Source organism: Peptoniphilus asaccharolyticus DSM 20463, from assembly GCF_900176115.1.
Lineage (GTDB): Bacteria > Bacillota > Clostridia > Tissierellales > Peptoniphilaceae > Peptoniphilus > Peptoniphilus asaccharolyticus.
The window spans coordinates 57,672-288,357 of the sequence record NZ_FWWR01000011.1 but is presented as its reverse complement, the minus strand read 5'-3'; the positions used below and the strand labels follow the sequence as shown (position 1 = coordinate 288,357).

General features: G+C 32.2%; 210 protein-coding genes, 4 tRNA genes, 24 pseudogenes and 5 other annotated features (2 of these 243 only partly in view). Of the genes and pseudogenes, 67 read left to right on the top strand and 171 right to left on the bottom strand.

Annotated features, from left to right (window positions below; all coding sequences use genetic code 11):
- On the top strand, positions 1–413 hold the 3' portion of the coding sequence (locus tag B8869_RS09140; RefSeq protein WP_084231315.1) for a response regulator transcription factor. 241 nt of this gene lie to the left of the window's left edge; the window shows 413 of its 654 coding nt (coding positions 242–654); its start codon lies beyond the left edge, outside the window; the stop codon is at positions 411–413.
- Positions 413–1,261, top strand: a complete 849-nt coding sequence (locus B8869_RS09135; RefSeq protein ID WP_084231343.1) for a sensor histidine kinase — start codon at positions 413–415, stop codon at positions 1,259–1,261. The genes B8869_RS09140 and B8869_RS09135 overlap by 1 nt, the downstream gene beginning before the upstream one ends.
- Positions 1,262–1,589: 328 nt before the next feature.
- On the opposite strand, the gene B8869_RS09130 is transcribed toward B8869_RS09135, so the two are convergent.
- Positions 1,590–2,759: an IS110 family RNA-guided transposase gene (locus tag B8869_RS09130; RefSeq protein WP_084229931.1), complete on the bottom strand. Its 1,170-nt coding sequence runs from the start codon at positions 2,757–2,759 to the stop codon at positions 1,590–1,592.
- 285 nt (positions 2,760–3,044) lie between these two features.
- On the opposite strand from B8869_RS09130, the gene B8869_RS09125 reads away from it, so the two are divergent.
- The 7 genes from B8869_RS09125 (at position 3,045) to B8869_RS09095 (ending at position 13,154) form a co-directional block, all read left to right on the top strand.
- Positions 3,045–3,725, top strand: coding sequence for an ABC transporter ATP-binding protein (locus B8869_RS09125; protein ID WP_084231314.1), 681 nt, complete (start codon positions 3,045–3,047; stop codon positions 3,723–3,725).
- A complete protein-coding gene (locus B8869_RS09120; protein ID WP_159445257.1) occupies positions 3,718–6,162 on the top strand; it encodes an FtsX-like permease family protein in 2,445 nt (814 codons plus the stop codon). The genes B8869_RS09125 and B8869_RS09120 overlap by 8 nt, the downstream gene beginning before the upstream one ends.
- 118 nt (positions 6,163–6,280) lie before the next feature.
- Positions 6,281–6,760, top strand: coding sequence for a pyridoxamine 5'-phosphate oxidase family protein (locus B8869_RS09115; RefSeq protein WP_084231312.1), 480 nt, complete (start codon positions 6,281–6,283; stop codon positions 6,758–6,760).
- A 123-nt stretch (positions 6,761–6,883) separates the two neighbouring features.
- Positions 6,884–7,357 (top strand): YbaK/EbsC family protein, encoded by a 474-nt coding sequence (locus B8869_RS09110; protein WP_084231311.1) that lies wholly within the window; start codon positions 6,884–6,886, stop codon positions 7,355–7,357.
- A gap of 190 nt (positions 7,358–7,547) precedes the next feature.
- Positions 7,548–9,530, top strand: a complete 1,983-nt coding sequence (uvrB, locus tag B8869_RS09105) for an excinuclease ABC subunit UvrB (RefSeq protein WP_084231310.1) — start codon at positions 7,548–7,550, stop codon at positions 9,528–9,530.
- 7 nt (positions 9,531–9,537) lie between these two features.
- Positions 9,538–12,351 (top strand): excinuclease ABC subunit UvrA, encoded by a 2,814-nt coding sequence (gene uvrA, locus B8869_RS09100; RefSeq protein WP_084231309.1) that lies wholly within the window; start codon positions 9,538–9,540, stop codon positions 12,349–12,351.
- Between the two features lie 11 nt (positions 12,352–12,362).
- Positions 12,363–13,154, top strand: a complete 792-nt coding sequence (locus B8869_RS09095; RefSeq protein WP_084231308.1) for a L,D-transpeptidase — start codon at positions 12,363–12,365, stop codon at positions 13,152–13,154.
- A 57-nt stretch (positions 13,155–13,211) separates the two neighbouring features.
- Here the strand turns inward: B8869_RS09095 and B8869_RS09090 are convergent.
- The 3 genes and pseudogenes from B8869_RS09090 to B8869_RS09080 form a co-directional block, all read right to left on the bottom strand.
- Positions 13,212–14,197, bottom strand: a pseudogene (locus tag B8869_RS09090) (IS30 family transposase).
- Between the two features lie 114 nt (positions 14,198–14,311).
- Positions 14,312–14,494, bottom strand: coding sequence for a hypothetical protein (locus tag B8869_RS09085; protein ID WP_084230365.1), 183 nt, complete (start codon positions 14,492–14,494; stop codon positions 14,312–14,314).
- Between the two features lie 305 nt (positions 14,495–14,799).
- Positions 14,800–15,786, bottom strand: coding sequence for an IS30 family transposase (locus tag B8869_RS09080; RefSeq protein ID WP_084229742.1), 987 nt, complete (start codon positions 15,784–15,786; stop codon positions 14,800–14,802).
- A gap of 148 nt (positions 15,787–15,934) precedes the next feature.
- Between B8869_RS09080 and B8869_RS09075 the strand changes: the two genes are divergently transcribed.
- Complete coding sequence (locus tag B8869_RS09075; protein ID WP_084231307.1) at positions 15,935–17,362, top strand: aminoacyl-histidine dipeptidase; 1,428 nt, start codon at positions 15,935–15,937, stop codon at positions 17,360–17,362.
- A complete protein-coding gene (locus B8869_RS09070) occupies positions 17,359–18,675 on the top strand; it encodes a protein adenylyltransferase SelO family protein (protein ID WP_084231306.1) in 1,317 nt (438 codons plus the stop codon). The genes B8869_RS09075 and B8869_RS09070 overlap by 4 nt, the downstream gene beginning before the upstream one ends.
- Positions 18,676–18,715: 40 nt before the next feature.
- Here B8869_RS09070 and B8869_RS09065 read toward each other — a convergent pair whose 3' ends face one another.
- A complete protein-coding gene (locus B8869_RS09065; RefSeq protein ID WP_084231305.1) occupies positions 18,716–20,731 on the bottom strand; it encodes a C69 family dipeptidase in 2,016 nt (671 codons plus the stop codon).
- Positions 20,732–21,116: 385 nt separating this feature from the next.
- On the opposite strand from B8869_RS09065, the gene B8869_RS09060 reads away from it, so the two are divergent.
- Positions 21,117–21,932 carry a gamma-glutamyl-gamma-aminobutyrate hydrolase family protein gene (locus B8869_RS09060; protein WP_084231304.1) on the top strand — a complete coding sequence of 272 codons (816 nt, stop codon included), beginning with the start codon at positions 21,117–21,119 and terminating at the stop codon, positions 21,930–21,932.
- Between the two features lie 285 nt (positions 21,933–22,217).
- Here B8869_RS09060 and tyrS read toward each other — a convergent pair whose 3' ends face one another.
- On the bottom strand, positions 22,218–23,474 hold the full coding sequence (gene tyrS, locus B8869_RS09055; RefSeq protein WP_084231303.1) for a tyrosine--tRNA ligase: 1,257 nt from the start codon (positions 23,472–23,474) through the stop codon (positions 22,218–22,220).
- 361 nt (positions 23,475–23,835) lie between these two features.
- Between tyrS and B8869_RS09050 the strand changes: the two genes are divergently transcribed.
- From B8869_RS09050 to B8869_RS09040, 3 genes are read left to right on the top strand one after another with little or no spacing between them, the layout of a single operon-like run.
- On the top strand, positions 23,836–24,837 hold the full coding sequence (locus B8869_RS09050; protein WP_084231302.1) for a glycosyltransferase: 1,002 nt from the start codon (positions 23,836–23,838) through the stop codon (positions 24,835–24,837).
- Positions 24,824–25,147: a holo-ACP synthase gene (gene acpS, locus B8869_RS09045; protein ID WP_084231301.1), complete on the top strand. Its 324-nt coding sequence runs from the start codon at positions 24,824–24,826 to the stop codon at positions 25,145–25,147. Before B8869_RS09050 ends, acpS begins: the two co-directional genes overlap by 14 nt.
- A gap of 13 nt (positions 25,148–25,160) precedes the next feature.
- Positions 25,161–25,511 (top strand): type II toxin-antitoxin system PemK/MazF family toxin, encoded by a 351-nt coding sequence (locus B8869_RS09040; protein WP_084231300.1) that lies wholly within the window; start codon positions 25,161–25,163, stop codon positions 25,509–25,511.
- An 80-nt stretch (positions 25,512–25,591) separates the two neighbouring features.
- On the opposite strand, the pseudogene B8869_RS09035 reads toward B8869_RS09040, so the two are convergent.
- A pseudogene (locus B8869_RS09035) lies at positions 25,592–26,577 on the bottom strand (IS30 family transposase).
- 178 nt (positions 26,578–26,755) lie between these two features.
- Here B8869_RS09035 and B8869_RS09030 point away from each other — a divergent pair.
- From B8869_RS09030 to guaA, 7 genes are all read left to right on the top strand, one after another.
- Positions 26,756–27,886, top strand: a complete 1,131-nt coding sequence (locus tag B8869_RS09030) for an ISL3 family transposase (protein WP_234989825.1) — start codon at positions 26,756–26,758, stop codon at positions 27,884–27,886.
- 349 nt (positions 27,887–28,235) lie between these two features.
- Positions 28,236–30,314: a DUF5693 family protein gene (locus B8869_RS09025; RefSeq protein ID WP_084231298.1), complete on the top strand. Its 2,079-nt coding sequence runs from the start codon at positions 28,236–28,238 to the stop codon at positions 30,312–30,314.
- Positions 30,292–31,419: a polysaccharide pyruvyl transferase CsaB gene (csaB, locus tag B8869_RS09020; RefSeq protein WP_234989824.1), complete on the top strand. Its 1,128-nt coding sequence runs from the start codon at positions 30,292–30,294 to the stop codon at positions 31,417–31,419. Before B8869_RS09025 ends, csaB begins: the two co-directional genes overlap by 23 nt.
- Positions 31,406–32,185 carry a WecB/TagA/CpsF family glycosyltransferase gene (locus tag B8869_RS09015; protein ID WP_084231297.1) on the top strand — a complete coding sequence of 260 codons (780 nt, stop codon included), beginning with the start codon at positions 31,406–31,408 and terminating at the stop codon, positions 32,183–32,185. The genes csaB and B8869_RS09015 overlap by 14 nt, the downstream gene beginning before the upstream one ends.
- Positions 32,169–34,109, top strand: coding sequence for a transketolase (tkt, locus tag B8869_RS09010; RefSeq protein ID WP_084231296.1), 1,941 nt, complete (start codon positions 32,169–32,171; stop codon positions 34,107–34,109). The genes B8869_RS09015 and tkt overlap by 17 nt, the downstream gene beginning before the upstream one ends.
- A 31-nt stretch (positions 34,110–34,140) precedes the next feature.
- Positions 34,141–35,100 carry an acyltransferase gene (locus tag B8869_RS09005; protein ID WP_084231295.1) on the top strand — a complete coding sequence of 320 codons (960 nt, stop codon included), beginning with the start codon at positions 34,141–34,143 and terminating at the stop codon, positions 35,098–35,100.
- 8 nt (positions 35,101–35,108) lie between these two features.
- Positions 35,109–36,626, top strand: coding sequence for a glutamine-hydrolyzing GMP synthase (gene guaA / locus B8869_RS09000; protein ID WP_084231294.1), 1,518 nt, complete (start codon positions 35,109–35,111; stop codon positions 36,624–36,626).
- 211 nt (positions 36,627–36,837) lie between these two features.
- Here guaA and B8869_RS08995 read toward each other — a convergent pair.
- The 3 genes and pseudogenes from B8869_RS08995 to B8869_RS08985 all read right to left on the bottom strand — a co-directional run bounded on the left by B8869_RS08995 (position 36,838) and on the right by B8869_RS08985 (position 39,668).
- Positions 36,838–37,825: pseudogene (locus B8869_RS08995) on the bottom strand (IS30 family transposase).
- A gap of 87 nt (positions 37,826–37,912) precedes the next feature.
- Positions 37,913–38,704 (bottom strand): PD-(D/E)XK nuclease family protein, encoded by a 792-nt coding sequence (locus tag B8869_RS08990; protein WP_084231293.1) that lies wholly within the window; start codon positions 38,702–38,704, stop codon positions 37,913–37,915.
- Between the two features lies 1 nt (position 38,705).
- The gene (locus tag B8869_RS08985) at positions 38,706–39,668 is read right to left on the bottom strand and encodes an RluA family pseudouridine synthase (RefSeq protein ID WP_084231292.1); all 963 of its coding nucleotides are present in this window, start codon (positions 39,666–39,668) and stop codon (positions 38,706–38,708) included.
- Positions 39,669–39,812: 144 nt separating this feature from the next.
- Between B8869_RS08985 and B8869_RS08980 the strand changes: the two genes are divergently transcribed.
- Entirely contained in the window at positions 39,813–40,421 is a 609-nt protein-coding gene (locus B8869_RS08980; protein ID WP_084231291.1) for an endolytic transglycosylase MltG, read from the top strand.
- Between the two features lie 33 nt (positions 40,422–40,454).
- Here the strand turns inward: B8869_RS08980 and B8869_RS08975 are convergent, their stop codons facing one another.
- A complete protein-coding gene (locus B8869_RS08975; RefSeq protein WP_084231290.1) occupies positions 40,455–40,766 on the bottom strand; it encodes a TIGR04076 family protein in 312 nt (103 codons plus the stop codon).
- 13 nt (positions 40,767–40,779) lie between these two features.
- On the bottom strand, positions 40,780–41,190 hold the full coding sequence (locus B8869_RS08970; RefSeq protein ID WP_084231289.1) for a peptide deformylase: 411 nt from the start codon (positions 41,188–41,190) through the stop codon (positions 40,780–40,782).
- 142 nt (positions 41,191–41,332) lie between these two features.
- Between B8869_RS08970 and B8869_RS08965 the strand changes: the two genes are divergently transcribed.
- Complete coding sequence (locus tag B8869_RS08965) at positions 41,333–41,512, top strand: hypothetical protein (RefSeq protein WP_084231288.1); 180 nt, start codon at positions 41,333–41,335, stop codon at positions 41,510–41,512.
- A 466-nt stretch (positions 41,513–41,978) separates the two neighbouring features.
- Positions 41,979–42,966: pseudogene (locus tag B8869_RS08960) on the top strand (IS30 family transposase).
- A 121-nt stretch (positions 42,967–43,087) separates the two neighbouring features.
- Here the strand turns inward: B8869_RS08960 and B8869_RS08955 are convergent.
- The 10 genes from B8869_RS08955 to B8869_RS08910 form a co-directional block, all read right to left on the bottom strand.
- Positions 43,088–43,687: a peptidylprolyl isomerase gene (locus B8869_RS08955; RefSeq protein ID WP_084231287.1), complete on the bottom strand. Its 600-nt coding sequence runs from the start codon at positions 43,685–43,687 to the stop codon at positions 43,088–43,090.
- 17 nt (positions 43,688–43,704) lie between these two features.
- On the bottom strand, positions 43,705–44,361 hold the full coding sequence (trhA, locus tag B8869_RS08950; RefSeq protein ID WP_268802076.1) for a PAQR family membrane homeostasis protein TrhA: 657 nt from the start codon (positions 44,359–44,361) through the stop codon (positions 43,705–43,707).
- A 13-nt stretch (positions 44,362–44,374) separates the two neighbouring features.
- A complete protein-coding gene (gene map / locus B8869_RS08945; protein ID WP_084231285.1) occupies positions 44,375–45,130 on the bottom strand; it encodes a type I methionyl aminopeptidase in 756 nt (251 codons plus the stop codon).
- 58 nt (positions 45,131–45,188) lie between these two features.
- Positions 45,189–46,070 carry a TIGR01212 family radical SAM protein gene (locus tag B8869_RS08940; RefSeq protein WP_084231284.1) on the bottom strand — a complete coding sequence of 294 codons (882 nt, stop codon included), beginning with the start codon at positions 46,068–46,070 and terminating at the stop codon, positions 45,189–45,191.
- A 64-nt stretch (positions 46,071–46,134) separates the two neighbouring features.
- The gene (locus tag B8869_RS08935; protein ID WP_084231283.1) at positions 46,135–47,925 is read right to left on the bottom strand and encodes a DUF4153 domain-containing protein; all 1,791 of its coding nucleotides are present in this window, start codon (positions 47,923–47,925) and stop codon (positions 46,135–46,137) included.
- A gap of 92 nt (positions 47,926–48,017) precedes the next feature.
- Positions 48,018–48,749, bottom strand: a complete 732-nt coding sequence (gene truA / locus B8869_RS08930; RefSeq protein ID WP_084231282.1) for a tRNA pseudouridine(38-40) synthase TruA — start codon at positions 48,747–48,749, stop codon at positions 48,018–48,020.
- Complete coding sequence (locus B8869_RS08925) at positions 48,746–49,558, bottom strand: energy-coupling factor transporter transmembrane component T family protein (protein WP_084231281.1); 813 nt, start codon at positions 49,556–49,558, stop codon at positions 48,746–48,748. The genes truA and B8869_RS08925 overlap by 4 nt, the downstream gene beginning before the upstream one ends.
- On the bottom strand, positions 49,551–50,414 hold the full coding sequence (locus B8869_RS08920) for an energy-coupling factor transporter ATPase (RefSeq protein ID WP_084231280.1): 864 nt from the start codon (positions 50,412–50,414) through the stop codon (positions 49,551–49,553). Before B8869_RS08920 ends, B8869_RS08925 begins: the two co-directional genes overlap by 8 nt.
- Entirely contained in the window at positions 50,405–51,223 is an 819-nt protein-coding gene (locus B8869_RS08915; RefSeq protein WP_084231341.1) for an energy-coupling factor transporter ATPase, read from the bottom strand. Before B8869_RS08915 ends, B8869_RS08920 begins: the two co-directional genes overlap by 10 nt.
- A gap of 240 nt (positions 51,224–51,463) precedes the next feature.
- Positions 51,464–53,212 (bottom strand): ABC transporter ATP-binding protein, encoded by a 1,749-nt coding sequence (locus B8869_RS08910; RefSeq protein ID WP_084231279.1) that lies wholly within the window; start codon positions 53,210–53,212, stop codon positions 51,464–51,466.
- Positions 53,213–53,327: 115 nt separating this feature from the next.
- Here B8869_RS08910 and murJ point away from each other — a divergent pair, with 115 nt between their 5' ends.
- Positions 53,328–54,905 carry a murein biosynthesis integral membrane protein MurJ gene (murJ, locus tag B8869_RS08905; RefSeq protein WP_084231278.1) on the top strand — a complete coding sequence of 526 codons (1,578 nt, stop codon included), beginning with the start codon at positions 53,328–53,330 and terminating at the stop codon, positions 54,903–54,905.
- A gap of 12 nt (positions 54,906–54,917) precedes the next feature.
- Here the strand turns inward: murJ and B8869_RS08900 are convergent, their stop codons facing one another.
- The gene (locus B8869_RS08900) at positions 54,918–55,529 is read right to left on the bottom strand and encodes an HAD family hydrolase (RefSeq protein WP_084231277.1); all 612 of its coding nucleotides are present in this window, start codon (positions 55,527–55,529) and stop codon (positions 54,918–54,920) included.
- Positions 55,530–55,610: 81 nt separating this feature from the next.
- Between B8869_RS08900 and B8869_RS08895 the strand changes: the two genes are divergently transcribed.
- On the top strand, positions 55,611–56,663 hold the full coding sequence (locus B8869_RS08895; RefSeq protein WP_084231276.1) for a DNA polymerase IV: 1,053 nt from the start codon (positions 55,611–55,613) through the stop codon (positions 56,661–56,663).
- Between the two features lie 42 nt (positions 56,664–56,705).
- Here the strand turns inward: B8869_RS08895 and B8869_RS08890 are convergent, their stop codons facing one another.
- From B8869_RS08890 to B8869_RS08880, 3 genes are all read right to left on the bottom strand, one after another.
- The gene (locus B8869_RS08890) at positions 56,706–57,215 is read right to left on the bottom strand and encodes an adenine phosphoribosyltransferase (protein WP_084231275.1); all 510 of its coding nucleotides are present in this window, start codon (positions 57,213–57,215) and stop codon (positions 56,706–56,708) included.
- 41 nt (positions 57,216–57,256) lie between these two features.
- Entirely contained in the window at positions 57,257–58,216 is a 960-nt protein-coding gene (gene bioB, locus B8869_RS08885) for a biotin synthase BioB (protein ID WP_084231274.1), read from the bottom strand.
- A gap of 99 nt (positions 58,217–58,315) precedes the next feature.
- On the bottom strand, positions 58,316–58,723 hold the full coding sequence (locus B8869_RS08880) for a zinc ribbon domain-containing protein (protein ID WP_084231273.1): 408 nt from the start codon (positions 58,721–58,723) through the stop codon (positions 58,316–58,318).
- A 139-nt stretch (positions 58,724–58,862) separates the two neighbouring features.
- Here B8869_RS08880 and B8869_RS08875 point away from each other — a divergent pair.
- Both B8869_RS08875 and B8869_RS08870 read left to right on the top strand, forming a co-directional pair.
- Positions 58,863–58,946: transfer RNA gene (locus B8869_RS08875), tRNA-Leu, on the top strand.
- 141 nt (positions 58,947–59,087) lie between these two features.
- Positions 59,088–59,171 (top strand) — tRNA-Leu (locus B8869_RS08870).
- A 207-nt stretch (positions 59,172–59,378) separates the two neighbouring features.
- Here B8869_RS08870 and B8869_RS08865 read toward each other — a convergent pair.
- Positions 59,379–60,238 (bottom strand): annotated as a pseudogene (locus tag B8869_RS08865) (ISL3 family transposase).
- A gap of 113 nt (positions 60,239–60,351) precedes the next feature.
- Entirely contained in the window at positions 60,352–60,576 is a 225-nt protein-coding gene (locus B8869_RS08855) for a transposase family protein (protein ID WP_084231270.1), read from the bottom strand.
- Between the two features lie 180 nt (positions 60,577–60,756).
- Between B8869_RS08855 and B8869_RS08850 the strand changes: the two are divergent.
- Positions 60,757–61,741, top strand: a pseudogene (locus B8869_RS08850) (IS30 family transposase).
- Between the two features lie 142 nt (positions 61,742–61,883).
- On the opposite strand, the gene hydA reads toward B8869_RS08850, so the two are convergent.
- From hydA to B8869_RS08800, 10 genes are all read right to left on the bottom strand, one after another.
- Positions 61,884–63,260, bottom strand: a complete 1,377-nt coding sequence (gene hydA / locus B8869_RS08845) for a dihydropyrimidinase (RefSeq protein WP_084231269.1) — start codon at positions 63,258–63,260, stop codon at positions 61,884–61,886.
- A gap of 5 nt (positions 63,261–63,265) precedes the next feature.
- Positions 63,266–64,729 (bottom strand): NCS1 family nucleobase:cation symporter-1, encoded by a 1,464-nt coding sequence (locus B8869_RS08840; RefSeq protein ID WP_084231268.1) that lies wholly within the window; start codon positions 64,727–64,729, stop codon positions 63,266–63,268.
- A 233-nt stretch (positions 64,730–64,962) separates the two neighbouring features.
- Complete coding sequence (locus tag B8869_RS08835) at positions 64,963–65,949, bottom strand: IS30 family transposase (protein WP_084229742.1); 987 nt, start codon at positions 65,947–65,949, stop codon at positions 64,963–64,965.
- A 142-nt stretch (positions 65,950–66,091) separates the two neighbouring features.
- Positions 66,092–66,451 (bottom strand): arsenate reductase family protein, encoded by a 360-nt coding sequence (locus B8869_RS08830; RefSeq protein WP_234989822.1) that lies wholly within the window; start codon positions 66,449–66,451, stop codon positions 66,092–66,094.
- Complete coding sequence (locus B8869_RS08825; RefSeq protein ID WP_084231267.1) at positions 66,408–66,932, bottom strand: hypothetical protein; 525 nt, start codon at positions 66,930–66,932, stop codon at positions 66,408–66,410. The genes B8869_RS08830 and B8869_RS08825 overlap by 44 nt, the downstream gene beginning before the upstream one ends.
- A complete protein-coding gene (locus B8869_RS08820) occupies positions 66,910–67,173 on the bottom strand; it encodes a YfjL-like protein (protein WP_084231266.1) in 264 nt (87 codons plus the stop codon). The genes B8869_RS08825 and B8869_RS08820 overlap by 23 nt, the downstream gene beginning before the upstream one ends.
- A 64-nt stretch (positions 67,174–67,237) precedes the next feature.
- Positions 67,238–69,733, bottom strand: a complete 2,496-nt coding sequence (locus B8869_RS08815; protein ID WP_084231265.1) for an ABC transporter permease — start codon at positions 69,731–69,733, stop codon at positions 67,238–67,240.
- Positions 69,734–70,393, bottom strand: coding sequence for an ABC transporter ATP-binding protein (locus B8869_RS08810; RefSeq protein ID WP_084231264.1), 660 nt, complete (start codon positions 70,391–70,393; stop codon positions 69,734–69,736). It lies immediately after the preceding gene.
- A 96-nt stretch (positions 70,394–70,489) separates the two neighbouring features.
- Positions 70,490–71,362, bottom strand: coding sequence for a sensor histidine kinase (locus tag B8869_RS08805; protein WP_084231263.1), 873 nt, complete (start codon positions 71,360–71,362; stop codon positions 70,490–70,492).
- A complete protein-coding gene (locus B8869_RS08800; RefSeq protein ID WP_084231262.1) occupies positions 71,350–72,003 on the bottom strand; it encodes a response regulator transcription factor in 654 nt (217 codons plus the stop codon). Before B8869_RS08800 ends, B8869_RS08805 begins: the two co-directional genes overlap by 13 nt.
- Before the next feature lie 214 nt (positions 72,004–72,217).
- On the opposite strand from B8869_RS08800, the gene lepB reads away from it, so the two are divergent.
- Positions 72,218–72,742 (top strand): signal peptidase I, encoded by a 525-nt coding sequence (gene lepB / locus B8869_RS08795; RefSeq protein WP_084231261.1) that lies wholly within the window; start codon positions 72,218–72,220, stop codon positions 72,740–72,742.
- Positions 72,743–72,787: 45 nt separating this feature from the next.
- Here the strand turns inward: lepB and ssnA are convergent, their stop codons facing one another.
- The 17 genes and pseudogenes from ssnA to hflX all read right to left on the bottom strand — a co-directional run bounded on the left by ssnA (position 72,788) and on the right by hflX (position 92,777).
- Positions 72,788–74,113 (bottom strand): putative aminohydrolase SsnA, encoded by a 1,326-nt coding sequence (gene ssnA / locus B8869_RS08790; protein ID WP_084231260.1) that lies wholly within the window; start codon positions 74,111–74,113, stop codon positions 72,788–72,790.
- Between the two features lie 44 nt (positions 74,114–74,157).
- Positions 74,158–77,184 carry a putative selenate reductase subunit YgfK gene (gene ygfK, locus B8869_RS08785; protein ID WP_084231259.1) on the bottom strand — a complete coding sequence of 1,009 codons (3,027 nt, stop codon included), beginning with the start codon at positions 77,182–77,184 and terminating at the stop codon, positions 74,158–74,160.
- Positions 77,185–77,327: 143 nt separating this feature from the next.
- On the bottom strand, positions 77,328–78,530 hold the full coding sequence (gene dpaL / locus B8869_RS08780) for a diaminopropionate ammonia-lyase (RefSeq protein WP_084231258.1): 1,203 nt from the start codon (positions 78,528–78,530) through the stop codon (positions 77,328–77,330).
- Between the two features lie 115 nt (positions 78,531–78,645).
- Positions 78,646–79,578, bottom strand: a complete 933-nt coding sequence (arcC, locus tag B8869_RS08775; protein ID WP_084231257.1) for a carbamate kinase — start codon at positions 79,576–79,578, stop codon at positions 78,646–78,648.
- Between the two features lie 72 nt (positions 79,579–79,650).
- Complete coding sequence (locus tag B8869_RS08770; RefSeq protein WP_084231256.1) at positions 79,651–80,967, bottom strand: YgeY family selenium metabolism-linked hydrolase; 1,317 nt, start codon at positions 80,965–80,967, stop codon at positions 79,651–79,653.
- Positions 80,968–80,978: 11 nt separating this feature from the next.
- Positions 80,979–82,169, bottom strand: a complete 1,191-nt coding sequence (ygeW, locus tag B8869_RS08765; RefSeq protein WP_084231255.1) for a knotted carbamoyltransferase YgeW — start codon at positions 82,167–82,169, stop codon at positions 80,979–80,981.
- A complete protein-coding gene (locus B8869_RS08760; protein WP_084231254.1) occupies positions 82,170–82,853 on the bottom strand; it encodes a helix-turn-helix transcriptional regulator in 684 nt (227 codons plus the stop codon). It abuts the gene before it with no gap.
- Between the two features lie 410 nt (positions 82,854–83,263).
- Positions 83,264–83,455 (bottom strand): 3H domain-containing protein, encoded by a 192-nt coding sequence (locus B8869_RS08755; protein ID WP_268802075.1) that lies wholly within the window; start codon positions 83,453–83,455, stop codon positions 83,264–83,266.
- Between the two features lie 273 nt (positions 83,456–83,728).
- Positions 83,729–85,114 carry a uracil-xanthine permease family protein gene (locus B8869_RS08750; protein WP_084231252.1) on the bottom strand — a complete coding sequence of 462 codons (1,386 nt, stop codon included), beginning with the start codon at positions 85,112–85,114 and terminating at the stop codon, positions 83,729–83,731.
- Positions 85,115–85,209: 95 nt separating this feature from the next.
- Positions 85,210–85,974 carry an ABC transporter ATP-binding protein gene (locus B8869_RS08745; RefSeq protein ID WP_084231251.1) on the bottom strand — a complete coding sequence of 255 codons (765 nt, stop codon included), beginning with the start codon at positions 85,972–85,974 and terminating at the stop codon, positions 85,210–85,212.
- Positions 85,967–86,860, bottom strand: coding sequence for an ABC transporter permease (locus tag B8869_RS08740; protein WP_084231250.1), 894 nt, complete (start codon positions 86,858–86,860; stop codon positions 85,967–85,969). The genes B8869_RS08745 and B8869_RS08740 overlap by 8 nt, the downstream gene beginning before the upstream one ends.
- 12 nt (positions 86,861–86,872) lie before the next feature.
- Positions 86,873–87,835, bottom strand: coding sequence for an ABC transporter substrate-binding protein (locus B8869_RS08735; protein ID WP_084231249.1), 963 nt, complete (start codon positions 87,833–87,835; stop codon positions 86,873–86,875).
- Positions 87,836–87,879: 44 nt separating this feature from the next.
- Positions 87,880–88,092 (bottom strand) — a binding site (T-box leader).
- Between the two features lie 49 nt (positions 88,093–88,141).
- Positions 88,142–89,113 carry an ABC transporter substrate-binding protein gene (locus B8869_RS08730; protein ID WP_084231248.1) on the bottom strand — a complete coding sequence of 324 codons (972 nt, stop codon included), beginning with the start codon at positions 89,111–89,113 and terminating at the stop codon, positions 88,142–88,144.
- 124 nt (positions 89,114–89,237) lie between these two features.
- Positions 89,238–89,476, bottom strand: a binding site (T-box leader).
- A 117-nt stretch (positions 89,477–89,593) separates the two neighbouring features.
- Positions 89,594–90,094, bottom strand: a complete 501-nt coding sequence (locus B8869_RS08725) for a GNAT family N-acetyltransferase (RefSeq protein WP_084231247.1) — start codon at positions 90,092–90,094, stop codon at positions 89,594–89,596.
- 66 nt (positions 90,095–90,160) lie between these two features.
- The gene (gene nadE / locus B8869_RS08720) at positions 90,161–90,871 is read right to left on the bottom strand and encodes an NAD(+) synthase (protein WP_084231246.1); all 711 of its coding nucleotides are present in this window, start codon (positions 90,869–90,871) and stop codon (positions 90,161–90,163) included.
- 8 nt (positions 90,872–90,879) lie between these two features.
- Positions 90,880–91,515: a YigZ family protein gene (locus B8869_RS08715; protein ID WP_084231245.1), complete on the bottom strand. Its 636-nt coding sequence runs from the start codon at positions 91,513–91,515 to the stop codon at positions 90,880–90,882.
- Positions 91,515–92,777: pseudogene (gene hflX / locus B8869_RS08710) on the bottom strand (GTPase HflX). Before hflX ends, B8869_RS08715 begins: the two are co-directional and overlap by 1 nt.
- Before the next feature lie 90 nt (positions 92,778–92,867).
- On the opposite strand from hflX, the gene B8869_RS11605 reads away from it, so the two are divergent.
- From B8869_RS11605 to B8869_RS08680, 8 genes and pseudogenes are all read left to right on the top strand, one after another.
- Positions 92,868–93,020 (top strand): hypothetical protein, encoded by a 153-nt coding sequence (locus B8869_RS11605; protein WP_159445254.1) that lies wholly within the window; start codon positions 92,868–92,870, stop codon positions 93,018–93,020.
- Positions 93,021–93,224: 204 nt separating this feature from the next.
- Positions 93,225–94,211: an IS30 family transposase gene (locus B8869_RS08705; RefSeq protein ID WP_084229742.1), complete on the top strand. Its 987-nt coding sequence runs from the start codon at positions 93,225–93,227 to the stop codon at positions 94,209–94,211.
- Positions 94,212–94,941: 730 nt separating this feature from the next.
- Positions 94,942–95,144: pseudogene (locus tag B8869_RS12125) on the top strand (hypothetical protein); the annotation flags it as partial.
- 39 nt (positions 95,145–95,183) lie between these two features.
- The gene (locus B8869_RS11790) at positions 95,184–95,384 is read left to right on the top strand and encodes a hypothetical protein (RefSeq protein ID WP_200805993.1); all 201 of its coding nucleotides are present in this window, start codon (positions 95,184–95,186) and stop codon (positions 95,382–95,384) included.
- Between the two features lie 376 nt (positions 95,385–95,760).
- Positions 95,761–96,132, top strand: a complete 372-nt coding sequence (locus B8869_RS08695) for a plasmid mobilization protein (RefSeq protein ID WP_084230694.1) — start codon at positions 95,761–95,763, stop codon at positions 96,130–96,132.
- Position 96,133: 1 nt separating this feature from the next.
- Positions 96,134–96,490: pseudogene (locus B8869_RS08690) on the top strand (relaxase/mobilization nuclease domain-containing protein); the annotation flags it as partial.
- A 538-nt stretch (positions 96,491–97,028) separates the two neighbouring features.
- On the top strand, positions 97,029–98,846 hold the full coding sequence (gene ltrA / locus B8869_RS08685) for a group II intron reverse transcriptase/maturase (RefSeq protein ID WP_234989821.1): 1,818 nt from the start codon (positions 97,029–97,031) through the stop codon (positions 98,844–98,846).
- A gap of 96 nt (positions 98,847–98,942) precedes the next feature.
- Positions 98,943–99,941 (top strand): annotated as a pseudogene (locus tag B8869_RS08680) (relaxase family protein); the annotation flags it as partial.
- A 300-nt stretch (positions 99,942–100,241) separates the two neighbouring features.
- Here B8869_RS08680 and B8869_RS08675 read toward each other — a convergent pair.
- The 19 genes and pseudogenes from B8869_RS08675 to B8869_RS08585 form a co-directional block, all read right to left on the bottom strand.
- Positions 100,242–100,934 (bottom strand): ABC transporter ATP-binding protein, encoded by a 693-nt coding sequence (locus tag B8869_RS08675; protein ID WP_084231241.1) that lies wholly within the window; start codon positions 100,932–100,934, stop codon positions 100,242–100,244.
- Positions 100,935–102,854 (bottom strand): ABC transporter permease family protein, encoded by a 1,920-nt coding sequence (locus tag B8869_RS08670; protein WP_084231240.1) that lies wholly within the window; start codon positions 102,852–102,854, stop codon positions 100,935–100,937.
- A 64-nt stretch (positions 102,855–102,918) separates the two neighbouring features.
- Entirely contained in the window at positions 102,919–103,290 is a 372-nt protein-coding gene (locus B8869_RS08665) for a hypothetical protein (RefSeq protein WP_084231239.1), read from the bottom strand.
- Between the two features lie 124 nt (positions 103,291–103,414).
- Positions 103,415–104,020, bottom strand: coding sequence for a response regulator transcription factor (locus tag B8869_RS08660; RefSeq protein ID WP_084231238.1), 606 nt, complete (start codon positions 104,018–104,020; stop codon positions 103,415–103,417).
- Positions 103,992–104,681, bottom strand: coding sequence for a sensor histidine kinase (locus B8869_RS12120; protein ID WP_234989820.1), 690 nt, complete (start codon positions 104,679–104,681; stop codon positions 103,992–103,994). The genes B8869_RS08660 and B8869_RS12120 overlap by 29 nt, the downstream gene beginning before the upstream one ends.
- A gap of 1,161 nt (positions 104,682–105,842) precedes the next feature.
- A complete protein-coding gene (locus tag B8869_RS08650; RefSeq protein ID WP_084231236.1) occupies positions 105,843–106,499 on the bottom strand; it encodes a DNA-binding protein in 657 nt (218 codons plus the stop codon).
- Positions 106,500–106,542: 43 nt separating this feature from the next.
- A pseudogene (locus tag B8869_RS08645) lies at positions 106,543–107,916 on the bottom strand (helicase-related protein); the annotation flags it as partial.
- Between the two features lie 88 nt (positions 107,917–108,004).
- A pseudogene (ltrA, locus tag B8869_RS08640) lies at positions 108,005–109,655 on the bottom strand (group II intron reverse transcriptase/maturase).
- Positions 109,656–109,724: 69 nt separating this feature from the next.
- Complete coding sequence (locus B8869_RS11785; RefSeq protein WP_002841132.1) at positions 109,725–109,862, bottom strand: hypothetical protein; 138 nt, start codon at positions 109,860–109,862, stop codon at positions 109,725–109,727.
- Between the two features lie 494 nt (positions 109,863–110,356).
- Positions 110,357–111,976, bottom strand: coding sequence for a recombinase family protein (locus tag B8869_RS08635; RefSeq protein ID WP_084231235.1), 1,620 nt, complete (start codon positions 111,974–111,976; stop codon positions 110,357–110,359).
- Between the two features lie 78 nt (positions 111,977–112,054).
- Positions 112,055–112,216, bottom strand: a complete 162-nt coding sequence (locus B8869_RS08630) for a recombinase RecR (RefSeq protein ID WP_084231234.1) — start codon at positions 112,214–112,216, stop codon at positions 112,055–112,057.
- 59 nt (positions 112,217–112,275) lie between these two features.
- A complete protein-coding gene (locus B8869_RS08625) occupies positions 112,276–113,130 on the bottom strand; it encodes an ATP-binding protein (RefSeq protein WP_084231233.1) in 855 nt (284 codons plus the stop codon).
- A gap of 133 nt (positions 113,131–113,263) precedes the next feature.
- Positions 113,264–114,019, bottom strand: coding sequence for a phage replisome organizer N-terminal domain-containing protein (locus B8869_RS08620; protein ID WP_084231232.1), 756 nt, complete (start codon positions 114,017–114,019; stop codon positions 113,264–113,266).
- Positions 114,020–114,110: 91 nt separating this feature from the next.
- The gene (locus B8869_RS08615; RefSeq protein ID WP_084231231.1) at positions 114,111–115,181 is read right to left on the bottom strand and encodes a PDDEXK nuclease domain-containing protein; all 1,071 of its coding nucleotides are present in this window, start codon (positions 115,179–115,181) and stop codon (positions 114,111–114,113) included.
- 177 nt (positions 115,182–115,358) lie between these two features.
- Positions 115,359–117,059 (bottom strand): MobQ family relaxase, encoded by a 1,701-nt coding sequence (gene mobQ / locus B8869_RS08610; RefSeq protein WP_084231230.1) that lies wholly within the window; start codon positions 117,057–117,059, stop codon positions 115,359–115,361.
- 409 nt (positions 117,060–117,468) lie between these two features.
- Positions 117,469–117,888, bottom strand: coding sequence for a hypothetical protein (locus B8869_RS08605; protein ID WP_084230708.1), 420 nt, complete (start codon positions 117,886–117,888; stop codon positions 117,469–117,471).
- 879 nt (positions 117,889–118,767) lie between these two features.
- Complete coding sequence (locus B8869_RS08595; protein WP_144017979.1) at positions 118,768–119,097, bottom strand: hypothetical protein; 330 nt, start codon at positions 119,095–119,097, stop codon at positions 118,768–118,770.
- Between the two features lie 42 nt (positions 119,098–119,139).
- Positions 119,140–119,499: a hypothetical protein gene (locus B8869_RS08590; protein WP_084231228.1), complete on the bottom strand. Its 360-nt coding sequence runs from the start codon at positions 119,497–119,499 to the stop codon at positions 119,140–119,142.
- A gap of 141 nt (positions 119,500–119,640) precedes the next feature.
- Positions 119,641–119,874, bottom strand: coding sequence for a helix-turn-helix transcriptional regulator (locus B8869_RS08585; protein ID WP_084231227.1), 234 nt, complete (start codon positions 119,872–119,874; stop codon positions 119,641–119,643).
- 380 nt (positions 119,875–120,254) lie between these two features.
- Here B8869_RS08585 and B8869_RS08580 point away from each other — a divergent pair, with 380 nt between their 5' ends.
- Positions 120,255–121,064 (top strand): helix-turn-helix domain-containing protein, encoded by an 810-nt coding sequence (locus B8869_RS08580; RefSeq protein WP_084231226.1) that lies wholly within the window; start codon positions 120,255–120,257, stop codon positions 121,062–121,064.
- Positions 121,065–121,179: 115 nt separating this feature from the next.
- Here the strand turns inward: B8869_RS08580 and B8869_RS08575 are convergent.
- From B8869_RS08575 to greA, 21 genes and pseudogenes are all read right to left on the bottom strand, one after another.
- A pseudogene (locus tag B8869_RS08575) lies at positions 121,180–121,458 on the bottom strand (VirB6/TrbL-like conjugal transfer protein, CD1112 family); the annotation flags it as partial.
- A gap of 10 nt (positions 121,459–121,468) precedes the next feature.
- The gene (locus tag B8869_RS08570) at positions 121,469–121,615 is read right to left on the bottom strand and encodes a Maff2 family mobile element protein (protein ID WP_000504425.1); all 147 of its coding nucleotides are present in this window, start codon (positions 121,613–121,615) and stop codon (positions 121,469–121,471) included.
- Between the two features lie 104 nt (positions 121,616–121,719).
- Positions 121,720–123,579 carry a group II intron reverse transcriptase/maturase gene (gene ltrA, locus B8869_RS08565; protein ID WP_084231224.1) on the bottom strand — a complete coding sequence of 620 codons (1,860 nt, stop codon included), beginning with the start codon at positions 123,577–123,579 and terminating at the stop codon, positions 121,720–121,722.
- Between the two features lie 721 nt (positions 123,580–124,300).
- Positions 124,301–124,432, bottom strand: coding sequence for a Maff2 family mobile element protein (locus B8869_RS08560; protein WP_000394205.1), 132 nt, complete (start codon positions 124,430–124,432; stop codon positions 124,301–124,303).
- A 1-nt stretch (position 124,433) separates the two neighbouring features.
- Entirely contained in the window at positions 124,434–124,748 is a 315-nt protein-coding gene (locus B8869_RS08555) for a single-stranded DNA-binding protein (protein WP_084231223.1), read from the bottom strand.
- 203 nt (positions 124,749–124,951) lie between these two features.
- Positions 124,952–125,470, bottom strand: a complete 519-nt coding sequence (locus B8869_RS08550) for a ClbS/DfsB family four-helix bundle protein (RefSeq protein ID WP_084231222.1) — start codon at positions 125,468–125,470, stop codon at positions 124,952–124,954.
- Between the two features lie 40 nt (positions 125,471–125,510).
- Positions 125,511–126,985, bottom strand: a pseudogene (locus B8869_RS12115) (VirD4-like conjugal transfer protein, CD1115 family); the annotation flags it as partial.
- Positions 126,986–127,143: 158 nt separating this feature from the next.
- A complete protein-coding gene (locus tag B8869_RS08535) occupies positions 127,144–128,148 on the bottom strand; it encodes a DMT family transporter (RefSeq protein ID WP_234989819.1) in 1,005 nt (334 codons plus the stop codon).
- 54 nt (positions 128,149–128,202) lie between these two features.
- Positions 128,203–129,663: pseudogene (mobQ, locus tag B8869_RS08530) on the bottom strand (MobQ family relaxase).
- 241 nt (positions 129,664–129,904) lie between these two features.
- Positions 129,905–130,257: pseudogene (locus tag B8869_RS08520) on the bottom strand (hypothetical protein).
- 143 nt (positions 130,258–130,400) lie between these two features.
- Positions 130,401–131,030, bottom strand: coding sequence for a CatB-related O-acetyltransferase (locus B8869_RS08515; RefSeq protein ID WP_084231220.1), 630 nt, complete (start codon positions 131,028–131,030; stop codon positions 130,401–130,403).
- A 142-nt stretch (positions 131,031–131,172) separates the two neighbouring features.
- Positions 131,173–131,364 (bottom strand): transposon-encoded TnpW family protein, encoded by a 192-nt coding sequence (locus B8869_RS08510; protein ID WP_084231219.1) that lies wholly within the window; start codon positions 131,362–131,364, stop codon positions 131,173–131,175.
- 81 nt (positions 131,365–131,445) lie between these two features.
- Positions 131,446–133,280: pseudogene (locus B8869_RS08505) on the bottom strand (recombinase family protein).
- 60 nt (positions 133,281–133,340) lie between these two features.
- Positions 133,341–133,679 (bottom strand): annotated as a pseudogene (locus B8869_RS08500) (VirD4-like conjugal transfer protein, CD1115 family); the annotation flags it as partial.
- Positions 133,672–134,406: a BRO family protein gene (locus tag B8869_RS08495; protein WP_084231218.1), complete on the bottom strand. Its 735-nt coding sequence runs from the start codon at positions 134,404–134,406 to the stop codon at positions 133,672–133,674. The gene B8869_RS08495 and the pseudogene B8869_RS08500, both read right to left, overlap by 8 nt.
- A complete protein-coding gene (locus tag B8869_RS08490; RefSeq protein ID WP_084231217.1) occupies positions 134,403–134,888 on the bottom strand; it encodes a PcfB family protein in 486 nt (161 codons plus the stop codon). The genes B8869_RS08495 and B8869_RS08490 overlap by 4 nt, the downstream gene beginning before the upstream one ends.
- Positions 134,881–135,708 (bottom strand): ATP-binding protein, encoded by an 828-nt coding sequence (locus B8869_RS08485; RefSeq protein WP_084231216.1) that lies wholly within the window; start codon positions 135,706–135,708, stop codon positions 134,881–134,883. Before B8869_RS08485 ends, B8869_RS08490 begins: the two co-directional genes overlap by 8 nt.
- A complete protein-coding gene (locus B8869_RS08480; RefSeq protein WP_084231215.1) occupies positions 135,705–136,478 on the bottom strand; it encodes a replication initiator protein A in 774 nt (257 codons plus the stop codon). Before B8869_RS08480 ends, B8869_RS08485 begins: the two co-directional genes overlap by 4 nt.
- A gap of 83 nt (positions 136,479–136,561) precedes the next feature.
- On the bottom strand, positions 136,562–136,843 hold the full coding sequence (locus tag B8869_RS12110; RefSeq protein ID WP_084231214.1) for a CD1845 family protein: 282 nt from the start codon (positions 136,841–136,843) through the stop codon (positions 136,562–136,564).
- Between the two features lie 63 nt (positions 136,844–136,906).
- Positions 136,907–138,830, bottom strand: a pseudogene (lysS, locus tag B8869_RS08470) (lysine--tRNA ligase).
- An 8-nt stretch (positions 138,831–138,838) separates the two neighbouring features.
- Positions 138,839–139,315, bottom strand: a complete 477-nt coding sequence (gene greA / locus B8869_RS08465; RefSeq protein WP_084231213.1) for a transcription elongation factor GreA — start codon at positions 139,313–139,315, stop codon at positions 138,839–138,841.
- Between the two features lie 269 nt (positions 139,316–139,584).
- Here greA and B8869_RS08460 point away from each other — a divergent pair, with 269 nt between their 5' ends.
- Entirely contained in the window at positions 139,585–140,394 is an 810-nt protein-coding gene (locus tag B8869_RS08460; protein WP_084231212.1) for a CPBP family intramembrane glutamic endopeptidase, read from the top strand.
- Positions 140,395–140,445: 51 nt separating this feature from the next.
- On the opposite strand, the gene pyrE is transcribed toward B8869_RS08460, so the two are convergent.
- From pyrE to B8869_RS08435, 5 genes and pseudogenes are all read right to left on the bottom strand, one after another.
- Positions 140,446–141,069 carry an orotate phosphoribosyltransferase gene (gene pyrE / locus B8869_RS08455; RefSeq protein ID WP_274382456.1) on the bottom strand — a complete coding sequence of 208 codons (624 nt, stop codon included), beginning with the start codon at positions 141,067–141,069 and terminating at the stop codon, positions 140,446–140,448.
- A complete protein-coding gene (gene pyrF / locus B8869_RS08450; protein ID WP_084231210.1) occupies positions 141,069–141,773 on the bottom strand; it encodes an orotidine-5'-phosphate decarboxylase in 705 nt (234 codons plus the stop codon). Before pyrF ends, pyrE begins: the two co-directional genes overlap by 1 nt.
- Positions 141,774–141,870: 97 nt before the next feature.
- Positions 141,871–142,188: a YbjQ family protein gene (locus B8869_RS08445; protein WP_084231209.1), complete on the bottom strand. Its 318-nt coding sequence runs from the start codon at positions 142,186–142,188 to the stop codon at positions 141,871–141,873.
- A gap of 8 nt (positions 142,189–142,196) precedes the next feature.
- Positions 142,197–143,310 (bottom strand): peptide chain release factor 2 gene (gene prfB / locus B8869_RS08440; protein WP_144017978.1). Its coding sequence is split into 2 segments (ribosomal slippage): positions 142,197–143,231 and positions 143,233–143,310, totalling 1,113 coding nucleotides; the frame shifts between segments, so codons are not numbered across the junction.
- Position 143,311: 1 nt separating this feature from the next.
- Positions 143,312–143,560: pseudogene (locus B8869_RS08435) on the bottom strand (TRAM domain-containing protein); the annotation flags it as partial.
- Positions 143,561–143,656: 96 nt separating this feature from the next.
- Here B8869_RS08435 and B8869_RS08430 point away from each other — a divergent pair.
- The gene (locus B8869_RS08430; protein ID WP_084229742.1) at positions 143,657–144,643 is read left to right on the top strand and encodes an IS30 family transposase; all 987 of its coding nucleotides are present in this window, start codon (positions 143,657–143,659) and stop codon (positions 144,641–144,643) included.
- On the opposite strand, the gene B8869_RS08425 is transcribed toward B8869_RS08430, so the two are convergent.
- The 8 genes and pseudogenes from B8869_RS08425 to B8869_RS08390 form a co-directional block, all read right to left on the bottom strand.
- On the bottom strand, positions 144,612–145,538 hold the full coding sequence (locus B8869_RS08425; protein ID WP_203003073.1) for a PIN/TRAM domain-containing protein: 927 nt from the start codon (positions 145,536–145,538) through the stop codon (positions 144,612–144,614). The genes B8869_RS08430 and B8869_RS08425 overlap by 32 nt on opposite strands.
- Before the next feature lie 3 nt (positions 145,539–145,541).
- A complete protein-coding gene (locus tag B8869_RS08420; protein ID WP_084231208.1) occupies positions 145,542–146,024 on the bottom strand; it encodes a CarD family transcriptional regulator in 483 nt (160 codons plus the stop codon).
- Positions 146,025–146,327: 303 nt separating this feature from the next.
- The gene (ileS, locus tag B8869_RS08415) at positions 146,328–149,429 is read right to left on the bottom strand and encodes an isoleucine--tRNA ligase (protein WP_084231207.1); all 3,102 of its coding nucleotides are present in this window, start codon (positions 149,427–149,429) and stop codon (positions 146,328–146,330) included.
- A 51-nt stretch (positions 149,430–149,480) separates the two neighbouring features.
- Positions 149,481–150,468 (bottom strand): annotated as a pseudogene (locus B8869_RS08410) (IS30 family transposase).
- Positions 150,469–150,589: 121 nt separating this feature from the next.
- Positions 150,590–150,766 (bottom strand) — a binding site (T-box leader).
- Complete coding sequence (locus B8869_RS08405; RefSeq protein WP_084231206.1) at positions 150,754–151,182, bottom strand: RrF2 family transcriptional regulator; 429 nt, start codon at positions 151,180–151,182, stop codon at positions 150,754–150,756. Its footprint overlaps the feature before it by 13 nt.
- Before the next feature lie 93 nt (positions 151,183–151,275).
- Entirely contained in the window at positions 151,276–152,556 is a 1,281-nt protein-coding gene (locus tag B8869_RS08400) for an NAD(P)H-dependent oxidoreductase (protein WP_084231205.1), read from the bottom strand.
- 8 nt (positions 152,557–152,564) lie between these two features.
- Complete coding sequence (locus B8869_RS08395) at positions 152,565–153,749, bottom strand: aminoacetone oxidase family FAD-binding enzyme (protein ID WP_084231204.1); 1,185 nt, start codon at positions 153,747–153,749, stop codon at positions 152,565–152,567.
- A 122-nt stretch (positions 153,750–153,871) separates the two neighbouring features.
- Complete coding sequence (locus B8869_RS08390; RefSeq protein ID WP_084231203.1) at positions 153,872–154,834, bottom strand: D-2-hydroxyacid dehydrogenase; 963 nt, start codon at positions 154,832–154,834, stop codon at positions 153,872–153,874.
- 73 nt (positions 154,835–154,907) lie between these two features.
- Here B8869_RS08390 and B8869_RS08385 point away from each other — a divergent pair, with 73 nt between their 5' ends.
- Complete coding sequence (locus B8869_RS08385; RefSeq protein WP_084231202.1) at positions 154,908–155,447, top strand: LemA family protein; 540 nt, start codon at positions 154,908–154,910, stop codon at positions 155,445–155,447.
- An 11-nt stretch (positions 155,448–155,458) separates the two neighbouring features.
- Positions 155,459–157,147: a DUF2207 family protein gene (locus B8869_RS08380; protein ID WP_084231201.1), complete on the top strand. Its 1,689-nt coding sequence runs from the start codon at positions 155,459–155,461 to the stop codon at positions 157,145–157,147.
- A 50-nt stretch (positions 157,148–157,197) separates the two neighbouring features.
- Here the strand turns inward: B8869_RS08380 and yqeB are convergent, their stop codons facing one another.
- The 14 genes from yqeB to B8869_RS08310 all read right to left on the bottom strand — a co-directional run bounded on the left by yqeB (position 157,198) and on the right by B8869_RS08310 (position 169,815).
- A complete protein-coding gene (gene yqeB / locus B8869_RS08375) occupies positions 157,198–157,992 on the bottom strand; it encodes a selenium-dependent molybdenum cofactor biosynthesis protein YqeB (RefSeq protein ID WP_084231200.1) in 795 nt (264 codons plus the stop codon).
- Positions 157,976–158,533, bottom strand: a complete 558-nt coding sequence (locus tag B8869_RS08370; RefSeq protein WP_084231199.1) for an NTP transferase domain-containing protein — start codon at positions 158,531–158,533, stop codon at positions 157,976–157,978. Before B8869_RS08370 ends, yqeB begins: the two co-directional genes overlap by 17 nt.
- A gap of 2 nt (positions 158,534–158,535) precedes the next feature.
- Positions 158,536–159,177 (bottom strand): selenium cofactor biosynthesis protein YqeC, encoded by a 642-nt coding sequence (gene yqeC / locus B8869_RS08365; RefSeq protein ID WP_084231198.1) that lies wholly within the window; start codon positions 159,175–159,177, stop codon positions 158,536–158,538.
- A gap of 54 nt (positions 159,178–159,231) precedes the next feature.
- Complete coding sequence (gene xdh, locus B8869_RS08360) at positions 159,232–161,811, bottom strand: selenium-dependent xanthine dehydrogenase (protein WP_084231197.1); 2,580 nt, start codon at positions 161,809–161,811, stop codon at positions 159,232–159,234.
- Between the two features lie 110 nt (positions 161,812–161,921).
- Positions 161,922–162,839, bottom strand: coding sequence for an ATP-binding cassette domain-containing protein (locus B8869_RS08355; protein ID WP_084231196.1), 918 nt, complete (start codon positions 162,837–162,839; stop codon positions 161,922–161,924).
- Positions 162,840–162,876: 37 nt separating this feature from the next.
- Positions 162,877–163,863, bottom strand: a complete 987-nt coding sequence (locus B8869_RS08350) for an IS30 family transposase (RefSeq protein WP_084229742.1) — start codon at positions 163,861–163,863, stop codon at positions 162,877–162,879.
- A 44-nt stretch (positions 163,864–163,907) separates the two neighbouring features.
- Positions 163,908–164,591 carry a molybdate ABC transporter permease subunit gene (modB, locus tag B8869_RS08345; protein ID WP_084231195.1) on the bottom strand — a complete coding sequence of 228 codons (684 nt, stop codon included), beginning with the start codon at positions 164,589–164,591 and terminating at the stop codon, positions 163,908–163,910.
- Positions 164,575–165,348, bottom strand: a complete 774-nt coding sequence (gene modA / locus B8869_RS08340) for a molybdate ABC transporter substrate-binding protein (RefSeq protein WP_084231194.1) — start codon at positions 165,346–165,348, stop codon at positions 164,575–164,577. Before modA ends, modB begins: the two co-directional genes overlap by 17 nt.
- Complete coding sequence (locus B8869_RS08335) at positions 165,312–165,995, bottom strand: winged helix-turn-helix domain-containing protein (protein WP_084231193.1); 684 nt, start codon at positions 165,993–165,995, stop codon at positions 165,312–165,314. The genes modA and B8869_RS08335 overlap by 37 nt, the downstream gene beginning before the upstream one ends.
- Positions 165,992–166,480 carry a MogA/MoaB family molybdenum cofactor biosynthesis protein gene (locus B8869_RS08330; RefSeq protein WP_084231192.1) on the bottom strand — a complete coding sequence of 163 codons (489 nt, stop codon included), beginning with the start codon at positions 166,478–166,480 and terminating at the stop codon, positions 165,992–165,994. Before B8869_RS08330 ends, B8869_RS08335 begins: the two co-directional genes overlap by 4 nt.
- A gap of 1 nt (position 166,481) precedes the next feature.
- Complete coding sequence (moaA, locus tag B8869_RS08325; RefSeq protein WP_084231191.1) at positions 166,482–167,471, bottom strand: GTP 3',8-cyclase MoaA; 990 nt, start codon at positions 167,469–167,471, stop codon at positions 166,482–166,484.
- Positions 167,434–167,913, bottom strand: coding sequence for a cyclic pyranopterin monophosphate synthase MoaC (gene moaC, locus B8869_RS08320; RefSeq protein WP_084231190.1), 480 nt, complete (start codon positions 167,911–167,913; stop codon positions 167,434–167,436). The genes moaA and moaC overlap by 38 nt, the downstream gene beginning before the upstream one ends.
- Positions 167,910–168,869: a molybdopterin-binding protein gene (locus tag B8869_RS08315; protein WP_084231189.1), complete on the bottom strand. Its 960-nt coding sequence runs from the start codon at positions 168,867–168,869 to the stop codon at positions 167,910–167,912. Before B8869_RS08315 ends, moaC begins: the two co-directional genes overlap by 4 nt.
- Positions 168,850–169,815 carry an XdhC family protein gene (locus B8869_RS08310; RefSeq protein WP_084231188.1) on the bottom strand — a complete coding sequence of 322 codons (966 nt, stop codon included), beginning with the start codon at positions 169,813–169,815 and terminating at the stop codon, positions 168,850–168,852. The genes B8869_RS08315 and B8869_RS08310 overlap by 20 nt, the downstream gene beginning before the upstream one ends.
- A gap of 141 nt (positions 169,816–169,956) precedes the next feature.
- On the opposite strand from B8869_RS08310, the pseudogene ypfJ reads away from it, so the two are divergent.
- Positions 169,957–170,795 (top strand): annotated as a pseudogene (ypfJ, locus tag B8869_RS12650) (KPN_02809 family neutral zinc metallopeptidase).
- A gap of 46 nt (positions 170,796–170,841) precedes the next feature.
- Here the strand turns inward: ypfJ and coaE are convergent.
- Positions 170,842–171,438, bottom strand: a complete 597-nt coding sequence (gene coaE / locus B8869_RS08300) for a dephospho-CoA kinase (RefSeq protein WP_084231187.1) — start codon at positions 171,436–171,438, stop codon at positions 170,842–170,844.
- Entirely contained in the window at positions 171,425–174,073 is a 2,649-nt protein-coding gene (gene polA, locus B8869_RS08295; protein ID WP_084231186.1) for a DNA polymerase I, read from the bottom strand. The genes coaE and polA overlap by 14 nt, the downstream gene beginning before the upstream one ends.
- A gap of 156 nt (positions 174,074–174,229) precedes the next feature.
- Here polA and B8869_RS08290 point away from each other — a divergent pair, with 156 nt between their 5' ends.
- On the top strand, positions 174,230–175,216 hold the full coding sequence (locus B8869_RS08290) for an IS30 family transposase (RefSeq protein WP_084229742.1): 987 nt from the start codon (positions 174,230–174,232) through the stop codon (positions 175,214–175,216).
- Between the two features lie 68 nt (positions 175,217–175,284).
- Here the strand turns inward: B8869_RS08290 and B8869_RS08285 are convergent.
- The 3 genes from B8869_RS08285 to B8869_RS08275 all read right to left on the bottom strand — a co-directional run bounded on the left by B8869_RS08285 (position 175,285) and on the right by B8869_RS08275 (position 176,540).
- Positions 175,285–175,371, bottom strand: a tRNA-Leu gene (locus B8869_RS08285).
- A 145-nt stretch (positions 175,372–175,516) separates the two neighbouring features.
- Positions 175,517–176,167: a DUF3793 family protein gene (locus B8869_RS08280; RefSeq protein WP_159445253.1), complete on the bottom strand. Its 651-nt coding sequence runs from the start codon at positions 176,165–176,167 to the stop codon at positions 175,517–175,519.
- On the bottom strand, positions 176,118–176,540 hold the full coding sequence (locus B8869_RS08275) for a flavodoxin (RefSeq protein WP_084231184.1): 423 nt from the start codon (positions 176,538–176,540) through the stop codon (positions 176,118–176,120). The genes B8869_RS08280 and B8869_RS08275 overlap by 50 nt, the downstream gene beginning before the upstream one ends.
- Positions 176,541–177,219: 679 nt before the next feature.
- Between B8869_RS08275 and B8869_RS08270 the strand changes: the two genes are divergently transcribed.
- Genes B8869_RS08270 through B8869_RS08255 form a run of 4 tightly spaced genes read left to right on the top strand, consistent with a single transcriptional unit; the run spans position 177,220 to position 180,653 of the window.
- Positions 177,220–177,873, top strand: coding sequence for a ZinT/AdcA family metal-binding protein (locus tag B8869_RS08270; RefSeq protein WP_084231183.1), 654 nt, complete (start codon positions 177,220–177,222; stop codon positions 177,871–177,873).
- Between the two features lie 17 nt (positions 177,874–177,890).
- Positions 177,891–179,183: a metal ABC transporter solute-binding protein, Zn/Mn family gene (locus B8869_RS08265; protein WP_084231182.1), complete on the top strand. Its 1,293-nt coding sequence runs from the start codon at positions 177,891–177,893 to the stop codon at positions 179,181–179,183.
- 10 nt (positions 179,184–179,193) lie between these two features.
- Positions 179,194–179,856 (top strand): metal ABC transporter ATP-binding protein, encoded by a 663-nt coding sequence (locus B8869_RS08260; RefSeq protein ID WP_084231181.1) that lies wholly within the window; start codon positions 179,194–179,196, stop codon positions 179,854–179,856.
- Entirely contained in the window at positions 179,850–180,653 is an 804-nt protein-coding gene (locus tag B8869_RS08255; RefSeq protein WP_084231180.1) for a metal ABC transporter permease, read from the top strand. The genes B8869_RS08260 and B8869_RS08255 overlap by 7 nt, the downstream gene beginning before the upstream one ends.
- Before the next feature lie 36 nt (positions 180,654–180,689).
- On the opposite strand, the gene B8869_RS08250 is transcribed toward B8869_RS08255, so the two are convergent.
- The 4 genes from B8869_RS08250 to B8869_RS08235 form a co-directional block, all read right to left on the bottom strand.
- A complete protein-coding gene (locus tag B8869_RS08250; RefSeq protein WP_084231179.1) occupies positions 180,690–181,232 on the bottom strand; it encodes a DUF937 domain-containing protein in 543 nt (180 codons plus the stop codon).
- Between the two features lie 91 nt (positions 181,233–181,323).
- Complete coding sequence (locus B8869_RS08245; RefSeq protein ID WP_084231178.1) at positions 181,324–183,969, bottom strand: valine--tRNA ligase; 2,646 nt, start codon at positions 183,967–183,969, stop codon at positions 181,324–181,326.
- An 89-nt stretch (positions 183,970–184,058) separates the two neighbouring features.
- Positions 184,059–184,245 (bottom strand) — a binding site (T-box leader).
- 41 nt (positions 184,246–184,286) lie between these two features.
- Entirely contained in the window at positions 184,287–185,276 is a 990-nt protein-coding gene (gene trpS, locus B8869_RS08240; protein WP_084231177.1) for a tryptophan--tRNA ligase, read from the bottom strand.
- 7 nt (positions 185,277–185,283) lie between these two features.
- On the bottom strand, positions 185,284–186,540 hold the full coding sequence (locus B8869_RS08235) for an amidohydrolase (RefSeq protein ID WP_084231176.1): 1,257 nt from the start codon (positions 186,538–186,540) through the stop codon (positions 185,284–185,286).
- Positions 186,541–186,672: 132 nt separating this feature from the next.
- Between B8869_RS08235 and rpsD the strand changes: the two genes are divergently transcribed.
- The 3 genes and pseudogenes from rpsD to B8869_RS08215 all read left to right on the top strand — a co-directional run bounded on the left by rpsD (position 186,673) and on the right by B8869_RS08215 (position 189,632).
- On the top strand, positions 186,673–187,269 hold the full coding sequence (gene rpsD, locus B8869_RS08230) for a 30S ribosomal protein S4 (protein ID WP_084231175.1): 597 nt from the start codon (positions 186,673–186,675) through the stop codon (positions 187,267–187,269).
- Positions 187,270–187,643: 374 nt separating this feature from the next.
- Positions 187,644–187,910 carry a putative signal transducing protein gene (locus tag B8869_RS08225; protein WP_084231174.1) on the top strand — a complete coding sequence of 89 codons (267 nt, stop codon included), beginning with the start codon at positions 187,644–187,646 and terminating at the stop codon, positions 187,908–187,910.
- Positions 187,911–188,646: 736 nt separating this feature from the next.
- A pseudogene (locus B8869_RS08215) lies at positions 188,647–189,632 on the top strand (IS30 family transposase).
- Between the two features lie 63 nt (positions 189,633–189,695).
- Here the strand turns inward: B8869_RS08215 and rpsR are convergent.
- The 3 genes from rpsR to rpsF are packed head-to-tail and all read right to left on the bottom strand — an operon-like array spanning position 189,696 to position 190,730.
- Complete coding sequence (gene rpsR, locus B8869_RS08210) at positions 189,696–189,920, bottom strand: 30S ribosomal protein S18 (RefSeq protein ID WP_084231172.1); 225 nt, start codon at positions 189,918–189,920, stop codon at positions 189,696–189,698.
- Between the two features lie 12 nt (positions 189,921–189,932).
- Entirely contained in the window at positions 189,933–190,436 is a 504-nt protein-coding gene (locus B8869_RS08205; RefSeq protein WP_084231171.1) for a single-stranded DNA-binding protein, read from the bottom strand.
- Between the two features lie 9 nt (positions 190,437–190,445).
- Entirely contained in the window at positions 190,446–190,730 is a 285-nt protein-coding gene (rpsF, locus tag B8869_RS08200) for a 30S ribosomal protein S6 (RefSeq protein WP_084231170.1), read from the bottom strand.
- A gap of 161 nt (positions 190,731–190,891) precedes the next feature.
- Between rpsF and B8869_RS08195 the strand changes: the two genes are divergently transcribed.
- Positions 190,892–191,371, top strand: a complete 480-nt coding sequence (locus B8869_RS08195; protein WP_084231169.1) for a methylglyoxal synthase — start codon at positions 190,892–190,894, stop codon at positions 191,369–191,371.
- A gap of 63 nt (positions 191,372–191,434) precedes the next feature.
- Here the strand turns inward: B8869_RS08195 and B8869_RS08190 are convergent, their stop codons facing one another.
- The 6 genes from B8869_RS08190 to B8869_RS08165 form a co-directional block, all read right to left on the bottom strand.
- Positions 191,435–191,659, bottom strand: a complete 225-nt coding sequence (locus B8869_RS08190; RefSeq protein WP_084231168.1) for a DUF951 domain-containing protein — start codon at positions 191,657–191,659, stop codon at positions 191,435–191,437.
- 1 nt (position 191,660) lies between these two features.
- The gene (locus tag B8869_RS08185; protein WP_084231167.1) at positions 191,661–192,497 is read right to left on the bottom strand and encodes a mechanosensitive ion channel family protein; all 837 of its coding nucleotides are present in this window, start codon (positions 192,495–192,497) and stop codon (positions 191,661–191,663) included.
- On the bottom strand, positions 192,494–193,540 hold the full coding sequence (locus tag B8869_RS08180) for a hypothetical protein (protein ID WP_084231166.1): 1,047 nt from the start codon (positions 193,538–193,540) through the stop codon (positions 192,494–192,496). Before B8869_RS08180 ends, B8869_RS08185 begins: the two co-directional genes overlap by 4 nt.
- 137 nt (positions 193,541–193,677) lie before the next feature.
- On the bottom strand, positions 193,678–194,469 hold the full coding sequence (locus B8869_RS08175) for a hypothetical protein (RefSeq protein WP_084231165.1): 792 nt from the start codon (positions 194,467–194,469) through the stop codon (positions 193,678–193,680).
- The gene (locus B8869_RS08170; protein ID WP_084231164.1) at positions 194,462–195,031 is read right to left on the bottom strand and encodes an RNA polymerase sigma factor; all 570 of its coding nucleotides are present in this window, start codon (positions 195,029–195,031) and stop codon (positions 194,462–194,464) included. Before B8869_RS08170 ends, B8869_RS08175 begins: the two co-directional genes overlap by 8 nt.
- A gap of 131 nt (positions 195,032–195,162) precedes the next feature.
- A complete protein-coding gene (locus B8869_RS08165; protein WP_084231163.1) occupies positions 195,163–195,828 on the bottom strand; it encodes an S-layer homology domain-containing protein in 666 nt (221 codons plus the stop codon).
- A gap of 167 nt (positions 195,829–195,995) precedes the next feature.
- On the opposite strand from B8869_RS08165, the gene B8869_RS08160 reads away from it, so the two are divergent.
- Together B8869_RS08160 and B8869_RS08155 are read left to right on the top strand one after the other, a co-directional pair.
- The gene (locus tag B8869_RS08160; RefSeq protein WP_084231162.1) at positions 195,996–196,913 is read left to right on the top strand and encodes an AAA family ATPase; all 918 of its coding nucleotides are present in this window, start codon (positions 195,996–195,998) and stop codon (positions 196,911–196,913) included.
- Positions 196,906–198,597, top strand: a complete 1,692-nt coding sequence (locus tag B8869_RS08155; protein WP_084231161.1) for a vWA domain-containing protein — start codon at positions 196,906–196,908, stop codon at positions 198,595–198,597. Before B8869_RS08160 ends, B8869_RS08155 begins: the two co-directional genes overlap by 8 nt.
- A 35-nt stretch (positions 198,598–198,632) precedes the next feature.
- Here B8869_RS08155 and B8869_RS08150 read toward each other — a convergent pair whose 3' ends face one another.
- Entirely contained in the window at positions 198,633–198,935 is a 303-nt protein-coding gene (locus B8869_RS08150) for a hypothetical protein (protein ID WP_084231160.1), read from the bottom strand.
- Between the two features lie 138 nt (positions 198,936–199,073).
- Complete coding sequence (locus B8869_RS08145) at positions 199,074–199,670, bottom strand: hypothetical protein (protein WP_084231159.1); 597 nt, start codon at positions 199,668–199,670, stop codon at positions 199,074–199,076.
- 452 nt (positions 199,671–200,122) lie between these two features.
- Between B8869_RS08145 and B8869_RS08140 the strand changes: the two genes are divergently transcribed.
- Both B8869_RS08140 and B8869_RS12510 read left to right on the top strand, forming a co-directional pair.
- Positions 200,123–201,118, top strand: a complete 996-nt coding sequence (locus B8869_RS08140) for an IS1182 family transposase (RefSeq protein WP_084231158.1) — start codon at positions 200,123–200,125, stop codon at positions 201,116–201,118.
- 38 nt (positions 201,119–201,156) lie between these two features.
- Positions 201,157–201,585 (top strand): annotated as a pseudogene (locus B8869_RS12510) (transposase); the annotation flags it as partial.
- A gap of 123 nt (positions 201,586–201,708) precedes the next feature.
- Here B8869_RS12510 and ftsH read toward each other — a convergent pair.
- The 4 genes from ftsH to dnaX all read right to left on the bottom strand — a co-directional run bounded on the left by ftsH (position 201,709) and on the right by dnaX (position 206,365).
- Positions 201,709–203,628, bottom strand: coding sequence for an ATP-dependent zinc metalloprotease FtsH (gene ftsH / locus B8869_RS08130; protein ID WP_084231156.1), 1,920 nt, complete (start codon positions 203,626–203,628; stop codon positions 201,709–201,711).
- 142 nt (positions 203,629–203,770) lie between these two features.
- Positions 203,771–204,382, bottom strand: coding sequence for a recombination mediator RecR (gene recR / locus B8869_RS08125; RefSeq protein ID WP_084231155.1), 612 nt, complete (start codon positions 204,380–204,382; stop codon positions 203,771–203,773).
- A 2-nt stretch (positions 204,383–204,384) separates the two neighbouring features.
- Entirely contained in the window at positions 204,385–204,723 is a 339-nt protein-coding gene (locus B8869_RS08120; RefSeq protein WP_084231154.1) for a YbaB/EbfC family nucleoid-associated protein, read from the bottom strand.
- 25 nt (positions 204,724–204,748) lie between these two features.
- Positions 204,749–206,365, bottom strand: a complete 1,617-nt coding sequence (gene dnaX, locus B8869_RS08115; protein ID WP_084231153.1) for a DNA polymerase III subunit gamma/tau — start codon at positions 206,363–206,365, stop codon at positions 204,749–204,751.
- 147 nt (positions 206,366–206,512) lie between these two features.
- On the opposite strand from dnaX, the gene B8869_RS08110 reads away from it, so the two are divergent.
- Positions 206,513–206,815 (top strand): hypothetical protein, encoded by a 303-nt coding sequence (locus B8869_RS08110; protein WP_084231152.1) that lies wholly within the window; start codon positions 206,513–206,515, stop codon positions 206,813–206,815.
- Positions 206,816–206,916: 101 nt separating this feature from the next.
- A complete protein-coding gene (locus B8869_RS08105) occupies positions 206,917–208,533 on the top strand; it encodes a zinc ribbon domain-containing protein (protein ID WP_084231151.1) in 1,617 nt (538 codons plus the stop codon).
- Positions 208,534–208,611: 78 nt separating this feature from the next.
- Here B8869_RS08105 and B8869_RS08100 read toward each other — a convergent pair whose 3' ends face one another.
- From B8869_RS08100 to B8869_RS08080, 5 genes are all read right to left on the bottom strand, one after another.
- Positions 208,612–209,721 (bottom strand): iron-containing alcohol dehydrogenase family protein, encoded by a 1,110-nt coding sequence (locus tag B8869_RS08100; protein ID WP_084231150.1) that lies wholly within the window; start codon positions 209,719–209,721, stop codon positions 208,612–208,614.
- Between the two features lie 30 nt (positions 209,722–209,751).
- Entirely contained in the window at positions 209,752–210,813 is a 1,062-nt protein-coding gene (locus tag B8869_RS08095; RefSeq protein ID WP_084231149.1) for a branched-chain amino acid aminotransferase, read from the bottom strand.
- Between the two features lie 14 nt (positions 210,814–210,827).
- On the bottom strand, positions 210,828–211,997 hold the full coding sequence (locus B8869_RS08090; protein WP_084231148.1) for a YkvI family membrane protein: 1,170 nt from the start codon (positions 211,995–211,997) through the stop codon (positions 210,828–210,830).
- Between the two features lie 63 nt (positions 211,998–212,060).
- Positions 212,061–212,289 (bottom strand) — a binding site (T-box leader).
- A 448-nt stretch (positions 212,290–212,737) separates the two neighbouring features.
- Positions 212,738–213,679 carry a tRNA dihydrouridine synthase DusB gene (gene dusB, locus B8869_RS08085; RefSeq protein ID WP_084231147.1) on the bottom strand — a complete coding sequence of 314 codons (942 nt, stop codon included), beginning with the start codon at positions 213,677–213,679 and terminating at the stop codon, positions 212,738–212,740.
- Positions 213,669–214,460: a type III pantothenate kinase gene (locus B8869_RS08080; RefSeq protein ID WP_084231146.1), complete on the bottom strand. Its 792-nt coding sequence runs from the start codon at positions 214,458–214,460 to the stop codon at positions 213,669–213,671. Before B8869_RS08080 ends, dusB begins: the two co-directional genes overlap by 11 nt.
- A gap of 196 nt (positions 214,461–214,656) precedes the next feature.
- Between B8869_RS08080 and B8869_RS08075 the strand changes: the two genes are divergently transcribed.
- Positions 214,657–215,199 carry a biotin transporter BioY gene (locus B8869_RS08075; protein WP_084231145.1) on the top strand — a complete coding sequence of 181 codons (543 nt, stop codon included), beginning with the start codon at positions 214,657–214,659 and terminating at the stop codon, positions 215,197–215,199.
- Positions 215,200–215,443: 244 nt separating this feature from the next.
- On the opposite strand, the gene B8869_RS08070 is transcribed toward B8869_RS08075, so the two are convergent.
- From B8869_RS08070 to B8869_RS08010, 13 genes are all read right to left on the bottom strand, one after another.
- Entirely contained in the window at positions 215,444–216,208 is a 765-nt protein-coding gene (locus B8869_RS08070; protein WP_084231144.1) for a sigma-70 family RNA polymerase sigma factor, read from the bottom strand.
- 3 nt (positions 216,209–216,211) lie between these two features.
- Positions 216,212–216,478 (bottom strand): RNA polymerase sigma factor sigma-70 region 4 domain-containing protein, encoded by a 267-nt coding sequence (locus B8869_RS08065; RefSeq protein WP_084231143.1) that lies wholly within the window; start codon positions 216,476–216,478, stop codon positions 216,212–216,214.
- A gap of 113 nt (positions 216,479–216,591) precedes the next feature.
- Positions 216,592–217,434, bottom strand: coding sequence for a hypothetical protein (locus B8869_RS08060; RefSeq protein ID WP_084231142.1), 843 nt, complete (start codon positions 217,432–217,434; stop codon positions 216,592–216,594).
- A 20-nt stretch (positions 217,435–217,454) separates the two neighbouring features.
- On the bottom strand, positions 217,455–217,940 hold the full coding sequence (locus tag B8869_RS08055) for a DUF4355 domain-containing protein (RefSeq protein ID WP_084231141.1): 486 nt from the start codon (positions 217,938–217,940) through the stop codon (positions 217,455–217,457).
- Between the two features lie 330 nt (positions 217,941–218,270).
- Positions 218,271–218,591 (bottom strand): hypothetical protein, encoded by a 321-nt coding sequence (locus B8869_RS08050; RefSeq protein WP_084231140.1) that lies wholly within the window; start codon positions 218,589–218,591, stop codon positions 218,271–218,273.
- A gap of 135 nt (positions 218,592–218,726) precedes the next feature.
- Positions 218,727–219,542, bottom strand: a complete 816-nt coding sequence (locus tag B8869_RS08045) for an ATP-binding protein (protein ID WP_084231139.1) — start codon at positions 219,540–219,542, stop codon at positions 218,727–218,729.
- Positions 219,543–219,545: 3 nt separating this feature from the next.
- Positions 219,546–220,121, bottom strand: a complete 576-nt coding sequence (locus B8869_RS08040; protein ID WP_200805990.1) for a hypothetical protein — start codon at positions 220,119–220,121, stop codon at positions 219,546–219,548.
- A 33-nt stretch (positions 220,122–220,154) separates the two neighbouring features.
- Positions 220,155–220,388, bottom strand: coding sequence for a hypothetical protein (locus B8869_RS08035; protein ID WP_084231138.1), 234 nt, complete (start codon positions 220,386–220,388; stop codon positions 220,155–220,157).
- Positions 220,389–220,396: 8 nt separating this feature from the next.
- Positions 220,397–221,176, bottom strand: coding sequence for a phage replisome organizer N-terminal domain-containing protein (locus B8869_RS08030; RefSeq protein WP_084231137.1), 780 nt, complete (start codon positions 221,174–221,176; stop codon positions 220,397–220,399).
- 5 nt (positions 221,177–221,181) lie between these two features.
- Positions 221,182–221,493, bottom strand: coding sequence for a phage replisome organizer N-terminal domain-containing protein (locus B8869_RS08025; protein ID WP_084231136.1), 312 nt, complete (start codon positions 221,491–221,493; stop codon positions 221,182–221,184).
- 8 nt (positions 221,494–221,501) lie between these two features.
- Positions 221,502–221,861 carry a helix-turn-helix domain-containing protein gene (locus B8869_RS08020; protein ID WP_084231135.1) on the bottom strand — a complete coding sequence of 120 codons (360 nt, stop codon included), beginning with the start codon at positions 221,859–221,861 and terminating at the stop codon, positions 221,502–221,504.
- A 141-nt stretch (positions 221,862–222,002) separates the two neighbouring features.
- On the bottom strand, positions 222,003–222,188 hold the full coding sequence (locus B8869_RS08015; RefSeq protein ID WP_084231134.1) for a hypothetical protein: 186 nt from the start codon (positions 222,186–222,188) through the stop codon (positions 222,003–222,005).
- Between the two features lie 13 nt (positions 222,189–222,201).
- Positions 222,202–222,396, bottom strand: coding sequence for a helix-turn-helix domain-containing protein (locus B8869_RS08010; protein ID WP_084231133.1), 195 nt, complete (start codon positions 222,394–222,396; stop codon positions 222,202–222,204).
- Between the two features lie 156 nt (positions 222,397–222,552).
- Between B8869_RS08010 and B8869_RS08005 the strand changes: the two genes are divergently transcribed.
- Together B8869_RS08005 and B8869_RS08000 are read left to right on the top strand one after the other, a co-directional pair.
- Positions 222,553–223,269 carry a helix-turn-helix domain-containing protein gene (locus B8869_RS08005; protein ID WP_084231132.1) on the top strand — a complete coding sequence of 239 codons (717 nt, stop codon included), beginning with the start codon at positions 222,553–222,555 and terminating at the stop codon, positions 223,267–223,269.
- A 211-nt stretch (positions 223,270–223,480) separates the two neighbouring features.
- Complete coding sequence (locus tag B8869_RS08000; RefSeq protein ID WP_084231131.1) at positions 223,481–224,578, top strand: site-specific integrase; 1,098 nt, start codon at positions 223,481–223,483, stop codon at positions 224,576–224,578.
- Between the two features lie 57 nt (positions 224,579–224,635).
- Here the strand turns inward: B8869_RS08000 and B8869_RS07995 are convergent.
- The 3 genes from B8869_RS07995 to B8869_RS07985 form a co-directional block, all read right to left on the bottom strand.
- Positions 224,636–224,711 (bottom strand) — tRNA-Thr (locus tag B8869_RS07995).
- Between the two features lie 75 nt (positions 224,712–224,786).
- Positions 224,787–225,875 carry a tyrosine-type recombinase/integrase gene (locus B8869_RS07990; RefSeq protein WP_084231130.1) on the bottom strand — a complete coding sequence of 363 codons (1,089 nt, stop codon included), beginning with the start codon at positions 225,873–225,875 and terminating at the stop codon, positions 224,787–224,789.
- Between the two features lie 34 nt (positions 225,876–225,909).
- Positions 225,910–226,518 (bottom strand): LexA family protein, encoded by a 609-nt coding sequence (locus B8869_RS07985; protein WP_084231129.1) that lies wholly within the window; start codon positions 226,516–226,518, stop codon positions 225,910–225,912.
- Positions 226,519–226,707: 189 nt separating this feature from the next.
- Here B8869_RS07985 and B8869_RS12250 point away from each other — a divergent pair, with 189 nt between their 5' ends.
- The 4 genes from B8869_RS12250 to B8869_RS07970 all read left to right on the top strand — a co-directional run bounded on the left by B8869_RS12250 (position 226,708) and on the right by B8869_RS07970 (position 228,778).
- Positions 226,708–226,833 (top strand): hypothetical protein, encoded by a 126-nt coding sequence (locus B8869_RS12250; protein ID WP_268802072.1) that lies wholly within the window; start codon positions 226,708–226,710, stop codon positions 226,831–226,833.
- 330 nt (positions 226,834–227,163) lie between these two features.
- A complete protein-coding gene (locus B8869_RS12245; protein WP_268802071.1) occupies positions 227,164–227,286 on the top strand; it encodes a hypothetical protein in 123 nt (40 codons plus the stop codon).
- 417 nt (positions 227,287–227,703) lie between these two features.
- Positions 227,704–228,123: a hypothetical protein gene (locus B8869_RS07980; protein WP_084231128.1), complete on the top strand. Its 420-nt coding sequence runs from the start codon at positions 227,704–227,706 to the stop codon at positions 228,121–228,123.
- A 436-nt stretch (positions 228,124–228,559) separates the two neighbouring features.
- Positions 228,560–228,778, top strand: coding sequence for a hypothetical protein (locus B8869_RS07970; protein ID WP_234989818.1), 219 nt, complete (start codon positions 228,560–228,562; stop codon positions 228,776–228,778).
- A gap of 52 nt (positions 228,779–228,830) precedes the next feature.
- Here the strand turns inward: B8869_RS07970 and B8869_RS07965 are convergent, their stop codons facing one another.
- The 4 genes from B8869_RS07965 to B8869_RS07955 all read right to left on the bottom strand — a co-directional run.
- Positions 228,831–229,679 carry an IS3 family transposase gene (locus B8869_RS07965; protein ID WP_234989794.1) on the bottom strand — a complete coding sequence of 283 codons (849 nt, stop codon included), beginning with the start codon at positions 229,677–229,679 and terminating at the stop codon, positions 228,831–228,833.
- Positions 229,646–230,014: a helix-turn-helix domain-containing protein gene (locus tag B8869_RS07960; RefSeq protein WP_234989817.1), complete on the bottom strand. Its 369-nt coding sequence runs from the start codon at positions 230,012–230,014 to the stop codon at positions 229,646–229,648. The genes B8869_RS07965 and B8869_RS07960 overlap by 34 nt, the downstream gene beginning before the upstream one ends.
- A gap of 71 nt (positions 230,015–230,085) precedes the next feature.
- Positions 230,086–230,211 carry a hypothetical protein gene (locus tag B8869_RS12240; protein WP_268802070.1) on the bottom strand — a complete coding sequence of 42 codons (126 nt, stop codon included), beginning with the start codon at positions 230,209–230,211 and terminating at the stop codon, positions 230,086–230,088.
- A 55-nt stretch (positions 230,212–230,266) separates the two neighbouring features.
- Positions 230,267–230,686, bottom strand: partial view of a YibE/F family protein gene (locus B8869_RS07955; RefSeq protein WP_084231126.1) — the end only. 732 nt of this gene lie beyond the right edge of the window; the window shows 420 of its 1,152 coding nt (coding positions 733–1,152); its start codon lies beyond the right edge, outside the window; its stop codon occupies positions 230,267–230,269.

The following is a 230,686-nucleotide window of genomic DNA, read 5'->3' as shown; positions in this document are numbered from 1 at the left end:
ATGAAGATTTTATAGTGGAAGCACTTGATAGTGGGGCAGATGATTATTTAACAAAGCCATTCAACTTAAGTATTTTAAGAGCTAGAATTGGAGCGGCTTTAAGAACTTTGCCAATGAAGAATGGAAATAGAATAGAAATGGGCGAATTTAATTTAGATTTGGAGCAATCAATAATTTTTTATAAAGGGAATTATGTAGATTTATCAGCACTAGAATATGAAGTATTAAGTATTTTTATAAAAAATCCAAATAGAATCTTTACAAGAGATCAATTATTACAGTGGTTTTGGGAAGATAGAAATCAATTTGTAAATGATAACACTCTGACAGCAACTATTAAAAGAATAAGAGCTAAAACAGAAAAGTCAGTTATATCTACAGTTCGTGGAATAGGGTATAGGATGGATTTATGATGATATATATTTGTTGGATATTAAGTTTATTAGGTTTATATTTATATACAAGAATGAGAGAAAAAAATAGAATAGAAGAAATCTTAAATTTAGTTGAAAATTTAGAGAAAAAGAATTATAAAACTCCAATGAAGCAAGATGAATTTTCGATTTTGGAAGATCAAATATATAAATTATTTTTAGAAATAGTGGAAAAAAAAGAGAAATTTAAAGATTATTCTTTAGCTCAAATAAGAAATTTAGAAGATATATCTCATCAAATAAAGACACCAATAACTAATATGCTTTTTGATATTGAAATTTTAGAAAAAGAAGATATAGAATTTCAAAAGTTTAAAGTGCAACTCAATCGATTAAATTCATTGGTTGAAATATTGTTAAAATTATCTAGTTTAGATGCACAAAATGAAAAAATGAAAAAAGATAAGATATATGTTGAAGAAATTTTTGATTATGTGCTGGATATTTTAGGGAATGAGATAGAAAGAAAAAATATAGAAATAATAGAAAAATACTCAAATGAATTAATCACTGGAGATTTTTATTGGATTAGTGAGGCAATAATTAATATTTTAAAAAATTCTTTAAATTTAAGTGGAGTTAATAAAATAAAAATAACTACAGTCGATAATCCTATTTTTACAACTATTTCTATTGAAGATGATGGTGGAGGAATAAAAGAAGAGCATAAGTCTAAAATATTTAATAGATTTTATAAGACTCCAGATTCAAATGGATTTGGACTTGGATTAGCAATATCAAAAACTATTATAGAAAGTAATAATGGAGAAATTAGAGTAGAAAATAGTAATGAAGGAGCAAATTTTATTATTAAACTTTATAAATAATATGTAAAAGAATTTTAATTTTATTAGAATTCTTTTTTTAGTCATTTTAAAATCACTTTCATTTAATATTATAGAATTAAGAAAGACTAACTATTAAAAGTCAAGAGGTGAAACAAAGAAAATATAAGTAATGATATTGATAAAAACTGAATAAAAATAAGCATGAAAAAGTACCCTAAAGTTTAAGATTAAAAATAGGGTTAGCAAAGTTTTTTCCTTTTAAATAGTAATTTTCTCAAAAGAACCTGTAAATGATAAAGGCTATGCCCGAGCAAAGCTCGTCATTTACAGAACCTTTTTCAAAAATTAATTCATAATTAAGCAAAAACTAACTTTGTTGTTGATATGGTTCATTTTTAGTTAAAACAGCAAAAATAGTATGACAAAGCTTTCTAGCAACAGCGTTTGTAGCAACTAAATGATGTTTGCCTTCACTGATTTTCTTCTGATAATAATCAGAAAAAACTGGGTCACAAAATTCAGCTCTAAGAGCGGATTGAAAAAGAGCACGCCTTAAGTAAGGAGAACCTCTTTTACTCATATGATTGTAAGTAGATTCATATTCTCCAGACTGAGAAACACTAGCATCCAAACCAGCATAAGCGACAAGCTTAGAAGGATTAGAAAATCTTTTAATATCTCCAATCTCACCTAATATAGTAGCAGCATTAACAGAACCAATACCAGGAATGGTATTAATTGGAGAATTGAGTTTTTCAAGTAAAATTTCAATTTCTTTTTCAACATCTAAAACTTGATTTTGAATAAAAGAAATTTGCCCTATAAGCATTTTAATTTGAAGTCTAAAAGAATCCATGCAGAAATTAATGCCAAAAGATTTAGAAGCTTTCTTAGAAAGTTCTTCAAGTTTTCTAGAAGCATACTTCTTTCGAGAAACATTGTCTAAAAAATATTGTAAATCTTCAGAACTGATATCTTCAAAGTCTAAAGGAGTAGAGAAATTTGAAAGAATTTCTTTAGAAGTCTTACCAAAAATATTGCTAAAAGAAGAAGCATATTCAGGGAAAACTTGGTCTAAAAGAGCAATAGTCTTTCTTTTAAGATCACCAATTGATGATACAAGATAAGATCTGAATCTAGAAAGATTTCTCAAAGACAAATAGTCCTCATTAGAAAGAGAAGTTTCAACAAAATCACCATAGCGAAGAAGATCGGCTATTAAAAGAGAATCAATAATATCAGTTTTTCTCTTTCTGATTTCGATACCTTGTCTCCAACCATCAGTTTGGATTGGATTGATAACACGAACAGTAAAGTTTTTTTGGGCAAGATATGAGTATAGAGATAACCAATAATGACCAGTAGCCTCCATGCCAATTTCAAGTTCATTTTTGAAAGCTTCTAGTTTAAGGATTAAACTCTCAGCACCATAAATGGAATTTGAAAAAGAAAAAGCTTTAAAAATAACTTTTTTCTTATCATCAACTAATGAAGCAACATGAGTATTTTTACCAATATCAATACCTAAATAAAACATTTGAAACCTCACAAAAAAGTATTTTAGATAGACACCTCAAAATCTAATAACGTTACTGCCTTATGCTAAATACGAAGTACCCTAAGAGGGTCAACATCTAACTTATTCGTAAACAGTTAAAAGATTAGAGGACTCACTCTTTCAATTACGAGATTAAATCTCAAGGAGAAAACGAGTACACTCTATCTAATAACAATATTATACAGCAAACCTGAATAATATTTAGTCGATAAAGGATTATAGGTTACCTTTAACAACCTAAATACATTATATAAGGAGATAAAGATGGAAATATTAAGAGTTGAAAATTTAGAAAAAGTTTATGGGAAAGAAGAACCTTATACAAAGGCTTTGGATGGAGTAAGTTTTAAAGTAGAAAAAGGTGAATTTATAGCTATAGTAGGTGCAAGTGGATCAGGTAAATCTACACTACTTCATTGTATAGGAGGAGTGGATACACCTAGTAAAGGGAAAATTTTTATTGAAGAAACAGATATATCGGAATACTCTGATAAGGAACTTGCTTTATTTAGAAGAAGAAAAGTTGGGTTGATATATCAGTTTTATAATTTAATTCCAAATTTAACAGTAAGACATAATATAGAGTTGCCTCTAAAATTAGATAGTAGAAAAATAGATATGGAATTTTTTAATAACATAGTACATAAGCTAGGTTTAGAAAATAAATTAGATAATTTTCCTTCGGAACTGTCAGGAGGGCAACAACAGAGAGTTGCAATAGCAAGGAGTTTAATATACAAACCTTCTATAATACTTGCAGATGAACCAACAGGTAATCTAGATAGGAATAATTCACAAGAAATAATAGATATACTCAAGTATTTTAACCATAGTTTAAACCAGACTATTATATTGATAACACATGATGAAAGGGTGGCTTTACAAGCTAGTAGAATAATAACAATAGAAGACGGAAAGAATATTGGAGATGAGAAAAATGAATAGAAAAAATATTTCAATATTAATTTCAGTTTTTATTATGTCATTTGTTATTTCAATTTTAAGCTATATTTTAATAACTCAAAACTTAGAAGTTTATAATTTTTATAAAAAAGATATGCCGGAACATATCACATTGTATTCAAAGGTAAAAGTAAATGAAGTAGAAAAAATAAAAAAACTAGAAAATGTAAAATTAGTTGGATTAAGAAGTGAACCAAAATCTTTAAGATGTCGAAAAAAATTATTTACTATAAATAGGTATGATGAAAATTATTTTTCTATGCAGAAAAATTTTTTGAAAATAGGAGAATTACCTAAAAATAAAAATGAACTTTTAGTGTCTGAAAAAACCTTAAAAAATTTCAACTTAGTTTTAGGAGATGAAATTGAAGTTGAAAAAGGAGAGAGGATTCTAAAAAACAAACCTATTGAGGCTACTTTCAGCTATAACAAAAATGAAATCTTTAAAAGTACAGGTAGTTTAAGTTTTAAAATTGTTGGAGTTTATGATTCAAAATCTAATAAAAATATTCAAGAAGTATACTCATTAATAGATAATAAATTAGAAATGTATCCTTGTATACAAGTTAAGAATTTGCTTAAAACTTATGAGACAAAGGCAGAAATAGAAAAAATTGTAGGGGATAAGAATCCAGTATTAGAAAATATAAATTTATTAAGATTTTTTGATATAACAGAAAAAGGCTTTAATATCTTAGGTTTTATTTCATCAAAGCTTTTAGTAATTGTTGTCTTAATAATTATATTTACATTTATGATGAAAAATATATTTAAAATTTGGGGGATTTATAAAATTAAAGAATTTTCAATGTATAAATCTATAGGAGCAACAAATTTTCAAATTTATTTATTACTTTTTAAAGAGATTTTTAAAATTTCAATTTTACCAATTATATTGGGAGAAATAAGTGGACTGTTTATAATTTTGAAGATTTTCAATAAGCTTTTTTCACTTCAAAGTAAATTGCTATTTATGGAATCCAGAAGCATATATATTAATTGGATATCTATTATAGTGATAAACCTAATTATATTTATAATTTTGTTTATTTCTATAACATTCCCGACTAAAATAATTTCTAAAATTTCAATTTTAGAAGGGTTAAAAGAGAATATTCAGACTAAATCTATGAAGAAAACAAAACATAGAGATTTATTTAAAGAATTAAAGAAAAATAATAATAAAAATATAAGAGCCATGTTTGCGATTATGATTACAGGACTGTGTCTTATTTTGTTACTAATCTGTGTAAATACCATAGATGTATATAATGGTGAGAGAAATATTAATAAAAGAAACTTTAATTTATTGTTAAGATACAGTACAAATGAAAATGTTTATCCAAAGATATTCGATGATATTTTAAAAGAGTTTGAATCAGAAAATGCAATGATATCAATAAAGAAAAATTACTACGTGAATACTGATAAGTTAAATTACAGCAAAGAATTTAATAATATAGGATATTCAAAAGGATTTGACGGATTATTTTACTATTCTGAAGATAGCCTAGTAGACGGAACTTTAGTAGGAATAGACAAAGACAGATTTGCAAGAATTAGTAAAAACAACTCTGATGTGATTTTAGTAAATTTAGTCCAAGAAGATCCAAAGAGTTTTTATTCAGAAGCGAGCTTTATTCAATATATTGATAAAAATGTTGATAAAGTCTATATTAGAGCATTGGAAAATTTAAATGAACAGGAAATAAAAATAGATAAGAAATTAACTAAATTCATAGATGACCAAGAGAGTATTAATTTGTATCAAGTATACTTAGTAACTTCTATAGAAAATTTTCAAAAAATTATTAAAGAATCTGAAAAGTATTTTGCAAAAAAAGGGATGGAATTTCCAAGAATGTACTATGAACTAGAAATGAAGGTTGATAAAGATATGCTTGAAGAATATTCAAGTAGTATAGAAAAGATAATGGAAAATACAGTTGAAAGCGGAGAAAAGTTTATAGTTAAAAATCAAATTAGGACAGATAGATTAGTTAGTATAAATGTACAGGGTAAGTATTTTATTGGGTTAGTAATTATACTTTCTGTAATTTTACTTAATATAGCAAATTCATATTCTTCGGCTAATCTTACGTTTTTCAATAGAAGCAAGGAGATAGGCTCTCTATTAAGTAATGGTATGTACGTAGAAGATTTAGAAAAAATGTTTTTATTAGATAATATAAAAAATATTTTTAAATCGATAGTTATGGCGATATTATTAACTAGTATATTTTTTGGTTTATTATTAAAGACAATTCCATATATGAATTTAAAAAAATACATGTCTATTTTCCCATTAAGAGTAAGCTTTGCAATTATTTGTGGCGTTAGTTTGATTAATTATATAATATATTATGTAGCAATGAAGAAAGTAACAAGTAAAAATATTGTAGAATTAGTTAGAGAATAGTTTAGTGAGTATGAAGAAAAAATTATATATCAAAAACTTGTTTGTTAGGATATATAACTAATATTAAAATTTAGTATAATATAGATAAATAATTTAAAATTTGGTAGGAGGATAGTAGATGGAATTTAGAAAAATGAGAAGAAGTGCGCAACAGTTATCTAATGAAGAATGTATCGAGATTTTAAAGAGAGAGCCAAGAGGTGTTTTGGCAGTTGTGGGAGATGAGGATTATCCTTATGCACTTCCTTTAGACTTTGTATATGAAGAGGAAAATGGAAAGATTTATTTTCACTGTGCAAAAGTAGGATATAAGTTGGATGCTCTTAGAAATAATAATAAGGTTTCATTTTGTGTATATGATGAAGGATTTCGTAAAGAGGGCGATTGGGCATTAAACATAAAGAGCATAATTATATTTGGAAAAATTAAATTCATAGAAGACCAAGAAGAAACTATAGAGAGAGTTAGAAAACTTGCTCTTAAATACTATCCTACAGCTGAGGCGGTTGAAGAAGAGATTGTTAAGGCCGGAAGTAGAGTTCAGATGCTTGAGCTAACTATTGAACACATGACAGGCAAGTTGGTAAATGAGTCATAAGATAGTTCAGGGATTGGAAATAGAATCAAATATTAAAAAGAAATAGAAAATACTTATGATTTTGGTGTAATAACTAAGATGTTAAAGATTAAAATTTAAAATAAGTTTGTAGCTGAGGGAAATATGTCTGTAGAAAGTGTAAGAGAAGTATTTAAGAAAGATGATTTAGAAGATTTAGTTTTACATAGTGATGTAATATCTGACACTGTAGAAAATGCTGCGAGTTTACTTGGCTGTGAACCAAAGCAAATTGCAAAGACAATGTCTTTTGTAATTGGAGATGAAACTGTATTAATAGTTACAAGTGGAGATGCAAAGATAGATAATCCAAAATACAAGGCTAAGTTCAACTCAAAAGCTAAGATGGCTTCTTTTGAAGATGTTGAAAGATTGACAGGGCACTCGCCTGGTGGGATATGTCCTTTTGGGTTAAAAGACAATGTGAAAGTATACTTGGACGAATCTTTAAAAAGATTTGATATAGTTTATACTGGCGGTGGAGATTCTTACAACACTGTTAAAGTAAATCTTGAACAGTTAGAGAAGTATTCTAATTATATTGAATGGATTGATGTTTGTAAAAATTGGCAAGAGTAGTTGTCGATTAATTAATAATAAATAGAAAAATTATCCCGTGGAATAGTCTGCGGGATTTTTTATAGAAAAATATGCGATTGATTTTTAGAAAATAGAGTAAATACTAATAGAGAGCTAATTAAAAAGAAACAATTGTTCGTTTTTGTTTACAAGAAACAATTGTTCGGGTATACTTAAACAAGGTGATGTAATGGAATTTAAAATTCATTCGGATTTTAGCCCAATGGGAGACCAACCTCAAGCTATTGATGGATTGGTAGAGGGTTTAAATAATAATTTAAAACACCAGACGCTACTTGGTGTAACTGGGTCTGGAAAGACTTTTACAATGGCGAATATAATTGAAAGAGTTCAAAGGCCAACTCTTGTAATAGCGCACAACAAGACTTTGGCATACCAGCTTGCGAGCGAGTTTAAAGAGTTCTTTCCTGAAAATGCGGTTGAATATTTTGTAAGTTACTATGATTACTATCAACCGGAGGCCTATGTACCTCAAAGTGATACTTTTATTGAAAAAGATTCTTCTATAAATGATGAAATTGATAAATTAAGACACTCTGCAACTATGAGTTTGTTCGAGAGAAGAGACGTCATCATAGTTGCTTCTGTTTCTTGTATATATGGCTTGGGAGACCCTATAGATTATGAAAATCTGGTAGTGTCTCTAAGGCCGGGTATGCTCAAGGACAGAAATGAAATCATGAAAAAATTGGTTGATATTCAATATGTTAGAAATGACGTAAATTTTGTGAGAGGGACTTTTAGAGTTAGGGGAGATGTGCTTGAAATATTCCCGGCTTTCTCATCTGAAAACAGTATAAGGGTTGAATTTTTCGGGGATGAGATAGACAGAATAACTGAAATGAATGCTCTTACGGGAGAAGTTATAGGTTATAGAAAACATATTGCAATATATCCAGCATCTCACTTTGCAACTTCAGAGGATAAAGTTAAGCGAGCAATTGTGACCATTGAAGAAGAGTTAGATGAAAGGCTAAAAGTTTTAAAAGACCAAGAGAAGCTTTTGGAAGCACAGAGAATTGAACAGAGGACAAGATATGATTTAGAAATGCTATCTGAAATGGGATTCTGTTCTGGAATAGAAAACTACTCAAGACACCTTTCTCAAAGACCGGCCGGTTCAAGACCGTATACATTAATTGACTATTTCCCAAAAGATTTTTTGACTATAATAGATGAGTCTCATGCCACAATACCTCAAATAAGAGGAATGTTTAATGGAGACAGAGCACGTAAACAAACTTTGGTAGATTATGGATTCAGGCTTCCTTCTGCACTTGATAACAGACCATTACATTTTAGTGAGTTTGAAGAATTGATGAATCAGACAGTCTACGTTTCAGCTACTCCAGGACCTTATGAAGAGGAACACGAACAAAATAGAGTAGAGCAAATTATAAGACCTACAGGATTGTTGGATCCGGAGATTGACGTTAGACCTACTGAACACCAAATTGACGACTTAATTAATGAGATAAATGACAGGATAGAAGTTGGAGAAAGAGTGTTGGTGACTACTCTTACTAAAAAGATGGCGGAAGATTTGAGTAGGCATTTAAAAGAAATAGGTATGAAGGTAACTTATATGCACTCTGATATAGATACCATCGAAAGAATGGAAATTATAAGGGATTTAAGACTTGGTGTATATGATGTGCTTGTGGGTATAAACTTGTTGCGTGAGGGATTGGATATACCTGAAGTGTCTCTTGTTATAATTTTAGATGCTGATAAAGAAGGCTTTTTGAGAAGTGAGACTTCTCTTATCCAAACTTCAGGACGTGCTGCCAGAAATGTAAAGGGAAAAGTTATAATGTATGCCGACACTATTACAAGGTCTATGAGGACAACTTTAGACGAAACTAACAGACGTAGGGAGATACAGGACAAGTTCAATAAGGAACATGGTATAACACCTAAGTCTGTATCAAAGAGCGTCAGAGAGGTAATAGAGGCTACTATAGCTGCGGAAAATGAGACTAAGTATGAAGCTGTTGAAACTTTCTCAAACGAAGAGATATTAGCTATGATAGATGCCTTAAAACAACAGATGTATAAGGCTGCAGAGTCGCTTGATTTCGAAAAGGCTGCAGAAATAAGAGATAAGATAAAAGAATTAAAAGATACAATGGAGAAGATAAAAGACAATTGAGGTGAACATGAGTAGTTCAAATATAGTTATCAAAGGAGCAAGACAACATAATTTAAAAAATGTTGATTTAGAGATACCACGAAATAAATTTGTAGTATTCACAGGGCTTTCTGGTTCAGGTAAGTCTTCTCTTGCCTTTGATACAATTTATGCCGAAGGGCAGAGAAGATATGTAGAGAGTTTGTCGAGCTATGCAAGACAATTTTTAGGTCAGATGGATAAGCCGGAAGTTGACTATATAGAGGGGATGAGTCCGTCCATTTCTATAGATCAAAAGACTACTAGCAAAAATCCAAGGTCTACAGTTGGAACTGTAACTGAAATTTATGATTACTTAAGACTTTTATATGCGAGAGTTGGGCATCCATTTTGTCCAAGTTGTGGGAAAGAGATAACATCATTTTCAATAGACCAAATGGTGGACAAAGTTTTAGAACTTGAAGAGAGAACTAAAATTCAAGTACTTTCTCCGGTGATAAGCAGAAGAAAGGGAACTCATAAGAGAAATTTAGACAAGCTTAAAAAAGACGGCTTTATCAGAGTGGTTATAGATGGAGAACTACGAGATTTAGACGAAGATATAGAACTTGATAAAAATAAAGTACATGATATTGATGTAGTAATTGACAGATTGATAATAAGAGAAGGAATAGAGTCTAGACTTGCAGAATCCATGGAACAGGCACTTTCTCTTTCTGATGGGCTTGTGCATATTGATGTAATAGATGGAGAAAGAATGACTTTTTCCTCAAAGTTGGCATGTCCGGATTGCAACATTGTAATTGAGGAGATAACTCCTAGGTCATTTTCATTTAATACTCCAATTGGCGCATGTGAAGTTTGTAATGGTCTTGGATTTTCAAAGGAAGTTGATGAAGATTTGGTCTTGCCTAACAAGGATCTATCTATAAATCAAGGAGCGATAGCTTGCTATTCAACAGTTGATGGAACATACTACAATGAGATGATAAAAGCTCTTGCTGAGTTACACAATTTCAGTTTGGATGAGCCGATTAAGAATGCTCCAAAAGAATTTATAGATGAACTTATGAATGGTTCTGAAGAAAAATTAAAATTTAAATTCAATTCACATTTCTCAGGAGATAAATTATACGTTGGAGAATTTGAAGGTATAAAGAAGAATTTAAAACGTAGATATATGGAGACTAGCTCTGATGCGCAGCTTGGCAGAATTGAAGAATTTATGAGCAATACTCCGTGTCCAAAATGTCATGGAGCAAGACTTAAAGAGTCTTCGCTTGCTGTAAAAGTTGGGGGTCTTAATATATTTGAACTCACAGAACTTTCAATTGCAAATGCAGTTAAATTTTTTAAAGAGTTAAAACTATCTGAGAAAGAAAATATGATTGCGTCTGAAATACTAAAGGAGATAAATGCAAGACTTGGATTTTTAGAAACAGTTGGACTTGAATATCTGTCTCTTTCAAGAATGAGCGGAACTCTTTCAGGTGGGGAGTCTCAACGTATAAGACTTGCAACTCAAATAGGCTCAAAGCTTGTGGGGGTTATATATGTGCTTGATGAACCAAGTATAGGACTCCATCAGAGAGACAATGAAAAACTTTTGGGAGCTCTTCGTGAACTTACAGACGTTGGGAACACACTTATAGTAGTCGAACATGATGAGGACACTATGAGAATGGCTGACCAGATAGTTGATATTGGACCTTGTGCCGGTAGACTTGGGGGGCACATAGTTGCTCAAGGTACTCCGGAAGAAGTAATGGATTGCGAGGAATCAATTACCGGTGCATATTTATCAGGACGTAAAAAGATAGAGGTTCCTAAGAGTAGAAGAGCATACACGGGAAATGAAATTGAGATAGTTGGAGCATCTGAAAATAATTTGAAAAATATAGATGTTAAAATACCGTTGGGACAATTTGTAGCTATTACAGGTGTGTCAGGAAGTGGCAAGAGTTCACTTATAAATGAAATACTTTTTAAAGCTTTGGCGAGCAAGGTAAATCGTTCGAGAATAAAACCTGGTAAGCACAAGGAAATAAAGGGACTTGAATTTATAGACAAGGTTGTAGATATAGATCAAAGTCCAATAGGTAGAACTCCTCGTTCAAATCCTGTAACATATACTGGAACTTTTGATATAATAAGAGATATATTTGCAGAAACTAACGAATCTAAGATGAGAGGATATAAAAAAGGTAGATTCTCATTCAATGTAAAAGGTGGAAGGTGTGAAGCCTGTAAAGGCGATGGTATAATCAAAGTAGAAATGCACTTCCTACCAGATGTATATGTGCCATGTGAAGTTTGCAAGGGCAAGAGATACAATCGTGAAACTTTACAAGTTAAGTATAAGGGCAAAGATATTTCAGAAGTGTTGGATATGACAGTAGAAGAAGCTATAGACTTTTTTGAAGTTCATCCAAGGATAATAAGAAGACTTGAAACGTTGAGAGATGTAGGGCTTTCTTATATAAAACTTGGTCAACCGTCAACTCAACTTTCTGGTGGAGAGGCGCAGAGAATAAAACTTGCTACTGAACTTTCAAAAGTTGCCACTGGAAGAACTATGTATATACTTGATGAACCTACCACAGGTCTACATTCTGAAGACGTTCGAAAGCTGATTGGAGTTTTGAATGAACTAGTAGACAGAGGAAATACTGTTGTAGTCATAGAACACAACTTAGATGTAATAAAGACTGCGGACCACATAATAGATTTAGGACCGGAAGGTGGAGACGGCGGTGGAGAGATAATCGCCGAAGGAAGACCTGAAGAAGTTGCAGAAAATCCTAAATCATATACTGGCAAATTTTTAGAGCCATTGTTGTAGAGAGGAAAAAGATGAATAAGTTTTTTAGAAAAATTGTTTTTAGCGTTGTAATGTCTATTTGCATTTTGAATAGTGCAGGAGTATATGCCCAATATGTCAGACCAAATACTTTTATGGACAAGTCAGGTTATAGAAAAGTTGAAGAGATAAAAAGATTTCAAGCTCTTTCTAATTTACCTGTAACAGGAAAGCTTGATGGGATGACTAACAAAGTGGTACACAATCCAAATATGGTTGTACAAGATGTGATTTTAAACCAACCAACTAGCGGAGATTGGATAGTAGTTAATAAGACAACTAGAATTTTGACATACTATAGTGGAAAAACTCCGATTTATAAATTTCCTGTAACAGTTGGTACTTCAGGCACTCCTACTCCATCAGCAAAGGCTAAAATTGCTAATATGCATAAGAATCCAGCTTGGGGCGGAATGAGCGGAAAATATTCTCCAGCTTTACCTGATGATCCTAAAAATCCATTGGGAGAAAGATGGATGGGACTTAGCATACCTGGCGCAAGTGGATACGGAATACATGGTAACATTAAGCCACATCAACTTGGTCAATATGCTTCAAACGGATGTATTAGAATGTTCAACTACGATATTGAACAATTTGTATTTCCAAGAGCAAGAGTGGGTATGCCTGTTTGGATAGGTACAGCTGACGAGTTGAGAAGCTGGGGAGTTGAACAGCTTGTATATGAAGCGGCAGACCCTAGCGCAGTTGGAAAACAACCAGCTCAACCAAAACAAGAAAAGATTGAAGTTGAGTATAAAGCAGAAGAACTTTTAGTATTTTAATCGGGTAGCTTAGGCTACCTTTTTTTATTGGACGAATTGTCAAATCAAATGCAACACCTATGGTAAGAGACCAAAAAGTTCTTCTTTAGGTGTTTTATATTTTATACATTTTCTAGGTCTATTATTCATTAAACTTAAGTTATAATTTAATTCATCAATATTCACTTCTGATAAATCCATACCCTTAGGATAAAACTCCCTCAAAAGTCCGTTACTATTTTCATTTGTACCTTTTTGCCATGCACAATAGGGATCACAAAAATAAGTTTTGCATCCTAATTCTTTTTCTATTTTCTCAAATTCTGAAAATTCTTTACCTCTATCAAAGGTTATTGTTTTTACTAATTCTTTTGGATAATCTTTTAATGCATTTATTATTGCTGGTGTTACGCTTTCCGACTTTCTATTTTCAACTAGGATTGCTATATAATATCTAGATTTTCTTTCTGCTAAAGTTACGAAACAACATCTACTTTTCCTTTTATGATCTAATCTGCCTGATTCCACTGTATCTGCTTCCCAGTGGCCTAATTCTTGCCTTCTGTATATCTCTTTAGGTCTTTTCTTAATTGTTCTACCTTTATCATTGAATTTTCCTCTTTTTTCTGCTGGCCTTTTAAATTTAGCTTTTCTTCTCAAATTTTTCATACTAGTTTTTGGCAGCTTTTTGGCGTGTATCATTCTATATATCGTTGATGTAGATGGTAATTCATGAATCTCATTTGTGTTTCTATTTGATATTTGTTCAGGGGACCAATGTTCGTTAATCTTTACAGTTAAATAATCAATAACATCTTTAGAAAATTTACTTTTTCTATGGCAGTCTTTTCTTCTATCAATATATTATCATTTGCCTTTATCGGAAAGTACTTAGTGTAACTTCCCTACTAACTTTTATCTTAGATGAATTTCTTTTAATTTCTCTAGATATTGTACTAGGTGACCTTTTAAGTGCTTGTGCAATTTTCCTTATACTCATTCCTAAATTTAAAAATTGGTAAATACAAGATTCTTTCTTCTATGGTAAGATGGTTATAGCTCATAGTTAATCACTCCTTTTAATATGTTTTGTTTGGTCACTTACATATTAACACAGCTGATTAGCTATGAGTTTATTTATGTTGCACTTGTTATGATAAATTATCTATTGTAAAACATTAATCTTTATATCTTTCTTCAATTAGTGTTTTTAGTTCTTCTAGATCTTCTTCTGTGGCATGATTTCTTATGAAATTTCTTGCAGACCTTCTCAAAGTTAGATAGTAATTTCTTTCCTTATTGTTTTGTTCCCATTTTCTAGAAGCTTTTCTTTGGGCTTCACTTGTTTTTTCTTCGTTCATTGTCTAATTCCTTTTCTAATTTTTGCTTTTTATTTTTCTTAATTGCTAATATTATTAAAAGCAAGAGAATGATTATAATAGATATCCCGATTAAAATGTTCAAAGCTTGATTTAACATAATGTTTTTGGTAGAATCCACTTAGGAGAGGGTTATTCCCTCTGCCTAAGTTTTTTAATTTTTAGCTTTAATTCTTGTATCTCTAATTTAGTCTTTTTGTTTTGCAGACCTAATTGATTAATTGTTAGAGTTGCAATTATTAAAGCTATTATTTTTTCTAGACGAATTGTCAAATCAAATGCAACACCTATGGTAAGAGACCAAAAAGTTCTTCTTTAGGTGTTTTATATTTTATACATTTTCTAGGTCTATTATTCATTAAACTTAAGTTATAATTTAATTCATCAATATTCACTTCTGATAAATCCATACCCTTAGGATAAAACTCCCTCAAAAGTCCGTTACTATTTTCATTTGTACCTTTTTGCCATGCACAATAGGGATCACAAAAATAAGTTTTGCATCCTAATTCTTTTTCTATTTTCTCAAATTCTGAAAATTCTTTACCTCTATCAAAGGTTATTGTTTTTACTAATTCTTTTGGATAATCTTTTAATGCATTTATTATTGCTGGTGTTACGCTTTCCGACTTTCTATTTTCAACTAGGATTGCTATATAATATCTAGATTTTCTTTCTGCTAAAGTTACGAAACAACATCTACTTTTCCTTTTATGATCTAATCTGCCTGATTCCACTGTATCTGCTTCCCAGTGGCCTAATTCTTGCCTTCTGTATATCTCTTTAGGTCTTTTCTTAATTGTTCTACCTTTATCATTGAATTTTCCTCTTTTTTCTGCTGGCCTTTTAAATTTAGCTTTTCTTCTCAAATTTTTCATACTAGTTTTTGGCAGCTTTTTGGCGTGTATCATTCTATATATCGTTGATGTAGATGGTAATTCATGAATCTCATTTGTGTTTCTATTTGATATTTGTTCAGGGGACCAATGTTCGTTAATCTTTACAGTTAAATAATCAATAACATCTTTAGAAAATTTACTTTTTCTATGGCAGTCTTTTCTTCTATCAATATATTTATCATTTGCCTTTATCGGAAAGTACTTAGTGTAACTTCCCCTACTAACTTTTATCTTAGATGAATTTCTTTTAATTTCTCTAGATATTGTACTAGGTGACCTTTTAAGTGCTTGTGCAATTTTCCTTATACTCATTCCTAAATTTAAAAATTGGTAAATACAAGATCTTTCTTCTATGGTAAGATGGTTATAGCTCATAGTTAATCACTCCTTTTAATATGTTTTGTTTGGTCACTTACATATTAACACAGCTGATTAGCTATGAGTTTATTTATGTTGCACTTGTTATGATAAATTATCATTGCTAAAAATTGGGTACAATGAAATAAAGCAAAGGAGGCACATAATGGAAAATTTAAGAAAGAATGCAGTTTTTAACTGGTTTTATAAAATAAATCAAATACCAAGAGGCTCAGGAAATGAAGAGGCAATCGCCAATTTTTTAGTGGGCTTTGCCGAAGATAGAAATTTGAAAGTTAGAAAAGATTCAGCTAATAATGTAATTATAGAAAAAGAAGCAACTGAAGGATATGAAAACTCAAAGAGTGTAATAATACAAGGACACATGGACATGGTGTGCGTAAAAGAAGACGGAAGCACACATGATTTTGAAAAAGACCCTATCGATATGTATATAGACGGGGATTTTTTAAAGGCAAGAGGAACTACCTTAGGTGGAGACGATGGAATGGCGGTGGCTTATGCTTTGACTATATTGGATTCTGACGAGATAAGACATCCAAGACTTACAGTGCTTATAACAACAGAAGAAGAAACCACAATGAAGGGCGCGGGTTCGATAAAAAAAGGCGATGTAGAAGGGGATTATCTACTTAATATAGATTCAGAAGAAGAGAGTATATTCCTTGTGAGTAGCGCCGGCGGAGCAGAAACTGTAAGTTCTTTTAAATTGGAATGGGAAGATAAAAATTCAGAGGCTTTGAAAGTAAAAATTTCAGGCCTTGAAGGTGGACACTCAGGAATGGAAATAAATAGGGACAAGGCCAATGCAAATGTATTAGCAGCGAGAGTGTTGGGCGATTTAAGACGTGAAATGCAAATCAGACTTGCTAAGATAAACGGTGGAACAAAGCACAATGCAATTGCAAACAGAAATGAGTTTATAATTTGTGTTGAAGATTTGGAACTTGCAAAGAGCAGAATAAAAGAACTTGAAGAAGATTTTGTTCATGAATACAAGAGCACAGACCCTAATTTGAAAATTGAAGTTGAAGAAATTAGAGTTGAGAGAGTTCTTAGCGAAGAGTTGTCTAATAGGTTTATAAGTTTTGCGGTATCAGTTCCAAATGGAGTGTTTGCTTATTCTAAGAATATAGACGGATTAGTTGAAACTTCTTTAAACAATGCAATTGTATCACAAGGTGAAGAAGTTATAGAGTATGTTATTTCTGTACGTTCAGCGTCAGCTTCAAAATTAAAATTCCTAATAGAAAAGCTAAATACAATTGCTGATGTGAATGGTGCTAAATTTGAAATAGAAAATGAATATCCAGGTTGGGAATACGAACCAGAGAGTAAATTGAAGGACATAGCAGAAGAAACTTGGAATGCAATGTATCCAAATAAGGCTACATTTGAGGCAGTGCATGCAGGTCTTGAGTGCGGAATTTTGAAAAGAGCTCTTCCAAATACAGAGATGATTTCTTTTGGTCCAGATATGTTTGATGCACATTCACCTAAAGAGAGAATTAGTATTTCTTCAACAAAGAAAGTCTACGACTTCACTTTAAAACTTTTGGAGAATTTGAAATGAACTATGAATATTTAGAGAAACTATCTCCAACATTCTATTCAAGAGTTAAACCAACGGAAATTCCTTTAGAGTATGTGAAAGTTAATGATGAGTTGTTAAATCAACTTGGACTAGGTCTTAAAGAAATAGATTATAGTAGCGAAGACATTATAGCCATGGCATATAGCGGACATCAGTTTGGATATTTTACAAGGCTTGGAGATGGCAGAGCAACTCTTATAGGAGATTTGGATGGAGTTGAGCTACATTTAAAGGGAAGTGGCAAAACACCTTATTCAAGAGGTGGAGATGGCAAGGCTACTTTGGGCTCTATGGTGAGGGAATATTTAATTTCAGAGGCAATGTATGCCCTTGGAGTTCCCACTACAAGAAGTCTGTTTGTAGCTAAGACTGGAAATGCAGTTATAAGAGAGAGTGTAGAAGACGGAGCAGTAAATTTAAGGCTTGCCAAAACACATGTCAGATTTGGAACTTTTGGATATGCAAAAGAGATGGGAAAAGAGTCTGTAAAAGAACTTTTAGACTATATTTCAAATAAATTATACGGTGGGATAAGTCCATTTAATCTATTGAAAAAATTGTCAGAAGAAGGAGCTAAACTCATGGCAAAGTGGATGGGAATAGGGTTCATCCACGGAGTCATGAACACTGACAATATGTCTTTAGCAGTTGAAACTATAGACTATGGCCCGTGTGCCTTTATGGACATATACAATCCTGAAACTGTTTTTAGCTCAATAGATACGATTGGAAGGTACAAATACTCAAACCAACCGAAGATATATCAATGGAATTTGGCAAGATTTGCAGAATATATTTTAGATGTATTATTAGAAGAAGTTAGCAAAGAAGAAATTGAAAAAGTTTTAACTGATTTTTCAAAGATATATGAGGAAGAATTTAAAAGAGGGTTCTTCAACAAATTGGGAATTGAAAATCCTGAAGAAAATGATGACGAATTAATTTATGAATTGTTAAACACAATGTATATGAATAAAATGGATTTCACAAACACATTCTATAAATTGACAATTGGAGAATACCAAAAGGAACTCGAAAGATTTGTAGAAAAGTGGGAACCAAAGTGTAGTTCAAGAGAGCTGATGAAGAAATCTAATCCGGTGGTCATACCTAGAAATGAAATAATAGAAAAGATAATTAAATCGGCTGAGAATGGAAATTATAAGCCATTGGAAGAAGCTACAAAGATATTCAGCGAACCATATAACTACGAAATTGAAATCGATGAGAAATACAAGAGGCCAATGGAAGAGTCTGCTATATTAAAGTTTAAAACTTATTGTGGAACATGAGAAAAGACCATTATCTAAAAAGGTAATGGTCTTCTTTAATTTATTTAGCTTTAAAGTTAAATATGATTTGAGCTACTTCTGCTCTAGTTAAATTATCTTTAGGTACAAAGTTGTTGTTGTCTTTTCCTTTTAATAATTTCATGTTAGAAAGCAATGCAACAGAATCTTTTGCCCAATCAGAAATAGTTTCTTCATCTGCAAATTTAACTTCTGCTTTTACATCTTTAAGCAAGTATTTGTCAGCTGACATATCTATATACTTAGCTAAGATTACAGACATTTCTTCACGAGTTAGTTTATCATCAGGTTTAACAAGTCCGTCTTCCTTACCTTTAACTAAATTATTTTCAACTGCCCAGTTCATATAAGCTGTATAGAATTTATCAGCAACTATATCAGTAGCTTTATTTTCTTTGAATTTTTCTGTATCAACTTTTGCAAGTCTACCAAGTATTGTAACGAATTCTGCTCTTGAAATAGTTTGGTTAGGAGCAAAGTGTAATTTGTCTGTTCCTGACATTGTCTTGTTAGCTATGTTGCTTAGTATAGCTTTGTTTGCCCAGTGATCGTCTATATCAACTTTTGATACAACTGAAAGGTCTTTTTGTAGTTCTTGTTCAAGTTTGAAAGCAGCATCTGAGAAAGAATTAGTCTTTTCAGTAGAGAACTTAGCAGCGGCAGCTTTATCCTTTTTGTAAATTTCTAACCATTCTTTTTCTGCAGCTGGTAAATCTTTCATAAATTTATCTTCTAATGCAAGAACTTTTTCTCTAGTAGGAACGCCAAGAGCATCTCTGTTAGAAGTAACTAAATCATTTACAGAGCTTCCTACCCAGTATAGAGAATTGTCATCATAAGTTGGAGCGTCATTTTTGTATTGAGCTGTGGCGTCGTTAATATCGGCAAATATTGGGATATAAGGAATATTAAGAGGGCTACCAGGAGTCAACCACATTATTCCCGGAGCTTCTTTAGGGAAGTTTGGTTTTATTTGGAAGATATGTGATTGCATAGTGTTGATATTACCAACAGGATATTTATGCTCTCTACTTTCTTTTAATAATTTTCTGTTTTCAGATGCTTTGAAGTCAGTTCCTTCAAATCTGTTTCTTGTGAAAGCTAAAACGTCTTTTATATCAATCTTTTCACTATCTTTAGAAAGATCATTCATAAGTTCAAATCTTTCTGCATCATATTTAATTTTTGAATTTGGATCAAGTGAGTGAACTCCAGACCACATTCTAGATCTGTTAGACTCTCTTAATTTTTTAGGTGCATAAGAAGCGGCTAAATCCATTAGACCATCTTTAGTTTCAGTGTAAGTCTTAGCATCTTTAGCAACTTTAACTATATCTTTTGAAGCAATTACATTTTCTTTGTCGTTTAAATCAACTCCGCCTAGCCAGAATGCATTAGGGAATACACTGAATTTATCAGCAGGATATTTTATAGCAACATATTGATGACCTGAGTAAATTTCCATGTACCAAACTTCATCATGGTCTCCAAAAACTACAATATCGCCCATAGATGCACCTTTTTCATCTATAGTTTTTGCCAATAATTCAATCGCACCTCTTGCTGATTTTGCATGAGCAAGTATGAATGTAGACATAGATGCTTCATTAATTCCATTTTTTATGTAAGGGTCAACAGCTTTTATCTCATCTGAATAGTTTGCAGAAACTGTACAGAAAGCACCAAGACCATATTCATTATAACCAGCGGCATCATAAACACCTTTTTCCATATCTTCTGGTTTTTGAGTTGAATCTGGAGTAGAGAAGAATTTAACGCTGTCTTCAGGGTGAATGAATTCAAAACCATTGTTTGAATCAACAAGTTTGTCACCTTTTTTGAATTCGCCAGCAGGGTGAACAACTAATCTCTTAGTTCTGTTTCTTTCGTAGTCTTCAGTTCTACCATAGATGAAACTTCCGTCAGTGGTCAAATCTTTACCTACTATAACACCAGTACAAGCGAAAACGTTTTGCACACTTCCAAATAGGCAAGTTGATGCAAGAGTTACTGCTAATATTTTTTTTATGTTTTTCATAAAACACCTCCTAAAACCGATTATATTCATAGAAATTAAACTTGTCAAATATTAATAGATAAAAACATTAAAATAGAAGCTGTTTTAATTTGGGTTGTTAGTTATAATAAATTATTAATATTATATTTTGACTTAAAATTAAGTGAAGATATAAAAGATATTTTCAAAAAAAGTAAATTTTTATTTGAAAATTAGTGTGATTTAAATTTAAATTTCACATGAAGTAAAATGATTTAATAAGATTCAACATAATTGAATTGTAATTCGGATAATAAATATTGTATAAAAAACATATTATAAAGTCGATTTGTGAAAACGTTGCTCGTGGTGTTATAATAAAACTAACAATCAAGAGCGAATAGACTAAATGGAAGGAGCAGACAGTATGAAATTAAGTATAAAAAATATATTGATAGCAATTATGGTTATGAGCATGGGAGCGTTGATGGTTACAGGATGTGCAAAGAAGACAAGTGAAGAAGCAAAACCTAAGATAGGTATTTCTTGGGCAGCTGATGAGATTGATGAAGACACTCAACTTTATGCAGATGCGGTTACAAAAGCAGGTGGAGAACCGGTATTTTTAAAACAATTTACAACTGATGAAGAAGCTAAAAAAGCTATCGAAGAAGTGGATGCAGTTATAGTTACTGGCGGAGATGATTTGAATCCTGTGCTATATAATGAAGAACCAGATCCAAATTTAGAAGATATAAACCCAACAAGAGATACATCAGATGTGGCTCTTATAAATGCATGTTTGGAAGCTGACAAACCAACTTTAGCTACATGCAGAGGTATGCAATTGACAAATATACTATCAGGCGGAACTTTATATCAAGATATTATAACTCAAAGACCTACTGACATAGTACATAGAGACCCTAACAGAGAAGTGTTTGTAAAACATGATGTAACAGTTGCTCCAGACACTCTACTAAGTAAAATGATTGGAAAAGATGGAGTTATAGAAGTTAATTCATGGCACCACCAAGCAATAAAAGACTTGGGAGAAAATTTAGATGTAGTTGCTACGGCAGCTGATGGAACTATAGAAGCTATAGTAAGAAATGACAAGACATATTTTATCGGATTCCAATGGCATCCAGAAGATTTGATTATAAATGACAACAATGAAGATGCATTAAAGATATATCAAGATTTTATTAATCACGTTAGCACAAAGGAAGAAGGTAAATAGAATATGATAGCTCTTGATTGGAATTTTGAATGGTAATTTATAAAGTGAGGAATTTGGAAAGTCATGAATGATTTAAAATTTAAAATCAGCCTTACATCCAGTTTAATTGCTCTTGGCTTTTCACTCTTTGGACATTTTTATAATAAGTTAATCTTCACCAAGATAGCTTTGGTTTTTGTGGCAATATTTCTCATAACTGATTTATATAATTTACTATCCAAGAAAAAATAAATAATTCAAATTAAAACACTCTCTTTACATGGTGATAAAGAGAGTGCTTTTGTTTTATTTAATTCTAATTTGGTGGTAAACTTTCTTACCTTTTTTAATCATCATTCTACCTTCGTCGTCGAAGTTTTCAAGAGTTATAACGGCTTTAGGGTCAGTAACTTTTTTATCGTCAATTGCGATTCCGTTTTGAGTTACAAGTCTTCTAGCTTCTGAGTTAGAGCTTGTAAGTCCTGTTTCATTTAGAAGAGTTAAAAGTCCTTTTCCTTCTTCAAAATCAGCTTTGTCGTATTCTGTGAAAGGAACATTTTCTAAATCAGCTCCGCCGCCGAAAAGTGCTTTTGAAGCTTCTCTTGCTTCTGTTGCAAGTTTTTCTCCGTGTACATCTCTAACTACTTCATAAGCTAATAGGTCTTTTAATTCATTTAATTGAGAGCCTTCATAGCTTTCGTATTTTTCAATTTCTTCCATAGGTAGAAGTGTTAGAAGCTTTAAGAATTTTATAACATCTCTATCGTCTGTATTTCTTAGGTATTGATACATTTCATAAGGAGTTGTCTTTTCAGGGTCAAGCCAAATAGCTCCGCTAACTGTCTTGCCCATCTTAACTCCGGAAGCAGTAGTTAGTAGCTTGAATGTCATTGAATAAACTTTGTCTTCTTCAAGTTTTCTAACAAGTTCATATCCACCAAGCATGTTAGACCATTGGTCGCTACCGCCAAGTTGCAATTTACATCCGTGTTCTCTGTATAGGTGTAGGAAGTCATAACTTTGCATCAACATATATCCGAATTCAAAGAATGTAAGTCCACGTTCCATTCTATTTTTATATGCATCGAAAGTAAGCATTCTGTTTACACTGAAGTGAACTCCGATTTCTCTCATGAAGTTAAGGAAATTTAAATCTAAAAGCCAGTCAGCATTGTTTGTAAAGATTGCTTTTTGGATTCCTTTTTCAGGATCTCCTTCAAAGTCGATAAGTTTAGAAAGTTGAGTTTTGAAACACTCTGCATTGTGGTCAATGTCTTCTTTAGTAAGCAGTTTTCTCATATCTGATTTTCCGGATGGGTCACCTATCATTGTAGTACCGCCACCAAGAAGGGCTATAGGTCTGTGGCCGAATTTTTGCATGTGTTGCATAACTCTGACTTGTAAGAAATGTCCTAAAGTTAGAGAGTCGGCTGTTGCGTCGAATCCGATATAGAAAGTTACGCTTTCTTTTCCAAGTAGTTCTTTTAGTTCTTCTGCATAAGTTGCTTGGTCGATAAATCCACGTTGTTCAAGCAAGTCATATACATTAGTTTTATTTTCCATAATAACCTCCAAAGTATATTTAAGTGTTTAGTTTAAAATTATTGACTAGTGAAATTTAAGTATAGAATTATCCAAAAAATAACATATTTTTCAAATAAATAAAAAAAACTACCTGCTTCTAAAAGGACGCTTTCGTGGTACCACCTTTTTTTGCTTGTAGCCTTATACTGTTTAAGCACAGTCACCTTGGACTCCGGTAGTGTAATTCGGCCTAAGCTTACTGGATACCATCAGTCCATATTTACTTACATATAAATATAGCTTATATAAAATAAATTGTCAATCGCATAAGCATATATCAATAAAATTAGATGTGTTCTAGACAAATATGTGTTAATATTTATAAGGAGGGTTTACTGCAATGAAAGTTCTTTTATATAAAGAAGATTATGATGTTGTGAAGGACTCGGGCATCGGCAAGGCGATTAAGCACCAAGAAACAGCTCTTAAAGAAGCCAGGGTTGATTATACGACAGATGTAAAAGACAACTATGATATAGTACATATTAATACGGTATTTCCAAAGTCCTATAGATTTACTAAGAAATGTAGAGATAGAGGGATACCTGTGGTTTACCATGCACATTCAACAGAAGAGGATTTTAAAAATTCTTTTATGTTTTCAAATCAGTTAGCACCTTTTTTTAAAAAATGGCTTATAAAATGTTATAACAGTTCCGATTTAATACTAACACCTACGCAGTATTCTAAGAATTTACTTGAAAAGTACAATTTAAAAAGTCCAATCGAAGTAATCTCAAATGGAATTGATTTAGACTTTTGGAAGTCAAAACCTGAAGATAGGAATGTTTTTGATGAAAAATATAAGACTTTGGGTAAGAAGGTAATAGTTTCAGTAGGTTTATACATAAAAAGAAAAGGCATTTTGGACTTTGTGGAACTTGCAAAGAGATTGCCTGAGTATGAATTCATTTGGTTTGGATATACAGACCACAGATTACTCCCACCAGAAATAAAAAAAGCAGTAAACTCAAAGCTACCTAATTTACAATTTCCAGGATATGTATCCAGTGATGAACTAAGACTTGCATATAGTGCTTCAGATCTATATTTTTTCCCAACGTATGAAGAGACGGAGGGGATAGTGTTGCTTGAGGCATTGGCTACTAAGGCTGAAGTTTTGATTAGAGATATTGAAATCTATGGAGATTTAAAAGATGGTCTGGAACTTTATAAGGCAGATGGCGTAGATGACTTTGAGATCAAAATTAGAAAGATTCTAGAAGGTGAATTACCGGACACTTCTGAACAAGGTTATAAGTTTGTGGAAGATAAAGACATAAAGAGCGTAGGTATTAAGTTAAGAAAGTTGTATGAGGGGGTACTGAGTGTTAGGAGTTGACTTGGTAAAAATTAAGAGAATAGAAGAACTCCTAGAAAAGTTTGGCGACAAATTTTTAAAAAGAATTTTTACAGAAGAGGAGATTGAGTACATACAAGAAAAACAGTATAGTGCAAACACAGTTGCAGGGATGTATGCTTCTAAGGAGGCTGTTTCAAAAGCCCTCGGCACTGGGATAGGTGAGGTTGGGTTTAGAGATATAAACATTAAGCACATACCTTACCCTGTCGCAGAAGTTGGAGAGAAAGTATTTGAACTTTCAATATCTCATGATGGTGATTATGCAGTGGCTGTATGTATGCTCAAATGATTGAGGATAATTTATGAATATTATTAAGAGAGGAGACATTTTCTACGCAGACCTGTCGCCGGTTATAGGTTCTGAGCAAGGTGGTGTGAGGCCGGTTGTAGTTATACAAAATGACATAGGGAATAAGTATTCTCCAACTACAATAGTTGCAGCTATCACATCTCAATTAAATAAAGCTAAACTCCCCACTCACGTCAATGTAGATGCAAAGGGCGTAGCGTTGCCTAAGAATTCGGTAATACTTCTTGAACAAATTAGAACTATAGATAAAAAACGTCTCCGAGAGAAAATAGGAAAGTTCAATGAAGATGTTATGGGAGAAATAGATAGGGCAATGAGTGTGAGTTTGAGTATTCAAAAATAAATGGCTCTATAATATCTGTTGGGGAGTAAATCTCTAACAGATATTTTTATGCAGACGAATTGTCAAATCAAATGCAACACCTATGGTAAGAGACCAAAAAGTTCTTCTTTAGGTGTTTTATATTTTATACATTTTCTAGGTCTATTATTCATTAAACTTAAGTTATAATTTAATTCATCAATATTCACTTCTGATAAATCCATACCCTTAGGATAAAACTCCCTCAAAAGTCCGTTACTATTTTCATTTGTACCTTTTTGCCATGCACAATAGGGATCACAAAAATAAGTTTTGCATCCTAATTCTTTTTCTATTTTCTCAAATTCTGAAAATTCTTTACCTCTATCAAAGGTTATTGTTTTTACTAATTCTTTTGGATAATCTTTTAATGCATTTATTATTGCTGGTGTTACGCTTTCCGACTTTCTATTTTCAACTAGGATTGCTATATAATATCTAGATTTTCTTTCTGCTAAAGTTACGAAACAACATCTACTTTTCCTTTTATGATCTAATCTGCCTGATTCCACTGTATCTGCTTCCCAGTGGCCTAATTCTTGCCTTCTGTATATCTCTTTAGGTCTTTTCTTAATTGTTCTACCTTTATCATTGAATTTTCCTCTTTTTTCTGCTGGCCTTTTAAATTTAGCTTTTCTTCTCAAATTTTTCATACTAGTTTTTGGCAGCTTTTTGGCGTGTATCATTCTATATATCGTTGATGTAGATGGTAATTCATGAATCTCATTTGTGTTTCTATTTGATATTTGTTCAGGGGACCAATGTTCGTTAATCTTTACAGTTAAATAATCAATAACATCTTTAGAAAATTTACTTTTCTATGGCAGTCTTTTCTTCTATCAATATATTTATCATTTGCCTTTATCGGAAAGTACTTAGTGTAACTTCCCCTACTAACTTTATCTTAGATGTAATTTCTTTTAATTTCTCTAGATATTGTACTAGGTGACCTTTTAAGTGCTTGTGCAATTTTCCTTATACTCATTCCTAAATTTAAAAATTGGTAAATACAAGATCTTTCTTCTATGGTAAGATGGTTATAGCTCATAGTTAATCACTCCTTTTAATATGTTTTGTTTGGTCACTTACATATTAACACAGCTGATTAGCTATGAGTTTATTTATGTTGCACTTGTTATGATAAATTATCTGCAAAAAAATTGCACTTATACGCTTTTAGTCCTAAACTTTAAGTAACCAAAAACAAAGCTTGGAGGTGCATATAAGTGCAAAATAATAATATCATGAATTTGTTTGGTTTTAAAGATGTAGTTTTTGATAGAGTTGATGAGAGTAATAATTTTGTTAATGTTCACGCTTCTGTTTCTAAGATGTCTATTTGTCCTCATTGTGGTTCTAAAAAGATTTGGGTTCATGATCATAGAATTCAAAAGATTAGGGATACTCACATCCGAGGTAAGAAATCTTTGATTTTCTTAAAGAAAACTAGATATGATTGTAAGTCTTGTGGTTCTCGTTTTGAGAGGAATCTTGATTTTATTGCCAAAGGTCATACTATGACCAATAGACTTGTTTTTGCTATTGTTTCTGAGTTTGATGAGGTGTATTCTATATCTTCTATTGCTAATAGGTATAATGTTTCTTCAAACACAGTATTAAGAATTTTAAATTGTTTAAGTGCTTCTAGAGATAGGCTATCAGAAGTATTATGTATAGACGAATTTAAAGGTGATAGTGGTAATAACAGGTATCATACGTCTCTTCTTGATGGATCTAAACACTCTATCATAGATATCTTACCATCAAGAGATAAGAATACATTGTATGGGTACTTTGAAAAGATACCAAACAAAGAAAGAAACGAAGTAAAATTTTTTGTAAGTGATATGTCTAAAACATTTAAATCAGTTAAGAAATCATTCTTTAAAAACGCAATACATATCATAGATAGGTACCACTTCATAAGACAAGTATCCTGGGCATTAGAAAATGTTAGAAAGAGAATACAAAAGGATGTATCATCAAAGCTTAGGAAATATTTTAAAAGAAGTAAGAGTTTAATTACAAAACCTGCCTCTAAGCTAACTTCAGAACAAGCTAATGAAGTATCACTTATGATTGAACTGAACAAGGAATTAAAAGAAGCATACAAGTTAAAAGAATTGTTCTACTGTGTGCCCTGTGGGTACCAGTATGTACTTAGTCAGCCAAACAAAACTAGAGCTAAAAAAGCTTTAAGAGAATGGATAAAAAGAGCAGATGAATCAAAATTAAAAGAATTTAAATCTTGTATCACTTCTTTTAATAACTGGTTTGAAGAAATATGTAATTCATTTGATTACTCTTGGTCAAATGGACCTCTTGAAGGAACTCATACAAAGAATAAAAACAATTAAAAAGAAATTGTTTTGGTATGAGAAATTTTGACTTGTTTAGAAAAAGAATTATGTTTTCATGTAAGTAGAGATTAGGAAAACGGGAAAATTTGCAAAACCCCTAGGGGTTTTATTTGCTATGCTTATTTTTAGTTGTTTTTTGCTATTTTAGTTTTGATATCTTTATTAGCGTCTATGTGCCCATTTTTACATAAAGAAAGAGACTCGAGTTAACGAGTCTCCCCAATATTTGACATAGAGCCAAATAAATACATATTAAAGAGCTTCTCGTAAGAGAGGCCTTTTTTCTGTAAAAATTCAACTATTCATAGTATAATTAGAAATGTAAATTAAATTAAGAGGAGATATTATGCAAAAGCTAAATAAAAAATACATAACATTAGGCCTGATTATGTTGTCTATTGTTTTTTCTATGTATTTTGTCATAGGAAGATATAAGGCAGAAGCTGGATATAAGGGTTATGATGTTGTGGCAGACTACAATCAATTTTCAAAATTATCTTATGAAAATGGTGATTCTCCAATAGAATATTTTAAAGAATTAAAAGAAAATGGAGTAACCACTATCTCAATTAACGAATACAACATTGACTTTATGAGAAAACTTCCAAATTCAAATCTTAGAACGCAGATGATAGGAAAAGATTTGAATGTAAGAGGAAGCTCTAAGGAAATACAATTTATCGTTGATGGTTTATCTACTTTAAAAAATCAAAGAAAAATTAAAAAGATTTCAAATGAAGAAATTTTAATTGAAGGTAGACCTGAAGATTTAGTAGGTAATCATGTTGGAGCTTTTGATTTGGAAGAAAAGCGTATAGGAGATTTAGGATATAAGAGCTCGGTTTTAGAATATGTTGGACTTGGATTTGATAAGTCGCTTATAGATGAACTTAAGGAAGCTGGGCTTACAGTGAACTTAAGACCTGTTTTCTACTCAAGACTTCAAGACCCTAAAAAGACTATGGAGAGATTTATGTCTGCTATTGAAGAATTTAATCCAGAGCAAAACTGGATTGTATTCGCAGGAACCGAATTCTATTCCAATAGAGCAAAAGACGACTCAATAAATGAAGAATTTATTAAACTTCTAAATAAAAATAAGATGGCACTTGGATTGGTCGAAGCATCAAACCAACGTGGACATACAGAACTTAAAGGTGTGGATTCTGTAATTAAGAATGACAAAGTTAGAAAAGTTAGAGCTTTTACGACTTGGGATTATCTACAAGAGAGATATGACTACCGAATTCCGCTACACAGAAACGGAGAAGAGCTTACTAACATATACTACAGAGCAATTTCAGAGAGAAATATTTCAGTAGTGTTTATAGCACCTTATACAAGAGGACATGAAATTATTTCAGAACCTCAAATGTATGGAAATGTACTACAACCTTTAGCTCAAAGAATGGGAGATAAGGGATATACTGCTGGAAAAGTTGAACCAATTGGAACTTGGAACCCAAGCAGACTTTTAAAGATTCCTGTTGCTCTTGGAGTTGTGGCAGCAGGTGTTCTATTGTTAGAAACTGTATTTGGAATACCTGCAATGGCATCTAATATTCTAATGGGACTTGGAGCTTTAGCTGCGTTAGCTTTCTTTGGCGCAGGAATAAAAGAAGGATTTGGAAACTTGCTGTTTAACTTGGCGGCAATAGTTGTCTATCCATCGCTTGCTTTGACCGTGATAATGCAAAATTATATGATGGTTAAAAAGAGAAAGAAGAGAGAAATAAAAACTTTCAAAATATATATCCATGGAATGGCACTTCTTTTGATAGCAATTGCTATAACTATGGTTGGAGCTTTGAATGAAGTATCATTCTTAAGCGGAACAAACTATCTAATGGAACTTGTTGAGTTCAGAGGGGTTAAGATTTCACAAGTCTTGCCAATATTCTTTGCAGTGGCAATCTACGCGGCATATATTGGATTTGGTAGAGAAGAAGAAACTGCTCCTAAGATACAAGTTGGAGAGATAGCAAATATTTTAAAAGCAGATGTTAAATTCTGGCAAGCTGGACTTGCGGGAATGCTTTTGGTGTTGGTGGCACTTTTCTTATTAAGAGGTGGAAATACAAACACAAAAGTACCTGGAATGGAACTTCTTGCGAGAAATTTAATGGAAATATACTTGCCTGTAAGACCGAGAACAAAGGCAATTTTGATGGGATGGCCGGCTGTAATATTTATGATGTATATTGCATATAGAAAAAAAGCTGAAATAATGACTTTCTTATTGATACTTTTAGCTTCAATAGGAATGGCTGATATAGTGAATACTTTCTCTCATATCAGAACACCACTTTACATTTCATTTACAAGAGTGTTTGTACAATATGTGGTTGTCGCTATTATTGCTTTAGTGTTTGTATATATCGCAGAACTTTTAAGAAAGGGGTATGACAAATACATTGGCAAATAAGATTTTGGTATCCGGTTACTACGGCTATAACAACATAGGCGATGAAGCCATATTAAAAGGTCTGGTAGACGGAATATCTGAGATTAGCGATGCAGAGATTGTTGTACTTTCGAAAAATCCGGATTGGACAACTGAAAAATATGGTGTGAAAGCTGTAAATAGGTCCAAGATATCAGACATATTAGTAAATATGAAACGTACAGATATGCTATTGTCTGGAGGGGGTTCGTTACTTCAAGATGTGAGCAGTAGCAAATCAATACTCTATTATCTTGGGATCTTAAAACTTGCTCAACTAATGAAAAAGAAGACTTTTGTATATTCTCAAGGGATTGGGCCGATAAGAAGAACATTTAATAGATTTCTAACTAGAAATATCTTAAATAAAGTAGATTATTTAAATGTAAGAGATGGACAGAGTGAGGCATATCTTAGAGACTTAAACGTCAAGAGAGATGTCCAAGTTACAACTGATACAGTGTTTGGAATAAAGAGACCAAGTTTAGAAAAAGGCAGAGAAGTTTTAGATGGACTTGGAGTTAGAAAAGATGCTGTGAATGTTGGAATGATAGTTATGAACTGGAAGAACTCCGGAGAAAGAACTATTAAAGAGTTTATAAAGACTATAGAGCTTGTAAAGAGCAAAAAAGATGTAAATATAATATTAATTCCTTTCTTTTATCATTTAGACTTGGAAATAGAAACTCAAATTTATGATAAAATAAAGAATGAATATGAAAATATATACTTGGCAGATCACTACCTACATGTGAATGAATATCTATCCTTGATAGGTAATTTAGATATATGCGTTAGCATGAGACTTCATGGGCTTATATTTTCAACACTTATGGGTGTATATCCAATAGGGATTTCATACGACCCTAAGATTGACGGGTTTATGAAAGAGCTTGATAGAGTTCAAAACCATTATGTACAGAATTTCAAATCCGAAGAATTGGCAGAAGAAATTTTGGAGTCTATTGAGAATAGAGAAGCACTAAAAGAAAACATAAGTAGATATTTGCTTAAATTTGTAAAAAAGACCAAAGAGCACAACAAAAAGGTTTTGGAGGTATTAAATACAAAGAATGGAAAAAGTTAGTATATTCGGAGTGGAAGTTTTCAATGTGACATTTGATGAAGCATTTGAAAAAATCAAAGGATTTCTAAAAGAAGACAGATTGCATACTATAATGACTCCAAATACTGAAATTGTAGTAGACGCACGGGACAATCAAAAGATGAGAGATATAATAAATTCAGCTGATTTGGTTGTGGCGGATGGAATAGGCCTTATTTATGGCTCTAAGATGAAAAAATTGCCGCTTAAAGAGCGTGTAACTGGTTTTGACTTATCTATGAAGATGATTGAGCTTTGTAGAGAAGAAGGATATAGTTTGTTCTTACTTGGGACTAAACCTGAAGTAGTTGAACAAGCTTATAAAAATTTAAAACAAGATGAGAAATTGAATATAGTAGGCTACCATCATGGATATTTTAAAGGTGCTCACCTTGGAATGGGAGACCATGAGGAAGAACTTGAAGTAATTGAAAAGATTAATTCATTGAAACCTGATATAATATTTTTGGGAATGGGCTATCCTAAACAAGAGATTTGGATAGAGCATAATAAGGGCAGATTGAATTCAAAAGTTATAATAGGTAATGGCGGGGTTATAGACATACTTGCGGGAGTTAGCAAGAGAGCTCCTGAAATATTTATAAAGCTAAATTTAGAGTGGCTATATAGATTGCTTTCAGACCCAGCTAGAATAAAGAGACAAGTTGCAATACCTAAATTTTTGTATTCTGTAATAAAAGATAAGAATTCTGTAGTAGTAGGAGGAAAAAATGAACATAGAAACTAAAGCTATCAACACCATCAGATTACTTTCGGTAGACCAAATTCAAGCGGCAAATTCAGGACATCCAGGGTTACCACTTGGAGCATCACCAATGGCTTATACAATTTGGAAAAATATGAAACACAATCCAAGTGACCCAAATTGGATAAACAGAGATAGATTTATTCTTTCAGCAGGCCACGGATCAAGTATGCTTTATTCATTACTTCACCTTTTTGGATATGGACTTGAAATTGAAGATTTAAAGAACTTTAGACAACTTTCATCACGTACACCAGGACACCCTGAATATAAACATACAGTTGGTGTAGAAGCGACTACAGGACCATTAGGCCAAGGTATTTCCATGGCAGTTGGTATGGCTATGGCAGAAAAACACATGGCTGCAATCTATAACAAAGACATTGAAGTTATAGACCACAACACATTTGTAATCTGTGGCGATGGAGACTTAATGGAAGGAATTTCAAACGAAGCTTCATCTCTTGCTGGAACACTTAAGCTTTCAAAGCTAATTGTACTATACGATTCAAACGGAATTTCAATAGAAGGTTCAACTGACTTAGCATTTTCAGAAGACGTTGCTTCAAGATACTTAGCACTTGGATGGCAAGTTATTGAAGTTGAAGATGGAAATGATATAGAAGCTATTGCAGCAGCTATAGAACAAGCTAAGAAAGATGAAAGACCATCACTTATAAAAGTAACTACAGAAATAGGATATGGTTCACCAAGAGTTGGAACAAGCAAAGCTCACGGAGAACCTCTAGGAGAAGAAGGCGTTTTAGAAACTAAGAAATTCTTAGAAGCATCTGAAGAAACTTTCTATGTTTCAGACGAAGTTAGAGCTCATTTTGAAGATATCAAAAAAGATCTACACTTTGAATATGAAAAATCAAAGAGAGTAGAAGCTCTATACGCTGAAAAATATCCAGAAGAGTACAAAAAACTTTTAGATTCAATGAACGGAAAATTTGATTTAGAAGTTTTAGAAGATGAAGAGTTATACAAATTTGAAAAAGATATGGCAACTCGTGCATCTTCAGGAGTGGCATTAAACAGAATAGCTGACAAATTTGATTTATTCTTCGGTGGTTCAGCAGACCTTGCGCCATCTAACAAATCAAATATAGATAAAGAAGAAAATTTCAGCGCTAAAAACCCTAAAGGACTTAACATAAACTTTGGAGTTCGTGAACATGCTATGGCAGCAATTGTAAATGGTATTATGTTACACGGCGGATTTAAGTCTTATGGAGCTACTTTCCTTGTGTTTGCAGATTATTTAAAACCTGCAATAAGACTTGCAGCAATCCAAAATTTGGGTTCAGTATTTATTCTTACTCACGACTCAATAGGAGTTGGAGAAGACGGACCAACACACCAACCAATAGAACAACTTGCAATGCTAAGAAGCATTCCAAACCACATTGTATTCAGACCTGCAGACGCAGTAGAAGCAGCAGTGGCATGGTCAGTTGCACTTAACTCAAAATCTACACCAGTATCACTTATTCTTTCAAGACAAACTCTTAAGAACTTAGACGGTTCATCAAAAGATGCAGCTAAGGGAGCTTATGTAGTACAAAGAGAGACAAAAGAACTTAAAAAGATAATAATAGCAACAGGTTCAGAAGTTGAGATAGCAGTAGAAGCAGCAGATGAAGAAACAAGAGTTGTTTCAATGCCATCAAGAGAGCTTTTCGAAGCGCAAACTGAAGAATACAAAGAATCAATAATACCTAATAGAGTTAGAAATAGAGTGGTAGTAGAAGCGGCAAGTTCTTACGGCTGGCATAAATATGCAGGACTTGATGGAAAACTTATAACAATAGATGAATTTGGAACTTCAGCCCCAGGATCAGAAGTGTTTAAGTATTTTGGAATAACTGCAGAAAATGTAAAAAAAGCACTTGAGGAGTTTTAAATAGTCGCCGAAAGGCGACTTTTTTACTAATATGAAGAGAATAATAGAAATAGACTTAGTAAAGGGACTGGCAATATTTTTAGTTTTGATGATACATACTAACATATATATGATGTCAGAAGAACTTATAAACTTTAAAATAATCTACGGAGCGCTATCCAGATGTGCGGTGCCGTTATTTATGATGGCGAGCGGGGCACTACTCTATAGAAGAAAGCCAAGTTTTAAAAAGACATTTAAAATGGTTTTTAAATTAGTTTTTTTAATAATTTTCTTCAATGCAGTCTATAGATATTGGGACGGTTGGTGGATAAACGACACAAACATGGACACCTTGATGAAATTCAATGAAAAATTCCATCTGTACTATATGTATATAGCAGTTGTTTTATTTGCTTCGGCGCCAGTAGTTTATAGAATGGTTTCGAACATGACCAGAAACGAATATAGATTTGCGATATTTTTGTTTTTCTTGGGCTCGATAACAATTCCGTATTTAAAAAGTTTAAAATTAGTAGACAATCCATTCATTTTGACATATAGTTTGTCAATGAGCTATTCAACTGTTGGATATGCAATGATTGGACACTATATATATAAATACAAAGAAGATATTCCGAGAGGATTTGCAGTGTTTGGGGCATTTGCAATATGGTATATGATAGACTTGCTTATGAAAAACCCTACCACTGCGAACTTTGTTACGTATTTTGAGATGGTGAACCCACTTAGTTTTATTTATGCAATTAGCGTATTTTTGTTTGTAGTTAAATCAAAAACGGACACAGACCTAAGTTTGTTGTCTAACTCAACGCTATTTATATACACAACGCACATATTATTTTTGGAATACTTTATTAAAACAGGGCTGACACCAGAAGCTTTTAAAGATTTTGAAGTGATTTATCCAATTATAATGAGTTTAATGATTATAACACTAGAACTTGTGCCGTATAGCATTTATAATATAATTAAGAAAAAGATAAAATAGGAGGAAAAATGATTTTAGTTGTTGATTTTGGAGGACAGTATAACCAACTTATAGCAAGAAGAATAAGAGATCTTAATGTGTACTGTGAAGTAGTTCCATATAACAAGGCTTTAGAAGCTATAAAAGAAAAGAAGCCAAACGGAATAGTTTTTACAGGGGGACCTAATTCAGTTTATGAAGAAGGAGCACCAAGCATAGACAAAGAAATCTTTGAACTTGGAATCCCAGTATTGGGACTTTGCTATGGTATGCAACTTATGAGCCATGTGCTTGGAGGGGAAGTAAAAGCTTCAAGCGAAAGAGAGTTTGGAAAAACTGTTTTAAATATTTCTGATAACAAAATATTTGATGGCATCAAACAAGACTCTACAGTTTGGATGAGCCATGTAGATAAAGTTGTAGCATTACCAGAAGGATTTAAGACAATTGCTAAGACAGATAACACAGAAAATGCTGCAATAGCAAATGAAGAAAAGAAACTTTATGGCTTCCAGTTCCATCCAGAAGTTAACCATTCAGAGTTTGGAACAGAAATGCTAAAGAACTTCATTGTGAATGTAGTTGGTGAAAAACAAGACTGGACAATGGCAAACTATAAAACAACACTTATTTCTTCCATAAGAGAAAAAGTAGGCGACGGTAAAGTTTTACTTGCTCTATCAGGTGGAGTAGATTCATCTGTTGCAGCGGCTCTACTTTCAGAAGCAGTTGGAGAAAACTTGACATGTATTTTAGTTGACCACGGCTTGATGAGAAAGAACGAAGCAGCTGAAGTTGAAGAAGCATTCAAAGATTCAGGAATGCACTTTATAAGAGTGGACGCAGAAGAAAGATTTTTAAAGAGACTTGAAGGCGTTACAGATCCAGAAGACAAGAGAAAGGCAATTGGAGAAGAGTTCATAAGAGTATTTGAAGATGAAGGAAAGAAAATTGGCTCAGTTGACTTCTTAGCGCAAGGTACAATCTATCCGGATATTATTGAATCAGGACTTGGAGATGCAGCTGTAATTAAGAGCCACCACAACGTTGGAGGACTTCCATCAGTTGTAGACTTTAAAGATATAGTAGAACCACTTAGAATGTTATTTAAAGATGAAGTTAGACAATTAGGTAGAGAACTTGGACTTAAAGACTACTTAGTTAATAGACAACCATTCCCAGGACCAGGACTTGGAATAAGAGTAATCGGAGAAATAACAAAAGAAAAATTGGATTTATTAAGAGATGCAGATGCAATATTTAGAGAAGAAATTGCAAAAGCAGGACTTGATACAGAAATCAACCAATACTTCGCAGTGCTTACAAATAACAGAACTGTAGGAGTTATGGGAGACTTCAGAACTTATGACTACACACTTGCTCTTAGAGCAGTAAAGACTACAGATTTCATGACAGCAGATTGGTCAAGAATTCCTTACGATGTTTTAGACAAAGTGTCAGTTAGAATAGTAAATGAAGTTAAAAATATAAATAGAATAGTGTACGATATAACAAGCAAACCACCAGCAACTATTGAATGGGAATAATCGCAAAATTTTCTAAAATGGCTTAATTACAGGCTATAAAGAGAATGAAAAATGGCTACTGGTACTCAAATGGTACTGGAAGCTAAAAAGAATAAACTAAATAATAGTTCCAAGTGGTTTACATTTGGACAAAAAATAAGACCGTAGTTTTAAGCTGCGGTCTTTTTGTATACATATTTTTATTGACGAATTGTCAAATCAAATGCAACACCTATGGTAAGAGACCAAAAAGTTCTTCTTTAGGTGTTTTATATTTTATACATTTTCTAGGTCTATTATTCATTAAACTTAAGTTATAATTTAATTCATCAATATTCACTTCTGATAAATCCATACCCTTAGGATAAAACTCCCTCAAAAGTCCGTTACTATTTTCATTTGTACCTTTTTGCCATGCACAATAGGGATCACAAAAATAAGTTTTGCATCCTAATTCTTTTTCTATTTTCTCAAATTCTGAAAATTCTTTACCTCTATCAAAGGTTATTGTTTTTACTAATTCTTTTGGATAATCTTTTAATGCATTTATTATTGCTGGTGTTACGCTTTCCGACTTTCTATTTTCAACTAGGATTGCTATATAATATCTAGATTTTCTTTCTGCTAAAGTTACGAAACAACATCTACTTTTCCTTTTATGATCTAATCTGCCTGATTCCACTGTATCTGCTTCCCAGTGGCCTAATTCTTGCCTTCTGTATATCTCTTTAGGTCTTTTCTTAATTGTTCTACCTTTATCATTGAATTTTCCTCTTTTTTCTGCTGGCCTTTTAAATTTAGCTTTTCTTCTCAAATTTTTCATACTAGTTTTTGGCAGTCTTTTTGGCGTGTATCATTCTATATATCGTTGATGTAGATGGTAATTCATGAATCTCATTTGTGTTTCTATTTGATATTTGTTCAGGGGACCAATGTTCGTTAATCTTTACAGTTAAATAATCAATAACATCTTTAGAAAATTTACTTTTTCTATGGCAGTCTTTTCTTCTATCAATATATTTATCATTTGCCTTTATCGGAAAGTACTTAGTGTAACTTCCCCTACTAACTTTTATCTTAGATGAATTTCTTTTAATTTCTCTAGATATTGTACTAGGTGACCTTTTAAGTGCTTGTGCAATTTTCCTTATACTCATTCCTAAATTTAAAAATTGGTAAATACAAGATCTTTCTTCTATGGTAAGATGGTTATAGCTCATAGTTAATCACTCCTTTTAATATGTTTTGTTTGGTCACTTACATATTAACACAGCTGATTAGCTATGAGTTTATTTATGTTGCACTTGTTATGATAAATTATCTATAAATTTAAATAGCTTTATACCTTCCTCATCATGTTTAACATCTGAGAAATTCAATCTATTTTCATTTTTAAGAAAATCTAAAACGTCGTTCACCGTTCTTTCGGCATTATCTTTGAATATCTCAAACCCTATTTTTTCTAAATTATCTACTAACTTATTCGCATAATTAATATCTTTTAGAAGATATGGCACGTTAAAAATCACATCATTAAATTTTGCGACACTCTCTATAAATCTTATATCTGCTTTTTTCACAGAATAAAATCCATCAAAAATTACAAGTCCCATATCTGATTTTAAATTAGTTACATCAGCCAAATCAGTATACTTAGACTTGCTCAAAAAACTTTCATATTTTTGATATACTTCGCCAATTTCTCTAAGAAAATCTTTTTTAGAATTTTTAAAAACTTCAGAACCAACTAAACTCTCTCTGCCAAGAGTTACTATAGTAGAAATGCTGTTAGCCATTCCATTATTTGAATTTATAAATTTAAAATCACCACTGTTTAAAATTCTCTTTATAACATACTTTTTTAAACTTCTATCCAAAACTTTTTTATTAGTTGATTTTTTTCTAATAGAATCCAACCCAACAAAATCTAAATTTGAAATTCCACCCAATTGCCTTACGTACTTTTCTCTGTATTGATAAGCTGCGTTTTTTGTCGGCAATACATAGGTCACTTTTCCACCAGATTTTATTGCATCTAAAACCTGATTCTCTACAAAATTATTTACATCTCCAAAACTTGAAAATATAACTTTTTTCATATCAATCTCCAAAAATATCTTTTACTATCTTGCTTTCTTTTTCCGGTAAATCAACTTCAAATATTTTACCTTTTAGATAACTTAAATCTCCTTCTAAATTCCCAAATACAATTTTGTTGTTGTGCAGGAACTGTGATTTGTATCCATATTTCTCTAAAAACTTTCTATTTATACGCTCATTTCCATATTTTATGTCTCCAACAATTGGAAATCCTTTAGACTTTAGAACTGTTCTTATCTGGTGAGTTCTACCTGTTATAAGCTTTACAGAAAGAAGTGAATACTCCTCCGATTTAACTACACTAAATTCAGTTATAGAATCTTTGCCCTCTGTTTTAGATACTCTCACCTTATTATTTTTTTCATCTTTTACCAGTTTGCTGACATCTTTAAAATCAGCTTTCACCTCTCCGTACACTAGAGTCGTGTAGAATTTATCAACATTGTGCTTCTTTATAGCATCATTTATAATTCTCAAACTATTGGCATTTTTAGCCCCGATTATTATTCCTGAAGTGTTTCTATCAAGTCTATTACAAATTGCCGGTCTAAATGAATTTTCCACTCGCGGAACATATTCTCCTCTGGCAATTAAATAATCCACCATCATATCAACCATATTCTTTTCAAATGCTTTTGAATCATTATGCGACAAAATCCCAGCCGGTTTGTTCATTAGAATTATATTTTCATCTTCGTAAATTACTATCGGATAGTTTTTACCACGTCTTAATTCTTTTTCTCCCGTTTGGAATTTTTTGATAGTATCATCACTTAGAAAAAGATCTATCTTATCTCCTTCGCTTAAAATAAATTCCGGCACAACTTTTTTCTTATTTACAACTATGTTCTTTTTTCTCAAATTTTTGTATATAAAAGATAAATTAGCTTTTTCAAAATATTTTTTTAAAAATCTATCTATTCTCTGCCCTGCGTCATTCTTATTTATTAAAATAGTTTGCATATTTCCACCCTCTGTATATTTCTGTTATAATGATAACATAAATATTTTAGAAAAGAGGATTAATTCAAATTGGGAATATTCAGAAATTTAACAGATTTTTTTCATAAAGTGTTACGATTCATAGCATTAATTCTAATACTATGTATGTTAATTTTAATTATAAAATGGAGATATGATGCACTTTATATAGAAAGCACCACTCGTAGCAATGCAAGCTTTTCTATATTTGACGAAGTAAAAAAAATTAAAAATGATTTAATTGCCACAAAAAATGGCGAGCCAATAGAGTCTCCAATCCCTGTTGTGGTAGATGATAAAAAAGATATGGTTACCGTGAACATTTCAGAAAATGAATCTGTTGAATCTATAGCAAACTCCCTATTGGAAAAAGATTTGATAAAAGATGTTGAGGCTTTTAAAGTCATGGTAAATGATATGGGCCTTTACAACTCTTTTGTGAGTGGAACTTATTCCTTTAAGAAAGATACTAAAGTTCTAGATACACTTATGCAGCTGACAAACTCAACGTATAGAGAATATGATTTTGAAATAGTAGAAGGAGAGAACTATCAAGTAGTTGGCAAAAAACTTTTAAATATTGGAGCTATAAAATCAGAAGAAGCTTTTGAACAACAATGCAAAAGCTTGGGTGTAGAAAATAGTTTCAAACCTGGTAAATATACAATAGCAACTCCTTCAAAAGTAGTTAGAATAATAGAAAAATTAACAGGTCAAACTTTAGAACCAAAATAAAACCAGCCCTCCAGCTGGTTTTTATTTATTAAATTATATTTCTTCATCCAAAGCTTCTATTAAAAAACTCACCGGTCTAAATCCATCATTACAAGAAATCATGGCAGACTTTTCATTTTTCATCCAACCACTGTAGATATTTTTACCACCATGAGCTAAGGTCATTACAAACGCAGACATACTCTGCCAAGCACTTTCACACATTCCATCAGGTTTCTCCCATCCATTTGCTATAAAAACTTGTCCCTCTTTCATATCACATGCATTTTCAATTGGGTTCTCATACTTTTCCATCAAGTCCTTATGTTTCGTAACCTTTACAACCGTAATTCTACACTTGTTCATAACAACTCCTCTTCTATATTAAAATTCCGTTCAAATGATCCATCTCATGTTGAATTGTCTGAGCAATAAATCCATTGTATTTTTGAACTCTCTTTTTAAAATTTACATCTTCATACTCAACTTCTATTTCGTCATATCTCAATGTACTTCTCACTCCGTCAAGAGATAGACAACCTTCTTCCGTATTGTACGGTTTTGATTTTGTCTTTATAACTGGATTCACCATCACAACGTCTATAATACCCATAGAAACTATTATGATATTCTTTTTATAACCTATCATATTGGCCGCCATACCAACGCATCTATCGCTATTAGCCTTTAAAGTATCTTTTAAATCCTCTATTATCTGAACATCTTCTTTAGTTGCCCTTTCAGATTTTTGTCTTAAAAACAAAGTGTCCCTAACTATTTTTCTAATCATAAAACCTCATATCCCTTTCCTTAGTACTTTAAATATTAATACAAAGTGGCTGAAAGTTAAATCTTTTTATCTTTCAATACACCTCACTCACTCTTGCCTATTACTTTTTGAGTTATATAATGTTTACAAAGAGGTGTTTATCATGAAAGCTATTCCCTTTGATTATTGGAAATATGATACTAACGAAGTTTACAAGTCTATAATAAAACCTTATTTAATTTGCAGTAGTAAATTTGAAATACGTTGTTTTGCAGATGAAGAATATGCTATATCTCAAGCACTATATTTTGGAAAAATGAAAAATCTGAATTTGAAACTATAATTGTCGGTGACGTCAGCAAAGAATTTATAGAATTCATTTTAAATCTACCCAAACCTATCCAAACTGATGATACATATAATAAAATGGTGCCTTTCTTTTCAATTTTTTTAGACTCTAATTTTTCATCTGAACACTACGGAACAGAATTGTATAGCAATCAAATTTGAGGTGTTGTTGTGAAAAAATTTCTTAGTTTTATAATTTGGCAAGATATAGAAAAAGCAACTGTAGCTTTTCAGCAAATAAATAGATTATTCTACACATTATTAGAAGTCTTCTTTATTTTTTTTAATTTATGTTTTTGTACAATATAATATTCATAATTTCTTTTTAAAGTTTATTCTTTTACATATCTTTTTTAATAGATAATTTATCATAACAAGTGCAACATAAATAAACTCATAGCTAATCAGCTGTGTTAATATGTAAGTGACCAAACAAAACATATTAAAAGGAGTGATTAACTATGAGCTATAACCATCTTACCATAGAAGAAAGATCTTGTATTTACCAATTTTTAAATTTAGGAATGAGTATAAGGAAAATTGCACAAGCACTTAAAAGGTCACCTAGTACAATATCTAGAGAAATTAAAAGAAATTCATCTAAGATAAAAGTTAGTAGGGGAAGTTACACTAAGTACTTTCCGATAAAGGCAAATGATAAATATATTGATAGAAGAAAAGACTGCCATAGAAAAAGTAAATTTTCTAAAGATGTTATTGATTATTTAACTGTAAAGATTAACGAACATTGGTCCCCTGAACAAATATCAAATAGAAACACAAATGAGATTCATGAATTACCATCTACATCAACGATATATAGAATGATACACGCCAAAAAGCTGCCAAAAACTAGTATGAAAAATTTGAGAAGAAAAGCTAAATTTAAAAGGCCAGCAGAAAAAGAGGAAAATTCAATGATAAAGGTAGAACAATTAAGAAAAGACCTAAAGAGATATACAGAAGGCAAGAATTAGGCCACTGGGAAGCAGATACAGTGGAATCAGGCAGATTAGATCAATAAAAGGAAAAGTAGATGTTGTTTCGTAACTTTAGCAGAAAGAAAATCTAGATATTATATAGCAATCCTAGTTAGAAAATAGAAAGTCGGAAAGCGTAACACCAGCAATAATAAATGCATTAAAAGATTATCCAAAAGAATTAGTAAAAACAATAACCTTTGATAGAGGTAAAGAATTTTCAGAATTTGAGAAAATAGAAAAAGAATTAGGATGCAAAACTTATTTTTGTGATCCCTATTGTGCATGGCAAAAAGGTACAAATGAAAATAGTAACGGACTTTTGAGGGAGTTTTATCCTAAGGGTATGGATTTATCAGAAGTGAATATTGATGAATTAAATTATAACTTAAGTTTAATGAATAATAGACCTAGAAAATGTATAAAATATAAAACACCTAAAGAAGAACTTTTTGGTCTCTTACCATAGGTGTTGCATTTGATTTGACAATTCGTCAATAGTAAATTTATGTTTGTTTTAAGACACTAAAAAAAGACAAATCTTTTAATATTTAAGATTTGTCTTTATAAACTAATATAAATATTTCTTATTAGAAAATTGCTATTTCAGCACTTTTTATCACTACATCTTCAATTGGTTTATCTCTAAAGTCAACTTTTAAAGATGCTATTTCGTCTACAACTTCCATTCCTTCAAACACTTGTCCAAAAACTGTATGCTTTCCATCTAACCAAAAAGTTCCACCTAAATTTTCATATACATCAACTATTTCATCAGGATATCCTTTTTGAGGACCAGCTGATCTCATTTGAGATATTACATCTGCTGAAACAGGTCCTGCTTGTACTATAAAAAATTGAGAACCATTTGTGTTCGGTCCGGCATTTGCCATTGAAAGCGCACCTCTAAAATTTCTGAAGTTTAAATTTATTTCATCTTCAAACTTCTTACCAAAGATACTTTCTCCGCCCATTCCTGTACCAGTTGGGTCTCCACCTTGAATCATAAAGTTATCTATAACTCTGTGGAATATAATTCCATTGTAGTAACCTTTATTGATAAGTCCTTTAAAATTCTCAACAGTTTTTGGAGCTGCTTCTTCAAAAAGTCTTATTTTTATTGCTCCATGGTTTGTATTTAAAATTGCTATTTCTTCGCCTTTATTAGGTTCTCTTATTTGTTCTAACATATTAATCTCCTCTTTATTTAAACTAATGCATAGGCATCTAAAATGCCTACAAAATGTGCTACGCTTGCCAACAATACAAAGACATGCCAAATTGCATGATTATACGGAATTTTTTTGTTTGCGTAAAAAACAGCCCCTATAGAATAGAGAAGTCCTCCCAATACCAAACAAAATACAAATTTAAATGAAGTAGTTAGATAAATTGCCCTTATTAAAAAAATTGAAATCCAACCCAATCCCAAATAAATGCCTAAAGATAATTTATCAAATTTAGAAAATTTACCCAAAGTAAAAATCTTAAAAGCTATTCCTCCCAAGCATATCAACCATATAAAAGAAAGCATTACAACTCTCATCGCTCCATCCAATGACAATAGTATTATTGGAGTGTAAGTTCCTCCAATAAATATAAATATTGAACAGTGGTCAAAAATTCTAAGCACTCTCTTTGCTTTTTCATTTGGAACTGTATGGTATATTGCTGAGCTTAAATACAAAAATATCAGACATCCACCGTAAATTGAAAATCCTACAACTTGTATTGTTGAGTTATTCTTTAATCCTAAAATAATTAAAAAAACTAGTCCCACAATTCCAAGTATAAATCCTATCCAATGAGTTACTGCGTTTAAAACTTGCTCCTTAAAAGAATAAACTACTACTTCTCTTTTAATAAAATCACCCTGTTTAACAATCTCCTTGGTCAGTGATGATAATAGGTCCGTCTTCAGTTATTGCAATTTGATGTTCGTACTGTGCTGATAAAGAATGATCAAGAGTCCTTGCTGTCCAGCCATTATCATCAAGAGTTAATTCGTGTCTACCCATATTTATCATAGGTTCTACAGTAAATACCATTCCCTCTTGTATTCTAGTTCCTCTTCCAGGTTTTCCATAGTGTAGAACTTGTGGATCTTCGTGCATATCTCTTCCTATTCCGTGTCCTACAAATTCTCTTACTACAGAATATCCATTTTCTTCTGCATAAGTTTGTATGGCATGTCCTATATCTCCAAGTCTATTTCCTATGACAGCTTTTTCAATTCCCTTATACATACATTCACGAGTTACATCTAAAAGTTTTTGAGCTTCGTCACTCACATTTCCAACAGTATAACTCCAAGCAGAATCTGCTAACCAACCGTCTACGTTGACAACCATGTCTACTGTTATTATGTCGCCATCTTTTAATACATATTCCCCTGGGAAACCATGACAAATTTCATCATTAACAGATGCACAAATTGAGTATGGATATCCTTGGTATCCTTTTTGCTCAGGATATGCTCCTCTATCTTTCAAAAATTTTTCTACAAATCTATCAAGTTCTATTGTTTTAACTCCAGGTTTAATTTGTTCTCTTAAATTATGATGTACTTCAGCAAGCAATTTACCAGCTACTTGCATTTTTTTTATTTCGTCCTTAGTTTTTATTACTATCATTAATGTCACCTTCTTATGAAAATTATTATATCACAATTTTTATTTTTAAAATTAAATATCATTTATTAAATTTACGTCTTTTCAACTCTGAATGTATTTCAGAAATCATTTTTAACTTATCTCTACACCACATAGGCGCGATGTGAAGTTTCCTATCTGGGTCACCTGTAATTCTATGGACTACAATATCTTTTGGCAATCTTTCAAGCGAATCACAAACCATCTGCACATACTCATCTTTGGTTATAAGCTTTATTTCTTTCTCCAAATAGAAATCAAACAGCTTAGAATCTCTTTGAATGTATAGAGAGTGAAATTTAACTCCAAATGGTTTAATTTCACACACATATTCAAGTGTATTTAAATAATCTTCTCTGGTTTCATACGGCAGTCCATAAATCACATGAGTCAAAAATCTTATATTGGCTTTTTTTAACTTGCTAACTCCTTCCTCAAACACTTTATGAGAGTAGCCTCTATTTATAAGTTTTATAGTCTCCTCATTTACCGTTTGAAGCCCAAGCTCTAACCAAAGAAATGTCTTTTTATTTAAGTCCTCTAACATCTCCATGACTTCATCACTTAGACAATCTGCTCTCGTCGCTATTGCAAGTCCAACTATGCCATCCATATCTATGATTTCATTATACATTTTCTTTAGCCGGTTTATATCTCCGTATGTGTTGGTAAAATTTTGGAAATACGCTATATATTTATCCGACTTCCACTTCTTGGCCATAAAGCTCTTTTGAAATTCAACTTGCTCTCTTATTGTTAAGTGTCCTGATGTAAACTCTCCGGCACCTCTTGACGAACAAAATATACAACCGCCTTGATTATTATTTCTATTCGGACAAGAGTTGTGACCATCTAAAGATAATTTTATAACTTTTGAGCCAAATTTTTCTTTTAAATAATCATTTAATGTTGTGTAATACATTTATCCTCCAACTTATATATTTTCATTATTAGTTTTCTTAATAAAAAAATAGAGATTTTACTCTCTATTTTACATTTCCTGTTATCAGATAGAATTTCATATATCTTATACTTTCGCTGTCCTTTATAGTATTTTCATTCAATTCTGTGAACACTACTTTATATACTATATCCTTAGAACTTCCTTTGATACTCAAATCTTCTAATACTATAGATTCATTTGACTCTTTTAAAACTCTCAACTTATCAAGTACATCTTTCATTTGGAAACTAAATATCTTCTTATATTGATTTCCATCTTTATACTCTACAATCACTGTTCCTGATTCATTTGTAAGTTTATAGTTTCCTATTGTGTTGCTTTCTTCTACATCTGAATACACTTCAAATTGCATAAGTCTTGAATAGCCCGTCAAATCTATTGATGAATTTCCTTCATAGTAATAACTCAAATCATCTTTGCTCTCAAACGAATTTTTATGTGAAAATCCAAATATCTTTTCAAAGTTTTCATCAGTATTTGTAAAATCATTAGGTAGATATTTCGATTCCCATGGTCTATGTTTTTTAGTCATGTATTCCACTATTTGAACTATTTCAAGCTTATCTTGAGCAGATAAATCTGACGATGGAATTATCTCTCTTCTAACCAACATATTATTTCGCTCTAATATTTTTGCCAATCTATTGTTTTGGCTTTCTGCAGATACTTTATAGCCATTTATTGGTCCTAAAGTTGAAATTAGAATTGTAGCTGCTAATATTATAGTCACTGTTATATTAGAATTCTTTCTGTAAAAAACATAGTACAAATTTGAAAGCGTAGTAAAAATACCCGCTGCTAATACAAAAAATCTATTCTCTGTAACTCCATATTCTCTTATTCTAAATATAATTGCATAAAACATCATCCCTAAAATCGGCAATATAATAATTGGGAAATACTTTTTAAAGTTTTCAACTAAATTTGAATCTTCTATCATTCCTAAAATAAACATTAATGCCACTTCAAGAATTGAAAACCAAAGTACCAATTCAACTATTATTCCTCTAGGTATTTCTGAAATTATGATTACTTTTGCAAAATATAGATAGAGTATAGTTATGTAAACCATAAAAATCGGTATTAAAATATACATGATCAAAGCTTTTATTGGTTTACTCAATGTATAGTTGTCAAATGACGCACTTGCTCTTGGATAATTTGAAAGGAAAATTCCAACATTAAATGGCATCATTAAAATTACAAATGTTGAGGCATATACTTTCTCACTTATATCTACTCCTAACAACCTATTTATTGCAAAATATATACTAAATAGACCAATGAGCAATATCACTGAATAGCTAACTGATATAAAAGCTGCTGTAAATATCTTTATAACATATGCTATAAAATCAGAATGGTAAAATAGTTTAGCTGCAAAAAAACATCCACACACAAGCCCAAATATCAAACCAAAGTAGATATATTTATTTTCAAACTCAAGTAGAGTTATATCTGAAAACAAAGTAGCTTTTCCTATTCCTATTAAAAATATAGTAGACACTATTATTACAGATATTTTTATAAGTTTATTTCTATTTATATTCTCTTGGTTTTTTGCTGATTGTGAAAGTCCTTCAAAGAATAGGCTCACAAACATAGTCATCACTGCTGCCAATAGAAAGAAATAAGCAAATCTTGCAGGATTGGTAAATTCATTTTTAGCACTTCCCAAAAAAGATTGGTCTTTAGCTATTACCACAATAAAAGATAATGCCGAAATAATTATAAATACCATTACAATAGGATATCTTTTAAATGCATTCTTAGCTCTATTTAATGTTTCTGTTATTCTGTATATTAATTTCATACGACCTCCTAACTATATTATAACCTAAAAAAAATAAGTGTACATCTGTACACTTAAAATTTCGACATTGTCACCAATTTTTAAACTATTTTTCAATAAAAAATTTCCATAAGATATAGTCCACACCCTGGAGCAGTTGGTCCAGCTTTTATTCTCTCCTTAGATTTCATTGCATTATATAAACAATCTTCAGGAAGTCTACCTCTTCCAATTTCAAGAGTGGTACCAACTATTATTCTAACCATGTTTTTCAAAAAGCTCTTTCCGTAGAAATCAAACTCTATAGTTTCTCCAACTCTTTTCACTTCTATCTTATCTATTCTTCTTATTGTATCTTTTACAACTGCATATCTACCCATAAAAGCCTTAAAGTCATTTTCTCCAAGTATCATATTCACAGCTCTTTGCATGCGATCTATATCAACCTCATAGTTGTAATGCATGGCTCTGTTAAAATAAAGTGGGTTTCTATGAAAAGAATTGTAAACTATATATTTATAATGCTTTCCTTTAGCTGAAAATCTTGCATGGAATTCCTCTTCAGCCTCCCACGCACTTAACACAGATATGTCATCCGGCAAGTGATAATTTATGAGCCTTGCCATATTTTTAACTTCCACACTTGTATCTGTATAAAAATTTACAATTTGACCCTGTGCATGAACTCCCGCATCAGTTCTTCCCGAATAGTATAGTTTAACTTCATGCATTACAGCTTTTCCAACTGCTTTTGTAAGCTCTTCTTCAACTGATATACAACTCGGTTGCATCTGAAATCCATGGTAGTTCGTGCCCGTGTAGGCAACTTTTAAAGCTATATTCATATTACATTTAAAGGTGCGTACTTGAATACAATGGTTATCAACATAAGTGTTATAGTCATAGCTAATCCAACATAGTCTGAACTCTTTATCTCAAGTTGTTTATATTTTGTACGTCCCTTTCCTCCACGATAACATCTTGCTTCCATAGCTGTTGCAAGTTCATCAGCTCTACGGAATGAGTTTATAAATAGTGGCACTAGCAACGGAACCAAATTCCTGGCTCTATTCATCATATTTCCACTTTCAAAGTCTGCTCCTCTTGCCATTTGAGCTTTCATTATCTTGTCTGTTTCCTCTACTAATGTCGGAATAAATCTAAGTGCTATAGTCATCATCATAGCTATTTCATGTGCCGGCACGCCAATTTTTCTAAATGGATTTAATAAATTTTCTATCCCATCTGTCATTTCAATTGGAGATGTTGTAAGTGTCAACATACTTGTTCCCATGACTAGTAGAAGTAATCTTATTGCCATCATAATGGCCAATTTAAGTCCTTCTTCTGTTATAGTTATAACGCCTATAGTAAAGATTATTTTACCAGGTATAAAAATTAAATTTATTATAAATGTTATAAGTAAAATCCATCTCAAAGGTTTGACACCTTTTAAAATCAGTTTAAATGGTACTTTAGAAGTTTTTATTACCATAAACAAAAATATTACAACTGGTATATAGGCTGTAAAGTTATCTACAAAAAATAAACTGATTATAAATACAATCATACTTATTATTTTTATTCTCGGGTCCAATCTATGCACTGGTGATTCAACCGGGTAATACTGCCCTATAGTTATATCTTTAAGCATTTTTCCCCCTTAAATATTTTATAAGTTCCATCTTTGCCTCTTCTATTGTTATTACATCATCATCTATTGATGGAGAACATCTCTTAAATGCTCTCATAAATGATGTTATCTGTGGCACCCCTAATCCTATACTCACTAACTCATCTTCTCTTTTAAAGATTTCTCTTGGAGTGGCATCCATGATTAGCTTTCCTCTATTCATTACCACAATTCTATCTGCTATTTCAGCCATATCTTCCATTGAATGCGAAACTACTATTATAGTTATTTCTCTCTTGGAAAATATCTCTCTTATCTCGCCTAATATTTCATCTCTTCCGGCAGGATCAAGCCCCGCTGTCGGCTCATCAAGAATCAGTAGCTTAGGTTGCATAGCAAGAACTCCTGCTATTGCCACACGTCTTTTTTGTCCTCCAGATAATTCAAATGGACTCCTATCTTTTAAAGTTTCGTAATCAAGTCCCACCGAATCCATGGCTTCCTTCACTCTCTTAGTAACCTCTTCAGAGTCAAACCCTTGATTCTTAGGACCAAAAGCTATATCTTTTTCTATAGTTTCTTCGAATAATTGATATTCAGGATATTGGAAAACCAAGCCAACTGATTGTCTTATCTCTTGTAATTTAACTTCCTTAGAAGAAATATTTTTTCCATCTATATAAATTTCTCCCTCTGTCGGTTTTATAAGTCCATTTAAATGTTGGATTAGAGTACTCTTTCCAGAACCAGTATGACCTATAAGCCCAATAAATTCTCCTTTTTCAATTTTTAAGGATACTTTATCCAAAGCTCTCTTTTCAAAACTCGAATCGGGGTTATATATATGTGTAAGATTTTTTATTTCAACTAACGACATAATTCACCCACTAATTCTTCGATACTCAATATTTCAGTATTCACATCAAAACCTTCTTTTTTAAGTTCCCATGCAAGTTCTGTAACCTGAGGAACATCCAATCCAATTTCTTTAACTTTATCTACATTAGAAAATACTTTTCTTGGAGTTCCTTCTAATATAATATTTCCCTTTTCCATAATAACAAGCCTATCTGCTTCTGCTGCCTCGTCCATGTAGTGAGTTATTAAAATTATGGTCTTTCCCTGTTCTTTGTTAAGAACTTTTATTGTCTCCATAACTTCTGCTCTCCCAACAGGATCAAGCATTGCTGTAGGCTCATCCAATATTATATAATCAGGTGCCATAGCTAAAATCCCAGCTATTGCTATTCTCTGTTTTTGACCACCACTTAATAGATGTGGAGCATTTTTTCTAAACTCTATCATACCAACCGCTTCTAAAGCAGAATCAACTCTCGCTCCTATTTCTTCAGTTGGAACTCCCAAGTTTTCAGGACCAAATGCCACATCTTCTTCAACTATTGTTGCTACAATCTGATTGTCAGGATTTTGAAACACCATTCCCGCACGAGATCTTATATTCCAAATCTCTTCATCAGATTTAGTATTCATTCCGTCGACTAATACATCTCCGCTTGTAGGAACCAAGAGACCATTTATGAGTTTAGCAAGCGTACTCTTGCCACTACCATTGTGTCCAAGTACGGCTAAAAATTCTCCCTTTTGTATTTGAAGATTCAAATTTTTAATTGTATAATTTTCATCTTCTTCACTATATTTAAATTGTAAATCTTTTATTTCTATCATCATTATACCTCGTGTTCTAATATAGTTTAGTACAAGCATTATGTATTTTCAACACAATGTTACATTTTAACCACTTACTTAGACTTGAATTGTAATTTATCTCTTAAAATGTTGATTTGCAATAATTATTGCAAATCAACAAAAATAAAAATACTATAGATAAATTCAACCTATAGTCTCTTAGCAAATTCTCTTTATAAATTAGTTTTCATAAAAAAAGACAACACCTAAGTGTCGCCTTTATACTTCTAACATTCCGCCCTTTGTGTAGAGGTCGTAATAATATCCTTTTTTGTCCATAAGTTCTTCGTGAGTTCCTCTTTCAACTATGGCTCTGTTCTTCATAACCAATATCTCATCTGCATTTTGAACCGTTGTCAATCTGTGTGCAATGGTTATAGTAGTTCTTCCTTTTGAAAGTTCAACTAAGGATTCTTGTACAATTTGTTCACTCTTATTATCAAGAGCAGAAGTCGCCTCGTCCAATATCAATATTGGTGGATTTTTCAAGAACACTCTAGCTATGGATATTCTCTGTTTTTGTCCACCTGATAATTTAACTCCTCTCTCTCCAACATAAGTGTCAAAACCATTTGGTAGCTTATCTATAAATTCTAAAGCTCCTGCCATTTTTGCAGCTTCTAAAACTTCGTCATCTGATGCCTTTGGATTTCCATACCTTATATTCTCAAGCACAGTTCCGGAAAATAGATATACGTCTTGTTGCATAATACCTATATTATTTCTCAAAGATTCAAGCTTTATGTCTCTTACATCTTTTCCATCCACCTTTATTGAGCCGTCTGTAACATCATAGAATCTCGGTATCAAATTACATATAGTTGTCTTTCCCGCTCCACTAGGACCTACTATGGCCAAGTTTGCACCTGGTTTTATTTTAAGATTAAAATCCTGTAAAACATTTTTGGTATCTAATTCGTATTTAAAATCTACATTTTCAAATTCTATAAGTCCCTTTACATTCTTTAGTTCAACAGCATTATCAGAGTCTACAATTTCTGACTTAGCATCCATTATCTCACTAAATCTTTCAATTCCAGTCATTCCTCTTTGGAACTGCTCTGTAAATTCAACTATTCTTCTAACAGTTGTGAGTAGTGATGTGACATACATTACATAAGCCATCATATCCCCAGCAGAAATTTTTCCCTCTATCATAGAAAATCCCCCGCCAGCTATTATTATTAAATACATAATTCCGTCAAAACTCTTGGTGACTACTGTGAAACCAGCCATGGCTTTATAAAAAATCTTTTTGATATTTAAAAACTTTTTATTTTCTCTTTCAAATTTTTCTTTTTCCACATCTTCATTTGCAAAGCTCTTAACCACTTTTATGCCTAGTAGTGAATCTTCGATTGAAGAATTTAAGTCGCCAACTTGCACTCTTTGCTTAGCTTGAGCAGATTTCATTATCATTCTAAATTTAGTGGATGCGTAAATCATAAGAGGCAATGTTGCGAACAGAATTAGAGTTAGCTGATAATTAATATTTATTAATACGACAAATGAAAATAATATTTTTATAAACCCTATAAAGTACTCTTCAGGACAGTGGTGAGCAAACTCTGTTATATCAAAAAGATCGTTTGTTATTCTACTCATCAACACACCAACTTTAGTTTCGTTGTAGAATGAGTCGCTCATCCCTTGAAGATGTGAGTACACATCAGATCTCATATCAGTTTCTATCTTCGCTCCCATTATGTGACCTATGCTAGACATATAGTAAGAAGCTACTAACTCTATCACTTTCAAACCCAAAAATAATAGAGCTAATCTCACAACTAACTCTGATGTTAGAGAATTCATATCTCTAAGTCCTGTATTTGTCAAAGTTCTAAGGATTAATGGCAATGCCATTTCTGACGCAGTTGTAAAACCAGCGCATATCAAATCAATTATTAGTATGAATCGATATTTATAAAAATAGGGATATACCCTCTTTATCAATTTTATGTTTTTCACCTAATCACCTTCCTTAACTTAAAATTTTATAATATAAAAATTTACTTTTCAATTGGATATCAGTTATAATTGACATTAATTTGTATAAAGCTTAAACTCTTATCTGGAGGTAATTATGGAAAATACCAAAAAACTTGCAAAATCTACTCTTGCCATAATAATATTCTCTTTAATCGGCAAACTGATGGGCTTTGTTAGAGAATCTCTACAAGCTGGAGTATTTGGTGCAACTAATGAAATGGATGCGTTTATCGCTGCACAATCTGCAACTGCAATTGTTTCAGCCCTTATAACAACGGCCATTGCAACTACTTTTATACCAGTTTTGACAAAGGCTGAAAATGAACTTGGAGAAGAACAAAGAAATCACTTTACTAATAACTTACTTATCCTGGCAACTATTTTTTCTATAGTTGTTGCAATACTTGGATATGTTTTCGCCCCGCAACTTGCGGTTTTATTTACAACAAAGACAAAACCTGAGGTATATGCCCTTGTTATAAAACTTATACGTCTTGGGATACCTGTTGTAATATTCTCTGCAATTGTGGGTGTATTCACAGGATTTTTGCAATATAACAACAGATTTGCAGCTGCTGGAGCTATAGCAATTCCTCTTAACCTTTGTTATATATTCTTCTTGCTGTTTATGTCTAACTTCGGCGGAATATATGGACTTACTATAGTATCTGTAATCGGTGTGTTAGCACAGATTATATTCCTTCTTCCAGATTCTTTTAAACAAGGTTACAGACCTAAAGCTGTTTTCAATTTAAAAGATAAATATGTAATGGAAGCATTAGTCTTGGCTGTACCCGTACTTATGAGTACTGCTGTAAATGATGTGAATGTAATTGTAAATAGAAAGCTTGCAGCTACAATGGTTGAGGGTTCAGTTTCTATTTTAAATTACGCAAATAAAATGAATCTTATGATTCTTGGTATATTTATAACAGCTATCACATCTATAATATTCCCAACTATGTCTCGTGCATTCAGTAGTGATAACACTCTTCAAGGTAAGAGAGTTATGAACGCTTCTGTAAAACTCGTGCTATTCTTGACAATCCCTGCGACAATCGGAATGATTGTACTTGCTAGACCAATTGTAGACATAGCATTCTTACACGGAGCTTTTACAAAACAAAACGCTATTGATACTACTGCAACACTTAGATTTTATACTTTGGCATTGATATCAATGTCAGTATCAATGGTTATAAACAGAGTTTACTACTCAATAGCTGATACAAAGACACCTTTTATAGTCGGTCTTGTAAATGTTGTTATAAATATAGCGCTTAACTTGTTAGTTGCTCATAGATTTGGTACAAGAGGTCTTGCAGCTTCGGTTTCAATCGCCACAACAACAGCTGTTTTAATTTCATTTGTGTTATTAAAACGAAAAATTGGAAATTTGGGTACTAAATCCTATATTAGAGCCTTGATAAAAACCACTATTTCAGCTACACTTATGGGTCTATTCGCCATTGTGTACTATCCAATCGAAGCATTACTGGTAAACCCTTCAATGTCAAATGGAACTGCAACTATCGTAAAACTTGTAATACTACTTGTAGTTGTTGCAATAGCTGCTTTGATATATGGTGTTTCAATGTATTTGCTTGGAGTTAGAGAAGTAAGAGACGTTGTAAATATAATAGAGAAAAAGATAAAGAAGAGTGAAAATTAATCACTCTTCTCTTTATTTCCAATTTAAATTTTCATAACCTTCTATTTTTTTTCTTGAATTTATAAGATATCTATTCTTCACCATTTCAAACATTGGTCTGTCTGCACTATAAGAGTCTGAAAAACACATAGAAGTTTCATAGTCTATTTCAAATCCCTTTTCTTTTAAATGTTCATTTATCCTTCTAACCTTTTCGTAGGACTTATTATTTTCATTTAAAATATTACAAAATTTATCTAAATCCGTCCCTATAACAACATCAAAATTCAAATACTTATTGAAATACTTCAGATAGTTTTGCGGCGAAGCTGATACAAGCATCTTGTACTCAACCTCTAAATTCTTCAAGGCCTTCAATCCATCTTTTAACATGTGGTTTTCATATACATAATCTGCAAACTGTTCCAATTCTTCTTCTGTAAAAAGATGTATGACCTGGCAAATTTGATTTTTAAAAAATTTCAAATCTTTTTTCAAAATATATCCAAACGAACCTTTTAAAATCTTATTGGCATATTCCAATCTATCTGTCTTTTTTAAATCTCTTGCATATCTCCACAACAAGATAATTGTATCTTCTGTGGTCAATGTCTTATCAAAATCAAACAATGCTATTTTTTTCAATATACACCTCTCCTCAATTTGATTATACTATAAATCATTGACTAAATTTCATTTTTAGATGAAAATATTATTGGTGATTATATGAATGAAAACAACATAATCCATATCGATATAGATGCCTTTTACGCATCTGTTGAGGAAATAGACAACCCGAAACTCATTGGCAAACCAGTTGTAGTAGGTGGGCGTTCTAACAGAGGGATAATCACAACTGCAAATTACGAAGCGAGAAAGTATGGTCTACATTCAGCCATGCCTCTTTTTATTGCAAAAAATCTTTGCCCAAATCTAATCGTAGTGCCCGGTAGAAGACATAGATATTTAGAAAAGTCAAAAGAAGTCTTTGATATACTCCATACATATACAGATAAACTTGAGAAAGTCTCTATAGACGAAGCTTATCTTGACTTGTCCCATGTTGAAAATTCTATTCATACAGCAAAAGATATACAAGCTACAATAAAATCAAAAACCAAACTTACAGTCAGTTGTGGGGTATCTTACAACAAATTTTTGGCGAAACTTGCCAGCGATTGGAACAAGCCTCATGGTTTAAAAGTAATATCAAAATCTGATGTACCCGATATTCTTCTGCCACTCGACATAAAAAAAGTACACGGCCTTGGGAAAAAATCCCAACAAAAACTTAGAAATATCGGAATAAATACAGTTGAAGATATGTTTCAATTAGATATAGAATTTTTAGAAAAATTATTTGGCAAAATGGGTTATGAAATATACCAAAGAATTCGTGGGATAGACCACAGAATAGTCGAGCCAAACAGAGTTAGAAAAAGCTTGGGAGTTGAGAGAACTTTTCCAGACACTCGTGACAAATATATTTTAATAAATAAACTCATCCAATATTCTGATGAATTGGCAAAAGATTTAGCTAAACACAATTTAGGTTTTGAAACTTTAACACTCAAAATAAAAACTTTTGATTTTAAAATCAACACCCATTCAAAAACGTATAACCATGTAATACACGATAGAGATGAAATTGAGGTATTGGCATTAGAACTCTTCAACAACCATTATAATGGCGAAAAACTGCGTCTTATGGGTATCTCCGCTTCAAATTTAAGTACTCTTACATCTCAACAGTTAAATTTCTTAAATATTCTAAAATAAAAAAGGACTTACATCACAAAATTGTAAGTCCTTAATTTATCATTAATATTTTATTACACTTCTTACATCATAACCTTTTAGAGCTTCTCTTCCTGGTAGCCCTTCTAATTCTATTAAGAAATCTAATCCTACTACGATACCCCCAAGACTTTCTATTAGTTCAACAGCAGCCTTTGATGTACCTCCTGTTGCTAATAAATCATCAACTATAAGTACTCTTGAGCCTTCTTTAATGGCATCTTTATGCATTTCAATCTTATCAATTCCATACTCAAGTGCATATTCTTTTGATATAGTTTCAGCGGGTAGCTTACCCGGTTTTCTAACAGGCACAAATCCACAATTTTTCTTATATGCTATAGGTGCACCCACAATAAACCCTCTTGCTTCTATACCTACTACTACATCAACTTCATCATCTCTTAAATCACTTATTTGGTCGATAGCAGCTTTAAAACCATCCGCCTCTTTTAGTAATGTTGTGATGTCTCTAAAAATTATTCCTTCACTTGGATAATCTTTCAATGCTCTTATCTTATCTCTAAGGTCCATAATCTTCCTCCATTCAAGAAAAATTATAGCATATCATAGTTTCATACGACAACTTTATATCCAAGTTCATTTATCATTTTTATATCGGATTTAGGATCTATACCTTGAGTTGTCAAAAGAGTTCCTGAAATACTTGCATTTGCACCACTCATAAAACTTTCTCTTCCTGTATCATCAAGAAGAGCTCTTCCCCCAGCAAGTCTTATATAAGAACCTTTCATTATAAATCTATAGATTGCAATTGTTCTATTGATTTCTTCTTTGGTCAAACGCTCGTTATTTTCCATTGGAGTTCCCTTTATAGAATTTAAAATATTTATTGGCACAGAATCTACTCCTAACTCTTTTAAATCAAAAGCCATGTCTATACGATCTTGTCTTGACTCTCCAAGCCCTATAATTCCCCCGCTACAAACTTCCATTCCAACTTCTTGAGCAGCTTTTATAGCGTCTATCTTTTCATCATATCCATGAGTTGAACAAACAGTTTTAAAATACTCACGAGATGATTCCAAATTGTTATGTATACGTCTAACTCCTACATCATATAGCTTTTGATAATTTTCTTTAGATAGAAGACCAAATGATGCACACACTTCAACTCCTACATCATCTATTACTGTCTTAATAGTTTCACATATTCTATCAACTTCTTCATCAGACAATCTCTTACCACTTGTAACTAAAGAATATCTTTCTATCCCAACATCTTTTTGCTTTTGAGCATCCGCTACAACAACATCTTCCTTTACAAGACCATATTCATCAGAATTATGTCCATAGTGTGCAGATTGCGCGCAAAACTTACAATCTTCCGAACACTTACCACTTTTGGCATTTATAATAGTGCAAAAATTAAAATCATTACCACAGTAGTGCTCACGAATTTCATCTGCACATTTTCTCAAATCATCATAGTTTACCTCATATAGAGCCATGGCCTCTTCTTTAGTTAAATCATAACCACCTATAACTTTATCCTTTAATTCAAAAATATCCATAAAACACCTCTACTTAAAAGAATACAGTTTCATGGATATAATGTCAATTATTTTAAAATTTTTAGTTTACTATTATTTTTATAAAAAGTATATTGTTAACTAAGTTCTTGTATTGAATTTTGTTCCACACTTTTTACACTTAACTACAATCTTACCTTTCTTTTTAGGAACTCTCAACTCCTGTTTACAACTTGGACATTCTATGTATTTATAATCTCTGTCAGATACGTTGTTTTTTAATCTCTTAAATGGTTTTCTAATCGAAGATGTTATATCTAAAAATTTTCTATTTTCTTGATATCTAGCACTCAAATCCTTAGAAAGACTCCTATAATAGACAATCACCACCAATATCACTGCAAGAACTTCTGAACCTTGAAATCTATATGCAAATCTGTAAATTAATCTTTGGATTATAAAAATGATAAGCAAAAACTTATTCAGCTCATCTATCCCATAAATGGCGGCGTATCTTCCCCTCATAAAGTTTATAAATTTCTCTTTCACTATTTCACCTCTTTGATGTATTATAACACTTATCCAAGCATTAAAAAAATTTTCCCTAATTTTAAAAAAATATAAAAAAATGCTTGACCTAGTTGTGATTTTTATGTATAATGATTCTTGTCGTTAAGGCAAAACTCATGCGGGAATGGCGGAATTGGCAGACGCGCTAGACTTAGGATCTAGTTCCAATGGAGTGGGGGTTCAAGTCCTCTTTCCCGCACCATTTATACTCACTATGAGTGAGTTATTTTTTTACTCAATTTTAGTAACATTTTTTGATATGAAATTGAATAAAAAAATAAAAAACACTTGACCTAATCTTATAATTTAGGTATAATAATTCTTGTCTTCAAGACAAACTCATGCGGGAATGGCGGAATTGGCAGACGCGCTAGACTTAGGATCTAGTTCCAATGGAGTGGGGGTTCAAGTCCTCTTTCCCGCACCATTTATACTCACTACAAAGTGAGTTATTTTTTTTTGCTCTATGTCAAATATTGGGGAGACTCGTTAACTCGAGTCTCTTTCTTTATGTAAAAATGGGCACATAGACGCTAATAAAGATATCAAAACTAAAATAGCAAAAAACAACTAAAAATAAGCATAGCAAATAAAACCCCTAGGGGTTTTGCAAATTTTCCCGTTTTCCTAATCTCTACTTACATGAAAACATAATTCTTTTTCTAAACAAGTCAAAATTTCTCATACCAAAACAATTTCTTTTTAATGTTTTTATCTTTGTATGAGTTCCTTCAAGAGGTCCATTTGACCAAGAGTAATCAAATGAATTACATATTTCTTCAAACCAGTTATTAAAAGAAGTGATACAAGATTTAAATTCTTTTAATTTTGATTCATCTGCTCTTTTTATCCATTCTCTTAAAGCTTTTTTAGCTCTAGTTTTGTTTGGCTGACTAAGTACATACTGGTACCCACAGGGCACACAGTAGAACAATTCTTTTAACTTGTATGCTTCTTTTAATTCCTTGTTAAGTTCAATCATAAGTGATACTTCATTAGCTTGTTCTGAAGTTAGCTTAGAGGCAGGTTTTGTAATTAAACTCTTACTTCTTTTAAAATATTTCCTAAGCTTTGATGATACATCCTTTTGTATTCTCTTTCTAACATTTTCTAATGCCCAGGATACTTGTCTTATGAAGTGGTACCTATCTATGATATGTATTGCGTTTTTAAAGAATGATTTCTTAACTGATTTAAATGTTTTAGACATATCACTTACAAAAATTTTACTTCGTTTCTTTCTTTGTTTGGTATCTTTTCAAAGTACCCATACAATGTATTCTTATCTCTTGATGGTAAGATATCTATGATAGAGTGTTTAGATCCATCAAGAAGAGAAGTCTGATACCTGTTATTACCACTATCACCTTTAAATTCGTCTATACATAATACTTCTGATAGCCTATCTCTAGAAGCACTTAAACAATTTAAAATTCTTAATACTGTGTTTGAAGAAACATTATACCTATTAGCAATAGAAGATATAGAATACACCTCATCAAACTCAGAAACAATAGACAAAAACAAGTCTATTGGTCATAGTATGACCTTTGGCAATAAAATCAAGATTCCTCTCAAAACGAGAACCACAAGACTTACAATCATATCTAGTTTTCTTTTAAGAAAATCAAAGATTTCTTACCTCGGATGTGAGTATCCCTAATCTTTTGAATTCTATGATCATGAACCCAAATCTTTTTAGAACCACAATGAGGACAAATAGACATCTTAGAAACAGAAGCGTGAACATTAACAAAATTATTACTCTCATCAACTCTATCAAAAACTACATCTTTAAAACCAAACAAATTCATGATATTATTATTTTGCACTTATATGCACCTCCAAGCTTTGTTGTTGGTTACTTAAAGTTTAGGAACTAAAAGCGTATAAGTGCTAATTTTTTTGCAGATAATTTATCATAACAAGTGCAACATAAATAAACTCATAGCTAATCAGCTGTGTTAATATGTAAGTGACCAAACAAAACATATTAAAAGGAGTGATTAACTATGAGCTATAACCATCTTACCATAGAAGAAAGATCTTGTATTTACCAATTTTTAAATTTAGGAATGAGTATAAGGAAATTGCACAAGCACTTAAAAGGTCACCTAGTACAATATCTAGAGAAATTAAAAGAAATTCATCTAAGATAAAGTTAGTAGGGGAAGTTACACTAAGTACTTTCCGATAAAGGCAAATGATAAATATATTGATAGAAGAAAAGACTGCCATAGAAAAAGTAAATTTTCTAAAGATGTTATTGATTATTTAACTGTAAAGATTAACGAACATTGGTCCCCTGAACAAATATCAAATAGAAACACAAATGAGATTCATGAATTACCATCTACATCAACGATATATAGAATGATACACGCCAAAGAGCTGCCAAAAACTAGTATGAAAAATTTGAGAAGAAAAAGCTAAATTTAAAAGGCCAGAAGAAAAAAGAGGAAAATTCAATGATAAAGGTAGAACAATTAAGAAAGACCTAAAGAGATATACAGAAGGCAAGAATTAGGCCACTGGGAAGCAGATACAGTGGAATCAGGCAGATTAGATCATAAAAGGAAAAGTAGATGTTGTTTCGTAACTTTAGCAGAAAGAAAATCTAGATATTATATAGCAATCCTAGTTGAAAATAGAAAGTCGGAAAGCGTAACACCAGCAATAATAAATGCATTAAAAGATTATCCAAAAGAATTAGTAAAAACAATAACCTTTGATAGAGGTAAAGAATTTTCAGAATTTGAGAAAATAGAAAAAGAATTAGGATGCAAAACTTATTTTTGTGATCCCTATTGTGCATGGCAAAAAGGTACAAATGAAAATAGTAACGGACTTTTGAGGGAGTTTTATCCTAAGGGTATGGATTTATCAGAAGTGAATATTGATGAATTAAATTATAACTTAAGTTTAATGAATAATAGACCTAGAAAATGTATAAAATATAAAACACCTAAAGAAGAACTTTTTGGTCTCTTACCATAGGTGTTGCATTTGATTTGACAATTCGTCTGCATAAAAATATCTGTTAGGGATTTACTCCCCAACAGATATTATAGAGCCTTTTTTTGCCCAAATTTAATTTACACATAGAAAAAAGTCGGCGTAAACCGACTTCTCTTTTACTTTAGTTATCTCTATTTTTTCTATGGATAAATTTTCCGTATCCCTTTTCACCTTTGAATTCACCATCCTTAGCTACAAGCTTTCCCCTTGAAAATACTAAATGAATTCCGCAGTTTACTTCCAATCCCTCATAAGCATTATAATCACAAACAGAATGTTGAGTTGCCACGCTTATCTTTTCGCTCCTATTCGGATCAATTACCATAATATCTGCATCTGTATTTAAATCCAAACTTCCCTTTTCAGGATACATTCCAAATATCTTTGCTGAATTTGTGCTCACAACTTTTACAAAAGTATTTAAATCAAATCTGTCCTTTAAGACGCCTTCAGAAAATAAAATTTTTATTCTTTCCTCTACTCCAGGTGCTCCTCCAGGTGCATTGGTAAAATTCTCTATTCCCTTTGACTTTTCAGTTTCATATATGAACGGACAGTGGTCAGTTCCAACAGTTACCACGTCGCCATCTTTTAATCCGTTCCACAATACCTCTTGGTCACGTTTCTTTCTAAGAGGCGGTTGCATTAAGTACTTTACACCCTCTTTAGCTCCATTTTTTGAATACACTTCATCCGTCAACATCAAATATTGAGTGCAAGTTTCTGAATAAACTTCATCTCCCATTTCCTTAGACAATTTTATCCTATCAACAGATTCCGCCGCAGAAGTATGCACAATATAAACAGGTACATCCACAAGTTTCGCTAAATTCAACAATGTGTCAACAGATTCCGCCTCAGCTTCATTAGGTCTTGTGGATGGAAAATATTTCACATCAGTTTTTCCAGCTTTCATTGCCTCGTCAATTAAGTATCTTGTTATTAAGTCATTTTCACAGTGTATAGTTAACAAGCCCCCAGAAGTTTTCATTTGCTTTAGAATCCTGTAAAAATCAATATCAGTCATTGCGTATCCATAAGTTGAATAAGCTTTAAATGATGTTATCCCTTCATTTCTAACAATTCCATCTAACTCTTTTAAAATATCATTATCCACATGTTGAATAACTCCATGGAATCCATAATCCACAACTGATTTCTTCGCAAGTTCTCTATATATGTCGATAGAGTAGTGTAAATTCGCTCCCTCAGGTCCAAAAGCAATATGATCTAATATAGTTGTTGTTCCACCAACTGCTGCTGCAACTGTACCAGTATAGAAATCATCCGCTGATCTATATTGAGGAGATTGTTGAAGCTCCATGTGAGTGTGTGGATCAATTCCACCAGGCATTACATACATTCCCGTTACATCATACACTTCATCAGCTTCATCATACTTTCCTATGCCAATTATCTTTTCATCTTCAATAAGTAAATCGGCCTGTATAATCTCTTCTCCCGTTACGATTGTTCCATTTTTTAAAAGCTTTTTCATGTCTTCTACCTCCTATTATTAATAAGTTTAACATATAAATAATAAACTATTCCTGTTACTGTTAGTCCATAAACATATGCATTATTAAATATAAAATTCAACTGTGGTATGTTTCTACTAACAAATATAATTGTCGTAAAGATAACAAATAATATTATTACTGGAATATTCCATCCTTTACTATAATAATATTTACCTCCATCAATTCTATATGCATCAACCATATCTATCTCTGTCTTATGTTCAAATAAATATGCTACTAAATATATTCCCGAAATAGGTCCTAATAAAGCTCCTAATAATTGAGTTACATTAAATATCAAATTATATGCACTAGACAAACTATCCCATGGTCTTGCAAGCAAAGCCAATGCTGCTGTTAAAATTGCAACATACTTATATTCAATCTTTCCTTTTATAAAAGTAGCAATAATATTTACTGGAGGTATTAAGTTACCTGCGACATTAGTTGTTAAGACAGCCATTATTATAAATACAGAAAAAATAATTCTTATTAAAACGCTATCAAAATTCCCAACTAATATTGCTGGTTCCCATATTTCTTTTCCAAAAGCTAGAAACCCTCCTGCGGTGCCACATATTCCTACAAAAGATATATACCCTGTCATAATAGGAGCACTTATAATTTGACCAATACTTTGTGCCCTTTGATTAACACAGTGTCTTGTAAAATCTGGCATAGAAAGAGCAATTCCTCCATCAAAAGCAATCATAGCAGAAAGTGCAGGCCAGAATAAACTCCAAAAACTAATATCTCCTTTTGCTTTTAGTACTTCAACATTTAATAATGTGTCCAAACTCCAGTTTGCTGTATTCAATCCCCATATAATAACAATTAAACTTAATACTAATAATATAGGTGCTGAAATTCCTTCTAAAACTTTTACTGCCTTACTTCCAGATGCTGCTATATATACATTTATGATCCAAAAAATAATAAATGATATAAATTGTGAAGTAAATCCTAAATCTTGCCATGATGGATAAATAGTATTAATTATAATATGTACGGCTTGACCCCCTATCCATGCTTGTACTCCAAACCAAAAAATTCCCAATATGCCTCTTATTATTGATGGGAATATCATTCCTTTTGTTCCAAACACTAATTTGCTTAACATTGGATAATTCATCCCATATTTAGTTCCAAAATGCCCTAGTGCTATTGCAACTCCCATTACAATAGTATGTCCTAGAACAATTGTAACTAATGCCTGTACCCAAGACATTCCAGAAACAAGAAGACCACTTGCTACTTGATAAACTGCTATTGATACTATCATACCTATCCAAAGATTGGATATATCTTTAGTATGCCAATCTCTATCTTTTGATGATATAGGTTTACTTATTTCATTGTAGTCATTTTTAAACCTTTCAATAGCAATAATGCCTTCTTCTGTTAAATCATATACATCTCCAACTTTAACTTGTAGTTCTTTCATCATATCCTGAATACTCCTTTCCTATATTTTAAAATCGTTTTCATAATTAATACAACCATTACCTATTTATCTTATACCTTCTCAATTCACCTCTTATTTCGAGAAGTTATTATTGTATTAATTAATTTTGATTATATTTTATCACTTATTGATTAGATGTCAACATTCAAAAATTATAATTATTCTCAATAATTATCGATTTTTATACAGACGAATTGTCAAATCAAATGCAACACCTATGGTAAGAGACCAAAAAGTTCTTCTTTAGGTGTTTTATATTTTATACATTTTCTAGGTCTATTATTCATTAAACTTAAGTTATAATTTAATTCATCAATATTCACTTCTGATAAATCCATACCCTTAGGATAAAACTCCCTCAAAAGTCCGTTACTATTTTCATTTGTACCTTTTTGCCATGCACAATAGGGATCACAAAAATAAGTTTTGCATCCTAATTCTTTTTCTATTTTCTCAAATTCTGAAAATTCTTTACCTCTATCAAAGGTTATTGTTTTTACTAATTCTTTTGGATAATCTTTTAATGCATTTATTATTGCTGGTGTTACGCTTTCCGACTTTCTATTTTCAACTAGGATTGCTATATAATATCTAGATTTTCTTTCTGCTAAAGTTACGAAACAACATCTACTTTTCCTTTTATGATCTAATCTGCCTGATTCCACTGTATCTGCTTCCCAGTGGCCTAATTCTTGCCTTCTGTATATCTCTTTAGGTCTTTTCTTAATTGTTCTACCTTTATCATTGAATTTTCCTCTTTTTTCTGCTGGCCTTTTAAATTTAGCTTTTCTTCTCAAATTTTTCATACTAGTTTTTGGCAGCTTTTTGGCGTGTATCATTCTATATATCGTTGATGTAGATGGTAATTCATGAATCTCATTTGTGTTTCTATTTGATATTTGTTCAGGGGACCAATGTTCGTTAATCTTTACAGTTAAATAATCAATAACATCTTTAGAAAATTTACTTTTTCTATGGCAGTCTTTTCTTCTATCAATATATTTATCATTTGCCTTTATCGGAAAGTACTTAGTGTAACTTCCCCTACTAACTTTTATCTTAGATGAATTTCTTTTAATTTCTCTAGATATTGTACTAGGTGACCTTTTAAGTGCTTGTGCAATTTTCCTTATACTCATTCCTAAATTTAAAAATTGGTAAATACAAGATCTTTCTTCTATGGTAAGATGGTTATAGCTCATAGTTAATCACTCCTTTTAATATGTTTTGTTTGGTCACTTACATATTAACACAGCTGATTAGCTATGAGTTTATTTATGTTGCACTTGTTATGATAAATTATCTACAAAAATAAAGGACGTGTAAACGCCCTTTAAACTTTAATTATATTTCTTTCCACTCTTCTTCTTTAAACCCAACTAACACTTTAGACCCCTTAACTAAAATCGGTCTCTTAACCAACATACCATCAGTTGACAATAATTTATATTGTTCATCTTCCGACATATCTTTTAATTTATCTTTTAATTCCATTGAACGATACAATTGTCCTGATGTATTAAAAAATTTCTTTAGTGGCAGTCCACTCATTTCATGCCATTTTTTCAACTCTTCCAAACTTGGATTTTCTTCTTTTATATCTCTGTAAGTGTATTCTCTATTTGTCTCTTTTAAGAACTTCTCCGCTTTCTTACAAGTGCTACATTTTGGGTAACAAACTACTAAAATCTGGTCTTTCATCATTCAACTCTCCTATACTAATAAATGCTTTTTCAACTCGCTCATCTAAACCATCTCTATAGATATCTTCATATCTAAAATTCTCAAGTCTATACCATTTAGACTTACCGTCTTCTTCTCCCATAATATCCATGTTTATAGAACTAAATTCAACTCCCGCCTTTTCAAATCTGTCTTTTACAGATAATAACCTAGTCGAAAAAGCTTGTGCATTTAATTCATCAACTTCTGCATAGTATACAACTACTCCATATTTTCTACCCAATTTTTTAACATCATATTCTCTATCTTTTTCAAGTTCAAACTTTTCACCATCTAAAGATATAAGCTGATTTGGCCCTTTATTTCTAAAAAACATAATTATTTTAGGCCCTTCAAAAATCGATCTGTTTTCAATTCCTACTAAATTTCTATATTCATACTCTAATTCAGGAATCTTATTAAACTTTTTTTCTTTATATTCATCGTATATTATTTTTTTCATCGTCTATCTCTATTAAAAAATATAGACTTTCTTTCTTCTTAGATTGTATTCCAGCTGTATATGCTCCAGGTTTGTTGTAAAATATTTTTCTGACATACATTTCGCCTTTATATTCTTTTTCTACATAGTCTTCTACAAACTTTTTATTTTTATACATTGCAATAGGATTTCCATTATTCATATAATATAAAATTGAAATTACCACTAAAATTAAAGCTATTGTATTTTTATTCTTATACATAAAATCCTCCTATATAGTAGTCAATTCCTTTTAACTAATACTACCATATAGGAGAGCTTTTGTACTAACTTCTATTTATTCTTTCTATTAAACTATTTTTTCTCTGCAAATTATAAAATAAAATTGTAAATGCAATTCCTATTAAAATATTTGCTGTGTTTATATATAGTATTGGCTTTAAACCAAATCTATATGTCGTCCATGTAGCAGAGTTTATAAGTTTCTCTAAAATAAATTTATCCAGCACCACTTTTAATACAATAGATAATATAAATCCGTTTAAGGAATACATCAAACTCTTAACTACCAAATAATACTGACTTTGCTTTTTAGTCATGCCAAGTGCTTCAAAAACTGCCAAGTTAGATTTGTTCATAACGATATCAGTTGAAATTATATTTATAAAGTTTAAGACTCCTATTATAAATAAAATACTAGCTATAGAATATCCGGCAAACTCAATCATGTCTTTGAACTTGACTAATGAATCTATCTGTCTCTGTCTTGAATCGTATTGAAAATCAGAATTCAATTCCAATTCATTTAACAAGCTATTCATTTTGTCTTGCTCAGAATTCTCAACATCAAATCCATAAGACATTATTTCAGAACTTCCAAACAGCTCTGTATACACATTTGAGCTTAGATAGATATATTCTTCGTTTAGTTCTTTCTCTCCGCCACTATTTTGGTAGTTTCCACTTTCAAACACCACTTTTCTATATCTCAATCCATTTGAAAAATCGTGTCTTATCTTTCCAAGCACTTCAACTTCTATTTCTTTACCATCAAAATTTATTAGTAATCTATCTCCTACGTTTATCTTTGACTTATACGCCGTTTGTTCATCTTCGCCAACATAGGCATACTTTCCCGTATCCCATTTAGTTTGGTTCAACTCTCCATCGATTAGGCTTTGCTTATTCAAAATGTAATCATCCATTCCAAATATTATTGGATTACACTTTACTCCGTCTATCTTTAATTTAGGATAATCAAATCCACTACCGTAAGAATAAATTGCTCCTCCCTCTTTAAATGAGCTTTCACTTTTAATTTTTTCAATATACTCTCTATTCAAGCTTTCTTCGGAGCCAAGGTACATATATCTAAAATACCTAGGATTTGCAACGTTGTAATCAGTCCTAATGACATCCGAAACTCCCTTTTCCATATCTATGCTCTTAGTATACAAGAACACACTGTTCAAAATCACAGCCGATAGTGAAATCGATAGTATAATTGATGCAAACCTTATTTTCTTAGAAAAAACCTGTCTCATTGCAAGCTTTGCAATTGAAAATTTATTACTCTTAACTTTCTTTATCTCAAACTTTTCTTGAAATTTAACCGAATCTATCGGTGAGATTTTAGAAACTGCCCTAACCGGCTTTAAGCAAGATATAAAGACTGTTATTAGAGAAAATATCGCTGATAGCACCACTATAAAAAGCATTAGCCTTGAACCTATTTTTATATTTGCAAGCATTTCATTTGATGACAAAACTTTTTCAAGTAGTTTAGAACCCAAATTTATACCAACAAAATTTCCCACGACTATTGCCGGAACAGATAGATATATGCCTTGTTTGTTTACAACTTTTCTAATCTGTCTACTAGTCATCCCAACAGTTTTCAACAATCCATATACCTGTATATCTTGGATTATGCCTATCATAAAAATATTACTTATCAATAGATATCCCGCTAACATAACCACCAAAATCAAAACTACTGTCGGCACTACTAATTCTAAAAAGTCAAAATTTGAATTGTTAGAAAAATATGCAAAGTTCACCCCAATTCTAATGGTATTTCCATGTGTATTGTCCTCTAAATTTTCTATTACTTCATATCCATTTCTATTTGCAACTCTCGTCAGTTTATCTTTGATTCTCCATGAGTTTGAAAAATTAACACCCATTTCGTTGTTCCTATCCGGCAAATCTACACTCTCTACATAGTCCTTGGACACATATACTTGCCCTATCTGAACATTACTATCTATTGGCTGAGTATACGTTCCAACAACCCTAAAAGTTGCTTTTTTGTGCCCCAAAATTTCACTCGTAGATTTTTTAATTATATCAAAATCAATTTGAATTTCCTCTCCAAGCTCTCCACTATATCCCAAAGCTTTGAGAGTTTGAGTATCTACAAATACTTCATCTATATTTTGCGGATACCTCCCCTTTACATTTTCAAATATAGACCACTCCATCCCCTGTTCATCTTGATATGACACTTCAGCATAAATTTTGTTTTTTTGCATGATGCCAACCATAGTTCTCTTTGAAAAACTTATAATTTCCTTGTCTTTTGAAAGAATTTCTATATCTTCATCTGTAACATCTTTAAAAGCCCCATGACTTATAGTGCCTATGCTCTTCATGGTTTGGAATTCCATGCTCTTTTCTATTCCAAACACCACTAAAAACAGTGTTGTAAATAAAATACAAGTCAACATAATTGCCAAAATTGTAATCTTGGTTCGACCTTTGTTGTTCTTAATTATATTTTTTGAGACTTTGTGTATGTATGAATTATTACTAACATTCATTTATTCCACCAATCTTCCGTCTTCAATTCTCAAAACTCTACTCGCTCCTTGCGCAATTTCGTCATTATGAGTAATCATTAGTATAGTGTTTCCGAATTCTAAATTAACTTTCTTAAGTAGTCTTAAAACTTGTGATGAAGATTTGGAATCTAAATTCCCCGTTGGCTCATCAGCTAAAATTATAGCTGGCTTGGCAACCAAAGACCTAGCTATTGCAACTCTTTGTTGCTGGCCACCCGACAATTCATTTGGCATCTTATACAACTGGTCAGAAATTTCCAATACACCAACTATTTCTTCGACCGACTTTTTGGAAATCTTCTCTCCGTCTAACCCCACCGGCAACACTATATTTTCATAGACATTCATCATTGGAAGCAAATTATAATTTTGGAAAATAAAACCTATATTTCTTCTGCGAAAAATTGTCCTCTCATCATCTTTCATATTGTATAAATCCACATCATCTATAAAAACTTTTCCATCGGTTGGATAATCCAACCCACCTAATAAATTCAAAAGAGTAGTCTTTCCGCTCCCTGAAGTGCCTACTATAGCTACAAACTCCCCTCTGTTTACCTCTATGCTGACATCGTCCAATGCTTTTATAGTTATATTCTTTTGTTGATAATATTTTTTTAAATTCTTTGCTGTAAGCATATAATCCCTCCCAACAACATAGTAACAAATCAATCTTACAACTTACCCACACCAATTCTAACAATTTTGTAAGAATTAAAAAAAGATTCCCCCAATTTACACAGGGAAATCCACACGAAAAGTTGTCTTATAATCTTTTGACTCCACACTTAAAATTCCATTTTGCTTTTCAATAATTTCTTTGGTTATAAACAGACCCAATCCAAGTCCGTCTTTACGTCTTGAGTTATGCCCTCTATAAAACCTTTGAAATATTTGAGTCTTCTCCATATCATTTAAATTTTCCGAGTCATTAGTTATGTCCAAATTATAAAATATATGTGATTTAAAGAGCCTTATAGCTATTCTGCCACCATTGGGAGAATATTTAATGGAATTCTCCAACAAATTATGTATGGCTTCTTTGGTCCATCTCCTATCCAATTCCACAGCCATAGATTCTTCTTCCAAATTCACCTCTATATCTTTTTCCAATATATTTTGCTCCAACTCTTTTAAAACTTCCTTGACCAACTCATCTAAATAGACATTTTCTCTTCTAAGCTTTATCATATCCGTTTCAAGCCTCGAACTTTCGACTAAGCTGCCTATTAGAAAATTCAGCTTATGTATTTCCGACTTTAATACCTCGATATATTCTTCACTATAATTCTTCTCCAACAATTCTAAATACAACTGCAAATTAGCAAGTGGAGTTTTTAGTTGGTGCGATATATCTGAAATTAGAGCCTTAGTCTTTTCTTTTTCTATATTTACTTTTTGCTCTCTAACTTGGTTTGAATTTATAAATTTTATTAACAGGCTTTTTAATTTTGAAATTTCTCTCTCATCATATTCTGTGCATATCTCTTTACCATCAATTGCATTATTTAGAGTTTGCAAAAAACTTTTAAGCTCTTTTCTCATATCCAAATTAGTTTTAAACAAATAAATTGAAAGTCCGAATAATATCGCTATTAATATTTCCATTTATAACCAACTCCATAAACTGTCTCTATAGGATTTTCTGGTTCTAATTTTTTTCTAAGCCTATTTACATTCACACTCAATGTATTCTCATCTATAAAACTTTCATTTGTAGACCATATCTTGTCCAACAACATTTCTCTTGTGACTATGTCTCCCCTAGCTTGAATTAGATAATATAGAATTTTTTCTTCTGTAATGGTCAAATGAACTCGCTCAGTTTTTACTGTATACTCGCCTCTGTTAAAATCAAATTTCATCTCACCAAAAGTAAATTGGTTGTTTCTCTTTAAATCAATCCTCTCCAAAATCCTTTCTATCTTTGCAAGTAAAATTCCTAGAGAAAATGGCTTTGTAATATAATCATCAGCTCCCATTTGAATAGCTGTTACTATATCCATCTCCATATTTCTCGCTGAGAGCACTATGATGGGTTGGTCATTATGCTTTCTAACTTGCTCTATTAAATCCAGTCCGTCTCCATCAGGCAAATTCATATCTAATATAATCAAGTCACTCTTGCTCACGTGCTCCAAAGCACCTTGTATTGAGTCTGCAGTAAAAGTCCTATAGTTATCTTTTAACGCCAACATGAGCCCTTTATTTAAATTTTTATCATCTTCTACAATCAATATACTCTTCAAATCTATCTTCCTTTTAATTTCAAATATCTACACGAGCGTTCTCTCTATTAGTCACATTATACTAATTAAATTTCTTAATTAAAAGTTGCTGATACATTAACATGATTTTATTTTTTTAATTCTTTTCCTATCTTATTTGTAAATTTGATAAATTAAATAATATGAGATATTATCTTTTAAAGATTAAAAATAAATTTTAACTTCGGAGGTGTCTATGGATAAATCAAAAGAAAAAATCATTTCTCAAAAGACTGTTATAAAATACTTAATTTTATTTGCAGTTATCACCTTGATTAAGTTTACTCTCTTTAATTTTTCAATAGTAAAAGGGGCAAGCATGGAGCCTACTTTAAAAGAATCTGACATTACATTAGCTGCAGTTCAAGGCTATTTATTCAATGAAATAAACAGAGGAGACATTGTCATACTAAATGCTCCAGATGGTTCTGGAAAGCTATACATCAAAAGAGTTGTAGGTATTCCGGGTGACAAAATAAAAATAGAAGGCACTAAAACATTTATAAATGACTTGTTAATAGAAGAACCTTATGTAAATAAATCTTATGAATTGGAAAATAATTATTTAGAACTGACTTTAAAACCTGATGAATTCTTTGTAATGGGTGACAATAGAAATGTCAGCGAAGATTCACGAGCTTTCGGGCCTGTATCTAAAACTGAAATTAAATCCGTTGTAAAGCAAGTCTTTAAAACTTCCATTATAAAAAATATTTTTTAACACAAAAATAGCTGTAAGTGTATCTTACAGCTATTTCTATTTAGATTACATTTGTGGCCAAATTTTAGCGGCTCTTTCTCTTGATTTCGCCATGATTTCAGCAGTGTCTACATTTAAGATTTCTCTGCCTCTCATTACGAATTTACCATTTATCATGTTATCTTGTACTATTCCACCATTGAATCCAAATAGTGAATGTCCATACCAAGAATTTGCATTTAGTGGAGTTAATGGATCATATTTTAATGTTATTAAGTCTGCATATGCTCCTTTTTCTATAACTCCCAATGGCTTGTTGAAATATTTAGATAGGATTATTGGATTGTTCTTGAATTGCATATTGATTGTTTCCATAAATCCTACTGTTGGATCGCATAGGTGGTGAGCTTGTAGTATGTTTGCAACTTTCATAGATTCAAACATATCGTTTGTGTATGCATCTGTTCCAAGTCCCACAACTATTCCCTTGTCTAACATATATTTTACAGGAGGACATCCTACTGCATTGTTCATGTTTGATTCTGGGTTGTGTACTACATTTGTGTTTGTAGCTTTTATAATGTCAATTTCTCTTGGGTTTGCATGCACGCAGTGAACTGCAAGTGTTCTTTCACCAAGTATATCAAAGTCGTGTAGTCTTTCTACAACTCTCTTGCCATGTTTTTTAAGTGAGTCGTATTCATCTTCAATACCTTCAGCAACGTGGATATGGTATCCATCGTAAACACCTTCCATAGCTTCTCTTGCCTTGTAAAGTGTATCATCTGAAATTGTAAATGAAGCATGCATACCGAAAAGACCTTTTATCATGTCGCCATTATTGTCTTTTTGACAAGCTTTGATAAAGTCTACATTTTCTTTAATTCCCTTTAGGGCTATTTCTTTTCCGTCTCTGTCTGAAACTTCATAGCATAGTGAAGTTCTAATTCCAAGTTCTTTTGCAGCTTCAGCTATTGTGAATAGTGAACCTGTAACTGAATTAGGACCTGCATGGTGGTCTATAAGTGTTGTAACACCATTTCTAATTGACTCGATATATGTTGTGTAAGCATTTAACTTAACATCTTCTAAAGTAAGTTTTTTATCAAGTGCCCACCATAGATTTTCAAGTACTGTAAAGAAATCAACTGTTGGCTTGCTTACTCCCATCCCTCTTGCGTATGCACTATAGATATGTGAGTGAGCACATATCATACCCGGCATTATTACATTGCCTTGTACATCTACTATTTCTTCTTCTGGGTAAGCTGCTTTTAAATCTTCAAAATTTCCAACTTCTTCAATGATGTTTCCTCTTACTAAAACTGCTCCGTTGTCATAAAAATTATTTTCAGCGTCATTAGTAATTAATTTACCATTACCTATTATCATTGTCTTCACTCCTTTTTAAATAGAACCTGTTTACTAATCTCTGATTAATAAACTGTTGGCTCGACATAATATCCGTATTCTTTTAAAAGACCTTTGATGAAGTTTTCTAAGTTGTCAGAAATCTTGCCATCTCCTAATTCGTGTTCTATTATATTTCCATTTTCAGCTCTTACTAAGAAAGTATTTTCTCCTGTTCTTAAGAAACCTACATTTGTTGAATCTTCGAAGTCTTCTCTAGTCCAGAATAAAGTTATCTTATCTTTGTATGGTTTTCCAGCGTGTGGACAGAATACAGCACAGTTTCCACATTCATTACACATACCATCTACGTGTACGATTTGGTGTTTGTTTTCATATCCTTCTAAGTTTATTGCAACATTAGCTCTGTTAGGACATACTTCTGTACAAACTTCACAGATTTGGTCACACTTCAAGCAACGGTTACCTTCTTTATTTCCTTCAAGAATATTTTCAAGTATACCTCTCTTTTCGTATACTACCTTATCTTTTTCAGGTACGATAAATCTTTCGAAGTCATTATCTAAACCTTCTTTTTTAAGGATATCAAGAGCTACTGTCTTAGCATCTCCCATACCTTTTACTATTGTTGAAGGACCTTCTTTACAGTCTCCTATTATATATACATTTTCAATATTTGACTCAAGAGTTGGAAGTAGTTTCATTCTTCCTCTATCATCCATATTTACTCCATTTTCTTTAAATGGTGCAAGGTCTACTTTTGCTCCTGTAGCTCCGATTACAGTATCGAATTCTAATTCTACGAACTCTCCAGTTCCAACTACTGCTTTTCTTCCGGATGCGTCAAACTCTCCAAGCTTCATCTTTTCACAAGTTAAAGTTTTGCCATCATATTTTACAGGCGCAGTTAATTCCATAATTTGAATTCCGCTTTCTTTAACTTCTTCAACTTCTTCTTGAGTTGCTGGCATGTAAGCTTCTGTTCTTCTGTATACTAACACAGCTTCAACGCCTTGTTTATGAGCAAGTCTTACACAGTCCATAGCAACGTCTCCCGCTCCTACAACTGCAACCTTATTACCTAAATCGAATCCATCTTCCATTCTCATCTTCCATAGGAAATCAAGAGCGTCAGTGATGTTTTCTGTTCCCTCTTTTACTGGTGAAGAACCTTTTTCCCATGCTCCTGTTGCCACGATAACATAGTCATATTCTTTCTTAAGTTCTTCATAGCTTTGAGTAACTTCTGTATTAAATCTAAATTCAACACCTTGAGCTTTTGCAATCTTGAAGTCTCTTTCTATCATTTCATCTGAAATTCTGAATTCTGGTATGATGTGGCTTACAATACCATAAGGTTTTGAAAGTTTTTCAAATACAACTACATCCACACCATTTCTTCTCAAGTATGACGCTGCTGCTATACCAACAGGGCCCGCTCCGATTACAGCTACTTTCTTATCTGATTTAATATCAGCTTTTTCTATAGTCTCTATAAATTTATCTTGAGCATTATCAGCTGCTATAAGCTTCATATCTTTGATTTGAAGTGATTTTTCATAGTCAACTCTTGTACAGTGAGTTTGGCAGTGATGCGCACAAATTGTACCTAAAATTGTAGGCGCTGTATTGTCATTAGCTATAACCTTCATAGCTTCGTCATATCTTTCTTCTGAAACTAATTTTAAATACTCTGGTATTTGTTGGTTGATTGGACATCCACCATCTTTACATGGAGCTTTAAAACAGTCTACTAAAGGAAGTTCAGATTCAGTCTTTCTTGATTTAACTTTTTCTCTGTATAGCTTGTTGTTTTGTGGATCTTCAAGCACTTCTTTTGCATATCTTACGATATAGTCTACGTCGATATCTTTATATTCTTTAGCTAAAAGGTCTTCTGAAACTTCTGCAATTTGTTTAAATCTTGGGTATCCACCTGGTTTTAAAATTGTAGTAGCCATTGTGATAGGTTGAACACCTGTCTTTAATAAATCTCTAATGTTTAGAGCATCAGCTCCACCTGAGTAAGACATTGGTAATTTGCCATCAAACTCTTTAGATAATTTTGCAGCCAAGCTTACAGTCAATGGATATAGTGAACGACCTGACATATACATTTCTTCTGATGGAAGTTCATTTCTCTTTACATCAACTGGGAATGTATTTGTAAGTTTTAAACCAAATGCTTTTTCTTCTGATTTTGCAAGTTTTTGTAATCTCTTAAACATTTCAATTGCATCAGCATATTGAAGATCGTCTTTGAAGTGGAAATCTGTAAATGCAATGTAGTCAAATCCCATTTCATCTAATGTGTTTCTTGCAAACTCATATCCTAAAAGTGTTGGATTACATTTAATGAATGTGTTTAATTTCTTTTCAGTTAATAGATAGTTGGCAATGCTTTCTATTTCAGCAGCTGGGCATCCGTGTAGAGTTGAAAGTGTTATTGAATGACAAAGTTCAGGAGATATATTTTCAACATCTTCTGTTGTAAATGCTTTAAATTGTCCAATATTTTCTTTTAAATATTCTTTACATTCTTTGAAGATTGCAGTTTCAGAAGCATTCTTTAATCCTTCTATGTAGTTGTCTATTTTTTCAGATTTGATACCTTCAAGGTCATATCCTACAGACATGTTATACATAAAGTCTTTTTTGTCTGCGATTCCAAGTTCTTTAGCTAATACTTGAATTGCAAAATAAGCTTTAGTATATTCGTTAAACGCTTCTTGAACTGTTAATTCTGTTGACCATTCACAGTTGTAGCATTCATCTTCTGCCCATATACAAGGTCTGCCTATAGCTTGTTGGATTTGTTCTCCGTCCATAACTTGAACAGTCTTTACTTCTATAAATCTTGAACCTGTTAAGTATGAAGCTATTATATTTTGTGCTAATTGCGAATGTGGGCCTGCAGCAGGACCTACAGCACTTGCTATTTCATCTCCAAAAACTGTTTTTAAATAGTTTCCGCTTGTATTTCTATAAAATTTGTCTTTGTGTACTCCGAAGATTGTCTCTTGATTTTTAAATTCTTCTAAACTCCACTCAATAAGATGTTTAAACGAAATTGGTCTCATAAATTCACTCATAATTATCCTCCTATGACTTTTAATGTACTGAAAACATTTGTAATGTTACAAATACAATTCCTAAATTTTTCCTACAAATATTACTTTGAGAACTCACGCACAGCGCAAGTCCTCACATTAAATAATTACAAAGTATTTAGCCATTATAGACTAGGGTTTTGACCATCCCAAACTATTCTTCTATATCCTTCTTTATCAGTATCTCCTTCTGTTGAGAAGCAAAGAACTACTGAATTTTCATTTAAACCTAATTTTTCTTTTTCAGCTTTTAGTGACTCATCTGTTAAAAGCTTGTGAACAACACCTGCTGTAACTGCTCCGGATTCACCAGAAATAACCTTAGTATCATTTCCAAGTGGGTTTCCAAGTAGTCTCATTCCGTGTGCTGCATATAAATCATCTACTGATAGGTAGAATTTAGCATGTTTCTTTAATACAGGCCATCCAATTGTTACAGGCTCACCACAGTTTAGACCTGCCATAATTGAATCCATATCTCCTTCTACAATGTGAAGCTTTCCATCATCTGCTTTTGCTGTTCTAAATAAGCAGTTTGCTTGATTTGGTTCAACAATTGTAATTACAGGCATGTTATCTTTCATAACATTTGCGAAGTATCCTGTTACTGCTGATGACATTGAACCTACTCCAGCTTGAAGGAAGATGTGAGTTGGCTCTTCTTCTCTTTCTTTTAGCTCTTCATAAGCTTCTTTTGCCATTGTCATATAACCTTGCATAATCCAAGTTGGAATTTCTTCATATCCATCCCAAGATGTATCTTGAACCATTATACCGTTGTTTTCTTTAGCATATTTATCTGCAAGTCTTACACATTCATCATAGTTGTATTCGTAGATATCAGCATCTGAATTTTCTTTTCTAATATTTTCAAGTCTTTCTTTTGCTGAACCCTTTGGCATGAATACTTTAGACTTTTGTCCTAATTGATTAGCTGTCCAAGCTACTCCTCTTCCGTGGTTACCATCTGTTGCTGTAGCAAATGTAACATCACCTAATTTTTCTTTGATTTCTTTTGAAATCATTTTTTCGTATGGAAGTTCGCTAATGTCCATTCCAAGTCTTTGTGCAATATAGTTTCCTATTGCAAAACTTCCCCCAAGTACCTTAAATGCATTTAATCCAAATCTATATGATTCATCTTTTACATTAATTGACTTAACTCCAACTTCTTTAGCTAAATCTTTAAGTTCTACTAGAGGTGTTTTAGAATATTGCGGAAAACTTTTGTGAAATCCTATTGCTTTTTGTGCCACTTCATCATTCACAAAATCAATGTTAACTTCGTTTTTATCTAGTTCTAATTCAACTAAATTAAATTTATCCATCGTTTACCTCCTAAACACATCGCTTTATCAAATCAAATCAAATTAATCTGTTATCTATATTATAACAAATTAATTTGATCTTTTTATTATTTATTTTAAAATTAATAAATTATTTTTATTTATTAACTATTCTAGTTCCTGTTTCACCTTTTAGTGCAGCTTTTGCTTTCTCAAGAGATGTTATAAGAGCTTCTCTTCCTTCTTTGCTCTTAACAAATCCTACAGCAGCTTCTACTTTAGGAAGCATTGAACCTGCTCCAAATTCATTTGCATCAATATATGTTTGTACTTCTGCAATCGAAAGTTCATCAAGCCATTTTTCATCTTCTTTTCCGAAATTTATAGCAACTTTATCCACTGCTGTTAAGATGATAAGTGAATCAGCATTTAAAACTTCTGCTATCTTAGCTGATGTGAAGTCTTTATCTATAACTGCTGCAACGCCTTCTAAACCTGTTTCTGTTTTGATAACAGGGATTCCGCCGCCACCGCCACAGATGATTACAGCTTTTCCAACTAATGATTCAACAGCATCTTTTTCAACTATATCGATTGGCTTTGGTGATGGTACTACACGTCTAAATCCTCTTCCTGAGTCTTCTTTCATTGTGTAACCTTTTGTTGATTCAAGTTCTTTAGCTTCTTCTTCTGAATAGAAAGTTCCTATTGGTTTTGTAGGGTTTGCAAAAGCTTTGTCGTCTTTATCTACTAAAACTTGAGTTACTAATGTTACAACTGGTTTATTTATATTTCTCTTAGCTAATTCATTTCCGATAGCATTTTGTAAATGATAGCCTATGTATCCTTGGCTCATAGCTCCACATTCTGGGAATGGCATTGATGGAACAGATGCATCAGTTGCATTAGCTGTGCTCATAGCTAAATTTATCATACCAACTTGTGGTCCGTTTCCATGAGCTACTATTACTTCATTTCCCTCTTCAATTAAATCTACAATTGAAACTGCTGTGTGTTTTACAGCTTGTTGTTGTTCTTCTGGAGTATCTCCAAGTGCATTACCGCCTAATGCTAAAACTATTTTCTTCATTAATTTCTCCTCTTTTATTTAATTAAAAGAGCTCATGTAAAGGCATGAGCTCAAAGTTTATTTCCGTAACAATTATTTTGTATAAATAGTAGGAAGTGCTGCGTAAGTTGCTGCACAAGTTACTAAGTCTTGTTTGAATGTAACTTCGTTAGGTGCGTGTGCTTGGTCTTCAGCTCCTGGTCCAAAACCAATTACTGGAATACCATGACGTCCCATAATAGCTACTCCGTTTGTAGAGAAAGTCCATTTATCTGTAAGTGGTCTTGCAGCTCTCTTTTGTTGCTCTTTCTCAATTGGAGGAGCAATTCTTTCATCCCCATAAAGTCCTTTGTAAGCTTCTTCTAAAGCTTTTGTAACTTTGTGATCTTCTGGAATTACCCAAGTTGGGAAGTAAGCTTCTTGTTCATATGAAAGTCCTGTCCAAGATGGTCTTGAATAATCGTACATAGTTACTTTAGCACCATGTTTTTTAGCTGATGGCAAGTTTGCTATTTCAGCTATACAAGATTCCCAAGTTTCACCAGCTGTCATTCTTCTGTCTAATGAAATAGCACAAGAGTCAGCTACTGCACATCTTGATGGAGAAGTGAAGAAGATTTGAGAAGTTGTTACTGTTCCTCTTCCTAAGAATCTAGCTTCTTTCCATTCTGGGTTATATTTTTCATCTAACATCTTTACTAAACCTTTGATTTCTACTGAATCATCAGCTGGGTTTTCGTTAAGTTGTTCGATTTCTTTAAGAATGTCAGCCATTTTATAAATAGCATTGTCTCCTCTTTCTGGAGCTGAACCGTGGCAAGAAACTCCTTCTACTTCCACTCTGATTTCCATTCTTCCTCTTTGGCCTCTATAGATACCACCGTCAGTTGGCTCTGTAGAAACTACAAATTCAGGTTTGATTCCTTCTTTTTCTATCATATATAACCAGCAGTTTCCGTCACAGTCTTCTTCTTGAACTGTACCAGTAACTAAAACTCTGTATTTATCATTTAATAGACCTAAGTCTTTCATGATTTTTGCGCCGTATACAGCTGAAACAGGTCCGCCAAGTTGGTCAGAACCACCACGTCCACCGATTAGGTTTTCGTCTTCGAATCCATCGTATGGGTCGAATTCCCAGTTGTCGATGTTTCCGATACCTACTGTATCGATGTGTCCGTCAAATGCGATTTGGATATCTCCAGTTCCCATTTCACCAAGTACGTTACCTTGTCCGTCGATCCAAGCCTTATCGAATCCAACTTTTTCCATTTCTTCTTTGATTCTCTTAGCTTTATCGCCTTCTTCACATGATTCTCCCTTAAGTTTAATTAAATCTCTTAAGAAAGCTACCATGTCTGGTTCATATTCTTTTGCTTTTACTTTTATTGCTTCAAAATCTAAACTCATTATAACTCTCCTTATTTGTTAATTCTTGGAGTATCAGCGTTCCAAAGTTCTTCTAATTTTGCTTTAGGGTTCTTTATCTTTTGTAAGAATATCATAGCTGCAATTATATATGGTTTGTAGCTAGCTTCTTGATAAAGGTCTTTTCTATATCTATCGAATACAGATGCATCAACTTCTCCTTCATCAGTTGATACGCCAGTGATATCAGCTGGAAGTGGGTGACAGTAAAGAGCTTTTCCGTCTTTTGTTGTGCTCATTAATTCTTCAGTTACTGTCCAGTCTTTGTGATCTGCATTTTGTTTTAATAATTCTTTTTCTAATTCGTCGATTCCGTCGAAATCTCCTGCTGAGTAAAGGTTAGTTCTCTTTTCCATAGCAGCGAATGGAGCCCAAGATTTAGGATATACTATATCAGCATCTTTGAAAGCTTCAGCCATATCGTTAGTTACTGTGAAAGATCCGCCTGATTCTTCAGCGTTTTTCTTAGCGATTTCAACGATATCTTCCATTACTTCGTATCCTTCTGGATGAGCAAGTACTACGTCCATTCCAAGTCTTGACCAAAGTGCTATACCACCTTGTGGGCAAGATAATGGCTTTCCGTAAGATGGAGAATAAGCCCAAGTAAGAGCTACTTTTTTACCCTTTAGTGATTCAAGTCCATCAAAATAGTTTGCAAAGTGAAGTGTATCAGCCATCATTTGAGTTGGGTGATCTCTATCACATTGTAAAGATACTAATGTAGGTCTTTGGTTAAGAGTTCCTTCTTCGTATCCTCTTTGTACAGATTTTGCAAATTCCACTTGGTATTCGTGTCCTTGTCCGATGTACATATCGTCTCTGATACCTACAACATCAGCCATGAATGAAACCATGTTAGCTGTTTCAAGTAGAGTTTCTCCGTGAGCTATTTGGGATTTCTTTTCATCAAGATCTTGGACTTCAAGTCCTAATAAGTTACAAGCAGATGCGTATGAAAATCTTGTTCTTGTAGAGTTATCTCTGAAAATTGAAATACCTAATCCAGAATCAAAAATCTTAGCAGATTTATTGTTTTCCCTTAATTCTCTAATAGCATCAGCTACTACAAATACAGCTTCTAATTCTTCATCGCTTTTGTCCCAAGTTAGTAAAAAGTCATCTTGGTATAGATTTTCAAAATTTAAATCATCAAGCTTTCCTATCAATTCTTTAAATTCCATTTATTTCTCCTTCTTTACTCGCTCATTAGAGCTCTCAATATTTTTGATATACCTATAAATCGTCTGAATTGAAATGTCTAACATTTCAGCAACCTTATTCACAGCACCTTTGTACTTGAATACACCAAGGTTGTACATTTGTCTTATTGGGTTTTCATCATGATAAATGTGTCTGATCGGAATTGATCTGTCCCAGTAGATTAGTACATTATGTATGACGGCTTCTGTTATATCATCCAATGAATCTCCGAAATAATCTTTTCTATTTGAATCAGGAGACTCTTCAACTCCGTATAAAACAGATTCGTTATAGAAATCTCTAAACTTCAAATAATCAGTTAGGTCATAATTTATACTTATAAGACCTATTAGTTCATTAGCTTCTTTTATATAGTAAGTTGACGCTCTAAAAACCTTTTGATTTATTTCGTTTATCATTATGTAATTAGTAACATAATCGTTAGTCTTGTAGTCAGCTTTCATTATCTTTTTAAGGGCATATCCTGTTATTGAATCCCCTACTTTTCTACCTGAAAGATGGCCATTTACTATATAGATGATATCGCTTTCACCTTCATGAAAATTCCTAAGCACTACTTCACATTTCTTTCCTGTCACATTCGCCATGAAATCCACATAAGGTATGTAGGATTTTAAGAGTTGATTTTTTTCTATCTTATTCAACTTCTCACTCCTCTTGTTTATTCTATAATATTTTTTTCTAAAAATCAATATGTTTTAAGAAATTTTTCTTTAAACTTTCTGAAAATAAAGAATTTTTTAATTTTTTATCAATAAAATTTTTATTGACTAAAAACCAATCAATTTTTGTTACAATTTTTCAAAAAAAGTATACCATATTTAAAAATAGCACACAATAATTATTGGAATTTTTTTTCATTTTAATTAGCATTTTATTTATTTTTTTCAAATTTATGTACCAATTCCCCTATATCTCTAAAATTAAATTCTCAATTACGTTATTTTTTATACCAAATATATTTTTAAGTAATTAATCTCTTCATAATAAAAAAATTCCATAACTCGTATCCACGAATTATAGAATTTTTAATTATTTATTAAATTCTTCATCATTATTCCAATAGAAATTCTTTTTCTTTCAATTTTTCTTTTACTTCAAAAAGTATTTTTTCACTATCGGCCATTATGATATGGTAATGGTAGTTAGACGTTATGCCTTTTAATGGAATGCTTACACCTGATTCAAGTTGTTGCATAAATTTAGAAATATCTCTTCTAGATTTAATAATCAAATCTACTTTTATTACGCCACATAATAATGTGCCAAAATTACAACATCTTTTTCTTCTTTTAACTTTCTTAATTCCTCACAAAAATTCATCTCTCTCCTTTTCGATATCTCAAAGAAAATAGTGCCATCTATATTTACCACTGACAAGACAGTTATTATGTTTTTTGTGACTTGTCAATTAAGTCTCAATTATTTCTTTCAAAACAAAAGACACTTAGCAATTCACCAAGTGTTTTTTATCTACAATTTAATTTTATATTTTTTAAGTTTTATAAATTCAAACTTATTATTTTCTATCTATTTCTTCTCTTTCTCTCTTTTCTTCTTCAAGCGTCTTTTTAGGTAGGATTATATTTAAGAAAAATACCACCATTGTAGCTAAAATAACTGGAGATGAAGTAAGTATCATGTGTATTGTAGGATGAGCTGCTTCTAACAATTGTGTCGCTGCTTTCACTGAGTTAATTCCCATCCCAATAGCTATCCCAAGTCCAACTATAGTTGAATTTCTAACAGAAAGTTCTTCTGAAGTTATAAGCTTCATACCATTCATAGTTATTTGAGCAAATACAGAAATTGTAGCTCCACCTATTACACACTGTGGTATTGAAAGCATTACCCCACCAAACTTTGGTATAAAGCCTGCTATCAAAATCATAGCAGCTGTTATTGCAAGCACTTTTCTTGCAACTACTTTAGTCATAGACACAATCCCAACATTTTGTGAATATGTTGCTGTAGGAAGTGAACCTATAAACCCACCTACAATTGAAGAAATACCCATGGCTGTTATTCCACCAGAAATTTCTAAATCTGTAGCTTCTCTATCCATTCCACCTATAGTAGTAGAAGATAAATCCCCAACAGCTTGGACTGAATTAACTATAAACATTATTGCCATTACAAAAAGTGCAGATGGTACAAATTCTATGCCCATTGGTAAAATTTTAGGAAGTGTAAACCATGCTGCGTTTTGTGCATTTGAAAAATTAATAAATCCTGGAGCAACAGTAAAGTTCAATATAATAGAAGCAATATATCCTACAAACATCCCTACTAAGATTGCCGCTAATTTAATTATTCCCTTACCATACATATTGCAAATCAAAACTACTATAAGAGTTAAGATTGCAACTCCCCAATTATATATACTGCCGTACATTGGATTTCCATTTCCACCGGCCATATATCCAATTGCTACTGAGTATAAAGACAAACCAATTGTAAGCACTACAGTACCACTGACTATTGGTGGGAAATATTTCCTTATCTTTCCTATCAATAGCCCAACTACTATAGCTACAAATCCACCTACTATCTCCGCTCCGAAAACAGCCGGCATACCATATTTTAGTCCTATTTGTAAAAGAATAGGTATGTATGAAAATGATACCCCCATAATCACCGGTAACTTAGCACCGAATTTAAGTACGGGATACAATTGTATCATGGTTGCTATGGCTGCCAAAAACATTCCTGCTTGAATGATATAAATGGATTGTTCTGGAGCTATTTCGTGAGGTGTTCCTTTAAGTGCATTTGCTAAAACAAGTGCCGGAAGACTATTTCCTACAATCATAGCCAATAGATGTTGTAATGCTATGGGAAATGACCTTTGAAAACTTGGTTGTCCATCTACATCAAATAACGAATTATTATTATTTTTTCTCATATAAACCCCCTTATGTTAATATTTTAACCTTATTAATGCTTTATAGCAACCAAAAAACTCCAGATGCTCTGGAGTTCACTTTAATTTACATTTATTTATGCAATGCTTTTTTCAATATTTTCGTTATATTTCCTATTTAATTCCTCTTCAGTTATCTCTGAAGCTTTAACGTCTAATACAACTTTACCCTTGTTTAACATGATGATTCTGTCTGAATAGTCGATTGCATTTTTCAAATTGTGAGTAATCATAAGAGTTGTGATTTTCTCTCTTTTTATTAAATCTGCTGTCTTATCCATTATTATCTTAGATGTCTTTGGATCTAACGCCGCTGTGTGTTCATCTAACAATAGTAGAGATGGTTTTTTTAGAGTTGCCATCAAAAGTGAAAGAGATTGTCTTTGTCCACCTGAAAGGAATTTTACTTTTGTCTTTAGTTTATTTTCAAGTCCCAAGTCAACTTCCTTTAATTTATTTACTATTAAATTAACGTCTGTATTCTTTAACAATCTTGCAAATGAAAATCTCTCAGATTTCTTTAAAGATAGCGCCATATTTTCTAATATGTCTAATGATGGGCTAACCCCTTTTGATGGATCTTGACTTACTTTTCCTATATATATTGCTCTGTCTTTTTCTCCGAGCTTTGTTAGGTCAACTCCATTTAAATTTATAACTCCATCGTCCACTCCAATAGCACCACTTATCATATTGAATAGTGTACTCTTGCCACATCCGTTAGGTCCTAATATTGTAGTGCATTTGTTTTCTTCTATATTAAGTGAAAAGTTATCGAATATTTTATTTTCTTCTGGTGTTGATGGATAAAAAGTCTTGCTCAAATTTTCTATGCTAAGCATTTTTCTTCCTCCTATTTTGCATAAGTTTTAATCCGTATGTTGATGTAGCGTTGTTGTAAGCTATGAAAAGTATAACTATAAGTGCTGTTACCATCTTTAAACTTTGTGGGTCAAGCCCTTTGTATAGTGCAAGTCCTGCAATAAGTCTATATGCTATGGCTCCGATTATAGCTCTTGTTGTAACGCCTAATTTAGTTGAATTTCTTAAGAATGTATCTCCTATTATGATAGATGCAAGTCCTGTTACTATCATTGTGGCTCCCATGCCCGCATCTGCAAATCCATTGTATTGAGCCATTAAACTACCACTAAAAGCGATTATTGCATTTGAAATCATAAGACCAAACATTGTATAAAAGTCTGGGTTTTGACCAAGTGATTTTACAAGGGATTCGTTATCTCCTGTAACAAATAGAAGGTATCCTTTTTCTGTCCTGAAGAAATAATCTAATGCTAACTTAACTAAAATTACTATTATTCCAAGTAAAACTATTTTTGGAACATTCGGAAATTTAGTAAAAATTGTTTCACTGTTTATAAGAGGTACATTAGCTTTACCAGTTATCTTTAAATTTATTGAATATAAAATTGTCATAGTTAAGATACCAGCTAATAGAGCTTCTACTTTCAATTTTTTATATATTAGATATGTTATCCATCCGGCCAATAGTCCGCCTAAAAAGCTAAATGCCATTCCAACATATATATTCATTCCTTGAGTTACAAATCTTGCAAATATAAAAGCCCCAAGAGGGAATGTTCCCTCTAAAGATAAATCTGCTATTCTTAAAATCTTGTATGTGATTACAACCCCTATAGATAGTAGTGCGAATATAAGCCCCATCTCTACAGATGCTGTGACAACTGGTAATAATCTTTCTAACATTTCTTCCTCCGTTTAATTGCTAACTTCTTTTGCTCCTTCAAATAAATCTTTTTTATCTGACATATTTAGAGCTTGTGTTGTTGTCTTGTTGACAACTCTTGTTGAATCTTCTAAAAATACAACTGGTATATCAGCAGGTTTTTGTCCGTCAATTATTTTCTTAGCTATCTTAGCTGCTTCTTGACCTAACACATTGTAGTCTATGCCATCTGTTAAAAGCATTCCATTTTCTACCGGTCCTTCTTCTCCAGCTAATGATGGGATTTTATTTTCCATCAACACTTTTGAAATTGTTGTGGCTGCTGAAGATGCTAAATTATCTTGAATTGCAAAGTATGCATCAATCTTAGGAACTAAAGCTGTTATAGCTTGTGCTACATCATTTGTCGAACTCAAACCTTGTGCAACTATTTCTATTCCTTTTTTATCCGCAAATTCTTTTATTTGTTTTATTTGAGCTTCTGAATTAACCTCTCCTGTTGAGTAAAGAATTCCTATGCTCTTAGTTTCTGGGAAAAGCTCTAAAAACTTACTCAATTGAGTATCTACTGAAAAGTAATCTGAAACACCTGTCACATTAGCTCCTGGTTTTTCATTTGTGGCTACAAGCTCTGCACTTTCAGGATCTGTTACAGCATTGAATATTATAGGTATATCTCCCACAGCACTTTGAGCTCCTTGAGCAGCTGGAGTTGCTATTGCGTAAATTAAATCAACTCCTTGTCCTTCAAACTTCTTAGCTGTTGTAGGAATAAGTCCCATATCTGCTTGAACATTTACTACTTCAACATCAGCATCCACTCCTAAAGTCTTTAACTCTTCCACAAAACCTTCTCTTGCTCTATCAAGTGCAACGTGCTCTGCAAATTGTATGACTCCAACTTTTACTTTTTCTTTTGATTCCTTCGGTTGTTCAGATGTCTTTGCACATCCTACTAACAATAAGCCAATAAGTACTAACAATATTTTTTTCATCTTTCTTCCTCCTTTCAATAAAAAAGCCCTTCAACCCCTCTAATATGAGGGGCGAAGGACTAAACTCCGCGGTACCACCCTGATTCATAGTTTTAAAACTACATCTCATTTCTGATAACGACAGACACGTATCTACCTACTTTATTTCAATAGATAACCTGAGGAATGTATTAAAATACCGTTTAATATCGACTCTCAGCTTAGTCCGACTCTCTGTGATTAACCTTGTATTTCTTTCTTTCCTCAATAGGTTCTAATTAAATTAATATGAATTATAATGCTATATCGGTTTAAAGTCAAGATTAATTATTGAACTTTTTCTGCATCTTTTAAATTTTCTACATTTAGGTCAACGCCTAAAGCCTTTGCTGTTTTTTCATTTACAAGCTTTGTATTTATTTCATTTAACTCAACTGGAATGTTTGAAACCGACTCTCCATTTAAAATTTTAACGGCCATTCTTCCAGCTTGCTTACCTTGTTCTTTATAGTTAACACCTTCACTCATCAACAATCCATTTTTAACTTGCCCTTCTTCTGCAGATAGTGATGGAATATTATTTTTTATAAGTGTATCTGAAACTATAGGTGCTGCATTTGCAACCAAGTTATCAGTCAATGCGAATAGTGCATCTATCTTTGGAGCTATTGAAGCTACTGCTTGTGGAATATCATTAACTGCACTCACTCCAACTGTCTCAAGTTCAATTCCCCTCTTAGATAAATTACTCTTTAACTCTTGAATTTGAACTAAAGAATTTTGTTCTGAAGTGTTATAAATTACTCCGAAAGTTTTAACATTAGGGAATATTTTTAAGAAACTGTCAATTTGAGCTTCACTGCTCACATAGTCTGAAACTCCTGTCACATTTGCATCAGGATTTTCAAAAGTTTTAACAAGTTCCGCTCCTATAGGGTCAGTAACTGCACTGAATACTATTGGAATATCTGTGATTGTATTCTTAGCAGCTTGTGCAGCCGGAGTTGCTATCGCATAAATTAAATCAACTCCATCAGCCTTTAAACTTTGAGCAATTGTGTTAGTTAAAGACATATCTCCATTTGCAGATTGCTCCACAACTTCAACATCAAGTCCACTTTCCTTTAGCTGTTCAACGAACCCTTCTCTTGCTGCATCAAGAGAAACATGATCCATAAATTGTATAATTCCAACTTTTACTTTTTCTCCCTCTTGAACATCTTTTTCGGAAACTTTTTGATTGTTGCTTTGACACCCTACTAACAACAAAAGAACTAACAACGATAATAATTTTTTCATCTTTCTTTCTCCTCTTTTTTACACACAACTTATCTTAAAATTAGTTTTTAGAAATCTTTGTAGCTTATAACCAGCTCACTTTTATTTGTTGAATTAATCCATAAAATAAAAAAAGCTCCGTCCTACATAGGACGAAGCATCGTGGTACCACCTAATTTTATAATCTAATTTTATGTATAGATTACCTCACTAGCGTCAATAAACGCCTTGCCTTAGATAACGGTGGCCGCCGTAATAGTCTACTTAAAAATTTCTACCATTAAGCTCAAGAGTGAATATTACATACTTACTTTATATCGGCTCACACCAACTCCGACTCTCTTTGATAAAGATCCATATCTTTTTCTCTGTCTTAGCTTTAAATGTATTCTACTTTAAAGTGAAATAAATGTCAACAAGATTTTTTATAATTTTTTTATATTATTTACTTATCACAAATTAATTAATGCTTAGATAGTTGTACTTTTCTCCCAACAAGTTTCATTTATTGTTTAATTTCATGCAATATTTAAGTTCTTTAACGTCTTTTCCTCCTACATTATCATTTATGTACTCTCCACTATATTTAAATCCCATTCTCTCATAAAATTTTATAGCTCTTTTATTTTCTTCTAAGACATATAAAAATATATTTTCAAAATTCAATTTTGACAAATTATTTATTCCTTCTTTGGATAAAATTTTTCCAAGTCCATTTCCTGTATATTCAGGCAAAATATAGAGAGAAATTATTTCTCCCCAATCTTCCATTTCTAAAAATCTAGACTTTGAATAACTTAAAGTTCCTAAAAATTTTCCTTCATCTTCTAAAACTAAAGTGTTTATATTTTCTAAACTTAAAAAATCCACCCACTTCCCTGGTTCTATCGAATCCAAAAATTCTTTTGAAAATATATTACTGTAAGCTACTTTCCAACTTTTTTCATATATTTCACTTATTTTTAATTTATCATCTGTATCCAAAAGTGTTCTTACTTGCATGTATTTACTCCATTTTATTTTTATATTATAAAATAGGACACTGACTTAACAGTATCCTATCTAATATTATTTTCTGTGATATATTGAGGCAAATTTTCTCTTATGCTCTGAATTGTTGTGCATTCTCTCTATCTTCTTCGCAATTTCTTCCTCTACTTCTTCGCCCCTTATATATGCATTCAAAGCTGCATAGCTAAATCCCATTTCTTTTTCATCTGTTTGAGCTTCCCAAAGTCCAGCTGTCGGTTGTTTGTCTATAATCTTGTTTGGAACTCCAAGCTCTCTTGCCAAATCATAAACTTCATCTTTTAAGTATTCTGCAAGAGGAATTATATCAGACCCTGAATCGCCATATTTCGTATAATATCCAATATAAAATTCAGAAGCATTTGAACATCCAAGTACCAAGTATCCTAAATCTTGTGCATAGTAATAAAGAGTTGTCATTCTAAGACGTGGTTTTATATTTGACCTAGCCATTCTATTTTCAGAATTAAACGAACTTGAAATCAACTGTCTGTAAGTTTGAGTTAAATCTACCTTCTCAATTTTTAGTCCAATTGCCTCTGAAACTAATCTGGCGTCTTTTTCGTCCTCTTCATTGCTTTCACAAGGCATAATCAACCCTAGTGATGTATTTGGAAATGCACGTCTTGCAAGAGCTCCTACTACGGCTGAATCGATACCTCCGCTAAGCCCAATTATAACTCCTTTTGCACCCGCATTTTCAACTGTCTCTCTAATCCATTTTACTATATTTTCAACTTCTCTTTTCATAATTACCTCTAATAAAGTATTTTATTGTCTTTCACCGGCAGTAAAAGAGTGGTTATAACTCTATAATTCACTCCCCCGCCAGTCATATTGTTCATATCTTTTATAAGCTTTTCATCATCTAACCTTCTGTGCAAAATCACTTCAACTTTGTCAGAATAATTTTCTTTTAAAATCTTATATTCATTCTTCAACAAATAATTCGTTATGGCTCCATGAAAAGTATATTCATAAGAAAATGACATCTCTTCATGCTCTATCATAGATACCACAACTCCAGCATCAATCGCCACTTTTGCAGTCTTGGTATAAGCTCTTACAAGTCCACCCGCTCCTAAAAGAGTTCCGCCAAAATATCTCGTTGCAATTACAACTACATTTGTAAGATTTTCTTTTTTCAAAACTTCAAGCATCGGTATTCCCGCAGTGCCTGATGGCTCTCCATCGTCATTATATCGCTGAATTAGCTTGTCTTCGCCTATTATATATGCGCTACAATTGTGCGTTGCATCTCTATACTCTGCTTTTATCTTGTCTATTTTTTCTAAAGCCTCTTCTTCACTGCTGACTATAAAGCTATGTCCTATAAACTTAGATTTTTTCTCTATAAACTCGTCTTTTCCGTCTTTAAAAATGCTCAGAAACATTAGACAACAAACCTTTCATACTTTCTGAATTCAGCTTCACTTAAAATTACTTCTAAGCTCACCCCATCTTCTCTATACTCTAAATTTTCATGGTTGTGTTTATTTAAAATTTCAGACAATGTATCTGAATCCGCATATCCGATCAATAATTTTGCATTGTAAAATCTCTCCGGCAAATTATCTTCAATAGCCTTTAAGAGTTTGTCCATGCTTTCGTCATGAGTCGCTGAAATATATATTCTGTTCTCACCATGTCTTGGATTTATAAGTAAATCTCCACCTACTCTATCCATCTTGTTAAATACAGTTAGTATTCTGCTTCTATCAACTTTTAATTCTTCTAAGATATCCATAGTTGTCTTGTATTGAATTTCTAAATCCTCATTCGATGCATCTATTACATGAAGTATTAAATCTGAATGCTTTATCTCTTCAAGAGTTGACTTAAACGCCTCAACAAGTTTTGTAGGAAGTTTAGATACGAATCCAACCGTATCTGAGATTATAAAGTCCATGCCGTTTAATAATTTCGCCTTTCTTGAACTTGGGTCAAGAGTGGCGAATAGCATATCTTTTACAAACACTTCTTTTGCATCTGAAATCTTAATTCTATTTAAGATTGTAGACTTGCCCGCATTGGTATATCCAACCAAAGATACTATTGGAATCATGGAATTTTTTCTTCCGGTTCTTTGAGTTTCTCTAGTCTTTTCCGCTTTTTTTAATTTCTCTTTTATAGTTTAGATTTCTCTTAAAATTCTACGTCTGTCAGTTTCAATTATCTGCTCTCCAGGTCCTCTTGTACCAATTCCCCCTCCGGTTCTAGACCATCCATCAATCCCCAAAAGCCTTGGCAATTGATAGCTTAATTGAGCTAACTGAACTTGCAATTTCGCCTCATACGTTGAAGCACGTATTGCAAATATATCCAAAATCAAATTTGTTCTATCCAAAATTTTGACTTTTAATTCGTCCTCTATATTTCTAAGTTGAACTCCTGAAAGCTCATCGTTAAAGACAACAACATTTGCTTCAAGTGGTTTAATCATTTCCTTTATCTCTTGTATTTTTCCCGTACCAATTAAATACTTAGGAGAATACTTGTCTATATTTTGAGTTACCACTCCAACAACTTCTGCTCCAGCTGCTTTAACCAATTCTTCCAATTCATTTATTGAAGTTGCAAGGCTATGAGGTCTCGCCCCAATGTCCGTTCCAACTATTATTACTCTCTCTACTTTATTATTAATATTATTTTCCATAAATACATTATACAATAATTATAGCTATTTAGCTAAATTCTGTATTAAATTTGTGATAATGTGGTATAAATTTATAAAAGGCGGTGTAATATGTTAAAAAAATTATTGTTAAAAGGTGCTAAGAAAGCTGTTGTAAATAAAGTTACAGGCAAGAAAAGTTTATTTCCTACCAAAAGACTTGCCAAAATTGCTTATTTGGGAACTAAAATAAAAGCGAGAAATAAGTTTGGAAAATATATGTAAAAAAAAGGACCACATAAATATTTTAAATATTCATGTAGTCCTATTTTTTTAGGCTCTATAATATCTGTTGGGGAGTAAATCCCTAACAGATATTTTTATGCAGATAATTTATCATAACAAGTGCAACATAAATAAACTCATAGCTAATCAGCTGTGTTAATATGTAAGTGACCAAACAAAACATATTAAAAGGAGTGATTAACTATGAGCTATAACCATCTTACCATAGAAGAAAGATCTTGTATTTACCAATTTTTAAATTTAGGAATGAGTATAAGGAAAATTGCACAAGCACTTAAAAGGTCACCTAGTACAATATCTAGAGAAATTAAAAGAAATTCATCTAAGATAAAAGTTAGTAGGGGAAGTTACACTAAGTACTTTCCGATAAAGGCAAATGATAAATATATTGATAGAAGAAAAGACTGCCATAGAAAAAGTAAATTTTCTAAAGATGTTATTGATTATTTAACTGTAAAGATTAACGAACATTGGTCCCCTGAACAAATATCAAATAGAAACACAAATGAGATTCATGAATTACCATCTACATCAACGATATATAGAATGATACACGCCAAAAAGCTGCCAAAAACTAGTATGAAAAATTTGAGAAGAAAAGCTAAATTTAAAAGGCCAGCAGAAAAAAGAGGAAAATTCAATGATAAAGGTAGAACAATTAAGAAAAGACCTAAAGAGATATACAGAAGGCAAGAATTAGGCCACTGGGAAGCAGATACAGTGGAATCAGGCAGATTAGATCATAAAAGGAAAAGTAGATGTTGTTTCGTAACTTTAGCAGAAAGAAAATCTAGATATTATATAGCAATCCTAGTTGAAAATAGAAAGTCGGAAAGCGTAACACCAGCAATAATAAATGCATTAAAAGATTATCCAAAAGAATTAGTAAAAACAATAACCTTTGATAGAGGTAAAGAATTTTCAGAATTTGAGAAAATAGAAAAAGAATTAGGATGCAAAACTTATTTTTGTGATCCCTATTGTGCATGGCAAAAAGGTACAAATGAAAATAGTAACGGACTTTTGAGGGAGTTTTATCCTAAGGGTATGGATTTATCAGAAGTGAATATTGATGAATTAAATTATAACTTAAGTTTAATGAATAATAGACCTAGAAAATGTATAAAATATAAAACACCTAAAGAAGAACTTTTTGGTCTCTTACCATAGGTGTTGCATTTGATTTGACAATTCGTCTATAAAAAAGGAGGACTCCTGCTCTTGGGCATGGTTAGTCCTCTAAAATGAAAGAAACTCTTTCTAGTGTTAATAATATTTAATTTTTCATCAGAGTTATCTTGATGATAATCATAGTAAATTATAGAAAAAGGAATATTTACTTAGATCCATTATTGTTATTTTCATAAAGTAAGTCCTTTCCTTTTTTCTGAATTTATAAAGACCCTATTCTCACTAGATTATTTTCACTTGGTGAGAATAAATGCGAACTAAGTTTCTTGTCTTTAAAAGTGTAGTATAACTTAAATAAATTTATAAATCTGCTAACCTTTGTGCATATTTTTTAAACGATTACTATTTTGCATCACTGGTAAATATGATAGATATAGTAATAAAAATGTTTATGATAAAGATAGAAAAATATACTGATAGATACAGAGCTTTGCAAAAAATAGCTGAAGATATGAAATACGATTGTAATTAGCTTTTAGAATAAAACAAAGAGTTTCAAAATCGAATTTATAAAATGATTATAAGAAAGAATTAAGTATAGTTAGTAGTATTAAAAGGAAAATCTATGATAATAATTGATGGCAACAAAATTTATATTGAAGATAAAAATGTAACCAACGAAGACATTGCTCATGTTTATTTGTAAGGTAAAAGATAAAATAAGAAATATGATTAGGAGATTTTTTCAATATAAATTGATATCATAAAATTATCAGTTGCCCTATGGTTGACAATGAATTTTATTATAAGCACTCTAACCGTTTTTAAAATAATAGGTCAAATTATCATCAATTATCAATAACAAAAAATATGACGATAAATTCCTTTATACATTATGTAATTGTATTCTTGATTAGTACTCCAGTGTTTAAAGGTAGAATTAAACTCATACTTGGAGGAAATTATGAGTAATAGAAGGATATAAAAGTTATTACGTTAAGGATAATAAATATGACTAAACAAGATTGGATATTATTGAAAGAAATTAGAAAAATAAAAAAGTTGAGTGAGGAAGAACAACAAGAATATTGGACTAATAAATTTGATAAATTAGATTCATCAGACGATTTAAAAATTAGAAATTCTTTTAAAGCACTTAAAGAAGGAAATTATATTACAGTATTCTGGGCAGACAATATCCCTATCACTTAAATCTTACAAATAAAGGAGTCTCTTACAATCATTTTATTTCTAGGATAGAAAGTCATAATTATATAATGAAGTGGATATTCGGTATAATTGCTACGGTTATTGGTGCAGTTATTGGAGCTATTATAATTTCAAAATTAGGTTTTTAGATATAAAATTAAATATACGCTTAACGCTTATAACTTTAATAGCAAGCACAGTAAGTGTACGGACACTTACGAAAAAATTAATGGAGCAGACCTTTACGGTATGCTCCATTTTTTTAATTTTTACTTTGTACCCTCGCCTAATAGTTTCGACAATTCGAGCAAGCTCTCATTTGAAACTATTGGCTGGGGCAAACTTTTAGGGAGAACCCTAAGACCCCGAAATATATTTTATAAAGGAGAATAAAACGGCAAATAGATTTAGAAATAAAAGAATAGAAATAAAAGTAACTAAGGAAGAAAAGGAAGTTTTTGAAAAGAAAATAAAACTTGCAAACTGCAAAACTATGTCCCACTTTCTTAGAAAATGTGTATTGGAAAAAGAAATTTATGTAGTAGATTTAGAACCATTTAGAAACCTACAATGGCTACTTTCGAATGCAACAAATAATATAAACCAGATTGCAAAAGCTACTAATACAACTGGTGTTATATACAAAAATGAACTTGAATCTATGAATAAGCAGATAGAAAAATTATCAAGAGAAATATGGCAGATCCATACCCTACTTCTTAATAAATCAAAAGAAAGTTCTGGTGATTAGTATGGCAATTACAAAAATACATCCTATAAAATCAACTCTAAATTTGGCAATAGATTACATTACCAAGAGTGAAAAAACTGATGAAAAAATCTTGGTATCTTCATTCAAATGTCATCCATCTACTGCCCATATTCAATTTATGAAAACACGTGAAGACAATGATACTAAAGGTACAGTTTTGGCTAGACATTTAATTCAATCTTTTCTACCAGGAGAGGTTGATCCTATAAAAGCTCATCAAATTGGAATGGAATTATGCAAGAAAATTTTAAAAGAAGATTATGAATTTGTTCTTGCAACTCATGTAGATAGAGGGCATATCCATAATCATATTATTTGTGCGTCCATAAGGTACGAAGTAAATCCATTTTAGCAAAATGGTAGAATAGTAGTTTTAATATCTAAGGTCAATAACTAACTTAGAGGAGAAATCCAAAGAGGACAATAGCACGTTATTAAAGTCATAAGTTGGATAGATATCATTCCACGACTGAATGGCGAGACCTAAAGTTGATATGAGGATAAAATTTAAACTGATTGAATGCCAGTCCGAGGAACATTTGTGGTGGTCATAACGAAAGATATCTATATACGTTATGTTGAGTGTACCTATGTAGCGAAGATTAATGCATTAGGCAAAACTTTACACTCAATCCGCTTGCATAAGCATGAAAGGACGAAAAGCATATCCGACAATCAACGCTTGCTTTTTACTTCGATACTAAATGGAGATTACCTAAGTCAGAAAGCGAAAAAATGCTATGGTTTTAAGAACCTGAATATCTGATATGGTAACGGAGCCTTCGTAGTAATCCGAGAGAGATAATAACTCTCACATGGTGAAGGGAGGCAGTTTATTCATTCAATTCAGAGGAAAGGAAGGTGCGAGAGGCACTATGAGAAATCCCAACAATGTATTGATTAGTTTGAGAAAACATTCAAAAGAAGAAAACTACACTTACAAAAGATTGTATCGTAACCTGTACAACATAGACCTGTTCTTACAAGCATACCAAAATATTTATGCTAACGCAGGAAATATGACTAAATGTGTAGATAATCAAACAATAAGTGCAATGAGCTTAGAGAGAATTAACAAAATCATTGATTCACTAAAAGATGAAAGTTACTCACCCACACCAACAAAAAGAGTATATATTCCAAAGAAAAATGGGAAATTAAGACCATTAGGCATACCAAGTATTGACGATAAATTAGTACAGGAAGTATGTAGAATGTTATTAAATTCCATCTACGATGAAAGCTTTGAGGACACATCTCATGGCTTTAGAGATAATAGAAGTTGTCATACCGCTTTAAGACAAATTCAAAATAGATTCGTAAGATGTAAATGGTTTGTTGAAGGAGACATTAAAGGTTTCTTTGACAATATAGACCATAACATTATTATAGACATTCTATCCAAGCGTATTGACGATGAAAGGTTTCTAAGATTAATAAGAAAGTTTCTTAAAGCCGGATACATGAAACAAAATGAGTATCACAACACCTACAGTGGAATGCCACAAGGGTCAATAATAAGTCCCATACTTTCAAATATTTACTTGGATAAGTTTGACAAGTATATGCAAAATTACAAGGAAAGCTTTGATAAAGGTAATAAAAGAAAACAAAATAAGGAATATAAAGCTCTCTATGATAGAAGAAAAAGACTTGAAAATAAGTTAAGCAAGACAACCAATAAAAATGAAATAGATGATATTAAATCAGAAATTGAAGAGATAAACAAAAGATATTTCAATATACCTTGCTTAAATCCTATGAATGAAAACTTCAAGAGAATACAGTATGTTAGATATGCTGATGATTTCATTATCGGCATTATCGGTTCTAAGGCAGATGCTGAAAAGGTAAAACAAGACATTGGTCAATTTATCAAATCAGAATTAAACCTCGAACTATCTGATGAAAAAACGCTAGTAACAAAATCAACAGATAGAGCCAAGTTCCTAGGTTTTGATATCAGAGCAACTCCTGGAAGTAATCATACAAAAAGGACAAAAGCAGGTATAAAAGCAAGAAACTTTGGTGGTCATGTAAGACTTGAGCTATCAACTTCAACAATACAAAATAAGCTAATAGAGCTTGGGGCATTAAGAATTAAAAATTTAAATAGAAAAGAAGTATGGTTTCCTAAAGAAAGAACTAAGCTAACATCAAGAACAGACTTAAGCATATTAGACCAATATAACGGAGAAATCAGAGGATTCTGTAACTATTACAGACACGCAAATAATTCTTCAAAGCTCCATAAGTTTAGATACATTATGGAATATAGTCTGTATAAAACATTGGCTTGCAAATATAGAACAAAGGTAACGGATATTATAACTAGATACCGTACTGATAAAGACTTTGGTATAAGTTATACAGATAAAAACGGGAATAACAAAACTCGTTTACTTTGGAAAGACAGCTTGGCTAGAAAAGAATTTCCCCAATGTGATAATGCTGATGTCATTCATAAGCAAAAATTCTATCCTAAGAAACCAACGCTAGGTTTAAGATTAAAAAATAATAAGTGTGAATGGTGCGGGAAAGAAACTAATAATCTAAAAGTGTATCAAGTGAAAAAGATTAAAGACTTAACTGATGAATATGCTTGGCATATTTTTATGAAAAGCATTAATAGAAAAACTCTAGTAATTTGTAATGAATGTTTTAAAAAAATTAACAACTCAAATGAAGAATAAATGGAAAGCCGTATACATCGAGAGGTGTACGTACGGTTTGGGGGCGAGTATCTAAAAACCTACATTAGAAATAATGCAAGGCGTTGGATACTTAGCCTGCTTAATAATGTTAATTACAAGACTGGTAAATGCTACCAATCTAACAAAAAAACTTACCATAAAATCAGGTATCAAAGTGACGAATTATGTAAAGAAAATAAGATTTCAGTCATTGATGAATATTATGAAGCTTATAAAAGAAAATATAAAACTGCTGGTAAATCTTGGTATGAATTTGACCAAAGTAAGAAAGGAAGTTCCTGGAAATCTAAAATGCAATTTGATATAGATAGAATGATTAATAAGTCTAACTCCTGGGAAGAGTTTTTAGAAAATATGAAATCTCTTGATTATGAAATTAAATTTGGTAAACACATTGCTTTTCGTGATAAAGATAAGCAAAGATTTACAAGAGCAAAGACTATCGGAGAAGATTATACTGAAGAAAAAATTAAAGAAAGAATATATTTAGCTATCAAAAATAAAGCTAATCCTATAAAAAAACGAATAGGAAATGTTATTGATATATCTACTAATAAAAAAGCTCAATCCTCAAAAGGTTATGAAGTTTGGGCAAGAAAACATAATATCAAAACAATGGCTGATTCAATAATTAAATTAAGAGAACAAGGAATTAATTCAATTACTCAACTCGATGATCTAATCAAAAAATCTGCTGATGATAGACAAGACTTATTAGATAAAATAAAGAAGATTGAAACTGAAATGAAGAGTTTATCCCAGGATATGGAAAATATAAATAATATAAATAAGTATCGTGAAATCTATAAATACCATAAGAAAAATCCTGAAGATAAACAATTTACACAAGAATATTATAGTGAACTTGCCGTCTATAAAATAGCTGCTAAAGAAATATTAGAAAGATATAAAAAGCTTCCAAATACAAAAGAAATATTAACGAGACTTGATAAATTGCAAGAAAAAAAGAACACCCTTATGCAAGAGTATTCTTTAAATAAAGAACAATTTTCTGACCTTGTTCAGTATAGGAAAAACTATGAAAATTATTATGGAAAGGAAGTAGAGAGGTAAAAAGCTATAAGCAGATAAACTTATAGCTTTGGTCAACAATAATTCCCCTATATTAGTAATCCTATTGCACGAGTGCTGTTAGTTTCGGTATTATATTCTGCTTAGTTAGAACTTACTGATTCTAACAATAAACCTTGAACAATAACTACTAAACTTTCCTGATTATTTTTTTGCTTTTTGATAATCAAAATATAATCTATCATTATCTACAATATTTTTTATGGCATTTCTTTTATTTATGAAATAAAGATCTCTATATTAAATAAACTATAAAAAATGGTTCTTTAAGTAAAATATATATTAATAGCTGAGAGATAATTTGCCTTCTTTTAAAATATAAACGTTTCTTACATATTTAGTAAATTCACTATTATGTGTGACTATAACTATTGTTTTTCCAAAATTATCATTTAAATATTTTAGCATTCTAATTATCTGTTCTGTATTTGCACTATCCAAATTCCCAGTAGGCTCATCAGCAAAAATGACACCTGGATCATTCATTAATGATCTAATTATAGCTACTCTTTGTAGTTCTCCACCGGAAATTTCGTAAGAGTATTTATTATAAATATTATATAACCCAAATTCTTCTAAATATTTTAATGCTTTATTTTTAGATTCCTCTGGAGATTTCTTAGCTATAAGGCTTGGCAGTATGATATTATCCAATATGTTTATTGACGGTAATATTTTAAAATCCTGAAAAACATATCCTATTTTATTTTTTCTAAGTTTTGCAACCTCAGAAAAAGTTATTTTTCTGATACTTTTCCCGAAAAATAATACTTCTCCTGAATCTATATTATTATCAATTAGCCCAATTATCTTTAGAAGAGTGCTTTTCCCACTACCTGATGGCCCCATAATAGCTATAAAGTCATTATCATATATGTCTAGGTTTAAATTATATAATACCTTTTGACAATAGATTCCTTTTTCCCCTTGACCATATGATTTACATAAATTTTCAACTTTAATAATTTCATTCATTTAATCATTCACCTCAATACGGTTTAACTTCAATTTTTTTGTAAGATTTTTTGAAATTTTCAAATAGACAATTATTTCAAATGATATAAACAACATTAATATAATGTCAAAACCACAAACTCCAAACTTTGTAAGTTCTAAGAAACTTGCAAGTGATTTTTCCGTTTCAATATCAATGTAAAAAGGAAAAATAGCAATCAATGGAACTACTAAATAAGTAATTATTGCCGGTTTGAAATATATTAAAAATATTTCTTTGCGTAACAACCTATATCTACTACCACCCATTCCAAGTAAATCTAATAATTGATATTTTTCTAAAATAAAATTAAAATCGTTTCTAATTTTTATCTTATATAAATATAAAATAAATCCTTTTATTGCAATTACTATTAAAGCAACTGTGATAACCATTAATTTTTGAGAATTTTTCAATAAATTTACTATTACATCTTTATAATATACAGAAATTTTATCATTTTTCTTTGCAATGTCATTTATTTCATTGGTTAATGTTCTCCCATAATTGCCATTATATCTAATCAATTCTGAATAATGAATGTCATTCACATTTTCTGGAGTCAATTCTTTGAAGTCTTCATCTGACAATATTACCCAATCGCTCCATTCAACTAATCCTCTAAACACATATCTACCATCTAAGGAATTTATTATTATGTCTTTATTTTTTTTGCCACTACTTATATGGAAGTTCTGTTTTTCTCCCTCATAAACAATCCAATTGTCATTATTTGATGTTGTTTCAATCAATTTCCCATGTCCATTATTTAAATGTAATTTTTCATCAAGTATCTTATTATAAAAAGATTCAGAGGTTACATTATATTCAGTAATACCTAGTTGTACTGTGTAAGATGGAAATATTACTGATTTTTCTACTTTATTTGCGTCTATATTCAAATCTTTTAAATCTTCTATCTTATCACCAACAATTAAAGTGTCATAAATATATGGTTTTTCTATATCTTTATCTAAAACACTTCCCCAGTAGGAAAGTAAAAATATGCTAAATACATACATCAGTATAAAGGCACTTATGGTATTTGAATTTACTACAATATTATTTAATTTTCTATGTCTATTAAAACTACTATCTAAGGCAATACTTTCTATAACTTTATTATTTTTACGAAGTTTCACTGGATAACTAAATACGGCTATATTCCTTAAAATTGTATAGCCTAAACTGAAAGAAAATAAATAAAACACAATTCCCGTACTAAAAGGAATCACTCTTAGAGAATATAAGGTCGCAAAAATAAAGCTGATTATTATCAGTAAAATAGCAAATATTTTATCTTTTTTATAACTTTTATTATGATGTCTCTTATCTACTTTACTCTCTACATAAAGTCTATCTCCTTCATTGAAAAGTATACAAGCACTATTATATATAGATGACATTAAAATAATAACTCCCAATATTATAATAGTGCTTATATATATTGAAAAATCTATCTTGATTGGAAAGGAATTTATATCAAACATTGAATTTATTGCTATATAAAGTATTTTAGTAGAAAAATAAAGAAATAATGAGCCTAACAGAACGCTTAAAATGTAAACAATGATTCCAAATATTAAATTTAAGGCTATTATTTCTAATCCATCTGCTCCAAAAAGTTTATAAAGATAAAATAAATCTCCTCTACTCTTCGCAAAATTAAAATATGCATAAAAAAAATATCCTATAAATATAATTTTTATAAACTTTATTATTGTCTTATAAGTATAATATTCCATCATAAATGCACCATATTTATTGAAAGAGTAAAATATTGATTGCAAAACCATCGGTAAAATATTAAAGATCATCACTGTTAAAGCTCCTATAAACAGGACTGATATACAATCTTTTTTCTTTATGTTTGTTTGTAAAAATAATTTTGTTAAATACATATAACCCTCTATTAAATTAATATTAACGTAGATTCAGCACTATAAAATAACAATTATTAAGTTTTTAATTTCCCAACACTTCTTTAGTTAAACGTTTTTGAGTAATTTCCTCAACCCCTATAATTTTTTCTTTTTCATCTCTACGGACAATCAAAAGTATTCCATCACCAGAATCATTATTTGAATAAACAAAACCAACATATCTACCATTCTTTTTTGCAACTTCTATAGGATCAAAAAAACCTTTTACTAGATTGCCATTATATGTTAATTTATCATTTGAATATTTAAGATTTGGAATATTAACCTCAGAAAAATATTGTTCAACATTTGCTGGATTATTATTTTCATGTGCTTTTTTATTAATAAATATAAAAATAACACCAAAAATCAATACACATACAATCATAATAGAAAACACATTTTTTTTAGTCATCCTTAATTATCTCCTTTAAATATTATTAACTTTCTACTTCTTCTTCAATTTTATATATTTTCAATTCCTATTTCAGCTAACTTTTGTGAATAAAAACCTGCTAACAAAATTCTAATGCTTGTCTCTAAAATGAATCAACGTATCCTAATTCACGCACTTTATCAATCATTTCCTGGTAATTCCGAACACCTAACTTTTGGTATATTCTTGATAAGGATACGGCTAGGCTCCGTACATTTGTATTTAGTTCTTTAGCTAGCTCTTTCCTTGATAACCCCTTTGAATATAGGTTAACTATCTGAATTTCACTTTTTGTTAATGGCTCTAACATATGGTTTTCTTCTGGAAAGATGACTTTGCCTTTCAGGGCGATGGATTTTATGTCTTCTATTAGTTTAGATGTCTCTTCTTCTTTGGAAATAAATCCTTTACATCCAATTTTTTTTGCTCTTTTAATATAGAAGTCTAATTTATAGGCTGTTAATATTACAATTTTTAGATCTTCATACTTATTAATCAGTTCTTCAGACACATCTAAACCATTTATTGTTCCTTCTATACCTGTCAAATTTATATCTACTAGTAACAAGTCATAGTTAAGGATGGATTCATTGATACTAAGGTCTTTAACATTATTTACTATATCTACAGAAATAGATTCGTCCGTCGCTAAGCTCATTTTTAAAGACGTTGCAACCATTTTATGATCTTCTATTAATAAGATTTTCATTTACTACACTCCTCTCTACTGGAACTTCTATTTTAAATTTTACAAATGATTCATCTAGTTCATTTTGATTATTGGAAAAATTAAAATCAAATTTTCCGCCATATTCTCTTAAGTTCAATCTTAATATATTTAATCCTATATTTCCCTCTACTATTTTTTCTTCATCTTCTAAATAGTCTCCATAATTTTTTATGGTAAGATGAATTTTATCTTCTGAATTTATAAGAACAATGTCTGTACTATATCCTTTTGAATGTTTTAATGTATTTATTAATAATTCATTGATACATTTGTAAATCAATTCAGCATACGGACTGGGTAGATCTATATTTCCATCACATTCAAATTCTATAAGCATTTCATTATCTAAATACATGTTTTCTATATCAACTATAAGTCTGTTATATGCGTCATATAGAGAGCTATAATCATTTAGCATTGGATTGAATGAATTTATTTGATGTCGAATCAAATCATTTAACTTATCTAGATTTTCTATAATGTATTTTTTGCCAGAGCCTGAAAGATTATCTTCTATCCACCTTCTTATAGCTACTATAATCTGTAGAATGTCATCATGTAAAAATGTCTGTATCTTTAAAGTATTCAGTTTATCAATTTCTAAATTTCTATGTTTTTCAACATAATAGTTATCAAACATCTCCTCAAAAGTTATATAATTGGATTTTTTATGTTTTTCGAACAGGCTAAATTCTACCAAAACCATGAAAAAGCTTAAAGAAAATAATATAACTCCTAAAAAAGAAAATGTTGTTAAATACAACATAGTAAATAAAATAATAAATTCAGGAAATATTTTTCTCAAAGAATTGGAAAAATATATTAAACCATTTTTTATTTTTGACTTACTTATTCTATATAGCAATGCCGATTCAATAAAGATGCATGTAAATAATTGATACTCGCTGATAGACACTAGACCTATGTTTTCATACTTTTTATATATGATAAAACTTGTAATATATAAAATTTGTAATACTATAACTAAACTACTTTCATATTTTCGAATCTGTCTATCCAATATAAATAAGATGCTTGGAGTCAACATTAGAATAATAACCACCCAATTAAATAGTAAAGATGATAAAGATACATTCAATTTCATCAAAATGATTGACATAAACAATCCTATTGTAGTAATTGACATAATATATTTAATTTTATTTGTTGGTCTTGTTAGATTAAAAGTTGCAAAAATTATTAAACTATATATTAATAATTCGATATATTTTCCTGTTAACAATTCTCTTAATATTAAGTCTTCTAAAAAAGTGAAAATTATAAATAACTCAACTATTAAGCTATGAATCACTATATAATCTTTTTCAGAATTTAATACACATACAACATAAGCTATAAAGTTCATAATACTCAGTAAAAATACTATTATAATCCCCATATCTAATGTCTGTTGATATTTTATAAATGGTGCTATTGGCATAAACAAAATAAATTGCAATAATATATGTGTAATTAAAATAAATTTTTGTTTTCTCATCCTAAGCTCCTTTTGAAATTTAAAATCCGATACTATTTATTATATGGAATGTGATTTTCTTAATTAGATAAAGACTATCCACTAAAATTATACATTAAATTCTATTGCTAATTACAAATTTTAATGTATTGTAATTTTTTTGTGTTTGTATTTTAACTACAGTATTCAATAATATTATAGACATATTAAGATTTAAATTCAGCTAACTTTTGTGTATTAATATCTATGATAATGATATAACATCATTATACAGTCTATTAAAATATAGCAAAAAAATAAAGGCAGTCCTAAGACTGCCGGTATTTACCTCTCTGCACCTTTGCTATGATCTTTCTTATTAGATTTAGTTTTATCGTCTGTCTTAAAGCTTTTTATTTGCCCTAATATGGACTTTTTATCTTTATCTTGACTCTTTACTTGTTCTTTTGCTTTTAATAGCTTAGAAGACAAAATACGAACATTCTTATGTTCCTTCCCATTGTTATCAATACTTGTTTTTACTTGTCCAAATATTTTAACAAAATCTCCTTGCTTTAAGTTCTCTAAATCTTTTGTCTTATCTCCATAGGCTGAACAATTGGTATAAATTTTATTCCCATCGTCATCTTTTGAAACAATTGAAAAGTTGCTTACCTTAAACTTTTCTCCATTAGCATTTTCTCTTTCAAGATTTTCTACTTGACCAGCTATATTACCCACGAGATTTATAAGGTCGTCTTTTTCTTCAATATCACTGGCATTTTCAACAATCTTACCTTGTTCTTTCATATCATCAATCATATAGTCAAAGTCATCACTTAGTAGACCTGTTGTGTCATTGTTCATATATAAAACATAGATTTCTTCAAGTGCATTTTCATCATTAATACCTTTTTCTATACTCACAAGTGCTTTTATAAAGTCCTTGTAGTTATCATTCATCATTTCTTCTAAGTTTTCTCTAATATCTTTATATTCCATATTTTCCTCCTTGTACTAAATAAGGAGAGCCTTTAGCTCTCCTCTATCTTTCTTGTGCTTTTTCGTTTTTTTCTTGATTTTTATCTTTTTCTTCTTCTGATTTAAATTTTGATATTTGTCCCAATATTGATGGTTTCTCTTCTCTTGCGTGAAGATTAGCCTCTACATCATAAGTTGATTCAAAGTAATCACTATCTTTAAAATCATTGTCATACCTATCTGGTATTCCGTCATTATCGAGGTCTTTGGAAAGCGGATCATAGAAGTTGCCTTCATCATCAATATCAAGTCCAAGTGCCGCCCTTAAATCTTCGGAATCAACATAAACTAAATCGCTAAAAGAGGACATTTCTATTTCATTTTTCATATTCCTTAGAGCTTCATTTTCTCCTTTACTCTCGTAATCAAAGCTCTCTGTTTTGATAGGAATATCATCAATGTACTGCGTCCAAGTTTTCTCCTTTAAATCAAGTTCATATTGAATGCCATGTCTTTCATCCGGTGTATTGGTATAGGCGATACCGATATGCTTTAGGTCAGGATACAAGGTATTAAATTCATCATAGCTATGATTTTCTTCATACTCCCTGTTACAGAAATCAATGATTGCCCTTTTTACATCTTCAAGTAATGGATTAGGATTTTCTTTTTCTTCCACTTCTCCCATATCAAGTAGCTTGTTTAATTCTGCAAGTCTTAATACTTTTGTCTTTAGCTCATCTGCTTTTTCAAAAGGCTTTGTTAATTCTTCTTTTGCATTTTCCAGTTGTTCCTTTGTGCTAACAAGTTTTTCTTCAAGACGATTTAACTTTTCTGGCATTTTATCAATAGTATTGTCTAATCTTGTAATGTTACCATCCGCACTTGTACCAAGCTCTCCTGAATGCTTTGCAGCACCTTTTAAAGCGAAATTATGCTCATTGGTAAAGAAGTTATAGCTTACCTCTAAGTCCATATTTCGGTACTGTCCTATAACCTTACTTTCATTAATTTTTACACCTTTAATCGCTTCTAAGAGCTTTTCTCCAGCTATCTTTTTATCTCGAATTATCTCGCCATTAATCGTGATAGAGGTGAATTTATTTTCACCACTTCCTTGTGGCTGGACATTTTCTATATCATTTTTCACTGCTTCAATTAGCTTTTCAGTCCTTGCTATTTCTTCAGGATATGTCTTTGCAACCTTATCCTCTAATCTATAACGGTTGGACTTGTAGTTTGCCTCAAGCATTTTAAGTTTCGTAACTTCATTATCCAAATCCATCTTTTCTTTTATCTTTGGATCACCTGTGGCAAGAGCTTTAATTTCTGCATAGTTTAATGAACTTTCGTCCACATCTTCTGCAACACGAACAGGAGTCTTTGAAGTCATAATCTGAGAAATGAACTTCTGCTTATTTTCTATCGTCTGGTCGAGTAGGTCGGGGATATTACTATCCCTTTCCCCTCTAAGAACCGTGCATGAGAGTTTCCCCTCACACGGCTCAAGTTTTTATAAGCCCTAATTAAAGAGCCAGCGTATTTTCTTTATCATTTATATGCAATTTTCTATGACACCAAGGGTGTACTAATGTTTTAAGGGTAATATTGTTCTGAGTTGTTTGATGTACTCTAAAGTCTGTATCAATAGTTATTTTCTCTCCACAAACAGGGCATATTCCATTTTGCGTCTTATACAGTCTATTTATAACTGTACGTCCTTTAAGTTCGTTTCGTATTTTTAACTCTTCTCTTTCTTCAAAGTATATTTACCAATTTTCATCAAATGGATTTGCTTCAGCTTGTATCTTGGTAAATCTTTTAATATCAGTGTCTGTGGTATATTTAAGACGAAGATAGTATTTCTCTCCATTTTCCATTCTATCGCCAGTTGCTACACTGAAAGTCCAAGTTCTATTTCCAATGGTATGGAAGTATTTCTTAGCTATCCATTTTCTTCCTTTCTTTGGGTGTCGACGAATACACCAATCCCATAAACATTTATATATTTCATAGTCAAGTTTTTCAAAAGCTTTAGATGAAACATTATATTTCTGATAGTTTACCCAACCTATAATGATTGGATTTAATTTTCTAATCAAAATTTCTTGTTTCATTGACGGATTATCTTTTATGATTCGTCTGATTTTATCGACAATAGCCTTGAAGTTCTTATCAGATGGTTTTGTAAGCAACTTATCTTTATACATCCTAATATTAACTCCAAGAAAATCAAAACCGTCATTTATGTGTGTTATGAGTGTCTTTTCCTCTGATAATTCTAAACCTCTTTCAGCCAAGAATTTTACAATGATTGGCTTTACACCATTTTCAAGCAATTCTGCACTTTCCCCTGTAACGATGAAATCATCTGCATATCTAACAAAGTTAACCTTTGGGAAATATGTTTTCTTATTTACTGTTCTTCTATGGTATTTCTCTTTGATTGCTTTTTCTAAACCATCTAATACCATATTGGATATAATAGGTGATATTGGCGAGCCTTGGGGACTTCCTGTTTCTGTTGGAAATAGTTTTTGTTTTTCTATATATCCACACTCAAGCCAGAGTTTTAATAATTTCTTATTCATTGGGATATTATTTAATATCCATTCATGACTTATATTATCAAAACAACCTTTTATATCTCCTTCAAGTACCCATTTTGCAGATTTCTTTTTATTAAGCGATGTAAAACACTGCTCGATAGCATCTTGTGTACATCTTTTTGCCCTAAATCCATAAGAATTAGGGTCAGCAGTAGTTTCTGCTATGTAGGGTTTGCATTGCTCTATCTGTCATTGTAGGAATGCTGAGAGGTCTTTTCTTCCCATTTTTCTTTGGTATATACACTCTTTTAAGAGGCTTAGGTTTATATCCTCTTAAATTTAACTTTTCTATCGCCTTATACTTTGCCTGTGATGTTAGCCATAATTCACCATCAACACCACTTGTTTTCTTGCCTTGATTTTCAGTTACCCTCTTAATAGCCAAGGCTTTTGCATAAAATGAAGTTGTGAGTAAATGTTGTAAGGATTTTACCTTTCCGTATTTACTCATTTTCCACGCTTTCACAATACGCATTTGTAGTTTTTTAACATAGCTTTCTGCTAGAGAAAAGTCTATACTTTCCCAGTTTTTAGCTCTGTTAGTAGTAGCACACATTTTACTGTTCATTTGCCTTCTCCTTTCAAAAATTCTACAAGTTCTCTTGTGATTAAAAACCAAATGGAAGTCTGCACTCTTTCAAGTTAGGGCAAATTTTGAACCCCTATCCATCTCATTACAAGATGGCATTCGCTTTTTCCATTCTCCTTTACCTGCACCATTATCAGCATTTCTTACGATTTGCCTTGCCTTTTGGCAATAGTACAGGCTTACCATGTTTCACTTAATTAACGTTGATAACTTAGGCTCTACCTCTCTGCCGGTAGTCTTTTTGTCCGTGTAATCCCACTGTGGAAAGGATTATCCGACTACACACCATTTTGGTTCAGGCTTATCAGCAACTTTAGCCTGTTCACCTTAACGACATTTATCAGTAGTTCACATATGTTAGCCATATTATCAAGCCTCGCTCCCTAACCACCTTGTTGCTGGCAGTTTCGGTATTCCCTCACGGTTTTGCCTCAAGTAGGGCTACTTTAATATCGGCTTACCACACCTAAGTGCAGTCGATACTCGGCTCAACTAACGGAATAGTTGGTTTGGTCATTTTGCCAAACAGTTAAATTAAGCGACTTCATGTCGCACCCACAAATAAGAATCAAAGGTATTCTCTGTTACATATCTAAAGATATTTACCTTATCATTTTCATTACCTTGACGAACAATTCTACCACTTCTTTGCTCTAAGTCAGTTGAACAGTCCTAAGTGGCTAATCCAATTTTCCTATAAATTTATAATGTATCTCTACACTCTGTTTCAGTTCTCCATCGACTTCTTCCTTGTCATATACATATATCTTGTCTATAACTTGGTTTAGAATGTAGCTATTTAATTCTTTTACTTCTGCAAACTTACTAATCTTATCTATAAACTGTTCGCAGTTTTCTTGTGTTTGTGTTACTACCTTTATCTGTTCTTCAAGCAAATTGATTTCATCAAGTAGTTGGTTTTGCTTTTTAGACAGCTTATCATTCATAAGGTTAAAGTTACGCTCTGTTATATTCTCATTTAGCCTGTCCTCATAAAGTTTTTCAAAGGCTTTATCTAAATCTTTTAGATTTTCTCTATCAAGATTTAATCTTTGTGTTTTATCTCTTCTTTCATCAACCTTATCTTTATCTATCTTTTCTGCAATCTTTAGTACAAAATCTTCTCTACTTGATAGTGCCATCTTTCCATGATACCCAATATCTTCAAGAACAATGTTGTACAAATCTCTTGCATTTATTCTATGTGATGAACAAGCATTTATTCCATGCTTTTTATAGCTTGAACAAGAGAAATGAACAAAATCCATTGTTTCTTTTTTATTTAGCCTATAATCTGCCTTTGGTGTGAGTGCATAGCCACAAGTAGGGCATTTCACTAAACCTTTGAAGATATTATCATAGGTAATACCGCTTTTATTATTACACTTTCTCTTATCAATCATATCCTGTACCTGTTTCCATACTTCCTCACTGATAATTCCCTCATGGGTATCTCTTACAAGGATATATTCGTCCTTTGGAATATATAACCTTTTGGAAGTTTTAAATGATAGAGTAGGTCTTTTGTTTCTTGCCATATTCCCACAATAGACTGGATCTCTTAAAATACTAAGAACCATTCTATGTGTCCACTTGTACTTATTTTCTTCGGATAATCCATATAACTTATCTGCATTTTCCGTAAAACAACTTGGTCTTGGTATTTTTCTTTTCATCAATTCCTGACTGATAAGTTGTGTTCCTTTACCCTCTAAACAAAGCTCATAAACTAACTCTATGATATATCTAACTTCTTCATCAATGATTAGCTTATGTTTGTTGTTGGGATCTTTTAAAAAACCAAATGGTGCTTTTGAGCCGATATATGTCCCCTCTCTCATTCTACTTTGAATGGCACTTTTTACTTTCTTGGAAGTATCCTTTGCGTACATTTCATTTAGAATGTTTTTAAATGGCATAATATCATTTTGATTGCTATTTAATGTGTCTATACCATCAGTTATTGCAATATATCTTATATTCTTTTGTGGAAAGTACATTTCGATATATGCTCCACTTTGAAGATAGTTTCTTCCTAACCTTGATAAGTCTTTTGTTATAACACAATTTATTTTTCCGTTTTCAATATCAGTAATCATCTTCTTAAATGACGGTCTATCAAAATTCGTACCTGAGTATCCATCGTCCACATAATAATCGTATATAGATATATTTTCTTTTTCCGCATACTGCTTTAGCATTGCCTTTTGTGAGTAAATACTCATACTTTCGTTAGTATTTCCATCATCTTTTGATAATCTGCAATACAAGGCTGCTACATATTTTTTAGTCCTGTTCACTTTTACTCTCCTTTCACAAAACAGGACTATCTCAATATGCTTATTATATCAAAACACTCCTGCATATTCAACTGTTACTTACGCTTGCGTTTGTTTTCTCTTGTTATCTACCTCAATATTTTTATCTACAATATGTTCAATTACATTTTCAAAAACTTCTTCAATCGGCTTTTTGCCTACATACACTCTTTTAACTTCAAATTTAACTTGTCTATGTTTTTTATTTCTGTCTGTATTCATTAAAATCTCCTTTCCTTGCAATAAAAAACGATTAGAATTTTTAACTTTTCTAATCGCTACTACTCATCTATTAAGTTTTGTGCTTTTTTTATTTTCTCTTTGCTTTGTGTCTTTCTTCGGTCTATTCCTGTTACCCTTAAAGGTAAGCACATTTCTATTATCCTTGAGTAAATTCTATTTAGCATTACATCATCTTGTTCAGCTTCAATATCCTTGAAATTAAGGTTTGTGGTTATAATGGTTGGTCTTTCCTTTAGGTATCTTGCATTGATTACATTGTATATCTGCTCTAATGCATATTCTGTATTTCTCTCTATTCCAAAATCATCAAGTATTAAAAGTGTCGGACTTGTTATACTTTCGATATACTCATTTCTATCTAGGTTAAAGCCACCTTTTTGTAAATCGTTTAATATCTGGGCAAAGTTTCTCATTTTTACAGAATAGCTATATTCACTAATGATGGCATTAGCTATTGAACAAGCTATATAAGTCTTTCCACTGCCTACATTTCCATAAAGTAATAAGCCTGTATTATCTTTTCTCATTTCATCAAAGTATTTTACATAGTTCTTTGCTTTTCTGATGATGTCCTTATCGGTATATTCATCGGCATTTTCAAAGGTATAAGCTATTTGATTTCTTGAGATAAAACAGTTTCTTCTAAGTCCATCTTGTTTCATAAGTTTTTCTCTAATTTCTTCCTGTTCTTTTCTGTCCCTATCACATTTACAAGCTGATCTAGGAATAAATAATGTATTGTTAAAAAACGGAATAGGTTTGCCATCTATTCGCTCATTACAAGTCTTGCAATAGATATGTCCATCTTTTTCGTAGTGTTTTTCTTTGTTGTAGGTAAAGTCTGTACCTTGAATTTTTGTAGTTGTCATATTTTTATTCTCTTTCTTATCCATAGTTTTTATTCTCCTTTGTTTTTCTAAAAGGCATATAAGGCGTTTTAAGGCTTATTTTTATCTTATCCATAGTTCGGATAACTATTTTATGATTAAAGCTCTAAAAACGCCTTTCCACCGTCCTATATGAGGTTTATAGGCTGTCGCTGTCCTCATAGTTGGTTGAATAGGTTCTGCCATTATTTTTCTGTGATAGTTTTTCCTTGTCCTGTTGATACCAATTAATGATTGTTACATAGTGATTTTTATAGGTCTTTCTACTGCTTTCAATATATCTTGATAATTTATCTATCATTGTGTCTGTATGACCTTGTAGCTTATCCTTTAACTTTTGGTATTCTTCATCAGTCAAAGAGATATTTTTATATTCTCCATAAGGAGTTGGGGGCAGGATTTTGTCCTTTTCTATCTCTCCCTCTTTCTCTATCTCTATATCTATATCTATATCTATCTCTTTCTCTATCTCTTGTCGGACATTGGGTAGACAGTTTGAGGACATTGTCCTACCTGTTAGCTCTTTTCTTTGCTCCCTATATTTTCTTTTCTTACTTGCCCAGTCTGTTTCAGAGCCTATCAGTGCCGGCAATTCTGTAAGAAAATATTCATCTTCAGCTATAACTTCTATCAAGCCTACTCTTTCTAAATACTGCAAAGTTATCATAATGTCATCTTCTGTTTCATCTATTACAAGGGCTAATTCTTTAGCAAAGGTTTCATCTACCTTTTCAAAATATAGCTTGCCCTCATCTCTTAAACTTAAAAGTAGTAGCTTCAAATAGATAATCGTATATGTTCCTCCGGCTGATATTTTTCTAAGTCTTCTCATACGAATATCTGTAAAAAAATCTTCTTTTAGCTTTAACCAATAATATCTCTTGTTTTTACTCATATTTTTATCCTTTCCTCAAATAAAAAAAGGACGATAGTTTTTACTTCTACCGCCCTTGTAAGTGTGTGTATATTTTTCATTCCGTTTTTTACTAATTTAATTCACTTTCAATTTCTTCTATACTTGGCAATGTTCCCCTAAAACTTTCTGGAATTAAATTTGATAACTGGTACTCTGATATTCCAATAGGTTCTTTAGAGCTTTCAGACGCATATTTTGCTAATATATTATCCTTTGTCTTGCAGATTAAAAGACCTATTGTTTGATTATCTGCCTCACCCTTTAAAATATGATTTACAGATGTTACATAAGTTCCAAGTTGCCCTATATCCGCAGGTTTAAACGCAGAAATTTTTACTTCTACTACCACATAACAATGCAATTTTATGTTATAGAACAACATATCAATAAATTCTTCTGAACTACCAACCACAAGTCTATATTCTCTACCTACAAAAGCAAAACCTGTTCCAAGCTCCAATAGAAACTTTTGTATATTATCCATCAAAGCATCTTTCAATTCTTTTTCATCATAATTTTGCCTAATAGCTATAAAGTCGAAATTATATGGATCTCTAGTTATTTCTTCTGCAAGTTCGCCCTGTGTTGATGGCAAATTACTTGTGAAGTTTGTAATTGCCTTTCCTTGTCTATCGAACAAATCTGTATCCAAGAAATTAAGTAGCACAGCCCTACTCCAGTTATTTTCCAATGTTTTTGAAATAAAGAAAAATGCTTTATCTAAATTGCCATCACATCTATCCATGATATACCTTTGATGTCCCCAAGGCACGCTAAAAATCATTTCAAAATTTCTATCAATTTCAGATATCTGTAAATCGTCCACAGGCTGTGGACGATTTAGCGAAGAATACATTTCAAAGAATTTTTTCATATATTTTAAGTTAGTAACAGAAAATCCTTTCACATTTGGAATTTCCTTTTGTAAATCAGAACTCAATTTTTTATAAAACCCATTTCCCCATTTGCTTTCTGCCTGTAAGCCTATAATTTCTTCCCCTAAACTATAATAAAACTTTAGCATTTCAGAATTAACAGAAACAGCCGCTTTAAGTTGCCTATCCTTATATGAACTTTTTATTTTTTCAAGCATTTGTAAATACTCACTATCGCTTATGATAGTCAAGTCTTTTTTGTCCACTATCACCACTCCTATCTCTTATCTTTCCCACATTATCACACCAATTGTGCGATTTTTACAGTTCAGAATCTATTTTTTCACCACTATTACAATTTGCTTACAGGCTATAAGCATATTCGTTTATTACATTTATCAAATCCTAATTGATATAATTATACCAAAAATATATGCTTTTTTCTATCTCTCAGTTTCCTTATGGCTATGGTCTTTCTTTTTATAATGCTCTTTTGCCCATGCCTTTTGTCTATCTTCTTTTTCAATCTGCTTTTGGAATTTTTCTAACACCATCTTAACACTTGGCTTTTCTCCTCTTACGATTGCCTTTTGGTAGGCTATCTCTATTTCAATATTGATGTCTATATCAAATTCTTTGTTTACTTCTCCTACAAGATATTTAATATGGTTAATCTGGTCTACTTCTTTTTTAATATCTTTCTGATAAAAGCTCAGGTGGGATATTTCTGTTTGTAAGTCTGATTTAATTTTTTCCCATTTCTTTATTTCAATCGTTTCACTTCCGGTAAGTTTTTTCACAATGGCTTTTGCTCTTTTATATTCATCTATTTCCTCTTTATGAGAATGATAGTATTCTTCTTTACTCGCTCCGGCTATTTTACTGAAGATTGAATTATCAGCTCCTTTGTATTTATCATAGACCATTTTGTTTTCTTTTATGATTTTTGCCTGTTTCATTAAGGTATCAATATTCTTAATGGCTTTATTGCAATCAGAAATTTTATCTTTGTTATTTTTTAGCTTTATAGCGACCTCATCTTTCTTTAACTGTATATCCAAGATGGTTTTCAAGTTGTTATTTCTCATAAAGGCTAAGGCGTGCATATGTTTATTACTATCAAAGTGTTCTTTTCTTTCTCTATTGTTGTAGCTTAAATTCTTAGACAGTTCCTTTTGTATTCTATAATAGGTTTCAATATAGGAATAAACATCAAAAAGGTCATGGGATAGATTATATTCTTCCTGTTTTTCAATAGAATATTTCCCCATAGCACTTTTTACTTTCCCCCATAGGCTGATGAAAAACTCTTCTGCTTCTTTTAGTTCTGCCTTTAATTTTTTAAATTCTTTATTGATGGCTATGATAAGTCTGTTTCTATTTCCTCTTTCGGTTTTTATTCCTTTTTTCTCCATTTGATAGCTTGCTGTTCCTAAATGTATTTGTGGCAGTTCTTCTCTTCCTTGTTCTTCAAAGGTGCGTGGATCTATTCTTTTATCTATATGATTTTTCTCTAAATATTCATTTGCCTTTTTAGAAAAGTTTTCTCTCCACTTTTTTGCCTTATCAGGTTCATTCCAATCATTTAGATTTACTTTTCTTGATTTATAGTTTCCACTTTTTAATTTTATCTTTTCTCCGTTTTCATCAAGGATATATTCTTTTCTGCATTTGGGTTTCCATTTTCCATGTTCATCAATTTCTCTAAGTGTAAGTAAGATATGGGCATGAGGTTGTTCTTCATTATCGCTTGCTAAAGGATTATGGATATTACAATCTGCTATCATTCTTTTAGAAGTAAAATTTTCTTCAATAAATTCACTGATGAGTTTTATCCTATCTTCTTGATTTAATTCTCTTGGAAGTGTAAAAAGTAAATTTCTTGCAAGCTGTGAGTTTTTGCTTTTCTCTATTTTTTCTACTTCATTCCATAAATATTCCCTGTTTGAAAATTTTTTAGGAATATGTTCAGGCAGAAATATTTTTGAAAATACAAGGTCTTCTTTTTTAGAATAGTCATGAACTTTTCCATAGTGTTCATCGTTTAATTTATCTCTTGCATTATATGCAGCTTTTGCAATTACGCTTGCTCCTTTTGACCTTGTGACTATATCTACATGGGTATGCAGATTTTTTATTTCCAATATCATCACTCCTTTCATTGCTTATATTTGTGCATAAGAAAAGCAGATAGATTTTTCTTAATATCTTTCTATCTGCTACTCTTTATCTAATATTGAATTGTTATTTTTAATATCTTTATGATTGTAGGTATCTTCGCTCCCTTTTTCAAAGGGCGCAAAGATACACCGACTACATTCGGTGCTTTGCGTTCTGCCGAAAGCTTGTCGCACAGCTCAAGGAAATAAAAACGCTAAAGCATTTTTATTTGTTCAAGGGGACTACTCCCCCTTAACCCTCTGTAAACTTTGTTTCTTACTGATTAGAAATCAATAAAAAAGCAAAGTGTTTCTCTTTTCTACACTTTGCATAATCAATTTTCGTATTCCATTTTCATAAAGAGACTACTCCAATTTTATATTTTTATCTTTTTTAATCTTCGCTTTCTAAAAACTTATCTTCGATATTGGTATCGGTAGTTTTAGCTTCTGCATACTCTAAGCCGGCATTTTCATCATTTGGATTTTCTGTTTTCTCAACTTCTGTATTGTCGATTTCCTGTTCCCTCAAATGAATTTCTGTAAGCTCTTTTAATTTTTCTCTATTCCTGTTATCCGATAATACATAGTCTAAAAAGGCATAAATTAGATCATTATCTGTATCTTCTTGCCTTCCTGTAATTTCTCTTTCAAAGGCTTCAAACACTCCACCTTTTTTCACTTTTCTTTGTGTATCTGCACTTCTTTTAAGTTTGCTTATCTTCTGATTCAGTTGCTTGGCTCTATTTTGTGCCTTCTCAATTTTATTATTTTCTTTTTCCAATTGTTCTATTGCTTTTTCTAATTCTTTCATTTTTCATTCCTCCATATTTGTATTTTTTTCTTTTTCTATAAAGAGAAAGATTAAGCATCTTTTTTGACACTTAATCTTTCTAAGTTTTTAGATTTTATCTTTTAATATCTCTCTTAGTTTTTCTAAAAATTTGCCCCTCCTTTTGGTGATTGATTGATAACTTACTTTTTTTACCGATTGACCTTAGGCTTTCTTCTCTGTAGAAGATAGTTTCCATTAACTCTCATTCTTCTTTTGCCAATATAGCTAATGCCTTGTTTAGTTTTTCAATTTGAATGTTTACTTCTACAATTTTTTCTAAGTCTGTTTTTTCATCTATGATGTTATCTAAAAATGTCCATCGCGATCCAGTACTGAAAATGATATAGCATTATGCTTTTTCTTTAAAGATACTTTTCATACTCTATTATCTTCCTTCGTTTACAGATACAGCTTTGCCTTTTACATAAAGGTAATATATTCTTTAGCAATTGTATTATCTTCCTTTTACTGTTCTCTGTTTTGTTTTCTGAGAATAAAAAAGGAGGACTTCTACATTTTGACGTAAAATATCCTCCGATTACAATAATTAAATTACTTCTTATAGTATGGTTCTTTATTTAATTGTTGGTTTTGATTACTTAAAATTCTTTACTATAGTTTTCACTTTTTAAATCTTCGATTACTTAATATAAATTTTACTTTGCATGTTTTTTTCTGATATCTACATTTTAAATAAACCATATACTTAATTTAACAATGGTAATCATCCTGTATTTTAGGTGTAATACAGATAGGTTAGATTATTTTATTTAATCATATTAAATATCACTTGATGAAAAAAAAACAAAACCAACAATACTGTTATCAGAACCACTACTATTGTCATTATTTTTTTCATTATCTCACCGTAAATGTAGTTCTATTATAGACACTTCCTGTTATTTCTATTTGATGAGAGCCATAAGTCAATCCAAGAGTCTTATGAACAAATGCCCATGTACAATATTCAATGTGGTGTGCAACTCTTGTCCCTACTCCGTATGTTGAGTTATCGTCCCACGAAAAGTTTACTAATGGTAAAAAATTCGATGATATCCATATATTTGCATGATCAATTGATCTTATCGAACTTCCATTGTGTCTGTAGCGTAGCTCTCCACTATATTCAAAAACTTTCAGTCCGAAAATTGAAACAGATTTTGAGCCTGTTGCAATTCTTGACTGCATATAAGCCCTCTTTGCAGAAACATCATTGTACACCTTAACCTCTTAAGTATTGGAAACCACTACATCTCCATTTTTAAAAGTTACATAAGAATTGTTATCAGAAAGAGCATTAAGTACTTTTAAAGTCAAATCTGAATCATTAACATAAGAAATAAATTTATCCTTTTTTTCTTGGCTTAATTTTTCAAATCCAATTAATAATTCTTTTGCTCTAACACCATTAACATCATCATGATTGATTTTTTCTTTCATAAACTCTCTAAATGATTCTATAGTAATATCATTTCTAGCTACATTTAGATTAGTTTGTTCTTGTGCAAAAACACTATTGTACCCCATCAACATAAAACACATCACAAATATCAATAAAGATGTAAATACTTGCTTAAATATTTTTTTCATGCCATTTCCTCCTATTCTACTAAGTCAAAATTTACAATAGTTATTTACAGTCCAATCTCCGTTTTTATACCTCTGAGGATTCTTATGATTACTCATAACACTGCCTCCCTTTTTATATATGTAACAAATAACCATTATTGATTATTTTTCACAATTACAGTCTGAACATCTATACCTACCTGTATCATCCAAGTCGAAAATTTTATATATACAAACACCCAGAGTATTTGCTATATCATTTGCTGCTTTTAATGTAGGTGTAGTCTTTCCTGTCTCTATTTTATTTATACTTATTCTTGATATTCCAACCTTTTTGCCCAGTCTATGTTGAGATAAGCCTAAAGGTTTTCTATATTCCTCAATTCTGTTTTTCAAAGTTCTGCCCTCTCTTATTTTGGTTAATATAAGTTAACCAAAATTGTTTTTCTTTGTCAATAGTTTTCTTTAGTTGTAAATAATTTTTTATTTTTTCGTCGGTTACACCTGATATAGTTCCTACCCCTGAATCTCACAGCGATGTTTCGTTCTACTTGGTAAGCTCATATCATCGCCTACTTCCCCATAGATACATATCCTTACAAACCGCTCATTTAGTTTTCAAAGAACATCTGTAAATAGGATATTGTATTTTTGTGCCTATTCCCGTATGGCCTTAATCTTGGAATAGTTCATTTTGTTCCCACTTTTCCACGATTGTGGAAATGGTATGATATAATATTTATTGAGAATATTTTTTATCAAGAAGGTTATATATTATGAGGTGTAAAATAACCTTACAAGAACTCTTAAAAGATTTAAGAGTTGCACATAATCTAAATTTAGAGGAACTATCTAGTCTTACTGGTATTTCTAAATCTGCACTAGGTAATTATGAAAATGATGATTACAAAGAAATTAACCATGGTAATTTAGTTGTTTTTGCTAAGTTTTATAATGTTTCTACGGACTATTTGCTTTGTCTTACAGAAAATAAAAATCACCCAAATACAGAACTTACTGATCTACATTTGAGTGATGCTATGGTTGATTTGTTAAAAAGTGAGGTCATCAATAATCGCCTGCTTTGTGAAATTGCTACACACGATAAGTTTAAGGAACTTATGGCTGATACAGAAATCTTCGTTGATGGTATTGCTACTATGCGTTTTAATGACCTAAACACTTCTCTTGAAAATGTCAGAACTGAAATTATCAGTCAAAATCCAGATATAGAAGAGGATGTTCCACTAAAAACTCTCTTGGCTGCACAGGTAAGTGAGGAAGACTTCTTTTGTCATGTTACACATAAAACTTGGGATACTATACTAAAAGATATTCGTAAAAATCATGAACATGATATTGATAGTATTCCCAACGATGACGACATTTTATCCATACAGAAACTCAATCAAATTATGAAATCCTCTGGAAATAGTATAGATAAATATATCGAGGTTTTCTGTAATTCACTTGGGATAAAATATAAAAGAGTTTCTGAAAGTGAAAAGGAATCTTTCAGAAAACTGCTTAAAAAATCTCCTGCAATTAAAAATTCAGGTATCAGCTTTAGGAAAAAAAAAAGATAATTGCATATTCTTTACTCCAGTTATTTAATTTTAATAATCGTAAATAGGCTTGATATTTTGTATTTTATATTTGAGGTTATTCTGTATTGGAATAACTTCTCTTATAGAATACAACATCATGCATATTATTCTTTTGCATAACCATATTTATGAGTTCAATACATAAAACTGCTGTTATGATAAGACCAGCTATTGGAACAATCACATTATCATTAATGTTTTTTATGAAGTTATATACTTCTCCATTCCAACCCATTGGTGTTTTACCAACATCAGTTGCAATAACTCCTACCTTGTCATTTATATCTAAGAACATGGACTCAAGATTTGCTTTGATACCTCCGAGTAGCATATCCTTAAAAAATTCAGTTAGCTTGTCAAAGATACCAAACATAGACTTTCTCCTAATTTAAAGCATTTGCAAGCAGTGGAATTAATTTAATACCGATTAGTACAATTCCTCCACCAGCCATAAGCTGCTTAATACCTTGAGATTTTGCACCCGATAGTGATAGGTAATCCTTTGATGTAATCTCCGGATTTTCCCCCACTTCACACCGTGCATGCGATTTTCACCGCACACGGCGTTCCATCACAAGAAAGATTTTCACGTTTTAACTAAGACTTACACACTTCGTAACAAATTATTTTTTCTCTAAATTAGTGGCAATTCTGCCACTTTTCTAAGCTTATTACATTTCTCAATCTGCTTGACTGTTAAGCCAAGCTCTATTATATATTTTTGGATTGTATCTTCTTTTGTTGCATGGATAAGTATATGAACTGCTTCTGTAACAAGAATTAAGTTGCTGTAACTGTCTGTACCGCCTTGTTCAAGCGGTATTTTGTGATGGCAATGTATATCGTTTGGTGTAAGTTTTACACCTGTTACTCCACATCTGCCATATTGAGCTGCAAAGAGCGAGATTCTGTTGTCTGCAAACTCTATACTCTTATCAAGTACAGGATGTCTCATCAACCAAGCAAGTGTATCTACATCAATTTGCAGATTTTTATGAATAAAAGCTCTACCCTTTACAGTGTATTTATTTACAACCTTTTTCTTGTGTTTTGCGTCCTTTGTCCTAATATATCCAACTGGAATTAGCGGATGTCCATTAAGGAAGCGAAGCTGTTTACTTTTTCCATATTTTTCTTTGATAAATCCTTTGTTTACTGTTCCACTGGTTTTAATATCAAGTCTGTTGTTCATCTGCTTTTTAATGTGAAAGGCTATTTTAGCAAAGTCCAGACTCACATTTGTTGCTATTTGGTAATAATTATGCAAGCCTGAAACAGTGGCATTATACTTGGCTATTGCTTTGTACTGCTCCTTTTCGTTTGCAGGTCTTTTTATATCCGCAACACATTTAGAAATATTTTCTTTTGCCTTTTTCAGTGCCTTATCACTTATATGCGACTGTACAACAAACTTTTTGCCTTTTGATTTAACCTTCAGCTTGAAACCTAAGAACTCTGAATACCTTTGTTTCAGATTTGTTATTTTAGATTTTTCTTCACTTACATTTAGTTTTAATCTGTCTTGCAACCATTTTGTAACTGCCTGATAGGTTCTTTTTGCATCGTAGTAATTACGGCAAAATATCTTAAAATCATCAGCATACCTTACAATATATATTTCTTTTAGGTTGCTTGTTCTTAAAGCTCTGTAAGTATGGCTTTTTATCTCTGTTCCTTGACGGTTTGTTCTCTGTTTATATGGATAATGCGTGGGCATTGTCAGCCATTGAGAGGATACCCACCAGTCAAGTTCATTTAGAACCACATTAGATAATAGTGGCGATAATATACCGCCTTGTGGTGTTCCCTTTGTCGGTGTAATTACCTTTTTATCAGGCATAACTATGTCTGCTTTAAGCATTTCCTTAATGATACAAAGTAACTTTTTGTCTTGGATACCCAAATTCCAAAGTTGCCTTATGAGCTTTGCATGATATACGTTATCGAAAAACCCTTGTATATCAATATCAACTACATAGTGTAAGTGCTGTATCTGCATTAGTCTTGCACATTCTGCGATAGCGTGTTCCGTACTCCTGTTAGGTCGAAACCCATAGGAGCTGTCATGAAACTTGGCTTCGCATATCGGCTCTAATATTTGCAAGATACATTGTTGTACAATTCTGTCTACAATAGTCGGTATTCCTAAAGGTCTGATTTTCCCGTTAGGCTTTTGCATTTCCACTCTCTTTACAGGGCGTGGTTTATACCAATGAAACTGTTTTTGTATGAGAGAAATGTATTCTTCTTCATTTAGCCTTGATAGATGTTTTATTGTTCTGCCGTCTATCCCAGCCGTATGACTGCCTTTGTTTCCTTTGATACTACGATAGGCAAGTTTAATATTTTCTCTTGAAGTTATCAGCTCCATTAAATTTGAAAATACTTTATTCTTACTGCTATCTTCATATAAATCATCAAGGACTTTTTGCAAGTCATAGTACTCCGTATAACGGATTTTGCTTTGTTTCAGTGTTTGTTTCGAAGTGGACACAGTCACCATCTCCTTTCGGATTTGATTTTCTTTGTCATACTCGAAGCTGTGTTTGTCTTAATTTCAGTTCTTGTACTTTCCTGTGACTGGTGGCTATCCCTCCACGAACTTATTATTTTCGCTTCATAGGTACTGTGCCACCGCTTTCACCAAGACAAAGAATAGTTATATGCTGTTTTTACAGTCATTTTCCCATTCAACACTTCATTAGCATTAGACTGCTTCTGTGTTCTTGGCTTACCACGTTCCGACAATCTTATCTTTGAATACGTTTAGGTTCTTCCTCTAAGCCTGTGTTTAGTTTCCACCATATCGCCTGTAACGATATATGGATTTTCATAACAACCATTCTTACTCATCCACAAACACCCCATCTTTGATGGGAATTGCCGTTAGGCAAATTCAAATGTTTAGACTTGTACATTCGGAAGTACGTCAGTGCTTTGGTATACACATTCTCACCATGCGTATTCGACACCCGGCATATAGGTAGCACCGTCCACCTCTGAACAGCTTTCGTGTCTGATGTTAATATCAGTCTTACGGCTACTCTCTGCCGACTTCACCGAGCTTTTGACAATTAAATAGTCTAATATTCATTGCCAATCGGAGTATCAGTGTAGGCATTTCAGGGCGTTACCCCTTCATTCTACCTATCAGATTGCCAGTTCTCCTAAGTTTTGAACTTTTAGTCCTTCGACTTAGCGCATAAGCTTTTCACTTATGAACGTGTCGCACGGTTATCATTACCATAACCTTCCATTAAGTTAATAACTCCCCATGCTCCTAAACCTGCACCAATTGCAGTTACAAGTGTCTTTAAAACTCCAACTCCAGCTGTAAAAAATTCCATATTATTCCTCCTCGTTTTCTTTCTCTTTATTTTCTATTTTGTTTAGTGATTTAACTATAAAATTCTTGTATACCTTATCTCCTTTTTTGTTTTCTTTGAAATATCCAAAGACATGGATTAGATCTCCTTTTTCAAATTTTTTTACAATTTCTACCTTTTCTCCATATACTGAGCAATTTGTATATTCTTTGCCCTTTCCATAATTTTTAACAAGAGTAAAATTTGCTACTTGAACAGTTTCTCCATCTTTTTCAAATTCTGAAAATTCAGCTTCCTTAACTAAATTCGCTTTAATATTTATCATTTCTCTATCCATCAATTTCTTCTCCTTAATCTGTAAATTTCAATTAAAAAAGCGACTGTACTTATATTTCAATCGCTAATTGTCTTATATGTTAAATTGTTTTGTGGGACTTCTTATCCTTACCATTTTAACCTCCTAATTTTGAGTATAAAAAAAGACGATAGAGTTTTTAATTTCTATCGCCTAATTTGTTAGCAATTCTATTTGTTAAGCACTTACAACGCTAACTTCTTCCATTTTCTAATCTTTGTTCTGAACGTTCCAAATGGTGCTACTGTGTTTACATGGATAAATTTATAAACTTCCCAAGTTGCGGTTTTTGTTGCTTCATCTGCCCATTTTCTCATATGCGGTTTAAATAATTCTTCATCTGTTAATTCATCTATCAAAAGATAAATATCTTCTATATTTTTTGTGAGTTGTTCTTTTAGTTCCTTTAACGATTTATTAGCATAGGTATCAGTGAACCACTCATATAATTCTCCAAGTTGATTCCACTTAAATTTATCAGATGGTGTTTTAACATCTAATCCATTTTTCTCATCTTCTTCCCATTTTAAAACTAAAGCAGTCCAACCTACTTGATAGGCAAGATTTTCCGCTGGTGTCCTATCAACTTCTTCTACTCTTTTATCTTTTAGTTCTTCTGGTATGGTGTCAAACTCAGAAATATATTTTTCAAAAGTTTTATTTATCTCATTTTTTAAGTCTTCCTTACTTTCATATGACCTCATAAATATCTCCTTTAGATAATTATACTAAATTTCAATTCTATTAGATATTGATTTGTAATTTTGTAATAATACTGTTTCTTTTTATTCTTATCTTACCCCTATTTGTTAAATACTCTTCCACATCAAACAAGTTTTTCTTATCATAATCTTCCAATAACTTGTAATTCTTATGCTTTGTAATATCGAATTTATCGGATAAAAAAGGTCTTACTCCTCTTAACTGATAAATACACTTACCACCATTCATTACAGTTATTTCATCTTGGCTCATAAGTTCCTTACCAGTCTTTTGGTAATTGAGTCCAAAAGATTTCTGGTTGGATCTTGTTTCTGATGTGTTATATAAGTCTATGGTTTCTTTTCCTAAAGTTTCTGATAACTCTTTAAGTGTTGTTTTCTCCTTTCCGCCAAGAAATAAGGTGCTATCACAGTTACCGACAATGGTATCAGCATTGTCCTTGTAGATTGCCTTTAGCTGAGATTGTGCCTGCAAGATAATACTTGCTGAAATCTCTCTGCTTCGGATTGTTGCAATCAATTTCTCGAATTTAGGAATTAAGCCGATGTTGGCAAACTCGTCAAGCAAGCACCTTACATGAACAGGTAATCTTCCCCGTATTCATCATCTGCCTTATCGCAAAGTAGGTTAAATAACTGCGAGTACATAATAGACACCACAAAATTAAAGGTATCATCTGTATCAGAGATAATAACAAAGAGTGCTGTCTTTCTATCTCCAAGGGTATCAAGCTCAAGTTCATCTTCTTTCATCAAGTCCCTAAGCTCTTGAATATCAAAAGGAGCAAGCCTTGCACCACATGAAATAAGAATAGACTTTGCTGTTTTTCCAGCAGCAAGTTTGTACTTTTTATATTGCTTGACTGCAAAGTGTGTAGGCTATTTCTTTTCCAATGCTTCAAATAGCCTATCAATGGGATTCATATATGTTTCATCATCTTCTCTGACTTCTGAAGCGTCTATCATATCCAATAGTGTTGCAAAGTTCTTTTCTTCTTCTGGTGCTTAATAATAAATGTAACCGATGAGAGCAGTGTAATAGAGCTTCTCAGCCTTTACCCAAAAATCTTCTCCTGCCTTTTCTCCATCTCCCTTGGTGTTGGCAATAATTGTTTGCACAAGTTTTAAAATATCTTTTTCACTTCTCAAATAAGCAAAGGGATTGTATTTCATAGATTTTTTAAAGTTTATTGTATTTAAAATCTTTATGTCATATCCATTTTCATAAAGCATTTTTCCACACTCTAACACAAGTGTCCCCTTAGGGTCTGTTACTACATAAGAAGAATGCATTTGCATTAGATTTGGCTTTACATAAAATCTTGTCTTACCTGATCCAGAACCACCAATTACTAATACATTTTTATTTCTAGCGTATTTAGGGTTTTTAGGTCTTGAGTTCATTGTTAGTCTTTCGGTATTAGTTATAAGAACATTGTTTTCAAACTTAGGGTCAATGTATGGAGCAATATCCTTGCTTTCTCCCCAGGAAGCGTTTTGTCAAGTACCTTTTTATATTTATGGACGCTCTTTCTGTAAGGCGTATTAACTTTTAAGCAAAGAAAAACAGTAAACCTTTTTTGATTCACTGTTTCTCTTTGTTGTATTATGCTTATTTCTTAACGGTTATATAAGTTAAGCCATTTTCCAATTATTTATGTGTTTACATGAGAATGACTGTGTATATGCATAGGGTTATATATAAAATGTCTATGCTCATGCGAATGTACTACTTCTCCGTGCTTATGCTGGTGGGTATGGATATATCCATTATATATTTTTTCGTTACCAAGCGTATCTTTTATCATAATCAATGTGCTGATTATCATAATGCTGAGGGCGATATAAAATTGTACTGTTGGTCTTTCACCCAAAATAATAAAACTAAATCCCACTCCTAAAAATGGTGCTATAGAATAAAATGTACTTGTTTTTGCTGCACCCAAGTTCTTTTGTGCCATAATATAAAAATTTATACTTAAACCATATACCACAAAACCAAGTAACATAACCGCAAGTATATATAGTATTTCAGGTAGATGTTCTCCAATGATAAATGCAATAGCAATACTGCCAATCCCCGAGAAAATTCCTTTTATTAACACAATTTCCTCAGAACTTTTATCACTTATACTTCTTGTACAATTATTCTCAATCCCCCAACAAATACAAGCACATAAAACAAACATTGAACCTTTATTCAGTGCTAATGCTTCCATTCCCTCAAAGCTAAGAATTACGCTTGATAGAAGTACAAGCACAATAGCAATCCATAATCTTTTAGAAATTTTTTCCTTAAAAATCAAAAGGGCAATGACCGATGTTGCAACAATTTCAAAGTTATTAATTAACGAGACATTAGCAGAATTTGTATTGGCAATTCCAAACATCAGAAATATCGGTGCTGCTATATCAAGAATAACCATTGCTATTGTATAAGGTAAATCATTTATATTAAGCCATTTTTCATCAGTCAATTTGTTTTGAGTTTTCTTTATTCCAAGTAATATTCCAATACCAACACCTGCTCCTAAATACAAAAAACCGGCAAGCATTGTCGGAGACACATTTTCTATTAATATTTTCGATATGGGTACATTGATTGCATATAATGCTGCTGCTAATATTGCAAAAAATGTAGCTGTTTTATTTTTACTCAATGTCAAAGACTCCTTTCTATCTTCTTTAATATTATACCATTTTTTCACTTAGTTTTATAGGTCTAACTCATTCCGCTTTACCTGTGATAGTTGCTTTTCTTGTACCTGCAATTGCTCTATACAAACCTTAACTTTTTCGGTCTGTTCTACTTCTTCTCTTATCTCTAATACTTGATTGTATAAGCTCATTTTCTCTTTCTTCAAGGTGGCAAGTTCTGATTTCCATTTGCTGATGGCTAAGGTCTTACTTTCTCCTAAATGCTTTTTCAGATGTTTCTTGGCACTTTCAAATAAAATGAGTTCTGCCGTATGCTCGTTATAAAAATCTTCCTGTTTACTTTTCTTTGTCTTGATATAGGCTTTGTAGGTGTCTTTATACTTCAAATATTTTTCTGACTGGTCGATGAGTTGTGTTTTTTCATCAATCTTCTTTTCGGTGTCTTTTAAGGCTCTTGTAGTCTTATAATTCTTATCTCTAAGGATAACTATATTTTCTTTAAGCTCGGATAATGAAGTAATGTTTTTCTCTTTGAGTAGCTGATAACTTTCAATATATTTCTCTAAATCTGCATTATTCTTATCTGCATTTTTATGGATAAGATTTTCAAAAACTGATAATAGATTTTCTTTTGGGGGGAGGGTGGATTTTATATTTTCATTTTCTGTTTTTTCTTCTTTCCCTATTCCCCTTATCCAATTTAGTAATGCCTTTATTCTTCTTGAAATTTCTCTTAAAATCGCATTTTAATGTTTGATTTCTCGGTTGATATTTCCTCTATCTGTGACTATGCCTTTCTTCTCCATTTGTGTTGCTGATACTCCTAAATGAATGGTTGGGATTTGCTCTATACCCTGTCTTTGGTAAGAACGATGATCTACTTTGTCCTGTATGCTGTTTTCTTCAAGATATTTGTTTGTAATGTCTGCCCATGCTTTTCGCCATTCTTCCGCTTTGTCTTGCTCGTTCCAATCTGTGGTATTTATTTTTCTTGTTTTGTAATTACCATTTTTTAGTTTTATCTTTTCTCCCTTTTCATCAAGGATATATTCCTTTTTTGATTTTGCTCCCCATGTTGTATCTTCATTTAGTGGTCGCATAGTAAGTAAGATATGACAATGTGGGTTTCCGTCATTTTTATCATGTAGGGCAATATCGGCACACATACCGACTTTTACAAAATTTTCTTTTACATATTCTCGTACAAGATTTATTTGTTTTTCTCTGTCTAATTCTTTGGGTAAGGCAACTTCAATTTCTCTTGCAAGTTGTGAGTTTTTACTTTTTTCTATTTTCTCTACACTGTTCCATAAAACAGAACGGTTTACAAATTCCTGTGGTGCATTTTGTGGTAAAAGAATTTCTGTATGGGCTATTCCACCTTTTCTTGTAAAGTCATGGACTATGCCGTCATATTCGTTTTTTATCTTTTCGCCACTTCGATAGGCGGAAGCTGCTACTGCACTTTTGCCTTTGCCTCTTGAAATAATCTTTATGCAAAGATGATATATCGCCATAGTCAAAAACCTCCTTTCGTTTTTCTGATACTTTGATGTGGCGATAGATAAGACTTCCTAAAAAAATCGGATAGCTTTATATCCGATTTCTTTTGGGAAGTACACAAGGGGTAGGAAATTTATTTCCGTAGGGGAATGTAGTTCCCCTGTATCAGCGTTAGCTGATATGCCCTCTGCTAAGAGCCTTCGGAGAACGCACGCACCTGTTAAGGTGTATATGTGCGCCCTTGTAAACAAGGGACTATTCTTCGATGTCCGTTTCGTCCTCTTGGTTTTCTATATTTTGATTTTCTGTTTCTTCTCTGCTTTCTATAATTTTTAGTATTTTGATATTGGCTTCTTCTTTACGAATTAGAGATGTGATTAACTGATAAAATTCATCTTTGGTTAAATTTTTACTTTCTGTAAATATACTTTCAAAGACCGCTCCCTTTTCATATATCCTTTTATCTCTCTTTTTTCTTTCTTCCTGTTTCTGCTGACTGATGAGTTTCTTTCTTCCTGTTTCTGCTGACTGATGAGTTTCTTTCTTTTGTTTTGTAACTGCTTGATTTCTTCATCTGCCATTAAGATTTTTTCTTCTATATTTTTCATTTTTTCGTTTCCTCTCTTTCTAATTTTGAGCAAAGAAAAAACAGTAAACCGATTTGATTTACTGTTCCTGTGTTAGTTTTTATTAAATTGTTAGTTAGACAAACTGGAAGTTGCAGGGGGATTGTTTATCCCCCTATGGTATTTTAATTCAAATTTTCTATTCTTCCGTTCTTTATTGCCTCTATATTTTGTGAAATTCTCTGTTTTGACCAATTCCACCATTTCAATTTCAAGAACAAGGAAATTGTCTCCTCTGAAAATCGTTTGCGAATTGGCTTGGCAGGAACGCCAGCAACAATCGTATATGGCGGTACGTCTTTTGTCACTACCGCGCGAGTGCCGATTATTGCACCATCTCCAATCGTAACGCCTGCCATAATAACCGCTTCGTACCCAATCCAAACGTCATTACCAATGATAATATCTCCTTTATTATCCCATGCAGTTGCAACATCTTTAATCTCCAAATCCCATTCCTCAAAAAAGATAGGGAATGGATAAGTAGATAATGAAGTCTGTGTATGGTTGGCACTGTTAAACAAAAACTTTGCGCCACAAGCAATAGAACAAAACTTTCCGATTATCAACTTATCATGGTTGATGGGATAATGATATAACACATTATTCTTTTCAAACTCCTGCGGATTATTGACAAAATCGTTATACATGGTAAAATCGCCAACAATTATATTAGGGTTTGTTACAACGCTTTTCAAATAAACAGTTTCTTTATCTCCTGTACGGGGATATATTTTTTTCTCCGATATAGTCATTTTGAAATCCTCCAAATGTTTTTTTATTATGCGACTATATCGGTAATTGCAATGCAACGCTTCACCTGTATCACCTCCACAAATTCAAATTTGTTTGTTAATATAGACTAATATTATAGCATTTTTTAGTTATTTTTTCTACTCACTCGCTACTATCTCCTTTAGAATGTATTACCTTGAATAACTTATCTTGAAATGTCTCTTTACTCTTTTTATCAAAATATATCTCTGTTACAAAGGTCTTTCCATTTATCTTCTTTGTAAGAATGCCATCGGGCTTTTGATGTTGTTCTGTCTGTATTTCTTTAATATCTGTTTTCTCATTTTCTGCCATTTAGTTCCTCCTTTCGACTTGCACAAAAAAAAGATTTCCTGTGATTAGGAAACCTCTTTTGCGATTAATTGATATTTGGTTTTAGGTTGTTGCTTGTAGTTTCTTTTTTGCTCTGTATTCTCTTGCTTTTAATTTTTCATACTCTCGGCACTTTTCAAGATTTTTGGCTCTGTATGCTTTAGAATATGCCCTACGATACGCTCGTGCTTTTTCTTTCTTTGCTTCTTCTATTTCTTCCCTCATCTGTAGCATTTCTTCTTTTGTCGGCTCTATCTGTTTTGTCAGTTCATTTTCAAATTTTCCGATATAGTTAAAATAAACCTCTATTCGCTGAACAACATATTTTGCTCTTTTTACATCTCTTTCATGGACTACGATTTTACTGATAAACTCATTGATAATGGTTGGGGTAAGTTCTTCAAAGTTGGAATAGCTTTCTGCAAGTCTGATAAATCTCTTTGCTCTTTTGTTTGCATTTTCACATTCGGATAAGCGTTCTTTGATTTCTTCTTTTTCTGCTTTTAAGGTGTAATATTCTTCTGCATACTTTCTTGATAACTGTTCATAGCGTTCTGTATCCATATTTCCAAGTGCATTATCCTCATAGAGCTTATTCATCACTCTTTCTATCTGTTCCATTCGGTCTGTGATTTGGGGCATACGCTTTTGATTTTTCTTAACTTCTTCGGTCTGCTCTTTATACAGACTCTCTTTTACAAGTTTCTCAAATTCTGCTTTGTTTTCCAAAGAATACTGTGCTATCTTTCGCAAGACTTCTGCGATATTTTCCATAACCTCATCAACATCAATGCGGTGTGGGGAGTTGCATTTGGGGTGCTTTGCTTTCCCTTTGGCATATTCACTGCAATAGGTTACATGCTGTACTCTTCCATTTTTGTGTATGGTGCGAATGTGCATTTTTGTTCCGCAATCTTTACAGTACATCAAGCCTGAAAGTGCGTGAATTTCTCCATCTCCATTTGGTCTTTTTACAGGTGCATTTTTTAACATACGCTCTACATTTTCAAAGGTAGTTCTATCTATTATCGGCTCATGGACATTTTCCGTTATTTGCCATTTGCTTTTATCTACATAATGGTTTCTCTTATCTCTGTAATGCTTTTCGGTCTTGAAGTTGACTACATCACCACAATACTCTTGTCTTTTCAGTATGCGTGTTATGGTTGCTTTGTTCCAGTTATATCTGTTTTCTTGGTTTAGTGGTTTGTTTTTTGCTGTTCCTCTGTTTTGCTGTTTCATATAAAAGGTTGGAGTTAGTATTTCTTTTTCTTTCAGGTAAACAGCTATCTGATTTCTGTTTTTCCCCTCCATAAATAGCCTAAAAATGAGTTTTACAACTTCGGCAGCTTCTTTATCGACGATCCAATAATCTTTGTTCTCAGGGTCTTTTATATAGCCGTATGGGGCTTCTGTTGCGACAGGCTTTCCGTCTGCTCCTTTGGTCTTTATTCCTGTCTTTACTTTCTTGCTGATGTCTCTTGCATACCACTCTGACTGTTGATAAAGGGGGCAAATTCCAATGTGTTTTGGTCAATGCTATCTATTCCATTATTGATAGCGATAAAGCGTACATTGTTTCTTCTAAATATCTCCATCGCATTTCCTACTTGAAGATAATCTCTTCCCCATCTTGTCATGTATTTCATGATGACAATACCGATTTTACCTTGTTCTACATCGCTTATCATCTGTGTGTAAGCGGAACGGTCAAAGAACCTACCGCTTTCGTCATCGTCGATATAGTGGCGAATGTTTATCAGCTTTTTATCTCTTGCATATCTTTCTAAAAATGCTTTTTGATTTACAATACTATTACTCTCGCCACCGTCTCTATCTTCGTCACCAACTGAAAGGCGGGAGTATAGTGCTGTGATTTTGTTATGATATTCTATCATGGTATTATCCTCCTTTTCTCGTGTCTATATATCACTCCTGTTCAGTTAATATTATGCAACCCATCTTGCAGAACCATATTCTTTACCTTGTCTATACTTCTTTTTATTTTTACCTTTGCTATAAACAATTAGCTTAACAAGAGCAGCAACTGAAATACCTACTAACAAGTCCCTTGGATTAATACTTGGTATATAAGATAAAGTTCCTATATCAGAAATTCCCACAATTATTCTGTCAATAATATCTCCTCCTACATAAGAATTGATGTGTTTAGAAAAGATATTTCCAATGTAGAAGAATGATAGATAAGGAATGTTTGCTAATATAAATTTCTTTGGGTTGTCTATTTTAATTAAGTTTTTAATATCAGAAAGAATGGCTTCTAATACCTTATTCATCGTAGAAACCTTCACTATCTAATAAAATTAGTAGGTAATGTCTTCCCTTTGGTGTTATAAATGTTTGTATTCCTACAAGTGTACCTAGTGGATCAACCCATTCCTTTACTTCAAAATATCCCTTGTTCTTATCTGCATAAGGTAGAAGTTTCTTTTTCTTATCTCTATAAATTAATCCTTTATTCATTAAAAAACTTATAAACTGGTTTTGTGGTATTCCTAACTCTTTGGCAGTATTTCTAAAGTTTGTAAGTAGGTTATAATCTATTAGTTTATCATAATAGTCTGCCTTTGGTCTTAATTCGTCAATTTCTTCTTCTCTCTCGGCAATAATTCTATTGGCTACTAAAATTGCATTTGCAAGTAGCTCTTCGTTAGTTTTCTTTTCTTGCCCTACTATATATCCTCCGTTTTTTCTAATACTTGGTAAGACTTCTCTAGTTACCCAAGCTTTGAATATTTTTGCTTGTGGTAGTTTTGATGAAAGGATAAGTGAATACAATCCTGATTCGTTAATTATTGAAATATTCTGTATTCCTCCAAGGGTGTTCCATTTCGTTACACCCTTGTCTTCTTCATCTACATGGTCATAAACAGCTTTTCTTGGATTGGCATATCCTAACATAGTTGCTACTTCATTAGCTATAAAGAAAAACTCACCGTCTTTTTCTATAACAGTGAGTTTCCCAAAATTCTTATTTTCAAATGTTTTTAAATTACTTATCATAAGCTTTGCTCCTTATGTTTATTTTTAACTTTATCTTTGCTGATGGTGTCCTTAGCCATATCTTTAAACTTATTTATAGTCTTCGTTATTGAATCTTTTCTATCGGCCTTTCTTTCAGAAGCCTTAACTGCTTTTTTAAAGGCGTGTTCCATCACCTTTATATCCTTAGATTGAAAAAACACAGAGTGGTTACCAGTTTCCTTATCTTTCATAACAGAAAACTTCACTCCGTGTTTATTTAAAATTTTCTTTAGTTCTTTTAACTCAGGATCTTTTAGATTAATTTCTTCTAACTGTCCCTTTTTAACCATATCCTTTAGCTTTACTTCTTCTCCATTATTTTCTATTACATTTTTCAATCCTCCTTGTTCTTCTATTTGCTTGTGTACTTTCTTTAAGGCATCAAGAATTGCTTTACTTGTTGCTTTTGCAAGTCTTACTTCAAGATTAAGACTTGACCTAGATACTTCTTCATTAATCATCTATTCCACCTCCATATAAAAGTAGCTCTTTGTATTTTCTTAACTTCTCTTGATGGATTTTTCTTCTAAAATCTTCTCCCGTAACTTTAACTGGTATTGTCATTTCAAGTATTCTTGAATATATTCTCTGATACTCAAGGTCAATGTTTGGATTTTGAATGATTTCCAATGATAAGTTTGTAGTAAAAATTGTCGGCCTGCCTTTTAAGTATCTTGAGTTTATAATGTTATATACTTGTTCTCTTGCATAAGATGTATCCCTTTCAATTCCAAGGTCATCCAAGATTAACAATGGAATATTAGAGAGGTTACTTATTATTTCATTTGAATCAACCTTAAATGCAGATTTTTGTATTTGATTTATAACCTGAGATAAATTCATAATCTTAACTTTAACTTGTTTTCTTTCAATTAATTCATTTGCAATTGCACAAGCAAGATAAGTTTTTCCACTTCCAACATCTCCATAAAATAAAAGTCCAACATTGTCTTTTTTCATCTGTTCAAAGCTTTTAGCGTAATTATAAGCAACCTTGTAAGCTTGACCTTTTTCATTTAAGAATCTCTCAAAAGTATATTGGTGTTGAAGCAGCGATGAGAAACAATCTCTTTTAAGCGATGATATTTTCATTAGTCTTTCTCTTTCTTCATTTTCTTTATCTCTCTTTATTTCACATTCACATTTAATTCTGGGAATAAAATTTGTAAATCCAAGGTCAACTAATTCTCCATCGACTCTTTTACCACATACCTTACAATAAATATGTCCATTTCTTTCAATATCATTTTCTCTTAATACAAAATCTTTTAAGTTCTTCATAAACTCTCTCCTATATCGTAATTCATTTTCCTTGTTGTATTATCATTAATGTTTTTTGGCTGATCATTAAGGTACCAATTGATTATCGTAGCCTTGTGGTCTTGATACACTCTGTTATTTGCTTTCATATATGAAGACAACCTATCAATGTATTCATTAATTCTACTTCCTAACTCATTTGTTAAGTCCTTGTATTCCTCATCACTCAAAAATATGTTTTTATATATTCCATAAGGCTTTTGTCCCTTACTAAAATCATTCTTTCTTAACTCATTATTACTAATATTGTTATAGTTACCTTCCGATTTTCGAAAATCTTGACTTTCGATATTCAAATCTCTTGAATTTCGATTATCGAACTTCTGGAATTTTGCTTTTCGAACTTCTTGATTTTTTAATTCCATATTATTAAATATGCTCATAAAGTCTTTAACATAAATTCTGTTAGGCTTTCCCAGTCCTTGTCTTTTCTTTTCAATCAGTCCTATTCCTGATTTAATATCAAGTTCAGCTATTAATTTATTTGCTTTTTCACTCGCACAATTAAATTGATCTTTTATACTTTCAATTGTGTAGTAAATAAAGACTTTTCCATCATCATCTATCCAGCCATTTTTATATGAAAGACCCATTCGATTAAGCATATATGAATACAAAACTTTAGCTTCAATAGAAATGTTCTCAAAAATCTCATCTTCCATTAATACCATAGGTAACCTAATGAAGTTATACATCTCAGATTGCCTATTATAAAAATAATCAAAATTCATTCCCGCCTCCTTTCTTAAAAATAAAAAAAGACGACAGAATTATTATCTTCTATCGTCTACGATTGTCTAATATTTATTTTTCTTTAAATTGATTTTATTGTATAGTTTAATAATTCTAATAATCCAATAACATATATACCTAATTTAGGTAACCCAAATGGACTAAATAAAAATGCTAATATTAGTGCTTCAATTACAATTTGCTTGTCTCCTTGAAAAATGCTAGCTAATCCAATTATAAAAATTAAAGTAGAAACTACGTTTAACAACGCAGTGCTCAAACTTAATATAAAAGTGAAAAAAGCTATGAGCAAACTCAACACTAATCTTATCGGTAATAAAATTATTCTAATTATCCATCTCATACATAACCCTAAAAATTAAACTGGGATTCATAACAAACCCCAGTTTCATAATTCGCGTGTTCTTTAATATAATTTTGATCCTGCTGGAATATTATCATCCAACATTATTAAGTTAAGTTTTTCTTCTCCGTCGTACTCACAAATTGCAGATATAATCATACCTTCTGAGTCAATTCCCATCACTTTACGAGGAGGAAGATTACAAATCGCAAGTAGTGTCTTTCCAATTAAGCTCTCTGCACTGTAATATTCCTTAATACCAGATAAAATAACTCTTTCTTTTTCAGAACCATCATCTAATGTAAATTTCAAAAGTTTTTTTGATTTTGGAACTTCTTCGCAGTTCTTAACTTTTACAACTCTAAAATCAGATTTTGTGAATGTATCAAAATCAACCATATCTTCAAATATTGGTTCCACTTTCACTTTTGAAAAGTCGATTTTTTTCTGTCGTAAGTTTGTCGTAAGTTTCGTAAGTTTCTTTTGACAAATCCCCATTTTCTGCCTTTTCTAAGCCTATTGGCTTCATTGTTGGGAAGAATACAATATCTCTAATTGATGGTTGGTCAGTTAAAAGCATTATCATTCTGTCTACACCAATTCCAAGTCCACCTGTCGGAGGAAGACCAACTTCAAGTGCATTGATGAAATCTGAATCCATTGGATGTGCTTCTTCGTCTCCAGCTTCTTTTTCTCTAAGTTGAGCTTCGAATCTTTCTTTTTGATCTATTGGGTCGTTAAGTTCTGAGAATGCATTTGCAAATTCCCATCCGTTGATAAACGCTTCAAATCTATCAGTAAGTCTTGGATCTTCTACATTTCTCTTAGATAGTGGAGAAACTTCTACTGGATATTCTGTTACGAAAGTTGGTTGAATTAGAGTTTCTTCACAGAATTCTTCAAAGAATTCAGCTATAATTTTTCCTCTAGTCCAGTTTTCTTCTATTTCAACACCTTTAGCTTTTGCTATATCTCTTGCTTCTTGGTCAGATTCTATCTTGTTGAAATCAACTCCAGCTAGTTCTTTTATCAAGTCTATCATTGTAACTCTTCTCCAAGGAGCTTTTACATCTATTTCTTTACCTTGGAAGTTTACAACTGTTGTTCCATGAACTGCCATAGCTGCGTTTTCAAATATTTCTTCTGTGATTTCCATCATAGTATTGTAGTCTGCGTATGCTTCGTATAATTCTATGTTTGTAAATTCAGGGTTGTGACGAGTGTCCATACCTTCGTTTCTGAACATCTTGCCCATTTCATATACTTTATCAAATCCACCAACGATTAGTCTCTTTAAGAACAATTCATTTGCGATTCTAAGTTGCATATCTAAATCTAAAGTGTTGTGGTGTGTGATAAATGGTCTAGCATTTGCGCCACCTGCAACTGTTCCTAAAATTGGTGTTTCAACTTCTAAATATCCTCTGTTATCAAGATATTCTCTAATTGATTTTATAATTTTATTTCTCTTTAAGAATACATCTTTGATTTCAGGATTTACAATTAAATCTACATATCTTTGTCTGTATCTTAAATCAGGGTCTTTAAGACCGTGGAATTTTTCTGGAAGAATTTGAAGTGATTTAGACATTAGAGAAGTTTCTGTAGCTCTTACAGTTATTTCTCCTGCATTTGTCTTAAATACATTTCCCACTACTCCAATGATATCTCCAATATCGTATCCTTTTATATCTTCATAGTTTTCTTCAAGAACGTCTTTCTTTGCAAAAACTTGGATTCTTCCTTGAGAATCTTGAACGTCTAAAAATGCAATCTTACCATGACGTCTCTTGCTCATTATACGTCCAGCAATAGAAACTTGTTTTTCTTCAAGCTCTTCAAAGTTTTCTTTAATTTCTATTGAATGATGTGTTACATCAAATTTTGAAATTTGAAATGGATCCTTGCCAGCATCTTTTAACTCTTGTAGCTTTTCTCTCTTAGCAACAAGCATCTCATTTAACTTTTTTTCTTCAGTATTTTGCATTTCTCCTCCTATAGTGAGATTTCTACTACCTCTAATTTAATAATTCCGTCCGGAACGTCAACTTCTACAGATTCTCCAACTTTTAGTCCTAATAGCTTTCCGCCAACAGGGCTTTCGTTAGATATCTTGCCTTCTAATGGATCTGCCTCAGCAGAACCAACTATTGTATATTCATCTATTTCTCCAGATTGTACATCTTTCACTTTTACAGTTGAACCAATGTTTACAATCTCAGAATTTAATTCATCTTCAGAAATGACTTTAGCATTTCTTACCATCATTTCAAGTTTAGCTATTTTTTCTTCAACTAAAGCTTGTTCATTTTTAGCTTCATCATATTCAGAGTTTTCTGAAAGGTCTCCATAGCCAAGAGCAACTTTAATTCTTTCAGCTACTTCCTTTCTTCTAACTGTCTTTAAATACTCTATCTCATTTTCAATTTTTTCCAAGCCTTCAGCTGTAAAAAAAATGTCCTTTTCTACCAAAGCAATTCTCTCCTCGTATATAAAAAATAAGGCGCCATACTCGGTACGCCCTTGCCGTTAAATTCTAACTGATTATAGTCGAAAATCAGCCAACTGTCAAGTTTTTTACAGTATTCTATGTTTTTTGCACATTTTTAATCAAATGAAATATGTCTAACAAATCCATTACAATTTTAAAAATTTCATAATAAATTATTACGATTTAATAATCGATATTGTTTTTTATTATCTTTTATGAGAAACTTATCAAGCAAAGAGAAGGAGTAATTATGACACAAAAAAATAAAAATATAATTTATATTTTAATCCCCTTGTTGATTGTAGCGACATATTCAGCTGTAGATAGATTCTCAACTGATTTGTTTATATACATAGCATCATTCTATCCGAAGTTTATAAATGCTCTTAACAGTAGCTATTCAATGATGGACACTTTTATAACTTTGGTGCTACTCTTGGTATGTTTCCCAATCTACAAGTTTCTCACTAAAAACAAAATCACTTTAAAGCCAATGGATTCTAAATTAATTTTGGGTTGTATCCCTCTGTCTTTAGCACTTGGTGGTATGTCATTTATAGTTTTGCTAATCATAGAGCATTTCTTAGTTCCATTCGGAATTTTAGAAAAGAGCTTTTTGGATTTTACTACAATGTGGGACGAAGTGGACAACGAAGCTTACTTTTGGGTTTTTCTCTCAATAGTGTTCTTAGGCCCTATCTTTGAAGAAATTCTATTTAGAGGGATTATATACAACCTACTTGAAAAATATAAGTTTGGATTGTTTCCTGCCGTTGTATCCGGAATTCTATTTGGTATCTGGCACGGACAACCTGTTCAAACAATATACACTGCTCTAATGGGTATAGTGCTTGGTTATGTCTATATGCGAACCAAAAATTTATTTTATCCAATCCTATTGCATATTTTAAACAACCTCTACTCAACTCTTCCCCCTTCGCTCGAAAGTGATTTCATCTATACAGCTATCAACTACATTTCAATCTTGATGGTCATTCCTTTCGTCTATATATTGGCTCTAGATTTAATAGAGTATAAGAAAAATAATAAATTAACTTAAAAAAAGGTAGTCTCACAGAATTTTTCTATTCTGCAAAACTACCTTTTTAATTTATTTTATCCAAGACTCGTCTTTAGGATTTTGTCTCCACTTATTTAATTTAAGTATATCTTCTTCTTTTATGATTCCATTTTCTGCTGCAACTTCTGCTAATTCTTCAAAGTTTGTAAGTGTTTTTAATTCATACTTATCTTTAAAGTTTTCTTTTGCAGATTCTAAATTGTATGAGAATATTGCAACTATTGCCAATACTTCAAATCCAGCTTCTTCAAGTGCTTTAGCTGCTTCGATAGAAGATCCGCCTGTAGAAATTAAATCTTCTATTACTACAACTTTAGCTCCCTTTATTATTTTGCCTTCAATTTTGTTTTGCTTACCGTGGTCTTTGTTTGAAGATCTTACAAATCCCATTGGCAATTTTAAATTTTCTGCAATTAGAGCTGCGTGAGGAATACCTGCTGTTGCAGTTCCCATAATATATTCAACTTCAGGATAGTTATCTTCAATAAGTTTTGTCAAACCATTTTCAACAACTCTTCTCTCTTCTGGATAAGAAAGTGTAAGTCTATTGTCGCAATATATTGGAGATTTAATTCCTGATGCCCATGTAAATGGTTCACTTGGCGATAAACTAACTGCTTCTATGTCTAATAAAATTTTTGATATTTCTTTCATCATTCACCTATAAACATTTTCTTTATTTCTTTATATGCTTTAACAGGGTCTTCTGCTCCTGTTATTGGACGTCCAACTACTATATAATCTGAACCTAACATTCTTGCATCTGCAGGTGTAACTACACGCTTTTGGTCGTCTCCTTTTATCTGTTCAAGTCTAATCCCAGGAGTAACAGTTATAAAACTTTCTCCAGCAACTTTTTTAATTTCCGGAACTTCTAATGCTGAAGATACAACTCCATCAAGTCCACTTTTCTTACCAATTTCAGCATAACTTTTAACTGTATCTGCTACACTTAGGTTATCTTTTATAAGTATGTCATTGTGCATTGTTTCTTCGTCTGTTGAAGTAAGCATTGTTATGCCCAATGTTATAATTTCTGGTTTAACTTCTTTCGCGGCCTTAATAGCTTCCATAAGCATTTTTGAGCCACCGGCAATATGGTAATTTATCATATCTACATCTAAATCCATAAGTGATAGTGTAGCTTTCTTAACAGTGTTTGGTATGTCATGTAACTTAAGGTCTAAAAATATTTTATGTCCTCTTTTTTTAAATTCTCTAACTATTTCAGGACCAGCTTTATAAAATAATTCCATACCTATCTTCACATATACTTCATCTTCTTGAAATTTATCTATAAAATCTAAAGCTTTTTCAGAAGAATCAAAGTCTAAAGCAATTATTACGTCTCTACTCATTCTATCGCCTCCTCCAAAGATTTTAACACAAATATTATTTTGTTTACATAAAAAATGCTCTCTAAAAATAAATTAATTATTTTCAGAAAGCATAATTTTACTTTATTTTAACTGCTGTACCAATCACATTAACTAAAAGCATTGTCCCCTGTCCAAGTGCCTCTACATTTATGTTTACTCCAACTATTGCATCAGCGCCTAACTTAGTGGCTCTTTTAGTCATTTCTTCAATTGCATCTTCTCTACTGGAAACCAATTCAGTTTCATATCCAGCACTTCTTCCGCCTACTAAATTTCTTATTCCAGCGCCAAAATCTTTTACAAAATTGATCCCGTTTACAGTCTCGCCATACACAAGACCTAAATATTCAACAATTTCTTTTCCTTCGATTTTATTAGTAGTTGTAATTATCATATATTACCTCAATTTTCAGTAGCTTTTAGTTGTAGATAGCTATTTATAAACTCGTCTAAGTCTCCATCCATTACACGATTCACATCTCCCATCTCAGCATTGGTTCTGTGGTCTTTTACAAGTGTGTAAGGTTGGAATACATAAGATCTGATTTGTGAACCCCAAGCAATTTGAGAGTAGTTGCCTTGTAGGTCGTCAATTTTTTCTTTTTGTTCTTCTTCTGCAAGAGCAATCAACTTTGCCTTTAACATATTCATTGCAGTTTCTCTATTTTGAATCTGGCTTCTTTCATTTTGACATTGAACCACTATTCCTGTAGGGATGTGTGTGATTCTTACGGCTGAGTCAGTTGTGTTTACGTGTTGCCCCCCAGCGCCTGAAGATCTATAAGTATCGACTTTTAAATCTTCCGCTCTGATTTCAACTTCAACATCTCCATCTATTTGAGGATATACATCCACTGAAGAGAATGAAGTGTGTCTTCTCTTATTTGAGTCAAAAGGAGAAATTCTAACCAATCTGTGAACTCCCTTTTCACCCTTCATATATCCATAGCCATTGTCACCTGAAATTAAAAGCGTTGCTGATTTTATCCCAGCTTCGTCTTCTTTTTGAATATCCAAGATTTCAACTTTAAAGCCCTTGCTCTCTGCATATCTCGTATACATTCTTAGGAGCATACTAGCCCAGTCTTGAGCTTCTGTTCCACCTGCTCCGGCATGTATTGTCAATATACAGTCATTTGCATCGTACTCTCCGTTTAATAGAGTTTCAAGCTTAAAGTCTTCAGCAAACTTTTCTATATCTTCTAAATCCTTTTTGAATTCATCATAGAAAGTATAGTCATCTTCCAATTCCATCAATTCAATTAAATCATTGGCTTCTTGAATTTTCTTTGAAAGCTTGTCATATTTATCAACTTTTCCTTGATGATGATTTAATTCTTTTATAACTTTTTGTGCAGATTCGCTATTATCCCAAAAGTTTGGTTCTAATTGCTTATCGTTTAATTCTTTTACTTTCTCTCTTAGACCAGCCAGGTCAAAGAGATTCACCAAGACTTTCTACTAAGGATTTCGCTTCATTTAGGCGCTCCTTGTCTAAATAAATATTTTGTTCCAAATTATTCCCCCTTTGTCGGTTTTGCAAATATCATCTTGCCGGCAGAGGTTTGTAATGCTGATGTAACTACTACTTCAACATCCTCTCCAACGTGGTCTTTACCATCTTCTACTACAATCATAGTTCCATCGTCTAAATATCCAAGCCCTTGTCCATGTTCTTTACCCAGCTTTACTATTTGAGTTTTCATAATCTCACCTGGTAAATAAACTGGTTTAACTGAGTTTGCAAGTTCATTTATATTGATAATTTATCATAACAAGTGCAACATAAATAAACTCATAGCTAATCAGCTGTGTTAATATGTAAGTGACCAAACAAAACATATTAAAAGGAGTGATTAACTATGAGCTATAACCATCTTACCATAGAAGAAAGATCTTGTATTTACCAATTTTTAAATTTAGGAATGAGTATAAGGAAAATTGCACAAGCACTTAAAAGGTCACCTAGTACAATATCTAGAGAAATTAAAAGAAATTCATCTAAGATAAAAGTTAGTAGGGGAAGTTACACTAAGTACTTTCCGATAAAGGCAAATGATAAATATATTGATAGAAGAAAAGACTGCCATAGAAAAAGTAAATTTTCTAAAGATGTTATTGATTATTTAACTGTAAAGATTAACGAACATTGGTCCCCTGAACAAATATCAAATAGAAACACAAATGAGATTCATGAATTACCATCTACATCAACGATATATAGAATGATACACGCCAAAAAGCTGCCAAAAACTAGTATGAAAAATTTGAGAAGAAAAGCTAAATTTAAAAGGCCAGCAGAAAAAAGAGGAAAATTCAATGATAAAGGTAGAACAATTAAGAAAAGACCTAAAGAGATATACAGAAGGCAAGAATTAGGCCACTGGGAAGCAGATACAGTGGAATCAGGCAGATTAGATCATAAAAGGAAAAGTAGATGTTGTTTCGTAACTTTAGCAGAAAGAAAATCTAGATATTATATAGCAATCCTAGTTGAAAATAGAAAGTCGGAAAGCGTAACACCAGCAATAATAAATGCATTAAAAGATTATCCAAAAGAATTAGTAAAAACAATAACCTTTGATAGAGGTAAAGAATTTTCAGAATTTGAGAAAATAGAAAAAGAATTAGGATGCAAAACTTATTTTTGTGATCCCTATTGTGCATGGCAAAAAGGTACAAATGAAAATAGTAACGGACTTTTGAGGGAGTTTTATCCTAAGGGTATGGATTTATCAGAAGTGAATATTGATGAATTAAATTATAACTTAAGTTTAATGAATAATAGACCTAGAAAATGTATAAAATATAAAACACCTAAAGAAGAACTTTTTGGTCTCTTACCATAGGTGTTGCATTTGATTTGACAATTCGTCTATTTAAAACCGGTACATTTTGTACTACTGCAACCTTATTTAAATTGTAGTCATTTGTTACAATCTTTCCTCTTAAATCTTTTGTGATTTGAATCAACTTAGAATCCACTTCTTTTATATTTTCGTAATCATCATTGAAAATTACTACATCCAAATTTGGATCGTCTTGAAGTTCTTTTAGAATATCTAAGCCTCTTCTTCCTCTATTTCTCTTCAATGCATCTGAAGAATCTGCTATATGTTGTAGTTCTTCAAGCACATATTTAGATACGACCAATTGTCCTTCTAAAAAGCCTGCTTCGCATACATTTTTTATACGACCATCAATTATTACGCTTGTGTCTAATACCTTTGCTCCGACTATATTTTTCTTTTTATCTTTACTTGGTGCTGGCTTAGGTAGACTCATATCTTTAAGTCTATAAATCATTTCATCTTTGTATTTCAAAGACAAATTTATTCCCAGATAACCAAGTATTCCATAGAGTATTAATGAAAGTGCCGTTCCTATTACCGGAATTCTATTAATCGGCTGTGATAACAGAAATGCTATAAAAAGACCTATTATAAGCCCCAAGCTACCAGTTAAGTTCTCCGATAAAGTCCTCTTTTTGAGTTCTGTTTCAACTCCCTTTAAATTTACTTCTATAGTCTTAAAAATCTTTGGAGATAAAATAAAAAATATAAGTGCGAAAATCCCAATTATCATAACTGTCGCTATGTTAATTATGGTTGTATTAAATCCTCGTGCAAAATCCATTGATTTTATAAAAACAACGAGTGCTACTCCAAGACCTGCTCCTATAATAGTAAACAAAAATCTAAATATTGTAGTTACTATCTTTTTGTTTCTGCTTATACTATTCACCCCTTATCTTAAAATGGCATCATCTACAATTTCTACGATTTTCTCGTAGTCCTCTTCATAAACCAATACCATCTCAGAGATTATAATTTGTTTAGCACAATTAAGTAATTTCCTCTCACCTGTCGATAAGTTCTTAGAAGTATCTGATCTTTCAAGAGCTCTCACAACTCTAGCTATTTCTTCAATATTTCCCGATTTAATTCTGTCCATATTGAATCTATATCTTCTGCTCCAGTTTTTTGGCATCTCTATTTTTTCTTCACTTCTCAAAACTTCAAAAACTTTGTCCATATCTTCTCTTGTAAGAATATCTCTTACACCTACTTCATCTGCATATTCTACCGGTACCATTACTTCCATATCTTTTACAGGTAGCCTTAATATGTAATACTTTCTTGTCTCATCAAGAATTTCTCTCTCTTCGATTCCTACTATTACACCCGCTCCATGCATAGGATACACTATTTTGTCTCCAATATTATACATTGCAATACCTCCTGGACATATATAGTATATCAAAGTGGTTAAATAAAGTAAATGTTTGATAATATCATAATTTTCTTCGTTATGCAATATCTATTACATAATTTCTTACAAAATTTTATATTTCATTTTCTGTCTTTACTTATACTGCTGTATCATATAATACCATTAAATCTTAAATTATAATCTTAAAATAAATCAAATTATAATAAAATTAATTTAATCTTTTACTAACCTTAGCAATTAACTTTTTAATTTAAAATTTAATTAAATAATCCCTCAAGCATTAGCTCAAGGGATTTATTTTTAAGCTTTTTGTATTCTAATTTTTGAACTGTGAGAGTTAAGATCTACTTCTTCTCCATCAACAGAATCAGCTTTAACTACTTCAACTGCTAATGTTTCAGTTTTGATAAATTCTGCACCGGCTTCAATAGCTTTTACAACTTCATCATCTGATGTGTATTCAATCTTGATATTGTCTAAGATATTTAAATCTAAGTTCTTTCTCATTTGTTGGATTTTAGAAATGAATTCTCTGATATATCCTTCATTTACTAAATCTTCATTAAGCTCTGTATCAAGGATTACAAATAGATTGTTTTCCATTGTTACGTCAAAACCTTCTTTAGATTTGATGTTTATTAAGATATATTCTTCTTTAATTTCTGTTCTTTCTCCATTCAATTCAACTTCTTTCGGTCTGTTTGAAAGTTCTGTTACGAATTCCTTAGGATCTACAGAATTTAAATATTTTGAGAAGTCTTTTATCTTGCTTCCAAGAATTGAACCTGCAACTTTGAAGTTTGGTTTTAATTCATAGTTCATAAATTGTGAAAGATCATCTTCAAAGTGAACTTCTTTAACGTTAAGTTCTTCTTTTATAAGTTCATCTAATTCAGCAATTATTTCTTTATATTTTCCGTCGATAATTACTTTTAGAAGTGGTTGACGTACTTTTATCTTAGCATTTTCTCTTGAAGCACGTCCTAGAGCAACTAAGTTTCTAACTAAGTCCATCTTTTCTTCTATTTTTTCATCTATTAGAGCACTATCAACTTCTGGATACATTTCAAGGTGAACAGATTCTCCATCAGTTAAACTTCTGTAAAGTTCTTCTGCAGTGAATGGCACAAATGGAGCTATTAACTTAGCTATTCCAAGCATAACTTCGTATGTTGTCGCATATACAGCTTTCTTGTCGTCATCGATTTCAGTTGCCCAGAATCTTCTTCTGTTTCTTCTGATATACCAGTTTGATAAATCTTCTATTACAAATTCTTGGATGTTTCTAACAACTTTTGTAACTTCAAATTTATCCATATCTTCTCTTACGGTTTTTACAAGGTTGTTGTATTTAGATAATAACCACTTGTCAATTTCATCTCTTTTTTCATACGCAACGTCAAATTCTCTTGGATTTATTCCGTCTGTATTTGCATATAAGCTAAAGAAGTTGTAGATATTTCTGATTGATCTGAAGAATTTAGAATCAACTTCTCTAAGTCCATCTTCATCAAATTTTGTTGGAGTCCATGGTGGTGATACATACATCAAGTACCATCTAACTACGTCTGCTCCATATCTGTCGAATAAATCAAATGGTTCAACTGTGTTGCCCTTTGACTTAGACATCTTCTTTCCAAATTTATCTAAAATTAAGTCATTTACAAGTACATTCTTATATGGGCTCTTACCTGTCATATAAGTTGAGATTGCAAGAAGTGAATAGAACCAACCTCTTGTTTGGTCGATACCTTCACAGATGAAATCTGCTGGGAACAATTCATTGAAGTCGTCTTCATGTTCAAATGGGTAGTGCCATTGAGCAAAAGGCATAGCTCCTGAATCGAACCAAACGTCTCCAACTTCTGGTATTCTTGACATAGTATGACCACATTTGTCGCACTTGATATGAACATCATCAACGTATGGTCTGTGAAGTTCAATTGACTCATCTATGTCTTCAATTGCTCTTTCTGCAAGTTCCTTTCTTGAACCTACTGAAGTTGTGTGTCCACATTCTTCACATTTCCAAATTGGAAGTGGAGTTCCCCAATATCTTGAACGAGATATTGCCCAGTCGTTTAAGTTTTCTAACCAGTTTCCAAATCTCTTTTCCCCTACATAATCTGGGAACCAGTTTACTCCGTTGTTGTTTTCTACAAGCTTTTCTTTGAACTTAGTAACTTCGATATACCAAGATGGGTGAGCATAATAGATTAGTGGAGTATGGCATCTCCAGCAGTGTGGATAGTTGTGAACAAATTTATGTTTTTCAAATAGTAAGTTGTTTTCTCTTAGATATTGAATAACCTCTGGATCAGCGTCCATTACGAACATACCTTTCCAAGGAGTTTCTGTAAATCTACCAGATTCATCAACTGGATTAAACACAGGTAGACCATATCTTCTTCCTGTTTGGTAGTCGTCTTCCCCGAAAGCTGGTGCTGTGTGTACGATACCTGTACCATCTTCTGTTGTTACATAATCAGCTGTTGTAACATAGAAAGCTTTTTGGTCTGTTTGAATGAACTTTAATAGTTGTTCATATTCAACTCCTTCTAATTCGCTTCCCTTTAATGTTTCAAGCACTTCATATTCGTGGTCAAATACCTTGTCAGCTAATTCTTTTGCCACGATATAAACTTCGTCATGAATCTTTGCTCTTATATATTCAACTTTAGGGTTTACAGCAAGTGTTACGTTTGATGGTAAAGTCCATGGAGTTGTTGTCCACGCTAAGAAATATTCATTTTCTTTGTCTTTTCTCTTAAACTTTGCTGTTACTGTTTCTGTTTTTATTTCTTCATAACCTTGTGCAACTTCGTGAGATGCTAGACCTGTTCCACAACGTGGGCAATATGGAAGTATCTTGTGTCCTTCATAAATAAGTCCATCTTTAAACATCTTGTTGTAGATGTTCCAAACAGATTCTATAAAGTTGTTATCCAAAGTTACGTATGGATCATCTAAGTCAATTAGATAAGCCATTCTACGAGTTAGTCTTCTCCATTCAGATTCATATTCCCATACGGATTGTCTACACATTTCGTTGAATTCTGCAACCCCATATTTTTCTATGTCCTGTTTGTTGTGAAGTCCTAATTTCTTTTCAACTTCAATTTCTACTGGCAACCCGTGAGTGTCCCAACCGGCTTTACGCTTTACTTTATAGCCACTCATAGTTTTATATCTACAAGTTAAATCTTTTAAAGTTCTTGCAATTACGTGGTGGATCCCCGGTTTACCATTTGCTGTTGGTGGCCCTTCATAAAAAATGTAGGACTCTTTACCTTCTCTTGTCTCAACAGATCTTTTTAATAGATCTATGTCATCCCAGTAAGTTGAGATTTCAGCTTCTCTGTCTTTTACTGGCGATTTTGAAAGCGGTTTAAAATTTTCCATGACTTTTCCTCCTTATTTTATATAGACGAATTGTCAAATCAAATGCAACACCTATGGTAAGAGACCAAAAAGTTCTTCTTTAGGTGTTTTATATTTTATACATTTTCTAGGTCTATTATTCATTAAACTTAAGTTATAATTTAATTCATCAATATTCACTTCTGATAAATCCATACCCTTAGGATAAAACTCCCTCAAAAGTCCGTTACTATTTTCATTTGTACCTTTTTGCCATGCACAATAGGGATCACAAAAATAAGTTTTGCATCCTAATTCTTTTTCTATTTTCTCAAATTCTGAAAATTCTTTACCTCTATCAAAGGTTATTGTTTTTACTAATTCTTTTGGATAATCTTTTAATGCATTTATTATTGCTGGTGTTACGCTTTCCGACTTTCTATTTTCAACTAGGATTGCTATATAATATCTAGATTTTCTTTCTGCTAAAGTTACGAAACAACATCTACTTTTCCTTTTATTGATCTAATCTGCCTGATTCCACTGTATCTGCTTCCCAGTGGCCTAATTCTTGCCTTCTGTATATCTCTTTAGGTCTTTTCTTAATTGTTCTACCTTTATCATTGAATTTTCCTCTTTTTTCTGCTGGCCTTTTAAATTTAGCTTTTCTTCTCAAATTTTTCATACTAGTTTTTGGCAGCTTTTTGGCGTGTATCATTCTATATATCGTTGATGTAGATGGTAATTCATGAATCTCATTTGTGTTTCTATTTGATATTTGTTCAGGGGACCAATGTTCGTTAATCTTTACAGTTAAATAATCAATAACATCTTTAGAAAATTTACTTTTTCTATGGCAGTCTTTTCTTCTATCAATATATTTATCATTTGCCTTTATCGGAAAGTACTTAGTGTAACTTCCCCTACTAACTTTTATCTTAGATGAATTTCTTTTAATTTCTCTAGATATTGTACTAGGTGACCTTTTAAGTGCTTGTGCAATTTTCCTTATACTCATTCCTAAATTTAAAAATTGGTAAATACAAGATCTTTCTTCTATGGTAAGATGGTTATAGCTCATAGTTAATCACTCCTTTTAATATGTTTTGTTTGGTCACTTACATATTAACACAGCTGATTAGCTATGAGTTTATTTATGTTGCACTTGTTATGATAAATTATCTATAATAAAAAAGACCTTATTAAGGGACGACTTACGCCGCGGTACCACCCTTATTATAGGTCCTATCACTCAATGTCTTTAAGGCAGACATACCATTTTGCTCCAAGTTGATTTCATAAACTAAAGTTGCATTCTCACACCATCCGAATGCTCTCTTTGAACTCTCCGTTTATAACTGTCTCTTCATTGCTTATTCTCACCAAAACATTCTAATGTTTTAGATTTTAAAATTTTTATCACCGAATTTTGTACTTCTTCAAGAGCTACGTGAAACTTACACCCATTTAAATCTGAAGCATTTACCCCCATACATGAACAATAAGGGTCATCTTCATGTAAGCATCTGTTCACAATTATTGGTCCATCTATAGCAACCACTATATCATATAGAGAAATATCTTCTTTCGGTCTATTTAACATATAGCCTCCAGTAACTCCTCTTTTTGCTGTAGTTATTCCCGCCAAGTTTAATTTTCTAAGTATTCTTAATGTAAATCTTTCTGGTATAACTCTATCATGTGCAATTTTGGGTGCTCCCACTACTTCACCTTCGTGTTGGGCTAAGTAACCGCATATCCTGAATGCATAATCTGTTTCTTTTGTGATTCTCATGGCTTTTCGTCCTTTCTAAATGCACTACTCTACCAAAGTCATTTTCTAAATGTAACTATGCATTTCAATTGTATATTTTATATTACTTTGTCCTTAGTTGTCAATTGCATTATTGTCTTGAAGCCTTCTCACCTTAACTATGCTCGCATTTTCGTCTAATAGTACATCTTCATAAGTTAGTGCTTCACCCATCTTTACATCTCGTACAAGCTTAGTGTTTTCTGTAATAATTCCTATAGGTAAAAGATTTTCGTCTCTTTGAATAGTAGATTTTTCAAGAGCGCCATATACAGAACTTCCGCCTATTCCCTCAAGTTTATCGCCCTTCTTCAAATCTTTTTTTGCAATGGCCACTGTCTCAGCCACAGAACCCTTATAAGGAGCTATAGTAGAGTCTTTTAAAACCACAGCTCTAATTATAGAGATTGGTGTTTCCAAACTTGTCAAATGGTATGGTCTATATATTGCAAAGTTAGGTCTTTTACCAACACTTAGATATTCCATTTCATTGTCAATTATCTCAGAATTAGTCTTAGCTATTGCAAACACTCCCGGAGCTATCCCCATTGAAAAATCAACTGTGCCATAGGAGTTTAACTTTGAACCTCTTGAAGCTAAGTCTATATCTTGTGCAATTGTCTTAGGTGTGGTTGAAAAAGAATGACATCCTCTTATGTCCGGAACAAATCCAGTTGCATTACAAACCGCATTCAATTCGGTCATTGTGTTTGTGCCGTCCACGAATGATGTCAACATTCTTGGATTAAGCCCTCTTTTAATTGCCTCTTCTTCAAGCTGATCCGGAGTGGCCGTTCTGTCCAACTTGTTGTTCTTTCCCTTTCCAAGCACCAAGACTTCAAACCCCATAGTGTTTAAAAACTCATATAATTCTATTATTGCCCCTGGCTCATCTCCAGCAGACCCTGAATAAACTACTCCCGCTTCGTCTGCCAGTGCCTTTAAGTAAGGGCCAACTGTTGCGTCCATTTCAACATTTAAGCTGACAATATGAGTGTTAGATTCTATCGCCTTTAGTGTTACTTCGCATCCCGCATTAGTATCTCCTGTGCAGTCTACTACCACATCAGGTAACTCTGCGGCAATCATATTATCAGTTGTCGCAATAGACTTTCCGCTCTTTAGCACCTCTCTTGCAACTTCTATATCATCTGTCACCAAAAATTCACTTTCATCAAATCCAGCTGATAAAAATGCATTTTTTACCTTTTCAATTCTTCTTGATGCCAGAATAATAGGAGTAAAATTTTGTAGTCCCTTTAGCTGAGCTAATAAAGAGCTTCCCATTATTCCACAACCAATTATTCCAACTGCTATATTCCCATGTTCTTTTAATCTATTCTGTAAGTAGAACATTCTACCTCCTAAAGACTTCTGCTCATCATAATCGCAGAAGATACCGCCCATTGTATGTTGTATCCACCGCAAACTCCGTCTATATTAAGAGCCTCACCTATTATATAAAGCCCTTTTACTACCTTTGATTCAAAAGTTATCTCATCAACTTGGGATAGCTCAACTCCTCCAAGTGTTACTTGAGATGTTTCAAACCCCTTTGTACCCGAAATATCAACTCTGTGTTCTAAAAGTTCTTGAACCAAGACTTTAAACTTGTTTTCATCGATATTCCCCACCGGCACATCTTGATTTAAATCTAATTTTTTGCAAATATATGCTACCAATTTTTTGTCTACTATGCCCATCAACCATCTCTTAAGTGGATAGTGGCTGAACATATAGTACATATTATATAATTCGTCCTTAGTATCTTCGTTTGAATAATTTATAAGAGAAAACTCCACATACTTATCTCCTCTTTCCATATTCACTTTCTTAGATAAACTTAAAATTGGAGGGCCACTTAATCCATATTCGGTAAATAAAACTTCTCCCTCTTCTTCTTGGACGAAATTACCATCTACGTACAATTTTGGTTTGGAATAAACTTTCACTCCGCTTATGGATTTTAAATCCCTTGAATTTGAAGTCAGCTGAGTCAAAGCCGGATATAAATCTGTTACCTTATGTCCCAAGCTCTTCAATACTTCAAAACTCTTTCCATCGCTTCCAAGCTTTGGAGATGAACATCCTCCAGTTGCAAACACAACTCTATCCGCAACATATTTATGTTCATTTGTGTATACTGTAAAATTATTTTTCTTCTCTACTTTTAACACTGGTGAAGAAGTTATAACTTCAATTCCAAGCTCTTTTACCTCTTCAAGCAGCTGAGTAACCACAGTTTGTGCTTTAAGCGTTTGTGGATATACTTTATTCCCCTCACAAGTTGTAAAAACGGCAATAGTTTTTAAATAGTCTATAAAGTCTCTATTTGTAAAACTACTTAGCGCCTTGGATACAAACTTTGAATTATAATGCTCTGGAGTTACATTTACATTAGTGAGATTACATCTTCCGTTTCCAGTTGTCAGCATCTTTTTAAGAATTCTATCTTTCTTTTCCAAAACCAAAACTTCATGTCCTAAACGTTTTGATTCGATAGCTGCAAAGATTCCGGAGATTCCCCCACCTATTATTATAATTTTCATGTGATTAACCTTCCCTTATACATTATATTTAATCTTTACCTTCATTTCAATTTATCTTTATTATATGCTAACTAAGACTAAGATACATTTTGGATACAAAAGTTAAGTTTTGACTTATATATTTATTTAACTTCGTTTATTGATTCACCTTTCATATAAGCGTTCAAATTATCCACAACCATCTTTAAAAGTCTTTTTCTAGTATCAACGGATGACCATGCTATGTGGGGTGTTATAAGCAAATTCTTAGCTCCTAATAACACATTGTCCTCTCTCATAGGTTCTTCTGCAATTGTATCTATTCCAGCTGCATATATCTTTCCAGAGTTAAGAGCATCTCTAAAATCTTCTTCATCTATCAACCCACCTCTTGCAGTGTTTAATAAAATCACGCCGTCTTTCATCTTAGATATGGTTTCTCTGTTGATTATGCGTTCCGTATCTCTATTTAATGGACAGTGTAGTGCTATTACATCAGACTCTCTTAAAAGCTTGTCTAATGGCACATAACGTCCTATATCCATGCCTTCCTTTGTCGGTCTCGAACCAGTTGCTATTACATTCATCCCTAAGCTCTTAGCTATACGTCCTGTATTCTTTCCGATGTCCCCAAATCCAATAATACCCATCGTCTTCCCATAAAGCTCTATAACAGGATATTTCCAATAGCAAAAATCTTCTGCATCTATCCAGTCTCCACTCATTACAGATTGAGTATGTCTGTATGTGTTATGACAAATTTCAAGCAGCAGACCAATTGTAAATTGGCTTACGGCATAAGTTGAGTAGTCAGGACAATTTCTCACGCTTATACCCCTTTCATTTGCCGCCTCAATGTCTATATTATTATAGCCAGTTGAACACAGTCCTATATATTTTAAATTTTTGCATCTCTCAATGACATTTTTAGAAATTGGAGTTTTATTTACTATAATCGCCTTGGCGTCTCCAATTCTCTCTATAATTTCATTTTCATTTTCTATATCTGTATTTTCATATAACTCCACATCTCCAAGTGCTTTAAGTTCTTCAAAGCTCAAGTCACCCACGTTTAGAGTTTTATAATCAAGCATTACAATTTTCATAATTCCCACCCATCAAAAAATTTATATATATTTCTTTTACTTATTATATAATATACAAAAAGGAGGGTTAATAATGTACTTTTATATAATAATTTTAGCTATTGTAATTATAGCTGTGTATGCTCTTTCAGTGCAAAGACAGTTGGTAAGGGCTAAAGAATATATCGATAACTCTTTTTCTCAAATTGGAGTTAATCAACAATCTCGTTGGGACGCTCTAACCCAACTTGCAAAAGCTACTTCAGCTTATTCAAGCCATGAATATAGAACTCTTATGGATGTTATAGACAGTAGAAAGAGCAATACAACTTTGGAGAACTTAGAGAGTAATGAACAAGCTATTCAAAGTGCTTTGAGCAGAGTTAATGTCTTAGCAGAGCAATATCCTGACTTAAAAGCTTCACAAGTCTATATAGAAACTATGAAGAGTGTCAATGATTATGAGAACAAAGTGAGAGTTGCAAGAATGGTGTTTAATGATTCTGTTACAAAGTACAACAGAATAGTAAAACAACTTCCTTCTTCAATTTTCGCATCAATGTTTGGTTTTTCAGTTCAAGAATATCTGAATGCAGATTCTAAAAAATCTGAAATGCCAGAATTAAATTTTTAGGTGATTATATAATGAAAAAAATATTTTCTATGTTTTTACTTTTACTCCTGAGCATACCTAGCGTGGTGTTTGCAGATACTATAAAATCAATCGAAGTTGAAGCAAATATACTCGATGATGGCTCAATGGAAGTAACACAAATTTGGAATGCAACTCCTGACGGTGGAACAGAATTTTTTATTCCAATGCAAAATCTAAACCACATGGAGCTTACAGACTTCAAAGTGTCCGATGAAAATGGTCCATACACCCAAGTTTCACCTTGGGATATCGAGGCAAGTTTTGACGAAAAAGCAAATAAATATGGAATAAACACCACTAATGATGGAATAGAGCTTTGTTTTGGAAAGTCCGCACTCGAATCTAAAACTTATATTATAAAATATAATTTAAAAAATGCCGTGATTGGATTTTCAGATTCCGACGGATTTAATATCCGATTTATCAATAGCGATATGGAACCGGCTCCGGACGTAGTGAAAGTTACCATTCAAAAAAATGGTGTGGACTTGACGGATTCAGCTAAATTTTGGGCCTTTGGTTTTTATGGAAACATTCAGCTTGAAGACGGCAAGATTGTAGCCAAAAATACAGACCAATTTACAAGCTATAATCATGTTACGATTTTAGTTTCTCTTGACAAGGGAATTATAAATCCTACGTACAATATAGATGACAGTTTTAACAGTTTAAAATCAACTGCCTTTGTCGACTCTGACTATGAGAATAGCCAAAATGATTTTGACGGCTCCCCAGGAGACGCTATAAATCCTCCGGATGAAGATATTGGATTTATAGGTTTAATTATTGGATTTTGTATTATATTTCCAATTTTAGTAATAACCGTAGCTATTGCCATGTATTCTAAAAAACGTACTATTGCAATGAATATCAAAGAAGTTGACAAAGACCACCCAGATTACTACCGTGACATACCATTTGATGGCAACTTGCCAGCAATGTTTTATTTGATGCAAAAAGAACCAGATATATTAAACGGTATTGTTTCAGCTCAGATATTAAAATGGATTGGTTCAGGCAATATTTCAATTGAACAAGTTAAAAATACAGGCATGCTTAATAAGCTTTTGGATCCGGAAGATAATATCTTAAAGATAAACTCAGAACCTGTATTGAATGATGAATTTGAAAGAACACTCTTTAACTACATTTGGGAAGCTAAAGGTGATGATGAAATCCTAACCGACAAAGAATTTAAAAAGTTCTTAATCAAGTCAAAAGAATTCCCTATGAAATTTACAGAGAGTATAAAAGAAATAGGAAGAGAATATCTAATTAAGCAAAACTACTTGGAAGAGAAATCATCTAAAAAGTATTATCTAACTGAAAAAGGTATGTCTGAAACAGCAAATCTATATGCGTTCGAGAGATTTGTAAATGACTTCACTTTAATTTCTGAAAAAGAGCCTATTGATGTTGCTCTTTGGGATGAGATATTAGTTGTGGCTACATTGCTCGGCGCTGGTGAAGACATTCTTGAAAGCTTTAAAAAATTCTATCCAGACTATCAATACTCCGGTTCAAACAATATCTATGTACACTACCTGTACTTGAATTCATTTTCTAAAAATTCTTACAACCAAGTAATAACTACTGCTGCTTATGGCGGTGGCGGTTCCGCTTCATTCGGCGGTGGTGGAGGATTCTCCGGCGGCGGTTGCGGCGGCGGAGGAAGATAAATAAAAAAGGAAGTATTAAAGAAATTTCTCTAATGCTTCCTTTTTCTTATCTATTTTTTTAAAATCATGACAGCCTCTAAAGTTGCTCCTCCTAGAGCTCTCGCCTTGTCTGATATGGTGTTTGGATTGGTTGTAGTTCTCGGATCTACATCACCTATCTTCATACCTTCAAAGACTTCTGTACCATTTCTTATAATTCCTCTTAAAATTCCAGATATCTTAGCAGTGACTTCGCCACCTTCAACCGTGGCGATAACTTCTCCTTGCTCAACTATATCCCCTATATCATGTCTATTTTTTATCACTCCTGCTTTTGGAGCATATAGCACTCTCTCTCTTGTGAAGCCATCTATATTCCCCGGTCTGTTGGTATTCGGTGCGGCTGGGCCTTCAAATATCAGTCTGCCCAAATCGTGTCCTCTGTTAGTTTCAATAACTATGTCCACATCTTCTCCTGCCACAAATCCCGGTCCTAAAGCAACTGTCCCCTTTGCCATGTCTATTTTAGTGCCCAAATTTTTCTTTGCAAGTATTGCGTCCACCAATACTTCAGGTTCCAATTCTCCTAAGATTTCACAATTAGGGTCCACCATTATAGGCACAACCCCTTCTTCAAATGCCTTTTCTATCTCTTCAATTGTTTCCACCCTACGAGCTGTTATATCTTCAACAGTAACCTCACCTGTGTATATTGCATCAGATAGTGCAACTGTTCTTCTAATTGCTGTAGGTTGTTCTATCTCCAAACATAAAACTTTAAATCCTGTTCGATGTAATCTTTGAATAGAACCGGTCGCAATATCTCCAGCTCCTCTCATTATCACCAAATTATTTAATCTTTTCATATTCTTCTCTCGTATCTATATCTATATGTTCCATTTCACTGTCTATGCTAACGCTTTGAGAATTTTCTTGAGTTATCAATACAATTCCTCCCTCGTCTTCTTTTAAATTCAATAATCCTTCTTTAAAAGATTTTGGAAATACCATTGGAGCGCCTCTTTTTTTGCCATACATTGGGAAAGTTATCAAGTCTTCTTTATAGAACTTATCAACTATTTTCTCAACAGTGTCTTCCTTTAAAAAAGGTTGGTCGCAGACAAAGAACATATATCCATCTACTTCGCCAGAATTTTCAACACCTATTCTAATTGACTCACTCTTTCCTATTTCAGCATTTGGATTTTCATATACTTTTAGTTTTCCATTTGCGTACTCTTTTATATCCTCATCATTTGTAACTAATATTTTTTCTGCAAAATCCAATTTTTCCAATAGATCAACTGTATACTCAAACATTCTCTTATCTTTTACTTTGAGTTTTAATTTGTTTTCTCCCATTCTATTGGAAAATCCCGAAGCCATTACTATAGCACTTATATTCATCTCTACCTCCTAAGTTTCACACCCAACTTTTCAATTTCTATACTAAGTTTTGTAATATCGCCTTCAACTCTATTCAAGTATAAGTACTTTTCTCCAACTGAATTTTTAAAAATACCTTCTCTGTGAGAGATCATATCCAATATTAAAGAATCATTCAAATTTAGATTTTGAAATCTCTCTTTAAACAACTCAAAATTGAATACATCTTCTTCTGTCAAATCTTGATTGTATTTAAACATTGGTAAGACAGCTATGGTCTTGGTCGTAAAATCATATATCACAGGCTCATTTTCACGAGATGCCTTATATGGTTTTCTCTTAGAACCATCTGCCTCAATTAAAACATAATCAAACTTTGGCAACAATTCTCTTAGTTTTTGGTATTCAATAGATGTAATTTTTTTATCCGTAAAATTTCCACCGGTGACTACCAAATTTATATTTTTAAATTCTCCATCAAAATTCTCAGAACATTTCTCATCATCTTCTAAGTTTTTTGGAATACCTATCTTGGTTGAAGTTGTTATTAATACTTTACCCAATTTTTTCAATTCTTTTCCAAGTTCAAACATCAGTGTAGTTTTTCCACCGCTTCCGACTATTGATACTATATCATTCTTTTGTATATCAAACTTACTATGCATATTTACCTCTAATTACGTTTAAACCTCTCAAATTTAAATGAGAGGTTTAAGTATCTATTTATTAAAAACTTTTTTAGGCTTTGAATAAGCAGTTTCTTCCAATGGAAGTTTAGTTCTAACTATACCGTCCATTTCTAAATATGCCGCTGCAACAGCTGCCGCTGATGGTATTGTAGAAATCTCTCCAACACCCTTTGCTCCGTATGCAACATTTAGAAGTTCTTCTTTTTCCACTGTGATAGTTTCTATTTCAGGAACATCTGTAGAACGTAGAAGTCCTAACTGACCTAATTTTTCTGTTGGCACACCATCTTTAAGCCTTAAATCTTCTGTAAGTGCATAACCCAAACTCATAAGAACTCCACCTTCAACTTGACCTTCGAAGTTTACTGGATTTACTATCTTACCTGAGTCATGAGCTGCAACTACTTTCTTAACCTTTCCTTCTTCATCTAATATTACCACGTGTGTAGCATATCCGTAAGCAATATGTGATTTAGGATTTGGTTTATCTGAAGAAAGTGGATCTGTAGGTTCAAAGTATTCATAATAATATTCTTTGCCTTCAACACTGCTCAAGTCATTTCCAACCAAATCTTCTTTTAACAATTCACAAGCTTTTTTAACTGCTTGACCTGTTAAAAGAGTTTGTCTTGAACCTGAAGTTGTACCTGAGTCAGGTGATGTTTCGGTATTCGGTGGCATGATTACTACATCATTTCTACTTATTCCCAAAGTTTCGATAATAAATTGTAGAGCTATAGTCATGTATCCTTGTCCTATATCTGACGCAGCAGCATATAGATGCAATTTTCCATCGTGTACTTCTAATCTAGCACGTCCTTTATCAGGAAGTCCTACACCTACACCACAGTTCTTAAGTGCACAGGCTATTCCAGCATGTGATTTATTTTCTTCATATACATCTTTTACCGCTTCAAGTGTTTCTACAAGTCCTGTTGAAACATCGGCAAATTGACCATTAGGAAGTACATCTCCCGGCTTTATTGCATTTCTGTATCTGATTTCCCATGGAGAAATTCCAACTTTCTCTGCTAGTTGAGTAAGTATCATCTCAAAAGCAAAGTTTGATTGGCAAACTCCAAACCCTCTAAACGCACCTGCAGGAGGATTGTTTGTATAAACTCCGTATCCTCTTATATCTGTATTCTCATATCTGTAAGGCCCAACTGAGTGAGTACAAGCTCTTTCTAAAACTGGACCACAAAGAGAAGCATACGCTCCTGTATCAAAGTAGATTTCAGCATCTAAACCTTGGATAATTCCATTTTCGTCACAGCCAACTGTAAAGTCAGCTTCCATCTTATGACGTTTTGGATGGAAAGCCAAAGATTCAGCTCTTGTGAACTTAGCTTTTACTATTCTATCAAATTTTACAGCTGCAAGAGCCGCTATATGTTGTACGGAAACATCTTCCTTGCCGCCAAATCCTCCACCTATTAGAGCATTTTCAACAACTACTTTCTCTGGTTCCCAACCGAACATAATAGCTGTTTCCTTACGAGTATCATAACTTCCTTGGTCTGAAGTATAGATCTTAACTCCGTCCTTATATGGCATAGCTATTGCACATTCAGGCTCCATAAAAGCATGCTCTGTAAAAGGAGTTGAATAGTGTTGAGTTATGACATATTTTGAATTTTCCAATGCCTCTTTAGCATTACCTCTTGTAACGTGTCTTTGTTGGCAAAGATTTCCATTTGGATGTATCTTTGGAGCATCTTCTTTAAGTGCTTCAAACAAATCTGTTATAGGCTCATAAACCTCATATTCTATTTTTACAAGTGCTTTTGCTTCTTCAAGCACTTTTTCATTTTCAGCAACAACAAGAACTATAGCATCTCCTATACATCTTGTTACATCCCCTTCAGCTATTAAAACATCCCAGTCTTGTTGGATATGACCGACTTTATTGTTAGGAACATCTTCCGCTCTTAAAATTCCAACAACACCTTCTAATTTTTCAGCTTCAGTTGTGTCAATTTTTAAAACTTTTGCACGAGGATGCTCAGTTCTGACGCATGACGCAAACACCATTCCGTCAAACTCCATATCATCCACGTATTGACCTGTTCCAAGAATTTTTTCCTCAGCATCCACTTTAATAGCATTTTGTCCAACGCCATTTGTGTCTTTATCTTTCATTTCAGTTTTTCCTGAGAAAATTTCTGCTGCTAACTTAATAGCTTTTTCTATCTTCACATATCCGGTACATCTACAAATATTTCCCTTTATAGATGCTTTTATTTCTGCATCTGTTGGATTTGGAATCTTGTCCAATAGACCTTTCGCACTCATAAGCATACCTGGAGTACAAAAACCACATTGAACAGCTCCTGCTTCTGCAAATGCATATGTATATACTTCTTTTTCTCTATCTGTTAATCCTTCTATAGTTATAACTTCTTTTCCTACAAGTTTTGATAATTTAAACACACAAGCCTTAGTTGCTTTTCCATCTATTATTACAGTACATGTACCGCAAGCACCTTGGCTACATCCATCTTTTACAGATTTAAGCTTTAGTTCATCTCTTAAAAATCTTAGTAATGTTATGTCTTCTTTGTGAACAAACCTTTTCCCATTAACTACCAATTCAAACTTATTTTCCATAATTGACACCTCTTATAGACTATGAATATTTTTCCCTTATTATAACACATAATTCTATTATAAAAAGAAAAAAATAGGATATTTTTTTTATTTCATCCTATTTTTGAAAATTAATTAACGGCTTTTTGATAAATTATTAATTCGTTATCTACTTTTAAATTCTCTCTATCATCTGCTATTTCCACTCTTATAATCTGTCCCGATACATTTAAATTTAAAATTTTATAGTTGATAGAATTAATTATCGACTCTATTTTACCTTTGAATTCAGTTGCTCCATCGAAATATTCATCCTTAAATTTTTTTGGATTATAGTATAAAATCTCTCCATTCAAGTTCACCTTTTCATACCCTATGAGTCTCGCCATATCCTTATTTAGTTTTTCATTTAGAGAATTAACTTTTTCTCGGGCTATTATTTTCCCCTCTTCTATAAATATAACCTCATCGCTAAGTTCTGTTATATCTTCTATATCGTGACTCACCATTATTACAATCCCGTTAAATTCTTTTAATATTTCTCTCAACTCACATCTGAGTTGTATCTTTAAATTAACATCCATTGCTGAAAATGGTTCATCTAACAAAATCAAATTTGTTTTGCTCGCCAGCATTCTCACCATGGCAACTCTCTGTGCTTCTCCACCACTTATGCTTTTTGGCTTTGACTCAAGCAAATGCTCTATCTTGAATTTTTTATACAATTCTTCAAGATTTTCTACTTTTGATACAAATTCTATTTGCTTCCTGACGGTCATATGTGGAAACAATGCATAGTTTTGAAATAAATAGCCTATTTTTCTTTCTTGTGTTGGAATATTAATTGTCTTATCAGAACTATAAAATACCTTTCCATCGTGTTCTATATAAGCGCTGTCCAATTCAGTTATTCCCGCAATCCCTTTAAGTAGTTGAGTTTTCCCAGCACCTGATGGGCCAAAAAGTCCTATTCTATTTGAATTGTTTTTAAAATCAATATTCAATTCAAAATTTTCTAATTTCTTTTTTATATTTACATTTAGTGTCATTTTTTCTCCAGACGAATTGTCAAATCAAATGCAACACCTATGGTAAGAGACCAAAAAGTTCTTCTTTAGGTGTTTTATATTTTATACATTTTCTAGGTCTATTATTCATTAAACTTAAGTTATAATTTAATTCATCAATATTCACTTCTGATAAATCCATACCCTTAGGATAAAACTCCCTCAAAAGTCCGTTACTATTTTCATTTGTACCTTTTTGCCATGCACAATAGGGATCACAAAAATAAGTTTTGCATCCTAATTCTTTTTCTATTTTCTCAAATTCTGAAAATTCTTTACCTCTATCAAAGGTTATTGTTTTTACTAATTCTTTTGGATAATCTTTTAATGCATTTATTATTGCTGGTGTTACGCTTTCCGACTTTCTATTTTCAACTAGGATTGCTATATAATATCTAGATTTTCTTTCTGCTAAAGTTACGAAACAACATCTACTTTTCCTTTTATGATCTAATCTGCCTGATTCCACTGTATCTGCTTCCCAGTGGCCTAATTCTTGCCTTCTGTATATCTCTTTAGGTCTTTTCTTAATTGTTCTACCTTTATCATTGAATTTTCCTCTTTTTTCTGCTGGCCTTTTAAATTTAGCTTTTCTTCTCAAATTTTTCATACTAGTTTTTGGCAGCTTTTTGGCGTGTATCATTCTATATATCGTTGATGTAGATGGTAATTCATGAATCTCATTTGTGTTTCTATTTGATATTTGTTCAGGGGACCAATGTTCGTTAATCTTTACAGTTAAATAATCAATAACATCTTTAGAAAATTTACTTTTTCTATGGCAGTCTTTTCTTCTATCAATATATTTATCATTTGCCTTTATCGGAAAGTACTTAGTGTAACTTCCCCTACTAACTTTTATCTTAGATGAATTTCTTTTAATTTCTCTAGATATTGTACTAGGTGACCTTTTAAGTGCTTGTGCAATTTTCCTTATACTCATTCCTAAATTTAAAAATTGGTAAATACAAGATCTTTCTTCTATGGTAAGATGGTTATAGCTCATAGTTAATCACTCCTTTTAATATGTTTTGTTTGGTCACTTACATATTAACACAGCTGATTAGCTATGAGTTTATTTATGTTGCACTTGTTATGATAAATTATCTCCATAAAAAATATAGTTAAAAACATCAGCACTGTACTTAAAACAATAACGAGTGCCACTAAACTATACGCTTGCTTATAATTTCCCGCTTGTACGGCTGCGTAAATTGCTGTTGATAGAGTTTGAGTTCTTCCCTTTATGTTCCCTGACACCATCATTGTAGCTCCAAACTCTCCAAGCGCCCTTGAAAAAGATAGTATTAAGCTCGAAACTAATCCGTATTTAGAAAGTGGCAATGTGATTTTTCTAAATATTTTCATCTCAGATAGTCCCAAAGTCTTAGCCACTAATATTAAATCTTCATCAACTGATTTAAACGTTGAATAAGCTCCTTTATACATTATTGGAAAGCTCACTACTGTAGCTGCTATTATGTTTGCAATTGGTGTAAATAGAATTTGAACTCCAAGGGTGTTATATACTTTTCCAAATATTCCATTATTCCCCAAGACAATCAATAATAAGAAACCCACAACCGTCGGCGGAAGCACCATTGGCAGTGTAAACAATATATCTAAAATTTTTGATTTTCTCTCTATAACTACTTTTGCTGCAATTATGGCTAGTATAAACGTAAATATACTAGCCACAGTCGCAAATAAAATAGAATTACTTACTAACTCCATCAATTACCTCATATCCATATTCTTCAAAAACTTTTTTAGCTTCTTCGCCTTTTAAGTAGTCATAGAAGTTTTTTGATTCTGGTTTTTCATTTAAAAGAGCAACAGGATAGATTATGTCTTTATGAGTTCCCTCTTCAAATTCGTACACGATTTCAACATCATCTTTTGCAGTTAAAGCGTCTGTCTTATATACAACACCGTAATCAACTTCTCCGCTCTTAACCCATTCAAGTACATTTCTAACATCAGAGCCAAATACAATTTTATCTTGCATATTTTCAAAAAGTCCTAAGTTTGTTAGAGCCTCTTTGGCATATTTACCAGCTGGAACTGACTCAGGTTCTCCGATTGCAAATTTCCCAACATTTAGTAAGTCATCAAGTGAATTTAAATCTTCCTTACCAACTATAACCAATTTATTTTTCAATAAATCTTGAGATTCTTTTACTAAATTTTTTTCTTCAAGTTTACTTACATGCTCTTTTGATGCACTTATAAATACATCTACTGGGGCGCCTGATTCTATTTGAGTTCTAAGAGTTCCTGATCCCCCCATGTTGAACTCAACAGTCTCGTCATATTTTTCTCCTATTACGTCCATGGTTTCTTTTAATGAAGCTGCCGCTGACACTGTTATTGGTTCGAGATTTGCTTCTTTCTCTACTTTGTCTTGGTTTTGCTTATTTTGACAAGCTGTCAAAATTAACATAACCATCATACTTACTGCCAATATTTTTTGAAAATTTCTCTTACGCATTCTTCAACCTCCAAATTAAATTTTACGTATTTTCTTGCAAAAGCCTTTCCTTCTTCTGTTAAAAAGCTTTCTCCACCACCAGTTCCGCCTTGCTTCTTCTCTACAACCTGATATCCTAATCCTTTTTCTACAGTTCTTATCATCTGTAGTGCCTTTGAATAGGATATGTTCATAGATGTCGCAGCGGACTTAACTGATTGCGTTCTCTCTATTAAATTCAATAGTTGAGCAGTTCCAGGGCCGTAAAACCTTCTCTTCTTGTTAAGAGTTAGCTTTACTTGGCAAGTCATTTGAATATCGCCTATAGCATCATGTTCTTCTGATTCTTCTTCAGATGAAATGAGTTTAAAATAGCCATCTTTAACTTTAAAAATTCCGTTTGTACTGTCCTTTTCAAGTTCTAAATAATTCACTCTAAGTAAATCTTCTACCAAATCTTCAAATATAAATTTGCGTTCATTCTTAACGATAATGTTGTCTACATTGCTTTCATCTATAAATATTACGCCTGATTTTATCAGCTGGTTTTTATTCACATTGTTCTCAACCACATACACATCGCTAACAGCTGGTTTTACATTTACCATAAGTGTTCTCAACACATCTAAATTGTAGTTTTCTTTTGGAATTATAATTGCTACTGTCATCTTTCTATCCCCGCACAATTTGCCTTTTCTGTATTCAACATCTTTAGCGCATGTTCTAAAGGTTTTAAAACAAAACTTATATTCTCTTTAGCTGCCTTAGGACTTCCCGGTAAATTTACAATCAAGCAGCTTCCCATTGTGCCACACACTTGTCTAGATAAAATACCGCTCTCTACAACTTCATAAGATTTCATACGCATTAGCTCTGCTAATCCCGGAACTTCTCTATCTATTACGTCTTTGGTAGCTTCTGGTGTTATATCTCGTCTGCCAAGTCCTGTCCCTCCGGTTGTCAAAATCAAATTTACATCTGCGTGCTTAATTAGCTCTTTCTTTATAAGCTCTCTATCATCAGGAACTATTCCTGTTCCGACCACTTCGTAACCTTGTTCGCTCATCAACTCGACAAGAGACGGGCCACTGAAATCTGCCTTATTCTCATAAAACCCCGAATCACTAACCGTCAAAATAAAAACACTATACATTTTACCCTCCGATATTGTTCATATTGAAATCACTTACTGAATTTATATCAAAATCATTTGCCAAGGGCTTTCTATAAATTATCTTTTTCAATTTCTGTTTAAAATCTTCTTCTGATATCTTGCCTTCAACAAAATCGACCATTGAAATTCCATCTCCAAATTCAAGACACAATCTCAAATTTCCGTTTGAGTCCATCCTAACTCTGTTGCAGTTCTCACAAAATCTATGCCCAACAGCATCTATAAATCCTATTTTTCCATTAAACTTTTCAAACGTATAATATTCAGCCGGCCCATTACCTAATTTTTCATTTATTAACTCTTCTTGGCCGTACTTTTCTCTTATCATTGAAATTATTTTTTCTCTCTTGATTCCCTTGTACCTTACTGCCTCTGATATTGGCATAAGCTCAATAAATCTAACCGCTACCGGATTTTCATGTGCGAAGTCAACAAAGTCTATAATCTCATCGCTGTTCGCTCCATCAATCGGAACCATATTTATCTTTATATTCTTAAATTTTTTCTCTATGAGTTCTTCTATGGAGTTCTTAACTACACTCAAATCTCCAAGCCTAGTTATTTCTCTATATTTTTCACTATTCATGGTATCCAATGAAATATTTATTCCGTCTATTCCCGCTTCCAATAGCTCATCTATATTTTTCGATAACAGAATTCCATTAGTAGTTAGCGTAACAGATTCAAACCCCAAGTCATTCTTTAACGAATTAATAAATTTATTTACCCCTTGTCTAACTAAAGGTTCTCCACCCGTTATCTTAATCTTCTTTACACCAAGCTCTCTAAAAACTTTTAAAATCTTTAAATAGTCCTCAAAACTAAGTGTCTCTTTTTCAATTTTACAGTTCTCCGGCATGCAATAGACACATCTCAAATTACATCTTTGAGTAACTGAAACTCTTATATAATCTATCACTCTGCCCGACTGATCAACGATTCCTCTTGAATTTACCGCTTTTACCACCATCCTTATATTCTAATTTAATATCTGTTATCTCCATAGTTTTGTCTACTGCTTTTACCATGTCATATATCGTGAGCAAACTCATAGACACTCCTGTTAAAGCTTCCATTTCAACACCTGTCTTCTCAGAAACTTTTACAGTGCAAATAGCTTTTATCTGAGAATTTTCTCTATCTACTTCAAATGTCAAATCTGCACCTGTTATGCCTATTGGATGCGCCATAGGAATTAAATCTGAAGTCTTTTTAACTGCCATAATCCCACCAACTTGCGCAACAGTTAAAACATCACCTTTTTTAGCTTCCTTATTTACAATTTTACTAAGTGCAAGCTCTGACATCTTTATTATTCCACTTGCTATGGCAACCCTATCTGTAACTGACTTTTCTGTTACATCCACCATTCTCGCATTTCCATTTTCATCAAAGTGCGTAAGTTCTGTCATAGTAGTCCCCCATGGCCAAGCTTTACTATATCCTTCTTTTCCAATTTAATTCCCGCTGCTATTTTAGGAAGCACCATATCTAAAATTGTCTTTTCACAATACATTACAGAACCTGGCAGACCTAACAATACACTATTTCCCTTATAAGCTATCATAAACATAGCTCCAGGTAAAACCGGTGTCCCATAAGTCACTTGTTCTGTTGAGGATTTTTTAATTGCTCCTGGAGTTTTATCATCAGGATCAACACTCATTCCTCCAGTACAAACCACTACATCCGCTCCCAGTTCAACAGCTTTGTCTATCTTAGAAGAAATTTCATCTAAATTATCTGTTACATACTCTTGATGTATTTCTTCAAATTTAAACTGAGAAAATTTTTCTCTAACTACCCCTGTGAATTTATCTTCAATTCTTCCCTTTGAAACTTCACTTCCGGTTGTGATGATTGCGAACTTTAAATTTTTAAATGGTAATACTTCAACCACGCTCTCATCTTCAATTTCATCTATGACATTTTTCTTTATCTTCACCGGTGTAATTCTAGTGCCCGCTAAAACCTCACCTTTTTTTACAGCTATATCAGAAAATTTAGTGGCAATTGTTATGTCAGTTATTGAATTCAATCCAAATAGCTTTTCTACATCTACTAGTAAAACTCCATCAGTATCTGCAATTAAATTTACTTTTCCTTCAGATACATCTGAAAATACTATGTTTCTTCCAGAAATTTTTCTTGCTATTTCCTTAGCTGCATCTTCTTCGTGGTATTCATCTTCTGCAACTTCAAGTATATAGATGTGTTCCTTTCCCATCTCAAGTAAAACAGGCACATCTTCTTCTCTAATCACATGACCCTTTTTAAATCTTGGGCCCTTACTCACACCCTTTATTATCTGTGTTAAATCATGTCCTAATACCTGTCCAACAGCTTCTTCAGTTCTTATTGTCTTCATATATTCCCCTTGCCACTGCAATTATCTGTGCTGTGATTGAAATTGCTATTTCCTTAGGTGTTTCAGCTCCGATTTCTATTCCAACAGGAGAGAAAACTCTTCCCTTTGCAATTTCTTCATATTCCGTTCCCTCTAAATCTTTGAACATCAAAATAGATTTTTTTCTACTTCCAATAACACCTATATACTTAGGTTTCTTGTCCAATGCAGATTTTAGCGCAATCTTATCTGATAGATGTCCTCTTGTTAGGATAATTACATAATCATCTTTTGTTATATCAAGATTTTTAACATCCTCATATTCCATTAAATATCTCTTTGAATTTGGAAAATCTTCTTCTTTCAAAAACTCTTCTCTATTTTCCACAACCACTGTCTTATATCCTAAATAATTTAAAATTGGAACTGTAGCTTGTGAAACGTGTCCCCCCCCAAAGATATACATAGTTGGTTCAGACTCAATCTTAAATTTGAATAGATTAGTTGGTTCTCCGCCCTTAGTAAATTGTTTCAATTCTCCATTCACTTCAATAGAAAATCCACTTTCTAAATTCAAATCATATACCATTGAAATTTCACATTCTGAATAGTTATCTAAAATAAATTTAAGATATTCGCCTATCACTTCATTGCTTGGGTCTATATATTCAAAATGAATAGTATTTGTTCCTCCACAAACCATTCCTATATCTTCAGCCTCGTTTGTAGTCAATATATATTTATGATTTCCAGATTGAGCTTGCTTAACTAATTCCTTGCCCATTTCTATAGCTTGGAATTCTTGTGCTCCTCCGCCAATTGTTCCGCTGTCATATCCCTTTTCAGTGATAATCATTGAAGAACCTTCTCCTCTTGGAGTTGAACCGCTCTTAGATATAATAGTCGCTACTATTACAGGAATATTTCCTGTATACAATTCGTATGCCTTATGAATTATTTCTTTCATTTTTTTCTCACCTAAAATCATTTATTGGAACTAATTATATCAAAACAACTTTAATTGTTCAATCTTATAATAATCTTTTATTGCATTACAATACTGCATTTGGGTAAGTATATAAAAATAAAACAATTAGGTGGAGATATTATGAAATGGCAAGGTAGACGACAAAGTTCAAATGTAAATACAGGTGGTTCAGGAAGACGTATGAGGCCCATTGGCGGTGGCGGTCTTTTAATATTGATGTTGATAGTATTTTTAATGGGAGGTAACCCGCTTGATGTTTTAAACAACGGTTCAGCACCTACTCAGAATATAACAACACAACAATCCCAAGAGACCAAAACTCGTACAGAATTTCTTTCAGTTGTGCTTGCAGATACAGAAGATGTTTGGGGCGAAATTTTTAAGCAACATAACATAACTTAACTTATTCAGAACCTAAACTAACTCTCTATTCAGGTTCTACTCAAAGCGCTTGTGGAACTGCTTCATCTCAAACAGGTCCTTTCTACTGTCCTGGTGATGAGACAATATATATGGATACAGCTTTCTATGATGATTTACACAATAAATTCGCAGCTACAGGAGATTTCGCTCTCGCTTACGTGTTGGCGCATGAAGTTGGACACCACGTTCAACATCAGTTGGGGGTGTTAGACCAAGTCTTTGCTTTGAAAAATAAGTTAAGTGAAGTTGAATTTAATCAATATATGATAAGACTTGAACTACAAGCTGACTACTACGCTGGAGTTTGCGCTCATTACGCTAAAGAAATGGGCTACTTGGAAGCTGGCGACATCGAAGAAGCTATGAATGCAGCTGCCGGAGTTGGTGACGATAGAATACAAGAGCAAGCTTATGGCAAATCTATGCCGGATACTTTCACTCATGGCACTAGTGAACAACGTATGCGATGGTTTAAAAAAGGTTATGAAGCTGGAACTATAGAAGATGGAGATACTTTCAGAGCTAGAAACTTATAATTAAATTAAAAAGACTACTTAACATCAATTGCTAAGTAGTCTTTCTTTATATATTCTTTATTAAAAAATTTACTCTCTCTTCTAATTCTTCAAAAGATTTTTCATTTTCTATAATAGAGTCAGCTCTATCTTTTTTTAATTCTATATCTATTTGAGAATTTATTTTTTGTAGTGCCACCTCTGAAGTTATACAATCTCTTTTCATGAGACGTTCAATTTGAATTTTTTTGCTCACATATACTAGCCAAACCTCATCTGACTTAAAGCCGTAGTCTAAGAGTTTGCTTTCTATTTCATAATATAGTGGCATATCTACAAATATAACTTTATCTGTAGAGTTTTTAATTCTATAATTTATCTCGTCGAATATTGCTTGGTGCATTATTGAATTTAAAATCTCAATTTTTTCTTGATTTTGAAATACATATTTTGAAAGTCTTGCTCTATCTACAGAACCTTGTTTTAAAAACTCATCTCCAAAACTTTCTCCTATCTGCTTTGCGATAAAATCTTTCTCTAAAACTTCATGTCCTATTTCATCAGCATCTATAACTTCAAAACCGTTTTTTTTAATAATTTCTGTAACAGCACTTTTGCCAGTTGCTATAGAGCCGGTTATTACAATAACCTTACTTAGTATCATACAAACTCTCTCCAACTTGCATATCTATTTTCAAATCAACTTTCATCTTCACAGCATTTTCCATCAATTCATGCATTAACTTCTTTACATCTTCAACTTCTTCTTCCACTGCATCAACTATCAACTCATCGTGAATTTGCAATATCAATTTTGAAGCCATATTCTTTTCTTTTAGAGTCTTGTAAACTCTCACCATTGCAATCTTTATAATGTCCGCTGCCGAACCTTGAATAGGTGTGTTTATTGCTATTCTCTCACCAAATTGACGTATATTGAAATTTTTTGCTGAAAGCTCAGGTATATATCTTCTTCTATTCAAAATAGTCTTTACATATCCATTTTTTCTCGCCACTTCAACTTCATCAGTCATAAACTTTCTAATACCTTTGAAGTTTTCAAGATAGTTGTCAATGTATGTCTTAGCTGTCTTTCTTGGAATATTTAAATTTCTTGAAAGCCCATAGTCTGAAATTCCATACACAATACCGAAATTTACAGCCTTAGCTTGCGATCTCAAAAGAGGACTAACTTCTTCAAGAGGCACTTCAAGCACCTCCGAAGCTGTCTTTCTATGAATGTCTACATTTTGTTCAAATGCTGAAATCATATTTTCATCTTCTGTTATAGATGCCAAAACCCTCAACTCAATTTGTGAATAGTCCGCATCCACAAGAGAACACCCGTCAGAAGCCAAGAATGCCTTACGAATCAATCTACCTTCTTCTGTCTTTATAGGTATATTTTGCAGGTTAGGGTCTTGTGAGGAAATCCTTCCAGTACTTGCCACCGTTTGATTAAAATGAGAATGTATTCTGCCGGTTTTCTTGTTTACAATCGCCTTTAATCCATCTACATAAGTTGACTTTAACTTGGTAAGTTTTCTATATTCAAGTATATTACCTACAATTTTGCCTTCGTCTATAAGCTTTTCCAAAACTTCTGCTGAAGTTGAATATCCTGTCTTTGTCTTCTTTATAACTTGGAAACCAAGTTTTTCAAATAAAATCACACCTAATTGTTTAGGCGAACTTATATTAAATTTTTCTCCAGCCTGTTCATATATCAACGACTCCAACTTTTCAATTCTCAAATCTAAGTCAAAACCTATTTCATCAAACACCGTTGTCTCAGTCTTAATTCCTATTAATTCCATAGACGCCAACACTTCAACTAATGGTAACTCTACATTTCTATATAGTTCTTCCATTTCTTGCTCTTTTAACAATTCAACTTGTCTATCTCTTAACTTATAGACACTCGTCAAATAAAAAGCAGCGTATTTATTTATTTCATCTTCTGATAAATCAGAATATTTTTTCTTCTTTACACCTTTTCCAAGGAGTTCTTCTTCATCTTTATATCCAACTCTAAAATGCTCATTAGTTATATTTGAAATATCATAATCGGATTTTGTTGAATTTAAAAGATATTCTGCAATTTGAGTGTCATGAGTAAAATTCTTTATATCAATTCCCTTACTCATAAGCACCATTATATCTTCATTTAAATCATGTCCTAATTTTTCTATATCCTCAGACTCAAAAACTTCTTTAAAATCTAATAATTTATCAATTTCTGAATAAACTACAGTAGGATTTTCACTTACTTTTATAGCAAATTTACAAGGTTCTATTCCCTCATAAATTTTACCATCTGTTATAAATCTAAATGCAAAAGATTTTTCTTTCTTTATCTCTTCAACTAACTCTTTAGGCTCTACATTTCTAACTTCAAAAGCACTTTCCGAAACTTCTACAATTTCTGCCTTTTGAAATTCTTCCGGAAGTCTTTTTAATAAAGTATAAAACTCGTATTCTCTATACAAATCAGATAACTCTTCTAAATTATATTGTTGAATCTCCAAGTCTTTTATTTCTGTCTCTATAGGAACATTTCTTACAATAGTTCCCAACTTTTTAGACATAAAAGCTTGAGCTTTGTTATCTTCCAACTTTTCTTTTTGTTTTTTAGCAGTGATTTTATCAATATTATCGTATAAATTCTCGATAGTTCCAAACTCATGTATAAGTTTTAATCCAGTCTTTTCACCAATTCCAGGAACTCCAGGTATATTGTCTGAATTATCTCCCATAAGCCCTTTTAAGTCTATAAATTGATCTGGAGTTATGCCATAATCTTCATTCAAACTTTCAACAGTCACAAGATCCATTTCAGTAATCCCTTTTCTTGTCAAAAGTACGCTTGTATTCTCTCCAACCAATTGATAGTAATCTTTATCACCAGTAAGCAGCACAGATTCCATTCCCATCTCAGAAGCCATCTTTGAAATAGTGCCAGCTATATCGTCCGCTTCATACACCGGAGACTCCAAAACCACTATATTCATCAAATTTAAAACATCTCTAACGATAGGAAATTGTTGTTCCAATTCATTAGGAGTCTTTTGACGAGTTCCCTTGTATTCCTTATATATTTCAGAACGAAATGTCTTTCCCTTCATATCAAAACACACTACAGCATGAGTTGGCTTAACTCTGTCAATTGCATTTTCAACCATTTGTATAAACCCATACAGAGCATTAGTATAAATTCCCTTTTTAGTTTTTAACAATGGCAGCGCATAAAATGCCCTAAAAAAGAGAGAAGAGCCATCTATAATTAAAATCTTTTCCACAAAATCACATCCTTATAAACATTATACATTATAATATCAATTAATTTTACACATGATAATTTATCATAACAAGTGCAACATAAATAAACTCATAGCTAATCAGCTGTGTTAATATGTAAGTGACCAAACAAAACATATTAAAAGGAGTGATTAACTATGAGCTATAACCATCTTACCATAGAAGAAAGATCTTGTATTTACCAATTTTTAAATTTAGGAATGAGTATAAGGAAAATTGCACAAGCACTTAAAAGGTCACCTAGTACAATATCTAGAGAAATTAAAAGAAATTCATCTAAGATAAAAGTTAGTAGGGGAAGTTACACTAAGTACTTTCCGATAAAGGCAAATGATAAATATATTGATAGAAGAAAAGACTGCCATAGAAAAAGTAAATTTTCTAAAGATGTTATTGATTATTTAACTGTAAAGATTAACGAACATTGGTCCCCTGAACAAATATCAAATAGAAACACAAATGAGATTCATGAATTACCATCTACATCAACGATATATAGAATGATACACGCCAAAAAGCTGCCAAAAACTAGTATGAAAAATTTGAGAAGAAAAGCTAAATTTAAAAGGCCAGCAGAAAAAAGAGGAAAATTCAATGATAAAGGTAGAACAATTAAGAAAAGACCTAAAGAGATATACAGAAGGCAAGAATTAGGCCACTGGGAAGCAGATACAGTGGAATCAGGCAGATTAGATCATAAAAGGAAAAGTAGATGTTGTTTCGTAACTTTAGCAGAAAGAAAATCTAGATATTATATAGCAATCCTAGTTGAAAATAGAAAGTCGGAAAGCGTAACACCAGCAATAATAAATGCATTAAAAGATTATCCAAAAGAATTAGTAAAAACAATAACCTTTGATAGAGGTAAAGAATTTTCAGAATTTGAGAAAATAGAAAAAGAATTAGGATGCAAAACTTATTTTTGTGATCCCTATTGTGCATGGCAAAAAGGTACAAATGAAAATAGTAACGGACTTTTGAGGGAGTTTTATCCTAAGGGTATGGATTTATCAGAAGTGAATATTGATGAATTAAATTATAACTTAAGTTTAATGAATAATAGACCTAGAAAATGTATAAAATATAAAACACCTAAAGAAGAACTTTTTGGTCTCTTACCATAGGTGTTGCATTTGATTTGACAATTCGTCACATAAAAAAACTCCTCCGAAAAAGTTCAGAAGAGTTGCTTTGGTGCCGGAGGCGGGACTTGAACCCGCACGGTGTTGCCACCGCCAGATTTTGAGTCTGGTACGTCTGCCAATTCCATCACTCCGGCATATTATTTTATTATTTTACACTATTTTTTTTATTAAATCAAGCTTAATAATTCGCAGATATTACTCCTTAATTTAACTAAAGAAAGAGATAGATTTCTCTACCTCCTTCTTCTTTGTAGGAATTAAGTTATTTTTTTGTAGGAATTAAGTCATGTTGTATGCTCTTTTAAAGTTATTTAATTCTTGTCTTGTAACAATCCACTTTAATAGATCATATATAAAGAATTTAAACTTGGCATTCCAAACATTAGAGTAACATTTCCAATACCCCACGCATTTACAGTCGCATCGTTTTTCTCTAAAAGCTATTACGTCTTTTAAAGGATATCCAAGGAATATGCCCACTTCGCAAGGACAACTAGGACTGTTGAAATGTTGCTTTAATATCTCTAAGGATTCAAGCATGTCGCATTCATGCTCATAGCCATGTTCGTAAAGAAATTCTTTAATTTTCACGTCCTTGAGTCTATTTTTTAGTATCTGCGGATTATACAAATATACAAGTACTGAGTCATCACTACACCTTAATATTATGGAATCTAATTTGAGGAGTCTTTCAAAGGTGGTGTTATGTTTTATCCAACAACTTCTTAAATCTCTACCGGAAGATTTTAAGTTGATGAGTGTGCCGACCTTTCTACCGTAAACAGTAGGTGCAGTGTAAAATTTCAAAAGAGCAAGTACATAATTATAATCGTCTAATTCTTTAATTTTAAAGAAATACTTGCTGAAGTCCGCTTTTAATTTATGCGTTGGCAAGAAGTTTTCCAAGAGCTTCGCAATTCTCTTTGTCATCTTCTTTAGGTTGATCATAAACTGCTAGAGGTTCGTCTACAAGTTTTACACCAAAACCTTCAAGTTCCTCTTCCCAGTCTCTAATCCATTGACCATCCGCCCACTCATAAGATCCGAAAATAGCAACTTTTTTTGTAGAAAGCAGTTCATTTACACTATCCATGAAAGGACGCATATATCCTTCTTCTAATTCTTCGGCTCCCATTGCTGGGCAACCAAATGCAACTTTATCAACATTTTTTACATCGTCAATAGTAGCGTTAGATACTTCAATTACTTTGCATTCTTCGCCTGCTGCCTTCACTCCATCTTCTATGTAGTGAGCCATTTGTTCAGTGTTACCTGTGCCACTCCAATAAATGATATTTACCATTTCTAGCTCCTTTCTCTATCGCAAAACTTTTTAAACTAACTAAGGGTTTGTATGAACAACTGTTTTCGGAAGTTTTTTTGATAGCTTTTATCATTTACAAGTATTATTATACGCACCCACATATATCTTGTCAACACTTTTTGATAAATTTTATCAACTATTTTTTTATTTTCTGTAAGCATTGAATTTACTTGCTTTGCTCTATCTTTTATATTATTAATAATTATTTTCCTGTAATTTTTTTATAAATTTATAAAAATAAATTTAACTCTAATATAATACGCTCCGCTATAAAACCAAATCATTTTATGCCGTTATAATATCTTTAAATTCAAATTCTACTATTATATGTAAAATTAAATTATTTGATTTCTCACCTATCCATTCAAAATATCTTCATTATACTTATTTATTTTTTACTAAGATGCTTTTACAAGACAGACTCTTCTAAATTAGAAGATAATTCTCGCTAAGTTTTATAAATAATACAAATTTATTTAATTATTTTCATTATCAGTGTTGACATTATTAAACAAAGATTATAGTATATACCATGTAAATAATAGTGATAGTAGTTATCATAAATGTATTAGGTTTAGCTTTCCTTTTATTCCTTTACATAAGATTTGTCATCTTAACTATTATCCATTAAGAATAAAATTTTTTAGGAGGATTTATTATGAAGAATTTAAAAATTTTAGCTGTAACAACAGCTATGTGTATCTCTATGTTAGCTGTAGGTTGTCAAAAGAAAGAAGCTCCTGCAAATAATGCACCTGCAAATGCTGCAGTTGAAAATGCTAATGCTAATAAAGCAGCTGAAGCTGAAACAACTGATTCTAAAGTTTCTCTTGCTGATTGGGAAGGAACTTGGAATAACTTCGGAGCATATTTGGATGATCCAGCTCTAGACTCTGCTTTTGAAGAAGTTGCCAAGAGAGATGGTATAACTGCAGAAGAAGCTAAAGCTAAGCTACTTGAAAGAAGAAATTGTGAATTCAACGGAATGGTATTCAAAGGCGATACTATAACTTTCTTAGACAACTTTGAAGATAAAGATGGTAAAGAAATCGCATCTGCTGAATACAAACTAACTGGTGAACACAAAACTCAACACGGTTCTCATGAACTTACTTGGTACACTTTTGAATCTGAAGGAGCAAAATATCCAGTGCTTCTATTAATGGAAGTTCATGGTGAAGAAGAATTAACTCACTTCCACATGAGATATGGTAATAATGCTGACGAACTTTTAGCTAAAGATGATTGGTTCCCTACTTTTGTAAAACCAAACTCAACTATGGATCAAATAGTTGCAGAAATAACTGAATAATTTTTAGGAGAGATTTTATGAAAAAGAAACTACTCAGTTTCTGTTTTATAATTTGTCTTTTAATTATCAGTGGATGTTCAAAAAAAGAGGTGAAAGATGACAAGCCTGTTATCTACACCTCTTTTTATCCTATTCACGAACTTGTGAGTCAGGTTGCCGGCGACACAGTAACCGTTAAATCTTTTATGCCATTAGATAAGGACCCTCACTTTTGGGAACCAAGCCCTAAAAGTATGAGAGACCTTGCTGATGCTGATTTATTAGTAGTTAATGGTGCCAATATGGAAAAATGGGTTGACCAAGTTAGAGAAAACCTTCCAAATTTGGATATATTGGTGCTCTCTGAGTCAGTAAATTTAATCACATACAAGGGCGCTGCTGCCATGGGTGATTTTCAATATATGGCTCATACTCAACAAAAAGCTGGTGAAGAATATAAGATTGAATTCGGGCACACTCATGAAAATAGTATGAGGATTGCTCTTTTTAAAAGAAATAATGAAACAGAAGATGAACTAATAAAAAAAGGTAAAAAGATTATGGAACAAAAGGGTGAGATAATTCACCAACGTTCTCTAATTGAAGTTGAAGATTCTAAAGTATATACCATAGAAATGGGTCATGAAAGTGGGCTTGTAACTTACAAACTCCCTTCTGATGGAGATTGGGTGTTTGTATCTGATCGTATTTCAGAAAATATACTTTCCTACGATTTATTAGATTCTAACAACGAAAAATTAAACGAGGAAGTTATACTTGCAGGTTCAAGTTCTTCTCTCGACAAGATAACTTATGACCCACATTCTTGGATGTCTGTTATCAATGCGAAAAAATATCTAAATACTATATTTGATGAATTGGTTAAAAAATATCCAGAGCATGAGAGAGTTTATAAGAGAAATAAATTAAAATCTATAGATGCTCTAACTGATTTGGAGTTTGAATTTAAAGAAAAATTCAAAAATAAGAAGAATGACCATTTCCTAACTGCTCATAACGCCTATGGTTATATAGCTAGAGACTTTGGTCTAACTCAATTTGCACTGTCTGATTTAGTTAGCTCCGAGTCTCCAAGTTTAAAAACCATAAGAACTGCAATTAATTTTGCGAATACTTATGGCATAGACACTATATTCTATGAGTATGGCGGAGATTCTAAAAGTGCTAAGTCTTTAGCTGAAGAAATTCACGGCAAGGCTGAAGGGCTTGTTTCTATGGAGTTTGCATCAAACATAGATGATTTAGAAAATAGAGATTACCTTTCTCTTATGAGAATGAATTTAGAAAAAATATATGAAGCTGTAAAATAAGGAGGAAATTTTGAATATTATTGAAATAAAAAATCTTTCTTTTTCTTACGGACACGACACAGTTCTTGATAACTTGAATTTAAATATTCCAAGTGGAGGATTGAATATAATCCTTGGAGAAAACGGCTCTGGTAAGTCCACACTATTAAAGTTAATCTTGGGCGAATTGAGAGCTAACTCAGGAAATATTGATTTGTTTGGCGAAGATATTTCCAAATTCAAAAACTTTGAAAAGATTGGATATGTCCCTCAAATTCAAGTTGCAAACCAAATGGCATTTCCTGTAACTTGTCTTGAACTGGTGGTTCTAAATCTGTATAGAAATTTTGGAAAGATTAAGATACCAAAAGAGGAACAACTAAAAAAAGCTAGAGATATTCTTATCAAGATGGGGCTTGAAAAGCAAATCAATATGCCTTTAAATGAACTATCCGGAGGTCTTAAACAAAGAGCCATGATTGCAAGAGCTTTGGTAAATAACCCCGAGCTTTTAATTATGGATGAGCCTACTGCAGGAATAGATGCCAAGAGCAAAGAGCAATTTATTAAGATTCTCTCTGCTATGCAAAAAGATAATATGACTATTCTGTTGGTGACTCACGAGATGGAATTTATTGAAGAAAATCTAAAAGAATATAATGTCTTTAATCTCAAAGGAGGTGCTTTATGCTAAGTTATGATTTTATGCGTAAGGCCTTGCTCTGTGGATTTATGCTTTCAATTATGATTCCACTAATAGGCGTAGTAATGGTAAATAGAAAGACTTCAATGGTTGGCGACGCTCTTTCTCACACTTCTTTAGCCGGTGTTGCAATTGGTCTTATAATGGGTTTTGACCCTGTTATAGGGGCTATTATAGCTTGTATCGTATCAGCTTTTTCTATTGAAAAGATACGTAAGAGATTCCCTCAATATGGAGATATGGCAACTGCTGTCATAATGAGTACGGGGCTTGGACTTGCTGCCCTGCTTTCTAATTTTGCTCCAGGTGGAAATACTTTCGAGTCATATCTATTCGGTAGCATCTCTTCTGTTACAACACTTGACCTAATTAATGTCAGCATTGTGTTTATAATCGTTGTGGCGTTCTCAATAGCATACTATGGAGCACTTTTAGACATCTCAATTGATTTAAATCTTGCAAGACTTTCTGGCGTAAATATAAAACTTGTCAACAATGTATTTACATTATTAACAGCAATCACTGTTGCGCTTGCTTGCAAAATTGTTGGGGCACTATTAGTTGCTTCACTCTTAGTGCTTCCTGTTGCTACGGCGCTATTGATATGTAGGTCATACAAACAAACTCTAAAACTAAGTATTATCTTGGGTGTGATATATATGTTCTTTGGAATTTGTATGTCCTATTGGTTTGACGTTAAACCGGGTGGTGCAATTGTAATCAATGCAGTAATCGGTATGGCTGTGCTTTTCAGCTTAAATAAGTTCAAAAAGAAAAAGAGGGTATAAAAAAAGACTGTAGCCATTATTTAGGCTACAGTTTCTTTATAAGCCAAGTAAGTCGTCTAATACTTTTCCATCTCCATCTTTGTCTAAAAGTTTTACAAACGAACCGTATATTCCAACTTCCTTTGCTTTTTTATTCATCTCTGAAGTTTCTTTTCTCAAATCTTCTTTATTTAATTTCTTTTGTTTCTTATTCTTTGACAGATACAACAAAATTATAGGTGCTGCAATTTTTAAAATCTTTTTGATTGTTTCATCATCTAATCCTGTCTTTTGAGAAGTTTCTTGTTCTATTTCTTTTCTCTTACCACCTAAGATTGCATCTATCATATTTTCTTTTTCAGAATTCTCTAAATTTTCTATATAACTTTGACTTCTGGAGAAGTCATCATCTTCATGTCTTTTTAAAATTTCATTTAATCTGTCCACATCTTGTGGCTCTTCTGTTTTTTTATTAAGTCTATCTAAAAGTTCAGGTAGTAAAGCTCCTACTCCCTTTGCAAAATCTTTGCTTGAAAGTCCTTGCTTACTTGCAATATTCTTTGCTCCTAAAAGTTCCACGAACATATCTTTGTAATCCAATGTAATCACCTCTTAATAGACCTATACCCTTAAATCATATTATCTATCCTTTATCGCACAAAAAGCAAGCCTTTCGACTTGCCTTTCTAATTTATAGATGTGATTTTACTTCTTCAATTCTCTCTTCAAGAGTTTTTAAGATTGCTTCATAACTTGCCAACTTATCTTTTTCCTCTTGAACTAATTTTTCAGGAGCTTTGTTTACAAATTTTTCATTTGCAAGTTTTCCACTCGCTCTCTTTATTTCAGAAAGAGCCTTTTCTTTTTCAGCACTAAGTCTTTCATATTCTTTGTTGTAATCAACTAAGTCATTTAGTGGCAAGAAAATTTCTGCTCCATCCACAACTATTGACACATTTTCATCTGTCATTTCAAAGTTTTCATCTTCCACAGAAACACTCTCTGAGAATCCAAGATTTAAAAGGTGTCCCTTGTTTTCTTCAACAGCACGTCTTGCATCTTGATTTAAAACTTTAATCACAGTTTGTGATTTGTTTTTATTTTCAATATTCATCTCTTGACGTCTGTTTCTTATCAATCTGATTATATCTTTGATATATTCAATATCTTTTTCTTCTGTATTAAATTTCAATGAATCTTCAACTACTGGCCATTCTGCAACTATTAAAGCTTCTTTTTCACTTGGAATGTGATCCCAGATTTCCTCTGTAATATATGGCATGAATGGGTGAAGTAATTTTAGAATTCCCTTTAGAACGTATATCAATGTAGCTTTTGCAGCTTTCTTTGTCTCTTCATCAGTTCCGTATAGTCTTGGTTTTACCATTTCTATATACCAATCGCAGAAGTCTGACCAAATAAAGTCATATATATCATTTGCTGCAAGACCTATATCGTATTTATCTATCTTAGTAGTGATGGACTCAACTGTTTCCATATACTTAGTTAAAATCCACTTATCTTCATTTCTTAGGTTTTCAAGTCCCAATTCAAAATCGCTATCTTCAAAATTCATAAATACAAATCTTGTAGCATTCCAAAGTTTATTTGCAAAGTTTCTGTTTGCTTCAACTCTTTCAGTGTAGAAACGCATATCATTTCCTGGTGTGTTTCCTGAAATAAGAGTGAATCTAAGAGCGTCCGCACCATAATCTGCAATTAATTCAAGAGGGTCTATACCATTTCCCAAAGACTTACTCATCTTACGTCCAAGAGAGTCTCTTACAAGTCCTGTTAAGAATACATCCTTAAAAGGTACTTCTCCCATTTGTTCAATTGATGAGAATACCATTCTAACAACCCAGAAGAAAATTATATCGTATCCTGTTACCAATACATCTGTTGGATAGAAATATTCAAGGTCTTGTGTTTTTTCCGGCCATCCAAGAGTTGAGAAAGGCCATAGAGCTGATGAGAACCAAGTATCTAAAGTGTCTTCATCTCTTCTAAAAGTCTTGCCTTCATATCCTTCTTTTCCAGTTGGGTTTTCTCTGCTAACTACTATCTCATCTGTTTCATTGCAGTAGTATACAGGAAGTCTGTGTCCCCACCAAAGTTGTCTTGAAATATTCCAGTCTCTTATATTTTCTAGCCAGTGTTCATAAATTTTTCCAAATCTATCTGGAATGAAATCTACTTCACCATTTCTATATGCTTCTAAAGCCGGTTTAGCTAATGGTTCCATCTTTACAAACCATTGTTTTGAAAGCATAGGCTCAATTACAGTTCCACATCTTTCACAATGTCCAACTGCACTATCATGTTCTTTAGCTCCTACATATAATCCTAAAGCATCGAAATCTTCGATAATCTTCTTACGAGCTTCTGCAGTAGTTAGTCCTTGATACTTGCCGGCATTTTCATTTAGAACTGCCTTTTCATCAAATACTATAAGTTGTCCAAGATTGTGTCTTTCTCCAACCCCAAAGTCGTTAGGGTCGTGTGATGGAGTGATTTTTACACAACCTGTTCCAAAATCTTTTTCTACATATTCATCTGCAATTATAGGGATTACTTTATTGTCCATAATAGGCAATAAAACATTTTTACCTATCAAATCTCTATATCTTTCGTCTTCAGGATTAACCGCAACTGCAAGGTCTCCAGGGATTGTTTCTGGTCTTGTTGTAGCTACTTCTATGCTGCCTGTTCCATCTTCTAGCGGATATCTAAAGTGGTAGATATGTCTATGTTCATCAACGTGTTCAACTTCAGCATCAGAGATTGAAGTTCCACAGTTAGGACACCAGTTAATTATTCTGTTTCCTCTGTAAATTAATCCTTTTTCATAAAGCTTGATAAATACCTCTTCAACTGCTTTAGAAAGTTGTTCATCTAATGTAAATCTCTCTCTTGACCAGTCACATGAAACCCCTAATTTTTTAAGTTGATTCTTAATGTTTCCACCATATTCATGTGTCCATGCCCATGTCTCTTCTAAGAACTTTTCTCTTCCAATATCTTCTTTTGCAATACCTTGATCTCTAAGCTTTTGTACAACCTTAGCCTCTGTAGATATACTCGCGTGGTCTGTTCCAGGTAGCCAAAGAGCTGAGTAACCTTGCATTCTCTTTGTACGAGTCATTATATCTTGTATAGTGTTATTTAAAGCATGTCCCATGTGAAGATTTCCTGTTACATTTGGTGGTGGCATAACTATTGTAAAAGGCTTTTTATTTTCGTCAACTTCTGCTCTAAAATAGTTATTATCCATCCAAAAATCATAAATTCTATCTTCAAACTCTTTCGGATTATAATTCTTTGATAATTCCTTCATTTTTCCCCCTATATTTAATTATTTCTTAAATTGCCGATTTCTAAATTTTGAAATCAATTTGATTTTTAATATAAAAAAGACCCCTCGTCGCTAAGGACGAAGGGCCGTGGTACCACCTTAATTTCTGAATAAATCAGCTCACATAATATATCGGTTATAACCGCTGCATAGCAGTGCAAAAAAAGCAACCTTCACTACTTTCAAATAATATCTTTCACCAACCGATATCTCTCTACAATCCTACAATAGTTACTCCTCTTTCTTTATCGCAAATATTAAATTACCCCTATTATATTAATTACATTTTATAAAGTCAACTATCTTGGAATAAATCCGACCTTTTTATATACTTTTCTAAGTGTTTTTCTCGCCAATCTCGAAGCTTTTTCAGCCCCTTCAGTATATACTTTTTCAAGATACTCTTTGTCATTTCTTATCTCTTTAAATCTCTCTTGAACCGGTCTAAGTCCTTCGACCACAACCTCTGCCAAGTCCTCTTTAAATTTTCCATATCCCAAGTCTTTATATTTCTCAACTATTTCATCTGTAGTCAATTTTGAAAAAGATGCATATATATCAATTAAATTCTTAAGCCCAGGTTGTTCTTTAGAATATCTCATTATGCCCTCTGAATCTGTAACGGCACGTTTGATTTTTCTTCTAATTGCATTTTCATCATCTAATATCAATATAAATGCATTCTCATCAGTATCAGACTTACTCATCTTGGATTCCGGATTTTGTAGAGACATTATTCTCGCTCCAACCTTTGGAGTCAATATGTCAGGAATTGTAAAAGTCTCTGAATATTTGGAATTGAATTTTTGAGCTAAGTCCCTTGTCAACTCTATATGTTGTCTTTGATCCTCTCCAACCGGTACAAAAGCACTTTGATATAGAAGAATATCGGCAGCCATAAGCACAGGATAGTTCAATATCCCTGCCAATACTTCCTTGCTTTTGCTTGACTTATCTTTAAACTGAGTCATTCTTTGAAGCTGTCCTATAGACGAAATAGTATTTAAAACCCATCCCAGTTCAGCATGCTCTGGCACATGTGATTGAATATATATAATTGATTTTTCCGGATCAAGTCCACATGCTAAATAAAGCGCCAATATATCCAAGCTGTTCTTTCTCAAATTTTTAGGCTCTTGCGGCATTGTTATCGCATGCATATCTACAATACAGTATAGACAATCATATTCTTCTTGCAATTCACTAAAATTTGAAAGTGCTCCTATATAATTACCAATTGTCAACGAACCTGAAGGTTGTATCCCGCTATAAACTATTTTTTTATCCATCTATTAATTAACTCCTTAAAATTCTATCAGTCAATCTATTAACTTCATATTTTATTTGTTCTTCATCTGCAGTTAAAACTACTCTATCTTTCATTACAAATTTTCCATCTATCATAACATCTCTTATATCTTCAGAACTTGCACTGTAACAAACAGCTCCTATCAAATCATTTTTAGGTGTGAAATTGATAGAATTCAAATCAAAAAATGTCAAGTCAGCTTCTTTGCCAACCTCAACAGCACCATTGTTAAATCCTGTAATCTTGCTTCCATTTATAGTTGCAAGTTTTAAAATTTCGTTAGCCTGTACGCTTGAGCTAGATTTATTAATAGCTTTATTCACTATTGCTCCCACTTGAATTTCTTTTAAAACGCTCAAGCTGTTGTTTGATGAAGAACTATCTGTCCCTATTCCCAAATTTATTTTAGCATCTAATATTTTCTTAACTGGTGTAAATCCACTGGCAAGTTTTAAATTGGAAACAGGATTATACACAGGATAGAATTCTTTATCTGCTATCATATCTATTTCTTTGTCTGTCAAATACACACAGTGAGCTGCTATTATCTTAGTATCTAAATAACCTATGGTTTCTAAATATTCGACTGGTGTCATTCCATGTAAGTTAACACAATCGTCAAATTCCCTCTTAGTTTCAGACACGTGGATATGCAAAACATTTCCATACTCTCTTGAAAGCATTAGACATTCTTTTAGAAATTCAGTTGAACAAGTGTAGATGGCGTGTGGAGCCAAAATTACCTTTGTCTTTTCAGAATTGCATTCATTATAATTTTGTTTAAATGCTTCTAATCTGTCAGCACCTCTTCCATCTATATCCAAAAGCCCTTTTCCAAGAATACCCTTTATTCCAACTTCATTACAAACCTTTGCTGTAGCATCTACATTGTCATACATATCAACCACTGCACAAACGCCGTTTTTTACAGACTCAATCGCAGATAACTTTGAACCCCAATACATATCCTCTTTAGTCAACTTAGCTTCAAAAGGCCATATCTTTTGTTCGAGCCAATCTTGAAGTTCCAAATCGTCCGAGTAATTTCTCATCATGCTCATGCCCATGTGAGTATGTGCATTGGTAAACGCAGGCACAATTAGTTTTGAACTGCAGTCTATATAGTCATTTCCATTTAAATTTTGACCTATATTTACAATCTTTCCATCTTCTATTTCTATATCAACTGATGTGACAACTTTTCCATTTATTACATCAATATAATTCGCATTTTTAAGTATCATTTAATTCCTCCGTAGGTTACATTATAGCACACTTTTTATCGATTTTCGCTTTACTTTTCCCCTGTTATTTAGTATAATGCTCTCGGCTCTTAAATTATCGCGGCGAGAATATATTAGGAGTTGAATAATAAAATGGCAAGAATGATGGTACCAAGATTTAAACAATCAAGAAGATTAGGACTTAACGTATGTGGACACCCAAAGGCTATGAAGAGAGCCGTAAAGGGTACTGCAAGAAGTGACAAGAAATTAACTGAATATGGTAAGCAATTACTTGAAAAACAAAGATTAAGAGCTTACTACGGTGTTCTTGAAAAACAATTTGTTAACTTATTTAAAGAAGCTAAGAAAACAACTGGACAAACTGGTCCTAACTTAGTTATCTTCCTTGAAAGAAGACTTGACAATTTAGCTTACAGAATGGGCTTTGCGTCATCTATCAGACAAGCAAGACAAATGGTTACTCACGGACACGTAACTGTAAACGGTAAAAAGGTTAATATTCCTTCTTACAGATGTGACGCAGGAGATGTTATTGAACTTTCTGCAAGAGGTAAAAAAGTTGCTATGTTCAAAGAAAACTTTGAAACAAACTTCGTAACTTCTTATCCTTACATCTCTAAAGAAGAAGGCTTTAAAGCTACATTAGTTTCTATTCCAGCAAGAGAAGATGTTCCAATAGAAATTGATGACCAATTAATCGTTGAATTCTATTCAAAGAATATGTAATTAAAAAAAGACGGTGGATCTTAACCCAATCCATCGCCTTTTTTTGTATTCAATACTCATTTTTTAACCAACTCAATCACCGGTTAAAAGTCTCAAAAAATATATCCGCTCTCTTAACTCCCATCTTTAAAACTGATTAAACTCTTTGTAAAGTATTCTACTTCTAATACTGCTATTGTAAAACCATTCCTATCTCCATCTATCACAGAAGAATAATGGCATTAATATAATTTCTTTATTTCCTTTGATTTAGTCCCCTAATTTATAGTATATTTAAAATCTATCTTTTAAACACTTTAAGATTATTAATTTATATATCAAAGAAAAACTTTGTTTTTGGGTATAGATTATTATATTAAAAGAGGAGGTTGAGTATGCTTAAATTTAAAAATATCGATGAACATGAACCAAAATTTGTAGAGTTAATTTCCGTAATTGATAGATTGAAACTTGGTGGAATTATAGGAATTTTGGAAGATAACAATATACCACACTTCGAAGAATCTTCTCAAATGAATGATTCAACCGCTCAAGTCATATATGCTAATGTTGGAGTTGGGATAAGAGTTTACGTTCCTGACGAAGATTTGGATAGAGCAAAAGAATTGCTGATGTCAATTGGAGAACTTCCAATAGAATAAATTTTAAAATGATGCTCATATAAGATGATTATAGCTCATAGTTAATTGTTCTTGTTAATATGTTTTATTTGATTACTTACATTTTAACGTAGAAATTTAACTATGAGCTTATTTAGTTTTAAATTTACTGTTATAATCCATCAAAAATAAAGATGTTAAAATACCTACTATAAAAGACACTATGCTTATATAATTATATAATTCACCGCCAAAAAAATAAAAGATAAAAAAAATATTCCATCCCAATGGAAATAATAAAATATACCAAAAAAACAACTTTTTATTCTTATGAACAAATGGCATTAAAATTAATGTAGGGAGTGAGAATGGACTTAAAACATAACAATTTAATGCTGTTAAAAATCCATATACATGAGATTTTCCTACAAAAAAGATTGGAATACAAGATACTATTATTATAATTAGCGAAATTATCATTATTTTATTTTTGATTTTAAACACCCCTTATTCTTCAATAATATTTTTAATTTTTATCAAAACCTAAAAATATTAAATAAAAACTCTTTCTTATACTATTCTTATTAAGATATCCTTATCTAATTACTTACATTTTAACATAGAAATTTAGCTATGAATTTATTTAATATTGTACTTATTACGATAATTTATCCATGATAATTTATCATAACAAGTGCAACATAAATAAACTCATAGCTAATCAGCTGTGTTAATATGTAAGTGACCAAACAAAACATATTAAAAGGAGTGATTAACTATGAGCTATAACCATCTTACCATAGAAGAAAGATCTTGTATTTACCAATTTTTAAATTTAGGAATGAGTATAAGGAAAATTGCACAAGCACTTAAAAGGTCACCTAGTACAATATCTAGAGAAATTAAAAGAAATTCATCTAAGATAAAAGTTAGTAGGGGAAGTTACACTAAGTACTTTCCGATAAAGGCAAATGATAAATATATTGATAGAAGAAAAGACTGCCATAGAAAAAGTAATTTTCTAAAGATGTTATTGATTATTTAACTGTAAAGATTAACGAACATTGGTCCCCTGAACAAATATCAAATAGAAACACAAATGAGATTCATGAATTACCATCTACATCAACGATATATAGAATGATACACGCCAAAAAGCTGCCAAAAACTAGTATGAAAAATTTGAGAAGAAAAGCTAAATTTAAAAGGCCAGCAGAAAAAAGAGGAAAATTCAATGATAAAGGTAGAACAATTAAGAAAAGACCTAAAGAGATATACAGAAGGCAAGAATTAGGCCACTGGGAAGCAGATACAGTGGAATCAGGCAGATTAGATCATAAAAGGAAAAGTAGATGTTGTTTCGTAACTTTAGCAGAAAGAAAATCTAGATATTATATAGCAATCCTAGTTGAAAATAGAAAGTCGGAAAGCGTAACACCAGCAATAATAAATGCATTAAAAGATTATCCAAAAGAATTAGTAAAAACAATAACCTTTGATAGAGGTAAAGAATTTTCAGAATTTGAGAAAATAGAAAAAGAATTAGGATGCAAAACTTATTTTTGTGATCCCTATTGTGCATGGCAAAAAGGTACAAATGAAAATAGTAACGGACTTTTGAGGGAGTTTTATCCTAAGGGTATGGATTTATCAGAAGTGAATATTGATGAATTAAATTATAACTTAAGTTTAATGAATAATAGACCTAGAAAATGTATAAAATATAAAACACCTAAAGAAGAACTTTTTGGTCTCTTACCATAGGTGTTGCATTTGATTTGACAATTCGTCCCATTAAAAAAGACAAGTCCTAAGACTTGCCTTAAATTAGTCTGCTGAATAAGGAATTAATGCTACTTGTCTAGCTCTCTTAATAGCTGCTGTCATTTGTCTTTGGTGTTTTGCATTAAGTCCAGTGATTCTTCTTGGAAGAATCTTTCCTTTTTCTGAGATATAGTTCTTTAGAAGAGCTACGTCTTTGTAATCTATTTTCTTAGTCTTATCCTTTTCAAATGGATCGACTTTTTTTCTTGGTCTAAATCTTCTTTGCACTTTCTACCCTCCTCAAAATGGAATGTCTTCATTATTTATATGGTAAAATCCCTCATCATTGTCTGAGTCAGATCCAAAAGTGTTTCCAAAACTACCTGATGCAGATTGGAAGTCATTTGAATACGCTGAGTTAACTGGTGGTTCAGGTCTTCTCATCTGTTGAGATTGCATATTATCTCCAGCAGTTTCAACGAAGTCCATGTTTTCAACAATTACATCAGTTGTATAAACTGTCTTTCCATCCTTGTCATCGTATCTTCCGGTTTGAATTCTCCCTTGAACCACAAGTCTATCGCCTTTCTTTACATAATTAGCGATTACTTCCGCAGTCTTGTTCCAAGCTGTACATGAGATAAAGTCTGCTGTAGGTTGGTTATTTCGCTCTGCCTCAGCTCTTTTATCCTTTGATAGTCTTCTGTTTACAGCAAGAGTAAATCTAACTACTGCTGTACCACTTGGTGTATATCTTAGTTCCGGATCCCTTGTAAGTCTCCCCATCAAACTGACATTATTCATAATTTCACCTTAATCCTCTAATTTAACTACCATGTGTCTCATTACAGATTCTAAAATTCTTGCAACTCTGTCGAATTCTTTAATTACTTCAGCTTCTGTTTCAAATTCAACTAAGTAATAGAAAGCTTCTTTGTTGTACTCGATTTCGTATGCTAACTTTCTCATGCCCCATTCATCAACGTTTGTGATACTTCCGTTATCACTTATGATTTTCTTAAGTCTTTCAAAAGCTGCTACTCTCTTTTCTTCTTCTACTGTTGGGTAGAACATTACTATTGCTTCGTACTTTCTCATAATTCACCTCCTCGTGGACTAGTGGCTCATCCTTTTTGAATGAGCAAGGATATTAACTTAGGTATTATATAAGATATACTTGAAATTGTCAAATTAATAATAAAATTATTATTAATTCAAATCCCCAATTTATATTATATAATAAATTAAGGAGGTTTTTTATGAATACTAAAAATATTAAAGTAAATGCTCAAAAAACCATAGCGTTAGTAGCTCACGACAATAAAAAAGATGAACTTGTTGCTTGGGCAATTGCCAACAAATCTAATTTGGCGAATCATAAATTAGTCGGAACAGGTACAACTGCCGCCCTAATTTCAAAGCACACAGACCTTGATGTTGAAGGACTTTTTTCAGGGCCACTTGGCGGAGACCAACAACTCGGCTCAAGAATAGCTGAGGGAAAAGTTGATATTTTAATTTTCTTCTGGGATCCTCTTGAAATGCAACCACACGACCCAGATGTAAAGGCTCTTTTGAGAATAACAACTCTATACGATGTTCCTCTTGCAACATCTAAAACTTGTGCCGATTATATAGTTTCATCTACACTTTTTAATTCCGAATACAATTCAGAAATAGTAGATAACTCATTTAGCATTGCCACAAGAGTTGAACAATTCGACTTAGACGAAAATTAAATTAAAAGAGAGAAGTAAAAGTTTTTATCCTTACCTCTCTCTTTTTTATTACATAATTTCATTTTACTCTTCTTCTTTTTTATGGTGAACAATGCTGACAAATTTTTCTCCCTCTTTTATCTTTCTGACTCTCTTTTCAAAGTCAATTCTTGAAATCCAAATTTGTCTTTCACAACCTAGACACTTTAGTTTTATGTCTACACCGGTTCTTGTTATCTCCCACATATTTTCACCACAAGGGTGTCCTTTTTTTAGAGTTACTATATCTCCTACTTTATAATATAGCATCTTACCTCCTATTGTCGTTTAATTCATATTTAAAAATCGGCAGTTTTATTCCGTTTTCATTAAAGACTTCAACTATGCTCTCTCTTAACTTGTACTCAACTCCGTATTGTGAACCCGCCTTGGCATACGCCACCACAGTAATTTCATAGCCCATATTGGTGTTGTTTGTAACTCCCCAAACTGCAGGACTACCTATCAAGCCTTCAGCTCTCATACCACTCAGCTTTTTGTTTAAGAGCTCTATAACTCTATTCGGATCTTCAGAAGCAGATACTGAGCAAACCACCTTAGCTCTCATATTTCCTCTTTGTTGGTTAGTTACTATCCCTATAGTTCCATTTGGAATTATGTGTTTCGAACCATCAAAGTCTCTTATTATTGTAGTTCTAAGTCCTATATCTTCAATTATCCCAGTCTTACCCTCTATTATGACAGTATCTCCAACTGAAAATTGATTTTCAAGCATTATAAAGAATCCATTTATACAATCTTTTACAAGAGTTTGAGCTCCAAAAGAAAGCGCCAATGAACCAACCCCAAGAGTCGCCATAATTGAAGCTGTGTTAAGGCCTAAAATATCCAAAGAGATTGTCACGCATATTATCATAATAACCACAACAACCACTTTGTTTAGAATGCTCACAATGGTAAGTAACCTTGGGTTTGAATATGTGCCATGTCTCAATTGATGTTCTATCCTAGACATAAACATCCATCTCAAAAATTTTGATATAAAGAATCCTATTAGGAAAACTACTAAAATTATCACTAATTTTCCAAAAGGTGTTAGCACGCCTTCTGTTCTAAGATATTTTTCAAATTCGTTTAGTGCACTCATTTGTTTACCTCTCCCACTTCATTTCTACCATTAGTCACTTTATAAAGAGTTACCGTTCCATCTTGAAGCACTCCTATTCTAATTCCGGAAATTTCTATCTTCTCTGCTTCTGATGGAAATCTGTAGTAGAATTCATTTCTCTGCAATAAATTCCCAGCTATATCAGAATTTGAATAGGCATAGAGTGATTTTGAAACTTGCTGTAATTTTTCAACATTCGCTGCAACTATATGTTTGGTAACTTCTTCTAACTTAGAATTGTATTTAGAAAGAATCCCTGAGTGTAGCAGATAAACACTTCTATCCACCACAGCAACATCAGACATATTTGGAATCTCTACAGATTTGACTTCATCTCCTTCAAATGCATATAGATTCTTATTTGTCACCATCACAACTCTTGAATCAGAGTACTTTACAGCCAATGCAACTTCAGAACCATTTGAGTAAGTCTTGTTCTTCGAAGAGTTTTTAATTACACAATTTGTTGTATATCCATTAGTTTCAACCTTCAACTCTGCTATTACAAATGTGTCCATATCCTTTACATCATAAGCCAATATTGAATTCGCAGATTCATATATCTTCTTTAGCTTTCCATCTGTTGTTAGACACCAAAGTCTCTCTCCATTTTCATACTTGGTATGCAAGATAAAATTTTTATTTTCATATTTTATATTGAAAAGAGTGTCGGTTATTTTTATATTCCTTATAAATTCTCCACTATCTTGATATTGACTTATTCTTCCAAGATCTTGGTCATATAAGAAGGCATAGTTATTTGCAAAGAAAGCTTCTAACTCTACATTTTTAGCTTTAACTGTCTTTATCAAATCACCATCTCGATTGAGTATGTATAAGTTGTTGTCAAATATCATCAACCCATTTGTAGATAGATGAAAACTTTTTGCACTCTCTGTAACCTTTATCTTTTTATCTAAAACTATCTCTCTACTAGCTGTATTTCTATAGTAAAAATATATTACCGTCCCCAATAATAACAATGCTACTAAAGCTATTATTTTTCTCGTATTTGTATTCATTTCAGCCTCCGAACTAATTATACCACAGCTTAAAAGGATACATAAATCTCTAATCTCTCTAACAATTAAAAAATGGATTGTCTTTTAAAACAATCCATCTAATTAAAATCTATTTATAAATCAATTTGGGTTATATTCTATTTAAAAAACTCACTTGCCATTTCAAATAGTTTCTCTGAACTTATCTCTTCACTTGTCATAAAATTATATGTTATACCATTATCTTCAAAAGATAGGTGGTGAGAGATTGAAGTTTCTCTTTTTGTACCCTCTCCACCAATTCCAACGTTAAATAAAGGGTCGTTTTCTGAACGTTCTTTTTCTTCAGGAGTCATTTCCTTTTCACTTGCTAAAAATAAACTTTCTAAACGAGTGAAATAAAAATCGTGTCCATTTATTTGTCTTTTTTCTGTATATGGTTGTTCTTCAATTTTAGGCTGATTTGGTGAAAATTTATCTAAAGATAATTCTCCTATAGTTCCATTGCTATCCTTATATGCAACATCAATTGCTTTTCGCTTATTCATTTGATTGCCTTCATCATCTGTATCAGCTACATCCACTATTCTAATTCCATCAAACTTAAAGTCTCCTATAGTTTCCGGAACCACTGCTTCAAGTCCAGCTTTCTTTTCAGCTTTTTTAATATCTTCATACTTTGTATAGTTGTAGTAAGAAGTTGAAGAGCTTATTGTACCCGTAATAGTACCTATGGCATAAACTCCTACTCTACCTACTAAAATACAAATCGATAAAGCTGCTGCTAATTTTAATTTCTTCATTCTCTTCATCATAAATCCTCCTCTTTCTCGCTCCAAGTCTCTTATTTGTAAATCAATCTTATTTTTTACAAAATCGGAAGGAAATATTCCATCAACAGAAGAATTAATTTGTTCCCTCACATCTTCAAATTTTTCTTTATCAACCATTTGCTTCCTCCCTATTCGGCAATACGACGTCTGAATTTAGCTTTTCTAATTCTCTTTTCAAATCTTTTCTCGCCTTATACAGCCTTGACTTAACAGTTCCTTGAAAACTCCCGCAAATCTGAGCAATTTCTGCAATTGTGAAGTCATTGTAGTAATATAGCACTATGACTTCCCTAAGTTTTGGTTTTAGCTTCATAAGACAAATTTGAATTTCATCTTTCAATGCAAATCTATCTTCTTTTATATTTTCAGTTCCCTTAACTTCAATTTTTTCTAAGATATCTTGTTCTGGAAATTCTCTTTGATTCTTATTGTATTTTTTATAAGCTCTATTTTTTAAAATAGCATATAGCCATGTCTTCAATTTAGTGTGGTCTTTTAAATCAGACATATTTTTATAAGCCGATATAAATGTATCCTGCAGTACATCTTCAGCATCATAAGAATTCCCTACAATCAAGTATGCTGTTCTATATAGCCGTAAACTATACTCTTCATACAACTGGTTAAAAGCTTCTTTGTCGCCGGCCTTTATAGCTTCAACCATTTGAATATCGTCCATGCTCAGTCTCCTTTCTTTTTGATGCATCTATATATAAGAGTCTTTTAGAACTAAAAAGGTTCATTTGTTAAAAATCTTTCAAACTATTTATAATTTTTGATAAAAATAAAAAAGAGCTTGTTTCCAAGCTCTTAATTATATAGATTTCTGTCCCCAAATTTGATTTTGCTGTCCACAACTACTCTCTCTGAAGGAAGTTCATATTTGTCCACCATAGTAAAGAGTACCTTTGCAACTTCTGCTCTAGTCATTGGATTATTAGGATAGAGCATACCACCTGCTCCCCCATTCACAACTCCAACTTTCACTAGCGCTCCAACATAACCTCTGTTCTCATTTCTAATTGAAGAAACGTCTGTAAATTTAGCTACAGCTCCGGCATCCGGTTTTACTTTGTACATATAACCTATTATTGCCATCACTTCTTGTCTTGAAATTGGTTTGTTTGGGTTTAAAGCTCCTGTTGTAGGTGTAAGATAACCGGCCTTAATTGCCTTTGCAATGTCTTGATAGTACCAATCAGATGTTGATACATCTGAGAAAGTAACAGTGTAAGTTTTTTCCAAACCTGCCATGGAATTTATTATGGAATAAAACTCTGCTCTGCTCATCATATCGTCCGGTTTGAATGTGTTTTGGGCATATCCTGTTAGAAAACCTCTATCGCTCATCTCGTCGATATAGACTTTAGCCCAATGGTTTTTTGTGTCCTTAAATACCTTTGCGTATGCCGTGGAAGAATTGAACAAAATTATAAGAGAAAGTAATGCAAATAAAAATTTAATATTCTTTTTCATCTCATCACCCTATTCTCATTTACACAATCATTGTATCATTAATACATAAGTTCTTACTTTAAGTTTATGTTACAGATAACATAAGCTCTGTAACATTTCTGAAATAATTGTTCATTATGGGTATAATTGATGTAGAATTATTTATGCAACACATTTTAGGAGGATAAATGGAACTATTAGAATTTTTAAAAACACAGAATATAGACTCTAATTTAATCAATGAAGTTGAGAAATTTAGAGCTTACTATAAATTAGATAAAGACTTAGAATACAGAATACCCGAAGTGAACTTCAAATTTTACGGAAAAGAAGTTTGGGAAAAAGCCATAGCTGGAATACTATCCGGAAACCACATTCTACTAACAGGCCCTAAGGCCACAGGTAAAAATGTACTTTCAGAAAATTTATCTACTCTATTTAGCAGACCACTTTGGACAATATCTCTAAATGTAAACACAGACTCCGCTTCTCTAATCGGTACAGATACTTTTAAAGACAACACTGTCACATTAAAAAAAGGCCCTGTTTACGAATGCGGTGAGTTTGGTGGTTTTGGAGTGTTTGACGAAATAAACATGGCTAAAAACGAAGCTCTTTCAGTTGTCCACTCAGCACTCGACTACAGAAGGATAATTGACGTATCAGGATATGGCAGATTAAAACTGCATGAAGCCACAAGATTTATTGCAACTATGAATCACGGCTACATTGGAACAAGAGATTTAAATGAAGCTCTAGTTTCAAGATTTATGGTAATTGAAATGCCAACCATCTCCGAAGAAAACTTGAAATTAGTTTTAAGAGATAAGACAAATCTAAAAGAAGAATATGTTGAACTCTTCACAAGATTCTTCTTAGATATAGAATTAAAGAGTTTAAATTCCGAAATATCTTCAAAACCTATAGACCTACGTGGCCTACTCGGAGCTATTAAATTGATGGAAATGGGACTTGGTATAAACAGTGCAATCGAAATGGGCATTAGTCACAAATCTTTTGATGCTTATGAAAGTGAAATAGTGGGAGATGTCCTAAAAACTTTAATAAGAAAAGACTTAAAATCCGAGGATTTATTTAATGAGTAAAAACAAAAACATTGTATGGACTGTTTCAGAAGATTATTCATCTGATGTCGATACTAAGACATTCCTTTGCGAAAGCTACTACAGGCTTGCTCTGCTTGGAATGACACAAAAAATCTACAATAAATTTACCATAGAAAAATTTTTGAGCTTTCATGTGAATTCAAAAAGTAATTATAAAGATTTAAAGATGGTCATGGCACTCACAATTGAAAATGCAATTCGTGAGAAACTATTTGAATTTCGTCCCGGTACACGTGATTTTTTTGATGAATTTATAAAAGACTTAAAAAGCAAATATGATTTTATACAACCATCTTCAATCGGTGAAGAACTCGAAAGAGCATACTACTCCAAATACTTAAAATCTGCCAGAATAGCTAATGGAAGTTTGGAACAGTTGCTAATTGAAATAGAAAACTTCAACTCATTAGAGACCTACGAGCTACTGAATTTTCTAAAAAATACGTACCAAAAATATTTCCATATCTACGACAATATACCTGCTCTAGATAAAGTTGAAAAGTTTATTGAAAAAGTTAAATCCAAGCAGATAGTAAGCCCTGTTGTGGTAAATGTCAGAGAAGTGGAAATTTCTGATCTTGAAAAATTCAACATTGAATCTGCCGAGTTCACTCAATCCATCTATGAAGATTTAAAAGAAGTTATAGATAGGTCGGAAATTAAATCCGGAGCAAAAGACTATTCAGCAATAGTCGAGAGAAGATACGGGAAGCCAATTGCTCGTGCGAACGAAGTTAAAAAAATTGAAAATGAAATATGTACAGGAATACACGAAAATGTAAAATTATATTTCACAAATGGAGAATATAATTTAAAAGATTCTTTTTTCAAAGCACAAGCCGAAGAAACTCACAGAAAAAATTTAGAAAAATATAAAGCTGACGAGCTCCACTTTAAAAGAGCCGTCATTAATTTAAAAGAAGTTTTAAAAAACTCTATTCTAAAAAATTCTGAACAATACAATATACGCAGCACAACCGGAGAATTGGTGGCAAGCGAGATTTGGAAGAGTCTGTACTCAAACAATCAAAAAATCTTTAAACGAAACTATTCTGATGATTTAGGTGACATATCAGTGGATATATTGCTCGACTCATCTGCCTCTCAAACCATCAGACAAAGTGATGTGGCAATCGAGGCATTTATAATTGCTGAAGCTCTCACATCCTTGAATATAGACACTCGAGTTATGTCCTTTAACAATTTTTTTGACCACATGATTGTAAAGACGTATAGAGACTACCACGATTCAAAACTCAAGAACTCTGAAATTTTTAAATTTCAAGGTTCAGGTAGCAATCGTGATGGGCTTGCAATTAAACTAATCACCCACTTAATCGAAAAAAATCCTCACGATAGAAAATTCTTAATTGTTCTTTCAGATGGTAAGCCAAATGATGAAACCGACCTCGGACTAATTGGCATGGCAGACCTCGGCGTAGAAAACTACGTCGATGAAGTCGCCAAGTATGACACATATAATTCAATTATGAAGGCTCGACTAATGAATATAAATGTGCTTGGAGTTTTCACAGGCCTTGAAGAAGATTTAGAAACAGAGAAAAAAATATTTGGCAGTGACTTTGCATACATCACTGATTTAAAAAGATTTCACTCAATTGTCGGAATATTCTTTAAAGCAATTGCAAATAAAATAAATTAAAGTCGCCTTAGTGATAAGACGACTTTTTATTTTTCTTATTCATTCGCTTCCTTGCTGTTTATGAAGATAAAACCACCTAGAGAATAGGCAAGCGGAATAATCAAATCCATATATACCTTGTAAAATGTTAGCTTACTTATCACAAAGATTAAGCTGATTGCAACTATCCATATTGCTAAATTTATCAAATATTTTTTACTTTTTATATAGTTCTTTACCTTTTTTGTATAGTTCTTTTCTAATAACTCAATAGTTAGATGAAATAGACACATTGCCATTCCCACTAAATAACCTATATGAGTTATTGGCTCTTTTGACCATTGCACATCTGTATTCATAAGGTATATGACTCTTTCTCTTGTCAGTTGTTGCCATTTTGGCCACACTTCAAGGTCATGATACCTTACCAAGACATATATACAAAATATAAAAAATAAAAAGTAGACTACACTTATTTTTCTTCTAATTTTCATATCCTAAAAACTTTCAAAAGACACATTATAAGCATTGCTAGGTACTTCTAAATTAAATCTATCACACCATCCTGTGACAATAGATGCTCTAGTGTTCCACTCTCTACTATAAGTATTAATTACCTTTGCACACCTGCCACATTGTTTTATATTATTAATTGCCAATCTATCAACCATGCTTTGCAATGTAAAAACTACTGAAAAACCAGATTTAGGTATGAAACCTAAAATTGATTTAACTACATCCCCAGCACTAAATGAACTCATATTTAAAACTAAATCATAGCTTTTATCTTCATCAAGTCCCATTATCAATACTTCTGTTGGTTTATAATCAAACGATTTCGTCAAATAGGTAACCACTCCACCCCTAGGTGCATAATAACTTCTTCCGCCTGAACTTGATCTATATTCTGTCGGCTTAACATATCCATATTTTTCAGCATATTCTCTTTCTATCTGCCTTTCTATCTCAGGATACAATATTTCTTCATAGACTTCCATTAATACTAAAGCATCTTGTTTTTTCAATTGTTCATATAAGTCTTCTCTTAATTTTTCTTTTTCTATATTTATCTCATCATTCATTTGCTTGTACATGTTTTCATTTGCTTGTACATGTTTTCATTTTCTACATGATTAGCAAATGTTGTCGATGTACTCATAATTATCATCAATAAAACTAAGCTTAATAAACTAATTTTTCTTTTCATAAATACCTTCTCCTTTCTAATACATCCTCACACTATCTTCTTCTAAAATAGCTATATATCTCCGTTCTTATACCTATAAAAATTAAAATAATATTTCATATACACATCTAAATATTCCTAAATATTTTTCTTGCACATATTATATATTATTATTCTTTTTTCGTCAAACTATTTGATAATAAATATTGTTATTCTAAATAGAAATGGCATTCCTTTGAGGAATGCTCAGACTGATGACAAAGGTAGGTGTAAAGCGAAAAACATCTACCTTTTTTCATGCATAAATGGCTAAACATGGGCTAATAAGGGTATAAAACTACCAAGAAAGTAGGTGGAAACATGCTGTCCAAAAATAACAAACGAAAAACAGATCAAATTCAGATGATCTCAGTCGAAGAATTAATCCCTAAAGACCATATACTTAGAAAAATAGATAAATACATAGACTTTGACTTTATCTATGATTTAGTTGAAGATAAATACTGCTTAGATAATGGAAGACCAAGCATAGACCCACTCGTGCTTTTTAAAATCATATTCATTCAATACTTGTTCAACATAAAAAGTATGCGCCAAACAATAAAAGAGATTGAAGTAAACATTGCCTATCGATGGTTTCTAGGCTTTGATTTTTATGATAAGATTCCACACTTTACCACCTTTAGTCAAAACTACAGAAGACGATTTAAAGATACAAAGATTTTTGAAGAAATCTTTGCAAATATATTAGGCCAAGCAATGGACAAAGGCTTTGTAGATAGCAAAATACAATTTGTCGATGCAACCCACGTAAAAGCCCATGCAAATAGACATAAAAATAAAAGAGAAGAAATAAAAGTCCAAGCAAAAGCCTATCAAGAAGACCTAGAAAAAGAAATCGATGAAGACAGAAAAGAGCATGGTAAAAAACCCTTAAAAGAAAAAAGTAAAAGCCAAGAAATAAGAAAAATCACCACGTCCACAACAGATCCAGAAAGTGGACTTTTCCATAAAGGAGAACACAAAGAAGTATTCGCCTACAATGTACAAACCTCCTGTGATAAAAACGGCTGGGTCTTAGCCTACAAAATATTTCCAGGCAATCTTCATGACAGCACAAGCTTTATCCCCTTTTATGAAGAAAAATTAAAACAATATCATGCAGAAAAAATAGTCATGGATGCCGGCTACAAAACACCAGCCATAGCAAAAAACTCATTGATGATTCCACGCTACCCGTATTACCCTACACCGCCCCAAAAAGAAAAGCCAAAACAGAAAAGCCCTATTACAAAAAAGATTATGTCTATGATGCATACTATGATTGCTACCTATGCCCAGAAAATCAAGTCCTAGACTATAAAACAACAGATAGACAAGGATATAGACAATATAAAAGTGATAAAAAAGTATGTAAAAACTGTCCAAATCTAAGTATGTGTACTCAAAGTAAAAACCATCAAAAAGTAATCACTAGACACATCTGGCAAAACTATCTTGATATATCAGAAGAATACAGATATACAAATCAAGGAAAAGAAGACTACAGTCGAAGAAAAGAAACAATCGAAAGAGTATTTGGAAGTGCTAAAGAATTCCATGGATTTCGATACACCAATATGATTGGTAAAGGAAAAATGGAAATGAAAGCAGCACTTACCTTTGCATGCCTAAATATGAAAAAGTTAGCAACCTTAATGTATAGATTAAACCCGAATAAGGATCTAATAAGGCATATTTTTACGGATATTTTTAATAAATTATTAAAGCTATTAAAATGCAAACAAACCCAAGGAAAATTCCTGGGTTTGTCTACAACCTGAGCATTCCCGTGAGGAATGCTATTTTTATTGGCTCTATGTCAAATATTGGGGAGACTCGTTAACTCGAGTCTCCCCAATATTTGACATAGAGCCATTTTTTATAATTATAAATTTATTTTTGATTTACTCTTCAATTTCTGGCTCTTCTAAAGTTATCGGTTCGTAATTTGAATCAAACTTCTTTAGAATATCCATAAATTGTTCCCCTGTTATTGTTTCTTCTTTTAGTAGATATCTTGCAATTTCATGAAGCGCTTCCATATTATCCTTTAAAATATTTACAGCTTCTAAATGTGCTTTTTCCACTAATTTATAAACAGCATCGTCAATTTCAGCTTGTTTCTTAGGAGATACTGTCAAAGCTGAATCTCCACCTAAATATTGATTTGTCATTGATTCCATAGCGACAAATCCAAATTCATCACTCATACCAAATCTTGTTATCATAGCTTTGGCAATCTTAGTAGCTTTTTCTATGTCGTTTGAAGCGCCTGAAGTCTTTAGATTAAATATCAATTCTTCTGCACTTCTACCACCTGTCAATGTTACTATTTGACTGAATAAGTCTTTGCTACTCATTAGGAATTTTTCTTCTTCGTCAACTTGCATTGTATATCCAAGTGCACCTGAAGTACGTGGTACTATAGTTATCTTGTGAACTGGAGCTGTACCATTTTGTTTTGCGGCTACTAGAGCATGCCCAACTTCATGGTATGCAATGACTTCTTTTTCTTTTGGAGAAATTACAGCATTTTTTCTTTCATATCCTGCAAGCACTACTTCAACTGACTCTTCCAAGTCTCTTTGGCTCATAAGACTTCTACCTTCTCTTACAGCTCTTAAAGCAGCTTCATTAACCATGTTGGCTAAATCTGCACCACTTGCTCCTGCAGTAGATCGTGCCACTTGATTGAAATCTATCTCAGTTTCTTTTTTAATTGACTTTGCATGCACTTTCAAAATGGCTTCTCTACCAGCTAAATCAGGTAATTCAACAGGCACACGTCTATCAAATCTACCCGGTCTTAATAAAGCTGGGTCAAGTGATTCAGGTCTATTTGTAGCAGCAAGTATTACTACTCCATCATTTCCTTCAAATCCGTCCATTTCTGAAAGTAATTGGTTTAGAGTTTGTTCTCTTTCGTCATTTCCGCCAAATCCAGCGCCGTCACGTTTTTTACCTATTGTATCAATTTCATCTATAAAAATTATACAAGGTGCTTTTTCGTGAGCTTGTTTAAATAAATCTCTTACTTTGGCAGCTCCAAGTCCAACAAACATCTCCACAAATTCAGAGCCTGAAATTGAGAAGAATGGAACTTTTGCCTCTCCGGCTACCGCCTTTGCAAGAAGTGTCTTACCTGTCCCCGGAGGGCCTACTAATAGCGCTCCTTTAGGTAACTTAGCGCCTATAGAAGTGTATTTCTTTGGTTGATGTAAAAAATCAACTATCTCTGTAAGAGCTTCCTTAGCTTCATCTTGTCCTGCAACATTTTCAAAAGTAATCCCATCTGTAGATTCAACATATATCTTGGCATTACTCTTTCCAAATCTCATTGGTCCAATTCCGCCTTCTCCACCTAATTTTTTGAATACAAATTTAAATAGTATTACATACAGTAGAATTATCATCCCAAAAGTAGATACAAATGAGATTATCATAGATACAAATGCTGAAACTTCTTTAGGAAATTCTCTATTTATCTTAACATTATGTTCTAACATTAAGTCCACTATGCCTTGATGTCCCTCTACTCTATATGTTTCATATTCAGTAGTCTTATCAGAATTAGATTCTGCAACTTCAAAGACATATTTTCTATCTTTAACATTAACTTCTTTTACTTTTCCACTTTCAACCATACTTACAAATTGGTCATAAGATGCCTCTTTTATTTCTGGTTTTTGCTGTTCAAAAAATCTACTCACTAAAGGTACCAACAATATGGTAACTATAGCTAAAATGTAGTAGATATTTTTAGGATTTTTCAAATTATTGAATTTATCTTTATCCTTATTTTTATTATTCTTTATATCTGACATTTATCCACTCCCCAACTAAAATATTTGCAATGATATCATTATACCCAATTTTTTGACCAAATTTAACCTTTATTATAAAAATAATAAAATTATATGCTAAAAGCCAGAAATACTTAAATCTCTGACTTTTAATTCTTTAAATTTATAGTTCTCTGTTTAATGTTCTTCTGTTTTCAAGTGCTGTAGATATAGTTATTTCGTCGTAGTATTCTAAATCTCCACCAACAGGAAGTCCATATCCTATTCTCGAAACTTTTATACCCAAAGGTTCAATTAATCTTGAAATATAAAGCGCTGTAGTATCTCCTTCTGTTGTAGGATTAGTCGCAACGATTATTTCCTTTATATCTTCTGTCTCCAATCTCTTTATCAAGCTACCTATGCTCAACTCATCTGCATGTATAGCTCTTGATGGAGAAATTGTTCCGTGAAGAACATGGTATAGACCATGATAACAGTTACTACGCTCGAGTGCCTCTACATCTTTAGGATATTCAACTACACATATCGTGCTGGTATCTCTTGTATTATCTCTACAGATGTCACAAACTTCTTCATCTGTAAAATTTTGGCACTGTTTACACTTGTGTATATTTTGTTTTGCATCGAGCATGGCATTAGAAAGTTCTCTAACTTCCTCATCTTTCATGTCTATAACATGATATGCTAGTCTTTGAGCTGTCTTGCTGCCTATACCCGGCAATTTATTTAATTGAGATATTAACTGTTCAATAGACTTTGCACGTTTAGCCATTATTATAGCCCCGGTATATTAAGACCGCCTGTGATTTTTCCCATTTCTGAGTTAACTTTATCCTCAGCTGTTCTCATAGCTTCGCCTATTGCAGCTACGATTAAATCTTCAAGCATTTCTACATCTTCTGGATCTACTACTTCTGGATCTATTTTAACACTTATAAGCTCTTTATTTCCATTTACTACAGCCTTTACTGCTCCGCCACCTGATGAGGCTTCAACTTCTTGACTCTTTAAATCTTCTTGCAAAGTCTCCATTTGTTTTTGAATCTTTTGCATTTGTTTCATCATATTATTCATATTTCCGCCGCCCGGAAATCCACCAAATCCTCTTGCCATATTATCCTCCTAAAATTTTCTATATTTAGATTATATCAATATTTTCTTCACCGACAAGCTTTTTCAACTTTTCGATACTCTCTTCTCTGTTTTTTAAATCTTTTATTTCCATTTTTAAATCAACATCGCCATAAGTTTCTTTTAAAAGTGACAATAGTGCATTTCTGTTTTCATCTCTCGAACTCATCTTATAGAACATTTCATCAACCATATCAAAGTACAAGACTACTGTTCCATTCAAAACTTCCATATCTCTGACTTTGTCTAATAATACGGCAGTGGACATCTTATTTCTGTTCTTTAAATTGGAAATAACTTGATTCCATTCAGCTTTTAACTGCTTAGTAGATAAATCAGAAACTACCTCAGTTTTTACCTCTTCTTTAGGTTTTGCTAAGTCAGCTTGTGAAACTGTATTTTCTTCTACAGGCTCTCTTTTAATTTGAGGTGCAACTTTTTTAGGTTCTTCAACTTTGTTCTCTATATTAGGAGTTCTGTAATTGAAATTTCCAACTTTTATATTTTCTATTTTATCTTCTAACTCTTTAATTCTAAGCTCTAAGTCTGTTATTTGCGTGCAAAGTTCTACTAAACACATCTCCATCATAACTCTCTTGTCAGTTGCATATTTTATAATCGATAGAGTATTGTTTAAAATTTTTATAATCTCTATTACCCTATTTGCACCGGCTTTAAAAGCTTGACTCTTATACTCCTCAAATTGATTAGTATTGACTAAAGCAGTTGAGTTTGTAGCTCCTATTACCATAACATTTCTAAAATGAGTTATCAAATCACTTATTAAAATTGTTATATCCTTACCAGCTTTGTAGAGCTCGTCCATTTCTGATAGAGCTTTAGCTAAGTTCTTTTCTATTATAGCGTCTGATAAATTGAATAAGAACTTATTAGATACACCTCCGAGTATGTCTATGGCTCTCTCATAGGTTAATTTTTCATCCGAAAAAGAAAATAGTTGGTCCAGTAGAGAAAGACTGTCTCTCATCGCTCCATCAGAACTGTTGGCTATCAATTCAAAAACAGCTGGGTCAACTTCTCTATTCTCAATTTTTGAAATTCTGTCTAAGTTATATACTATTTCATTTTCACTTATTCTCTTAAAATTATACCTTTGAAGCCTTGATAGTATAGTTGTAGGTATTTTTTCTGGCTCGGTTGTTGCCAATATAAAAATCAAATGCTTTGGAGGTTCTTCTAATATCTTTAAGAGTGCATTGAACGCTCCTTTGGATAGCATGTGAACTTCATCTATTATATATACTTTGTATTTTAAATTTTGTGGTGGATAAATTACTTTATCTTTTAACTCCCTTATATCGTCTACACCATTATTTGATGCAGCATCCATCTCCACAACATCCATAACTCTATCTTCAAGAATTGATTTACACGCTTCACATTCGTTGCACGGATTTCCATCTATTGGGTTTTCACAGTTAATTGCCCTAGATAAAATCTTTGCGCAAGAAGTCTTACCCGTTCCCCTTGTGCCAGAAAAAAGGTATGCATGAGAAAATTCATTATTTATAATCTGATTTTTCAGAGCTGTTGTGACGTGGTTTTGTCCTATTATCTCTTCAAAAGTTTTTGAACGATATTTCCTATATAGTGCTTGATACATTTCATCCTCCTTTTCAAATTATAACATAATGTATTATCTCTATTTTCTAAATAATTTTGTATTGTTATAGAAATTTAACTTAACTAACACTTAATTTTCACATAAAGAGGTTATTATGTGAACATACAAATTAGGAGGTATTTAAAAATGACAAATCTTAGAAAAGTATTAAGTATAGCAACTGTTGGAGTTATGATGTTAGGTGTAGTAGCTTGTGGAGCTAAAAAACCAGCTAACGAAGCAGCTAACTCTGCAAACGCAGCAACTGAAGAAGCAGCAAACGCAGCTAATGCAGCTAACAAAGCAGCTGAAGAAGCTAAAACTGAAGAAGCTGAAGCTAACAAAGCAGCTAACGAAGCTAACAAAGCAGCTAACGAAGCTGACAAAGCTGAAGAAGCAGCAGCTGAAGCTAATGCAGCAGCTGAAGAAGCTAAAACTGAAGCAAAATAAGAAACTTTCAAAAGTTGGGAAAGCTCAAATTTGGGCTTTCCTTTTTAAATGCAAAAATTTTTACTCTTATGCTATAATATATAAAAAAAGAAGGTGATTTAATGTTTTGTCCTAATTGCGGAAATAAAGTTCAGTCTTCTGATAACTACTGCCCTAATTGTGGTACTAGTTTGAAAAATATAAGCATACAAATTATTGAAAACAATGCTTCCGATCAAGAAACTCGAACTTTTAAGCCTCTAACAAATCTTTCTGGCATAGACTCTACAAGTGAATTAAAAGACATAATAAAAGCAGTTGATGAAAAAATATCTAAAAATATCTCTGACTATGAAAAGCAATCTTCTATTCTTAAAGGCTCAGAAGAACCTTCTAAAGAAAATCACAAAGAAGTTAAAGACCTTAGCAAAACGAACGAACTAAACTTCAAAAAAGAAAATTTAGATTCTTTAAACGATGTTAAAAAGATTAAAAAAGAAATAAAAAAAGAAGAACCCTCTGTTAAGGCTAATACAAAAGATAAAAAAAGTCTCAAAGAAAAATTTAAAGATTTTATAAATGAAGACGACGACCAATTTTCTATCTTTTCTTCATTTAATGATGAAAAACAAGCTGAAAAATTAGAAAATTTAGAACTTACACAACCCGAAACAAAAAACTTTGAGAACACCATGGATGTTCCAATAGTCAGTGTGGTTGAAGAAGAGACTATCAAAAAATCTAAACCTGCAAATGATAAGCCTTCCGCTAAAGAATTCGAGAAAAAAGCTTCCTCTTATGACTATAAAAGCTTTACAGAACTTGTTAATGCAGAACTTGAAAAATCTAAGTCTGAAAATCAAACATCAGATAAAATTTCTACTCCTAAACAAGTTTTAGATAAGAGTAAAGTATCAAAAGCAACTAAGCCATCTAAGGATAATCTTAAAACCGAAAAAACTTCTAAATTAGAAATCAAAAAAGATACTGTAAAACATAATAATATAGAAGAAAAAGTTTCTGCTAATTCAGCTAAAGTTGAAGAGAAAGAAAACATATCCGATAAATTAAAAAATAAATTTTCTAATTTATCTAAAAAACTTAAATCTGAAACAAAAAAAGAATCAGTCGTAGAACCTAAACAACCTAGAAAAGATGAACATCATAGCTTAGAAAATATTTCTAATACTATAAAGACAAATGCTATCTTCCAAAAACTGTCCGGCGTTCACACTCTTGCAACTAAATTAAACGAAAAACAACTTTTAATCTTTGCAATCTTGCTATCTATTATTCCTGTTGTTGTGAGCGTTATTAAGTGGCAAAACTTTTCACTGGTTATAGTGTTCTGTATATTGGTTAAAATCATAGTTAAATTAGCACAGTTCTATGTACCTTTAAATTTAGCAGTGGAAAAAGCTTGGATTGATTCCAGTGATAAGGAAGTTAAACATTTTGCACTTATAAATTATTTTATGTCTGAAATAATTATGCTTGTTATGTTTTTACTTTCTCCATGGTATGGAATGTTTTATTTTAAAACTCTATCAGCCTTTACTGCATTCCCTGTAGCTACTATAGTTTTAGTTCTATTTGCAACTACACTATCTGTATCTCAATTCCACGACAGGCTAAAAGAAACTAACAAAATAGATTTCATAGGCTGGTATATGATTTTATTTATAATTTTTGAATTCATAGGAAAGATAATATTTTTATTCACTGACATCATAGTGTAAATATAATTTTTCAAATTAATACCCTCCCTTTTCCACTATCGGAATTGAGAGGGTATTTTTCATATTTGTTTTCTTATTTTAAGCTATCTCTGCTTCTTGCTCAGCTTTTAATTTTTTACCATATTCATCTGCAGTTTTCATAGCTGCAACAAATTTTTCTTTTGTCAATGGATTTGTCTTTGCACTCTTCCACTCAGTTGTGTTTGGTGCGACATCTGCCATTTTTTCTAAATCGTCATAAGTCAAACCAACATCTTCAAGAGTGATAGGTAACCCTATTGATTTATTAAATCTTGCAATCTTATCTAACTCGTCAAATTGTTCTGCATAAGCATGTAATACAAGCACTCCAAAAGATACGAGCTCACCATGTAGATATTCTTTATCTCTTGGCACTGCTGTAGATGCGTTGTAGAAGATGTGTGCTAAAGAAGAATTGTAGTAGTAGTCGGGTTGGTTAGTTAGGTTTGAAACATATCCTGTGGCAACAAGTATATCCATAGCTATTTCTTCAATGGCTTGAGTTGGTTTATTATTTCTGCAATCTTCTATAGCTTGCTTTCCATACTTCAAGAAAGGCACCTCACAGCTTTTGCTAAGCATAACTCCCATTCTTGCAATGTGATCCAACTCAGCATACTTTGTAGCGTATGCAACTTCCGGTTGCTTGCTAAGTCCATCTCCAATTCCAGCCCATAGATATTCTTCCGGCGCATTCGCTATTATGCTAGTTTCTACAAACATGTGCACCGGAGCAGGTATCAACTCATAGTGCGAGAGAGTTCCATCGTCATTATACACAACTGCAATTGCAGTAACAGCTGAGCAATTTGAGCATATTGTTGGGAATGAAAATGCACTTTTATTTAGTCTTTCAGCTAAAATCTTGCCTGTGTCTGTGGATTTCCCTCCACCAATTATAAATATTACATCTGCATCTTGGACTTCTTTTCTCTCTCTTAATCTATCTACATTGCTAAGAGTACATTCTTGTCCATATACAAACTCTCCTGTAATCTCAACATTTGTTCCCTTTAAAGCTTCTCTGATCTTTGGTGCAGCAGCTTCAAGGGCTCTCTTTCCTCCAACTAAAACTACTTTGTTATAGTTATAATCTTTACATACTTTTTCTAAATGTGGATATCCATTTCCAGAGACACTATAATTACTCATCTTTACTGTTTTCATCTATTCTTCTCCTATATCACTTAATTTCTATTATTTAACAACTACTCTCCAATTATGGTTATCTTCTAAATCTCCCCATTGAATTCCTGTCAATGTGTCATATAATTTTTGAGTTAGATCTCCAGTTTTAAATCCATTAACTTCTACTTTTTCACCCTTGTAGAAAAGTTCGCCTATTGGTGAAATTACTGCTGCTGTTCCTGTACCCCAAGCTTCTTGTAATTTACCTTCTCTGCCAGCTTTCATAAGCTCTTCAATATCTAAATGACGTTCTTCTACTTTATATCCCCAATCTTTTACAAGTTCTAAGATTGAATTTCTTGTAACGCCTGGAAGAACTGTGCCTTCGGTAGGCGCTGTAACCACTACCCCATCAATTAAAAACATTACATTCATTGAGCCTACTTCTTCAACATATTTACGATGTACACCGTCTAACCAAAGCACTTGAGTGTAGCCAAGCTTCTTAGCCTTCATTTGTCCCGCCAAACTTCCCGCATAGTTTCCACCACATTTTACAAATCCAGTTCCGCCGATAGTGGCTCTTGTCAATTCATCTTCTACATAAATTTTGATAGGATTTACACCCTCTGGATAATAAGCTCCAACAGGGGAAAGCACAATCATAAATCTGTAGTTATCAGCTTGATCAACTCCAAGTGCAACTTCATTTGCATACATAAAAGGTCTGATGTATAGAGACTCTCCTTCTCCATTTGGAATCCACTCTTCTTCAACCTTTACAAGTTCTTTAATAGCATCTATAAACATTTCTTCTGGAACTTCCGGCATACACATACGATCATTCGACTTCGCAAATCTCTTTGCATTCATGTCCGGTCTGAAAAGATAAACTTCTCCATTTTTACCACGGTATGCTTTAAGCCCTTCAAAGGTTTCTTGCGCATAGTGTAGAACCATAGCCGCCGGGTCAATTGTCATCGGTGCGTAAGGTACAATTCTTTGGTCGTGCCAGCCTTTACCTTCTTTCCAATCCATAACAAACATATAGTCTGTAAATTTCTTTCCAAAACCTAGAGCTCCTGTTGGCTTTTCTTTTAATGTCTCTGCTTTTTCAAATCTAAAATCCATTTTTCTTCCTCCTATTATTGAACTGATTCGTATGCTACTGTAGCCGGTATTCTTCCGTAAGTTCTATTTTTGTATACTCCAACTGTCAAAAACGGAACCACTATTAAAACTATTGCAACATATCCGCAGTAACCATATCCATACTTGATTATGTTAGTTAGTCCAGCCATAGAGATTAACATTGATACTGCTAATATAAATACAGCCACTAAAAGTCTACGAGCTTTTTCATTTTCAACTCTCTTCAAAACACTTGCACTTTCAAATCTGGCAACAAATCCAAAAGTTATAGATACGGCAGAAGACACTAAGCAAAGAATCAATGATGTTGCATAAAATACAGTCATCCAATCATATCCCATTGCCTTAGTTGATGTTAAAGTTGGGATTGTGCTGCCGCCATCTATGCTAGTGTAATAAGATTTCCAAGATAACAACATTGCCACTGAAAGTCCAAGCGCCAAAGCATTTATTACAGCTGATAATTTCATTGAATTAGAAACTTCACTCTTACTTTTTAAAACTCCCCCACAAGCTACCATCGCAGGAATTTGTACACATTGGAATCCAGCATATATAAATCCATTCATAACCGCCTTAGGCAAGTTATCAAAACCACTGTTCATAAAGTCCATTCTCAAAACATTTAATATTCCATCGCCTTTAAAACTTCCTACCGCGTAGATTACAAGAGATGTAACAAGAATTACAAGTCCCATATAACTTCCTACCACTCTGACTACACTTGCTCCAAAAGTTACTAACAAAAGAGTTAGAGCACTTACAAGCACAACTCCTACAGTATAATTAAATCCAAAATACTCCTTAAGAGCACTTGCCGAACCGGATATTGTAGTTGCAACAACCATAACAACCATAATGTAGTAAAATACTTCAAAAACTAATTCCAATTTATCAAACGGATGGTAAAGTGTTTCGAAAAGCTCTTTATATGATTTAAGACCTCTGCTGTTATACATGAACATTGCTTCTTTAAGCATCGCCGTAAGTAATACCATAGCTATCACGGCGCTTACAATCCCCGTCCAACCAAGTCCAACAAAATAAGTATTTGCTTGATTCCCTGTAGCAAATCCCCCACCGGCATGAGCAGAAAATAGAACAAGCGCTATCGAAACTACACCATACATCCCACTGTCTTTTCCAAATAATTTTTTTAACATCTTATTACCTCCCATATTTTTTATAGGCAATAAAAAAAGCCTCTCGCCTCTATTGCCTTTAACAAAAGAGACGAAAGACTATAATTCTCCGCGGTACCACTCTTCTTCATCTTTATGATGCACTCTGATCCAATAATGAATAGCTCTATAACGGGAGCTCCCGATAATACTTACTCAATTCAGCATTACAGCTCAGTGGTGATTTTCAACAATGTTTTTCTGATACTTCACACCAACCAGTATCTCTCTGAAAGAAATTTAATCGTTTACTTTTCCACTTCATAACTTAGTAATGACATATTACCCTCTCCTAAATATTTTTGCAAGTAAAATTTTTTATTTTTTTAAATTTTTTTACTCATGTCTCATAATCTTTTGCTTAACACATTCTGCACTAATCTTGGAGAGTTATAAAAAATATAATCCCTAAAACCTCTTTTAAAATCAACTAAGCTTGTCAGCTTTGAAGTGCTTTAAATTTATTTTTCAGTTTAATATACCATATAACATACTAACTTTATATTTCTATAACTCTCTGTATTCAACCCAACACAATGGAATTTAACTTATATCTTGCAATATATTAATGATATTTTTATTTAAAGATTCTAAAACCACACAGCATATCTGTCCTAAAATTACACTGCACTCAAACAAAATGAATTTAAAAATTTATATTACTTACCCAAATCAAAAAAGGACAAAGAAAATTTCTCTGCCCTTGATTTTTTATTTTAATTTTATATAAACTTTTCCTTAAACCTAATTAACTCTTCATCAACCGATTCATAAGAATTAAGTCTATTAATTTTATCTCTTGCTTCTTTTGAACCAGGCATACCTTTAAAATATCCAACGAATTGCTTTCGCATTTCAAGTATACCTAATCTCTCATTTTTATATTCAACAGCAAGTTTTAAATGCTCTCTTGCCTTTTCAATTCTGTCCGCAAAGCTCGGTTCAAAATAATCTTCACCTTTGGATTTCTTCGATATCTCTTCAAAAATAAACGGATTTCCAATTGCAGCTCTTCCTATGGATATTCCCTTTAAATTACAATCATTTATCCTCTTAAAAGCTGTATCATAAGAATCTATATCTCCATTTCCAAACACAGGTATGTCTAAAAGTTTTGCCACTTCTGCTATATAATCCCAATCTGAAAAACCTGTATAGTATTCTTCTCGAGTTCTTCCATGCACAGTTATCCTACTTGCTCCAGCAGCTTCTATTGCCTTTGCCGCTTCAATAGAACTATTATCTCTAATACCTTTTCTAATCTTCACACTGACAGGTAAATCCGTCGCTCCAACAACTTCTTTAGTTATTTTATAGACTAAATCCGGTTGGTCTAACAATGCAGATCCCGAATTATTTTTTACAATCTTAGGCGCTGGACAACCCATGTTTATGTCTATTCCAACAAAATTCATTTTAGAGACAATTTCCGCCGCCTTAGCCATATAATATGGATCTTCGCCAAAAAGTTGCACTACAACATTTTTTTCATTTGGAGAAATCAACAATAAATCATTCGTCTTTCTATCTTCATACACTATTCCCTTGCAAGACACCATTTCAGTTACAACTTCACTAGCACCCATCTTTGAGCAAATTTCTCTAAAAGCTATATCTGTATATCCCGCTAACGGAGAAAGTGTTGCTAATACATTAGTTTCCAAGAATTTTATCCCTATTCATATCATATATAATTCTAAGTCCATCCAAAGTTAGATACTTGTCTATGATTATGTCATACTTGGACTCATGCGTTAACAAAGTTGAAAATCCTCCTGTGGAAATTATCTTAGTTTTTTCTTCGTCAAATCCCATTTCAAGCATTATCTTCTCTATTATTCCATCTATCAAAACATTATATCCATGGTATAAACCAGACTGCATAGACGCCACAGTATTTGTTTGAACTACTTTTTCAGTTCTTTTAATTTCTATTCTTGGAAGTTTTGAAGTTCTCTCGAAAAGAGCTTCCGCTGAAATCCCTATTCCAGGGAAAATAAGTCCCCCTCTATAAATCCTCTCTTCATCTACAACACAAAAAGTCATAGCAGTGCCTATGTCTATAATAATACAAGGCCCTCCGTACACCTCAAGAGCCGCTACGGCGTTTACAATCCTATCAGCACCTACTGCACTAGGATTATCATATTCAACCTTTAAATCATAGTTCAATTCAGTATTTACTATAATTGGCATCTTACCAAAATATTTTATAATCATTGATGGTAAAGTGTGCATAAGATTTGGCACAACCGAAGATATGATTACATTTTCTATTTCATTTAACTCTATTCCTGCGTGAGATAAAGTATTTTGAAATATCATTCCATATTCATCTGATGACCTTGTCTTTACAGTTGCTATTCTAAAATTTTGTATTAATTCCTTGTCTTGATATACGCCGTAAACTATAGAAGTATTTCCGACATCAATTACTAATAACATTGTTTCTCCTAACTTTAGTATATTTTATGACTTATTCTTTTTACCCTAAAATTACAATCTTATTAAGTATATCTATTAAATTTGTCATTTTCAATAAATTTTGTTATTTTATTATTTTTAGGTTTACAATTAAATTTAATTTGACTTTTATGTTAACCTGTTCTAAAATATATGTAGTTATTAAAGGAGGTCAATTATGACTAAAAGTACAACTCGTATGGTGAGAATTGCTTTATTCACCGCACTTATTTGCGTTGGAGCTTTTATTTCAGTTCCAATAGGCCCAGTGCCAATTAGTTTTCAAAACTTTTTTGTAATTATGGCTGCACTATTATTACCAGCTAAAGACGCTGCTCTTAGTGTGCTTATATATGTATTAATCGGTTTAGCAGGTCTTCCTGTATTCGCTCAATTTACAGGTGGAATTCAAACAATTTTTAAACCATCTTTTGGTTTCTTAATAGGCTTTATAATCGGAGCTTATGTTATAGCTAAATTCGTTGGAGACTCAAGAGATTATAAAAAAATATTCCTTGCAACAATTATTGGCGAAATCATATTTTACTTGATAGGAATCCCTTATATGTACTACATATTGGCCGGCATGTCTAAAGCTCCTGGAACAATTACCGCTCTTTTACAACTAGGACTAATCCCATTCATCCCTGGCGATTTATTGAAGATGGTAGTTGCAACTGCAATAGCACCAAAAATTAAAAATGCTATACAATACAAATAAGAGAAAAGATAGAGTTTACATGCTCTATCTTTTTTGTTGCAATTATTCACATATAAAAAACCCAACAAACAAAAACCTGTTGGGTTTATGGAGCTAACGACGGGATTCGAACCCGTGACCTCTACATTACCAAATCAAATAGTGCTTTTTCTTCTGTTATAATGCTTATTTTATGCCATTCTATTTTACACATAATTATAAAATATCTCTTATTCTACTCTATTCTATAATTATTGGTACGATTTTAGTACGATTCAAAACCATGATACATATCATTAATTATGTTATTCTCAAGCCCCACAAGGTCAATAGCCTTATCCTCTGTAGGCCTGCTTATCCTATAAGTTTTACTTGTTTTCTCTCTGTCATACCTAATACCACTTATATAGCTTATGTTCCTCTCTCTGTAAAGGTCCTTAAAATAATTATACTTTCTAAGCTTATTAAGAGCCTTTTTTTGTATTCTTGATACTTCCCCCTTAGATACATTAATTAAGGTCGCTATATCATTTAAACTCTTTCTATCTGTACCAATACCATACAATAACCTAATTATATTAATTTCTTTAGAACTCAAGTTGAAATTAAGTTGTAAACGTACGTTTTTATAAAATTCCCTATCAAGTACATCACTTTCAATATTAATAGAATCATCTTTTACAGTCTCTTCAACCGTTAAACTCTCATCATTGGTACTAATAGGTGTATCAAGTGAAATATCCTTGTTATACTCCTGCCTATCCCTTGATATAGATAAAAGATACTTTATAGCATACGTTGAGAATTTAAAGCCGAGATCTGGATCAAATGTTTCTACGGCCTTTATTAATTTATAATATCCCTCTTGAAGTAACTCTTCATAGTCATGTATACCATCAACATAAGACCTATTTTTCTTTATGCTATAAGGAACTAAAGCCATATTTTCTATTACTATTTGATTTCTTAAATTTATATTACCCTTATCCTTTTGATATTCCTTAAATAATAATCTATTGTTACTATCCATGGCCTATACCAATTCAATACTATTTAAATATGTATCATGTATCTTTCTTATAGCACTTTCACGCATACCGTCTAGTAATTGCCCTATCTCCTTAAAGGTCCAGTCGTCAATATATCTTTTCATAAATATAATTCTTGTCCTGATATTAGGTATATTACTTATAAATAATTCTAGATCGTATAATATACTAAACATATCAATCAGTCCCATATCATATTTATTGCATACTCTTGCATATTCACGAATTAAATTTAATTTATCTCTATCCATAAAATCACCTCTTAGTATATGTAAAGCACCCGAAACTTACGGGTGCTTAGAAGTTTTTAATTCGAAAGTTTTTAAACGTGTTTATTCAAAGCTTGTATATTTAGTAAATATATTTATAGGCTATCTTTATGATAATACAAAGCTTGATTTTTATTTTCTAAAATAAAGGCATCATAAACAATACGGCCCTCTACAAGCTCACCGCTAATACCAGGCGGGTCTTGGTGTACTCTGTAATCATGTAATTTTACAGGCGCTACAGTAGCACAAGGATGCCCTAATAAAAACCCAAACCCTTTGGGGACCCTTGCCTTAGGCACCTTAATAACAGTAAGCCCATCAACCATAGCTATTACTCCCTTAATCTTCATTTCTTGGGCTATATCGGTTGACAACATAAAATCTTTATTTTGCTTTAATAAAAGAAAAATGTCCGGAGTAACAAGTAAAAACCTATCTGTATCAAATACATTAAAATTATCAAGTTCAGTATTGGCCTTTAATATTTCCTCGTAAATATTCTCTTTAGTAAGCTTTACCGGAGAATCTGTTTTTATACCGGCATTATTGACCATCTCATTAATAACGTAAGCATCAACCTCAGGTATAACAACTTCCCTATCTTGTCTTGCAAGAGCAGAAGCACCCGCTAAAGTTTTTAAAGTTTCGTTATTATCCATCTTATCTATAGCAAATGTAAAGGACCTATCCTTTCTGAGAGTAAATTCTTCAGTAGCTCCCCCTAAATTTGCTATGTTGCCATATCTAGAATTGGTAAAAGTCCCTTTACCATTCCTATCGTAATCATTCATTTCAGAAGTATTTATTTTATACACTTTTACAGTTTTTGCCCCGTCAAAATCAAAATCCTTATTAGTCATTAAAGATAATTTGCTCTCTTTTGAAAACTGTTCATCTACATAAGGCGAATACTTAGTAGCTAAATCTATACTCATTTTATTTATTCATCTCCTATTTATCGGCGAAAAGCGGCCGCTATAGGATCAAATCTTGGTGATTTACTATCCGGCGGAGTATGTGCATTAAATCTATTATCAGATCCTTTTTTTAGCTTATCCACAATAGAATCATGCACCTTTGATATGAGATATATAAAATTATTTAGTTCATCTTTTGTTGAACCGTTAAATAATTCTATATACTCACTAGGTAAACCTTTTTCACTGAGTGATTCCCTACAGTCGCTTTTTAATTCCCTTTTTATTAAATTTAACTCTCTATCAGATAAGTTATCAGATAGAGTATTGTTTTTATCTTTTTCTCTTTGTACTCTGTCTTGTACAATCCTATTTACTTCATCTTGAGTAAATAGCTTTTCTTCTTTCTTTTTATCCTCTACATTATTAATATTTTCATCTTTTTTATCATCAATAACTTGAGTTTCTACCTCTTCAATTTGAGTGTCTACCTCTTCAATTTGAGTGTCTTTTATATCTTCCATTTTTAAAATCTCCTTTCAAAAAGTAGTTCCATAACTTATTATGTATGTTATAATTATACTATATATAGTGTATATATTCAATTTACCTACATATATGCACTATATATAGTATATGTAAATGAACTCACTATATACAATGAGTGTAAATCATATACAACTTTATATTTTTTCAATCTTCTAATTTTCTTTCCTGAAAAACATTCTACAAAAAAAGAATAAGTTGTTTTTTGTCAAATTTTAGTTAATTTTTAAAAAGGCCTACAAGATACGCAAGTATAATGTAAGGCCTTTTTTTATTTTTGTTTCAGGTTTTTTCAGGTTCTATTTAAATTAAACCTGGTAATATTCCTTATAATATTTCATTCCATCAAATAAAATATCATCCATTGTGTAGCCTTGATTGTATATCTCACTTTCTGCCTTAATAAAATTTTTATATCTTTCTAAAAGCTCATTTAAAAGCACATAATCACAACTTGATAAATTTAGTTTTTCCTCTATATATTCGATAAACTCCGCATATTGTTCCCCTGTTAATTTATACTCACTATAAAGACGCATTAAGTCCGTTACTCTCTTTGCCTCTTTATCTATTGATTCATTAAATAGTTTTTCAAATTCTTCCTTTTTTTCTTGTTTTATAACGTCCATAACCTCTACCCCTCACCTTTCTTCTATACTTGCAACTCTATATAAAACTAATATTAATATCAACATCCATAAATATACATACTCTACACTCATTTTATTTTTCCTCACTTTACTTTACTTTAAAAATAGTTAGCATTAGTTAGCATTTTTACCAATCACATCATCAAAACTTTGTTGCCTATAGTTTGCCTTTTTCTCTCGTATAGGTCTTATATTTACTTCTAATGCCTTACACATTTCTTTGATTCTACTAACCGACCTATCCATACCATCCTTACCGGTTAAATGATCTTTCAACTGTTTCAAGTTTAAATTAGTGGTTATAATCAAAGGCCTACCACTCCTATACCTGGCATCTATAATTTCATACAATTTAGACTTAGCCCACTCGCTGTTATGCTCTCCCCCTAAATCATCAATGATCAATAACTTAGCCTTTTGTATATTCTTTATAAATTTGCTCTCTTCTGAACTACCAAAACCCGATACCTCTTTAATCTTTGCAATAAGGGCATTACTAGTCATGGCTATTACAGACATACCATTATCAAGCAAGTAATTAGCTATACAAAAACTCATAAAGCTTTTACCAACCCCTGGTGGCCCATACAATATAAGCCCCGTATTATCTTTTAACACCTTATTATAATTTTTTGCATAGGCCATAGTTAAGTTATAAAAATATTCATTTTCTTTAGTAATCTCAAACTTTTCAAACCTATTTTCTTTAAACTTATCATCAATCATAGAATTAAGCTTTAACTTTTCTATCTCTTTATGTTCTTCATAATGTTTAGCTCTTCTCTGTTCATCTTCCCATTCTCTCTCTTCCTCTTCTGTCATACATGGCAACTCACGATATTCATCAAATAAAAATGTTTTTAAATACTTTCTACCATCTTTATAAATTACCTCTATCTCAGGTGGTTCATATCCATCCAAAACTAACATACGTCAATCATCCTCTTCAAAAAAATATTCTTCACCAAATAAATAAATAAGGTCGTCATCACTCATAGTTGCTCTACCTCTATCTTTTCTAAGCTCATCAAATTTACGTTGAACTGATTCCGGATATTTATTATTTTTATTATTATCATTCTTTTCATTCTTGTTAGGTGTTAAGTGATTGTTAGGTGTCTGTTGTCTGTCTGTTAAGTGATTGTTAGTGTGTTTGTTAGATTCTTCATCTTTCCCTTGATAAAAATTCCAATTTACTATGGTTATAAGCCTATTTTGGTTTGTTGATTCGTTTGTTAGAAAACCGTATTTTTCAAATCTCTTTAAAGCTGTTCTTACATTTTGAACTGAAATACCTTTACCACAGTTTTTAACAATAGATTCTAAACTTGTAATAAATTGCCCTGGTTTAGCTGCATATTTTTCACCTTTCCATTCCCATTCTTTATAACTATGATTAGCCATTAATAGTAAGGTCATTAAAATAACTTTTTGTTCTGGTGTAGAATCAAGCCATATAGATTTATCTAATAATTCTCTATAAGTCTTTATCCATCCTTTTTGAATCACAATTTAAACACCTACTCACTATCCATAATTTAATCAGCCTGCCATTTGCTGGCTATTATCTTCACTATTACTACACTTACAATTTCCTACACCTGTATAAAATAAGCCGTTACGCTCATAAATAACCATATAGACACGCCTATTATTACACTTAGGACATACATAACCATTAGAATACTTTATAGGCTTTACCGACAAATCAAATGCCTGTTTTTCAAGTTTACAAACCTTTAAAGTCTGCTCTCTTAACTCTCTGCCATCTAACATATAAACACCTACAATAAGATTTCCTTAGTGATTACACTTCTCTTATAACCCCTATCATCTATATAATATTCAGGCTCTTCATATTCAGTGTCGGCCTCTTGGTTTCTGTCCCTATACTTACCATTAGCTATATTACTAAGGTTATTACAAACCCATTCAAAATCAGCATTAGATTTTAAATAATTACTATGTTCTATCTGCTCCATAACTACACCTAAAGCAGTAGCACCATAAGAATTAATAAATGAATTTATTGATGATTGATTTTTTATATATGCGTTTCTTCCTGTTACCTCTTTAAATCTATCTCTAAATCTATCAATATCATCTATCTCTTTCTCTATCTCTTTATCTATCTCTATCTCTGGTGTACGTTTGTCGTACATTTGTCCGGACATTTGTCCGCTCTTTTCTTCTTCAATTTTCTTTCTGTATATTCTTTTTCTGTCTGCCTCAGTACTTGATTTACCTATATATTCTTGGATATTAGACATGAATATTGTTCCATCATCTAACCTTTGAATTAACCCTAAATTTTCTAATTTTTTTAATGCTTTTTTTGTAAAACTTTCGCTAAATCTTGTAACTTTTGCTAACATTTTTGTATCATACGGTACTAATTCATTCAAAACTAATCTACCTTCTCGCTTCAAACTCTTACAATATAATTTCAAAAGAAAATTAGAATACTTTACCCCGTCCTTTTCACTTTCAAGATAGACCATTTCTTCGCTATCAAAAAAATTTTCCTTTAATTTCAAATAATAATATCTTTTATTGTCCGACATTCACATCACCATATATTTAGTTTAAAAAAGTATTCATCATCCGCTTTAATTTCTAATAGCCCTTTATCAATCAAATATTCAACAGTTGTTTTTACATCTGTTGGGTCTTCATCAATTTTTAATGCCAATTCTTCATTAAAACTATCTTCCACCGATTCAAAAAATAAATGGCCCTCATCTTCTAAACTCAACAATAAAAGCTTTGTATAGATAACTATATACGTGTATCCTCTATCTTTCTTTTTCAAGTTTTTTATTAAATCATCATTGAAAAAGTCTTTATATAATTTTAACCAATAATATCTTTTTATAGTCATATATCACCTCACACTAAGTCATCAGTTAATTGGTCTATTGTCTCAATGCTTTTTCTTATATCTGCTATTAACGCATCAGAAACAACAGTTAAAGCATTTATGGCCCCTAATACCTTAGCAAGCTCCATATCAATTAAATTTCTTTTGTTCCTGTTTACATAACTTTCCTCTATATCTTCATCTAATAACTGATTAACATTAATTTCAAAATAATCACCTATCTTATTTTTTATATCTTCATTAGGTATTACCTTGTTAGTTTCATAAGCTGATACAGTTGAGCTGCTTATTCCTAAAACCTCTCCTAGTTCATCTTGTGTCAATCCTTTATCTTTTCTTAATCGTCTTAATTGTTCTCCAAAATTCATTTTTTTATACTCCTTTAATTTCCCCAACGGTTGAAATTATGGTATAATATAAATGAGCATAGGCTCACGTCTGCCCTGGAGTGTGTTAAGTTGGGGAACTTTTTATTCGCACACTTTAGGGCTTTTCTTATACCTAAATTTCTAGTTATAACTTTCATTTTTTAAATTATACCTTTCTCTTAAATACTCCTCAGGAACTCTACCGCTAATAGTCATATAGCCTTTATCCTTTAGCTCTTCATTTAGTTGTTTAATGACCTTATATGCCGTTGATTGACTAATATGCAGTATATCGCATACAACATCCTTATTAATCAACTTAGCCATTCCTATACTCCTTTCATTGCTCCAATAACTCAGTTACTGGTATGCCTAAACCATCAGCTATTTTACCCGCAGTTACTATTGAACAGCTCTTACCAGCTAGTATCGCACATATAGTGTTATAAGATACCTTGGATATTTTTGATAATTCTTTAATTGATATAACTCTTTCAGCTAATGCTATTCTTATTTTTGTTGCATCAAGTCTCATTACCTCACCCCTTCCTTTATTCTTTTTAAGAAATATATTCTTTATGATTAATTATAATTATATTATTTAGATAAGTCAACACATTTTTAAATAATTGATTAAAATTAATTGATATTCTTGAAAAGAATATATATAATTTAATTCAGGAGGAATACTATGGAACTAGGAGACAAAATAAAAAAGGCTCGTTTAGAAAATAGCCTTACACTTCAAGAACTAGGAGATAAAGTTGGTTTATCTCAAGCTACATTGTCTAAATATGAAACTGGAGATATAAAAAATATCCCAAATTCTAGATTGAAGAAAATATCAGAAGTTTTAAAAGTTGATATTTCTTATTTCTTTGAATCTAAAAAAAGTAAATCTACTATTTTAATTGAAAAACTAATAAATTTAACAGAGAATGAAAAAATAAAATGGATTTCTCCAACAAATCCTAATATTGATATACCTTTTGACCTGGTTGAATTATGTGAAATATTGTTTGATCTTACCTCTGCAGATTCAAAAATATACTCTGAACAGGCTAATAAATTAGATAAACAAAAACCTCTTATTAGTGATATATATGATTCAATTTATTACGTTGATATATCAAACAATTATTATTGTATATATTCTGATGGTCTAGAATTAAATTTAAAAGTTTTTAAACTGCTCTCAGATTGTAACTTAAACAAAATACACTCTATTGATGAAGTATATGATATCGTACCAACATCTAATGATAATATTTCAAAGTTGAGAGATTTATACGATTTAGTTTCAGGAAATGAGTCAACAAATAAGTCTTCATTTTTAAATGATTTATTAGACGACTTAGATGATTTAGACAACAAACCATATATCAACCCAGACGATATACCATTTTAAAAATTGATTTCTTATAACTTATTAAGTATAATGATCAATATACAGGGTAAGGTATAGCCTTACCATCTGCAAAGACCTGGCATTATATTTATGTATTTTGTCAGGTCTTTTGTCTTAACAAATTAAAAAAACGTAAAAAATTTAATTATTAGCTCCCCCAACTGCTGAATAATTAAATTAACAAGTAAAATTAAAAAAAGGACGTGAAACTATGCCATCAAAAAGAATGCCGAGCAATTCCAGCAAATGGTATTGCTCTTTTTATTACACAGATTACCAGGGAAATAGAAAGAGAAAGAAAAAAGAGGGTTTTGAAACTAAAAAACAAGCTGAAGAATGGGAAAGAGACTTTTTAAATAATATAGATCTATCCCCTAGCATGACTTTTCAAACCCTAACCGATAAGTACATGGAAGATATAAAACCCAGGTGTAAAATAAACACAATTACTACAAAAAACACCTACCTACAAGCCCATATCTTACCCTATTTTAAGGACTTAAAGATAAATGATATAAACCCCTTAATAATTAGAGAATGGCAAAATATAAAGCTTACAGAGCTTAGTCCTGTAACTAATAAGCCATACTCTCCGACCTATTTAAAAAGCCTTAATACCTTATTATCAGCTATTCTAAATTATGGAGTTAAATTTCATAACCTAAAAGAAAACCCATGCTTAAAAACTGGTAGCATAGGCAGCTTAAAATCAGATAAAGATATACAGATATGGAGCATTGAAGAATTTAATCAATTTATCAATGTTATAGATAGGTCAGAACTACACTTAGGCTTTAATATACTGTATTGGAGCGGTCTAAGAATCGGAGAGTTACTGGCATTAAAATGGTCCGATATCGACTCAGAGAGGAATATATTAAACATAGATGAATCATATCAAAGAATTAAAAAAGAGGACATTATAACAAACCCTAAGAGTAAAAAAAGCATTAGAAAAATAGTTATTATTCAATCAGTAATTGATGAATTGTTAGAATATAAAAAGAAAATATATAGCCCTGCAGATGATGAAAGGATATTCCCATTTCAAAAAAGAGTATTTGAAAAAGCTATAAAAAAATACTCTAAATTAGCTAAAATAAAAACTATAAGGGTACACGACTTAAGACACTCCCACGCATCCCTATTAATCCATAACGGTATTAATATCGTATCTATAAGTAATAGGCTAGGTCATGAGAAAGTATCAACTACATTAAACATATACGCCCATCTATTTAATTCAAGTGATGATAATTTAATAAAAGCCCTGGAAGAAGAGGCAGCAAAAAAGACATCCATTTTTTAGGATGTCTTTTTTTAGTACGATTTTGGTACGATTACTTTTTTCTAATCGTCGTAAATATGGAGCTAACGACGGGATTTGAACCCGTGACCTCTACATTACCAATGTAGTGCTCTACCTACTGAGCTACGATAGCAAACTAATTATAGGCGTTTCAAAACTATGAAAAACGGTAACAGTTGGTAACAAATTGGCAACTTATTGGCAACAATTACAAGCTATCAACATCATTTAACAAAATATCTTCCTGAATAGAATGGTAATTATCGGCTGTAGTAGAATAACTTTCATGCCCCATAATTTCCGTTTGGGTTTCAGCGTCAACACCCTTTAAACGCATTAAATCCGCCCCAGTATATCTACAAGAATAAGGCTTTAAATTGTCCCTGTAAATACCTAAAGACTTTAACATATTAGGAAAGTATTTTTTAGAATAATTAGATACACTCATTTTATTATCAAATTCAGTAAAAAACAAGTATTTTATATCATTTTTTAAAGCCTCATCATACAAAGACTTTACAATATCAATAATCTTTAAACTTAAAGGAGTGATACGAGCCTTACCCTTTTTAGTCTTAACACCTAAACCATAAGCTAAACGTTTATCAATATCCACATTATCAACAGACATGTTAAAAAATTCAGCAGGTCTTAAAGCGGTATAAATCATTATTAGAGCCTCTTCAACATGAATTCCTTTGCCCACGAAACTAAACATCAAGTTAATATCACTGCTAGAAAAAGTGCCATAATACCTCTTATCTTTTTTGCTAGTTAAAATAACAAACTTAGTATAATCTTTTTCGATAATATCATGCTTTATAGCATACTCAAAAATCAAACTCAAAACAGTCAGAATATATTTTTTAGAAGAATAAGCTAAATCCTTACCATTTCTATTATTAACAAGTCCGTCAAAAAAAGGCTGTAATACATCAATATTTAAATCTTTAATATATCTATCCTTTAAACCCTCATAACGTCTATAAGCTATCTTATAATTTTCAATAGTTTTAGGACTAACTTTATCATACTTTTCTACCTCATCAATCCAAAAATTATAAACATCATCAAGAGAATAATTTTTCTCCATCTTTTTATTGTAAAGTTCTTTCCAACCAAACAAAGCTTGTTCAGCCTCTCTCACAGTTGCAAAAGTGCCTAAACTAATACGCTTAAACACATTAGGAGCTACCTCAGTCATTGGCGACCTTGCCAAATAAGGTTTAGCCCTATTTCCACTTAACTTAGTAATAGAGCCACTGCCATTAGGTTTTTTTCTTCTCCTTTTTGCCATTCTATACCCCCAGCAATCCAAGCCAAAACTTTCCTCATAACTTTATCCTCGCCTCCACAACCTTGCCAATAATTCTAACCAGCAACCTTTCAATGTCATCATTAGTGTAAACCTTAGGAGTATAAACAGCACTATTTAAAGCAATCAAAACTATCCCATTATCTAATAACTCCACCTTTTTAAAAGTTGCTTCATCACCATTAACAAGCACAATAGCTAAATCACCACTATCAACACTATCCTGCTTTCTAACAATCACAACATCACCCTCAGCAAAACGAGGTAACATACTATCCCCCTTTAAGCGAACAGCAAAAAATTCCCCCTTGTCCTTCCACTCAATAGGAATTTCCTCATAATCAATTATTTCATCACTAGAAAAAATAGGATTACCAGCAGCAACCTGACTAAATACAGGTATTATGTATTTTCCATTATTTACACCCTCCATACCCATTAAATAATCCACTGACACATTTAATTTATCCGCTATTAATCTTAATAAACTTCCTTTGGGTTCTCTTGTGCCATTTATATATCTACTAATAGTCGCTTCAGTTATTCCAGTCATATCAGCTAAATCTTTTTGATTAATACCTTTCATATCTAACAAGTTTTTTATTATTCTTCCTGTACTTGCCATTCGTTTCACCTCTCTTAGTATTTATTATATATATAATTTCCTTTTGGTAAATATATATTGCCAATTTTATAATTTTTTATTAAAAAAAGGCTTGACAACATTTAAGTCGTAGCCTATACCCTGTTTACAAGGTTGACGAAAGTTAAATAAAAGCCTTGTAGCCCTCTTGGCTTAAAGGGGGTGGTAAAATTGGATAAGAAAGAAGAAAAAGAAAAGCCCCGCAAGGCTGAGCATTTAGAGTTAATAATCGCAGTTATTAACCTACTTACAACACTTGTGGGACTATTCAAAAACTTCAAAGGGTTAGGCTTTTAGCCTTTCCCTAACTCTTATCTATATTTTATATTTTAACAAATAAAGGAGGTAAACACAATAGAAAAAGAATACAAAACCACGGAGGCGCAACGTAGAGCCTCCGCTAAATGGAATAGTGAAAACAAAGATAAAAGGAAATACATGAGATACAAAAGCAACGCCAATGTTTTTGTTGAAAAATTGGGAAGTTTAGACGATTTAAAAGAATTAGAAAAAAAATTAAAAAAAAAGGCTTGACAACATTTAAGTCGTAGCCTATACCCTGTTTACAAGGTTGACAAAGTAAAGTAAAAGCCTTGTAGCCCTCTTGGCTTAAAGGGGGTGGTAAAATTGGATAAGAAAGAAGAAAAAGAAAAGCCCTACAAGGCTGAGTATTTAGAGTTAATAATCGCAGTTATTAACCTACTTACAACACTTGTAGGACTATTCAAAATCTTTTGGGTTGGGCTTTAAGCCCTCCCTAATTCTTATCTATATTTTATATATTAACAGACAAAGGAGGTAAACGCAATAGAAAAAGAATACAAAACCACAGAAGCTCAAAGAAAAGCTTCCGCCAGATGGAGCCGTGAAAACAAAGATAAAAAAAAATATCTGAGATACAAAAGCAACGCCAATGTTTTTGTTGAAAAATTGGGAAATTTAGACGATTTGAAAACTTTAGAAAAAAAATTAAAAAAAAGGCTTGACAATATTTGTCCATTGGACATATAATGCCTATAGAAAGTAAGAAACAAATAAAAAAAGTGTACCCGTACCTAGTTTGGCGACTGTAACGGATACACAAACAAAACACCGAAAGGGGCGTTTGTATACATATTATACATTATTTCCCTTTTGGTGTAAAGAAAAGAAAGGGGAATATTTAATATGGAAAGAACATTGTTAACTGAAGTTAGGGATTATTTAATTGAAAGCTTAGAAGGTAGAGAAGATATTATATGCTATAGTTGTGACTTAGCGAGTACATTAACAGAAGACATAAACCGTGATGGAGATGTGGAATGCGACACACATAGAACTATAGAAAAAATTAGGGAATATTGGTATGAATATTCTAGCGTATACGAATATACTAGAGACAACTGGGGTATTGAGGTTAACCCTTTTAAAGAGCCTGAAAAGTTTGACGTAATCGCCTATATTGCGATAGCTGAGGAGCTATTGTATAGATGTAAATACATCGATGAAAATTGGGACGAAGAAATAACACTAACTAAAAGTATTATTAAAAAAATAAAAAGACAACTTAATACCGTGGCTTTTAATTTAAAAGAATATGAATATTAATAAACCCGACCAATTAAGCCGAGAGGCTTATAAGGTCTACAGAAAACTAAAATTCAACAAAGCTTATAGAGATAAAATTTATAGGCAAAGATACACAAAAGGGTATACAGTAGAGTTTTTAAAAACTCTACTGCAAGCCCAAGAGTTACTAAGATATGAAAAGGAAAACACTGGACTATGTCGCATTTTTAATGATATATTTAACATCAAAAAGGAGAATAAAAATGAATAAATATCAGAAGCTTACAAACAAGGCTAATATACTTTAGTTGCTGAAAGATGGATAGAAGAAGTAGAAGTTGACGAAGTGGCGAAGTGGCGAAGCAGTAGAATATTTCGACACTTGGGAAGTATCAGAGTTTTAAATAAAACAGAAAGCCCCCCCCGGTAATTAAACCAGGGGACGAAACAAAACAAAATCTTCCAAAAAGAAGATATGAATATTATAGCAAAGGAGGTGAACACAATAGAAAAAGAATACAAAACCACGGAAGCACAGAGAGAAGCTAGCAGACGTTATAAAAAAAAGAACAGAGAGAGGCTAAAAATACAAACATATTTCAGCAATGCCAAATTGTTCATTAATGAACATGCTAACGTTGAGAATCTGAAAGAACTGCAAAATTTAATCGAAGAAAAATTAAAAAAACTTTAAAAATAGTACTGCAAAAATGATGTGTACCCATAAAACTGGACACAATATTTAATTAATTATTAGTGGATGCTAACCTATATTTTGTAGGTGGCATCCATTTTGTTTTTGATTGAATCCTTTCGTTGTTGTAATAGTAAATATATTCCTCTATTGCTTTTGAAAATTCTTCAAAAGAGCTATAACTCTTTTCATAACCATAATAAATTTCATTTTTTAATCTTCCAAAGAATGTCTCCATTATGGAGTTATCATAGCAATTACCTTTTCTTGACATTGATTGTCTTATGCCATGTTTTTTAAGCTCATTTACATAATATTCATGTTGGTATTGCCAACCTTGATCTGAATGTAGTATTAAGTTATCTAGTTTTGGAAATTTGTTAAATGCTTTTTTCAACATATTTGATATCTGATTTAAGTTAGGACTTAAGGATAGGTCGTAAGAGATTATCTCATTGGTATACATATCAAGTATTGGAGATATGTAGCATTTACCCCAAGAGAATTTAAATTCTGACACATCTGTGGTCCATTTTTGTAGAGGTTTATCTGCCTTGAAATATCTATTTATTATATTATTAGCTACTTTACCTACCTTCCCCTTATATGAGTGATATTTTTCCTTAGATCTTTTTCCAAATAGTTTTAGCTCATGCATTATTCTTTGAACTCTTTTATGATTTATGATATAACCTTGATTTATCAACTCCATATATACTCTTCTTACTCCATATCTTCCTTTGTGGAAGTTAAATATTTGAGTTATTTTATCTGCAATGTGACTATTCTTAATCTTTATCTTATCAACTTTATTTATTTCAAAATAGTATGTTGATCTTGGCATATCAATAGCTTTTAAAAGATATTTTAGTCTGTATCCTTCTTCTTTGAGTTCTTTGATAATCGCTGCTTTTTCGCCTTGAGTTGCGCAGCGTAACGTTCTTCTCTCAAGGCGATCTCTTTTTTTATTATTTCGTTTTCTGCTTTTATATATTCATTTTCTGCTCTAAGTTTTATTAGTTCTTCTCTTTCAGATTCATTAAGTTCTTTTGCTTTATGGATATTTTTATTTTTCATACTTGTATTTTTAGATTTACGACCTCTCTTTTTATTTACAAGACCATTATATCCATAATTTTTATACTTGTTAACCCATGAATAAAGCTGTCCATGATTAATTCCATATTCAACTGCTATAGATGTTATGGAATTTCCAGCTAACACTTTAGATACCATTTCTAATTTCTCATCAGGTGTCCAATTGATATTATTTCCATGTTTTAAAATTTCTGGTCCATGAAGTTCTTCTAACCTAACCCATATTCTAATTGAATCATGAAAGTTTTTTTCGTTGGTCCTTCAGGTGTATCAGGCCATTTACCATCTCTATACAATTGCACGCTTTCTTTTTTGATTTCATAACTATATTTCATAAAAATACCCTCCTTACTGGTTTGTCCAGTAAAGAGGGTACATATCAAAACTTGTCTATTTTTCTTTTTTGCAATAGTAGTGCGCACCTATGACCACTGTCAAAGGTATGGTCAACAATAGACCAATGCTACCTGCCATGGCTCTTATTATTTCAGTTGCTATTGAATCCAAATTTATTATCTCAATAAGCCTTATCTTGTAAACTATAAACAAAATTATCAAGTGAAGTGTGCTACCAACGTAAGCCAAAATTAGAGTATTGGACATTGAACCCAAAATATCTTTTCCTATGTTCAACCCTGATTTAATCATTTCATTTTTACTTATCGAGTTGTTTATAGATTTTAATTCATATAGCGAAGACGCTATAGAAATCGCAACGTCCATTATTGCTCCTATCGCACCAATTAAAATTGTGCCGAAGAGTATTCCCTCATAATTCATATCTCTATACTGAGGTATATATGCCAAACT

What these genes read in the sequence shown, in the direction of transcription:
- B8869_RS08815 (WP_084231265.1), bottom strand. Translation starts at nt 69,733, where the DNA reads ATGAATGTTAGTAATAATTCATACATACACAAAGTCTCAAAAAATATA.
- B8869_RS08385 (WP_084231202.1), top strand. Translation starts at nt 154,908, where the DNA reads ATGTACTTTTATATAATAATTTTAGCTATTGTAATTATAGCTGTGTAT.
- bioB (WP_084231274.1), bottom strand. Translation starts at nt 58,216, where the DNA reads ATGGATATTTTTGAATTAAAGGATAAAGTTATAGGTGGTTATGATTTA.
- B8869_RS09110 (WP_084231311.1), top strand. Translation starts at nt 6,884, where the DNA reads ATGTCTGTAGAAAGTGTAAGAGAAGTATTTAAGAAAGATGATTTAGAA.
- B8869_RS12240 (WP_268802070.1), bottom strand. Translation starts at nt 230,211, where the DNA reads ATGAAATATAGTTATGAAATCAAAAAAGAAAGCGTGCAATTGTATAGA.
- B8869_RS08630 (WP_084231234.1), bottom strand. Translation starts at nt 112,216, where the DNA reads ATGAATACAGACAGAAATAAAAAACATAGACAAGTTAAATTTGAAGTT.
- B8869_RS08225 (WP_084231174.1), top strand. Translation starts at nt 187,644, where the DNA reads ATGCTTAAATTTAAAAATATCGATGAACATGAACCAAAATTTGTAGAG.
- B8869_RS08395 (WP_084231204.1), bottom strand. Translation starts at nt 153,749, where the DNA reads ATGAAAATTATAATAATAGGTGGGGGAATCTCCGGAATCTTTGCAGCT.
- B8869_RS09095 (WP_084231308.1), top strand. Translation starts at nt 12,363, where the DNA reads ATGAATAAGTTTTTTAGAAAAATTGTTTTTAGCGTTGTAATGTCTATT.
- B8869_RS08550 (WP_084231222.1), bottom strand. Translation starts at nt 125,470, where the DNA reads ATGAGGTCATATGAAAGTAAGGAAGACTTAAAAAATGAGATAAATAAA.
- yqeB (WP_084231200.1), bottom strand. Translation starts at nt 157,992, where the DNA reads ATGAAAAGATTAAATAATTTGGTGATAATGAGAGGAGCTGGAGATATT.
- B8869_RS08705 (WP_084229742.1), top strand. Translation starts at nt 93,225, where the DNA reads ATGAGCTATAACCATCTTACCATAGAAGAAAGATCTTGTATTTACCAA.
- pyrE (WP_274382456.1), bottom strand. Translation starts at nt 141,069, where the DNA reads ATGAAAGAAATATCAAAAATTTTATTAGACATAGAAGCAGTTAGTTTA.
- B8869_RS08330 (WP_084231192.1), bottom strand. Translation starts at nt 166,480, where the DNA reads ATGTATAGTGTTTTTATTTTGACGGTTAGTGATTCGGGGTTTTATGAG.
- B8869_RS08490 (WP_084231217.1), bottom strand. Translation starts at nt 134,888, where the DNA reads ATGATTAATGAAGAAGTATCTAGGTCAAGTCTTAATCTTGAAGTAAGA.
- lepB (WP_084231261.1), top strand. Translation starts at nt 72,218, where the DNA reads ATGGATAAATCAAAAGAAAAAATCATTTCTCAAAAGACTGTTATAAAA.
- ygfK (WP_084231259.1), bottom strand. Translation starts at nt 77,184, where the DNA reads ATGAGTGAATTTATGAGACCAATTTCGTTTAAACATCTTATTGAGTGG.
- B8869_RS08485 (WP_084231216.1), bottom strand. Translation starts at nt 135,708, where the DNA reads ATGAAGAACTTAAAAGATTTTGTATTAAGAGAAAATGATATTGAAAGA.
- csaB (WP_234989824.1), top strand. Translation starts at nt 30,292, where the DNA reads ATGACAAATACATTGGCAAATAAGATTTTGGTATCCGGTTACTACGGC.
- B8869_RS08150 (WP_084231160.1), bottom strand. Translation starts at nt 198,935, where the DNA reads ATGAATACAGATGTGCAATGGTCAAAAGAGCCAATAACTCATATAGGT.
- B8869_RS09025 (WP_084231298.1), top strand. Translation starts at nt 28,236, where the DNA reads ATGCAAAAGCTAAATAAAAAATACATAACATTAGGCCTGATTATGTTG.
- B8869_RS09080 (WP_084229742.1), bottom strand. Translation starts at nt 15,786, where the DNA reads ATGAGCTATAACCATCTTACCATAGAAGAAAGATCTTGTATTTACCAA.
- B8869_RS08175 (WP_084231165.1), bottom strand. Translation starts at nt 194,469, where the DNA reads ATGGTTGATAAAGAAAAATTTGAAGATGTGAGGGAACAAATTAATTCT.
- B8869_RS08235 (WP_084231176.1), bottom strand. Translation starts at nt 186,540, where the DNA reads ATGATACTTAAAAATGCGAATTATATTGATGTAATAAATGGAAAAGTT.
- B8869_RS08810 (WP_084231264.1), bottom strand. Translation starts at nt 70,393, where the DNA reads ATGCTTACAGCAAAGAATTTAAAAAAATATTATCAACAAAAGAATATA.
- arcC (WP_084231257.1), bottom strand. Translation starts at nt 79,578, where the DNA reads ATGAAGAAAATAGTTTTAGCATTAGGCGGTAATGCACTTGGAGATACT.
- B8869_RS08400 (WP_084231205.1), bottom strand. Translation starts at nt 152,556, where the DNA reads ATGTTCTACTTACAGAATAGATTAAAAGAACATGGGAATATAGCAGTT.
- B8869_RS08170 (WP_084231164.1), bottom strand. Translation starts at nt 195,031, where the DNA reads ATGGACGATATTCAAATGGTTGAAGCTATAAAGGCCGGCGACAAAGAA.
- B8869_RS08940 (WP_084231284.1), bottom strand. Translation starts at nt 46,070, where the DNA reads ATGTATTACACAACATTAAATGATTATTTAAAAGAAAAATTTGGCTCA.
- B8869_RS08310 (WP_084231188.1), bottom strand. Translation starts at nt 169,815, where the DNA reads ATGAAAGAAATAATTCATAAGGCATACGAATTGTATACAGGAAATATT.
- B8869_RS08840 (WP_084231268.1), bottom strand. Translation starts at nt 64,729, where the DNA reads ATGATGAAAGAACTACAAGTTAAAGTTGGAGATGTATATGATTTAACA.
- B8869_RS09040 (WP_084231300.1), top strand. Translation starts at nt 25,161, where the DNA reads ATGAATATTATTAAGAGAGGAGACATTTTCTACGCAGACCTGTCGCCG.
- B8869_RS08190 (WP_084231168.1), bottom strand. Translation starts at nt 191,659, where the DNA reads ATGCTATATTATAAAGTAGGAGATATAGTAACTCTAAAAAAAGGACAC.
- B8869_RS07970 (WP_234989818.1), top strand. Translation starts at nt 228,560, where the DNA reads ATGAATATTATAGCAAAGGAGGTGAACACAATAGAAAAAGAATACAAA.
- B8869_RS08005 (WP_084231132.1), top strand. Translation starts at nt 222,553, where the DNA reads ATGGAACTAGGAGACAAAATAAAAAAGGCTCGTTTAGAAAATAGCCTT.
- B8869_RS08730 (WP_084231248.1), bottom strand. Translation starts at nt 89,113, where the DNA reads ATGAAAAAATTATTATCGTTGTTAGTTCTTTTGTTGTTAGTAGGGTGT.
- B8869_RS09060 (WP_084231304.1), top strand. Translation starts at nt 21,117, where the DNA reads ATGAAATTAAGTATAAAAAATATATTGATAGCAATTATGGTTATGAGC.
- B8869_RS08185 (WP_084231167.1), bottom strand. Translation starts at nt 192,497, where the DNA reads ATGAGTGCACTAAACGAATTTGAAAAATATCTTAGAACAGAAGGCGTG.
- modA (WP_084231194.1), bottom strand. Translation starts at nt 165,348, where the DNA reads ATGCGTAAGAGAAATTTTCAAAAAATATTGGCAGTAAGTATGATGGTT.
- B8869_RS07990 (WP_084231130.1), bottom strand. Translation starts at nt 225,875, where the DNA reads ATGGCAAAAAGGAGAAGAAAAAAACCTAATGGCAGTGGCTCTATTACT.
- B8869_RS08990 (WP_084231293.1), bottom strand. Translation starts at nt 38,704, where the DNA reads ATGAAAAAAGTTATATTTTCAAGTTTTGGAGATGTAAATAATTTTGTA.
- coaE (WP_084231187.1), bottom strand. Translation starts at nt 171,438, where the DNA reads ATGATACTAAGTAAGGTTATTGTAATAACCGGCTCTATAGCAACTGGC.
- B8869_RS08495 (WP_084231218.1), bottom strand. Translation starts at nt 134,406, where the DNA reads ATGATAAGTAATTTAAAAACATTTGAAAATAAGAATTTTGGGAAACTC.
- B8869_RS08195 (WP_084231169.1), top strand. Translation starts at nt 190,892, where the DNA reads ATGAATACTAAAAATATTAAAGTAAATGCTCAAAAAACCATAGCGTTA.
- dnaX (WP_084231153.1), bottom strand. Translation starts at nt 206,365, where the DNA reads ATGTATCAAGCACTATATAGGAAATATCGTTCAAAAACTTTTGAAGAG.
- B8869_RS08715 (WP_084231245.1), bottom strand. Translation starts at nt 91,515, where the DNA reads ATGTTTCTGAGCATTTTTAAAGACGGAAAAGACGAGTTTATAGAGAAA.
- tyrS (WP_084231303.1), bottom strand. Translation starts at nt 23,474, where the DNA reads ATGGAAAATAAAACTAATGTATATGACTTGCTTGAACAACGTGGATTT.
- B8869_RS08660 (WP_084231238.1), bottom strand. Translation starts at nt 104,020, where the DNA reads ATGAAAATCTTATTAATAGAAGATCATAAAATGGTTGCAACGTCTTTA.
- B8869_RS08335 (WP_084231193.1), bottom strand. Translation starts at nt 165,995, where the DNA reads ATGACAGTAGCAATTATAATTCCAAAAGAAAACTACAATTTAGATGTG.
- B8869_RS08055 (WP_084231141.1), bottom strand. Translation starts at nt 217,940, where the DNA reads ATGGAAGATATAAAAGACACTCAAATTGAAGAGGTAGACACTCAAATT.
- B8869_RS11605 (WP_159445254.1), top strand. Translation starts at nt 92,868, where the DNA reads ATGTTAAAAAAATTATTGTTAAAAGGTGCTAAGAAAGCTGTTGTAAAT.
- B8869_RS08120 (WP_084231154.1), bottom strand. Translation starts at nt 204,723, where the DNA reads ATGGCAAGAGGATTTGGTGGATTTCCGGGCGGCGGAAATATGAATAAT.
- B8869_RS08180 (WP_084231166.1), bottom strand. Translation starts at nt 193,540, where the DNA reads ATGAATACAAATACGAGAAAAATAATAGCTTTAGTAGCATTGTTATTA.
- B8869_RS08090 (WP_084231148.1), bottom strand. Translation starts at nt 211,997, where the DNA reads ATGTTAAAAAAATTATTTGGAAAAGACAGTGGGATGTATGGTGTAGTT.
- B8869_RS08370 (WP_084231199.1), bottom strand. Translation starts at nt 158,533, where the DNA reads ATGAATATAAGTGCTATAGTAATGGCTTCGGGATTTTCCAATAGAATG.
- B8869_RS08590 (WP_084231228.1), bottom strand. Translation starts at nt 119,499, where the DNA reads ATGAAAAAAATATTTAAGCAAGTATTTACATCTTTATTGATATTTGTG.
- B8869_RS08000 (WP_084231131.1), top strand. Translation starts at nt 223,481, where the DNA reads ATGCCATCAAAAAGAATGCCGAGCAATTCCAGCAAATGGTATTGCTCT.
- ileS (WP_084231207.1), bottom strand. Translation starts at nt 149,429, where the DNA reads ATGGAAAATTTTAAACCGCTTTCAAAATCGCCAGTAAAAGACAGAGAA.
- B8869_RS09125 (WP_084231314.1), top strand. Translation starts at nt 3,045, where the DNA reads ATGGAAATATTAAGAGTTGAAAATTTAGAAAAAGTTTATGGGAAAGAA.
- pyrF (WP_084231210.1), bottom strand. Translation starts at nt 141,773, where the DNA reads ATGAGTAGAGACGTAATAATTGCTTTAGACTTTGATTCTTCTGAAAAA.
- B8869_RS09115 (WP_084231312.1), top strand. Translation starts at nt 6,281, where the DNA reads ATGGAATTTAGAAAAATGAGAAGAAGTGCGCAACAGTTATCTAATGAA.
- B8869_RS08595 (WP_144017979.1), bottom strand. Translation starts at nt 119,097, where the DNA reads ATGCAGTCAAGAATTGCAACAGGCTCAAAATCTGTTTCAATTTTCGGA.
- B8869_RS11785 (WP_002841132.1), bottom strand. Translation starts at nt 109,862, where the DNA reads ATGGTAAGCCTGTACTATTGCCAAAAGGCAAGGCAAATCGTAAGAAAT.
- B8869_RS08835 (WP_084229742.1), bottom strand. Translation starts at nt 65,949, where the DNA reads ATGAGCTATAACCATCTTACCATAGAAGAAAGATCTTGTATTTACCAA.
- B8869_RS08745 (WP_084231251.1), bottom strand. Translation starts at nt 85,974, where the DNA reads ATGCTTAGCATAGAAAATTTGAGCAAGACTTTTTATCCATCAACACCA.
- recR (WP_084231155.1), bottom strand. Translation starts at nt 204,382, where the DNA reads ATGGCTAAACGTGCAAAGTCTATTGAACAGTTAATATCTCAATTAAAT.
- B8869_RS08050 (WP_084231140.1), bottom strand. Translation starts at nt 218,591, where the DNA reads ATGGACGTTATAAAACAAGAAAAAAAGGAAGAATTTGAAAAACTATTT.
- B8869_RS08675 (WP_084231241.1), bottom strand. Translation starts at nt 100,934, where the DNA reads ATGAATGAAATTATTAAAGTTGAAAATTTATGTAAATCATATGGTCAA.
- uvrA (WP_084231309.1), top strand. Translation starts at nt 9,538, where the DNA reads ATGAGTAGTTCAAATATAGTTATCAAAGGAGCAAGACAACATAATTTA.
- B8869_RS08830 (WP_234989822.1), bottom strand. Translation starts at nt 66,451, where the DNA reads ATGATGAAAGACCAGATTTTAGTAGTTTGTTACCCAAAATGTAGCACT.
- B8869_RS08270 (WP_084231183.1), top strand. Translation starts at nt 177,220, where the DNA reads ATGAAGAATTTAAAAATTTTAGCTGTAACAACAGCTATGTGTATCTCT.
- B8869_RS08580 (WP_084231226.1), top strand. Translation starts at nt 120,255, where the DNA reads ATGAGGTGTAAAATAACCTTACAAGAACTCTTAAAAGATTTAAGAGTT.
- B8869_RS08650 (WP_084231236.1), bottom strand. Translation starts at nt 106,499, where the DNA reads ATGGAATATAAAGATATTAGAGAAAACTTAGAAGAAATGATGAATGAT.
- B8869_RS08145 (WP_084231159.1), bottom strand. Translation starts at nt 199,670, where the DNA reads ATGTACAAGCAAATGAATGATGAGATAAATATAGAAAAAGAAAAATTA.
- B8869_RS08665 (WP_084231239.1), bottom strand. Translation starts at nt 103,290, where the DNA reads ATGACTAAAAAAAATGTGTTTTCTATTATGATTGTATGTGTATTGATT.
- B8869_RS08155 (WP_084231161.1), top strand. Translation starts at nt 196,906, where the DNA reads ATGAGTAAAAACAAAAACATTGTATGGACTGTTTCAGAAGATTATTCA.
- moaC (WP_084231190.1), bottom strand. Translation starts at nt 167,913, where the DNA reads ATGACAGAACTTACGCACTTTGATGAAAATGGAAATGCGAGAATGGTG.
- B8869_RS08625 (WP_084231233.1), bottom strand. Translation starts at nt 113,130, where the DNA reads ATGGATAAGAAAGAGAATAAAAATATGACAACTACAAAAATTCAAGGT.
- tkt (WP_084231296.1), top strand. Translation starts at nt 32,169, where the DNA reads ATGAACATAGAAACTAAAGCTATCAACACCATCAGATTACTTTCGGTA.
- B8869_RS08205 (WP_084231171.1), bottom strand. Translation starts at nt 190,436, where the DNA reads ATGAATAATGTCAGTTTGATGGGGAGACTTACAAGGGATCCGGAACTA.
- B8869_RS08350 (WP_084229742.1), bottom strand. Translation starts at nt 163,863, where the DNA reads ATGAGCTATAACCATCTTACCATAGAAGAAAGATCTTGTATTTACCAA.
- B8869_RS08025 (WP_084231136.1), bottom strand. Translation starts at nt 221,493, where the DNA reads ATGACTATAAAAAGATATTATTGGTTAAAATTATATAAAGACTTTTTC.
- B8869_RS08605 (WP_084230708.1), bottom strand. Translation starts at nt 117,888, where the DNA reads ATGAAAGAATTAGAAAAAGCAATAGAACAATTGGAAAAAGAAAATAAT.
- B8869_RS08430 (WP_084229742.1), top strand. Translation starts at nt 143,657, where the DNA reads ATGAGCTATAACCATCTTACCATAGAAGAAAGATCTTGTATTTACCAA.
- trpS (WP_084231177.1), bottom strand. Translation starts at nt 185,276, where the DNA reads ATGGATAAAAAAATAGTTTATAGCGGGATACAACCTTCAGGTTCGTTG.
- B8869_RS08890 (WP_084231275.1), bottom strand. Translation starts at nt 57,215, where the DNA reads ATGGACCTTAGAGATAAGATAAGAGCATTGAAAGATTATCCAAGTGAA.
- B8869_RS09065 (WP_084231305.1), bottom strand. Translation starts at nt 20,731, where the DNA reads ATGAAAAACATAAAAAAAATATTAGCAGTAACTCTTGCATCAACTTGC.
- yqeC (WP_084231198.1), bottom strand. Translation starts at nt 159,177, where the DNA reads ATGCATAGTAAGTTTGATATACAAAAGAATGATATAGTATCAATAGTC.
- B8869_RS08255 (WP_084231180.1), top strand. Translation starts at nt 179,850, where the DNA reads ATGCTAAGTTATGATTTTATGCGTAAGGCCTTGCTCTGTGGATTTATG.
- B8869_RS08510 (WP_084231219.1), bottom strand. Translation starts at nt 131,364, where the DNA reads ATGGCAGAAAATGAGAAAACAGATATTAAAGAAATACAGACAGAACAA.
- B8869_RS12120 (WP_234989820.1), bottom strand. Translation starts at nt 104,681, where the DNA reads ATGTTTGATAACTATTATGTTGAAAAACATAGAAATTTAGAAATTGAT.
- B8869_RS08925 (WP_084231281.1), bottom strand. Translation starts at nt 49,558, where the DNA reads ATGCTTAAAGATATAACTATAGGGCAGTATTACCCGGTTGAATCACCA.
- B8869_RS09130 (WP_084229931.1), bottom strand. Translation starts at nt 2,759, where the DNA reads ATGTTTTATTTAGGTATTGATATTGGTAAAAATACTCATGTTGCTTCA.
- B8869_RS08555 (WP_084231223.1), bottom strand. Translation starts at nt 124,748, where the DNA reads ATGGATAGAGAAATGATAAATATTAAAGCGAATTTAGTTAAGGAAGCT.
- B8869_RS08355 (WP_084231196.1), bottom strand. Translation starts at nt 162,839, where the DNA reads ATGACACTAAATGTAAATATAAAAAAGAAATTAGAAAATTTTGAATTG.
- B8869_RS09075 (WP_084231307.1), top strand. Translation starts at nt 15,935, where the DNA reads ATGGAAAATTTAAGAAAGAATGCAGTTTTTAACTGGTTTTATAAAATA.
- moaA (WP_084231191.1), bottom strand. Translation starts at nt 167,471, where the DNA reads ATGGTGGTAAAAGCGGTAAATTCAAGAGGAATCGTTGATCAGTCGGGC.
- B8869_RS07985 (WP_084231129.1), bottom strand. Translation starts at nt 226,518, where the DNA reads ATGGCAAGTACAGGAAGAATAATAAAAAACTTGTTAGATATGAAAGGT.
- ssnA (WP_084231260.1), bottom strand. Translation starts at nt 74,113, where the DNA reads ATGATAATAGGTAATGGTAAATTAATTACTAATGACGCTGAAAATAAT.
- B8869_RS09120 (WP_159445257.1), top strand. Translation starts at nt 3,718, where the DNA reads ATGAATAGAAAAAATATTTCAATATTAATTTCAGTTTTTATTATGTCA.
- B8869_RS08280 (WP_159445253.1), bottom strand. Translation starts at nt 176,167, where the DNA reads ATGACAAAGAGAATTGCGAAGCTCTTGGAAAACTTCTTGCCAACGCAT.
- B8869_RS08010 (WP_084231133.1), bottom strand. Translation starts at nt 222,396, where the DNA reads ATGAGACTTGATGCAACAAAAATAAGAATAGCATTAGCTGAAAGAGTT.
- B8869_RS07960 (WP_234989817.1), bottom strand. Translation starts at nt 230,014, where the DNA reads ATGGTATCTAAAGTGTTAGCTGGAAATTCCATAACATCTATAGCAGTT.
- B8869_RS08020 (WP_084231135.1), bottom strand. Translation starts at nt 221,861, where the DNA reads ATGAATTTTGGAGAACAATTAAGACGATTAAGAAAAGATAAAGGATTG.
- B8869_RS09070 (WP_084231306.1), top strand. Translation starts at nt 17,359, where the DNA reads ATGAACTATGAATATTTAGAGAAACTATCTCCAACATTCTATTCAAGA.
- B8869_RS08750 (WP_084231252.1), bottom strand. Translation starts at nt 85,114, where the DNA reads ATGAGAAAAAATAATAATAATTCGTTATTTGATGTAGATGGACAACCA.
- B8869_RS08725 (WP_084231247.1), bottom strand. Translation starts at nt 90,094, where the DNA reads ATGCAAGTAAGAACACTTTTGGATACAGATGATAAATTAAAAATAAGT.
- B8869_RS07980 (WP_084231128.1), top strand. Translation starts at nt 227,704, where the DNA reads ATGGAAAGAACATTGTTAACTGAAGTTAGGGATTATTTAATTGAAAGC.
- B8869_RS12110 (WP_084231214.1), bottom strand. Translation starts at nt 136,843, where the DNA reads ATGAGATGGATAATTAGAATAATTTTATTACCGATAAGATTAGTGTTG.
- B8869_RS08265 (WP_084231182.1), top strand. Translation starts at nt 177,891, where the DNA reads ATGAAAAAGAAACTACTCAGTTTCTGTTTTATAATTTGTCTTTTAATT.
- dpaL (WP_084231258.1), bottom strand. Translation starts at nt 78,530, where the DNA reads ATGGATAAATTTAATTTAGTTGAATTAGAACTAGATAAAAACGAAGTT.
- B8869_RS08070 (WP_084231144.1), bottom strand. Translation starts at nt 216,208, where the DNA reads ATGGATAGTAACAATAGATTATTATTTAAGGAATATCAAAAGGATAAG.
- uvrB (WP_084231310.1), top strand. Translation starts at nt 7,548, where the DNA reads ATGGAATTTAAAATTCATTCGGATTTTAGCCCAATGGGAGACCAACCT.
- B8869_RS08920 (WP_084231280.1), bottom strand. Translation starts at nt 50,414, where the DNA reads ATGTCGTTAGTTGAAATAAAAAATCTTACACATATATATAACCCCGAT.
- ltrA (WP_234989821.1), top strand. Translation starts at nt 97,029, where the DNA reads ATGAGAAATCCCAACAATGTATTGATTAGTTTGAGAAAACATTCAAAA.
- B8869_RS08805 (WP_084231263.1), bottom strand. Translation starts at nt 71,362, where the DNA reads ATGGAAATATTAATAGCGATATTATTCGGACTTTCAATTTATTTGTTT.
- B8869_RS08380 (WP_084231201.1), top strand. Translation starts at nt 155,459, where the DNA reads ATGAAAAAAATATTTTCTATGTTTTTACTTTTACTCCTGAGCATACCT.
- B8869_RS08480 (WP_084231215.1), bottom strand. Translation starts at nt 136,478, where the DNA reads ATGAATTTTGATTATTTTTATAATAGGCAATCTGAGATGTATAACTTC.
- B8869_RS08445 (WP_084231209.1), bottom strand. Translation starts at nt 142,188, where the DNA reads ATGATAATTACAACTACTAATAAAATCGAAGGAAAAGAAATTGTTGAA.
- ftsH (WP_084231156.1), bottom strand. Translation starts at nt 203,628, where the DNA reads ATGTCAGATATAAAGAATAATAAAAATAAGGATAAAGATAAATTCAAT.
- B8869_RS08915 (WP_084231341.1), bottom strand. Translation starts at nt 51,223, where the DNA reads ATGATAGAAATAAAAGATTTACAATTTAAATATAGTGAAGAAGATGAA.
- B8869_RS08970 (WP_084231289.1), bottom strand. Translation starts at nt 41,190, where the DNA reads ATGATTAGAAAAATAGTTAGGGACACTTTGTTTTTAAGACAAAAATCT.
- rpsF (WP_084231170.1), bottom strand. Translation starts at nt 190,730, where the DNA reads ATGAGAAAGTACGAAGCAATAGTAATGTTCTACCCAACAGTAGAAGAA.
- rpsD (WP_084231175.1), top strand. Translation starts at nt 186,673, where the DNA reads ATGGCAAGAATGATGGTACCAAGATTTAAACAATCAAGAAGATTAGGA.
- B8869_RS09050 (WP_084231302.1), top strand. Translation starts at nt 23,836, where the DNA reads ATGAAAGTTCTTTTATATAAAGAAGATTATGATGTTGTGAAGGACTCG.
- B8869_RS08060 (WP_084231142.1), bottom strand. Translation starts at nt 217,434, where the DNA reads ATGAGTATAGATTTAGCTACTAAGTATTCGCCTTATGTAGATGAACAG.
- B8869_RS11790 (WP_200805993.1), top strand. Translation starts at nt 95,184, where the DNA reads ATGACTAAACAAGATTGGATATTATTGAAAGAAATTAGAAAAATAAAA.
- B8869_RS09085 (WP_084230365.1), bottom strand. Translation starts at nt 14,494, where the DNA reads ATGAACGAAGAAAAAACAAGTGAAGCCCAAAGAAAAGCTTCTAGAAAA.
- B8869_RS08165 (WP_084231163.1), bottom strand. Translation starts at nt 195,828, where the DNA reads ATGAAAAAGAATATTAAATTTTTATTTGCATTACTTTCTCTTATAATT.
- B8869_RS08080 (WP_084231146.1), bottom strand. Translation starts at nt 214,460, where the DNA reads ATGTTATTAGTAATTGATGTCGGAAATACTTCTATAGTTTACGGCGTA.
- B8869_RS09015 (WP_084231297.1), top strand. Translation starts at nt 31,406, where the DNA reads ATGGAAAAAGTTAGTATATTCGGAGTGGAAGTTTTCAATGTGACATTT.
- B8869_RS08965 (WP_084231288.1), top strand. Translation starts at nt 41,333, where the DNA reads ATGAAAGCTATTCCCTTTGATTATTGGAAATATGATACTAACGAAGTT.
- xdh (WP_084231197.1), bottom strand. Translation starts at nt 161,811, where the DNA reads ATGGAAAATAAGTTTGAATTGGTAGTTAATGGGAAAAGGTTTGTTCAC.
- B8869_RS08160 (WP_084231162.1), top strand. Translation starts at nt 195,996, where the DNA reads ATGGAACTATTAGAATTTTTAAAAACACAGAATATAGACTCTAATTTA.
- B8869_RS08560 (WP_000394205.1), bottom strand. Translation starts at nt 124,432, where the DNA reads ATGGAATTTTTTACAGCTGGAGTTGGAGTTTTAAAGACACTTGTAACT.
- B8869_RS08770 (WP_084231256.1), bottom strand. Translation starts at nt 80,967, where the DNA reads ATGAGTTTAGATTTTGAAGCAATAAAAGTAAAAGCAAAAGAATATGAA.
- B8869_RS08460 (WP_084231212.1), top strand. Translation starts at nt 139,585, where the DNA reads ATGACACAAAAAAATAAAAATATAATTTATATTTTAATCCCCTTGTTG.
- hydA (WP_084231269.1), bottom strand. Translation starts at nt 63,260, where the DNA reads ATGAAAAAGCTTTTAAAAAATGGAACAATCGTAACGGGAGAAGAGATT.
- B8869_RS08390 (WP_084231203.1), bottom strand. Translation starts at nt 154,834, where the DNA reads ATGAAAATTGTAATGCTTGATTATAAAACTCTAAACGTGGGTGACTTG.
- B8869_RS08670 (WP_084231240.1), bottom strand. Translation starts at nt 102,854, where the DNA reads ATGTATTTAACAAAATTATTTTTACAAACAAACATAAAGAAAAAAGAT.
- B8869_RS08315 (WP_084231189.1), bottom strand. Translation starts at nt 168,869, where the DNA reads ATGAAGACAATAAGAACTGAAGAAGCTGTTGGACAGGTATTAGGACAT.
- B8869_RS08140 (WP_084231158.1), top strand. Translation starts at nt 200,123, where the DNA reads ATGCTGTCCAAAAATAACAAACGAAAAACAGATCAAATTCAGATGATC.
- B8869_RS08895 (WP_084231276.1), top strand. Translation starts at nt 55,611, where the DNA reads ATGAATGAAAACAACATAATCCATATCGATATAGATGCCTTTTACGCA.
- guaA (WP_084231294.1), top strand. Translation starts at nt 35,109, where the DNA reads ATGATTTTAGTTGTTGATTTTGGAGGACAGTATAACCAACTTATAGCA.
- B8869_RS08095 (WP_084231149.1), bottom strand. Translation starts at nt 210,813, where the DNA reads ATGGATTTTAGATTTGAAAAAGCAGAGACATTAAAAGAAAAGCCAACA.
- B8869_RS08245 (WP_084231178.1), bottom strand. Translation starts at nt 183,969, where the DNA reads ATGAAGGAATTATCAAAGAATTATAATCCGAAAGAGTTTGAAGATAGA.
- B8869_RS08075 (WP_084231145.1), top strand. Translation starts at nt 214,657, where the DNA reads ATGACTAAAAGTACAACTCGTATGGTGAGAATTGCTTTATTCACCGCA.
- B8869_RS08065 (WP_084231143.1), bottom strand. Translation starts at nt 216,478, where the DNA reads ATGGATAGAGATAAATTAAATTTAATTCGTGAATATGCAAGAGTATGC.
- B8869_RS09005 (WP_084231295.1), top strand. Translation starts at nt 34,141, where the DNA reads ATGAAGAGAATAATAGAAATAGACTTAGTAAAGGGACTGGCAATATTT.
- B8869_RS08045 (WP_084231139.1), bottom strand. Translation starts at nt 219,542, where the DNA reads ATGTTAGTTTTGGATGGATATGAACCACCTGAGATAGAGGTAATTTAT.
- map (WP_084231285.1), bottom strand. Translation starts at nt 45,130, where the DNA reads ATGATAGTAATAAAAACTAAGGACGAAATAAAAAAAATGCAAGTAGCT.
- B8869_RS08620 (WP_084231232.1), bottom strand. Translation starts at nt 114,019, where the DNA reads ATGAGTAAAAACAAGAGATATTATTGGTTAAAGCTAAAAGAAGATTTT.
- B8869_RS08030 (WP_084231137.1), bottom strand. Translation starts at nt 221,176, where the DNA reads ATGTCGGACAATAAAAGATATTATTATTTGAAATTAAAGGAAAATTTT.
- truA (WP_084231282.1), bottom strand. Translation starts at nt 48,749, where the DNA reads ATGAATATAGCTTTAAAAGTTGCCTACACGGGCACGAACTACCATGGA.
- B8869_RS08935 (WP_084231283.1), bottom strand. Translation starts at nt 47,925, where the DNA reads ATGAAATTAATATACAGAATAACAGAAACATTAAATAGAGCTAAGAAT.
- B8869_RS08105 (WP_084231151.1), top strand. Translation starts at nt 206,917, where the DNA reads ATGTTTTGTCCTAATTGCGGAAATAAAGTTCAGTCTTCTGATAACTAC.
- B8869_RS08110 (WP_084231152.1), top strand. Translation starts at nt 206,513, where the DNA reads ATGACAAATCTTAGAAAAGTATTAAGTATAGCAACTGTTGGAGTTATG.
- murJ (WP_084231278.1), top strand. Translation starts at nt 53,328, where the DNA reads ATGGAAAATACCAAAAAACTTGCAAAATCTACTCTTGCCATAATAATA.
- B8869_RS08420 (WP_084231208.1), bottom strand. Translation starts at nt 146,024, where the DNA reads ATGTATAATATTGGAGACAAAATAGTGTATCCTATGCATGGAGCGGGT.
- B8869_RS08275 (WP_084231184.1), bottom strand. Translation starts at nt 176,540, where the DNA reads ATGGTAAATATCATTTATTGGAGTGGCACAGGTAACACTGAACAAATG.
- ygeW (WP_084231255.1), bottom strand. Translation starts at nt 82,169, where the DNA reads ATGGAATTTAAAGAATTGATAGGAAAGCTTGATGATTTAAATTTTGAA.
- nadE (WP_084231246.1), bottom strand. Translation starts at nt 90,871, where the DNA reads ATGAAAAGAGAAGTTGAAAATATAGTAAAATGGATTAGAGAGACAGTT.
- B8869_RS08985 (WP_084231292.1), bottom strand. Translation starts at nt 39,668, where the DNA reads ATGCAAACTATTTTAATAAATAAGAATGACGCAGGGCAGAGAATAGAT.
- B8869_RS08515 (WP_084231220.1), bottom strand. Translation starts at nt 131,030, where the DNA reads ATGACTATATCGGAGAAAAAAATATATCCCCGTACAGGAGATAAAGAA.
- B8869_RS09135 (WP_084231343.1), top strand. Translation starts at nt 413, where the DNA reads ATGATATATATTTGTTGGATATTAAGTTTATTAGGTTTATATTTATAT.
- B8869_RS08035 (WP_084231138.1), bottom strand. Translation starts at nt 220,388, where the DNA reads ATGTTAGATGGCAGAGAGTTAAGAGAGCAGACTTTAAAGGTTTGTAAA.
- B8869_RS08405 (WP_084231206.1), bottom strand. Translation starts at nt 151,182, where the DNA reads ATGAGAATCACAAAAGAAACAGATTATGCATTCAGGATATGCGGTTAC.
- B8869_RS08980 (WP_084231291.1), top strand. Translation starts at nt 39,813, where the DNA reads ATGTTAATTTTAATTATAAAATGGAGATATGATGCACTTTATATAGAA.
- B8869_RS08015 (WP_084231134.1), bottom strand. Translation starts at nt 222,188, where the DNA reads ATGGCTAAGTTGATTAATAAGGATGTTGTATGCGATATACTGCATATT.
- B8869_RS08740 (WP_084231250.1), bottom strand. Translation starts at nt 86,860, where the DNA reads ATGTTAGAAAGATTATTACCAGTTGTCACAGCATCTGTAGAGATGGGG.
- B8869_RS08735 (WP_084231249.1), bottom strand. Translation starts at nt 87,835, where the DNA reads ATGAAAAAAATATTGTTAGTACTTATTGGCTTATTGTTAGTAGGATGT.
- B8869_RS08100 (WP_084231150.1), bottom strand. Translation starts at nt 209,721, where the DNA reads ATGAAAACAGTAAAGATGAGTAATTATAGTGTCTCTGGAAATGGATAT.
- B8869_RS08825 (WP_084231267.1), bottom strand. Translation starts at nt 66,932, where the DNA reads ATGAAAAAAATAATATACGATGAATATAAAGAAAAAAAGTTTAATAAG.
- B8869_RS08975 (WP_084231290.1), bottom strand. Translation starts at nt 40,766, where the DNA reads ATGAACAAGTGTAGAATTACGGTTGTAAAGGTTACGAAACATAAGGAC.
- modB (WP_084231195.1), bottom strand. Translation starts at nt 164,591, where the DNA reads ATGGAGTTAGTAAGTAATTCTATTTTATTTGCGACTGTGGCTAGTATA.
- B8869_RS08955 (WP_084231287.1), bottom strand. Translation starts at nt 43,687, where the DNA reads ATGTTAGAACAAATAAGAGAACCTAATAAAGGCGAAGAAATAGCAATT.
- B8869_RS08290 (WP_084229742.1), top strand. Translation starts at nt 174,230, where the DNA reads ATGAGCTATAACCATCTTACCATAGAAGAAAGATCTTGTATTTACCAA.
- B8869_RS08820 (WP_084231266.1), bottom strand. Translation starts at nt 67,173, where the DNA reads ATGTATAAGAATAAAAATACAATAGCTTTAATTTTAGTGGTAATTTCA.